At 52.4% G+C, this 230,686-nt stretch carries 206 protein-coding genes, 8 tRNA genes and 1 pseudogene (1 of these 215 cut by a window edge); 85 read left to right on the top strand and 130 right to left on the bottom strand.

Annotation, left to right across the window (positions count from 1 at the left end):
- The 6 genes from dusC to mhbT form a co-directional block, all read right to left on the bottom strand.
- Positions 1-236 carry the beginning of a tRNA dihydrouridine(16) synthase DusC gene (gene dusC / locus OGY68_RS22355; protein WP_048215919.1) on the bottom strand. 709 nt of this gene lie to the left of the window's left edge, so only the first 236 of its 945 coding nucleotides appear in the window; the start codon lies at positions 234-236; its stop codon lies off the left edge, out of view.
- 61 nt (positions 237-297) lie between these two features.
- Entirely contained in the window at positions 298-1,491 is a 1,194-nt protein-coding gene (locus tag OGY68_RS22350; protein ID WP_057066535.1) for a 3-hydroxybenzoate 6-monooxygenase, read from the bottom strand.
- 14 nt (positions 1,492-1,505) lie between these two features.
- Positions 1,506-2,150 (bottom strand): maleylacetoacetate isomerase, encoded by a 645-nt coding sequence (gene maiA / locus OGY68_RS22345; protein WP_032943987.1) that lies wholly within the window; start codon positions 2,148-2,150, stop codon positions 1,506-1,508.
- A gap of 8 nt (positions 2,151-2,158) precedes the next feature.
- A complete protein-coding gene (locus tag OGY68_RS22340) occupies positions 2,159-2,860 on the bottom strand; it encodes a fumarylacetoacetate hydrolase family protein (RefSeq protein WP_032943989.1) in 702 nt (233 codons plus the stop codon).
- Between the two features lie 15 nt (positions 2,861-2,875).
- Positions 2,876-3,913 (bottom strand): gentisate 1,2-dioxygenase, encoded by a 1,038-nt coding sequence (gene gtdA, locus OGY68_RS22335; protein ID WP_057066534.1) that lies wholly within the window; start codon positions 3,911-3,913, stop codon positions 2,876-2,878.
- Between the two features lie 11 nt (positions 3,914-3,924).
- Positions 3,925-5,283, bottom strand: a complete 1,359-nt coding sequence (mhbT, locus tag OGY68_RS22330; RefSeq protein ID WP_057066533.1) for a 3-hydroxybenzoate transporter MhbT — start codon at positions 5,281-5,283, stop codon at positions 3,925-3,927.
- A 126-nt stretch (positions 5,284-5,409) separates the two neighbouring features.
- Here mhbT and OGY68_RS22325 point away from each other — a divergent pair, with 126 nt between their 5' ends.
- The 6 genes from OGY68_RS22325 (at position 5,410) to OGY68_RS22300 (ending at position 9,704) form a co-directional block, all read left to right on the top strand.
- On the top strand, positions 5,410-6,318 hold the full coding sequence (locus tag OGY68_RS22325) for a LysR substrate-binding domain-containing protein (protein WP_008785262.1): 909 nt from the start codon (positions 5,410-5,412) through the stop codon (positions 6,316-6,318).
- A gap of 131 nt (positions 6,319-6,449) precedes the next feature.
- Entirely contained in the window at positions 6,450-6,854 is a 405-nt protein-coding gene (locus OGY68_RS22320; RefSeq protein WP_003834497.1) for a CidA/LrgA family protein, read from the top strand.
- Positions 6,851-7,546 (top strand): CidB/LrgB family autolysis modulator, encoded by a 696-nt coding sequence (locus OGY68_RS22315; protein ID WP_003027380.1) that lies wholly within the window; start codon positions 6,851-6,853, stop codon positions 7,544-7,546. Before OGY68_RS22320 ends, OGY68_RS22315 begins: the two co-directional genes overlap by 4 nt.
- A 148-nt stretch (positions 7,547-7,694) precedes the next feature.
- Positions 7,695-8,579 (top strand): cytidine deaminase, encoded by an 885-nt coding sequence (gene cdd, locus OGY68_RS22310; protein WP_008785263.1) that lies wholly within the window; start codon positions 7,695-7,697, stop codon positions 8,577-8,579.
- Positions 8,580-8,742: 163 nt separating this feature from the next.
- Positions 8,743-9,462, top strand: coding sequence for an outer membrane permeability protein SanA (sanA, locus tag OGY68_RS22305; RefSeq protein WP_003027383.1), 720 nt, complete (start codon positions 8,743-8,745; stop codon positions 9,460-9,462).
- 2 nt (positions 9,463-9,464) lie between these two features.
- Positions 9,465-9,704 carry a DUF2542 family protein gene (locus OGY68_RS22300; RefSeq protein ID WP_003834502.1) on the top strand — a complete coding sequence of 80 codons (240 nt, stop codon included), beginning with the start codon at positions 9,465-9,467 and terminating at the stop codon, positions 9,702-9,704.
- Positions 9,705-9,754: 50 nt separating this feature from the next.
- Here OGY68_RS22300 and mglC read toward each other — a convergent pair whose 3' ends face one another.
- The 6 genes from mglC to folE all read right to left on the bottom strand — a co-directional run bounded on the left by mglC (position 9,755) and on the right by folE (position 16,675).
- The gene (gene mglC, locus OGY68_RS22295) at positions 9,755-10,765 is read right to left on the bottom strand and encodes a galactose/methyl galactoside ABC transporter permease MglC (RefSeq protein ID WP_003027393.1); all 1,011 of its coding nucleotides are present in this window, start codon (positions 10,763-10,765) and stop codon (positions 9,755-9,757) included.
- 15 nt (positions 10,766-10,780) lie between these two features.
- Positions 10,781-12,301, bottom strand: coding sequence for a galactose/methyl galactoside ABC transporter ATP-binding protein MglA (gene mglA / locus OGY68_RS22290; RefSeq protein WP_003027396.1), 1,521 nt, complete (start codon positions 12,299-12,301; stop codon positions 10,781-10,783).
- Positions 12,302-12,372: 71 nt separating this feature from the next.
- On the bottom strand, positions 12,373-13,371 hold the full coding sequence (mglB, locus tag OGY68_RS22285) for a galactose/glucose ABC transporter substrate-binding protein MglB (protein WP_003027399.1): 999 nt from the start codon (positions 13,369-13,371) through the stop codon (positions 12,373-12,375).
- Positions 13,372-13,664: 293 nt separating this feature from the next.
- Positions 13,665-14,690, bottom strand: a complete 1,026-nt coding sequence (gene galS, locus OGY68_RS22280; protein WP_020996668.1) for an HTH-type transcriptional regulator GalS — start codon at positions 14,688-14,690, stop codon at positions 13,665-13,667.
- A gap of 144 nt (positions 14,691-14,834) precedes the next feature.
- Entirely contained in the window at positions 14,835-15,992 is a 1,158-nt protein-coding gene (gene yeiB, locus OGY68_RS22275; protein WP_048215912.1) for a DUF418 domain-containing protein YeiB, read from the bottom strand.
- A gap of 14 nt (positions 15,993-16,006) precedes the next feature.
- Positions 16,007-16,675 (bottom strand): GTP cyclohydrolase I FolE, encoded by a 669-nt coding sequence (gene folE / locus OGY68_RS22270; protein WP_003027410.1) that lies wholly within the window; start codon positions 16,673-16,675, stop codon positions 16,007-16,009.
- Positions 16,676-16,997: 322 nt separating this feature from the next.
- On the opposite strand from folE, the gene fghA reads away from it, so the two are divergent.
- Together fghA and OGY68_RS22260 are read left to right on the top strand one after the other, a co-directional pair.
- A complete protein-coding gene (gene fghA, locus OGY68_RS22265; RefSeq protein WP_008785267.1) occupies positions 16,998-17,834 on the top strand; it encodes an S-formylglutathione hydrolase in 837 nt (278 codons plus the stop codon).
- A 279-nt stretch (positions 17,835-18,113) separates the two neighbouring features.
- Positions 18,114-20,099, top strand: coding sequence for a ligand-gated channel protein (locus OGY68_RS22260; RefSeq protein WP_003834514.1), 1,986 nt, complete (start codon positions 18,114-18,116; stop codon positions 20,097-20,099).
- A 65-nt stretch (positions 20,100-20,164) separates the two neighbouring features.
- On the opposite strand, the gene lysP is transcribed toward OGY68_RS22260, so the two are convergent.
- Positions 20,165-21,634 carry a lysine-specific permease gene (lysP, locus tag OGY68_RS22255; protein ID WP_003834517.1) on the bottom strand — a complete coding sequence of 490 codons (1,470 nt, stop codon included), beginning with the start codon at positions 21,632-21,634 and terminating at the stop codon, positions 20,165-20,167.
- Between the two features lie 195 nt (positions 21,635-21,829).
- The gene (gene yieE, locus OGY68_RS22250; protein WP_057066531.1) at positions 21,830-22,711 is read right to left on the bottom strand and encodes a DNA-binding transcriptional regulator YeiE; all 882 of its coding nucleotides are present in this window, start codon (positions 22,709-22,711) and stop codon (positions 21,830-21,832) included.
- Between the two features lie 315 nt (positions 22,712-23,026).
- Between yieE and OGY68_RS22245 the strand changes: the two genes are divergently transcribed.
- Positions 23,027-24,076: a YeiH family protein gene (locus OGY68_RS22245; protein WP_008785269.1), complete on the top strand. Its 1,050-nt coding sequence runs from the start codon at positions 23,027-23,029 to the stop codon at positions 24,074-24,076.
- Positions 24,077-24,147: 71 nt separating this feature from the next.
- A complete protein-coding gene (gene nfo, locus OGY68_RS22240; protein ID WP_057066529.1) occupies positions 24,148-25,005 on the top strand; it encodes a deoxyribonuclease IV in 858 nt (285 codons plus the stop codon).
- A gap of 32 nt (positions 25,006-25,037) precedes the next feature.
- Here nfo and hypT read toward each other — a convergent pair whose 3' ends face one another.
- The gene (gene hypT / locus OGY68_RS22235; RefSeq protein WP_020996669.1) at positions 25,038-25,949 is read right to left on the bottom strand and encodes a hypochlorite stress DNA-binding transcriptional regulator HypT; all 912 of its coding nucleotides are present in this window, start codon (positions 25,947-25,949) and stop codon (positions 25,038-25,040) included.
- A gap of 352 nt (positions 25,950-26,301) precedes the next feature.
- Here hypT and cuyB point away from each other — a divergent pair, with 352 nt between their 5' ends.
- Entirely contained in the window at positions 26,302-27,021 is a 720-nt protein-coding gene (gene cuyB, locus OGY68_RS22230) for a cysteate racemase (RefSeq protein WP_020996671.1), read from the top strand.
- A gap of 75 nt (positions 27,022-27,096) precedes the next feature.
- A complete protein-coding gene (locus OGY68_RS22225) occupies positions 27,097-28,395 on the top strand; it encodes an anaerobic C4-dicarboxylate transporter (RefSeq protein WP_008785273.1) in 1,299 nt (432 codons plus the stop codon).
- A 107-nt stretch (positions 28,396-28,502) separates the two neighbouring features.
- Here the strand turns inward: OGY68_RS22225 and fruA are convergent, their stop codons facing one another.
- The 3 genes from fruA to fruB are packed head-to-tail and all read right to left on the bottom strand — an operon-like array spanning position 28,503 to position 32,276.
- Positions 28,503-30,191 (bottom strand): PTS fructose transporter subunit IIBC, encoded by a 1,689-nt coding sequence (gene fruA / locus OGY68_RS22220; protein ID WP_057066528.1) that lies wholly within the window; start codon positions 30,189-30,191, stop codon positions 28,503-28,505.
- 16 nt (positions 30,192-30,207) lie between these two features.
- A complete protein-coding gene (gene fruK, locus OGY68_RS22215; RefSeq protein WP_003834544.1) occupies positions 30,208-31,146 on the bottom strand; it encodes a 1-phosphofructokinase in 939 nt (312 codons plus the stop codon).
- Positions 31,146-32,276, bottom strand: coding sequence for a fused PTS fructose transporter subunit IIA/HPr protein (gene fruB / locus OGY68_RS22210; RefSeq protein ID WP_057066527.1), 1,131 nt, complete (start codon positions 32,274-32,276; stop codon positions 31,146-31,148). The genes fruK and fruB overlap by 1 nt, the downstream gene beginning before the upstream one ends.
- 368 nt (positions 32,277-32,644) lie before the next feature.
- Here fruB and setB point away from each other — a divergent pair, with 368 nt between their 5' ends.
- Positions 32,645-33,826, top strand: coding sequence for a sugar efflux transporter SetB (gene setB, locus OGY68_RS22205; protein ID WP_057066526.1), 1,182 nt, complete (start codon positions 32,645-32,647; stop codon positions 33,824-33,826).
- On the opposite strand, the gene OGY68_RS22200 is transcribed toward setB, so the two are convergent.
- Complete coding sequence (locus OGY68_RS22200) at positions 33,823-34,077, bottom strand: YkgJ family cysteine cluster protein (RefSeq protein WP_008785278.1); 255 nt, start codon at positions 34,075-34,077, stop codon at positions 33,823-33,825. The two genes, setB and OGY68_RS22200, sit on opposite strands and share 4 nt — an antisense overlap.
- Before the next feature lie 157 nt (positions 34,078-34,234).
- Here OGY68_RS22200 and yeiP point away from each other — a divergent pair, with 157 nt between their 5' ends.
- Positions 34,235-34,807, top strand: a complete 573-nt coding sequence (gene yeiP, locus OGY68_RS22195; protein WP_003027452.1) for an elongation factor P-like protein YeiP — start codon at positions 34,235-34,237, stop codon at positions 34,805-34,807.
- A gap of 319 nt (positions 34,808-35,126) precedes the next feature.
- Here the strand turns inward: yeiP and torD are convergent, their stop codons facing one another.
- From torD to torC, 3 genes are read right to left on the bottom strand one after another with little or no spacing between them, the layout of a single operon-like run.
- On the bottom strand, positions 35,127-35,759 hold the full coding sequence (gene torD / locus OGY68_RS22190; protein WP_057066525.1) for a molecular chaperone TorD: 633 nt from the start codon (positions 35,757-35,759) through the stop codon (positions 35,127-35,129).
- Positions 35,749-38,247, bottom strand: coding sequence for a trimethylamine-N-oxide reductase TorA (gene torA / locus OGY68_RS22185; RefSeq protein ID WP_057066524.1), 2,499 nt, complete (start codon positions 38,245-38,247; stop codon positions 35,749-35,751). The genes torD and torA overlap by 11 nt, the downstream gene beginning before the upstream one ends.
- Positions 38,248-38,256: 9 nt before the next feature.
- On the bottom strand, positions 38,257-39,390 hold the full coding sequence (gene torC / locus OGY68_RS22180) for a pentaheme c-type cytochrome TorC (RefSeq protein ID WP_057066523.1): 1,134 nt from the start codon (positions 39,388-39,390) through the stop codon (positions 38,257-38,259).
- 165 nt (positions 39,391-39,555) lie between these two features.
- Here torC and pdxR point away from each other — a divergent pair, with 165 nt between their 5' ends.
- Entirely contained in the window at positions 39,556-41,028 is a 1,473-nt protein-coding gene (pdxR, locus tag OGY68_RS22175) for a MocR-like pyridoxine biosynthesis transcription factor PdxR (RefSeq protein ID WP_286617509.1), read from the top strand.
- A gap of 44 nt (positions 41,029-41,072) precedes the next feature.
- Here pdxR and uxuA read toward each other — a convergent pair whose 3' ends face one another.
- The gene (gene uxuA, locus OGY68_RS22170) at positions 41,073-42,263 is read right to left on the bottom strand and encodes a mannonate dehydratase (protein ID WP_286617507.1); all 1,191 of its coding nucleotides are present in this window, start codon (positions 42,261-42,263) and stop codon (positions 41,073-41,075) included.
- Positions 42,264-42,465: 202 nt separating this feature from the next.
- Between uxuA and OGY68_RS22165 the strand changes: the two genes are divergently transcribed.
- From OGY68_RS22165 to yejF, 9 genes are all read left to right on the top strand, one after another.
- Positions 42,466-43,932: a mannitol dehydrogenase family protein gene (locus OGY68_RS22165; protein WP_057066520.1), complete on the top strand. Its 1,467-nt coding sequence runs from the start codon at positions 42,466-42,468 to the stop codon at positions 43,930-43,932.
- A gap of 119 nt (positions 43,933-44,051) precedes the next feature.
- Positions 44,052-45,038, top strand: a complete 987-nt coding sequence (locus OGY68_RS22160; protein WP_003834563.1) for a CobW family GTP-binding protein — start codon at positions 44,052-44,054, stop codon at positions 45,036-45,038.
- 33 nt (positions 45,039-45,071) lie between these two features.
- Positions 45,072-45,785, top strand: a complete 714-nt coding sequence (locus OGY68_RS22155) for a phosphatase PAP2 family protein (protein ID WP_048215899.1) — start codon at positions 45,072-45,074, stop codon at positions 45,783-45,785.
- Positions 45,786-46,198: 413 nt separating this feature from the next.
- Positions 46,199-46,768, top strand: coding sequence for a bifunctional murein DD-endopeptidase/murein LD-carboxypeptidase (gene mepS / locus OGY68_RS22150; protein WP_003834567.1), 570 nt, complete (start codon positions 46,199-46,201; stop codon positions 46,766-46,768).
- Positions 46,769-46,935: 167 nt separating this feature from the next.
- Complete coding sequence (locus OGY68_RS22145; protein ID WP_048215898.1) at positions 46,936-48,495, top strand: cyclic di-GMP phosphodiesterase; 1,560 nt, start codon at positions 46,936-46,938, stop codon at positions 48,493-48,495.
- Positions 48,496-48,595: 100 nt separating this feature from the next.
- Positions 48,596-50,410, top strand: a complete 1,815-nt coding sequence (locus OGY68_RS22140; RefSeq protein WP_057066519.1) for an extracellular solute-binding protein — start codon at positions 48,596-48,598, stop codon at positions 50,408-50,410.
- Positions 50,411-51,505 carry a microcin C ABC transporter permease YejB gene (locus tag OGY68_RS22135; protein ID WP_003834575.1) on the top strand — a complete coding sequence of 365 codons (1,095 nt, stop codon included), beginning with the start codon at positions 50,411-50,413 and terminating at the stop codon, positions 51,503-51,505.
- On the top strand, positions 51,505-52,530 hold the full coding sequence (locus tag OGY68_RS22130) for an ABC transporter permease (RefSeq protein WP_003834577.1): 1,026 nt from the start codon (positions 51,505-51,507) through the stop codon (positions 52,528-52,530). Before OGY68_RS22135 ends, OGY68_RS22130 begins: the two co-directional genes overlap by 1 nt.
- Before the next feature lies 1 nt (position 52,531).
- Positions 52,532-54,121 (top strand): microcin C ABC transporter ATP-binding protein YejF, encoded by a 1,590-nt coding sequence (gene yejF / locus OGY68_RS22125; protein ID WP_032944026.1) that lies wholly within the window; start codon positions 52,532-52,534, stop codon positions 54,119-54,121.
- Between the two features lie 3 nt (positions 54,122-54,124).
- Here yejF and OGY68_RS22120 read toward each other — a convergent pair whose 3' ends face one another.
- From OGY68_RS22120 to rsuA, 3 genes are all read right to left on the bottom strand, one after another.
- Entirely contained in the window at positions 54,125-54,469 is a 345-nt protein-coding gene (locus OGY68_RS22120) for a YejG family protein (protein ID WP_085951589.1), read from the bottom strand.
- Positions 54,470-54,802: 333 nt separating this feature from the next.
- Entirely contained in the window at positions 54,803-55,993 is a 1,191-nt protein-coding gene (locus tag OGY68_RS22115; protein WP_003834584.1) for a Bcr/CflA family multidrug efflux MFS transporter, read from the bottom strand.
- A gap of 15 nt (positions 55,994-56,008) precedes the next feature.
- The gene (rsuA, locus tag OGY68_RS22110) at positions 56,009-56,716 is read right to left on the bottom strand and encodes a 16S rRNA pseudouridine(516) synthase RsuA (RefSeq protein WP_008785291.1); all 708 of its coding nucleotides are present in this window, start codon (positions 56,714-56,716) and stop codon (positions 56,009-56,011) included.
- A gap of 151 nt (positions 56,717-56,867) precedes the next feature.
- Here rsuA and radD point away from each other — a divergent pair, with 151 nt between their 5' ends.
- Positions 56,868-58,628: a DNA repair helicase RadD gene (gene radD, locus OGY68_RS22105; RefSeq protein WP_286579894.1), complete on the top strand. Its 1,761-nt coding sequence runs from the start codon at positions 56,868-56,870 to the stop codon at positions 58,626-58,628.
- 124 nt (positions 58,629-58,752) lie between these two features.
- Positions 58,753-59,037, top strand: a complete 285-nt coding sequence (rplY, locus tag OGY68_RS22100) for a 50S ribosomal protein L25 (protein ID WP_003027502.1) — start codon at positions 58,753-58,755, stop codon at positions 59,035-59,037.
- A gap of 120 nt (positions 59,038-59,157) precedes the next feature.
- Here rplY and yejK read toward each other — a convergent pair whose 3' ends face one another.
- Complete coding sequence (gene yejK, locus OGY68_RS22095; protein ID WP_048234884.1) at positions 59,158-60,165, bottom strand: nucleoid-associated protein YejK; 1,008 nt, start codon at positions 60,163-60,165, stop codon at positions 59,158-59,160.
- Between the two features lie 134 nt (positions 60,166-60,299).
- Between yejK and OGY68_RS22090 the strand changes: the two genes are divergently transcribed.
- The 4 genes from OGY68_RS22090 to narP all read left to right on the top strand — a co-directional run bounded on the left by OGY68_RS22090 (position 60,300) and on the right by narP (position 63,326).
- The gene (locus OGY68_RS22090) at positions 60,300-60,527 is read left to right on the top strand and encodes a YejL family protein (RefSeq protein ID WP_003027506.1); all 228 of its coding nucleotides are present in this window, start codon (positions 60,300-60,302) and stop codon (positions 60,525-60,527) included.
- A gap of 31 nt (positions 60,528-60,558) precedes the next feature.
- A complete protein-coding gene (gene yejM, locus OGY68_RS22085) occupies positions 60,559-62,319 on the top strand; it encodes an LPS biosynthesis-modulating metalloenzyme YejM (RefSeq protein ID WP_057066518.1) in 1,761 nt (586 codons plus the stop codon).
- A gap of 74 nt (positions 62,320-62,393) precedes the next feature.
- Positions 62,394-62,470 (top strand) — tRNA-Pro (locus tag OGY68_RS22080).
- 208 nt (positions 62,471-62,678) lie between these two features.
- Positions 62,679-63,326 (top strand): nitrate/nitrite response regulator protein NarP, encoded by a 648-nt coding sequence (narP, locus tag OGY68_RS22075; protein WP_003834605.1) that lies wholly within the window; start codon positions 62,679-62,681, stop codon positions 63,324-63,326.
- A 96-nt stretch (positions 63,327-63,422) separates the two neighbouring features.
- Here narP and OGY68_RS22070 read toward each other — a convergent pair whose 3' ends face one another.
- From OGY68_RS22070 to napF, 15 genes are all read right to left on the bottom strand, one after another.
- Positions 63,423-64,472 carry a cytochrome c-type biogenesis protein CcmH gene (locus tag OGY68_RS22070; RefSeq protein ID WP_032944027.1) on the bottom strand — a complete coding sequence of 350 codons (1,050 nt, stop codon included), beginning with the start codon at positions 64,470-64,472 and terminating at the stop codon, positions 63,423-63,425.
- A complete protein-coding gene (gene dsbE, locus OGY68_RS22065; protein ID WP_003834613.1) occupies positions 64,469-65,026 on the bottom strand; it encodes a thiol:disulfide interchange protein DsbE in 558 nt (185 codons plus the stop codon). Before dsbE ends, OGY68_RS22070 begins: the two co-directional genes overlap by 4 nt.
- Complete coding sequence (locus OGY68_RS22060; protein WP_008785295.1) at positions 65,023-66,978, bottom strand: heme lyase CcmF/NrfE family subunit; 1,956 nt, start codon at positions 66,976-66,978, stop codon at positions 65,023-65,025. The genes dsbE and OGY68_RS22060 overlap by 4 nt, the downstream gene beginning before the upstream one ends.
- Positions 66,975-67,454, bottom strand: coding sequence for a cytochrome c maturation protein CcmE (gene ccmE, locus OGY68_RS22055; protein ID WP_003834619.1), 480 nt, complete (start codon positions 67,452-67,454; stop codon positions 66,975-66,977). The genes OGY68_RS22060 and ccmE overlap by 4 nt, the downstream gene beginning before the upstream one ends.
- Complete coding sequence (gene ccmD, locus OGY68_RS22050) at positions 67,451-67,663, bottom strand: heme exporter protein CcmD (RefSeq protein ID WP_048215892.1); 213 nt, start codon at positions 67,661-67,663, stop codon at positions 67,451-67,453. Before ccmD ends, ccmE begins: the two co-directional genes overlap by 4 nt.
- Positions 67,660-68,397, bottom strand: coding sequence for a heme ABC transporter permease (locus tag OGY68_RS22045; protein WP_003027538.1), 738 nt, complete (start codon positions 68,395-68,397; stop codon positions 67,660-67,662). Before OGY68_RS22045 ends, ccmD begins: the two co-directional genes overlap by 4 nt.
- Positions 68,398-68,473: 76 nt before the next feature.
- A complete protein-coding gene (gene ccmB / locus OGY68_RS22040) occupies positions 68,474-69,133 on the bottom strand; it encodes a heme exporter protein CcmB (protein WP_048234881.1) in 660 nt (219 codons plus the stop codon).
- Complete coding sequence (ccmA, locus tag OGY68_RS22035) at positions 69,130-69,750, bottom strand: cytochrome c biogenesis heme-transporting ATPase CcmA (protein WP_057066517.1); 621 nt, start codon at positions 69,748-69,750, stop codon at positions 69,130-69,132. Before ccmA ends, ccmB begins: the two co-directional genes overlap by 4 nt.
- 20 nt (positions 69,751-69,770) lie before the next feature.
- Positions 69,771-70,373 (bottom strand): cytochrome c-type protein NapC, encoded by a 603-nt coding sequence (napC, locus tag OGY68_RS22030; protein WP_003027548.1) that lies wholly within the window; start codon positions 70,371-70,373, stop codon positions 69,771-69,773.
- A gap of 9 nt (positions 70,374-70,382) precedes the next feature.
- Entirely contained in the window at positions 70,383-70,832 is a 450-nt protein-coding gene (napB, locus tag OGY68_RS22025) for a nitrate reductase cytochrome c-type subunit (RefSeq protein ID WP_003834627.1), read from the bottom strand.
- On the bottom strand, positions 70,829-71,692 hold the full coding sequence (gene napH, locus OGY68_RS22020; protein ID WP_003027552.1) for a quinol dehydrogenase ferredoxin subunit NapH: 864 nt from the start codon (positions 71,690-71,692) through the stop codon (positions 70,829-70,831). Before napH ends, napB begins: the two co-directional genes overlap by 4 nt.
- A complete protein-coding gene (gene napG / locus OGY68_RS22015; protein WP_003834629.1) occupies positions 71,679-72,374 on the bottom strand; it encodes a ferredoxin-type protein NapG in 696 nt (231 codons plus the stop codon). The genes napH and napG overlap by 14 nt, the downstream gene beginning before the upstream one ends.
- A 6-nt stretch (positions 72,375-72,380) precedes the next feature.
- Entirely contained in the window at positions 72,381-74,867 is a 2,487-nt protein-coding gene (gene napA / locus OGY68_RS22010) for a nitrate reductase catalytic subunit NapA (protein WP_008785300.1), read from the bottom strand.
- Positions 74,864-75,127 carry a chaperone NapD gene (gene napD, locus OGY68_RS22005; protein ID WP_003027560.1) on the bottom strand — a complete coding sequence of 88 codons (264 nt, stop codon included), beginning with the start codon at positions 75,125-75,127 and terminating at the stop codon, positions 74,864-74,866. The genes napA and napD overlap by 4 nt, the downstream gene beginning before the upstream one ends.
- Positions 75,117-75,608 carry a ferredoxin-type protein NapF gene (napF, locus tag OGY68_RS22000; protein ID WP_057066516.1) on the bottom strand — a complete coding sequence of 164 codons (492 nt, stop codon included), beginning with the start codon at positions 75,606-75,608 and terminating at the stop codon, positions 75,117-75,119. The genes napD and napF overlap by 11 nt, the downstream gene beginning before the upstream one ends.
- 413 nt (positions 75,609-76,021) lie before the next feature.
- On the opposite strand from napF, the gene eco reads away from it, so the two are divergent.
- On the top strand, positions 76,022-76,519 hold the full coding sequence (gene eco, locus OGY68_RS21995; RefSeq protein WP_032941984.1) for a serine protease inhibitor ecotin: 498 nt from the start codon (positions 76,022-76,024) through the stop codon (positions 76,517-76,519).
- Between the two features lie 93 nt (positions 76,520-76,612).
- Here the strand turns inward: eco and mqo are convergent, their stop codons facing one another.
- Positions 76,613-78,274: a malate dehydrogenase (quinone) gene (gene mqo, locus OGY68_RS21990; protein ID WP_003834639.1), complete on the bottom strand. Its 1,662-nt coding sequence runs from the start codon at positions 78,272-78,274 to the stop codon at positions 76,613-76,615.
- Between the two features lie 278 nt (positions 78,275-78,552).
- On the opposite strand from mqo, the gene OGY68_RS21985 reads away from it, so the two are divergent.
- Positions 78,553-79,800 (top strand): SulP family inorganic anion transporter, encoded by a 1,248-nt coding sequence (locus OGY68_RS21985; RefSeq protein ID WP_057066403.1) that lies wholly within the window; start codon positions 78,553-78,555, stop codon positions 79,798-79,800.
- On the opposite strand, the gene mgtE is transcribed toward OGY68_RS21985, so the two are convergent.
- From mgtE to OGY68_RS21955, 6 genes are all read right to left on the bottom strand, one after another.
- Complete coding sequence (gene mgtE, locus OGY68_RS21980; RefSeq protein ID WP_057066402.1) at positions 79,763-81,199, bottom strand: magnesium transporter; 1,437 nt, start codon at positions 81,197-81,199, stop codon at positions 79,763-79,765. The genes OGY68_RS21985 and mgtE overlap by 38 nt on opposite strands.
- Before the next feature lie 105 nt (positions 81,200-81,304).
- Entirely contained in the window at positions 81,305-82,948 is a 1,644-nt protein-coding gene (locus tag OGY68_RS21975; protein ID WP_003834645.1) for a multidrug ABC transporter permease/ATP-binding protein, read from the bottom strand.
- 75 nt (positions 82,949-83,023) lie between these two features.
- Positions 83,024-83,674 (bottom strand): DNA oxidative demethylase AlkB, encoded by a 651-nt coding sequence (gene alkB / locus OGY68_RS21970; protein ID WP_057066401.1) that lies wholly within the window; start codon positions 83,672-83,674, stop codon positions 83,024-83,026.
- Positions 83,674-84,738, bottom strand: coding sequence for a bifunctional DNA-binding transcriptional regulator/O6-methylguanine-DNA methyltransferase Ada (gene ada / locus OGY68_RS21965; protein WP_057066400.1), 1,065 nt, complete (start codon positions 84,736-84,738; stop codon positions 83,674-83,676). The genes alkB and ada overlap by 1 nt, the downstream gene beginning before the upstream one ends.
- A 79-nt stretch (positions 84,739-84,817) precedes the next feature.
- Positions 84,818-85,870 (bottom strand): FAD:protein FMN transferase ApbE, encoded by a 1,053-nt coding sequence (gene apbE / locus OGY68_RS21960; protein WP_057066399.1) that lies wholly within the window; start codon positions 85,868-85,870, stop codon positions 84,818-84,820.
- 114 nt (positions 85,871-85,984) lie between these two features.
- On the bottom strand, positions 85,985-87,085 hold the full coding sequence (locus OGY68_RS21955; RefSeq protein ID WP_057066398.1) for a porin OmpC: 1,101 nt from the start codon (positions 87,083-87,085) through the stop codon (positions 85,985-85,987).
- Between the two features lie 737 nt (positions 87,086-87,822).
- On the opposite strand from OGY68_RS21955, the gene rcsD reads away from it, so the two are divergent.
- Positions 87,823-90,492 carry a phosphotransferase RcsD gene (gene rcsD, locus OGY68_RS21950; RefSeq protein ID WP_057066397.1) on the top strand — a complete coding sequence of 890 codons (2,670 nt, stop codon included), beginning with the start codon at positions 87,823-87,825 and terminating at the stop codon, positions 90,490-90,492.
- A gap of 16 nt (positions 90,493-90,508) precedes the next feature.
- A complete protein-coding gene (gene rcsB, locus OGY68_RS21945) occupies positions 90,509-91,159 on the top strand; it encodes a response regulator transcription factor RcsB (RefSeq protein WP_003027592.1) in 651 nt (216 codons plus the stop codon).
- Positions 91,160-91,277: 118 nt separating this feature from the next.
- Here rcsB and rcsC read toward each other — a convergent pair whose 3' ends face one another.
- Both rcsC and gyrA read right to left on the bottom strand, forming a co-directional pair.
- The gene (gene rcsC, locus OGY68_RS21940) at positions 91,278-94,124 is read right to left on the bottom strand and encodes a two-component system sensor histidine kinase RcsC (protein WP_008785313.1); all 2,847 of its coding nucleotides are present in this window, start codon (positions 94,122-94,124) and stop codon (positions 91,278-91,280) included.
- A gap of 121 nt (positions 94,125-94,245) precedes the next feature.
- Positions 94,246-96,885: a DNA topoisomerase (ATP-hydrolyzing) subunit A gene (gene gyrA / locus OGY68_RS21935; RefSeq protein WP_258735469.1), complete on the bottom strand. Its 2,640-nt coding sequence runs from the start codon at positions 96,883-96,885 to the stop codon at positions 94,246-94,248.
- Positions 96,886-97,043: 158 nt separating this feature from the next.
- Here gyrA and ubiG point away from each other — a divergent pair, with 158 nt between their 5' ends.
- The 4 genes from ubiG (at position 97,044) to yfaE (ending at position 101,972) form a co-directional block, all read left to right on the top strand.
- Positions 97,044-97,772, top strand: a complete 729-nt coding sequence (gene ubiG / locus OGY68_RS21930) for a bifunctional 2-polyprenyl-6-hydroxyphenol methylase/3-demethylubiquinol 3-O-methyltransferase UbiG (protein ID WP_048234860.1) — start codon at positions 97,044-97,046, stop codon at positions 97,770-97,772.
- 419 nt (positions 97,773-98,191) lie between these two features.
- A complete protein-coding gene (gene nrdA / locus OGY68_RS21925; protein ID WP_003834667.1) occupies positions 98,192-100,477 on the top strand; it encodes a class 1a ribonucleoside-diphosphate reductase subunit alpha in 2,286 nt (761 codons plus the stop codon).
- 110 nt (positions 100,478-100,587) lie between these two features.
- Positions 100,588-101,718, top strand: coding sequence for a class Ia ribonucleoside-diphosphate reductase subunit beta (gene nrdB / locus OGY68_RS21920; protein WP_003834668.1), 1,131 nt, complete (start codon positions 100,588-100,590; stop codon positions 101,716-101,718).
- Positions 101,718-101,972 (top strand): ferredoxin-like diferric-tyrosyl radical cofactor maintenance protein YfaE, encoded by a 255-nt coding sequence (gene yfaE / locus OGY68_RS21915; RefSeq protein ID WP_003027609.1) that lies wholly within the window; start codon positions 101,718-101,720, stop codon positions 101,970-101,972. Before nrdB ends, yfaE begins: the two co-directional genes overlap by 1 nt.
- Positions 101,973-101,975: 3 nt before the next feature.
- Here yfaE and OGY68_RS21910 read toward each other — a convergent pair whose 3' ends face one another.
- Positions 101,976-103,166 (bottom strand): MFS transporter, encoded by a 1,191-nt coding sequence (locus OGY68_RS21910; RefSeq protein ID WP_048234859.1) that lies wholly within the window; start codon positions 103,164-103,166, stop codon positions 101,976-101,978.
- A 160-nt stretch (positions 103,167-103,326) separates the two neighbouring features.
- Here OGY68_RS21910 and OGY68_RS21905 point away from each other — a divergent pair, with 160 nt between their 5' ends.
- The gene (locus OGY68_RS21905) at positions 103,327-104,205 is read left to right on the top strand and encodes a LysR family transcriptional regulator (RefSeq protein WP_057066394.1); all 879 of its coding nucleotides are present in this window, start codon (positions 103,327-103,329) and stop codon (positions 104,203-104,205) included.
- A gap of 61 nt (positions 104,206-104,266) precedes the next feature.
- Here OGY68_RS21905 and glpQ read toward each other — a convergent pair whose 3' ends face one another.
- Together glpQ and glpT are read right to left on the bottom strand one after the other, a co-directional pair.
- Positions 104,267-105,334, bottom strand: coding sequence for a glycerophosphodiester phosphodiesterase (glpQ, locus tag OGY68_RS21900; protein ID WP_008785318.1), 1,068 nt, complete (start codon positions 105,332-105,334; stop codon positions 104,267-104,269).
- A 3-nt stretch (positions 105,335-105,337) separates the two neighbouring features.
- Positions 105,338-106,696, bottom strand: coding sequence for a glycerol-3-phosphate transporter (glpT, locus tag OGY68_RS21895; protein WP_057066393.1), 1,359 nt, complete (start codon positions 106,694-106,696; stop codon positions 105,338-105,340).
- A gap of 270 nt (positions 106,697-106,966) precedes the next feature.
- Between glpT and glpA the strand changes: the two genes are divergently transcribed.
- The 4 genes from glpA (at position 106,967) to OGY68_RS21875 (ending at position 112,168) form a co-directional block, all read left to right on the top strand.
- On the top strand, positions 106,967-108,595 hold the full coding sequence (glpA, locus tag OGY68_RS21890; RefSeq protein ID WP_286617503.1) for an anaerobic glycerol-3-phosphate dehydrogenase subunit A: 1,629 nt from the start codon (positions 106,967-106,969) through the stop codon (positions 108,593-108,595).
- A complete protein-coding gene (gene glpB, locus OGY68_RS21885) occupies positions 108,585-109,844 on the top strand; it encodes a glycerol-3-phosphate dehydrogenase subunit GlpB (RefSeq protein ID WP_032944057.1) in 1,260 nt (419 codons plus the stop codon). Before glpA ends, glpB begins: the two co-directional genes overlap by 11 nt.
- Positions 109,841-111,031 carry an anaerobic glycerol-3-phosphate dehydrogenase subunit GlpC gene (gene glpC / locus OGY68_RS21880; protein ID WP_003834686.1) on the top strand — a complete coding sequence of 397 codons (1,191 nt, stop codon included), beginning with the start codon at positions 109,841-109,843 and terminating at the stop codon, positions 111,029-111,031. Before glpB ends, glpC begins: the two co-directional genes overlap by 4 nt.
- A gap of 183 nt (positions 111,032-111,214) precedes the next feature.
- Positions 111,215-112,168 carry an Rpn family recombination-promoting nuclease/putative transposase gene (locus OGY68_RS21875; protein ID WP_032944058.1) on the top strand — a complete coding sequence of 318 codons (954 nt, stop codon included), beginning with the start codon at positions 111,215-111,217 and terminating at the stop codon, positions 112,166-112,168.
- A gap of 38 nt (positions 112,169-112,206) precedes the next feature.
- Here OGY68_RS21875 and OGY68_RS21870 read toward each other — a convergent pair whose 3' ends face one another.
- Positions 112,207-113,403, bottom strand: a complete 1,197-nt coding sequence (locus OGY68_RS21870; RefSeq protein WP_008785325.1) for a nicotinamide mononucleotide deamidase-related protein YfaY — start codon at positions 113,401-113,403, stop codon at positions 112,207-112,209.
- Positions 113,404-113,482: 79 nt separating this feature from the next.
- Positions 113,483-114,025 carry a YfaZ family outer membrane protein gene (locus OGY68_RS21865; RefSeq protein ID WP_008785326.1) on the bottom strand — a complete coding sequence of 181 codons (543 nt, stop codon included), beginning with the start codon at positions 114,023-114,025 and terminating at the stop codon, positions 113,483-113,485.
- Positions 114,026-114,341: 316 nt separating this feature from the next.
- On the opposite strand from OGY68_RS21865, the gene nudI reads away from it, so the two are divergent.
- The 8 genes from nudI to arnF all read left to right on the top strand — a co-directional run bounded on the left by nudI (position 114,342) and on the right by arnF (position 122,430).
- Positions 114,342-114,767 carry a nucleoside triphosphatase NudI gene (nudI, locus tag OGY68_RS21860; protein WP_008785327.1) on the top strand — a complete coding sequence of 142 codons (426 nt, stop codon included), beginning with the start codon at positions 114,342-114,344 and terminating at the stop codon, positions 114,765-114,767.
- Positions 114,768-115,053: 286 nt separating this feature from the next.
- Positions 115,054-116,193 carry a UDP-4-amino-4-deoxy-L-arabinose aminotransferase gene (gene arnB / locus OGY68_RS21855; RefSeq protein WP_020996681.1) on the top strand — a complete coding sequence of 380 codons (1,140 nt, stop codon included), beginning with the start codon at positions 115,054-115,056 and terminating at the stop codon, positions 116,191-116,193.
- 2 nt (positions 116,194-116,195) lie between these two features.
- Positions 116,196-117,179 (top strand): undecaprenyl-phosphate 4-deoxy-4-formamido-L-arabinose transferase, encoded by a 984-nt coding sequence (gene arnC / locus OGY68_RS21850; protein ID WP_008785329.1) that lies wholly within the window; start codon positions 116,196-116,198, stop codon positions 117,177-117,179.
- Positions 117,176-119,158 (top strand): bifunctional UDP-4-amino-4-deoxy-L-arabinose formyltransferase/UDP-glucuronic acid oxidase ArnA, encoded by a 1,983-nt coding sequence (gene arnA, locus OGY68_RS21845; RefSeq protein WP_032944060.1) that lies wholly within the window; start codon positions 117,176-117,178, stop codon positions 119,156-119,158. The genes arnC and arnA overlap by 4 nt, the downstream gene beginning before the upstream one ends.
- Positions 119,155-120,057 (top strand): 4-deoxy-4-formamido-L-arabinose-phosphoundecaprenol deformylase, encoded by a 903-nt coding sequence (gene arnD, locus OGY68_RS21840; protein WP_057066391.1) that lies wholly within the window; start codon positions 119,155-119,157, stop codon positions 120,055-120,057. Before arnA ends, arnD begins: the two co-directional genes overlap by 4 nt.
- The gene (arnT, locus tag OGY68_RS21835; RefSeq protein WP_057066390.1) at positions 120,054-121,712 is read left to right on the top strand and encodes a lipid IV(A) 4-amino-4-deoxy-L-arabinosyltransferase; all 1,659 of its coding nucleotides are present in this window, start codon (positions 120,054-120,056) and stop codon (positions 121,710-121,712) included. Before arnD ends, arnT begins: the two co-directional genes overlap by 4 nt.
- On the top strand, positions 121,709-122,044 hold the full coding sequence (arnE, locus tag OGY68_RS21830) for a 4-amino-4-deoxy-L-arabinose-phosphoundecaprenol flippase subunit ArnE (protein WP_008785334.1): 336 nt from the start codon (positions 121,709-121,711) through the stop codon (positions 122,042-122,044). Before arnT ends, arnE begins: the two co-directional genes overlap by 4 nt.
- On the top strand, positions 122,044-122,430 hold the full coding sequence (gene arnF / locus OGY68_RS21825) for a 4-amino-4-deoxy-L-arabinose-phosphoundecaprenol flippase subunit ArnF (RefSeq protein WP_008785335.1): 387 nt from the start codon (positions 122,044-122,046) through the stop codon (positions 122,428-122,430). The genes arnE and arnF overlap by 1 nt, the downstream gene beginning before the upstream one ends.
- Positions 122,431-122,432: 2 nt before the next feature.
- Here arnF and pmrD read toward each other — a convergent pair whose 3' ends face one another.
- The 9 genes from pmrD to OGY68_RS21780 form a co-directional block, all read right to left on the bottom strand.
- Entirely contained in the window at positions 122,433-122,696 is a 264-nt protein-coding gene (pmrD, locus tag OGY68_RS21820) for a signal transduction protein PmrD (protein ID WP_008785336.1), read from the bottom strand.
- A gap of 95 nt (positions 122,697-122,791) precedes the next feature.
- Positions 122,792-124,216, bottom strand: coding sequence for an o-succinylbenzoate--CoA ligase (gene menE / locus OGY68_RS21815; RefSeq protein ID WP_502873532.1), 1,425 nt, complete (start codon positions 124,214-124,216; stop codon positions 122,792-122,794).
- Positions 124,213-125,175: an o-succinylbenzoate synthase gene (menC, locus tag OGY68_RS21810; RefSeq protein WP_032944069.1), complete on the bottom strand. Its 963-nt coding sequence runs from the start codon at positions 125,173-125,175 to the stop codon at positions 124,213-124,215. Before menC ends, menE begins: the two co-directional genes overlap by 4 nt.
- Entirely contained in the window at positions 125,175-126,032 is an 858-nt protein-coding gene (menB, locus tag OGY68_RS21805; protein WP_003027671.1) for a 1,4-dihydroxy-2-naphthoyl-CoA synthase, read from the bottom strand. Before menB ends, menC begins: the two co-directional genes overlap by 1 nt.
- A gap of 14 nt (positions 126,033-126,046) precedes the next feature.
- Positions 126,047-126,805, bottom strand: a complete 759-nt coding sequence (menH, locus tag OGY68_RS21800; protein ID WP_032944071.1) for a 2-succinyl-6-hydroxy-2,4-cyclohexadiene-1-carboxylate synthase — start codon at positions 126,803-126,805, stop codon at positions 126,047-126,049.
- A complete protein-coding gene (menD, locus tag OGY68_RS21795; protein ID WP_057066388.1) occupies positions 126,802-128,472 on the bottom strand; it encodes a 2-succinyl-5-enolpyruvyl-6-hydroxy-3-cyclohexene-1-carboxylic-acid synthase in 1,671 nt (556 codons plus the stop codon). Before menD ends, menH begins: the two co-directional genes overlap by 4 nt.
- An 87-nt stretch (positions 128,473-128,559) precedes the next feature.
- Positions 128,560-129,858: an isochorismate synthase MenF gene (gene menF, locus OGY68_RS21790; RefSeq protein WP_057066387.1), complete on the bottom strand. Its 1,299-nt coding sequence runs from the start codon at positions 129,856-129,858 to the stop codon at positions 128,560-128,562.
- 104 nt (positions 129,859-129,962) lie between these two features.
- Complete coding sequence (gene elaB, locus OGY68_RS21785) at positions 129,963-130,268, bottom strand: stress response protein ElaB (protein WP_057066386.1); 306 nt, start codon at positions 130,266-130,268, stop codon at positions 129,963-129,965.
- A 63-nt stretch (positions 130,269-130,331) separates the two neighbouring features.
- Positions 130,332-130,793, bottom strand: coding sequence for a GNAT family N-acetyltransferase (locus tag OGY68_RS21780; RefSeq protein ID WP_008785342.1), 462 nt, complete (start codon positions 130,791-130,793; stop codon positions 130,332-130,334).
- Between the two features lie 67 nt (positions 130,794-130,860).
- Here OGY68_RS21780 and rbn point away from each other — a divergent pair, with 67 nt between their 5' ends.
- The gene (rbn, locus tag OGY68_RS21775) at positions 130,861-131,778 is read left to right on the top strand and encodes a ribonuclease BN (protein WP_286579911.1); all 918 of its coding nucleotides are present in this window, start codon (positions 130,861-130,863) and stop codon (positions 131,776-131,778) included.
- Between the two features lie 64 nt (positions 131,779-131,842).
- The gene (locus OGY68_RS21770; RefSeq protein ID WP_032944079.1) at positions 131,843-132,847 is read left to right on the top strand and encodes a chemotaxis protein; all 1,005 of its coding nucleotides are present in this window, start codon (positions 131,843-131,845) and stop codon (positions 132,845-132,847) included.
- Positions 132,848-132,905: 58 nt separating this feature from the next.
- On the opposite strand, the gene nuoN is transcribed toward OGY68_RS21770, so the two are convergent.
- From nuoN to lrhA, 14 genes are all read right to left on the bottom strand, one after another.
- Positions 132,906-134,363 carry an NADH-quinone oxidoreductase subunit NuoN gene (nuoN, locus tag OGY68_RS21765; RefSeq protein WP_003027689.1) on the bottom strand — a complete coding sequence of 486 codons (1,458 nt, stop codon included), beginning with the start codon at positions 134,361-134,363 and terminating at the stop codon, positions 132,906-132,908.
- A 6-nt stretch (positions 134,364-134,369) separates the two neighbouring features.
- On the bottom strand, positions 134,370-135,899 hold the full coding sequence (gene nuoM / locus OGY68_RS21760; protein WP_003027692.1) for an NADH-quinone oxidoreductase subunit M: 1,530 nt from the start codon (positions 135,897-135,899) through the stop codon (positions 134,370-134,372).
- 251 nt (positions 135,900-136,150) lie between these two features.
- A complete protein-coding gene (gene nuoL / locus OGY68_RS21755) occupies positions 136,151-137,992 on the bottom strand; it encodes an NADH-quinone oxidoreductase subunit L (RefSeq protein ID WP_003834744.1) in 1,842 nt (613 codons plus the stop codon).
- Positions 137,989-138,291 carry an NADH-quinone oxidoreductase subunit NuoK gene (nuoK, locus tag OGY68_RS21750; protein WP_000612644.1) on the bottom strand — a complete coding sequence of 101 codons (303 nt, stop codon included), beginning with the start codon at positions 138,289-138,291 and terminating at the stop codon, positions 137,989-137,991. The genes nuoL and nuoK overlap by 4 nt, the downstream gene beginning before the upstream one ends.
- Positions 138,288-138,842: an NADH-quinone oxidoreductase subunit J gene (gene nuoJ / locus OGY68_RS21745; protein WP_003028059.1), complete on the bottom strand. Its 555-nt coding sequence runs from the start codon at positions 138,840-138,842 to the stop codon at positions 138,288-138,290. The genes nuoK and nuoJ overlap by 4 nt, the downstream gene beginning before the upstream one ends.
- Positions 138,843-138,853: 11 nt before the next feature.
- On the bottom strand, positions 138,854-139,396 hold the full coding sequence (gene nuoI / locus OGY68_RS21740) for an NADH-quinone oxidoreductase subunit NuoI (protein WP_003028062.1): 543 nt from the start codon (positions 139,394-139,396) through the stop codon (positions 138,854-138,856).
- A 14-nt stretch (positions 139,397-139,410) separates the two neighbouring features.
- Positions 139,411-140,388: an NADH-quinone oxidoreductase subunit NuoH gene (gene nuoH, locus OGY68_RS21735; protein WP_003028063.1), complete on the bottom strand. Its 978-nt coding sequence runs from the start codon at positions 140,386-140,388 to the stop codon at positions 139,411-139,413.
- Positions 140,385-143,111, bottom strand: a complete 2,727-nt coding sequence (gene nuoG / locus OGY68_RS21730; RefSeq protein ID WP_032941985.1) for an NADH-quinone oxidoreductase subunit NuoG — start codon at positions 143,109-143,111, stop codon at positions 140,385-140,387. The genes nuoH and nuoG overlap by 4 nt, the downstream gene beginning before the upstream one ends.
- An 80-nt stretch (positions 143,112-143,191) precedes the next feature.
- Positions 143,192-144,529 (bottom strand): NADH-quinone oxidoreductase subunit NuoF, encoded by a 1,338-nt coding sequence (nuoF, locus tag OGY68_RS21725; RefSeq protein WP_003834753.1) that lies wholly within the window; start codon positions 144,527-144,529, stop codon positions 143,192-143,194.
- On the bottom strand, positions 144,526-145,026 hold the full coding sequence (gene nuoE / locus OGY68_RS21720) for an NADH-quinone oxidoreductase subunit NuoE (RefSeq protein WP_003028069.1): 501 nt from the start codon (positions 145,024-145,026) through the stop codon (positions 144,526-144,528). The genes nuoF and nuoE overlap by 4 nt, the downstream gene beginning before the upstream one ends.
- Before the next feature lie 2 nt (positions 145,027-145,028).
- Entirely contained in the window at positions 145,029-146,819 is a 1,791-nt protein-coding gene (nuoC, locus tag OGY68_RS21715; protein ID WP_286617498.1) for an NADH-quinone oxidoreductase subunit C/D, read from the bottom strand.
- A gap of 85 nt (positions 146,820-146,904) precedes the next feature.
- Entirely contained in the window at positions 146,905-147,567 is a 663-nt protein-coding gene (gene nuoB / locus OGY68_RS21710; RefSeq protein ID WP_003028075.1) for an NADH-quinone oxidoreductase subunit NuoB, read from the bottom strand.
- Positions 147,568-147,582: 15 nt separating this feature from the next.
- Complete coding sequence (gene nuoA / locus OGY68_RS21705) at positions 147,583-148,026, bottom strand: NADH-quinone oxidoreductase subunit NuoA (RefSeq protein WP_003028077.1); 444 nt, start codon at positions 148,024-148,026, stop codon at positions 147,583-147,585.
- 627 nt (positions 148,027-148,653) lie between these two features.
- Positions 148,654-149,592, bottom strand: a complete 939-nt coding sequence (lrhA, locus tag OGY68_RS21700) for a transcriptional regulator LrhA (RefSeq protein ID WP_003834760.1) — start codon at positions 149,590-149,592, stop codon at positions 148,654-148,656.
- Between the two features lie 926 nt (positions 149,593-150,518).
- On the opposite strand from lrhA, the gene alaA reads away from it, so the two are divergent.
- Both alaA and yfbR read left to right on the top strand, forming a co-directional pair.
- Entirely contained in the window at positions 150,519-151,736 is a 1,218-nt protein-coding gene (gene alaA, locus OGY68_RS21695; RefSeq protein WP_003028082.1) for an alanine transaminase AlaA, read from the top strand.
- 83 nt (positions 151,737-151,819) lie between these two features.
- On the top strand, positions 151,820-152,419 hold the full coding sequence (gene yfbR, locus OGY68_RS21690) for a 5'-deoxynucleotidase (protein WP_003028083.1): 600 nt from the start codon (positions 151,820-151,822) through the stop codon (positions 152,417-152,419).
- A gap of 63 nt (positions 152,420-152,482) precedes the next feature.
- On the opposite strand, the gene OGY68_RS21685 is transcribed toward yfbR, so the two are convergent.
- The 4 genes from OGY68_RS21685 to yfbV all read right to left on the bottom strand — a co-directional run bounded on the left by OGY68_RS21685 (position 152,483) and on the right by yfbV (position 156,096).
- On the bottom strand, positions 152,483-154,315 hold the full coding sequence (locus OGY68_RS21685; protein WP_032944084.1) for an SLC13 family permease: 1,833 nt from the start codon (positions 154,313-154,315) through the stop codon (positions 152,483-152,485).
- Positions 154,316-154,392: 77 nt separating this feature from the next.
- Entirely contained in the window at positions 154,393-155,070 is a 678-nt protein-coding gene (locus OGY68_RS21680; protein ID WP_100247211.1) for a sugar phosphatase, read from the bottom strand.
- Complete coding sequence (locus OGY68_RS21675; RefSeq protein WP_003028086.1) at positions 155,063-155,557, bottom strand: YfbU family protein; 495 nt, start codon at positions 155,555-155,557, stop codon at positions 155,063-155,065. The genes OGY68_RS21680 and OGY68_RS21675 overlap by 8 nt, the downstream gene beginning before the upstream one ends.
- An 83-nt stretch (positions 155,558-155,640) precedes the next feature.
- A complete protein-coding gene (gene yfbV / locus OGY68_RS21670) occupies positions 155,641-156,096 on the bottom strand; it encodes a terminus macrodomain insulation protein YfbV (RefSeq protein WP_003028087.1) in 456 nt (151 codons plus the stop codon).
- Positions 156,097-156,435: 339 nt separating this feature from the next.
- Here yfbV and ackA point away from each other — a divergent pair, with 339 nt between their 5' ends.
- The 3 genes from ackA to yfcC all read left to right on the top strand — a co-directional run bounded on the left by ackA (position 156,436) and on the right by yfcC (position 161,578).
- Positions 156,436-157,638 (top strand): acetate kinase, encoded by a 1,203-nt coding sequence (ackA, locus tag OGY68_RS21665; protein WP_003834770.1) that lies wholly within the window; start codon positions 156,436-156,438, stop codon positions 157,636-157,638.
- Positions 157,639-157,713: 75 nt separating this feature from the next.
- Positions 157,714-159,858: a phosphate acetyltransferase gene (pta, locus tag OGY68_RS21660; RefSeq protein ID WP_008785351.1), complete on the top strand. Its 2,145-nt coding sequence runs from the start codon at positions 157,714-157,716 to the stop codon at positions 159,856-159,858.
- A gap of 199 nt (positions 159,859-160,057) precedes the next feature.
- A complete protein-coding gene (yfcC, locus tag OGY68_RS21655) occupies positions 160,058-161,578 on the top strand; it encodes a putative basic amino acid antiporter YfcC (RefSeq protein WP_057067941.1) in 1,521 nt (506 codons plus the stop codon).
- A gap of 56 nt (positions 161,579-161,634) precedes the next feature.
- Here the strand turns inward: yfcC and yfcD are convergent, their stop codons facing one another.
- The 3 genes from yfcD to yfcF are packed head-to-tail and all read right to left on the bottom strand — an operon-like array spanning position 161,635 to position 163,497.
- Positions 161,635-162,189 carry an NUDIX hydrolase YfcD gene (gene yfcD, locus OGY68_RS21650; protein ID WP_003834775.1) on the bottom strand — a complete coding sequence of 185 codons (555 nt, stop codon included), beginning with the start codon at positions 162,187-162,189 and terminating at the stop codon, positions 161,635-161,637.
- 56 nt (positions 162,190-162,245) lie between these two features.
- Positions 162,246-162,797 carry a phosphodiesterase gene (gene yfcE, locus OGY68_RS21645; protein ID WP_008785353.1) on the bottom strand — a complete coding sequence of 184 codons (552 nt, stop codon included), beginning with the start codon at positions 162,795-162,797 and terminating at the stop codon, positions 162,246-162,248.
- A gap of 55 nt (positions 162,798-162,852) precedes the next feature.
- Positions 162,853-163,497 (bottom strand): glutathione transferase, encoded by a 645-nt coding sequence (gene yfcF, locus OGY68_RS21640; protein ID WP_003834778.1) that lies wholly within the window; start codon positions 163,495-163,497, stop codon positions 162,853-162,855.
- Positions 163,498-163,631: 134 nt separating this feature from the next.
- Between yfcF and yfcG the strand changes: the two genes are divergently transcribed.
- From yfcG to OGY68_RS21620, 4 genes are all read left to right on the top strand, one after another.
- Complete coding sequence (gene yfcG / locus OGY68_RS21635; RefSeq protein WP_020996685.1) at positions 163,632-164,267, top strand: GSH-dependent disulfide bond oxidoreductase; 636 nt, start codon at positions 163,632-163,634, stop codon at positions 164,265-164,267.
- A gap of 54 nt (positions 164,268-164,321) precedes the next feature.
- Positions 164,322-164,684, top strand: a complete 363-nt coding sequence (gene folX / locus OGY68_RS21630; RefSeq protein WP_003028107.1) for a dihydroneopterin triphosphate 2'-epimerase — start codon at positions 164,322-164,324, stop codon at positions 164,682-164,684.
- A 20-nt stretch (positions 164,685-164,704) separates the two neighbouring features.
- Positions 164,705-165,598 (top strand): TIGR01777 family oxidoreductase, encoded by an 894-nt coding sequence (locus OGY68_RS21625; protein WP_003834782.1) that lies wholly within the window; start codon positions 164,705-164,707, stop codon positions 165,596-165,598.
- 71 nt (positions 165,599-165,669) lie between these two features.
- Positions 165,670-166,185, top strand: coding sequence for a GNAT family N-acetyltransferase (locus OGY68_RS21620; protein ID WP_071941297.1), 516 nt, complete (start codon positions 165,670-165,672; stop codon positions 166,183-166,185).
- 33 nt (positions 166,186-166,218) lie between these two features.
- Here the strand turns inward: OGY68_RS21620 and hisP are convergent, their stop codons facing one another.
- From hisP to pdxB, 15 genes are all read right to left on the bottom strand, one after another.
- Positions 166,219-166,992 carry a histidine ABC transporter ATP-binding protein HisP gene (gene hisP, locus OGY68_RS21615; protein WP_003028114.1) on the bottom strand — a complete coding sequence of 258 codons (774 nt, stop codon included), beginning with the start codon at positions 166,990-166,992 and terminating at the stop codon, positions 166,219-166,221.
- A gap of 13 nt (positions 166,993-167,005) precedes the next feature.
- Positions 167,006-167,713, bottom strand: a complete 708-nt coding sequence (hisM, locus tag OGY68_RS21610) for a histidine ABC transporter permease HisM (protein WP_003028116.1) — start codon at positions 167,711-167,713, stop codon at positions 167,006-167,008.
- The gene (locus tag OGY68_RS21605; RefSeq protein ID WP_003028118.1) at positions 167,710-168,396 is read right to left on the bottom strand and encodes a histidine ABC transporter permease HisQ; all 687 of its coding nucleotides are present in this window, start codon (positions 168,394-168,396) and stop codon (positions 167,710-167,712) included. Before OGY68_RS21605 ends, hisM begins: the two co-directional genes overlap by 4 nt.
- Positions 168,397-168,582: 186 nt before the next feature.
- On the bottom strand, positions 168,583-169,365 hold the full coding sequence (hisJ, locus tag OGY68_RS21600; RefSeq protein WP_003028120.1) for a histidine ABC transporter substrate-binding protein HisJ: 783 nt from the start codon (positions 169,363-169,365) through the stop codon (positions 168,583-168,585).
- A 247-nt stretch (positions 169,366-169,612) separates the two neighbouring features.
- Complete coding sequence (gene argT / locus OGY68_RS21595) at positions 169,613-170,395, bottom strand: lysine/arginine/ornithine ABC transporter substrate-binding protein ArgT (protein WP_006683634.1); 783 nt, start codon at positions 170,393-170,395, stop codon at positions 169,613-169,615.
- 287 nt (positions 170,396-170,682) lie between these two features.
- A complete protein-coding gene (locus OGY68_RS21590; RefSeq protein ID WP_003028125.1) occupies positions 170,683-171,252 on the bottom strand; it encodes a UbiX family flavin prenyltransferase in 570 nt (189 codons plus the stop codon).
- 96 nt (positions 171,253-171,348) lie between these two features.
- Positions 171,349-172,866: an amidophosphoribosyltransferase gene (gene purF, locus OGY68_RS21585; RefSeq protein WP_003028127.1), complete on the bottom strand. Its 1,518-nt coding sequence runs from the start codon at positions 172,864-172,866 to the stop codon at positions 171,349-171,351.
- Between the two features lie 33 nt (positions 172,867-172,899).
- Complete coding sequence (gene cvpA / locus OGY68_RS21580) at positions 172,900-173,388, bottom strand: colicin V production protein (RefSeq protein ID WP_003028129.1); 489 nt, start codon at positions 173,386-173,388, stop codon at positions 172,900-172,902.
- A gap of 213 nt (positions 173,389-173,601) precedes the next feature.
- A complete protein-coding gene (gene dedD, locus OGY68_RS21575) occupies positions 173,602-174,270 on the bottom strand; it encodes a cell division protein DedD (protein ID WP_003834793.1) in 669 nt (222 codons plus the stop codon).
- On the bottom strand, positions 174,260-175,528 hold the full coding sequence (gene folC, locus OGY68_RS21570) for a bifunctional tetrahydrofolate synthase/dihydrofolate synthase (protein ID WP_057067945.1): 1,269 nt from the start codon (positions 175,526-175,528) through the stop codon (positions 174,260-174,262). The genes dedD and folC overlap by 11 nt, the downstream gene beginning before the upstream one ends.
- Before the next feature lie 192 nt (positions 175,529-175,720).
- Positions 175,721-176,635, bottom strand: a complete 915-nt coding sequence (gene accD, locus OGY68_RS21565) for an acetyl-CoA carboxylase, carboxyltransferase subunit beta (RefSeq protein WP_003834797.1) — start codon at positions 176,633-176,635, stop codon at positions 175,721-175,723.
- A gap of 149 nt (positions 176,636-176,784) precedes the next feature.
- The gene (locus OGY68_RS21560) at positions 176,785-177,444 is read right to left on the bottom strand and encodes a DedA family protein (RefSeq protein ID WP_003028140.1); all 660 of its coding nucleotides are present in this window, start codon (positions 177,442-177,444) and stop codon (positions 176,785-176,787) included.
- Between the two features lie 24 nt (positions 177,445-177,468).
- Positions 177,469-178,281 (bottom strand): tRNA pseudouridine(38-40) synthase TruA, encoded by an 813-nt coding sequence (gene truA / locus OGY68_RS21555; RefSeq protein ID WP_003028142.1) that lies wholly within the window; start codon positions 178,279-178,281, stop codon positions 177,469-177,471.
- Positions 178,281-179,294, bottom strand: coding sequence for an aspartate-semialdehyde dehydrogenase (locus OGY68_RS21550; protein ID WP_008785360.1), 1,014 nt, complete (start codon positions 179,292-179,294; stop codon positions 178,281-178,283). The genes truA and OGY68_RS21550 overlap by 1 nt, the downstream gene beginning before the upstream one ends.
- Before the next feature lie 68 nt (positions 179,295-179,362).
- Complete coding sequence (gene pdxB, locus OGY68_RS21545; protein WP_032944094.1) at positions 179,363-180,499, bottom strand: 4-phosphoerythronate dehydrogenase PdxB; 1,137 nt, start codon at positions 180,497-180,499, stop codon at positions 179,363-179,365.
- A 108-nt stretch (positions 180,500-180,607) separates the two neighbouring features.
- Between pdxB and flk the strand changes: the two genes are divergently transcribed.
- Positions 180,608-181,609 carry a flagella biosynthesis regulator Flk gene (gene flk / locus OGY68_RS21540; RefSeq protein ID WP_008785362.1) on the top strand — a complete coding sequence of 334 codons (1,002 nt, stop codon included), beginning with the start codon at positions 180,608-180,610 and terminating at the stop codon, positions 181,607-181,609.
- Here flk and OGY68_RS21535 read toward each other — a convergent pair.
- Positions 181,606-182,784, bottom strand: a complete 1,179-nt coding sequence (locus OGY68_RS21535) for an MFS transporter (protein WP_032944095.1) — start codon at positions 182,782-182,784, stop codon at positions 181,606-181,608. The genes flk and OGY68_RS21535 overlap by 4 nt on opposite strands.
- Before the next feature lie 230 nt (positions 182,785-183,014).
- Positions 183,015-184,235, bottom strand: a complete 1,221-nt coding sequence (gene fabB / locus OGY68_RS21530; RefSeq protein WP_008785363.1) for a beta-ketoacyl-ACP synthase I — start codon at positions 184,233-184,235, stop codon at positions 183,015-183,017.
- Positions 184,236-184,394: 159 nt separating this feature from the next.
- On the opposite strand from fabB, the gene mnmC reads away from it, so the two are divergent.
- Complete coding sequence (mnmC, locus tag OGY68_RS21525) at positions 184,395-186,395, top strand: bifunctional tRNA (5-methylaminomethyl-2-thiouridine)(34)-methyltransferase MnmC2/FAD-dependent 5-carboxymethylaminomethyl-2-thiouridine(34) oxidoreductase MnmC1 (RefSeq protein ID WP_057067947.1); 2,001 nt, start codon at positions 184,395-184,397, stop codon at positions 186,393-186,395.
- Positions 186,396-186,509: 114 nt separating this feature from the next.
- Here the strand turns inward: mnmC and OGY68_RS21520 are convergent, their stop codons facing one another.
- Genes OGY68_RS21520 through prmB form a run of 6 tightly spaced genes read right to left on the bottom strand, consistent with a single transcriptional unit; the run spans position 186,510 to position 191,060 of the window.
- On the bottom strand, positions 186,510-186,785 hold the full coding sequence (locus tag OGY68_RS21520; RefSeq protein ID WP_003028163.1) for a YfcL family protein: 276 nt from the start codon (positions 186,783-186,785) through the stop codon (positions 186,510-186,512).
- 32 nt (positions 186,786-186,817) lie between these two features.
- Complete coding sequence (locus OGY68_RS21515; RefSeq protein ID WP_032944098.1) at positions 186,818-187,366, bottom strand: elongation factor P hydroxylase; 549 nt, start codon at positions 187,364-187,366, stop codon at positions 186,818-186,820.
- Positions 187,366-188,175, bottom strand: coding sequence for a sulfite exporter TauE/SafE family protein (locus OGY68_RS21510; protein WP_003834821.1), 810 nt, complete (start codon positions 188,173-188,175; stop codon positions 187,366-187,368). Before OGY68_RS21510 ends, OGY68_RS21515 begins: the two co-directional genes overlap by 1 nt.
- Positions 188,175-188,999 (bottom strand): penicillin-insensitive murein endopeptidase, encoded by an 825-nt coding sequence (gene mepA / locus OGY68_RS21505; RefSeq protein ID WP_032944099.1) that lies wholly within the window; start codon positions 188,997-188,999, stop codon positions 188,175-188,177. Before mepA ends, OGY68_RS21510 begins: the two co-directional genes overlap by 1 nt.
- Positions 189,000-189,002: 3 nt before the next feature.
- The gene (aroC, locus tag OGY68_RS21500; protein WP_003834825.1) at positions 189,003-190,088 is read right to left on the bottom strand and encodes a chorismate synthase; all 1,086 of its coding nucleotides are present in this window, start codon (positions 190,086-190,088) and stop codon (positions 189,003-189,005) included.
- A gap of 39 nt (positions 190,089-190,127) precedes the next feature.
- Positions 190,128-191,060, bottom strand: a complete 933-nt coding sequence (prmB, locus tag OGY68_RS21495) for a 50S ribosomal protein L3 N(5)-glutamine methyltransferase (RefSeq protein ID WP_057067949.1) — start codon at positions 191,058-191,060, stop codon at positions 190,128-190,130.
- A 166-nt stretch (positions 191,061-191,226) separates the two neighbouring features.
- Between prmB and smrB the strand changes: the two genes are divergently transcribed.
- On the top strand, positions 191,227-191,778 hold the full coding sequence (smrB, locus tag OGY68_RS21490; protein ID WP_003839296.1) for an endonuclease SmrB: 552 nt from the start codon (positions 191,227-191,229) through the stop codon (positions 191,776-191,778).
- 80 nt (positions 191,779-191,858) lie between these two features.
- Here the strand turns inward: smrB and sixA are convergent, their stop codons facing one another.
- The 4 genes from sixA to OGY68_RS21470 form a co-directional block, all read right to left on the bottom strand.
- Positions 191,859-192,344 (bottom strand): phosphohistidine phosphatase SixA, encoded by a 486-nt coding sequence (gene sixA / locus OGY68_RS21485; RefSeq protein ID WP_003028179.1) that lies wholly within the window; start codon positions 192,342-192,344, stop codon positions 191,859-191,861.
- 208 nt (positions 192,345-192,552) lie between these two features.
- Entirely contained in the window at positions 192,553-194,700 is a 2,148-nt protein-coding gene (gene fadJ, locus OGY68_RS21480; protein WP_057067950.1) for a fatty acid oxidation complex subunit alpha FadJ, read from the bottom strand.
- Complete coding sequence (gene fadI, locus OGY68_RS21475) at positions 194,700-196,010, bottom strand: acetyl-CoA C-acyltransferase FadI (RefSeq protein ID WP_008785369.1); 1,311 nt, start codon at positions 196,008-196,010, stop codon at positions 194,700-194,702. Before fadI ends, fadJ begins: the two co-directional genes overlap by 1 nt.
- A gap of 177 nt (positions 196,011-196,187) precedes the next feature.
- Positions 196,188-196,472 (bottom strand): YfcZ/YiiS family protein, encoded by a 285-nt coding sequence (locus OGY68_RS21470; protein WP_003834838.1) that lies wholly within the window; start codon positions 196,470-196,472, stop codon positions 196,188-196,190.
- A 371-nt stretch (positions 196,473-196,843) separates the two neighbouring features.
- On the opposite strand from OGY68_RS21470, the gene fadL reads away from it, so the two are divergent.
- Positions 196,844-198,175, top strand: a complete 1,332-nt coding sequence (gene fadL, locus OGY68_RS21465; protein ID WP_020996688.1) for a long-chain fatty acid transporter FadL — start codon at positions 196,844-196,846, stop codon at positions 198,173-198,175.
- 59 nt (positions 198,176-198,234) lie between these two features.
- On the opposite strand, the gene mlaA is transcribed toward fadL, so the two are convergent.
- Entirely contained in the window at positions 198,235-198,990 is a 756-nt protein-coding gene (gene mlaA / locus OGY68_RS21460; RefSeq protein WP_003028190.1) for a phospholipid-binding lipoprotein MlaA, read from the bottom strand.
- A gap of 288 nt (positions 198,991-199,278) precedes the next feature.
- Between mlaA and OGY68_RS21455 the strand changes: the two genes are divergently transcribed.
- Entirely contained in the window at positions 199,279-200,220 is a 942-nt protein-coding gene (locus OGY68_RS21455) for a formate/nitrite transporter family protein (RefSeq protein ID WP_286617495.1), read from the top strand.
- 75 nt (positions 200,221-200,295) lie between these two features.
- Positions 200,296-200,370: transfer RNA gene (locus tag OGY68_RS21450), tRNA-Arg, on the top strand.
- 46 nt (positions 200,371-200,416) lie between these two features.
- On the opposite strand, the gene OGY68_RS21445 is transcribed toward OGY68_RS21450, so the two are convergent.
- Both OGY68_RS21445 and OGY68_RS21440 read right to left on the bottom strand, forming a co-directional pair.
- Positions 200,417-201,049: an ECs1377 family protein gene (locus OGY68_RS21445; RefSeq protein ID WP_057067952.1), complete on the bottom strand. Its 633-nt coding sequence runs from the start codon at positions 201,047-201,049 to the stop codon at positions 200,417-200,419.
- A 186-nt stretch (positions 201,050-201,235) separates the two neighbouring features.
- Positions 201,236-203,134, bottom strand: a complete 1,899-nt coding sequence (locus tag OGY68_RS21440) for a methyl-accepting chemotaxis protein (RefSeq protein ID WP_020996691.1) — start codon at positions 203,132-203,134, stop codon at positions 201,236-201,238.
- A gap of 372 nt (positions 203,135-203,506) precedes the next feature.
- On the opposite strand from OGY68_RS21440, the gene OGY68_RS21435 reads away from it, so the two are divergent.
- Positions 203,507-204,046 (top strand): DUF2058 domain-containing protein, encoded by a 540-nt coding sequence (locus OGY68_RS21435; protein WP_020996692.1) that lies wholly within the window; start codon positions 203,507-203,509, stop codon positions 204,044-204,046.
- Positions 204,047-204,151: 105 nt separating this feature from the next.
- On the opposite strand, the gene pgtA is transcribed toward OGY68_RS21435, so the two are convergent.
- Genes pgtA through pgtC form a run of 3 tightly spaced genes read right to left on the bottom strand, consistent with a single transcriptional unit; the run spans position 204,152 to position 208,594 of the window.
- Positions 204,152-205,399, bottom strand: a complete 1,248-nt coding sequence (pgtA, locus tag OGY68_RS21430; RefSeq protein WP_032944112.1) for a two-component system response regulator PgtA — start codon at positions 205,397-205,399, stop codon at positions 204,152-204,154.
- Entirely contained in the window at positions 205,389-207,383 is a 1,995-nt protein-coding gene (gene pgtB / locus OGY68_RS21425; protein WP_172111188.1) for a two-component system sensor histidine kinase PgtB, read from the bottom strand. Before pgtB ends, pgtA begins: the two co-directional genes overlap by 11 nt.
- Positions 207,384-207,394: 11 nt before the next feature.
- Positions 207,395-208,594 (bottom strand): phosphoglycerate transport regulator PgtC, encoded by a 1,200-nt coding sequence (pgtC, locus tag OGY68_RS21420; protein ID WP_103285598.1) that lies wholly within the window; start codon positions 208,592-208,594, stop codon positions 207,395-207,397.
- 415 nt (positions 208,595-209,009) lie between these two features.
- Between pgtC and pgtP the strand changes: the two genes are divergently transcribed.
- Complete coding sequence (gene pgtP, locus OGY68_RS21415; protein ID WP_048234793.1) at positions 209,010-210,401, top strand: phosphoglycerate transporter PgtP; 1,392 nt, start codon at positions 209,010-209,012, stop codon at positions 210,399-210,401.
- Between the two features lie 109 nt (positions 210,402-210,510).
- Here the strand turns inward: pgtP and OGY68_RS21410 are convergent, their stop codons facing one another.
- On the bottom strand, positions 210,511-210,753 hold the full coding sequence (locus tag OGY68_RS21410; protein ID WP_008785383.1) for a DUF2545 family protein: 243 nt from the start codon (positions 210,751-210,753) through the stop codon (positions 210,511-210,513).
- 440 nt (positions 210,754-211,193) lie between these two features.
- Between OGY68_RS21410 and lpxP the strand changes: the two genes are divergently transcribed.
- Positions 211,194-212,114, top strand: a complete 921-nt coding sequence (gene lpxP / locus OGY68_RS21405; RefSeq protein WP_057066900.1) for a kdo(2)-lipid IV(A) palmitoleoyltransferase — start codon at positions 211,194-211,196, stop codon at positions 212,112-212,114.
- A 41-nt stretch (positions 212,115-212,155) separates the two neighbouring features.
- On the opposite strand, the gene OGY68_RS21400 is transcribed toward lpxP, so the two are convergent.
- Positions 212,156-212,770 carry a lysozyme inhibitor LprI family protein gene (locus OGY68_RS21400; RefSeq protein ID WP_032944115.1) on the bottom strand — a complete coding sequence of 205 codons (615 nt, stop codon included), beginning with the start codon at positions 212,768-212,770 and terminating at the stop codon, positions 212,156-212,158.
- Positions 212,771-213,113: 343 nt separating this feature from the next.
- Between OGY68_RS21400 and ypdK the strand changes: the two genes are divergently transcribed.
- Positions 213,114-213,185, top strand: a complete 72-nt coding sequence (ypdK, locus tag OGY68_RS21395; RefSeq protein ID WP_010723117.1) for a membrane protein YpdK — start codon at positions 213,114-213,116, stop codon at positions 213,183-213,185.
- A 67-nt stretch (positions 213,186-213,252) separates the two neighbouring features.
- Here the strand turns inward: ypdK and alaC are convergent, their stop codons facing one another.
- On the bottom strand, positions 213,253-214,491 hold the full coding sequence (gene alaC / locus OGY68_RS21390; RefSeq protein WP_008785386.1) for an alanine transaminase: 1,239 nt from the start codon (positions 214,489-214,491) through the stop codon (positions 213,253-213,255).
- A gap of 387 nt (positions 214,492-214,878) precedes the next feature.
- Between alaC and OGY68_RS21385 the strand changes: the two genes are divergently transcribed.
- The 3 genes from OGY68_RS21385 (at position 214,879) to OGY68_RS21375 (ending at position 218,493) form a co-directional block, all read left to right on the top strand.
- Positions 214,879-216,576, top strand: coding sequence for a sensor histidine kinase (locus tag OGY68_RS21385; RefSeq protein WP_008785387.1), 1,698 nt, complete (start codon positions 214,879-214,881; stop codon positions 216,574-216,576).
- Positions 216,577-216,590: 14 nt separating this feature from the next.
- A complete protein-coding gene (locus OGY68_RS21380; RefSeq protein WP_057066904.1) occupies positions 216,591-217,325 on the top strand; it encodes a LytR/AlgR family response regulator transcription factor in 735 nt (244 codons plus the stop codon).
- Between the two features lie 121 nt (positions 217,326-217,446).
- Positions 217,447-218,493: a hypothetical protein gene (locus OGY68_RS21375; RefSeq protein ID WP_057066908.1), complete on the top strand. Its 1,047-nt coding sequence runs from the start codon at positions 217,447-217,449 to the stop codon at positions 218,491-218,493.
- A 2-nt stretch (positions 218,494-218,495) separates the two neighbouring features.
- Here OGY68_RS21375 and glk read toward each other — a convergent pair whose 3' ends face one another.
- Complete coding sequence (glk, locus tag OGY68_RS21370) at positions 218,496-219,461, bottom strand: glucokinase (RefSeq protein WP_003028256.1); 966 nt, start codon at positions 219,459-219,461, stop codon at positions 218,496-218,498.
- Between the two features lie 204 nt (positions 219,462-219,665).
- Between glk and OGY68_RS21365 the strand changes: the two genes are divergently transcribed.
- On the top strand, positions 219,666-220,901 hold the full coding sequence (locus tag OGY68_RS21365) for an ion channel protein (protein WP_008785389.1): 1,236 nt from the start codon (positions 219,666-219,668) through the stop codon (positions 220,899-220,901).
- Here OGY68_RS21365 and OGY68_RS21360 read toward each other — a convergent pair whose 3' ends face one another.
- Positions 220,902-222,554, bottom strand: a complete 1,653-nt coding sequence (locus OGY68_RS21360) for an alpha-keto acid decarboxylase family protein (protein WP_057066910.1) — start codon at positions 222,552-222,554, stop codon at positions 220,902-220,904.
- 182 nt (positions 222,555-222,736) lie between these two features.
- Between OGY68_RS21360 and mgrA the strand changes: the two genes are divergently transcribed.
- Entirely contained in the window at positions 222,737-223,726 is a 990-nt protein-coding gene (gene mgrA, locus OGY68_RS21355) for an L-glyceraldehyde 3-phosphate reductase (protein ID WP_057066912.1), read from the top strand.
- A 137-nt stretch (positions 223,727-223,863) separates the two neighbouring features.
- On the top strand, positions 223,864-224,190 hold the full coding sequence (gene ypeC, locus OGY68_RS21350; protein ID WP_003834889.1) for a DUF2502 domain-containing protein YpeC: 327 nt from the start codon (positions 223,864-223,866) through the stop codon (positions 224,188-224,190).
- A 32-nt stretch (positions 224,191-224,222) separates the two neighbouring features.
- Here ypeC and OGY68_RS21345 read toward each other — a convergent pair whose 3' ends face one another.
- Both OGY68_RS21345 and OGY68_RS22995 read right to left on the bottom strand, forming a co-directional pair.
- Complete coding sequence (locus tag OGY68_RS21345; RefSeq protein ID WP_008785392.1) at positions 224,223-225,461, bottom strand: Nramp family divalent metal transporter; 1,239 nt, start codon at positions 225,459-225,461, stop codon at positions 224,223-224,225.
- Positions 225,458-225,532, bottom strand: a complete 75-nt coding sequence (locus tag OGY68_RS22995) for a hypothetical protein (protein WP_418219455.1) — start codon at positions 225,530-225,532, stop codon at positions 225,458-225,460. The genes OGY68_RS21345 and OGY68_RS22995 overlap by 4 nt, the downstream gene beginning before the upstream one ends.
- Before the next feature lie 273 nt (positions 225,533-225,805).
- Here OGY68_RS22995 and nupC point away from each other — a divergent pair, with 273 nt between their 5' ends.
- Complete coding sequence (gene nupC, locus OGY68_RS21340; protein WP_003834893.1) at positions 225,806-227,008, top strand: nucleoside permease NupC; 1,203 nt, start codon at positions 225,806-225,808, stop codon at positions 227,006-227,008.
- Between the two features lie 150 nt (positions 227,009-227,158).
- Here the strand turns inward: nupC and OGY68_RS21335 are convergent.
- Both OGY68_RS21335 and OGY68_RS21330 read right to left on the bottom strand, forming a co-directional pair.
- Positions 227,159-227,234 (bottom strand) — tRNA-Ala (locus OGY68_RS21335).
- Between the two features lie 42 nt (positions 227,235-227,276).
- A tRNA-Ala gene (locus OGY68_RS21330) sits at positions 227,277-227,352 on the bottom strand.
- Between the two features lie 221 nt (positions 227,353-227,573).
- On the opposite strand from OGY68_RS21330, the gene OGY68_RS21325 reads away from it, so the two are divergent.
- Both OGY68_RS21325 and OGY68_RS21320 read left to right on the top strand, forming a co-directional pair.
- Complete coding sequence (locus OGY68_RS21325) at positions 227,574-227,936, top strand: YfeC-like transcriptional regulator (RefSeq protein ID WP_003028277.1); 363 nt, start codon at positions 227,574-227,576, stop codon at positions 227,934-227,936.
- 1 nt (position 227,937) lies between these two features.
- Positions 227,938-228,330, top strand: coding sequence for a MerR family transcriptional regulator (locus tag OGY68_RS21320; RefSeq protein WP_003834896.1), 393 nt, complete (start codon positions 227,938-227,940; stop codon positions 228,328-228,330).
- A gap of 56 nt (positions 228,331-228,386) precedes the next feature.
- Here OGY68_RS21320 and gltX read toward each other — a convergent pair whose 3' ends face one another.
- Positions 228,387-229,802 (bottom strand): glutamate--tRNA ligase, encoded by a 1,416-nt coding sequence (gene gltX, locus OGY68_RS21315; protein ID WP_008785393.1) that lies wholly within the window; start codon positions 229,800-229,802, stop codon positions 228,387-228,389.
- Between the two features lie 258 nt (positions 229,803-230,060).
- On the opposite strand from gltX, the gene OGY68_RS21310 reads away from it, so the two are divergent.
- The 4 genes from OGY68_RS21310 (at position 230,061) to OGY68_RS21295 (ending at position 230,461) form a co-directional block, all read left to right on the top strand.
- Positions 230,061-230,136: transfer RNA gene (locus tag OGY68_RS21310), tRNA-Val, on the top strand.
- Between the two features lie 46 nt (positions 230,137-230,182).
- Positions 230,183-230,258 (top strand) — tRNA-Val (locus OGY68_RS21305).
- Between the two features lie 47 nt (positions 230,259-230,305).
- Positions 230,306-230,381 (top strand) — tRNA-Val (locus OGY68_RS21300).
- Between the two features lie 4 nt (positions 230,382-230,385).
- Positions 230,386-230,461 (top strand) — tRNA-Lys (locus OGY68_RS21295).
- A gap of 32 nt (positions 230,462-230,493) precedes the next feature.
- On the opposite strand, the pseudogene OGY68_RS21290 reads toward OGY68_RS21295, so the two are convergent.
- A pseudogene (locus OGY68_RS21290) lies at positions 230,494-230,686 on the bottom strand (hypothetical protein); the annotation flags it as partial.

Genomic DNA, 230,686 nt, shown 5'->3' with positions numbered 1-230,686 from the left:
TCCGCCAGCCACTGCGGATACTGTCCTAACAGCTGAATGCGAACCAACGTGCCGGATGGCGTCCGGCTGTTGTTATGCAGTTCCGGGCAGAGTCGATGAAATACTTTTGCCGGCAGGAGCTGATCCACCACGCGCACAAACTCGGTGATGCACAGATCGTAATCATTCACTTCAGTCAGCAGCTCGCGCACCAGTGAGTCGAGCACGCCTTCCATCGGCGCCAGTAAAACACGCATATCGTCACCCGCAAAAAAAGAGGCGCTATGGTAGCGCCTCCGTTCCGGAGATTAAAGAGGCTCAGCGCGGCAACAGGCAGTTATCTTCTTTCCAACCGTACAGCCATTCCATACCGCGATAAAACTCCGCCTGCGATTTGTCTTTCCACAGCAGATTACGCACCTGCCGCTCGACGCCTGCGGCGTGGTAGACACGGCCCATTTCACGCGTTGACCAGACGATGCGTGCGGTACGCGGAATACGCACCGACTCATACAGCGCAAAGGCATCAGCCGCATCGCCATCACACTGCTGTAGCGCTTTACCGAGCGTTACAGCGTCTTCCAACGCCATACAGGCACCCTGCGCCATATATTGCGCCACCGGGTGCGCGGCATCCCCCACCAGCGTGATGCGGTCGGTTCCCCATTTTTCTACCGGCTCGCGGTCGGCGGTGGACCAGCGCCGCCATGACGTCGGTTTATCAAGCATCTGGCGCGGGCGCGGATGAATACCCGCAAAATAGGAGAGCACTTCCTCTTTGCTGCCATCTTTCACGCCCCACTCTTCCTGCTGACGACTGTGGAAGGTCACCACCAGGTTATATTGCTTACTGCCGCGCAGCGGATAGTGCACCAGGTGACAGTGTGGTCCGGCCCACAGCACCGGTGCGTTAATGCGTAAATCTTCCGGCATATCATCGCAATCAATCACGGCGCGATAGACCACGTGTCCGGTAACCCGTGGCGCATCGCCAATCAGAGACTGACGAACGACCGATTTTACACCATCACAGCCCACCAAAATATCCGCCGTCCAGCTGTTGCCGTGCTCATCAAATACCGTGACGTCATTCTCTGTCTGGCGAATATCAACCACGTTAGTTGAAGTGCGATACTCAACGTTAGGATGCACCAGCGCCGCTTCCCAAACGCTGGCGTGAATATCAACCCGATGGATAACCGCATAAGGACCGCCAAAGTGATCGCGGAACGCCTGGCCGGTTTCAATGCGGACCACCTCTTTTGCGTTTACCGCATCCATCATCGTAATGTGGTCGGTGAAAACGGCGCGCTGACGGGCGACTTCCCCCACGCCAAGGCTGTCCAGAGCAGAGAATGCATTCGGCCCGAGCTGAATACCCGCGCCAATTTCACCAATCTCGTGCGCTTTCTCCAGCAACATCACTTTAATGCCCTGACGAGCCAGCGATAGCGCGGTCGCCGCGCCGCCAATCCCGCCACCCACGATAATTGCGCGTGTCACTTTAGCCATTGTCGTTCTCCTTATCAGGCTGGAATTTTATCTTGTTGATTCTCGGGCGCGGCGGCGATAAACGCCGGAAGCTGAGTACAGGCATCATATACCGCCTTACAGCGCGGATATCCGCTCAGATCGCAACCCATACGTAACGCGTTCGCCCACTGTGGGATCAGACAGCAATCCGCCAGCGTCGGCGCATCACCCACGCAGAACTTCCCCGAATGACTCTGGCGCAGCATCTGTTCCACCGCGCTTAACCCTTGCTGGATCCAATGTGCATACCAGCGTTTTTTATCTTCTTCACTGACCTTTAACTCTTCGCTCAGGTAGCGCAGTACCCGCATGTTATTCACCGGGTGGATATCACAGGCGATGGCATAGACAATTTCCAGCACCTTACTGCGCACCGGGAAGTCGGCAGGCAGCAGTGGCGTTTGCGGAAAGTGGCCATCCAGCCAGTCAATTATTGCCAGCGACTGCCCAAGTGATTCTCCCTCATCGGTCACCAGAGTCGGCACCAGTCCCACCGGGTTCATCCGTCGGTAGGCCAGTTCGTTCTGCTGACCGATGCGAATGTTGACGCCCACCGTCTGGTAATCGAGCCCCTTCAGCGCCAGCGCAATGCGCACCCGATATGACGCCGAGCTATTAAAGAAACTGTACAGCTTCATCATCCACCTCAGACAATCTTCACGGCGATGGGGGTTAAACCGTCTACGTTTCCGGTGATCACATCCCCTTTCACTACCGCCCCCACGCCTTCTGGGGTACCGGTGTAGATCAGATCGCCCGGCTGCAGTTCGAAGAAACCAGACAGATAGCTGATGGTTTCATTCACAGACCAGATGAGGTGGCGAATATCGCTACGCTGATGATCGTCGCCGTTGACCTGCAACCAGATTGGCGCATTGTTAACATCCACACTTTCGCTGGCTTTATGCAGCGGCGCGATGGGCGCGGAGAGATCAAACGCTTTGCCAATTTCCCACGGACGCCCCATCTGGCGCATCTCCATCTGCCGATCACGGCGAGTCATATCCAGACCGGTGGCATAGCCCCAGATATATTCGTGCGCTTTTTCCAGCGGAATATCACTGCCCTTTTTGCCAATCGCCACCACCAGCTCTATCTCATAGTGATAGTTATCGGTCTGCGATGGGTACGGCAGTTCGAGGATCTGACCAGCCGCCACGGGGACTACCGCATCGGCAGGTTTACAGAAAAAGAACGGCGGTTCGCGATCCGGATCAAATCCCATTTCACGGGCATGGGCGGCATAGTTACGGCCCACACAGTAAACACGGCGCACAGGAAATTGTTCATCACAGCCAACAACCGGAACGGTAACAGGCGCTTGTGGTTCAAATACGTATTGCGTCATTTTCTCTCTCCCAAATTAATAGCGTGCTTCGCGGAACAACCCCAGTGCTTCCTGAACCGGTCTGTCCGAAAAACTGAATAAGACGGTATCTTCGTGGGTCTGGAACGACACGCCGTGCCAGGTTGGCACCACAAAGATATCTTTTGGCGAAAAGTTGAAGGTCTCGTTACCAATGGTGACCTGCCCACATCCTTCCACCACGTGGTAGATAGTGCTGTCGGTGGTACGCGCCATCCGTGAGGAAAAGCCCTGCGGCAACAGTTGCAGGAAGGTTCCCATCGAAGGCATGGGATAACCGCCGGTTACCGGGTTAACGTAACGCATCTTGTAACCGTCCCACTCATCGGCGTCGCCCATGCGGGTCAGGTCATGCAGTGCTTCACGGCTGCGATCGTAGCGATAGTTAAAAATAGGCGATGAGTTACCTTTCTGATGACGCAGCGGCAGCATATTGGCCGCGTAGCGCGGTAAGTAATCCCCTTCCTTGCGCGTGACCGGCTGCTGATCTTCCGGGTAGTCTTCCGCAAAGCCACAGCCCAGCAGGTTCACCAACGGCAGGTCCAGACCGTCCAGCCACACCACCGGTTCACTGCCCGGGTTGCCGTGATCGTGCCAGCGCCACTGCGGCGTCAGAATAAAATCGCCTTCATGCATTTGGGTGCGCTCACCGTCCACGGCGGTAAATGCTCCTTTCCCTTCGACAATAAAGCGCAGTGCAGACTGATTATGACGATGACTCGGCGCAACCTCGCCCGGCATAATTAACTGCAATCCCGCGTACAGCGTTGGGGTGATTGAAGACTGTCCACGCAGCATTGGGTTTTCCAGCACCAGCACGCGGCGAATCGCCTCTTTCGCGCCAATCAGATCGCCACTTTCCAGCAGCAGCGGGCGGATCTCCTGATAGTTCCAGTACGCAGACGCGCAATGTGCGTTCGGTGTTGGCGGCACCAGGCGGTGCAGCGACTCCCACAGCGGGGTCAGATTCTGCCCGGAAATATGCTGGTAAAACTGCTGACGGCTGTTCTTAACGTCCTGATTCAGTTCAGACATAGGGATTCTCCTTATTCATTCACAACACCTGCGCGTGGCAGAGTATTTGAGACAGAGGCCGACTGGCGGATAACAACCGTCAGCAGCGTAAGCATTACCGCGCTGATGGCCGCCGGGACGGCAATAATGAAAAACAGGTTATCGAATGAGAAATTCATCGCCATCATCACCCCGCCGGAAAGCGAGCCGACAATCGCGCCGCAGCGCCCCACTGCATTAGACCAGCTGACGCCCGTCGCCCGGCTTTGTGTCGGATAAAGCGTAGCGGTTAACGCATTAAGACCAACCTGAGAACCGCTGATGCCGATGCCGGTGCCAAAAATAGCCAGTGCCATCAGCCACAGACCGTTTTCGCTCAGGCCAATCATGACGATGCACACTGCGCCCAGCGCATAACTCACGGCCAGCACGCGGAAAGGATTGTATTTGTCCATCAGCACGCCCAGCGCCAGTGCCCCCAGCGTTCCTCCAATCTGGAAGGCGGCAGTTACCCAGGAGGCATGCTGCAGATCAATTCCACGATGGTTAAGCAGCGTTGGCATCCAGCTGGAGAGCAGATAAATAATCAGCAGGCTCATAAAGAACACTACCCATAGCATCAGAGTAATAGGCAGCTGTCGCCCAACGAACAGCTGGCGAATGCTGCCTTTAGCTATCGCGGCACCTTCGTTGAGATAAAAATGGGTATTGTCATAACGTTCCCGGGTGATGGCACTGACGGTTCTGGCAATCACGTTTTGCGGCAGTTGACGACGAACCTGCCAGCGCGGGGATTCCGGTAGCGCAAACAGCAGAGCAACAAACAGCATTAGCGGTAGAACGCCTCCCAGCACCAGAATGCCGTGCCAACCAATCACCGGCACCAGCTGTGCGCTGACGATACCGCCCATTGCCGATCCCAGAGTAAAGCCACAGAACATCATGGTGACCAGTGCGCCACGCCGACGCGCGGGCAGGTATTCCGAGGTCATAGTAATGGTATTCGGCATTGCCCCGCCCAGCCCTAAGCCGGTAAGAAAGCGCAAAATAACCAGCGTTTGCAGATCGGGTGAAAAAGCCGAGAGCAGGCTCAGTGCACCGAACAGCGCCACGCAGAGTTCTATCACCCGTTTGCGGCCAAAACGGTCGGACAGTGGGCCACAGAGCAGCGCGCCAGCGGTCAGCCCCAGCAGACCTGCACCAAAAAGCGGTGCCAGATCGCCTGCAGTCAGTTGCCAGTGAGTGCGAATATCGGGTGCGATAAAACCAATCGCCGCGGTATCAAATCCGTCGAGCATGACAACCAGAAAACAGCAGATGATAACGCGCCACTGGGTCTTACCGACGGGGGCGGAATCGATCAGTGCTTGTAGATCACGTTGTTGAGTCATAGTGAATGCCTCAGTGCAGGTAGAGTAGATGTCTGTTTTGTTTTAGGTATGTTGCGACTTTGTATGTTTGGAGATGAAATGTACAATGGCTTTTCATGCAGAGGCATAACCTGGAGGTTATAGCAAATGGCAAACTGGGCGCAGAAACTGAAGTTGCAACACCTGCAAACGCTTATCGCGCTGGGCGAACAGGGAAATCTGACGCACGTCGCCCGGATGATGAATATCACCCAGCCCGCGTTGTCGAAATGGTTATCACAGCTCGAAGATGAGATTGGCATCACGCTCTTTGAACGTCACAGTAAAGGCTTGCGTCCTTCCGAAGGCGGCAAGTTGCTACTGCAACATGCCCAACGCCTGATCAATGATATGGAGCGTTCGCAGTATGAAATCGCCCGTTTTAAGCAAGGCGGCCTTGTAGGGAGTCTGAAGATTGGCTGCTCGCCGGTAGCGACCGACTGTGTTTCACAGGCAATACTGGGTTTGCTCACAGAACTGCCAACCCTGCATCTAAATATTGAAGAGAAAGTGATGACCCCGCTGCTGCACGATCTGCTCGCGGGTTCGGTGGATGTCGTCGTCGGTCGGGTCGGCGGTCGGGCGCTTCAGTTGCCGCTCAATTATCAAGTGCTGTATACCGAGCCGGTCTGTTTCGTCGCCCGCCCCGATCATCCCTTGGCAAAATATCCCCTGCTCACCTGGCACGATCTGGCTAACTGGCGCTGGATTGTCTGGCCGACAGGAACCCCTATCCGGATAAGCATTGATAACGCGCTGGTTGATAACGGCGTAATGTTGCCGGAAAACATCATTGAATCGGCATCAATCAACGTCAGTACCAACCTGCTGCAAAGTAGCGACATGATCTCTATTCTTTCTCTACGGCTGGCACAACGGTATGCCGCCCAGGGACAACTGGCTATCCTGAATCTGCCGAAGATTGAACAAAAAGGCAGCGTCGGCGTATTCTGGCGCAACAACGAAACGCCAACTACCGCCCTGAACCGTTTTCTGTACTACCTGGCACAAGTTTAGCGCGGAGAGTTAGGGCCATCGCCCGATGTTCCAGATATCTATTTCCTCTATGCTTAGAATTCATGATGTGATCGGTAGCACGTTTTTAAGTTTAATTGTATGATGAATGAGTCTCGTCAAGGGTTTCAACTATGAGCAAAGCACTGAACGTTATCTGGCAATATTTGCGCGCATTCGTCCTGATTTATGCCTGCCTCTATGCAGGTATTTTTCTTGCATCGCTACTCCCTATCACCATTCCGGGCAGCATTATCGGCATGCTGATTCTGTTTGTTTTACTGGCTTTGCAGGTGTTACCGGCAAAATGGGTTAACCCCGGCTGCTACGTGCTGATTCGCTATATGGCCCTGTTGTTTGTCCCGATTGGCGTGGGGATCATGCAGTACTTTGACCTGCTGCGCGCGCAATTTGGTCCGGTGGTGGTGTCTTGTACCATCAGTACGCTGGTCGTTTTCCTGGTGGTGAGCTGGAGCTCGCACATTGTGCACGGTGAGCGCAAAATCGTTGGGCAAAAAGAGGCTAAAGCAAAAAAATGATGTCGTATATCTGGTGGTCATTACCTCTTACGCTGGCGGTATTTTTTGGCGCACGTAAGCTGGCAGCTCGCTTTAAAATGCCTTTGCTGAATCCGCTGCTTGTTGCCATGGTGGTGATCATTCCCATTCTGCTGCTGACCGGTATTCCCTACGATCACTATTTCAAAGGCAGCGAAGTGCTGAACGATTTGCTGCAACCTGCCGTGGTCGCGCTGGCCTATCCGTTATACGAACAGTTGCACCAGATTCGCGCCCGCTGGAAATCAATCATTGCTATCTGTTTTGCCGGGAGCGTTGTGGCGATGGTAACAGGTACAACAATCGCCTTGTTGATGGGCGCATCACCGCAAATTGCCGCGTCTATTATGCCAAAATCGGTCACCACGCCTATCGCTATGGCGGTGGGTGGCAGTATTGGCGGCATTCCGGCGATCAGCGCCGTATGCGTCATCTTTGTCGGTATCCTGGGGGCAGTGTTTGGTCATACGTTGCTTAATGCGATGCGTATCCGCACTAAGGCCGCACGTGGGTTGGCAATGGGCACCGCGTCGCACGCCCTGGGCACCGCACGCTGTGCGGAACTGGACTATCAGGAAGGTGCGTTTAGCTCACTGGCGCTGGTCATCTGCGGCATTATTACCTCGCTGGTAGCCCCGTTCCTGTTCCCGATTATTCTGGCAGTGGTGGGTTAATCTTCATTTTTTAGCTATTTATTTGCGATGCGTTGCACATTTTTCATTTAAGTTTCATAAGTTGCACACACAATGAGATTTGGATCACATATAAAGCCATAACAGGCCCGTAAACTACGATTCCATTACATTGTTATGAGGCATCGCCATGCATCCACGTTTTCAAACTGCTTTTGCCCAACTCGCGGATAACTTGCAATCAGCCCTGGCCCCTGTTCTGGCGGATGCACATTTCCCCGCCATGCTGACTGCTGAGCAGGTCTCTTTGCTGAAACGCGAATCGGGACTGGACGAAGACGCGCTGGCATTCGCTCTGCTGCCGCTGGCTGCGGCCTGCGCACGTACTCCGCTGTCCAACTTCAACGTTGGGGCAATTTCTCGCGGCATCAGCGGCAACTGGTACTTCGGTGGGAACATGGAGTTCCTGGGCGCGACCATGCAGCAAACTGTTCATGCCGAGCAAAGCGCTATCAGCCACGCCTGGCTGCGCGGTGAAAAAGGGCTCGCCGCCATCACCGTCAACTACACGCCGTGCGGCCACTGTCGCCAGTTTATGAACGAACTGAACAGCGGACTGGATTTACGTATTCATCTGCCGGGACGTGCGCCACACATGCTACGTGATTACCTGCCAGATGCCTTCGGCCCGAAAGATCTGGAGATTAAAACGCTGCTGATGGACGATCAGGATCACGGCTTCGCGCTGCAGGGCGATGCGTTGACCCAAGCGGCAATCACTGCTGCCAACAGATGTCATATGCCGTACAGCAAATCCCCAAGCGGCGTGGCGCTGGAGTGTAAAGATGGCCGTATTTTTAGCGGCAGCTATGCTGAAAATGCCGCCTTTAACCCGACCCTGCCACCGCTGCAGGGCGCGTTAAACCTGTTGAATCTGAACGGTTATGATTATCCAGATATCCAACGCGCCGTGCTGGCTGAAAAAGCCGACGCGCCGTTGATTCAGTGGGATGCGACCTCCGCCACGCTGAAAGCACTGGGCTGCAATAATATTGAGCGCGTTCTCCTGGGTTAATCGACTCAATAACGCCAGTTCGTAGGCCGGATAAGGTGTTTACACCGCCATCCGGCACTATGCAGAATGCCTAAAATCCCCTCAATCAGACTGCTGTTTCTTGCGCTACGTCTTCCGGTACAGTAGCCTGATTGAAATTCCATCCAAATAACGAGTTTTCTGCATGTTAAAGCGCGTGTTTTACAGCCTGTTAGTCCTGTTAGGCTTGCTGCTTTTGACTGTGCTTGGACTCGATCGCTGGATGAGCTGGAAGACTGCTCCCTACATTTACGACGAACTGCAGGATTTACCCTACCGCCAGGTCGGTGTGGTTCTGGGCACGGCGAAGTATTACCGCACCGGCGTCATCAATCAGTATTACCGCTACCGCATTCAGGGCGCATTGAACGCCTATAACAGCGGGAAGGTAAACTATCTGCTGTTAAGCGGCGACAATGCCCAGCAAAGCTACAACGAACCCATGACGATGCGTAAGGATCTGATTGCCGCAGGCGTTGATCCCGCTGACATCGTGCTTGATTACGCCGGGTTCCGCACGCTCGACTCCATCGTGCGTACGCGTAAAGTATTCGATACCAACGATTTCATCATTATTACTCAACGATTCCACTGTGAGCGCGCCTTGTTTATTGCGCTGCATATGGGTATTCAGGCTCAGTGCTATGCGGTGCCTTCGCCAAAAGATATGCTCACCGTGCGGGTACGTGAATTTGGTGCCCGTTTTGGCGCACTCGCCGATCTCTACATTTTCAAACGTGAGCCTCGTTTTTTAGGCCCACTGGTGCCCATCCCTACCATGCATCAGGTACCGGACGATGCGCAGGGGTATCCGGCGGTCACGCCTGAACAATTGCTCGAATTACAAAAGAAACAAGGAAAATAAGCATGGAAGGAAAAACGATCTTTATCGTTATTGGCGTACTGATGATTGTTCTCTGGACGTGCAGAGAAGGCCTGAAGGGACTGCGTTCCGGTATCGTCGAGAAAACCGTGAAAGGTTCGCAGACGCCAATGATCATTTCTCGCGCTAAAGAACCCAGCACTTACTGGAGCTATATCATCGTTTATTTCGGTATGGCCATTGGTGCACTGTTCACTGGTATCTGGTTACTCTTTATCAAATAAAAAACCGATGCAGAAAGCCTCTGCACCGGTTTTATTTTTCTCTTCCCAGATTACTTCTTACGCGCGTACTTCAGTGAGTCCAGCGCGACCGCGAAGATGATAATGCCGCCTTTGATAATATACTGCCAGTAAGGGTTCACGCCGATGTAGGTCAAACCGTAGTTGATGACGGTGAAGATAATCACACCGGTCACTACGCCAAACACGGTACCTACCCCGCCGCTGAACGACACGCCACCAACCACGCACGCCGCAATCGCATCCAGCTCATACATAAAGCCGAGGTTGTTGGTCGCAGAGCCGATACGCCCTGCTTCCAGCAAACCACCGAAGGCATAGAACACGCCAGACAACGCATAGATAATCAGCAGGTTCAGCGCAACGTTTACACCGGACACTTTCGCAGCTTCCGGATTTCCGCCGATGGCGAAAATGTTTTTACCGAAGCGGGTCTTGTTCCACAGCACCCACACAAAAGCCACCGCAATCAGCGCATAGAAAGTGATGTAGGAGAGTCGGAAACTGCCCAGTGCAATAAAGCCCTGCGCAAAGGTTGAGAATCCACTGTCAAAGCCAGAAATTGGCGATGCACCGACGAAGTCGTAGTACAGGGAGTTGATCCCGTAAACGATAATCATCGTACCCAGTGTGGTAATAAACGGCGTTACGTTCAGATAAGCAATGATAATACCGTTCACCAGACCGATAATGGCGCCAATCACGCAGACAATCAGCACCACTACAATGATCGGCATCGTCGCCATTTCCGGGAACACCTTGTTGGCATTCTCCATCGACTGCAACAGAGTTGCCGCCACCACTGCCGCCAGGCCAACCTGACGCCCCGCCGACAGGTCGGTCCCTTGGGTAACAATCAGTCCAGCCACACCCAATGCGATAATAATACGCACCGAGGATTGCGTGAGAATATTACTCAGGTTCAGTAAGCTTAAGAAAGTGGGATCCTGGAAAATAATAATCGCCAGCAAAACCAAAAGAACAACGTAAATTCCGCCTTCTTTCAGGTAAGTAAGAAAACTTTTCTTATTTAACGCACTCATGAGGAGCCCCTAATCTTAAAGGTGCAAAGACGCAAGACGGAGGATTTCGTTTTGCGTTGTTGTTTTAGTGTCAACAATTCCAGCAACGAGACCATTGCTCATCACCAGAATACGATCGGTAATACCCAGCAGCTCCGGCATTTCAGAGGAAATAATAATAATCCCCTTATCCTTTTTCGCGAGTTCGGCAATCAACTGATAAATTTCAAATTTCGCACCAACATCGATTCCGCGCGTCGGTTCATCCAGCATCAGAATTTCTGGCTGGGTTAATAACCAACGACCAATAACCACTTTTTGCTGATTACCGCCAGAAAGTGAACCGATTTGCGTACGATGACCCGGCGTTTTTACCCTCATAGAGTCAATTACCCACTGGGTATCACTCTTCATGCGGGAATTATCCAACAGACCAACTTTGTTTTTATAGTTTTGGATATTGGAGATTAACGAGTTAAAACCAATGTCCAGATACGCATAAATACCGGTTGAGCGGCGCTCTTCCGTGACCAGTGCAAAACCATGGTTGATGGCTTCATTTGCACTGTGGTTATTAATCTTTTTGCCGTGTAGCGTAATCGTACCCGATGACTTCTCACGAATACCAAAAAGCGTTTCAACGATATCCGTGCGTTTTGCGCCTACCAGACCGGCAATCCCAAGAATCTCCCCTTTGTGCAAATCAAACGAGATATCACGAATCGACGGCTGGCGCAGCGAGGTCAGGTTACGCACTTGCAGAATGACTTCACCAGGTTTGTTTTCTTTATCCGGAAAACGTTGGTTCAGTGAACGTCCAACCATCATGGCGATGATCTTATCCATATCCAGCCCTTCCAGCGGCTGGGTCGCAATCCACTGACCGTCGCGTAGTACAGTAATTTCATCGCACAGCTGGAAGATTTCTTCCATTTTGTGAGAGATATAAACAATACCGCATCCACGCTCTTTCAGCTTACGGATGATGGTGAACAGATGGTTAACTTCTTTTTCGGTTAACGATGAAGTTGGCTCATCCATGATGACGATTTTGGCGTCATAGGAGAATGCTTTCGCAATTTCAATCATCTGCATTTGTGAAACGGATAATGTGCCGACACGCGCACGCGGATCGATATCAATATCCAGTTCATCAAATATCGCTTTGGTATCGCGGTACATTTTTTCCTGATCGACAAACATGCCTTTGGTGGGATAGCGTCCCAGCCACATGTTGTCCATCACAGAACGTTGTAATACCAGGTTTAATTCCTGGTGTACCATCGAAATACCATTTTCGAGCGCTTCTTTCGCAGAATGAAAATCGATTTCTTTACCCTGAAATAAAATACTGCCGGAATCTTTTTGATAGATGCCGAAAAGACATTTCAATAATGTTGATTTCCCCGCTCCATTCTCTCCCATTAGGGCGTGAATAGAATGCGGGCGGACTTTTAAATTGACATTATCAAGCGCCTTAACGCCGGGGAAGGACTTGTTGATGCCGGTCATTTCCAACAAGTATTCGCCTGACGACTGAGTATGTGTGCTGACCATAATTATACCTTGTTGGCCTTGCAGAGTGCGTTATTAAGGGCGCAATGAAATTGCGCCCACATACGGAGTATTTATTTGTTGGTGAACTCTGCCAGATTATCTTTATCGACACCTACGTACGGAACGCGAACAATCTTGTTCTCAATTTTCCAGTTAGTGCCATCTGCCGCACCTTTGCCGTCAGCCAGGTTTTTCGCCAGATCGAAGGTGGCTTTCGCCTGGTTGTTGGCATCGTTCAGGACGGTACCGGCCATGGCGCCAGATTTCACCAGAGCCAGCGCTTCAGGCAGCGCATCCACACCAAATACTGGTACGCTGGTTTTGTTGTGCGCTTTCAGCGCTTCAACTGCACCCATTGCCATCGCATCGTTGTTAGCGATAACCACTTCAATTTTGTTCGCGTTTGGACCAGACATCCACGCATCCATCTTATCTTTCGCCTGAGCGGTATCCCACATTGCAGTATCTAACTGCAGCTGCTCAGTTTTAATGCCTTTGTCGTTCAGCTCTTTAATCACGTAAGTGGTACGTGCTTCAGCATCCGGGTGTCCCGGTTCGCCTTTCAGCAGAACAAACTGAATTTTGCCGTCTTTGTTCAGGTCCCAGTTCGGGTTAGCTGCCCAGTGTTTGGCAATCAAATCACCCTGAATAATGCCGGACTCTTTAGAGTCGGTACCGACGTAATACGCTTTGTCATAGCTGTCCAGCGCTTTACGAGAAGGTTCTTTGTTGAAGAATACGATCGGTACGTTCTGTCCGCGTGCTTTTTCAATGACCGTGCCAGCAGCTGCCGGGTCAACCAGGTTAATCGCCAGTGCTTTAACGCCTTTTGCCAGCAGCACGTCGATCTGATCGTTTTGTTTGGACTGGTCGTTCTGCGAGTCGTTCATCAGCAGCTGTACATCTGGTGCCGCTTTGGCATCTTTTTCAATAGCCTTACGTACTACAGACATAAAGTTATCGTCATACTTATAGATAGTCACACCAATGCGGGTATCAGCAGCGTGCGCAGCCGCGCCGAATAACATGCTTGCCATTACAGCAGACAGGGTCAACACCTTCTTATTCATGGTATCTCCGGTTTTATTATGCAGGGTAGTACTTGAGATAAATGCTCGGCAGGCAGAACGTTACTGAAGTGTTACTGAACGCCGAAGCTCACTTTTAAAAAATATTTCTTCCGTGTCTGGCAACGCTCCAAAAACAGGCTTTAATTTTTGTTTAAGGCACCTATACCTCGATGAAAGTGATTATTCACCGTTACATAGTAGTTACAGCGCAACAAACAGTGTCATCATAGCTATCGCATTGTTAATATACTGTGAATTTACTCACATATTGAAAGCGGTTACATCGCGCAACGTTATGAGTTAGTGATCGGTGCCGCATTCTGCCGCAGCGCTACTGAATGACGACGCACCAGCGTTGGCATAAAACAATGCGACGCCTGCGGATCCAACGTGCCAGCCGCCCCCTGTAGCGCAAGCTCCGTCGCCATTTTTGCCATTGAGGCAATGGGATAGCGCACAGTGGTTAGCTGCGGATCGGTGTAACGTGCGATGGGAATATCATCGAAGCCAATGATAGAAAGGTGTAATGGAATAGCGATGCCGTTATCTTTTAGCGCGGTCAGTGCGCCTGCTGCCATATTGTCGTTATAAGCGAAGACCGCCGTCAGTTGTAAGTTACGCCCCAGCAATTCCACCATCGCGGACTCTCCGCCCTGCATATCGGGCGAACCGGTGCCGACCCAGCTTTCTGCCGCAACAATCCCCTGCTCTTGCAGGGCAGTTAACCACCCTTCTTTGCGCATGGCGTCATCTTCAATGCGGTGGCTTGATGCCAGATAACCTATGCGTTGATGACCATTATTTAGCAGCATTCGGGTAGCCATTTTGGCACCGCTGATGTTATCCAGGCAGACGCAACGGTGAGCATAACCCGGAACAAGGCGGTTGATCAGTACCATGCCGGGGATTTGATCCATAAACTCGGCCAGTTCCCGATCGCTCAGCGCTTTAGAGTGTACAATCAGCGCGTTACAGCGTTGGCGAATCAACACCTCAATGGCATGACGTTCTTTTTCCGCCTCATGGTAGCTGTTGCCAATCAGGACATACTTCTGATGCTGCTGGGCAACCATATCCACGGCTTTTACCAGCGCGCCAAAAAACGCATCTGATACATCCATGACGACAACACCAATCGTGTCGCTTACCTGCGTCGCCAGTGCTTGTGCGTTGGCATTAGGTCGATAGCCAAGCTGAGTGACTGCCTTCATTACCGCTTCACGCGTATCGGGACTCACCAGCGCACTGTTGTTCAGTACGCGGGAAACGGTCGCTACAGAAACGCCAGACTGCCGTGCCACATCACGAATGGTTACCATATTCACTGCCCTGTTTTAGATTGCGGCTGCCCGCAGACACCCCAGGCTGGGTATTTTGTCAGCACAATGAAACGGACTGCGTGAGTGATGTCACAGGAATGAAAGCGCTTACATCCATTTTGTTAATGAATGTGATCCAGATCGTTATCTGGATGTTCGCGGTAATGATGTCCCCGCAGCACGCAGGGTTAATTGACGCCACAGCCATTCCACCGGGCCCTGCCGGTAGAAACGCAGCCATATGACAGAGAAAAGTAAGTTAATCGCCCAGACAGGGATGACGAAAAACAGCAGCTCCAGCCGGTCAAATTTCATAAATAAACCGGCCTGATAAAACAACGTGGTGCAGATTAAGGTTTGTAACAGATAGTTGGTTAATGCCATGCGCCCCACACAGGCGATAGCAATGACCCATTTGAAGCGACTAAGCTGTGGCCAGAAACCAAACATCAGCGCAGCATAACCAATGGTTTGCAAAGGCGCCCCCAGCTCTCGCGGGGCTTGTAACAGGAAGGCACACCAGCGGTAGGCCCAGTCCAGATGCCACTGAGCGATGATAGCAGGCAGGTTAATCGCCATGCCGATAATAACCAGCAGAACGCCAGTGCGTCGATAATGCTGCAAACTGTACTGCCCTTTTAGCCAGCCGCTACGCATTAATGCCGCGCCGAGCAGCATCATCCCCGCCAGTTGCCAGCCATATTGCGCGCCTAACGCCAGCAAGCTATTGGACATCATATCCACGCGATTGCTGATTGCTTCCATTCCGCCGTTCACTTTCCAGTATTTTTCATACAGCAGCGCTGAAGCATCCGGCGTCCAGGCCCGGCTGGTTTCGCTCCCGGAGATCACACCCAACAGCAGCAATACACCAACGCCCGCCAAATAAAGCACCACGCCGGTGTTAAACAAGCTTTTCACCGACGGCGCATCCCGGATCAGCCGCCAGCAAATCAGGCCGATCAAGCCATATGCCAGCAGGATATCGCCATCCCAGAAGAGTAAACCGTGAATAAATCCCAACAGCACCAGCAACGTAAGCCGCGACTGGATCCAGCGTTTACCACGCGGGAGCAGCATTTGCAGACCAGCACCAAACAGCAGAGCAAACAGCGTGAGGAATTTTACCTGCGCGAAGAGATCGAGCAGCGCCCAGGTCCAGGCGTCAGATAAGGTAATGTCGCCATACCAGGCGGGGTTGAGATATGCCGCCTTCGGCAAGCCAAAGGCGCTAATATTGAGAAGCAGGATACCAAGAATGGCAACGCCACGAATAAAATCCAGCGTGACATTACGCTCCATGGTTCCTGTCCTAATCAGTTGTGATGACGTACTGCGCGCAGAAATTCCTGACGCGTGTTCTGGCTGGACTTAAACAATCCGCCAAGAGAAGTGGTGGTGGTCGCACTGGTCGCATCACGAATGCCGCGCGCTTTCACACAGTAATGCACCGCATCAATCGATACCGCCACATTATTCGTCCCGAGCAGCGTTTGCAGCGCGGTGAGAATTTGCTGGGTCAGACGTTCCTGTACCTGCGGACGCTGCGCAAAGAACTGCACAATGCGGTTAATCTTCGACAGACCAATGACCGAATCTTTCGGAATATACGCCACCGTCGCTTTGCCATCGATAGTGACAAAGTGGTGTTCGCAGGTGCTGGTCAGCGTGATATCACGAACCGTGACCATCTCGTCCACCTTCATTTTGTTTTCAATGACGGTGATTTTCGGGAAGTTGGCGTAATCGAGACCGGAGAAAATCTCATCGACATACATTTTCGCAATGCGATGCGGAGTTTCCATCAGACTGTCATCGCTCAAATCGAGATTGAGCAATTGCATAATCTCGGTCATATGGCCAGAGATAAGACGTTTGCGTGTTTCGTTATCCATCTCTTGCACTGGCGGGCGCAGCGGGGTTTCGAGACCACGCGCAACCAGCGCTTCATGAACCAGTGCCGCTTCTTTACTGAGTGATGACATTTCTTCTTCTCCTGCAGGTGGGGCGCCTCTGCCCTGCATGGGGCAAAGTTTTTAGGCTGTGTCACAGCCAGAACATTGTGCGTGAGGCGGCGCACATAATCCAGTATTCACCGTGATAATTATTGAAATTGGCACAGCCTTTCAGCGTTGCTGATTTCACTTGTCGTTCAGCCCGGTGACGTCGAGTGTTAATGTAAAGTTATATAGATGATGAAGTATGTTTGCTCAATGCGGAAGTGAAAGTTACTCACAGTGCTATGAATAATCTGTATTATGATGAGTTCGCAAACACATTCAGGTTCAACACAACAAGGAGCCACGCATGGAAATGCTTGAAGAGCACCGCTGTTTTGAAGGCTGGCAGCAACGCTGGCGTCACGACTCCGCCACGTTAAATTGCGCCATGACCTTCAGTATTTTTCTTCCACCACCTCGTGATAACGCCGCGCCTCCGGTGCTGTACTGGCTGTCGGGCCTGACCTGTAATGATGAAAACTTCACTACCAAAGCAGGCGCGCAGCGCATTGCAGCTGAGCTGGGTATTGTTCTCGTGATGCCGGACACCAGCCCGCGCGGCGAGCAGGTTGCCAACGATGATGGCTACGATTTAGGTCAAGGGGCCGGATTTTACCTCAATGCCACCCAGCAGCCGTGGGCAACGCATTTTCGTATGTATGACTATTTGCGTGATGAGCTTCCGGCACTGATTCAGTCGCAGTTTAACGTCAGCGATCGCTGCGCCATCAGCGGACACTCCATGGGCGGCCACGGCGCATTGATTATGGCGCTGAAAAATCCCGGGAGATACACCAGCGTTTCCGCCTTTGCGCCGATCGTAAACCCTTGTCGCGTTCCGTGGGGTGAGAAGGCGTTTAGCGCTTATCTGGGCGAAGATAAAACACAGTGGGCAGAGTGGGATAGCTGCGCGTTAATGCTGGCCAGCAAACCCGCAGACGCGATCCCGACGTTAATCGATCAGGGAGATAGCGATCAGTTTCTTGCCGATCAGTTGCAGCCCGCGGTACTGGCCGAAACTGCCCGTCAGACCGCATGGCCAATGACGCTACGCATCCAGCCTGGTTACGACCACAGCTATTACTTTATTGCGTCGTTTATTGAGGATCATCTGCGCTTCCACGCCCAGTATTTGCTGAAGTAATTCCTGAGTTGAGGGCGGAAGCCCTCTTCATTTCTCCATCATTCCTTCACTTTTTCTCCTTTTTTCTTCCCCCACTATCTTATTGATTAAAAAAGCATTTCACTCCAAACCATATCAAACACAAATGATTTCTATTATCATTTGTGTTTACAAATATTCATACTTTTGTACAATCCCCCCGCTTCTTTACTGAAAAGAGTCCTTAAAAGACAAATACATACAATTGTCATGGCCTTTCACATGACGCGCAGTTTGATTCATTTAAATGGAATGATACAAATGACTATACCTCACGTTAAGGCTGTAGCTGCCGCAGTATGCGTCGCCTGCCTCCCATCACTCGGCCATGCCGCTGAACAAGACACCGTGGTCGTTACCGCTACCGGTTTCGAGCAGAAAATTCAGGATGCCCCGGCTTCAATATCTGTTATTACCAAGCAGCAGATTGAGGACAAAGCCTATCGAGATGTCACCGATGCGCTAAAAGATGTCCCTGGCGTCGTCGTCACTGGCGGGGGGAGCAGTAGCGATATCAGTATTCGCGGTATGGCTTCGCAATACACACTCTTCCTGGTCAACGGTAAACGCATCAGCACCCGCGGTACACGTCCTAACAGCGACAACTCAGGTATTGAGCAAGGTTGGCTGCCGCCGCTGGAATCCATCGAGCGTATCGAGGTAATCCGCGGCCCGATGTCATCCCTCTACGGCTCCGATGCGATGGGCGGCGTCATTAACGTCATCACCAAAAAAGTGTCGAATACTAAAGCCTGGACCGGCTCTTTGCACGGCGATGCCACTTTCCAGGAAGACAGAGACTCCGGCGATATTTACCAGACCAACGCCTATGCGTCTGGACCACTGATTGACGGATTACTTGGCGCGAAGGTGACCGGATTATTCTCCCACCGCGCGGAAGATGAAATCGTAAATGGCTACAATGAACAGCGTATGCGTAGCGGGGGATTAACCCTGAACTTTACGCCAGATGATAAAAACGACATCGATTTCGATTACGCACGTGAATTGCAGGATCGCGACAGTACGCCAGGCAAATCCATGGCAGAGGAAAACTGCCGTAACGGAAGCTGTAAGCCCAACAGTAAAAGCGAAAACAAGTATGTGCACACCACGTACTCAATAACCCACAGCGGTTATTACGACGACTTCAACTCCACCAGCTATGTCCAGCAGGAAGAGACCGATAACCCCGGTCGCCAGATGAAGTCTTACAACACGATTTTCAATAACCAGAACCAGGTCTTCCTTGGGGCACACACCCTGACGCTAGGCGGGCAATACCGTTATGAAAAACTGCGCGATAACGGTAACCAGCTGCAAGCGGCTGATGGGCTTAACAAACTGACCCGCTGGAGCTGGGCGCTGTTTGCTGAAGATGAATGGGCCGTAACCGATACCTTCACGCTGACCGGCGGTCTGCGTATGGATAAGGATGAAAACTACGGTGACAACTGGACGCCACGCGGCTATGGCGTATGGCATCTGAGCGATCAGTGGACCTTAAAAGGCGGCGTTTCCGCGGGCTATCGCGCACCGGATCTGCGCCAGTCTTCTGCCAGTTGGGGACAGGTCACCGGCGGCGGCCGTCTGAACGGAATCATTGTCGGCAACCCGGACCTGAAACCGGAGAAAAGCCTCAGCGAAGAGATCGGTTTACTGTGGGATAACGGCAACGACCTCAACGCAGGCGTTACGTTGTTCAATACCGACTTTAAAAACAAAATCACCGAAGTTCGCCGTTGTAACAGCAGTTCCGATCCGGCCTGCACCATCGGCGGCACCCATTATGACTTCGTCAGCGATCGCGTTAACGTCGATAAAGCCAATATGCGCGGCGTAGAATCCACCTTCGGCTGGAAAATAACCTCCGACGTCAACTGGACCGCGAACTACACCTACACGGAATCTGAGCAGAAAAGCGGTCAGTTCTCTGGCCAGCCGTTGAACAAAATGCCGAAGCATATGTTTAACACGACGCTGGACTGGCAGGCCACCCAGGATCTCGGTTTCTGGAGCCGTCTGAATCTGCGCGGGAAAACGTCTGAATACCTGAGCCGAACCTCTATGGCACAGGGCACCCCGTCCTATACTCAGGTCGACGTTGGTTTACGTTACTATGCTACCAAGGATCTGTTGATGACCGCTGGCGTGTATAACGTGCTGGATAAACAAATCGATTACGATACCTACGACACCGTCCTTGATGGACGTCGTTACACGGTTGGCATGACTTACAGCTTCTAAGTCTGACGCAATAAAAAACCCCGGTACTCATCATGCCGGGGTTTTTGTTATGCTTTTTTATACTGTTACTTCTTCACGCGACCCGGGAATTTCATTTCGCTGTAGCGAACAAAACGGGTTCCTTTGGTCAGCTTATAGCCAAACCAGATAATCAGGAACAGCGGGATACCGATATAGGTAGCCATCACGCCGCCCCAGTCAATGCTGTCTTTCAGGAACGCTTCGTAGTTCTGACCCAGGGTGATAATCAGGCACAGCACAAAGGCGAAGATCGGCCCCAGCGGGAAGAAGCCAGAACGGTACGGCAGGTCCTTCACATCGTGACCCTGCAGCACATAACCGCGACGGAAGCGATAGTGGCTAATAGCAATCCCCAGCCAGGCGATAAAGCCCGTCATCCCGGAAGTATTCAGCAGCCACAGATACACGGTCTGGTTGCCAAACATTGAAGTCAGGAAGCACAGCCCCGCCACCACGGTGGTCGCATACAGCGCGTTACGCGGTACGCCGCCACGAGACAGTTTGCCGAAAATACGCGGTGCTTTACCGTCACATGCCAGGGTATAAAGCATACGCGTGGAGGCGTACATCCCGGAGTTACCTGCCGACAGCACCGCCGTCAGGATAACTGCGTTCATCACCGCTGCCGCAGACAGCAGACCCGCATGCTGGAATACCAGCGTGAACGGGCTAACGCTGATGTCTTTTACATCGTTACGCAGCAGGCTTGGATCGGTGTACGGAATGATCAGGCTGATAATCAAAATCGCGAACACATAGAACAGCAGGATTCGCCAGAATACCTGACGTACCGCACGTGGAATGTTCTTTTCAGGATCTTCAGATTCGCCAGCCGCGATACCGATAAGCTCTGTCCCCTGGAAGGAGAAGCCGACTATCATCGCCACGCCAATCATCGCAGCAAAACCACCGGCAAACGGTGCATCACCGGTCGTCCAGTTGCTCCAGCCCACCGGCTGAGCGCCTTTGAAGATACCGAAAATCATCATCACACCAACCACGATGAAGATAATGACGGTGGTAACTTTGATCAGTGAGAACCAATATTCCGCTTCACCAAATCCGCGAACGGAAATGTAGTTCAGCAGGAAGATAACGCCGAGGAACAGCGCACTCCAGATCCAGCCCGGCGTGTCCGGGAACCACCAGCTCATCACCAGCTGTGCGGCCACCAGGTCAACGGCAATCGTTACCGCCCAGTTGTACCAGTAGTTCCAGCCCAGCGCGAAGCCAAAGCCCTCTTCTACGTAGTTCTGACCGTAGGTGGAAAACGAGCCGGAAACCGGCATATAGGCAGCCAGTTCACCGAGGCTGGTCATCAGGAAGTACACCATCAGACCGATCAGAATATAAGAGAACAACGCGCCGCCTGGACCCGCTGCAGAAATAGTTGCACCAGATGCAACGAAAAGACCTGTACCGATGGAGCCTCCAATGGCAATCATCGTCAGGTGACGCGCCTTCAGTTCACGACGTAGCGTGGGCGCTTCTGTGGTTTTAGTTTCGGAAACCATGTGAAAATGCTATCCATCCAAAAAATGAGGCGCGATTGTAGCAGACGAAATGGCATTCTTCCGGCACAAATACGCTGTTATAAGAGACCTTCATGACTGGCCGCGGATTATAAGTAAAGCAGAAAATTTGCGGCACACAGCGGTTAAGATATAACCGCCGTTCTATAAAGAGATGACCTTACGACTGTAAGCGCCCTATTCGCCCAGCTCGACCTGGTCGCTGTAATGCAAAAATCGCGTAATGGCATTGGAGATGTGTTTTTGCCTGTGATGCACGCGCCAGAGAGTGCGGACTAAACGCGGCAGCGGCACGGGAACTTCGCTCAGCGTTCCCGCCTGCAGCTGCTCCGCAATGACCCGACGCGACAAGCAGCTGATCCCGAGACCATGACGTACCGCATGCTTAATGGCCTCTGAGTTACCCAACTCCATTGCCATCTGAAATCTCGGCAGATGAGACAACAGCAGGTAATCCACCAGTTCACGCGTACCGGATCCTCGCTCACGCAGGATCCACGGCGAAGCCGCCAGCTGTTCCAGCGTAACAAGCCCCTTTGTGAGCGGTGACGACGGTGCGGCAAACACCACCAGCTCGTCTTCCAGCCACGGTTCAGAGATAATTTCAGTACTGTGACACGGCCCTTCGATCAGCCCAATGTCTACCCGAAAATCAAGCACAGCATTGATCACATCCTGACTGTTACCCACGCTCAGCTCGAGCGGCAAATCAGGAAAATCCTGCCGATAACGGGCGATCATAGCAGGCAAGATATAGTTACCAATGGTGCTACTGGCATAGACCCGAATGGCACCATTATCTTCGCGAAAAAGCTGCTCGATTTCGGTCGTTTGCTCAAGTAACGCCAACGCTCGTGGGTAGAGCAAACGCCCGTGCTCATTGACCACTAGCCGTTTGCCGACGCGGTCAAACAGTTGCACGCCGAGTTGCCCTTCCAGATCGGTAAGTGCCGCACTCACCGCCGATTGCGACAATGCCAGCATGACAGACGCCTGGGTCGTTGAACCGCTTTTTAGTACCTCAGCAAACACTTCAAGTTGTCGCAAGGTGATATGCATAGTCGTTTTCCACCGGATATCCGTTACTTATACCCTAAATAATTCGAGTTGCAGGAAGGCGGCAAGAGAGAGACAAATTCGTCAGGAACGAATTTGACCAGCCAAAGGCTGGCCTCTGGTGAGGGACATGGATGTCCCTCATTAATCCCCGGGAGCGTACTTAAGTACGTGACTGGGGTGAACGAGCGCAGCCAACGCACATGCAACTTGAAGTATGACGGGTATACCACTTATATAGATTAATTATAAATATATAATCAATTTTATTTTTAAACCACTTCGCCGTACTCTTTTACCCAGATAAAGGAGAAGGATATGACAGAACTCACCTTGCAGACTCATCGTCGTACAGCGTGGCATTTTATTCCGGGGCTTGCCCTGAGTGCAGTTATCACTGGGGTCGCCTTATGGGGTGGATCTATTCCCGCCGTCGCAGGTGCCGGGTTCAGCGCCCTCACCTTAGCAATCTTGTTGGGGATGGTCCTCGGCAACACCGTCTATCCGCACATCTGGAAAAGCTGTGACGGCGGCGTGCTGTTTGCTAAACAACATTTATTACGTTTGGGGATCATCCTCTACGGCTTCCGCCTCACCTTCGCGCAAATTGCTGACGTCGGCGTCAGCGGTATCGTGATTGATGTGTTAACGCTGAGCAGTACCTTTTTGATTGCCTGCTTCCTGGGGCAGAAAGTGTTTGGTCTGGACCGCCACACCAGTTGGCTGATTGGTGCGGGGAGCAGCATTTGTGGGGCCGCCGCCGTGCTGGCAACCGAGCCGGTAGTGAAAGCGGAAGCCAGTAAAGTAACCGTCGCTGTCGCCACCGTGGTGATCTTCGGTACCATCGCTATCTTCCTGTATCCGGCAATGTATCCGCTGCTGGCACACTGGTTTAGCCCAGAAACCTACGGTATTTACATTGGTTCCACCATGCATGAAGTAGCACAGGTAGTAGCTGCCGGGCACGCCATTAACCCGGATGCGGAAAACGCCGCGGTTATTGCCAAAATGCTGCGTGTCATGATGCTGGCACCGTTCCTCATCCTCCTGGCCGCACGCGTTAAACAGTTGTCTCCGGCTACGGGCGGTGAGAAAAGCAAAATCACTATTCCATGGTTTGCCATCCTGTTCATTGTGGTCGCGATTTTTAACTCATTCCACCTGCTGCCGCAGTCGGTTGTGAACATGCTGGTAACGCTGGATACCATTTTGCTGGCAATGGCAATGGCTGCACTGGGGTTAACCACTCACGTTAGCGCACTGAAAAAAGCCGGTGCCAAACCGTTACTGATGGCCCTGCTGCTGTTTGTCTGGCTGATTGTCGGTGGTGGTGCGATTAACGTCGCTGTCCACGCCCTGATGGCATAAACGATCACGACTCACCTCCATTAACCCGCTATACTCTCCCTTTTTGTATTTGAGTATGGCGGGTTAAATTTATGAAATACATCGGAGCGCACGTAAGCGCCGCTGGCGGTCTGGCTAACGCCGCTATTCGAGCCGCAGAAATCGAAGCGACCGCATTCGCCCTGTTCACCAAGAATCAGCGCCAGTGGCGTGCTGCGCCGCTAACCACCGAAATCATTGATGATTTCAAATCTGCCTGCGAGAAGTACCACTTCACCTCCGCACAAATCCTGCCTCACGACAGTTACCTGATTAACCTCGGTCACCCGGTCAGCGATGCGCTGGAAAAATCGCGTGATGCGTTTCTTGATGAAATGCAACGCTGTGAACTGCTGGGCTTATCCCTGCTGAACTTTCACCCGGGCAGCCATTTGATGCAGATCCCGGAAGATGAATGTCTGGCGCGCATTGCCGAATCCATCAACATCGTCCTCGCTCAGACCCAAGGCGTTACGGCAGTTATCGAAAATACCGCCGGACAAGGTAGTAATCTGGGATTCAAGTTTGAGCACCTGGCCGCCATTATCGACGGCGTCGAAGATAAGTCCCGTGTTGGCGTTTGTATTGATACCTGCCACGCTTTCGCGGCGGGTTACGATTTGCGTTCAGCAGAAGAGTGCGAAAAGACGTTTGCGGAATTTGAACGTATTGTCGGTTTCAAGTATCTACGCGGTATGCACCTAAACGACGCCAAGAGCGCGTTTGGCAGTCGCGTTGACCGTCATCACAGCCTGGGTGAAGGCAATATTGGCCATGATGCCTTCCGTTGGATTATGCAGGATAATCGTTTTGACGGTATTCCGCTGGTACTGGAAACCATTAATCCGGATATATGGGCCGAAGAGATCGCCTGGCTGAAAGCCCAGCAAACAGAAAAAGCAGTGGCGTAACGATCCCCGCGCGCCAGACAAGCTGGCGCGTATCAAGTGAGCGTAACCAGATCCTCTGGCATATGGTTGTACAAAATCCGCCAGAAATGCTCAGCCGTTTTATTCAAACGGGTATCCATTCGGTAAATATAGGCCTGAATTGGCACCATCAACTCCGGCGTGTCCAGACAAACCAGGCGCTTATCCCGTAGTTCGTTCACGATCGTCCACGCTGGCAGCCAGGCGATACCATGACCATCCAATGCCATATTTTTCAATAGCTCACTCATCGAAGACATAAACAGCGTACGCGCTGAAATACTGCCCACCTCCGCCAGGTGACGGTTAACCAATCTTCCCATGTAGGAAGTGCTGGTATAGTTCAGAATCGGCACCTGCGGCTGATAGATATCAAACAACGCCTTACCCTGTGCATCCGCAGCACAGACGGGATAGAGCTCAGACTCAAAAACCTTCAAGCCGCAGAAAGGTGACTGCATTAAATCTTCATCGCGAAAGGAGATAATAAAATCACTTTTCCCCTCGCGCAGCGTATTCACCGCCTGGACTACGTCAATCGCTTCGACGTGGTAAACAAACTCCTCGCCCCATGCCGACATTGAATGTACTAATCTGGGCAACATCGTCAGCGACAGAGAATGTGCCGCCGCTATTTTGATATTGGGAACGCCAAGCAGGTTGTGACCACTTAGCTCATCTAAATTGCATTCCAGCTGTTGTAGCAGGCTACGGGTCTGCGAATGGAATAACTTACCCTCCTCCGTCAGCTGCAGTGGACTTGTCGTACGGTCAAACAGCAGCACCCCAACAGCGGATTCTAGCGCCTTGATCCGCCGACTAAATGCCGGTTGGGATAGGTTGCGCTCCTCTGCGGCCTGAGAAAAATGACGACACGCTTCCAGCGTCAGAAAATCATATAACCATTTTGTCTCGATATTTTTCATGCCTGTCACGCGGATGTTTAAATATGTCGATTAGTCTTAAGCATCATGCCTGAATATTCCCGGATATGATATTCAACATCAGCATCTGGTGATTCGTTTTTTGCATAATACCTTCGTTTTTGACATTAACATGTTTCTTTACCCATCGACCACGACCGCTCACCCACCGCGTAATGTCGGGCCTCTGGCTGATTACCGGCCTGCTGAAGTGGTAAAAGACATCACACTCATGCGTTTTTTGCATTGAATCAAACATTATTGCATTTCTCCTCACGACACTCTGCTGTTAAACATAAGCACCAGATAGAAACCAGCTCTGAATATTAAAAATCGGTAAATAGAGGTATATATCGTGAAAGGTTTAATTGGCGTACTTGGTGGTATGGGGCCTGCTGCAACCGTCGATCTTTTTAATAAATTCGTCACCTTTACCGCAGCACAACGCGATCAGGAACATATTCCATTAATTATTTCATCCATCCCTGATATTCCAGACCGAACTGATGCGTTAATGCATCATGGTCATTCCCCACTTCCGGCAATGCGTGATTATATGCACAAACTGGAAGATGCTGGTGCGGAGTGTATTGTGATCCCCTGTAATACCGCCCACTTTTGGTTTAATGAATTAAAAGAGTGCTGTCATACAGAGTTACTCAGTATCGTTGAAACAACCATGAATGAGGTCAAAAACTGCGGAAAATCACGTATCGGTTTACTTGCTACTAACGCCACCCTTTACATGGGACTCTACCAAAAAGGCATAGAATCTCTTGGTTTAACCTGCATCAGTCCTGATTCATCCGGTCAGGAAAAGGTCATGGAAAGTATTTATTGCTTAAAAGCCGGCGACCTTAAGCGGGCACAAACGCTGATGAATGAACAGGCTGAAGTGCTCTTCTCACGCGGCGCGCAAATCATTGTACTGGGATGTACTGAAGTCCCCGTCATTCTTGCCGACGCAGTCAGAAAGTCTCCAGATAAATATATTGACTCAACCGGATCATTAGTTCGCGCCGGTATTAAATGGTACGAAAAACGAGTTGGCAAACATCATCTTCTGGCGCAATAACAGCCGTCACCAGATTAATAAAGCATTAAACAACCACTTATTTTAATAACAAATTATTCTCTGGCGGAGGCCATTATGGTTTGGTTAGAAATTATCGTCGTGTTGGGTGCAATATTTTTTGGTATCCGCCTCGGCGGAATAGGTATCGGTTTATGCGGTGGTCTGGGGCTGGCTATTTTAACGTTGGGATTTGATCTGCAAATTGGCTCGCCACCCGTTGACGTTATCCTCATTATTATGACAGTTGTAGTGGCAGCATCGGCGCTACAGGCCGCAGGAGGTATGGATTATCTGGTTCGCGTTGCCGGTAATTTCATGCGGCGTAACCCTAAATATATCAATATTATTGCACCGATTATCACCTGGTCGATGACCATTATGGCCGGAACAGGGTTCATTGTATTTTCTACCCTGCCAGTGATTGCCGAAGTCGCCAAAGAGTCCGGTATCCGCCCTTCTCGTACGCTCGCCGGATCCGTAGTCGCCTCTCAGGTGGCGATATCCGGTTCGCCGATCAGTGCCGCAATGGCGGCTATGCTGACCATTATGGAAGGCAACGGTATCACTTTTATTCAGGTCATGGCGGTATGTCTGCCAGCTTCGTTTGTCGCCGCGATGGTCGCCGCTTTTATCGCCTCACGTCAGGGATGCGAGCTACAGGATGATGAAGTCTATCTGGAACGCCTGCAAAAAGGATTAGTGCGTAAATATGAAGGGCAAAACAGCACTACGCCGGGTGCCAAACTCTCAGTCGCCCTGTTTATGCTGGCAACGGTCGTCATCGTTATTCTTGCCGCCTGCCCGCAGCTACGCCCTGGATTCGATGCAGGCAACCCAATGAATACCCGGGATATCATCATTATCTGTATGTTGGCTGCCGCTTGCCTGATGGTGGTGTTATGCAAAACTTCAACCGATGCTATTGTCCTGACATCCACGTTTCGATCAGGTATGAGTTCACTGGCGGTCATTCTCGGGATTGTTACACTGGGAACGACCTTCATTGATGCCCACTTAGCGGAGATTAAGGATATCGCAGGCGATATTCTACGGGCTTATCCCATGCTGTTGGCACTGGTGCTGTTTGGTACCTGCGCGCTTCTCTACTCGCAAGGCGCCACCACGCCGCTGATCATCCCTCTGGCCGTTGCGCTTGGCGTGCCTACATGGGCAATTCTGGCCTCCTATGTGGCGGTAACCGGGGTGTTTGTTCTACCAACATACCCGACTTCTCTGGCGGCAATGGAGTTCGACACCACAGGGACAACGCGCGTGGGCAAGTATGTCTTAAACCATCCGTTTATGCTGCCAGGACTGGGTGGGATCATTGCTGGCGTTGCCTTTGGTTTTATCATTGCGCCAATGATTGCCTGACCCGTTTTATTAAGGCTGGATGGATTATTGTGGCGATGCTGCAACGGTATAGGTAAATGCATAAAAAAAGGGGCAGAGAATTCTCTGCCCCTGGTATTGACGTTAAATCAGGCCGCCTTTGCCACAACCTCAGCTTCCGGGCGCTTCAGCACCGCGTAGGAGAGACCGGCTACCAGCGTACCGGCAATAATTGCCAGCAGGTATCCTAACACCGGCGTGATTGCGCCTGGGATTAACAGGACAAACAGCCCGCCGTGTGGTGCCATCAGCTTCGCACCCACCGCCATCGAGATAGCCCCGGTAATCGCACCACCAACGATACAGCAAGGCAGAACGCGCATTGGGTCACGGGCAGCGAACGGGATTGCCCCTTCGGTGATAAAGCACAGGCCCAGTACCAGAGCAGCTTTACCGCCTTCCTGCTGCGCTTTGTCGAACTTACGACGCGCAACCAGCGTTGCCAGACCCAGAGCCAGCGGAGGTACCATACCCGCAGCCATAATGGCTGCCATAGGCGCATAAGTTTGCGTACTCAGCAGACCCACACCGAAAGCATACGCCGCCTTGTTAACCGGACCACCCATGTCGGTACACATCATGCCGCCAAGAATCGCGCCAAGCAGCACCGCATTGGCCGTACCCATGGTTTGCAGCCAGTGAGTCAAACCTTCCAGAATACCCGCCACCGGTTTGCCGATCAGGTAAATCATGGCCAGACCAACCACCAGGCTTGAGAACAGCGGAATGATCAGGATCGGTTTCAGCGCTTCCATACTCTGCGGGAGTTTCAGCTTCGTGCTGATAAGCTTCGCCACATAACCGGCAAGGAAACCAGCAATAATACCGCCAATAAAGCCGGAACCGGTGCTTACCGCCAGCATACCGCCGATAAGACCCGGCGTCAGACCCGGACGGTCAGCGATGGAAAACGCGATATAACCTGCCAGTACCGGCACCATCAGCGCGAAGGCTGAACCACCGCCAATCTGCATCAGCGCCGCCGCCAGCGTCCCCTGCTCTTTAAACGCTTCGATACCAAAAGCGAACGAGAGTGCAATACACAGACCGCCAGCAACCACCATCGGCAGCATGTAAGAGACGCCCGTCAGCAGGTGACGATACGCCCCCGCGCTCTCTTTCTTATTTTCGGTTGCTGAAGTCTGCGCTTTACCGGTTGGCTGGTACGGTGTTGCTTCTTCCAGCGCTTTGTCCAGCTCCTGCTTGGTTTTCTTCAACGCAAGACCGGTAGAGGTGCGGTACATCGGTTTGCCGGCAAACTTCGCCAGATCAACTTCAATGTCAGCGGCCACAATCACCAGATCAGCCTGAGCTACTTCTTCCGGCGTAATGGCATTACCTGCACCAACAGAACCTCGGGTTTCAACCTTCACCCACCAGCCACGTTTTTTCGCTTCAGTTTCAATCGCTTCAGCGGCCATAAACGTATGAGCAACACCGGTCGGACACGCCGTCACCGCCACCACGCGTTTTGGACCACTGCTGGCCACAGGTGCTGTTGCAACCGGGGCGCTGTAGGGTTTTGCATGGCCTTTAGCTTCGCTGAGGAAGAGTTCAGGATGCGCAACCGCACGACCAATGTCGCCCAGCCAGACTTTTTTGCCGTTCAGCGAACTGTCGGCAGGAAGCGTATCGCCAAGAACAATTGCCAATTCGGCATCATTCGGATTATCAATAATTTCCAGATGTGCTTTCTGTGCCGCCGCTCCAAGCAGGGTTTTCGCCATGTAAGCGCGAGCCTGGCCGAGATTAGCGTCAATAATCAGCAGCGTTTTCATTATGCCTCTCCTGCTGTCAGTTAAACGGTTTTAAGTCGACACGCGCCATCATTGCGGCCAACTGAGGACGATCGGTAATGCCTACATTACTTTGGCTTACCGCCAGGGCGGCAACAGCCGTCGCCAGACGCAGGGTATGTTCGCTGGACTCACGCATCAGCAGACCGTAAATCAGACCGCCAACCATTGAATCACCCGCGCCGACGGTGCTGACCACCTCAACTGACGGCGGTTTAGCAATCCACTCACCTGAGGCGTTAACCCACAGCGCACCTTCCGCACCGAGTGAAATCACCACATGAGCGATCCCCTGTTCACGCAGCGCATGCGCCGCTTCAATCACATCTTTCATTTCCGGCAGCTTACGACCGGCCCAGATTTCCAGTTCGCGACGGTTTGGCTTCACCAGCCATGGTGCCGCTTTCAGACCTGCTACCAACGCTTCACGACTACTATCAAAGATAATGCAAGGACACTGACTACGCAGGCGCGTCATCCAGTCGGTGAAGGCTTCCGGGCTCACGCCGGTTGGCAAACTGCCGCTGACGCACACCATGTCGAACTGGCCCAGCCAGCTCAGCGAATCATTTACAAAGCGTTCCCAGTCAGCCGGGGTAACTTCAAAACCAGAGAAATTGAAGTCAGATACTTCACCGTCTTTTTCGGTCAGCTTGACGTTAATACGGGTACGGCCCTGCACGACCTGAAAACGGTTGGCAATGCCCAGCTCGCTGAACAACTGCTGAAAACCATCCTGGTTGTCTTTACCCAGGAAGCCGCCCACAGTGACATCGATACCTAAATCCTTCAAAACCTTAGCGACGTTGATCCCTTTCCCTGCCGCATGCAGACCGGTGGTTTTAACCAGGTTCACTTCACCGCGTTCAATTTCCGGGCAGAAGCCCACCAGGTCGTAGGCCGGGTTAAGGGTGATAGTAGCAACACGTCTGCTCATTACGCGCCCTCCCCAAGACCTGCCGCGATGGCTTCGCCAATCGCCTTCAGCGCCTGTTCAGCATCTTCGCCCTGTGCAGTAAAGCGCAGGTGATGTCCTTTCTTCACGCCTAACGCCACAACTTTCATCAGACTGCGTCCATTCGCCGGCTTGCCGGTTCCATCAAGATTTGTCACGGTAATTTCACTGTTAAATTGTTTAATCGTATTCACCAGCATGGTGCCCGGGCGGGCATGTAAACCATGCTCATTGCGCACAATAAATTCGGCGCTCAGTACATCATCAGTTAAGGCGTCATCGCTGGTCAGCAGCGCCAGCACCGTTGCCGCATCAGCTTTCAACAAACGGTCAGCTTTATTGTTCAGCAGCAGATCGCCAAGGCGCTTCAGCACCGCAACCGGTTGATCGTCATTCATGGCGACGGTCACCAGCAGGGCTGCCGCTTCACCTTGTACATCGAACGCTGTTGCTGCACGGCTGACCGCAACGGCGCTACGCACGTTACCTTCAGCACAGTCATTCAGCCAGATCCCCTGACCAAGATTCATCGGCTGCTCATTGATTGCTCTGGCTACAAAGGTGGCGTCAACCGCACCGACTTCTTTCAGGCGCGCCGCGTTGAGTGCCTGCAGCGTCACCAGCGAGTTGGCCACGACATCCAGCGACAGCGTTTCGTTATCAAGCTTCAGCTGTTCACTTTGCTTTTCACCCATCAGCAGCGCACGCAGTTCTTCCGCCGTGGTCACAGATTTCAGCTGTTCAGCGACGGAGTCGTCGCTCAGCACGTGTGTCAGCTGACGCAGTAAACCGAGGTGTTCATCAGAGCTTGCGGCGATGCCGATTGCCACATAAGCAACCTGCCCTTCGCCCCAGGTCACGCCTTGCGGAAACTGAAATACCTGCACACCGGTTTTCAGTACCTGATCGCGCGTGTCCGTCGTACCGTGAGGAATCGCAATACCGTTGCCGAGGAACGTGGACGTCTGTTGTTCGCGCGCCAGCATGCCATCGACGTAGCCTTCCGCGACGTTACCCGCCTGCACTAAGGCAGCGGCAACCTGGCGAATAGCCTCTTCTTTATTCCCGGCCTGTTCGCCCGGGTGAATATCCTGAACAGATAACTGGAACATGATTCTCCTCTCCCGCTGAATTGAAACGATTCAGCCAACATGAGAAAAAAGGCGTCACCCGACTCCATCAGTTAAGGCAAGATGACGCTGAAACGTTTCAAGAAGTCTTGCTCTTTTTTCTTCAGCACACAAGTAAAGTTGACAAATTACTTGCTGAATTTAGAGATAACGCACATTTTCTCTGCGAAGGAGAAAAAAATGCTGACGCAAAAACGCCGTCAGCTTGTCAGATTCAGCAACGTCAGCAAACAGCATTCTTTGACTGAAATGCTATTTTGATTTTTGATGCCGATTTTGATTTGGCTCCCTGTTTATTTTCTGACAAGCGGCGTAAACTCCGCGTCTCTTCACATCATTGATATCAAAACATGCATAACACCCCCGTAGCCGCCACACCCAAGGCGTTTGATTTAACGTCTTCGGCGTTCCTGCTTGTCGCATTTCTGACGGGTATCGCCGGTGCGTTGCAGACGCCAACGCTCAGCCTTTTTCTGACGGATGAAGTCCACGCCCGTCCCGGCATGGTCGGGTTCTTTTTTACCGGTAGCGCTGTGATCGGTATTCTGGTAAGTCAGTTTCTGGCCGGACGTTCAGATAGAAAAGGCGATCGCAAGAACCTGATTGTGTTTTGCTGCGTGCTGGGGATGCTGGCCTGCGTGCTGTTCGCCTGGAACCGTAATTATTTTATCTTGCTGTTTGTCGGGGTATTCCTCAGCAGCTTTGGATCGACCGCCAACCCGCAAATGTTTGCTCTCGCCCGTGAACACGCCGACCGCACAGGTCGGGAAGCCGTCATGTTCAGCTCAATATTACGTGCGCAGGTTTCGCTGGCCTGGGTAATTGGCCCGCCGCTGGCCTACGCGCTGGCCATGGGATTCAGCTTTACGGTCATGTATCTCAGCGCGGCGGTGGCGTTTGTTGTCTGCGGCGTAATGGTCTGGCTGTTTTTACCCTCAATGAGTAAAAACGTGCCTCTCGCGACAGGCGCAGTTGAGGCCCCGCGCCGCAATCGACGCGACACGTTGCTGCTGTTTGTTATCTGCACATTAATGTGGGGAACCAATAGTCTCTATATCATTAATATGCCGCTGTTTATCATCAACGAACTGCATCTGCCGGAAAAACTGGCGGGCATCATGATGGGCACCGCAGCCGGACTGGAAATCCCAACCATGCTGATTGCTGGCTATTTTGCAAAGCGTCTGGGTAAACGTCTGTTGATGAGAATTGCCGTGGTTGCCGGATTCTTCTTTTATGCCGGTATGCTGCTGGCTCACTCTCCGGCGATATTGCTTGGCTTACAGCTGCTGAACGCGATTTACATCGGTATTCTCGGCGGGATTGGTATGCTCTATTTCCAGGACCTGATGCCGGGACAGGCGGGTTCAGCCACCACCCTCTATACGAATACCATTCGCGTGGGCTGGATTATTGCCGGATCGCTGGCGGGGATTGCCGCTGAAATTTGGAACTATCACGCGGTGTTCTGGTTTGCACTGGTGATGATCGTCGCCACCGTCGTGTGCCTGGCGCGCATCAAGGACGTTTAAGGCGCGGTTAGCGCTTCAAGCTCGATGAGATAAACCATGGCCTGGTGCGTCGTCCGCCCGCACATTTCCGCACTGGGCTGTAAACCGCCGCACACCTTTGGTCGTAGCGGCGACGCAAAAATTTTGCAACGCAGGGATTCATCCAACTGAACGCAGGGCGTATTAGCGGGCTTGCCATCAGGCATACCGGGGATGGGACTGGAGATTGAAGGCGCGGTGCAGCATGCACCACAATCCGGACGGCATTCCATACAGTACTCTCTTTATCGTAAACCATCGGATTGTGCGGGAAGGGCACAGTACCACCTTTTTTGCACCAGCAAAAGCATGAATTCCGCTTGCCTGAATGCCCCGGCGCGAGTAGTTTTACGCGATATTTTAGACACTCCTCACTACAGGATTTTTTCGATGCCAAGAGCGAACGAAATTAAAAAAGGTATGGTACTGAACTACAATGGCAAACTGCTGATTGTAAAAGATATCGATATTCAATCACCGTCTGCACGTGGTGCAGCCACGCTGTACAAAATGCGTTTTTCTGATGTGCGTACCGGTCTGAAAGTTGAAGAGCGCTTCAAAGGTGACGATATCGTGGATACCGTCACTCTGAGCCGTCGTGGAGTTGATTTCTCCTACGTCGATGGCAACGAATACATCTTTATGGATAAAGAAGACTATACCCCGTATACCTTCACCAAAGACCAGATTGAAGAAGAGCTGCTGTTCATGCCGGAAGGCGGGATGCCGGACATGCAGGTCCTGACCTGGGACGGCCAACTGCTGGCGCTTGAACTGCCGCAGACCGTAGACCTGGAAATCGTTGAAACCTCACCGGGGATTAAAGGTGCTTCAGCGAGTGCGCGCAACAAACCAGCAACCCTGAGCACCGGTCTGGTGATCCAGGTTCCTGAGTATCTGAGTGCGGGTGAAAAAATCCGTATTCATATCGAAGAACGTCGCTATATGGGCCGTGCAGATTAAGCTCCTGTCGTTACAGGTGAACCAAAGATAATGACATGTTGTCTCTGGCAAAATGTTCCGTTCACTTTAGTGATATCACTTCTCTGAAACGATACTGCCTGTGAACGTGTTAAGGGTACTATCGCCGTACCCTTAACAATCCCGCCGGGAGCCAGGGTTGCAAGGGAGGCGGCGGTGAGCCTCCCTTGCACGTTCACGGGTATCTGCGCTTCAGAGAAATGACTCCGCTGAGGTGAACGGAACCCTATGCCGCAATAAAATATGCTCCATAATGCTTAACTGACTGGCATTACAACGCAGGCTGTCCCTTTTTTCATTTTCAGCGCTGGCTGCTGAGATAAAAATCATCCATTAACAGCGATTCCAGATACTGTTCATCCTCTTGCATAAAACGCACTATCAGATTCACCGCCTGCGGGTAAAACCCCTGTTCATCTCGCGCCAGGCAGGCATCGCGTAGCAATGGCGCCCAGCACATCATATGATGATGCAAAAAGTAATATTGCGCCGATAGCCTCTCCTCTTTAGCAACCATCCTCGCCATTAATGCCAACTGCACAGCAATATGATCGGAGGGTTCATTCTCTCGCGCTGCCAGACCTTGCTCAATCAGCAGCACATTCATTTGCCGACGTTCTTCTGCCGCTGTCGTGTGTGGATAGTGCCCTGCATAGGGAGAAACACTAGCTGGCGGGGCCAGCAGAAACAGCGAGGCAAAATCTGCTGCCAGCTCCAGTTGTCGGGAGTCGCGCCGCAAAACCCGGCCCAGGCTATGCTCAAAACGTTTAACCTCGGCAGACACTCCAGGAACCGCCGCCAGTGAGGCAATCCAAGCCTGGCTATCGCCGTTTTCCAGACTGGCAAGCTGTTTTTCATCCAGCTCACGAAATAACAGTTGCGAAAACCACTGGTACACAGCTGCCCGCTGCTGATGAATTTGCTTATGCTGCACTGGTCCCCTCCTCTTTCACAATCTGCGGACCACCGAAAGCCGTCACCTGCGGGGCTTTCTGCTGATAACGCTCGACCTCCACCAGCACGGTATGCGCTGAAGGCCCCTGGGCCAGCTGTGAAGTACCGATATCCGCGCTCAGCACGTTCGGGTCGCCATAGGTGCATAATGTCCCGGCTTTCCCCCCTTCCTGCGGGGAGTACCATGCACCTTCATGAATACGGACCACGCCAGGGGAAAAATCCGGACTGACAACTACGCCAGCCAGTACCTGACCACGAGCGTTGAAGACGCGGGCGATATCACCGGCTTTTAAGCCACGAGCGGTGGCATCCTGTTCACTGATATAAAGCGGTTCTCTTCCGGCAACCGCATAGGTGTTGCGAAACACCTCGCTAGAGCACAGTTGGGAATGCAGACGTTTATCCGGATGGCAGGATTGCAGATGCAGTGGGTATTTATCTTTTTTGCCACTATGGGTACGCTCAAAGGGTTCCATCCACACCGGATGCCCCGGACAATCCTCATAGGCAAAGCCCGCGATGGTTTTGCTGTAGATTTCAATCAGACCTGATGGCGTTCCCAGCGGATTCAGGTCTGGCTGGTCGCGAAACTCGCCGTGACGTACCCACGGCTGACCCGGCGGATATTCAATATATCCGTCACCCTGCCAGAACGTTGTGAAATCCGGTAATGAGACGCCGAGCGATGCCCCCATCTTCACGCCTTCGTCATAAAGCGCCTGTATCCACTGCATTTCATCACGGTTTTCACGGTACACCGCTTCCTTGTCAAAGCGCTTACACAGCCCGGCAAATACATCAAAATCATGTCGCGCTTCATATTGCGGTTTGACGATCTGATGCAACGCCATCAACCCTTTATTCGAATGCGTACCGAACTGCTCAATATCGTTACGTTCAAAGCGGGTGGTAACGGGCAGGACGATATCGGCAAAACGGCACGACGCGGTCCATTGGTGATCCAACACCACCACGGTTTCCAGCTTCTTCCACGCGTCGATCATGCGATTCCTGTCCTGCTGCGCATGAAATGGATTCGCCGCGCTGTAGATCGCCATTTTGATGTCAGGCCAGGTTAACGTCTCGCCGTTAAAGGCAACCTTTTTGCCCGGCTCAAGAAGGCAGTCAACGATACGCGAAGTGGGGATATGCTCCGATACGCCGCGAAAATCCGCGTTGTACTTTGCCTGCGGGGGATTCGTGATCCCTCCCAGCCCAGAGAGCACAGGCCCGGCGGATGTTACCGTACCACCGCCGTTGTAGTGCCAGCCAAATCCTACCCCGCCGCCGGGCAAACCAATTTGACCGACCATGCTGGCCAGCACCACCAGCATCCACGGATACTGCTCACCATGGTGCATGCGTTGTACGCACCAACCGCCCATAAACTGTGTCCGACCTTTCACCAACAGGCGGGCGAAGTCTCGGATCTGCTCTGCCGTCAGGCCGCAGATTTCTGCCGCCCATTCGGCATTTTTCGGCTGTTTATCGGTTTCGCCCAGCAGATACGGCAAAAACTGCTCAAAGCCGACGGTGTAATCGGTAATAAACGCCGTGTCGTACAGTTTTTCTTCGTACAAGGTATGCGCCAGCGCCAGCATTAACGCCACATCGGTTTGTGGCCGCAACGCCAACTGCTCGCAGCCAAGATAGTTTTGCGACTTGCTCCGCACCGGATCAACACTGATAACGCGCATCTTACCCTGCGCTACCGCCTCTTTAATCTGCTGCCAGTAGCCAAACGCATCGTGATCGGGAACCAAAAACTCGATCTGCAGGTTCTTGATCGGATCGCAGCCCCACAGCACGATGGTATTGCTGTTTTGAATCACCAGCGGGAGCGACGTCTGCTGCTCATAAACTTCCAGCGAACCAATCACATGCGGTAAAATGACTTGTGCCGCTGCCGCAGAATAGTCGCCGACGGTTGTCACATAGCTACCATGCAGGCCAAGTCCCCGATCCATCGCCCCGCCCGCTTTATGGTATTTGCCCACCATTTGCCAGTCGGCAAGCCCGGTAAATACGCCTGATGAGCCATAGGTTTTTTGCACCCGCTCCAGCTCTTCGTAAAACAGATCCAGCGCCTGATCCCAACTGACCCGAACAAAACGGTTATCTCCGCGCTGACTGCGATCTGACTTCTCACGCTTACGCAGCCAGTCCAGACGCACCATCGGGTAGCGTACCCGCGACGGGTTGTAGACCACTTCACGCACCGCGTTCAGCATATCGCAGGGGTATTTGTCATGTTTGAACGGACGGGTTTTGGTCCACTCACCGTTGACCACTTTGGCTTCAAAAGCGCCATAGTGCGAACCAGATTGGATCCACTGCTCGGGATTTTCCCCCGCCGCCCACACTTTTGATATCAGCGGATTAGGCGCCAGTGCGCTGGCAGCCCCCACCGCCAGCATTCCGTTGAGAAAACGGCGGCGGGACGGATTAAAGTCATGAATATCCATACATTATCCTTACTTTTTGTTGGTTTCAGACACATCGCTGGCGTGGGTCTGGAGGTATTTCAACAACGTACGTTCCTCCACCGGATTAAGCCGGTAATAGGTCGACATGGCTTTCAGTCCGGCGATCCAGCCGTTAGCGGTATATCGGGTTGTAGGAGGAGTGCTATGACAGGCACTACAGGTGGATTGCAGCATTTGATCTGAGTATTCCCAGATTGGCGCAAGCGTGTTGATAAAGTCCTGATCGGTGGTCCAGGCGGTGACGCTCACATGCTGCCATTCCTGATGTGAGTCAGGATCGACCTGGGTTTGTAGCACTTTTACGTTCGCCATCAGGGGCTCATCGAGAACGGCGGAGAAAACGCGTTTCCCCATATACTGAGTGATCACCCGTCCACGCCCTTTGCTTTCTCGCCAGCCCGTGATTTCGAGCTGCACGTTACTGCCTTCTTTTTTCAGCACCTTGACCTCGGTAGCAGGAAATAACAGCGCCTTCCCGACCGGACTCCCTGCCGTTGCCGCCAGTGATTTTTCGCTTAATGAAAACAGTGTGGTCGCATCCGTTGGCGTATCTCCTTGACGCTGTAGCTGCTTATAGCGATCGCGAAAACCGCTGCTCATATCGGGTTTGTGATGGGCTATTCCTTTGTGACAATCGATACAGTTACTGTCTTTTGCTGCCGCTGCGGTCATTTGCGCAGCCGCGTTTGCCGATTGCTTGCCATGATCCATTGCCTCATAGCTATGGCAGGATTTACACGCCGCTGAATTATTCGCGCTCATGCGTGCCCACTCCCGCTGAGCCAGCTCCGGGCGTTTGGCAGCAAACTTTTCAGGAGTATCGATAGAAGGAGAAATAAAGGTGTGATAGAGGTCGTTTAAGGCTTCAGTTTTACGAATAAGCGTTGGAACAACACCCGGGGGGATATGACAATCCTTACACTCAGCCCGCACACCAGATGCGTTACGAAAATGCACGCTGGTTTTATATTCCTCTCCAGCCGTGCGCATCGAGTGACACGATAAACAAAATTCGGTGGTACTGGTGTAATGAACGCCTTGCCACGTTCCCCAAATAGCCAGGGCCATTGCCACCGCCCCAGCCAATACGCACCACAGTGCGTTCTTTCTTATCCACGACATGCTTGCCTCCATTTTTTTAATAGCGACACGCTAAGGGATAATAAAAATCAAAAATAGAGACAGCGATGGCAAGCTATAGGAACAGCCGCTACTCCATGAGGTGTATCAAATAGTAAAAGCGAGAAATTCGTAATATAGTGGCTATATATTAATAAGGAATTCCTCATGCTTACATTAACGCTCAATAGAGAACTCCGCACTCCGCTGCAATTGCAAATTTTTCAATTTTATTTCCAGACTATTCAGCGGGGAGATTTGCTTTGTGGCGATAAGCTTCCCTCTATTCGCGAGCAGGCTCAGGTATTGAACGTAGCCAAAATAACGGTAGTGATGGCCTATGATAAGCTTATGGCTGCAGGGTTAATCAAGAGCCGACACGGCATCGGCTATGAAGTGATATTCACAACGCCTGTACGTATAACACCAACGCATGTGCCCGTTACCCAGGGTTCTCCGCCGACAAAACCTAAAGCTGCCGGAGTCTCAACCGATGTTTACGCCGAGCCTGGACGAGAGTGCTACTGTCGGATGGGCGTCCCCGATCCCAACGCTTTTCCCTGGTCAAGTTGGCGGAAATGGAATAATGCTCCAAGCATACTTAAAGAACAATTATTTACCCGATACCATTCACCAAGTGGATTATTTTCGCTGCGTGAGCAATTGGTCAGATACCTTAATTTATCCCGCGGAATTAATACCCGAGCAGAGAACATCATCATTACCAACGGGATTCAGGAAGGATTATCACTGCTCAGCCAAATATTTATTATTCATCATGCTGTCAGTCAGCAAAAAAAGTGCCATATTGTGACGGAATCCCCTTGTTATTCTGGCGCATGGCATCTTTTTAATTATTACGGTGCAGACATTACGTCAATTGCCGTAGATAACCACGGGCTGCAAACAGATAATTTACCCGAGTATGAAACCCAGCTTTGTTATGTTACTCCAGCGCATCAGTATCCGATGGGAAGCGTGCTTTCACTGGAGCGCCGTCAGTCATTATTAACGTGGGCGCAACGCGTCGGCGCTTACATCATTGAAGATGATTACGATGCCGTTTTTACCTATGGGGAAAATCCCCTTCCCGCGCTGAAAGCCATGGATTATCACAACCGGGTTATCTACATGGGGACATTTTCTAAAACGCTGGGGCCAGGCGCACGGCTTGGCTATCTTATTTGCCCTGATGAACTGCTTCCGGCGGTACAGAATATGAAAGCGCTCAATAACAACGGCAGCCAGTGGTTGTTGCAGCAATTTTTGGCCGAACTGATGCAAAATCAGGTGTTTTATACGCATATCAGCAAGCTGGCCTGCAGCTATGCGACGCGCCTCACCCTGTTACGCGATGGCCTTTCCACTCTGTTTCCCGAAGGGAAAATCGCTGGCGCAACGGCAGGTCTGCACCTCTCGTTACGCATTGACAGACACGCAGAATTCATCACCAGGTTGCAGCAATGCTGCCTGTTGGCCGGGATCCGTTTCGACACTCTGCCGGATATAGAAAATGGATCAGAAGCCGCATGGCGCAAAGAGAACAGCGATGCTGTTATGTTTTTTGGATTTGGTGGATTGCAGATACAGCAGATCAATAAAGTGCTGGCAGTGCTGGAGCAGGCGCTCGCGCAGCCTTGATGAAATCAGGGATCGCGCCTGTCGCGCAATCCCTGTTATTAGACTTACAGCAGATCGCGGAACTGCGTTTGTTTCAGCGCCAGCTCAACGCCGCGGACTTCTGCCAGGCCTTTCAGGCGACCAATCGCAGAGTAGCCCGGATTAGTTTTCTTGTGCAGATCGTCAAGCATCTGGTGTCCATGATCCGGACGCATCGGGATAGGACGCAGGTCGCCCGCTTTTTTACGCCGCTGCTCTTCGCTCAAAATGGCAGCCACCACCGATACCATATCCACATCGCCCTGCAGGTGCGCACCTTCGTGGAAGGTTTTCGGGTTATCTTCACGACAGGTTGAGCGCAGGTGCGTGAAGTGGATACGATCGCCAAAGGTTTCGATCATTTTCACCAGATCGTTATCAGCGCGCACGCCGTAAGAACCGGTGCACATGGTGAAACCGTTATTTATGCTGTCGACCGTTTCTTTCAGCCACTGCATATCTTCGATAGTCGAAACGATACGCGGCAGGCCAAGGATCGGGCGCGGCGGATCGTCAGGATGCACGGCCAGACGCACGCCGACTTCTTCTGCCACTGGCACAATCGCCCGCAGGAATACCGCCATATTATCGCGCAGATCGTCCTTGCTGATGCCGTCGTATTCAGCGAGACGCGCACGGAACTGATCCAGCGTATAGCCCTCTTCTGCACCAGGCAGACCAGCAATGATATTGCGGGTCAGCTTTTCAATTTCTACATCGCTCATGGCATTGAAGTAGTCCAGCGCCTGGCGTTGTTCTTCGGCGGTATAATCCGCTTCAGCTCCCGGGCGTTGCAGAATGTGAAGTTCGAAGGCCGCAAAAGCAATCTGGTCAAAACGCAGCGCTTTGGAACCATCCGGCAGCTGATATTCGAGGTCGGTACGCGTCCAGTCGAGGATCGGCATGAAGTTATAGCACACCGTATCGATACCACAGGTCGCCAGATTACGGATACTCTGCTGATAGTTGGCAATCCACGTTTGATATTGACCTGAACGCGTTTTGATATCTTCGTGGACAGGGATACTTTCCACTACCGACCAGGTCAGCCCTTTTTCAGCCAGAATGGCCTGACGCTGCTGAATGTCTTCTACCGGCCACACTTCACCGTTTGGAATATGGTGCAAGGCGGTCACAACACCCGTTGCGCCAGCCTGACGCACATCATCAAGCGATACCGGATCGTTAGGTCCGTACCAACGCCAGGTTTGTTCCATTGTTTCACCTCACAAGTTGTTATACCAAATTAAATCATCTTAATGACGACTACCATACAGGCATCCGTCAACTGATCAACACATTGCCGATGATTGGTTGATCAAGCTCACATTCCCCGGATAAATGAGGCACACCAATTCAATTTGTTGTCATATAACTTTATACTGCCATTGTTAATTTATGGTTAATCAGGTGTATTAAATGAAAACTATTGCCTCAGCGCCACTGGCGGAAAATGTCATGATGCCGCAATACGACCGCCAGCAATTAAAAACGCGGATTGTGCATTTTGGTTTCGGTGCTTTTCACCGCGCCCATCAGGCGTTACTAACCGACAGGGTGCTGAATGCGCAGGGTGGAGACTGGGGTATTTGTGAGATCAGTCTATTCAGCGGCGATCGACTGATGAGCCAACTGCGCGAACAGGATCATTTATTTACCGTGCTGGAAAAAGGGGCCAACGGCAACCAGCCAATTGTTATCGGTGCCGTCAACGAATGTCTCAACGCCAGGCTGGATTCGCTGGCGGCCATTATCGAAAAATTCTGCGAACCTCAGGTGGCTATTGTCTCGCTAACCATCACAGAAAAAGGCTACTGCATCGATCCGGCGACAGGCTCGCTAGACCTCAGTAATCCACGTATTGCTCACGATCTGCAAACACCGACTGAACCGCACTCTGCCCCCGGAATTATTGTTGAAGCCCTACACCGTCGACGTGAACGCGGGCTACAGCCGTTTACCGTCCTCTCTTGCGATAACATCCCGGACAATGGTCATGTGGTAAAAAACGCCGTCCTTGGAATGGCGGAGAAACGTTCACCGGAACTGGCAACCTGGATTCAGGAGCATGTCAGTTTCCCTGGCACCATGGTCGACCGCATTGTCCCTGCCGCCACTGAAGAGTCACTGGCCGAAATTGCCCGCGAGCTGGGGGTTGCCGATCCTTGCGCAATCAGCTGCGAACCGTTTATCCAGTGGGTGATTGAAGATAATTTTGTGTGTGGCCGCCCACAATGGGAAACGGCGGGCGTCCAGATGGTCGAAAATGTGTTGCCGTGGGAACAAATGAAACTGCGGATGCTGAACGGCAGTCATTCGTTTCTCGCTTATCTCGGCTATCTGGCCGGGTTCCAGCACATCAGCGACTGTATGCAGGACAGCGCATTTCGTGAAGCCGCTTACCGCCTGATGCTCAACGAACAGGCACCTACGCTGCAAATTACCGATGTGGATTTAGACCAGTATGCCCTAAGCCTGTTGGAGCGTTTTGCCAACCCAGCGTTGAAACATAAAACCTGGCAAATCGCGATGGACGGTAGCCAGAAATTACCCCAGCGCATGTTGGAAGGGATCCGCGTACATTTAGCCCGCCAAAGTGAGTGGCCACTGCTGGCGCTCGGCGTCGCAGGCTGGATGCGTTATGTGAGCGGCGTGGATGATTCAGGCACCGCTATTGATGTTCGTGACCCGTTGAGTGAAAAAATTGCCGCTCTGGTTAAACAGAGCACAGAGTCAGAACGCGTCAACGCCCTGCTTTCGCTGCGCGAGATTTTCGCCATCGATCTCGTACAGAATCCGCAGTTTGTCGCGGCCATTCAGCAGGCCTGGCAACGCATTGCCCAATACGGTGCGCATCAGGCTGTCATTGAGACGTTAAAAAGTTAACGATTTCTGCCATTAAGCAGGACGAAGCGCCTCTTCGTCCTCTCACCCCTTCTCTTTTTCCCCGTTTTTCGCCAGGATTGTTAAATGCCATTACGGTAATTTATGATTCTGGAGTAAATGTGACTAAAACCAATCTCATCACCGGTTTTCTCGGCAGTGGCAAAACCACCTCTATTCTTCATTTGTTGGCAAACAAAGACCCTGCTGAGAAGTGGGCCGTGCTGGTTAATGAGTTTGGCGAAGTTGGCATTGATGGCGCGTTGCTGGCCGACAGCGGTGCGCTGCTAAAAGAGATCCCTGGCGGCTGTATGTGCTGTGTTAACGGTCTGCCAATGCAGGTTGGCCTCAATACACTGCTGCGTCAGGGGAAACCCGACCGCCTGCTGATTGAACCCACCGGCCTCGGGCATCCCAAACAGATTCTGGATTTACTCACCGCACCGGTTTATGAGCCGTGGATCGATCTGCGCGCAACCCTTTGTATCCTTGATCCTCGCCTGTTACTGGATGAGAAAAGCGTCGCCAATGACAATTTCCGCGATCAGCTGGCCGCCGCTGATATCATTGTTGCCAACAAAACCGACCGTGCCACGACGGAAAGCGAAAACGCCCTGCAAAGCTGGTGGCAACACTACGGCGGTAATCGACAGTTGGTTCATGCCGATCATGGGCAAATTGACGGACAGCTACTGGATTTACCCCGACTAAACCTGGCGGAGCTTCCTGCAAGCGCGGAGCACGCCCATAGCCATGCCAACAAAAAGGGGCTGGCAGCGTTGAGCTTACCCGCACAGCAGCGCTGGCGTCGTAGCCTGAACAGCGGTCAGGGCCATCAGGCCTGCGGTTGGATTTTTGACGCCGATACGGTGTTCGATACCATCGGTCTGCTGGAATGGTCGCGTCTTGCCCCGGTTGGGCGCGTGAAGGGGGTAATGCGTATTAAAGAAGGACTGGTACGCATTAACCGCCAGGGAGACGACTGGCATATAGAAACGCAAAACGTCGCGCCACCGGATAGCCGTATTGAACTCATCGCCGATACCGAGACCGACTGGAATGCGTTACAGAGCGCGTTGTTGAGACTTCGTTTAGACGCTAGCGCGTAAGGTTGCCTTCGTTTTTAGCAATGGTAAACGACGATGAAAACCCGATACCCTTTAATCCTCCTGCTTAATATTGCGGGCCTGGCACTGTTTCTGTCCTGGTATATTCCAGCCGGGCATGGGTTCTGGTCTTCACTCGATACGGGCGTCTTCCGATTTTTTAATCACAAATTGATTGAAAGCCCACTGTTCTTATGGGTTGTTGCTATCACTAATAATCGGGCATTTGATGGCTGCTCATTGCTGGCTATGGGCGCATTGATGCTGCACTTTTGGCTCAAAGAGACGTCGGAAGGTCGCCGACGCATTGTGGCAATTGGTTTGGTTATGCTGCTCACTGCAGTGGTATTAAACCAGCTGGGCCAGGCGCTTATTCCCGTTAAACGCGCCAGCCCCACGCTTATGCTGGATAATATTTATCGCGTCAGCGAACTGCTGCATATTCCGACCAAAGATGCGTCGAAAGACAGTTTTCCTGGCGATCACGGCATGATGCTGCTTATTTTTTCCGCATTCATGTTGCGTTATTTCGGAAAAGTCGCAGGAATAATCGGCCTTATTATTGCTGTGGTTTTTGCCTTCCCGCGCGTAATGATTGGCGCCCACTGGCTCACCGATATCGTGGTTGGTTCCATGACGGTGGTCTTGATTGGCCTTCCCTGGTGGCTAATGACGCCATTAAGCGACCGATTAGTCACTCTGTTCGTGAATTATCTACCCGGCAAAAACAAACAATTTTTAAACAAATAACGCAGAGTAATTAACATCATCAGGGATACTTCTGATTCCCTGATGATGCTGGGCAATATTTCATCATTCTGATTGTCATTCTCCTGTCATCTTATTCATGTTTAAAATGAGTAGGTTGCGTATTTTTTGCCCTAACTGTTCTTAATTTAGACAATGCCGTTTATTCACTTTCTGTATCAATTTTTCTTATAAGAAATCACGTAAAATTACTCGCATTGACCGGAACGATCGGGTAATCTCGAACTCGTTTTGCCTCGCGGGATAATTATTCCCTTTCAGAATAAATTTGTGCGTTCTGCCACAGATTTGACCTTAAGGAATTGTCTCATCGTGCGATGGTAATTAGTCTCGTCACGTTTGGCATTTTTTATAACGATATTTATCGTTAAGGACTTCAAGGGAAAACAAACAAAATGGTCAAATCTCAACCGATTTTGAGATATATCTTGCGGGGCATACCCGCGATAGCAGTTGCGGTTCTGCTTTCTGCATGTAGCACAACGAACACCGCCAAGAATATGCATTCTGAGACGCATGCTGTGGGCAATGGAGATAACTCTTCACTGCAAGCCTCTCAGGATGAATTTGAAAATATGGTACGTAATATCGATGTTAAATCACGTATTATGGACCAGTATGCTGACTGGAAAGGCGTGCGTTACCGCCTTGGCGGCAGCACCAAAAAAGGTATTGATTGCTCAAGCTTCGTGCAGCGTACATTCCGCGAGCAATTTGGTTTAGAGCTTCCGCGCTCAACCTATGAACAACAGGAAACGGGAAAATCCGTTTCGCGCACTAATCTGCGCACAGGCGATCTGGTTCTGTTCCGTGCTGGTTCTACTGGCCGTCACGTCGGTATTTATATCGGTAACAACCAGTTTGTACATGCCTCGACCAGCAGTGGCGTTATCATTTCCAGCATGAACGAGCCTTACTGGAAAAAACGCTACAACGAAGCTCGCCGGGTTCTGAGCCGCAGTTAGTTTCGTTTGGCAGCTATCCCTTGGCTATCCTGATGAGACATTCCAAAAGCACTGCTTCGGCGGTGCTTTTTTGTTTCCCCCTGCGACTAAGAAAAATCTCACAACATGAGTCATTTCAGGTTATATTCATACAGAGTAAGCGGTTAAATCAGGTAAAATAAGGATCTATGTTCAGACGCTCTTCTTCATCCGGTCGGAAAATCCTGCTTTCCTGTATGTTAACGGGGCTTATCGTCGCAATACTCGTGAGTACCCTGCAGTTTTTCGTCACCTGGCATAAACGAGAAGTTAAGTACGACACGCTCCTTGCCGATATCCAGAATTACGTCAGCAGCTACTTCACCGACCTCAAAACCACCACCGATGCCCTTCAGCCGCTGGTTGCCAACAGTTGCCAACAAGTCGGCGCTAAGCTGACCTCCAGTGCAGCATTTAGCCTGAACGTTCGCGCTTTCTTGCTGGTAAAAGACGGCATCGCTTTCTGCTCTTCCGCGACAGGTTCCATGTTCACTCCGATTTTAGATTTGATCCCGAACCTCGATATCAGCAGAAATATTGATGTGGAATTACTTCCCGGTACGCCCATGATGCCGGATAAGCCAGCGATCATGATTTGGCACCGAAACGCGTCGTTCAATGATAGCGGCGTATTTACCTCACTGAATATCAATCTGGCACCTTATCTGCTCTATACCGCCCGGCAGGATGATTTTGACGGTATTGCGATTATCGTCGGTAATACCGCAATTTCGACATTCTCATCGCGAATCATCGATGTCTCCGCTCTTCCTCATACCTCCTGGCGGCAGGCCACTCTTGAAGGGATCCCGCTTAAAATTCGCTTATACGCACAAGAGTGGAACTATACCGACGTCTGGTATTCTATTTTGTTGGGATGTATGGCCGGGATTATTGCCGCCCTTCTCCTCTGGTACTACATCTACAGCATCCGTTTACGCCCAGGCAAAGATATCCTCAACGCCATCAAGCATAACCAGTTTTATGTGGTGTACCAGCCCGTCGTAGAGATGCAAACGCTGGAAGTGAAAGGCGTCGAGGTCCTGTTACGTTGGAATCACCCAACAACGGGCGAGATCCCACCGGATGCCTTTATTCATTACGCTGAATCACAGAAAATGATCGTCCCGCTGACTCAGCATCTCTTTAAGTTGATCGCCCAGGATGCCCCGGCGCTACAAAAAGTGTTACCCGCTGGCGCAAAATTGGGGATCAATATCGCGCCATCGCATCTGCATGGCGAGACATTTAAAGACGACATCCGGCACCTGCACGCTTCACTTCCCGCAAACTATTTTCAGATAGTGCTGGAAATCACTGAACGAGATATGCTCAATCAGCACGAGGCCACAAAGCTATTTGAATGGCTGCATTCCGCAGGTTTTGAAATTGCGATTGATGATTTTGGCACCGGCCATAGCGCGCTTATTTATCTGGAACGCTTTACCGTTGACTACCTGAAAATCGATCGCGGATTTATTAACGCCATCGGGACGGAAACCCTGACCTCTCCGGTTCTGGACGCCGTGTTGACACTTTCTAAACGTCTTAATATGCTGACGGTTGCGGAAGGGGTAGAAACTCCTGAGCAAGCCCGTTGGCTGCGCGATCGTGGGGTGCATTTTTTCCAGGGATACTGGATTAGCCGACCATTAAAGCTTGCTGATTTTGTGCGTTGGATGGCACAGCCCAATAAGCCGACGTGGTGATCGCAGTATGCGATTCATATACTCTCACTCGCCGCTACATCCCTTATCTTTCAGGCATGATGCCCGTCGGGTTGTGGCAGGAAAAGGAAATCGCTTTTATATGATCCCTCGCGTACTGCTTCTGTTTATTACCCTCATCGGGTTTAGCGCCCAGGCGCAATCCATCAAAGAAAGCTATGCTTTTGCCGTACTGGGTGAACCGAAGTACGCATTTAACTTTAATCACTTCGATTATGTGAATCCCGCAGCCCCTAAAGGGGGTCAAATTACCCTGTCCGCCATTGGCACATTTGACAACTTTAACCGCTACGCGATGCGCGGTAACCCCGGCGCACGTACCGAAACGCTTTACGATACGTTGTTTACGACCTCTGACGATGAACCTGGTAGCTATTACCCGCTCATTGCCGACAGCGCGCGCTACGCTGACGACTATTCCTGGGTAGAAATTGCCATTAATCCACGAGCGCGCTTTCACGATGGCTCACCCATTACCGCCCGCGACGTCGCATTCACCTTCCACAAATTTATGACTGAAGGCGTGCCGCAGTTTCGTCTGGTCTACAAGGGAACAACGGTAAAAGCCATCGCGCCATTAACCGTACGCATTGAATTAGCCAAACCGGGTAAAGAGGACATGCTCAGCCTGTTTTCATTACCCGTAATGCCAGAGAAGTACTGGAAAGATCATAAGCTCAGCGAGCCCTTATCATCGCCACCGCTCGCCAGCGGCCCTTATCGCATTACGAAATGGAAGATGGGCCAATATATTGTCTATTCGCGCGTCAAAGATTATTGGGCCGCTAATCTGCCCGTCAATCGTGGACGCTGGAACTTTGATACCATCCGCTACGACTACTATCTGGATGATAACGTCGCCTTTGAAGCGTTTAAGGCCGGTGCGTTTGATCTGCGTCTTGAAAATGATGCCAAAAACTGGGCGACGCGTTATACCGGGAAAAATTTCGCGAATCATTACATCATCAAAGATGAGCAAAAAAACGAGTCCGCGCAGGATACCCGCTGGCTGGCATTTAATATTCAGCGTCCGGTATTCAGCGACCGACGGGTACGGGAAGCCATCACGCTGGCCTTTGATTTTGAATGGATGAATAAAGCGCTGTTCTATAATGCCTGGAGCCGGACCAACAGCTATTTTCAGAATACCGAATATGCCGCGACAAAATACCCCGACGCAGATGAGCTGGTGATACTCGCACCCTTGAAAAAAGATCTCCCCCCTGAGGTCTTTAGCCAAATCTATCAGCCGCCAAAATCAAAAGGCGATGGCTACGACCGCGACAACCTGTTGAAAGCCGATACCTTACTGGAGCAGGCCGGGTGGGTACTAAAGGGTCAGCAGCGCGTAAACAGCGCCAGCGGTAAACCTCTGAGCTTTGAACTGTTGCTCCCGGCGGGCAGCAACAGTCAGTGGGTGCTGCCGTTCCAGCACAACCTGCAGCGCTTAGGTATTACCATGAATATCCGCCAGGTGGATAACTCACAAATCACGAACCGCCTGCGCAGTCGCGACTATGACATGATGCCGAGGTTGTATCGCGCGATGCCGTGGCCGAGTTCGGACCTGCAAATTCTGTGGGCCTCTCAATATATTGATTCCAGCTACAACGCCCCCGGCGTACAAAGCCCGGTGATTGATAAACTGATCGACCAAATCATCGCGGCACAAGGTGATAAAGCCAAATTGATCCCACTAGGCCGGGCACTGGACAGGGTATTAACCTGGAACTACTACATGTTGCCGATGTGGTTTATGGCAGAGGATCGCATCGCCTGGTGGGATAAATTTTCACATCCTGCTATTCGCCCAATTTACACCATTGGCCTCGACAACTGGTGGTATGACGTCAACAAAGCGGCGAAACTGCCCGCAGCCAGACGACAGGGAGAATAAATGGGCGCGTATCTGATTCGACGTCTACTGCTGGTGATCCCAACGCTTTGGGCCATCATCACCATCAACTTTTTTATCGTGCAAATAGCCCCAGGCGGACCGGTTGAACAGGCCGTCGCCGCCATTGAGTTCGGGCAAAGCGGGGCATTACCCGGCGCGGGTAGCGAAGGCGTTCGCGCCAGCCACGCGCAAACCGGCGTTGGTAACATCAGCGACAGTAATTATCGAGGTGGCCGGGGTCTGGACCCGGAAGTGATCGCCGAAATCACTCGCCGCTATGGGTTCGATAAGCCCATTCATGAGCGTTACTTCAAAATGCTCTGGGATTACATTCGTTTCGATTTCGGTGACAGCCTGTTTCGTAGCGCCTCGGTGCTGACGCTTATCAAAGACAGCCTGCCTGTTTCCGTCACGCTGGGGCTGTGGAGTACGCTCATCATCTATCTGGTGTCGATACCGCTTGGGATCCGCAAAGCGGTGCATAACGGCAGCCGGTTTGATGTCTGGAGCAGCGCATTTATTATTATCGGCTATGCCATACCGGCCTTTCTGTTTGCCATTTTGCTGATCGTCTTTTTTGCCGGGGGAAGCTACTACGACCTGTTCCCGCTTCGCGGGCTGGTTTCCGCCAATTTTGACTCCCTGCCCTGGTATCAGAAAGTAACCGACTACCTTTGGCATATAACCCTGCCGGTGCTGGCGACGGTGGTTGGTGGGTTTGCCGCGCTGACTATGCTGACCAAGAACTCATTTCTGGATGAGGTGCGCAAACAATATGTCGTCACCGCACGCGCTAAAGGGGTCAGCGAGAAAAATATTCTGTGGAAACATGTGTTTCGCAATGCCATGTTGCTGGTGATCGCCGGCTTCCCGGCAACGTTTATCAGCATGTTTTTTACCGGCTCACTGCTGATTGAAGTGATGTTTTCGCTTAACGGCCTGGGATTGCTGGGTTATGAATCCACCGTATCACGCGACTACCCGGTAATGTTTGGCACGCTTTATATCTTCACCCTGATCGGTCTGCTGCTGAATATCCTCAGCGACATCAGCTATACGCTGGTCGATCCTCGTATTGATTTTGAGGGACGATAATGTCGCGATTAAGCCCCGTCAATCAGGCCCGCTGGGCGCGCTTTCGCCACAACCGTCGCGGCTACTGGTCGCTGTGGATTTTTCTGGTGCTGTTCGGTCTTAGCCTGTGTTCAGAACTGATTGCCAATGATAAGCCGCTACTGGTGCGCTACGACAATAGCTGGTATTTCCCCCTGTTCAAAAACTACAGTGAAAGCGACTTCGGCGGACCGCTGGCGACTCAGGCTGATTATCAGGACCCGTGGCTACAACAGCGCCTGGAAAACCAGGGCTGGATCCTGTGGGCACCAATACGCTTTGGGGCCACCAGCATTAACTTTGCCACCGATAAGCCCTTCCCTTCCCCGCCTTCCGCACAAAACTGGCTGGGAACAGACGCCAACGGCGGTGATGTACTGGCGCGCATCCTCTACGGCACACGTATTTCTGTCTTGTTTGGTCTAATGCTCACCCTCTGTTCGAGCGTGATGGGCATTATGGCTGGCGCAATTCAGGGCTATTATGGCGGCAAGGTGGACCTGTGGGGGCAACGATTCATTGAAGTTTGGTCAGGAATGCCAACGCTGTTTCTCATCATCCTATTGTCGAGCGTGGTCCAGCCTAACTTCTGGTGGCTGCTGGGCATTACCGTACTGTTTGGCTGGATGAGCCTGGTTGGCGTGGTGCGCGCGGAATTTTTACGTACCCGAAACTTTGATTACATTCGAGCCGCTCAAGCGCTAGGCGTAAGCGATCGCAGTATTATTCTGCGTCATATGCTGCCCAACGCGATGGTCGCGGCCCTGACTTTTTTACCGTTTATTTTATGCGCCTCGATAACCACCCTGACCTCACTGGATTTTCTTGGGTTCGGTTTACCGCTTGGCTCGCCATCACTGGGAGAACTCCTGTTACAGGGTAAAAACAACCTGCAGGCACCGTGGCTTGGCATCACCGCGTTCATCTCCGTTGCCCTGCTACTATCACTACTGATCTTTATTGGTGAAGCGGTACGCGATGCGTTTGATCCCAACAAGGCGATTTAAAATGACACAACCTCTGTTAGCCATTGAGAATTTATCGGTAGGTTTTCGTCAACAAGAGACCGTGCGCACCGTAGTCAATGCCCTCTCACTACGGGTTGATGCCGGACAAACGCTGGCGCTGGTGGGCGAGTCTGGATCGGGGAAAAGCGTGACCGCGCTTTCTATCCTACGGTTGTTACCGTCCCCTCCGGTAGTTTACCCTTCCGGGGACATCCGTTTTCATGGTGAATCATTACTTCACGCCAACGAGCAGACGCTTCGCGGCGTACGGGGGAATAAAATCGCCATGATTTTCCAGGAGCCGATGGTGTCACTGAACCCGCTCCACAATCTGGAAAAACAGCTTTATGAAGTGCTGTCGCTGCATAGGGGAATGCGTCGGGAAGCGGCGCGGGCAGAAATCCTGACCTGCCTGGATCGCGTTGGCATCCGTCAGGCAGCCAAACGTCTCGCAGATTACCCACACCAACTGTCCGGCGGTGAACGCCAGCGTGTGATGATCGCCATGGCACTGCTGACACGACCTGAGCTGCTTATTGCTGATGAACCGACTACCGCGCTGGACGTTTCCGTTCAGGCACAGATCCTGCAATTGCTGAGGGAACTACAGCGCGAGCTGAACATGGGATTACTGTTCATCACCCACAACCTGAGTATTGTGAAAAAACTGGCCGATACCGTGGCGGTCATGCAAAACGGCCAGTGCGTTGAGCAAAATAGAGCAGCACAGTTGCTCACTGCGCCAACGCATCCCTACACGAAGAAATTGTTAAACAGCGAACCTTCCGGCGACCCGGTACCTTTGCCTGTCGGGCAAGCTCCGTTGCTAGAAGTGGAAAAACTCCGCGTCGCCTTTCCTATCCGCAAAGGTATCCTGAAACGCGTGGTGGACCACAACGTCGTCGTTAACGACGTCAGTTTTTCCCTCCGGCCCGGTGAAACACTGGGGCTGGTGGGAGAGTCAGGCTCAGGAAAAAGCACCACCGGGCTGGCGCTTCTGCGGTTAATCACCTCGCAGGGAAGCATTGTGTTCGATGGGTTGGCACTGCATACCTTAAATCGACGCCAGCTGTTGCCGGTCCGTCACCGTATTCAGGTGGTATTTCAGGATCCCAACTCCTCGCTGAACCCACGCCTGAGCGTGCTACAGATTATCGAGGAGGGGTTGCGCGTTCATCAGCCTACCCTGTCAGCCGAACAACGCGAGGCACAGGTGAAAGCGGTAATGGCGGAAGTGGGATTGGATAGCGAAACGCGACATCGTTATCCTGCGGAGTTTTCTGGCGGACAACGCCAACGCATTGCTATTGCCAGAGCATTGATTCTCAAACCTTCCCTGATCATTCTGGATGAACCAACATCGTCGCTCGACAGGACCGTACAGGCGCAAATCCTGACGTTGTTAAAATCCTTACAGGAAAAGCATCGGCTGGCTTATATTTTTATCAGCCATGATTTGCACGTAGTACGCGCATTATGCCATCAGGTTATTGTGCTACGTCAGGGAGAGGTCGTGGAGCAAGGGCAATGCGAGCACGTCTTTAACGCACCACAGCAGGCCTATACGCGTCAGCTGCTCGCGCTAAGCTGACGCTCAAAAAGGATTGTTGTTTGAAAACGGTTCTGCGATAGCCACGCCGAAGTTTTTCAGTCTGCAGGTCGCGGCAAATTCGTCCTGGCGATTCACAAACAGGCACGGCTCTCCTTCACATTCCAGTACGGAACAAGGAACCTCGATATCACTGAGGGCCTGGCTGAGCTTATGCATGACTGACCACGCGCTGTCACCATCAGGACTGAGCAATTTGAGTGCCACCAGGCTGTTCTCATTACTCTGACCGTTTTGCGGAATCGGTTCAACTTTCGAACCTGCGAAACCCACCGACCAACGATAGCTCTGCGGCAGACGATGAACGATTGAGAGTTGTAATGTCATCACTTTCTTTCCCTGGAAGCACAATCACTTCACAATTATTTTACATCAATATTAACACATCATTGACAATACGTCTTTAGACAGTTGGTAAACGTTTACATCCAGTACTTATGCTGCTTACAGAACCCAGTAATTAAATTTATTCAACGGTTCTGGCATATTTCCGGGCTATATGTACTCGTTTCTGCGATCTAACTCAACCTTTTTAACTACAATGATGTGACTTTTTACATAAATTGATTTTACATAAAATAAACATAAGCGGGGGAAATGATAGATTTGCGGTTGATGTACATCAACTCTGGAGACCTTATGGCCCCCAGGTTGTGTAATAGATCACCGTTTTTGAGCGCGACTGGCGTAAAGATAGAAGAGAATTGAGCAGGTAGCGCAAAATGCGATCGACCATATCATTGGCCAGGCCGAGTTAAAGGTCGCCAGAGACAACAGGGCCCCGACAATGGCGCCAATGCCAAAGCGGAATGTCCCAGCCAGCGATGACGCCGTTCCCGCCATATGCGGAAATTCATCCAGAATAACCGCCATGGCGTTTGATGACACCATCGATACACAGCCAACAAACGCCGCAACGCCAACGACCAGAGCCCAGAACCCCAGCCCAAACAGTGCGCTAAAGACCATCCATCCCGCCATCACGAACTGGATCCACAGACCGGTACGGAACATATTCAATGCCCCAACCCGACGCACAAAGCGACTGTTGATGATAGTCATCACGAACAGGAATACGATGTTCAGTGCGAAGTAATAACCGAAATGCTGCGGTGAAACGTGGTTGATCTCAATGTAAACAAAGGGTCCGGCGCTCAGAAACGAGAACATCCCGGCAAAGCTGAACCCGCTGGCCAGCATATAGCTCAGCACTCGTTTATGACGAAACAGCGAGGCAAAGTTGCCAATAGTGGTACGCAGGCGAAACGGCTGGCGACGCTCTACAGGCAGGGTCTCTTTGATCAGCGTAAAGATCATCACCGACGCCAGAACAGCCGCCATGGCGAGGATCCAAAAGATATAGTGCCAGCTAAGCCATACCAGCACCCAACCACCCACGATAGGTGCCAACAAAGGCGCAATTGTGGTCACCAGCATGACGAATGACATCATGCGCGAGAACTCTTCCTTCGGATAGATATCGCGCATCAGGGCGTTGATAACCACGCTGGCCGCCGCGGCAGCCAGACCGTGGAAGAAACGCATCACGATCAGTTGATCAATAGTTTGCGCCAGGGCACAGGCCACTGCCGCCGCCGCAAACACCAGCGTTCCGCCCAGAATCACCGGCTTGCGCCCAATGCTGTCAGCCATTGGGCCATAGAGCAACTGCCCCACTGCAAACCCCAGAATATAGGTACTGAGGGTCATCTGCGCGCTACCCGCAGGCACACCAAACTGTTCTGAGATAACAGGTAGCGCCGGAAGATACATATCAATCGACAACGGCATCAGCATGGCTAACAAGCCAAGGATAAAGACTATGGCAATTGACGAGTTCTGCCGGGTGGTCACATTTAGCTCCTGAAATTAACGCGGGGTTAAGTTAACGCTGGCGATTTCTTCTTCGGTCAATGGACGGTATTCACCCGGCTCCAGATCGTCATCAAGCCTGATGTCACCAATTCGTTCACGGTGCAGTTCCACAACGTGGTTACCCACCGCGGCAAACATACGTTTTACCTGATGATAACGCCCTTCGCTGATGGTCAATCGCACCTGAGTTGGCGTAATGACCTCCAGAACAGCCGGTTTGGTCAGGTCTTTTTCATTATGCAACTGTACGCCATGGGCAAACTGCTCGGCGGTATCGTCTGCCACTGGCGACTCCAGCGTCACCAGATAGGTTTTCTCACAATGGTGACGAGGAGAGGTGATACGATGCGACCACTGTCCGTCATCGGTCATCAGTACCAGTCCGGTGGTGTCGATATCCAGACGCCCTGCCGCATGCAATTTGTAGGCAACCGGTTCATCAAGGAAATAAAGCACCGTCGGATGATCCGGGTCATCCGTTGAGCAAACATAACCCTGAGGCTTATTCAGCATAAAATAGCGCGGGCCATTTTGTTGAACCAGGGAATTACCGTCATATTCGACGTCGTGTTCTGGTAGCAGCTTAAAGGCACTGTTTTTAACGATTTCACCGTCGACGGTAACGCGGTTAGCACGGATCTCACGCCCGGCAATAGCGCGGCTGACGCCGAGTTGCTGAGCGATAAATTTATCAAGTCGCATGAGTGTGATTTTTGCCTGTAAAAATACGAGAAGCGGGTTTACGCCCGAAAAGTGGGACTATTATCCGCCCAGTATAGCGGTGTTACACCATCCCTCAAGGGAAATGATTCATGGCATACTATACATTGTTGCTGTTTACCTTAATGAGCTCATGATTTTTACTCTTCGCCCGTACCAAAAAGAAGCCGTGGACGCCACGCTCAACCATTTTCGCCACCACCGCACCCCGGCGGTTATCGTCCTGCCAACCGGCGCGGGCAAAAGTCTGGTGATTGCTGAACTGGCCCGCGTGGCACGTGGTCGCGTACTGGTACTGGCGCACGTCAAAGAACTGGTCGCACAAAACCATGCCAAATATTGTGCGCTGGGGCTGGAAGCCGATATTTTTGCCGCAGGCCTGAAGCGTAAAGAGAGCCACGGGAAAGTGGTCTTTGGCAGCGTACAGTCGGTAGCGCGTAATCTGGACGCCTTTCAGGGAGAATTCTCACTGCTGATCGTCGATGAATGCCATCGTATTGGCGATGATGAAGAGAGTCAGTATCAGCAAATCCTCACTCACCTGACTAAAGTAAATCCCCACTTACGTCTGCTCGGGCTTACCGCCACGCCTTTTCGTTTGGGCAAGGGCTGGATTTATCATTTTCATTATCATGGTATGGTGCGCGGCGATGAAAAAGCGCTGTTTCGCGACTGCATTTATGAATTACCGCTGCGCTACATGATTAAACACGGCTACCTGACGCCGCCAGAACGCCTCGACATGCCGGTCGTGCAGTATGACTTTAGCCGCCTGCAGGCGCAGAGTAACGGCCTGTTTAGCGAAGCGGATCTGAATCAGGAGCTGAAAAAGCAGCAACGAATAACGCCGCATATCATCAGCCAGATTGTCGAGTTTGCCCAAACCCGCAAAGGGGTGATGATTTTCGCCGCCACCGTTGAGCACGCCAAAGAAATTCAGGGTCTGCTGCCCGCTGACGACGCCGCGCTAATCACTGGAGATACGCCAGGCGCTGAGCGCGACGTGCTGATTGAAGAGTTCAAAGCCCAGCGTTTTCGCTATCTGGTGAATGTATCGGTCCTGACCACCGGATTCGATGCCCCGCACGTCGACCTTATCGCCATTCTGCGCCCAACAGAGTCAGTTAGCCTTTACCAACAAATTGTTGGTCGTGGGTTGCGCCTTGCACCGGGTAAAACCGACTGTCTGATCCTCGATTACGCCGGCAACCCGCACGATCTGTACGCACCGGAAGTGGGTGCTCCGAAAGGGAAAAGCGACAACGTTCCGGTACAGGTGTTCTGTCCTGCCTGCGGATTTGCAAACACCTTCTGGGGCAAAACCACGGCAGACGGCACGCTGATTGAACATTTTGGCCGCCGCTGCCAGGGATGGTTTGAAGATGATGACGGCCATCGCGAACAGTGCGATTTTCGTTTCCGTTTTAAAAACTGCCCACAATGCAACGCGGAAAATGACATCGCCGCCCGCCGTTGTCGCGAGTGCGACACGGTGCTGGTTGACCCGGATGACATGCTGAAAGCCGCGCTCAGGCTCAAAGATGCGCTGGTCCTGCGCTGTAGTGGTATGGTGTTACAAAACGGGCAGGATGATAAAGGCGAATGGCTGAAAATCACCTATTACGATGAAGATGGCGCTGACGTCAGCGAACGCTTTCGCCTGCACACTCCCGCGCAGCGTACGGCCTTCGAACAACTGTTTATTCGCCCGCACACCCGAACACCCGGTATACCCTTACGCTGGATAACCGCCGCCGATATCCTCAATCAGCAGGCGTTGTTACGGCATCCTGATTTCGTGGTGGCGCGCATGAAAGGTCAGTACTGGCAGGTCCGTGAAAAGGTCTTCGATTATGAAGGACGCTTTCGTCGGGCACATGAATTACGCGGTTAATCGTACTTTTGATTGATGTACCAGCCGTTTGAGTATAGAATCTCGCCCGCTTTTGCATACGCAAAGCAGATCACTTACCTGTTGCTGGGTCGCCTGTAGCAGGAATTATTTAAGAGAGATTTAAATGTTTACTATCAACGCTGAAGTACGTAAAGAGCAGGGTAAGGGTGCGAGCCGCCGCCTGCGTGCCGCTAACAAGTTCCCGGCAATCATCTACGGTGGCGCAGAAGCCCCGATTGCTATCGAACTGGATCACGATGCAGTTATGAACATGCAAGCTAAAGCTGAATTCTACAGCGAAGTTCTGACCATCGTTGTTGACGGTAAAGAAGTTAAAGTTAAAGCTCAGGCTGTACAGCGTCACCCGTTCAAGCCGAAGCTGTCCCACATCGACTTCGTTCGCGCGTAATCGCAAACAAGTTGAAGAAAAACCCCGCCAAGGCGGGGTTTTTTTATGGGGTTTTGTCATCGATACTGATGGTTCTCGTCGACCGGATAAGGCGTTAACGCTCTCACCCGGCACACGGTTTTATTTCCCGCCAGACGTGCGGCGCTGCAGCTGGTCGCGCAGGTTCGGCGGCGTACCTTTGATGGTCAAGGTGTCCGTCGCCGGATCCCAGAAAATACGTTCACCCAGTAACATAGCGTCGAAGTTAATGGTTAACCCACCGCCGCTGCCGGCAAATTTGGTTAACTGACGCAGCGTACTGCGATCCGCAGGGAAACTCTCTTCCAGCTCGTAGCCTTTATCAGCGGTAAATTCGCTGAAGCTGACTTCACTGACGCCGGAAAGCTCTTTAGACAGCGACTCCAGTTCGATCTCTTCACCAGCCTGCAACTGCTCGTTACAGTAGCTGTACACCTGCTGACGCACGTTCTGGCGTTCGGCTTTATCGAGTTGAGCCTCATTGGTAAAGTCATCGAGCGCCTGCAGCAGGCCACGGTTTTGTGCTTTGGCGTTCAGACCTTCGCTGGCACCGAGGAAATCCATAAAGAAATCGGCGACTTTGCGCCCTACCCGCCCTTTCAGGAACGTCAGATAGCGTGTGGACTCCGGATTGGTTTCCCACTCGGTTAAATCAATACGCGCCACGATGTCCGCATGATTGATATCCAGATAGTGCGTCGGGTTGATATCCAGATTTTCATTGACGCGCATGCTGCTTAAATTGTTCAGCACGGCGACCAGCAGATACTCTACCGCCAGATAGCGGTAATGGCAGAACAGGACAATACCGCCGTCGGCAAAAGGATATTTCGCCAGCTCGTCCCGCAAGCGTCCGGTCGCGGCACGACTAAATGCCAGAAAATCCTCTTCACCCTGACGCTGTAAACGCAGCGTTTGCGCCAGTTCACTCTCTTCGCTAAACAGGCCATAGGCTTTATTCTTGGCGCTATACACCCGATGCAACTCAGCCATCATATCGACAACCGTCGCTGTCGGTTCCAGTAATGAATCGCGCAAGACCAGCTCAAGGTTCTGCTCGTCACGTTTGATAAGCTGGTGCAGGGCAATCTGGTTGATATCCAGACTCATGATAAACTCTCCTTTTAGACCGGGCGGTATTCAACCACCTGCCGGGCAGTGACGCAATAGAAGATAAAAAAGCAGAAAAAAAACTGTCTGTACGGTAATATGTTGCCCTTTCATGAACAGACTGATTTCGATTTATGCCACAAATTTCCCGCTATAGTGACGAACACGTTGAACAACTGCTGAATGAGATGCTCAACGTACTGGAAAAACATAAGGCGCCGACCGACCTTTCCCTGATGGTTCTGGGAAACATGGTGACTAACCTTATCAATACAAGCATCGCACCGGCCCAGCGCCAGGCGATTGCCAACTCTTTTGCCCGCGCATTGCAGTCTTCGGTAAACGACGACCAAGCGCATTAAGAGCCTGCTCCGGGGAAACGAACAACAGTTTATGGTAACTCATCGTCAGCGCTACCGTGAGAAAGTCTCCCAGATGGTTAGCTGGGGGCACTGGTTTGCCTTGTTCAACATTCTGTTGGCCATGGTTCTCGGTAGCCGTTACCTGTTTGTCGCCGACTGGCCGACAACCCTTGCAGGTCGTGTTTATTCCTACCTGAGCGTTGTCGGGCATTTTAGCTTTCTGGTGTTTGCCACCTATCTGCTAATCCTGTTTCCCCTGACGTTTATCGTCATGTCCCAGAGGCTGATGCGATTCTTATCAGCTATTCTGGCGACAGCTGGCATGACGCTGTTGTTAATCGACAGCGAAGTTTTCACCCGCTTCCACCTGCACCTTAACCCGATAGTCTGGGAACTGGTCATTAATCCTGACCAGAACGAAGCGGCGCGTGACTGGCAACTGTTGTTTATCAGCGTGCCGGTTATCCTGCTAATAGAAATGTTGTTTGCGACCTGGAGCTGGCAAAAGCTGCGCAGCCTGACGCGTCGTCGCCATTTCGCCAAACCGTTAGCGGCATTCTTCTTCGTTTCTTTTATCGCCTCGCATGTGGTGTATATCTGGGCAGATGCTAATTTCTATCGCCCGATTACCATGCAGCGCGCAAACCTGCCGCTCTCCTACCCGATGACGGCGCGTAAGTTTCTGGAAAAACATGGCCTGCTGGATGCGCAAGAGTATCAGCGTCGCCTGATCGAACAGGGTAATCCGGAAGCGGTTTCCGTGCAGTACCCGCTCAGCGAACTGCACTATCGCGATCTGGGCACCGGCCAGAACGTTCTGCTGATCACCGTAGACGGCCTGAACTACTCACGCTTTGAAAAACAGATGCCTGCGCTGGCTGAGTTCGCCGGGCAGAATATCTCCTTTACGCGTCACATGAGCTCAGGCAATACCACGGATAACGGGATCTTTGGCCTGTTCTATGGTGTATCGCCAAGCTACATGGACGGCATTTTGTCGACCCGAACGCCTGCGGCGCTGATCTCTGCACTGAACCAGCAAGGGTATCAGTTAGGACTATTCTCCTCGGATGGCTTTACCAGCCCGCTTTATCGCCAGGCGCTGCTGTCAGACTTCTCCATGCCGAGCGTGCAAACGCAATCTGATGAGCAAACCGCAAGCCAATGGATTAACTGGCTGGGACGCTACGCGCAGGAAGATAATCGCTGGTTCTCCTGGGTCTCCTTTAATGGGACAAACCTTGATGACAGCAACCAGAAGAACTTTGCCAAACGCTACGCCAGCGCCGCTCAGGATGTGGATGCCAATATTAACCGTGTTCTTAGCGCCCTGCGCGACTCGGGTAAACTGGACAACACGGTGGTGATTATTACCGCTGGCCGCGGTGTGCCGCTGACGCAGGAAGAGAACAACTTTGCCTGGTCTCGCGGTCATCTGCAGGTTCCTCTGGTGATTCACTGGCCGGGAACGCCTGCCCAGCGCATCAATAGTCTGACCGATCATACAGACCTGATGACGACGCTGATGCAGCGCCTGCTGCATGTCAGCACGCCGGCTAACGAATATTCGCAGGGGCAGGATTTGTTCAATGCTACACGTCGCCATTACTGGGTGACCGCCGCCGACGGCAGCACGATGGCAGTGACTACGCCAGAGATGACGCTGGTGCTGAACAACAACGGAAATTATCAGACCTATGATTTACGTGGCGAGAAAATAAAAGATCAGAAACCGCAGCTCAGCCTGCTGCTACAGGTTCTGACGGATGAGAAACGATTTATTGCTAACTGATTAATTATAAATCAATTAGTGAGGCATCCTCTTGCATTCGTAGCGGAAAGCAGTAGTATTAGCAGCCATAGCGTCGGCACGTAGCGCAGCCTGGTAGCGCACCGTCATGGGGTGTCGGGGGTCGGAGGTTCAAATCCTCTCGTGCCGACCAAAAATCCCTAAAAAAACCAACCCTTGGGGTTGGTTTTTTTATGTCTGCGATTCCGCATTCCTGAGTTTTACAGCAGCCTTCAGCACAGGTTTTACTACTTACCCATGCACAAATTGGGGTAAAATTCATCCTCTCATCAGCGCGATGAATCTGGACGATTGATGCGCTGAAAACAATAATGATACTAATAAAAGCTCAGGAGAATAGTATGCCTGAAGTAACGCCTTTTCGGGTGCTGATTGTCGACGACCACCCACTCATGCGGCGGGGAATTAGTCAATTATTGCAACTGGATCCCGCATTTGACGTAGTCGCTGAAGCAGGCGACGGCGCAAGTGCTATCGATCTGGCAAACCGTCTGGACCTTGATGTGATCCTGCTGGATCTCAATATGAAAGGTATGAGCGGGCTGGACACCCTGAATGCGCTGCGTCGGGACGGCGTCACCGCGCAAATTATTATTCTTACCGTATCGGATGCCGCCAGCGATGTGTACGCCTTAATTGATGCCGGCGCGGATGGTTATTTACTGAAAGATAGCGATCCCGAAGTCTTGCTGGAAGCCATTCGTAACGGCGCCAAAGGTGGTAAAGCGTTTAGCGCTCGTGTTAGCGAATATCTGCGCGAACGTGACCTGTTTGGTGCGCAGGAAGATCCATTCAGCATTCTCACCGAACGCGAGCTGGATGTATTGCATGAACTTGCTCAGGGGCTGTCGAATAAACAGATTGCGTCGGTACTGAATATTTCCGAACAGACGGTGAAGGTGCATATTCGTAATCTGCTGCGCAAACTCAACGTGCGTTCTCGCGTTGCTGCCACCATCCTGTTTTTGCAAACACGCGGCATGCAGTAATCAATGAGATGCCGGATGACGACGCAGCAGCGTCTTATCCGGCCTACAAAGCTCGCACAGGCCCGAAAGCAGCACGCCTTCGGGTAATCTGGACTCTTACTTCTCCTGCGGCGTTAGCTGCTCCATCGCCTGCTTAATGCTGCGTTCTATCACCGCCCGACGGGTATCATTGGCCGGTAATAATTTCAGCATCATCTCCCATGCCGCAACCGCCTCACCAAAGCGCTGCTGTTCAAAAGCGTTAAACGCGTACATGCTGAGAACCCGCACGTTGGCATGCTCGCCGCGCACCAGCTGGCGTAACAGCTCCCCTCCCCGGCGGTTATCGTCAGGATCGGATGAACGGGTCAGTGCTTCCGCATAACCCAGCGCCGCATCGCTGTTTTTAGGATCCAGTCGATAGGCATTGGCATAGGCTTCAGTGGCCGTACTGGCGTTACCGAGTACCATGCCAATACGCCCAAGCATGATCCAACCTTCAACGTTTGTAGGATCGGCTTGTAAACGCGTGCGCAGTCCCAGCGCCAGACGTGTCATATCTTCTTCATTGAGCGGGTCAGCTTTCGGATCCAACGCGCGTTCCAGCAGCGCCGGAGCCTGAGCGGTGGCCTGCTGCCAGACCTGAACCTGCTTATAGCTGCCGGTTTCATAATAGCTCACCGCGCCAACGATCAGCGCCACCACGATGCCGGGCACAAACAACCCAAATCCACCGCGCTTGCCATCCGGGATAACGTCGTCAGGAAACTCTTCCAGCTTCACCCGGACGCGTCGGCGAGTACGGGCAAAAATAATCCAGCCGCCCAAACCAATCGCTACCACCGGCATCACCCACAAAAGCACAGTAAGCGGCGTCAACGGCGGATCGTAAGTGACAAAGTTGCCGTAGCGCGCCACCATGTAGTCGACAATCTCTTTCTGGCTTTTCCCTTCCTGCATCAGTTCGTACACTTTCTGGCGCAGGTCAGTGGCAATCATCGAGTTAGAATCGGCGATACTGTTGTTCTGACATTTAGGACAGCGCAGCTGTTCGGTAAGCTGACGGAACTGCTGCTCCTGCGCTTCATCCTTAAACTGCATCACATCGATGGTCGCCAGCGCAGATCCCGAGATAACCAGCATCAGCAGGCCCAGTAAAAATCTCATTGCGCAGCCTCCTTACTGTACTTATCCCACAACGGTTTGATCTCGCTCTCCCACACCCTGGCATTCAAATCACCGGCATGGCGATAGCGAATAATACCTTTACCGTCGATCAGGAACGTTTCCGGCGCGCCGTACACGCCAAGATCCAGACCAAGCATACCGTCGCCGTCAAACAGGCTTAATGAGTAAGGATTGCCCAGCTCTTTCAGCCAGACAATGGCTTTCTGACGATCGTCTTTATAGTTCAAACCCACCACCCGCACGCCTTGTGCAGATAGCTGGTTCAGATACTGATGTTCGGCGCGACAGGTCGGACACCAGGTCGCCCAGACGTTCAGCAGTACCGGTTTGCCCTGGGTCAGCACATCGGCCTGATAATGCTGACCCGGATTCTCCAGCGACTCCAGGCGAAATGTCGGAACGGGTTTGCCGATCAGCGCCGATTCCAGATTCGTGGGGTCGTCTCCCTGAGCGTTACGCGCCAGCTGCCACAGCAGCGCCGCTGCAATGATCAGAAAAATAATAAACGGAATTAACAGTGCGTTGCGCTTCATACAGCCTCCGACGCATTTTTTTGCACCGCGGCGCGAGGACGCGCGCGCTGACGATAGCGTGGATCAAACAGGCAGAACAATCCGCCCAGCGCCATCAGCAATCCTCCGGCCCAAATCCAGCGAATAAACGGTTTGTAGTACAGACGCACAGCCCATGCGCCGTTATCCAGTTCTTCACCCAGCGCGGCGTACAGATCGCGCGTGAATCCGCCGTCAATTGCCGCTTCGGTCATCATCGAACTGGTGCTGTTATAGAAGCGTTTTTCCGCATGCAGCGTGGCTTCCGGTTTACCATCTCGGGTAACGCCAATAATGGCGACACCGCCCCGGTAGTTAGGTCCGGTAATATCTTTCACTTCGCGGAACGTGAACTGATAGTTATGGATACTAACGCTATCACCTGCTTTCATGCGCACATCGCGTTCAACGCTGTAGTTCTGGCTGAAGGCAATACCGACAATAGTAATCGCCAGCCCAACGTGGCCCGACACCATGCCCCAATAGCTTGGTGTTAACTTCGTTCCGCGGGAAACACGCAGGAACGCTTCGGACATCGCCAGCACGAATATCCAGCATGCCATCGCCAGCCCTACCACCGTCATAGCGGCAATGCGATCCTCAAACAACCACGGCAGCAGCAGCGACAGAACAAGCGTGGTGACAAACGCGATAATCAGTAACGTTTTCAGTTTACGCGGTCGGTCACGGCCCCAGCGCACTAATGGCCCAATTCCCAGCAACAGCGCGAACGGCGCCATCAGCCAGGTAAACATGGTGTTGAAGAACGGTTCGCCAATCGAAATGCTGCCCAGACCCAGCTGTTTGTGCACCAGCGGCAGCAGCGTGCCCAAGAGCACCACCAGCATGGCGGCAATCAGCAGAACGTTGTTGCCCAACAGCAGAGATTCACGCGACCACAGCGCGTTGTTTACCCGTGAACGGACCTTGTGACCGCGCACCGCAAACAGCAGCAGGGAGCCGCCAATCACCAATACCATAAAGGCCAGAATAAACATCCCGCGTGACGGATCGGAGGCGAAGGCATGCACCGATACCAACACGCCGGAGCGCACCAGGAAAGTACCTAACAGGCAAAGCGAGAATGCGCAGATTGACAGCAGCAGCGTCCAGGCTTTAAAGCTGGCACGCTGTTCGGTTACCGACAGCGAGTGCATCAGCGCCGTTCCCACCAGCCATGGCATAAACGAGGCGTTCTCAACCGGATCCCAGAACCACCAACCGCCCCAGCCCAGCTCGTAATAGGCCCAGGCCGAACCGAGCACAATACCCAGCGTCAGGAACACCCACGCCGCCAGCGTCCACGGACGCGAAAAACGGGCGAAAGTACTGTCCAGTCGTCCGCTCATCAGCGCGGCAATCGCAAACGCGAAGGCCACGGAGAAGCCGACATACCCCATGTACAGCAACGGCGGATGGAAAATCAGCCCCGGATCCTGCAACAGCGGGTTCAGGTCGCGCCCTTCAATAGGGAAGTTGGGCAACGTACGGGCAAACGGGTTGGAGGTAAACAGAATAAACAGCAGAAAGCCAACGCTTACCATCCCCATTACCGCCAGCACGCGGGCAACGATGTCCAGCGGCATACGCTGGCTGAATGCCGCAACGGCAAACGTCCAGCCGCTCATCAGCAATACCCATAGCAGCAGAGAGCCTTCATGGGCACCCCAGGTTGCTGCCACCCGATACCAGACCGGAAGCTGGGTATTGGAGTTGCTGGCAACGTAGGTGACGGTAAAGTCATTAACCACGAAGGCGTTGACCAGAATCAGGAACGCCCCCATCACGCAGATAAACAGAACCCACGCAAAAGGCCGCGCGGAGGCCATCATTCGCACGTCGCCGCGCGCTACGCCCCACAGCGGATAGACTGACAGTAGTAACGCCACGCCGAGCGCAAGGCACAACAGCGCATTGCCAATTTCAGGCATCATGACGTTTTATCCTTATAAACACTTTCCGGGCGACGATGGTTTTCCTGCATCGCTTTTTCGACTTCCGGCGGGGTGTAATTCTCATCATGTTTGGCAAGAACCTCTTTGGCCTGCACATGATTTCCCTCGTCCAGTTCGCCCTGAACAACAACACCCTGCCCTTCGCGGAACAGATCCGGCAGAATGCCTTCGTAGGTGACATCCACCACACCTTCGGCGTCATAGATACTGAAATTCACCTTCAACGACTGCGGATCGCGCTTTACGCTACCGGGCATCACCATTCCGCCCACGCGCAGGCGCTGACCGACTTCGGGCATCTGCTGCGTTTCGCGCTTACCGTAGAGTATCTCTCCCGGCGTATAAAACAGGTCAATATTAGAACGCAGCGCATAAAGCACCAGCGTAATGGTCAACGCCAGACCCGCCAGTACCGCACAGGCTATCCATAACCGATTTTTACGTCGAATATTCACGCCGCCTCCCGTTGCACTTGCGCCGCACGCATACGCGCTTCTCTCGCCCGCTGCTGCGCCACACCGCGTAAAATTGCGCGATGTTGTAACGTGGAATGCAGTACCAGCACCACCAGCGGGATAACACTCATCGCTACGGCAAGCCAGACATACAAGGCGTAGCCGCCCATCGCGAAAAAATCACTCCATGATGCAAATGCAGGGGTCATTGTCGGCCTCTTTTTAAGATCAGTTCGCTCACCCACGGGCGGCGTTTTTCCATCATCAAAATCAGGTTACGCATGCGCATCAGCGCCAGCGTGACAAACAGTAACAGGTAGCCGACGATCGCCAGACGCAGCGGCGTACGCATCGCCGGATCGATGCTTTGCTGCATGCGGGTAGAACCCTGATGCAGCGTATTCCACCACTCAACCGAGTAGTGGATAATCGGTAAGTTGACCACGCCAATCAGCACCAGAATACCGGCGGCACGACCTGCCAGACGGCGGTCGTCAAAGGCATGCCACAGCGCAATGGCGCCCACGTAGAGAAACAGCAGCACCAGTTCAGAGGTGAGTCGGGCATCCCAGACCCACCAGGTTCCCCACATCGGTTTGCCCCATGCGGAGCCGGTCACCAGCGCAATAAAGGTAAACACTGCACCAATCGGCGCCATCGCAGCCAGCGCCAGATTGGCCATTTTCATCTGCCAGACCAGGCCGATAAACGCGGCAACAGCCATCGAGGCATAAATGCCCATCGACCAGATTGCCGCCGGAACGTGCAGATAAATAATGCGATAGCTCTGCCCCTGCTGATAGTCCGCAGGCGCAAAACCAAAGCCCCAGACCCATCCCGTTATCAGTACCACCGCGCTGGCAATCGCCAGCCACGGGATAAACCAGCCACAGATCTGATAGAGCCGAGGGGGCATCGCCAATTGATGAAGTGTTTTCCACATAGTTCAGTCACCAGACTCCATAAATTAAAATCCGTTGTGCCAGAGCGCCTTGCCCGGCCTACACATCTAATTCTCGTTACTGCACGCTTATCCGTAACGCCGCGGCTGTGGCAAACGGGCTTAACGTGGCGCTGCCGACCAGCAACGCACCCAGAATTGCCATGTATCCTTCAACCGGTAAGTGCATGGAAGCCGCATCCATCGCGGCGGTTGCAAAAATCAGTAAGGGTATGGTGAGCGGGAGCACCAGCACGCTTAACAACACGCCGCCGCGCTTTAAGCCCACCGTCAACCCCACACCCGGCGCACCGAGGAAGCTCAGCGTCGGCGTTCCGAGTAACAACGTCAGCGCCATAATTTTCCAGCCGTACATATCCATGCCCAGCAGCAGCGCCACTAGCGGCGAGAGGATCAACAGCGGCAGGCCGGTCACGACCCAGTGCGCCATCACTTTCGCCAGCACCACGGCCGGTAGCGGTAACGGCAGCAGCATCAGTTGCTCAAGGCTGCCGTCCTGCAGATCATCACGAAACAGGCGTTCCAGCGCCAGCAATGACGCCAGCAGCGCCGCAACCCAAATGATGCCCGGCGCAATGCGCGCCAGTAGCTGCGGCTCCGGCCCAATGCTTAGGGGGAACAGCGTAATAACAATCAGGAAGAACCATAAAGGATTGGCGATTTCCGCACTATGACGAAACGCAACTCGCAGTTCTAAACGGAAGATTCGCCACATCATTGCGTTGCCCTCTCGCTGGTCAGCGCAATACGTCGCACTTTATCGGTTTCGACATTGAGCGGTTGGTGGGTGGTGAGAATAACAATACCGCCCTGCTCTGTATGCTGCGCCATACGCTGAGTCAGTCGCTCAACGCCGTTCACATCAATGGCGGTAAAGGGTTCATCAAGGATCCACAGCCGGGCGCGGGTCAGCCACAAACGGGCCAGCGCCACGCGCCGCTGTTGTCCGGCGGAGAGCTGGTTCACCGGGATATCTTCATATCCGGCAAGTCCCGCCTGCGCCAGCGCAGCCAGACACTGTGCAATGTCGCCGTCATGATGGAAGAAACGCAGGTTCTCCAACGCCGAAAGCCGGGTTTTTATCCCCGGCTGATGTCCGATCCACAGCAGTTGCTGATGGTAGTTGTCCCGCACGTGATGCAGCGGCTGCTCTTGCCAGCAAACCTCCCCTGCATCGGGACGCGCCAGCCCGGTAAGCAACCGCAGCAGAGTAGTTTTCCCTGCGCCGTTGCTGCCGGTAATTTGTACCCATTCCCCTGCGTTGACGCGAAATGACAGATTGCTGAACAGTATTCTGTCATCTCGCTCGCAAAGTAATTCTCTGGCTTCAAGCATACCTGGTTATCTACATCCTGTTAAAAGCCCGGTTTGACTTCGCGCATATCAGGCAGTTTGTGCGCTATCCCTTTATGACAGTCAATACAGGTTTGCCCGTCTTTCACGGCCTGGTCGTGCATTTTGGCCGCAACGCCTTTCTGGGCGGTTAAATCCATAAACTCGAAGTTGTGACAGTTTCGGCACTCTTGCGAATTATTATCTTTCATACGCCGCCACTCATTTTGCGCCATCGTCAGACGATGGTCTTCAAATTTCTGCGGTGTATCTATCAGCCCCAGTGCTTTCGCGTACAGCTCTTTACTGGCCTTGATCTTACGAATCATTTTCGGGCCCCACTCATGCGGGACGTGGCAATCAGGGCAAGTCGCTCGCACACCACTGCGGTTGTTGTAGTGTACGGTTTCCATGTATTCCTGGTATACCGTATTGCGCATTTCGTGACAGCTAATGCAGAACTCTTCTGTATTGGCCTTTTCCATACCGGTATTAAAGCCGCCCCAGAAAATAATGCCGCCCACAAAGCCGATTAACAACAGCGTGCCGAGCGCCAGACGGCTGGGGCGACGCCACCATTGCCAGACGCGCTTAATCCAGCCTGGTTTACGGTTAGAATTTTCCATAATGACCTCTTATTTCCCGTAACCTTTCGAGGGGGTGAAGGTATTTTCAACAATCGGCGCGGCGTCAGCCTGCGGAACGTGACATTGCAGGCAGAAATAACGACGCGGCGCAACTTCAGCCAATACCTTGCCGTCGCTGTCCATAAAGTGCGTCGGACTGATGCGCGGCGCACCGGTAGTGCGATAGCTTTCCACACCGTGGCATTGCAGGCAGCGGTTAGTGTTAGTCGTCACCTGATACCCTTCAACGCTATGCGGAACCATCGGCGGCTGATTCACATAGTTCAGCGGCATGCGCTCTTGCTCTTTCGGCATGCGAATCGCCCCTTCCTGTGTTCCTGAGACTTCCGGTGACTGGCTCAGATCCACTCCATTTGCAGCCCAAACGGCCCCACTGACGACCAGGGCAAGCAGGGCCGTCCATTGACACAGCGTCTTAATCAGGTCATGGCTTTTCATGATTTCGCTCCCGAACTCCATCGTGTTGTTATTGTAAAAACATCCTCAGAACAGACATCCACGCAGCGACCGCAGGCCATGCAATCGCGGCTGGTTACCTGCACCGGACTTTGCTCATCCAGCACCGGCGCACGTAGCACATGCGGTTCCGGGCAAACATGAAAACAATCCATACAGCGGTTACATCTGTTACGTTCTTTTGCCGAAACGGTTAATGCCCCTTTGCTTCCCACCACGCTATACAGCGCACCCAGTGGGCAAAGATGCCCGCACCAGCCATGCTCAACGACCAGTAAATCAAATAAAAACAGCGCGAGGATCAGCAGCGCTCCGCTACCGAATCCCATTACCAGGCTCCGTCCAAGCAGAGAGACTGGATTTATCCACTCCCACAACAGCGTACCGGTCAGGGCGGAACCGACCAGGATAACCACCAGCAGGACGTACCGTATATGGCGTGGCAGGGTTGCGGACTGATTCAGGTCAAACCTTCTGCGCAACCAACTGGCTAAATCGGTAACCGGGTTCATGGGACAAACCCAACTGCAAAACAGTCGCTTACCGGCCAGGGCATACAGCACCGTGATGATAGCTGCTCCCGTTAACGCCACCGTCGCCGGCAGATGCCCGCTGGCCAGGCTTTGCAGAGTAATCAGCGGATCGGTGAACGGGATAGCGTCCAGCAACAGGCTGCTACTGTAGTTGCCATGCAGGATCCACACGCCAAGCCACGGGCCGCTGAGGAACATCGCCAGTATCAGAAACTGGCTCAAACGACGCAGCAGCAGCCAGCGATGACTCTTCCACCATCCTTTTTTTGCCTGCGCTTCACGCCCCGCATCACGTTTACGATTTGCCATTGTTCCCCTCCAGCCAACCGAAGCGGTAATGGTGTCCTAACTCCCCTTTCGCCAGCGACAGCGGCAGCACTTTTATTGCTGGCTGTTCCAGTACGCAGACTTTTTCGCATTTCCCACAGCCGGTACAGGCATCGCTGTGCACGGTCGGAATAAACCGCGCATGCTTGCCGGTACGCATGTTGCGGTCCAGCTCCAGGGTGATCGCCTCATCAATTTTCGGGCACTCGCGATAGCAAACGTCGCAGCGTAATCCCTGATAGTTGAGGCAGTTTTCGTGATCCAGCAGTACCGCCAGCCCCATACGCGAATCGTCAATGGATTCAATTTCCCTGTCCAACGCGCCGCTCGGGCAGACTTTGGCACACGGAATGTCCTCACACATTTCGCAGGGAATATCACGGGCGACAAAATATGGCGTACCGGCCGCCAGCCCGGAGGCCAGCGTTGCCAGCTTCAGCGTGTCATAGGGACATGCCTGAACGCACTGACCGCAACGTACGCAGGCGCTGGCGAATGCCTCCTCGCTCAGTGCACCAGGCGGGCGCAACCGCACACCGGTTGCGCGTGCGGTTTGTTGTTGCAACCCCAGCGCCACGCCAACGACGGCCAGCCCGCCCGCTGCGCGAACCATATCGCGCAGAAAGCGGCGGCGGCCATTTTGGGGTTTTGCTGACCGAGACATAACGCGTTACACCTTCGCCAGTTTCACGGCGCACTTCTTGAAATCCGTCTCTTTGGAGAGCGGATCCGTCGCATCCAGCGTCAGGTTATTCACCAGCTGTGCGGCATCGAAGAACGGCATGTACACCAGCCCCTGCGGCGGACGGTTACGACCGCGTGTTTCAACAATCGAAATCACTTCGCCACGACGGGAAATCACTTTGACCTTATCGCCACGGCGCAGATCGCGTGCTTTTGCATCCAGCGGGTGGATAAACAGCACGGCTTCCGGGAAAGCACGGTGTAGTTCAGGCACACGACGCGTCATACTGCCGGTATGCCAGTGTTCCAGTACACGTCCGGTAGACAGCCACAGGTCATATTCTTTATCCGGCGCTTCAGCAGCAGGCTCAAATGGCAGCGCGAAGATAACCGCTTTACCGTCCGGTTTACCGTAGAACTTGTAGCTTTCACCTGCTTTCACGTAAGGGTCGTTGCCTTCGCTGTAGCGCCACTGGGTCTCTTTACCCTCAACGACTGGCCAGCGTAAACCGCGCGCTTTGTGGTAATCGTCAAATGGCGCAAGATCGTGCCCGTGACCGCGGCCAAACCAGGCGTACTCTTCGAACAAGCCTTTTTGCAGATAGAAGCCCAGCTCGCGGGATTCATCGTTCAGTTGATCTTCAGCCAGTTCAGTCACTGGGAATTTCGTTACTGCTGGCGTAGCAAACAGCACGTCATACAGCGTTTTACCGCGCAGTTCCGGTTTTTGTGCCAGCAGCTCTTCCGGCCATACTTCTTCTGTTTTGAAGCGACGAGAGAACTGCACCAGCTGCCACAGATCCGATTTCGATTCGCCCGGCGCTTTAATTTGCTGACGCCAGAACTGTGTACGGCGTTCCGCGTTCCCGTAGGCGCCTTCTTTCTCTACCCACATCGCGGTCGGCAGGATCAGGTCAGCCGACAGGGCGCTGATCGTCGGGTACGGATCGGAGACGATGATGAAGTTACGCGGATCGCGCCAGCCCGGCATACGCTCTTCGTTGATGTTCGGACCGGCCTGCATGTTGTTAGTACACATCGCCCAGTAGACATTGAGCTTGCCATCTTTCAGCGCGCGGTCTTGCGCCACGGCGTGCAGACCAACTTTTGCCGGAATGGTCCCTGACGGAATATTCCAGTGCTTCTCACAGATATCGCGGTGTTTTTCGTTCGTTACCACCATGTCCGCAGGCAGACGGTGGGAGAACGTACCGACTTCACGCGCGGTGCCGCAGGCTGAAGGCTGGCCGGTCAGAGAGAACGGGCCGCAGCCTGGCTGGGAGATTTTGCCAGTCAGCAAGTGCAGGTTATAGACCAGGTTGTTGGCCCACACGCCGCGGGTGTGCTGGTTAAAGCCCATCGTCCAGTAGGAGATGACTTTTTTCTTCGGATCGGCATACAGCTGCGCCAGCTGTTCCAGCTGATCTTTCGGTACGCCGGTCATTTCGGCGGTTTTATCCAGCGTGTACTCAGCAACGAAGGCTTTGTAATCCTCAAAGCTCATCGGTTCAGAAGCATCGGATCCCGGGTTTTTCGCCGCTTTTTCCAGCGGATGGGTTGGACGCAGACCGTAGCCGATGTCCGTCACGCCTTTACGCAGGTTAACGTGCTTGCTAAAGAAATCCTGGTTAATCGCATTGTTTTGAATGATGTAGTTCGCGATGTAGTTGAGGATCACCAGATCGGTTTGCGGCGTGAAGACCATACCGTTATCCGCCAGCTCAAAGCTGCGGTGCTGGAAGGTGGAGAGAACCGCGACGTTCACGTTGGGATCGGACAGACGACGGTTGGTGATGCGCGACCACAGGATCGGGTGCATCTCCGCCATATTAGCGCCCCACAAGACGAAGGCATCGGCATGTTCGATATCGTCATAGCAGCCCATCGGTTCATCCATACCGAAGGTACGCATAAAGCCGACTACCGCTGAGGCCATGCAGTGACGTGCGTTCGGGTCGATGTTATTGGAACGGAAACCCGCTTTAAACAATTTGGCAGCGGCATAACCTTCCCAAATCGTCCACTGGCCAGAGCCGAACATACCGATAGACTCAGGGCCTTTCTCTTTCATCGACGTTTTGAATTTCTCTTCCATCACGTCAAAGGCCTGGTCCCAGCTAATCGGGGTGAACTCGCCTTCTTTGTGATACTTGCCGTCTTTCATGCGCAGCATCGGCTGCGTTAAACGGTCTTTTCCGTACATGATTTTCGGCAGGAAGTAACCTTTGATGCAGTTGAGCCCACGGTTAACCGGCGCATCCGGATCGCCCTGGCATGCCACAACACGCCCTTGCTGCGTTCCGACCAATACGCCACAGCCCGTCCCGCAAAAACGGCACGGGGCTTTGTCCCATTTAATGGCTTCTTGCTGACCGACTACCGCGCGGGCAACGCCCGGCACGCTTAACCCGGCAGCCGCCGCAGCGGCCGCAACGGCGTTAGCTTTCATAAAGCTACGACGACTGAGTTTCATGGTGTTTCCTCACCTTGCTCATCCTGCTGGTGATAAACCAGCGACACCGCCAGTACGCCCGCAACGTTGCGTACTGACTCAATTGTTTTCATTAGCGTTTCACTTTGCTCAGCTTCCACCACCACAATCAACTGACCACTTTCCACATCGCTGAGTGCAACTTCGCAACCGGGAAAGGAACGCAACTGCGTGGCGATATCGTTGATATGCTGGCTTTTGGCCTGAACGACCAGGCTGCAGACCTGCCAGTTATTGTCCATGGTTGTACTCCGCGTTAATGGCTGATACCGGGCAGATAGCGACACAGGCGCCACATCCGTTACAGTCCTGATTGTCGAGCTGCGGCTGATAAATGCCGGACAGCGTGGGACGAAAGATTATTGCCATGGGCTCACAGCTATCCTGACAGCGGTGACATTCAACGGACTGATGTGCGAGACAGTTTTCCCCAATCGTAAAATTCAGATCCCATGCCCTGGTGTGGCGCGGAAGAAAAAGTGATTCGGGACAGGCTTCTGCGCAGGCATAGCAAAAGCTGCACTCGCCGTGTTTGAAATTTACGCTCGGGTAACCACCCTGGCCTCGCTGCAGGATGTCGGTTTCGCACGCCTGGATGCAGGCGTCACAACGGAGGCAATGGGCCAGAAAGTGAGAGTCTTCCTTGCTCCACGGCGGACGGATCCCTGCGCTGGCGTTTCGCCAACTGCCTGTCAACATACCTCGACGGGATAAATCAACCATGACATTGTCCTTCCATAATGACGCCCTCCCTCGGCGGGTTGAACGACATAAAAAACTGCACTATTTATGAGTAGTTATTTTTAGCCGTAAGATATTTCAGGATGTGTTAGAGGTGCATACCCCAATTGGGGTAAATGCTGTTGCCGGATCAAAGGAGTGTTGAGTTGGCGGGAAAAAATGCGCTTTTGCTCACATTTCAATGAGTTATATAACAACGTATATAACGGTTTACTCAAAAAGATAAAGATCTCAATATTAGGATAATTCCTAGTATATATCGCTACCATGACAACGAAACTCTACCTAATACACTTTAAATATAAGTAAATCCAGATTAATAGATTATCCAAATATGTTAACCTGCTACAGACTCGTTCATAAGACAGAAGAAAGGAAACACTGTGAACAATAAGATGAAGACAATTGTCCCTGCCGTACTTTTCGCCGCCTTTGCCAGCACCTCTGCATGGGCTGCCAGTAACGAAACCGCCGCTCAGCCGCTGGAAAAAGTCGCCCCTTATCCCAAGGCGGAAAAGGGTATGAAGCGCCAGGTTATCCAGCTTACCCCTGAGAAAGATGAATCTACTCTGAAAGTAGAACTGCTGATCGGACAAACGCTGGAAGTTGACTGTAACCAACACCGCCTGGGCGGAGAACTGGACAGCAAAACGCTGGAAGGTTGGGGATATGACTACTATGTCTTTGACAAAGTTACGTCTCCGGTTTCAACCATGATGGCCTGCCCGGACGGTAAGAAAGAGAAGAAATTCATTACTGCGCATCTGGGTGATGACGGAATGCTGCGCTACAACAGCAAGTTGCCGATTGTGGTCTACACCCCGGAAAACGTGGACGTTAAATACCGTATCTGGAAAGCGGAAGACAAAATTCAGGACGCAGTCACGCGCTAAGTGAGAATGTGCCGGATGGCGGCGTACCGCCTTATCCGGCCTACAGACGCATAAACAATGCCGGATAAGCATAGTGCCATCCGGCATTTTATTTTACAGCGCTATATCCGCGACGGCTTTCTGTTCAGGCTGCGGTTGTGCCTGAGGTTTCAGCTGTGGTTTCGGCGCTTCATCAGCAACCTGCGGCTTGTCATATTTCAGACCCAGAACCTCACTGGTGTACTGCAGCTCTTGTTCCGTAGCCTCAACGTTACCGTTCAGCTTAGTACCATAAGACGGAATAATGGTTTTCAGCTTCGCCTGCCACTCGGGGCTGGCTACTTTATCTTTAAACACTTTTTCCATCAGATGCAGCATGATCGGTGCCGCGGTTGATGCGCCCGGAGAAGCTCCCAGCAGCGCTGCAATCGTGCCTTCTTTATCGCTGACGACTTCAGTGCCCAGACGCAGCACGCCGCCCTTCTCCGCATCGCTTTTGATGATCTGCACACGCTGGCCCGCCTGCCATAAACGCCAGTCTTCTTTTTTCGCCTGCGGATAGTACTCTTGCAGCGCAGCAAAACGGTCGTCGTCGCTGAGCATCACCTGGCTCACCAGATATTTCACCAGATCGAAGTTATCCAGACCCACGTTGACCATCGGCATAAAATTCGAGGTGGTGGTCGAGCTGAGCAGATCCCACAATGAACCATTCTTCAGGAACTTGGTGGAGAATGTCGCGAATGGCCCAAACAGCACAACGCGCTTGCCATCAAGGATACGGGTATCGATATGCGGTACAGACATCGGCGGCGCGCCAACGGAGGCCTGACCGTACACTTTCGCCAGGTGGCGATTGACCACATCCGGGTTTTCCGCAACCAGGAACTGCCCGCCCACCGGGAATCCGGCATAGCCTTTCGCTTCCGGAATGTCGGTTTCCTGCAACAGCTTCAGCGCAGCGCCACCGGCACCGATAAAGACAAACTTCGCCTTGATATCGTGTTCCGCTTCGTTATTTTTCAGATCGGCGACTGTGACAGTCCAGCTATTGTCGGCATTACGCTTAAAGCCACGCACTTCGGTGCTCAACTGCAGCGCAAAGTTGGGCTTTTTCTGCAATGAGGTAATCAGTTGGCGGGTGATTTCGCCGTAGTTCACGTCAGTACCAATCTCGGTACGCGTTGCTGCGACTTTCTGCTGCGGATCGCGGCCTTCCATGACCAGCGGCGCCCACTCTTTGATCTGCGCGTGGTCTTCGGAATAGCGCATACCACGGAACAGCGTGCTCTGCTGCAGTGCGGTGTAACGGGCACGCAGGAAGTTCACGTTCTCGTCACCCCAGACAAAACTCATGTGCGGAACGGTGGTGATAAACGAGCGTGGTTCATGCATTACGCCATTATTGACCTGATAGGCCCAAAACTGGCGGGAAATCTGGAAGGCTTCGTTAATTTCGACTGCCTTTTCAATGCTGATGCTACCGTCGGCCTTTTTAGGCGTGTAGTTCAGCTCCATCAGTGCGGAGTGGCCGGTTCCGGCGTTATTCCAGCCGTTTGAGCTTTCCTGCGCTACACCATCCAGTCGCTCAACCATGGTCATTGACCATTGCGGCTCCAGCTCCTGTAAATAGGTTCCCAGCGTGGCGCTCATGATGCCGCCGCCAATCAACAGTACATCCGTTTCCTGCTCTTCCGCCGCTTTCGCTTTTGCCGCCATCGAGACAACATTCAGCCCAACGGCCATGGTGAAGAGCATGGCAGTCACTTTTTTCATAATGTTAATGCCTTACTTTTAGTATCGCTTTTTTGCTTTTAATGCAGGTGAAAATCGAACGGCACCAACGGTAACACTTAAGTAAAAATAATTAAATAAAGTTTATAAATTATATTTAAATTTTAAAAATGTTATTAATACGTTGATAATTTATGCGGTTATTGACAATCATTTCTGGAAACCGGTCCATCTGACGGGTACTATGCTGCGCTTTGCTATTCACCGCACGGATGCCTGTCGGTCTGCTGTATCAGGCCATTTCTGACCTGAGTGTAACTATGTCTGCAACTCAACATTCCTCTGCCGCAGTCGCTGAACACGCGACCCGTGCCGTGCTCCGCCAACCCCGTCTGCTGGTTCGCGAAACGCTGGCCGGTGTGGTAACCGCCCTGGCGCTGATCCCGGAAGTAATCTCGTTTTCCGTGATCGCAGGCGTTGATCCTAAAGTCAGTTTGATCGCCTCCGTCGTACTGTGCCTGGCGATGTCTTTTTTAGGCGGTCGTCCCGCAATGGTTACCGCCGCTGCAGGATCGGTCGCGCTGGTGATTGGTCCGATGGTGCATCAACACGGCGTGCAATACATCCTGCCTGCAGTGGTGCTGGCCGGGATGATTCAGATCCTGTTTGGTGTATTGGGAATGGCACGTCTGATGCGATTCATCCCTACGGCCGTGATGACCGGCTTTGTTAACGCGCTGGGTATATTGATTTTCTTTGCCCAGGTCCCGCATTTCTGGGGCAAAAGCCCGCTCATCTGGGGGTTGTTTGTCCTGACGCTGCTGATTGTGCTGTGGGTTCCGCGGTTTATTAAACCAATTCCCGCACCGCTTATCGCCATCGTGCTGCTAACCGTGTTCACTGTCACCAGCGGGCAACTGTTACCGACCGTCGGTGATGAAGGTTCAATGAGCGGCGGCCTGCCGGGTTTCACCCAGTTGTTGGTTCCGCTCAACCTGCAAACGCTGGCGATTATCTGGCCCTGCGCGCTAAGTATCGCTTTTGTTGGTTTGATGGAGTCGCTGTTAACCGCCCGTCTGGTGGATGACCTGACGGTTACGCCGTCGAATAAAAATCGCGAGAGTGCCGGGCTGGGGATAGCCAATATTCTGGCCGGATTTTATGGCGGCATCGCCGGGTGCGCGATGATTGGTCAAACCATCGTTAACGTCGAGATGGGCAAAGGACGCAGCCGCGTCTCGACGGTTGCCGCCGGACTGGTATTACTCCTGTTAGTCACAGGGTTAAGCGAAGTGATGGCAGAAATACCCATGTCGGTGCTGGCAGGTATTATGGTAATTGTGGCGGTAAAAACCTTCAGTTGGCACAGCATCCAGCCCGCCACGCTGACGAAACTCCCCGTCACTGAAACGCTGGTGATGCTGGTGACCGTCGCTGCCACGGTTTCTACCGGCAACCTGGCGATTGGCGTGGTTGCCGGGGTGATAACGATGCTCATTCTACCGCGTATCGTCAGACGCAAACGGGCGACTACATCAGAAACAGCGTTGCCAGACCGAGAAAAATAAAGAAACCACCAGTATCAGTGATAGCGGTTATCATGACGCTCGAGCCGACCGCCGGGTCGCGCCCGAGCTTCACCATCGTCATCGGAATGATAACCCCCATCAACGCCGCCATCAGCAGATTGAGCATCATCGCCAGAGTCATCACACCACCGAGCGCCATATCATCGTACAGCCACCAGGTAATGCCACCCATAATCCCGCCCCACACGAGGCCGTTGATTAGCGCCACGCCCATCTCGCGCAGGATGAGAAACGTCAGGTTCCCCGGCTGAATATTTTGCAGCGCCAGCGCGCGGACGATCATAGTGATAGTTTGATTCCCGGTATTGCCGCCGATACCCGCCACAATCGGCATCAACGAGGCCAGCGCCACCAGTTGCGAAATCGTATGTTCAAAGCCGTCGATCACCCGCGAGGCGATAAAGGCGGTACAGAGGTTAACGGCCAACCACGCCCAGCGGGTTTTTACCGCTTTGGTAACAGGCGCAAACACGTCCTCTTCAGCGCTTAAGCCCCCCATTCGACGCAGATCGGTGTCGGTTTCTTCATAAACCACATCAACGATCTCATCAATGGTTAAGCGGCCCATCAGTTTACCGGAAAGGTCAACCACCGCGGCACTGACAAGGTTGTCGCGTTCGAAGGTACGCGCAGCGTTTTCGGCGATATCTTCAGGAGAAAAGGTGAGCGGGTCATCTTCCATCACCTCGCTGACTTTTCGCTGCACATCATTGAGTAAAATGCAGGTTAGCGTCAGTTCGCCAACCAGCACTTTATTGCGATCGGTCACGAAAAGTTTATCGGTGTTTTCCGGCATTTTTCCCAGCCGCCGCAGATAGCGTTGCACCACTTCCAGCGTCACGTCCGGACGCACGGTGATGACCTCGAACTCCATGATCGCGCCGACGCTATTTTTCTCGTAGTGCAGCACCTGGCGGACGCGCGTCCTCTCCTCTGCCGGTAACGTCGCCAGCAGACGACCGGTAAGGTTACGAGGCAAATGCTGCACCAGGTAAATCTGTTCATCGATATCGAGATATTGCAGCGCATCCAGCAGCTCGCGGTCGCTCATCTCATCGATCAGGTCGTCCCAGACGTTTTCAGACGCCTCAAGCAAGACGTTACCGCGCTTTTCATTTTCGACCAGTCGCCACAGGGCGTGGCGCTCTTCAGAGGGCAAAGCTTCGAGGGTATCGGCGAGGTCAGGCGGTGGCAGGTGGGCCACCAGCGCCCCTACCTCAGCAATATCGTCGGCTAACGTACCGACGTCATATTGCTCAGCCAGGGTAAGCTTGCCCAACAGCGTTGAAATAATGGCTTTATCAGTGGTCAGCAGCCAGATGAGGCGCGCACGCTCTTCATCACGCAGTCTGGCGCTGTTTTTGTTTATTACGGACATTAATCATAAATCCATGATATGAAATATCATTAATCATGATGCCGATTTATGTAAATAACAATAAACAGTGCCGCCGGGTGGCTAAAAAACCGGCGGCACGATGGATCAGGCTGTGCGAGCCACCGCGTCGCGCGAGGCGGCGTCACGTTCATCGCCCAACAGTTCACTCAACTGTCCGTTACGCATTTCCAGTAGACGATCGGCGTGAATAAAATAGTGATCGTCGTGGCTGATGGCGAAAATGGTTTTCCCCATTTCCTGCATCAAAGGCAATAGCACCTGATAGAACTCCCGGCGGAAATGGGGATCCTGATCGGCGGCCCATTCGTCCAGCAGAATGATGTCGCGCTCCTCCGCCAGGGCCAGCAGCAGCGCCACGCGTTTCTTCTGCCCTTTCGACAGCTTCAGATTGAGGATACGACCATCGCTCAGCTCCAGCTTATGACCCATCTTCAGATGTTCCAGCCACTTCGCGACCAGCTGCGGATTAGCCTCTTTACCTTCCGGCCCCAGCAGTTTGTCGAACAGCCAGACGTCGGTAAACACGGCGGAGAAGAGCTTGCGGTAGTCTTCCGGTTTTTCAACGGCAACGGCCTTACCATCAAGCAATATTTCGCCTGACTGCGGCTGGTACAGACCGGTCAGTAACATCGCCAGCGTAGATTTCCCGCTACCGTTACCGCCAATCAGAAAGATCAGTTCACCGCGATGAATCGTCAGATTCACCGGCCCTACGGAAAACGCATTATCCTGATAGTGGAAAACCACGTTGCGCAGCTCCAGCGTTTGCCAGTTGGGAAACGCGGTTGGGCGTGGGAATTCGGCCTTAAAAGGTGCCAGTGCGAATTTATTCAGCTTGTTGAACGCCACCTGCGCGGTAAGCAGCGTCGGCAGTGCGCCAACGGCAGAAAGCAACGGTGTTCGCAGGAATAACAGCGTCAGAGAATAGGTCGCTGCCACGGCGGTATCAGCCCATCCCAGACTGTTAGCCATCCAGAACACCAGGCCAATGGCACCCAGCATCATAATGTTCGACCAGTTAACCGCGCTCAGGTGGAAGGTATCGGCACGGATAATATGGTGGCGATACTCTTTGGCATCCGGGACGTACATCTGATTAAAGATATGCTCGGCGCGCTCGCGGTTAAGCGTCAGCTCTTTGCGCCCTTCCAGCACCGTCTGATAATCGTTGTACAACTTGTCTTCAGTTTCGCGCAAGGTGGCCATGTGTTTATACACCCGCGCCACCAGCACAAATCCGCCCCAGATGGTGATTGCCATCCAGATTGCCGTTACCAGTAGCATTTTGGTCGACAGCATCGCCAGATACGCCGCCGATCCTATGGTCAGGATAATCCCCTGCACCAGCTCAGGCAGACGAACAAAGGCGATGGTGATGTTGCGGATATCACTGGTTAAACCGGCCAGCAACGAGGCGCTGCCAAGCTGTTCAATACGCTCAACGTGAGTATCCAGAATTCGTTTGATAAATTCGCTACGCAGGCGGTAGACAAAGTGGTGACCCAGCGTGGTCAACGCCAGCTGAGAACCGAGGGTGACAACCATCAACAACAGCAGCAGGCCAAGAAACTCCGGTAGCACCATCAGCGTGGTGTCGACCGTTTCGATCAAGCGCTGGTTGATAAACGCAATCAGCCCAATCCCCAACGCGGCGCTGGCGAGGCTGAGCGCCATCACGCTGATAAATGGCCAGCGATACTGCCGCCAGACAAGAAGTAAAAGTTCCATGCAAACAACCCGGACAAGTAATAACAGCCCGCAGTTTAAACATCTCTTCGTCGACAGCAATAATAATTCTTATTTTTATTCTTTTTTACCTGCATGGCGAAAAGTCAGATTGTAACGACAGTCTCCGGTCAACGGATGATAGCCCGTCTTAAGCGGCTGGATCCCATGATAAAACAGCCGCGAATTACCGCCCCATACCACGACATCGCCATGTTCCAGCAGCAAACGCTTTAAAGGGTCATTACGGCGCAATCCGCCAAATTGAAAGATGGCTGGCAGCCCCAGCGATACAGAGACAATCGGCGCCAGCAGGTCGGGCTCGTCTTTATCCTGATGTAAGGACAGTTTTGCCCCTGGCGTGTAGCGGTTAATCAGGCAGGCATCGGGTTGAAAATCAGCATAGCCCGCCGCCGTCGCCGCCTGTTGGCACAGATCAGCGAACGCATCCGGTAGCGGCGGCCAGCACGTGCCGGTGAGTGGATCAAACGGAGAATAAAGATAGCCATGCTGATCCGTCGTCCAGCCCAGATGGCCGCAGTTGGTCATCGCCACCGACATCGTATAGCCGCCGGGCGTCACCATCTGGCGAAACGGCGACTGTCTGGCGACAGCCGCTATTGCCTGAAGTAAAGTGGGCGCGGAGTCAAAAGCGAAACGTCGCAGAATAACCGCACCTGACGCCAGCGGTTCCTGCCAGGGTTTAGCATCCGCAAAGAGATCGAGCATTATGTTTCCTCGCCAGTAGTTTCCCGTTGCAGTAACTGCGCCTTGCGCGCAATACCCCATCGGTAGCCCGAAAGTGCGCCATCGCCACGGATCACCCGGTGACACGGGATAACAATCGCTAGTTTGTTGGCCCCACAGGCACTGGCCACCGCGCGCACCGCCTTCGGTTTGCCGATGGCGCTGGCCAGCTGTTGGTAGCTCACTGTTTCGCCGCACGGAATTGCGCGCAGCGCCTGCCACACCTGCTGCTGAAATGCGGTGCCCCGAATATCCAGGGGTAGCGATAGCGATGCGTCACGCGAGTTGATCGCAACGATCACTTCACGCACGCGCTGCTGAAAATTGGCATCTGCAGGAACATCCTGCGCGGCGGGAAACAGCGCATGAAGATCCGCAACCAACGTAGCGTCATCATCGCCAAGCAAGATCGCGCAGATACCCCGCTCGCTTTCCGCCACCAGACAACGGCCCAGAGCGCAATCTGCGAGGGTATAGCGTACAGAAACGTTGTCGCCACCTTTACGAAATTGCTTTGCCGTCATGCCTAATGCTTGATCGGCTTTGCGGTAGTAGCTGCTGCTGTCGGGGAATCCGGCGTTGAGAATCGCCTGTGTAACCGAAACACCTTTCGCCAGGGCATCGCGCAGACGGCGAGCACGCCATGATTGTTGCCACACTTTCGGGGTCATGCCCGTCGTGGCTTTGAACAGACGATGCAAGTGATACGGGCTCATTGCCACCTGCTGTGCCAGCTCGTCCAACGTAAGAGGTGACTCTTGCTCCAACAACTGACAGGCGCGGGCAATTTTATCCAGCCGATGCTGTTGCGCGCTGTCTTTATCCGGCTGGCAGCGCTTACAGGGGCGAAACCCGGCATCCTGTGCCTGCTGGGCATCGGCGAAAAAACGGACATTTTTGCGCAGCGCATGTTTTGCCCGACAGGACGGACGGCAGAAAACACCGGTGGTCTGGACGGCAAAAACAAACTGACCGTCGGCATCAACGTCGCGATCCACAACGGACTGCCAACGGTCATCGTCAGTGATGCGTAAACGATTTTTCATTTTGGACTCCTTTGTTAAGCATAGCGCTTAGCCTCAGTGTGTCCCCATCGTCGGGCATAAAAACCCGCAATCTTGCTTTTTAATTTTTTTCGCTGACCAGAAAGCTATTAAACTGCGGCGACATCCAGGTTTTAAACCCCTCACCCTCTTTCACAATCATATAGACCGCCAGCCCTTCACGACGCACGACTTCTTTGGCCTTTTCCGGGCCGAGCACCATCAATCCGGTATCCCAGCCATCGGCTTCCAGCGCCGTTGGCGCAATCACCGTTACAGACACCAGATTATGTTCGATCGGGCGACCGGTTTGCGGGTCGATAACATGGGAAAGGCGCTTACCGTCCAGCTCATAATAGTTCCGGTAGCTGCCGGAGGTGCTAATGCCGTGCCCGTTAATGTCGACAATCGCCTGCACCGCGTTTTCACGATCGGTGGGTTTCTGGATTGCCACTCGCCACGGATGCCCTTCAGCATTCATTCCCCTGCTGTTCAGCGCACCACCAACGGAAACCAGATAACGGGAGATCCCCTCTTGCTCCATCAATCGAGCCAGATGATCGGCGGCGTACCCTTCACCAACGGTCGAGAGATCAACATACAGATCCGGCAAGTCTTTTTGCAGGTAGTTCTGATGCGCTTCATTCACAACTTTCAGATGAGAAAGCCCGGTTTGCGCTTTTGCAGCGTCAATTTGCGCTTGGGTGGGAATATGCAACGACTGCTGATCCGGGCCAAAGCCCCACAGGTTGACTAACGGCCCCACGGTGATATCCATGGCCCCATCGGTTTTTGCACCAATGCGTAGCGCCGAAGTCACGATATCCGCCATGGCGTCGTTAACCGGCCACGGCGACAGGCTTTTCGACAGGTTAAAGCGCATTAACGCAGAATCGTTTTTATAGGTGGAGAGCAGTTGATCATCGGCATCAAGCTGAGTCTGGATCTTGGCCTGCAGTTCCCTGGCGCGTTTGGCATCTACGCCTACCACACTGACCCGCCAGAAAGTGCCCATCGTTTTACCTTCCAGAACCGTGGCAGGAATTGTGGTCTGAGCAGGTTTCGGGGCCTCATCGCACCCGACAAAAAAGATCGTCACAGCCAGCAGTGCTGCGCGATAAAAATTCATTTCCATACGTAATTATCCTCATGCGAACGGGCGCAAGAGTACACCAAAAATCGTTGTTTGTACGGCGAAAAAACGGCATTAAAAAAGGCCCCGCAGGGCCTTTGATAGACATAATGTAGATTAGAACTGGTAAACCAGGCCCAGTGCTACGATGTCATCGGTGCTGATGCCAGCATCACGAGTGAACTGGTTGTCATCCAGCAGGTTGATTTTGTAATCAACATAGGTGGACATGTTTTTGTTGAAGTAGTAGGTCGCGCCAACATCAACATATTTCAGGATATCTTCGTCGCCATAGCCGCGGCCCAGGTCTTTACCTTTGGACTGCAGGTAAGCCACGGACGGACGCAGACCGAAGTCGAACTGGTACTGCGCAACAGCTTCGAAGTTCTGTGCTTTGTTAGCCCAGCCCAGAGAGCCCGCACGCGTTGCGTTGTAGGTCTGGGTGTACTGTGCTGCCAGGTACACGTTGTTCGCGTCGTATTTCAGACCACCAGTGTAGGTTTCAGCACGGTCGCCAGTACCGAAGTTCAAACGGTTCTGCTCGTCAGTACGTTTGGAGCTGGTGACAGCAGTACCCAGCGCGAAGCCTTCACCGATATCATAAGTGATTGATCCACCAACGCCGTCGCCATTCTGACGCAGTGCATCACGACCGTTGCCGGTCACACCAGTCATACCTTCGCCTTCCGGGCTACCGTTTTTACCCTGGTACTGCAGGGCAAAGTTCAGGCCATCAACCAGACCGAAGAAGTCGGTGTTACGGTAGGTCGCGAAGCCGTTACCACGCTGCTGCATGAAGTTGTCAGAACCGTAGGTGTCGCCGCCGAATTCTGGCAGAACGTCGGTCCAGGACGTTACGTCGTAAACTACGCCGTAGTTACGACCGTAGTCGAAAGAGCCTACGTCAGCGAATTTCAGACCCGCAAACGCCACACGAGTCCAGGAGTTGTTCTCAGACTCAGGCGCGTTACCCTGAATCTGGTATTCCCACTGGCCGTAACCGGTCAGTTGGTCGTTAACCTGAGTTTCGCCTTTGAAGCCGATACGCATATAGGTCTGATCACCATCTTTAGAAGAGTCATCAGAGAAATAGTGCAGACCGTCGACTTTACCGTACAGATCTAATTTGTTGCCGTCTTTGTTATAAATTTCAGCCGCATTCGCTGCGCCTGCTACCAGCAGTGCTGGTACCAGGAGGGACAGTACTTTAACTTTCATGTTATTAACCCTCTGTTATATGCCTTTATTGCTTTTTTATGCCACTGCATACTGATTAAGGTCATTAACCAGTCGGCAACTTCATTCTCCGCAAAAACACAGAATAATCCAACACGAATATGATACTAAAACTTTTAAGGTGTTTCATTTGTCGGCATAGATGTTTCAAAATATTAATATGAGGGAACTTTTTTAAAATCAAAAAACAGGCAAAATAAGCACAAATAATCAAGAATCATTTTAATTTCCTTTAAAATCAACTCATTACACAAAAGCACCTTATAGCACTGAATGACAAAACAAAATCTTCACTCGCAACTAAAATAGACCCGCTATCATCATTAACTTTATTTATTACCGTCATTCATTTATGAATGTCTGTTTACCCCTATTTCAGCCGAATGCTCTGCGTTCGGTTTTTTTTTACCCTTCTTTACACAAAACTTACCTTTCCGTGCTACCGATGCAAAACTATAACGACTATTAACTATCTCGGGTGTCACGATCAGATATAAGTTTGATAAATAATTTCTTGTTATTTAATGCTAAATGTATACATTCCGTACGAATATTTGTACCCGCCTTTATCTTCTGTACACCTTTGCATCGTAATGGCTGCAACAAAATCAGGCGCAAAGAATGGAGGCCAGGCGGCGTGGTGTAAGTGTGGTAATTCATACATTACCCTTTATACTGCCCTTTCATCTTTCGCGTCGTTTAACAGGTCATAAACACGAATGAGTCAGTCTGACACAACGGTTTCCACCCGATTCTCCCTGTTGCCAGGAAGTATTACCCGTTTCTTCTTATTACTGATCGTTGTGCTGTTGGTGATGATGGGTGTTATGGTCCAGAGCGCCGTCAACACCTGGTTAAAAGATAAGAGCTATCAGATTGTTGATATTACCCATGCCATTCATAAAAGGGTCGATACCTGGCGATACGTGACCTGGCAAATCTATGACAATATTGCCGCTACAACCAGTTCACCAGGCGCAGATGGGCTACAGGAAACGCGTCTGAAACAAGATATCTATTATCTTGAGAAACCCCGCAGAAAGACCGAGGCGCTGATTTTTGGCTCGCATGACAGTTCTACACTGGAAATGACCCAGCGCATTTCAACGTATCTGGACACGTTGTGGGGCGCAGAGAATGTCCCATGGTCAATGTATTACCTGAATGGTCAGGATAACAGCCTGATCCTAATCTCAACGTTACCACTGAAAGATCTGACCTCCGGTTTTAAAGAATCGACGATTGGGAATATTGTCGATTCCCGGCGAGCTGAGATGCTGCAACAGGCTAATGCGCTAGATGAACGTGAAAGCTTCTCTTCACTGCGCCGTCTGGCCTGGCAGAACGGGCATTACTTCACGCTACGCACGACCTTTAATCAGCCAGGACATCTGGCAACGGTTGTCGCCTTTGACCTGCCGATTAATGACTTGATCCCGCCCGGTATGCCGCTGGACAGTTTCCATCTGGAACCTGATGCCACCTCAACGACCGAGCACCTGAATGAAAAAGAGTCGCCTGACAGCGTCAGCATTAATTTCAACAACAGTAAAATTGAGATCTCTTCGGCGCTAAACTCAACGGATATGCGGCTGGTGTGGCAGGTTCCGTTTGGCTCATTGCTACTCGACACATTGCAAAGCATTCTGCTACCGCTTTTGCTGAACATTGCGTTACTGGCTCTGGCGCTGTTTGGCTATACCACCTTTCGCCACCTCCCTGCCCGTTCCACCCAGGTGGCGCCAAACCTTGCGGCAAATAATGAGCTGCGCGTTCTGCGCGCAATCAATGAAGAGATTGTTTCCCTTCTGCCGCTGGGATTACTGGTACACGATCAGGAAGCAAACCGCACGGTTATCAGCAATAAAATTGCCGACCACCTGCTGCCACATTTAAATCTGCAAAACATTACCAATATGGCAGAGCAGCATCAGGGAGTGATTCAGGCCACCATCAATAATGAACTGTATGAGATCAGACTGTTTCGCAGCCAGATCTCCCCGAGAACGCAGATCTTTATCATTCGTGACCAGGACCGCGAGGTGCTGGTCAATAAGAAGCTGAAACAAGCACAGCGGCTGTATGAGAAAAACCAGCAGGCCCGCGCGGCCTTTATGCAGAATATTGGCAGCGCGCTGAAAGACCCCGCGAAAACGCTGGCTGCTAATGCCGCCGCGCTCAATACACCAGACAGCCAGAAACTGGCCAATCAGGCCGACGTTCTGGTGCGAATGGTGGACGAAATCCAGCTAGCCAACCTGCTGGAGAACGATGCCTGGAAAGGTGAATCCACACTGTTTTCCGTGCAGGCATTAATTGACGACGTGGTTCCGGAGGTTCTACCGGCTATTAAGCGTAAAGGGCTGCAGTTACTGATTAAAAATCACCTAAGCGCCCATGACGAACGCCGTGGCGATCGCGATGCCTTGCGCCGTATTTTGCTGCTGTTGATCCAATATGCGGTAACTACCACTCAGATTGGTAAAATCACGCTGGAAGTCGACCAGGATGAGTCGGAGGCCGAACGCCTGACCTTCCGCATTCTGGATACCGGGGAAGGCGTCACATTAAATGAAGTTGATAATCTCCATTTCCCATTCATTAATGACACGCAGGGCGATCGATACGGCAAGGCCAACCCGCTGACGTTCTGGTTGTGCGATCAGTTAGCCCGTAAGCTTGGCGGACACCTGAATATCAAAGCGCGGGAAGAACTTGGAACACGTTACATCGTCCATGTTAAAATGCCGCTGCACGATCAACATGCTGACAGTGAAGAGCGCCTGTTGGATGACGTCTGCGTAATGGTTGATGTCACCTCTAATGACGTACGGAGCATTGTATTACGTCAACTGGAAAACTGGGGAGCAACCTGCATCACGCCCGACGAACGGTTGAATAGTCAAGAATATGATCTCTTTTTAACAGATAATCCGTCTAATCTTACTGCCTCGGGCTTGCTTTTAAGCGATGATGAGTCTGGCGTACGGAAAATTGGCCCCGGCCAACTGCGCGTCAACTTTAATATGAGCAATGCTATGCAGGAAGCTGTCCTTGAGCTAATTGAAGAGCAGCTGGCACAAGAAGAGTTCCAGGAACTCCCCCTCGGCGGAGATGAAAACGTCGAACTTCATGCCAGTGGTTACTACGCTCTCTTTGTAGACACAGTACCGGATGATGTTAAGAGGTTGTATACTGAGGCGGCTATCAGCGATTTCGCTGCATTAGCCCAAACGGCCCATCGCCTGAAAGGCGTGTTTGCCATGCTTAATCTGGTACCCGGCAAGCAGTTATGTGAAGCGCTGGAACATCTTATTCAAGAGAAAGATGCTCCAGGTATAGAAAAATACATCAGCGACATTGACGCATACGTCAAGAGCTTGCTGTAGCAAGGTAGCCCAATACATGAACACTATGAACGTAATTATTGCCGATGACCACCCGATTGTACTGTTCGGTATTCGTAAATCACTTGAACAGATCGAGTGGGTAAATGTTGTCGGCGAATTTGAAGACTCCACAGCACTGATCAACAATTTGCCTAAGTTAGATGCTCATGTGTTGATTACCGACCTCTCCATGCCGGGAGATAAATACGGTGATGGGATCACGTTAATTAAATACATCAAGCGCCATTTCCCGAGCCTGTCGATTATCGTTCTGACCATGAACAACAATCCGGCTATCCTGAGCGCGGTACTGGATCTCGATATTGAAGGGATCGTACTGAAGCAAGGTGCGCCTACCGACCTGCCAAAAGCGCTGGCCGCGCTGCAGAAAGGTAAGAAATTTACCCCAGAAAGCGTGTCTCGTCTGCTGGAGAAAATCAGCGCCAGCGGCTATGGCGACAAACGTCTGTCACCGAAAGAGAGTGAAGTTCTGCGCTTGTTTGCCGAAGGTTTCCTGGTTACTGAGATCGCCAAAAAGCTCAACCGCAGCATTAAAACCATCAGCAGCCAGAAAAAATCGGCAATGATGAAGCTTGGTGTGGAAAACGATATCGCACTGCTGAATTACCTCTCCTCCGTGACGCTGAGTCCGTCAGACAAAGAGTAATTCTTTATCACGTCAAAATGCCTGATGGCGCTGCTTTTATCAGGCCTACGAACACACAGCATCGTGCACGTTTCGTAGGCCGGATAAGACTAACGCCGCCATCCGGCTCTTTTATCCCCTATCCCCGCGTTTTTCTCACTCTTTCCGCATAGACCGCCAGCGTTTGCTTCAATACGTCTAAGGTCACCGGCTTGGACAGACAGCTATCCATACCTGATTCCAGACAACGCTGCTTCTCTTCGGCAAGCGCGTTTGCCGTTACCCCCACAACAGGCAGCGTTAACCCTAGCTGGCGGATACGCTGCGTCAGGCGATAACCATCCATATTTGGCATGTTGACGTCACTCAGCACGATATCGATATGGTTTTTGCTGAGTACATTGAGCGCATCCACACCGTCATTCGCCGTTTTACACTGATATCCCAACGATCCCAGCTGATCGGCCAGTAAGCGCCGGTTGATAGGGTGATCGTCAACAACCAGGATCATCATGTCATCATTCGTCGCACCGGCTTTATCCGGGGCTGGCAGCGCCGTGGAGAGATCTTCACTCCCCAGCTCTACGCTATAGATATGCGCCAACAGCGCAGGCAGTTCGTGCGGTGACGCAACGCTGTGTACCCATTCTCCAGGCTCTCGTTCCAGCGGAATGCCAATATGGCGGCGGCAGAAAATTACCGCTGCCCGTCCCTGCCAGGCCTGTTCCAGCACATCGTCAGCCACCAGCAGGTCATCCGCATCGGGTTGTTGTCCCTCATATCGCAGCACCGTCATCCCGTTACGCGTCAGGCTGGATTCGAGAAATTGGTACAGTGACGCATTGCGTACTGCCAGCCAGCAACGCGTGCCTGCCAATCCTTCTACCCCTTTTTTCAGCGGATACTGTGCGCCATAAAGCGGAATACGCAGCGTAAACTGACTCCCCATTCCCGGCTCGGAATCGACGGAAATATCTCCATCCATCATGCTGATCAATTTTTCACAAATCGCCAAACCGAGTCCCGTTCCCTGGAAATTACGCTGTACGCCAGTCCCCACCTGGAAGAAAGGATCGAACAACCGAACCACCTCTTTGGCAGGGATCCCTACACCGGTATCACGCACTCGAATGCTCAGGTAGTCGCCGCTGCACTGCACGTGCAGCACAATACAACCGGTATCGGTAAACTTGATTGCGTTACTCAGCAGATTAGAAATCACCTGTTGTAAACGCATCGGATCGCCATTCAGCGCCACGGGCACATCCGGGTCGATAAAGCAGTACAACCCCAACTGCTTGCGGACCACCAGCGGCAAATAGTTAGCCGTAATATGGTTCATGACTTCACGCGGTGAAAACTCTCGCGGCTCAATCTTCAGCTGTTCAGATTCAATTTTTGAGAAGTCGAGAATATCGCTGATAATTTTCAGCAGCAGGCTGGAAGAGTTATTCATCGCCGTTACCAGACGATCCACCCCACTCGGTAACTCTTTGGTTTGCAACAAATCAAGGTTTCCGATAATGCCATACAACGGTGTACGTAGCTCATGGCTCACCGTAGCAAGGAACATCGATTTGGACTGGCTGGCCTGTTCCGCCGCCTGCGCCATCTCCTGCAACGACTCTTCCATTTTAACGCGCGCACTGACATCAACCAGGACACAAATTGCCACATTTTCATTGCGATAGCGCGAGTGCACAAAGCTGATTTGCAGATTGGTATTGTTGCTGGTTAGCACATCAACAAAATTGACCTGTTGGCCGCAAATAATTTGCGTTAACCGCTGACGGTCTTCATGCGTCAGCATATTCAGATAGGTGTGCGCCAGTTCGTTACTCAGGATGTTAATCCCATCCATCGTGCGCAGAATACAAATACCCACCGGCGCAGAAGCTACGATTTTACGGTTAAACTGCTCATGTTCTTCCAGCCGCTGAGCATCGCTTTCCGCTGGAATAAAAATGCGCCGTTCATACATGCGCGTGAGCATAAACAATGCCGCGCCAACCAGCACGTTCAACAAGATAGCGTTCAGGATCATCATGCGGATCCGCTCCAGCACCAGATCGACCGGAACGGAATAAACGATGCTCAGGGAGGACGGAGGCAGATTCTTCTTCAATACCAGCTCGCGGAAACCCGGCGTGTAACCAAACCAGGAGCGTTCCTGCATCCAGTGGGGCTCAGCCTTAATATTCCCTTCAGGTCCAGTGAGCGAAATCAGCGCATGGCCATTTTCGTCGAGGATGGTCACGCCCATCGGTAAACTGCCCGGAGTGAAGAAATTCTCCATGCGAATAGGCTGCTCTACGCCCAACAGCGCCTGGAGGCGATTGGCGAGGTAAACCGGCGTCAGCGCATAGAAATACCCTACTCCCGGACGCGGCCCCTGGCTGATCCAGAACAGGTTGTTACCGTTTTCGTCTTGCGTAGCATTGCGATACTTAATAATGCGCTCATGCAGCGCCTTCAGGGCCTCGTCACGTTCGACGGGCATATCACGCAAGCCGAAATTGGCCATACAGAGGTTGTCGCTGCCGATCAGGAACACTCGATTTAAATCATAGGCGGCGGAAAAGTTGTCGCGCCAGTAGCGCATAAACCATGCCAGTGATTCCAGAGAACCTCGCCAGGCGTTGCCCATGACAGAACAGTCGGAGTCGGCAAACAGCGGCTCAAAATTAGGCACGACGGTTTTATCATCTCGCGCCCGCAGCGACATCACGCCGTTTTCTGCCGTTAAGCGATTCTCGGCAATATATTTCAGCTCTTTAATGACATCAGATGTGCGCTGAATGTAGCGCTGGGCCTGATCGGAGCTGAGATTAAGTTCCTGATGGATCTCAGACTCTCGCTGATGCAGCGCATTCACAATGTAGAACACGGAGGCGAACGCAATCAGACACCAGATAACGAGCGCCAACGCTCTGAACAGGTAGCGTGAAACTTTTAGGGTTGAATGAACGGAAGCAAGGTATTTCAAAGGGGCGAAGCTCCGCCTCAGGGCATTAATAGAGTGTGGTTAAGGTAGCGGTAAATGTCCGGCGTCGCAATGCCATTAAAAAAAGGGCCGGATTTCTCCGGCCCTTTTTATAGCGTCTTAATTACTCGTCAGCGTCATCCGCTGCTGCATCATCATCGCTTTCCGCTTCAGGTGCGATATCCTCGTCACCTTCAGCTGCACTTCCGTCGATGGAATCGAGCTCTTCATCATCAACCGGTTCAGCAACGCGTTGCAGACCCACGACGTTTTCGTCTTCCGCAGTACGGATAAGGATAACGCCCTGGGTATTACGCCCTACCACGCTGATTTCCGACACGCGAGTACGTACCAGCGTACCAGCGTCGGTGATCATCATGATCTGGTCGGTATCTTCAACCTGCACTGCGCCAACAACGGAACCGTTGCGCTCGGTAACCTTGATGGAGATAACGCCCTGGGTCGCACGAGACTTGGTCGGATACTCTTCCGCCGCCGTACGTTTACCGTAACCGTTCTGAGTAACGGTCAGGATCGCACCTTCACCGCGCGGAACGATCAGCGATACCACGCTATCTTTTTCCGCCAGCTTGATACCGCGTACACCGGTCGCGGTACGACCCATTGCACGGACAGCATCTTCTTTAAAGCGTACCACTTTACCTGCCGCAGAGAACAACATGACTTCGTCACTGCCGGATGTCAGATCTACACCAATCAGTTCGTCGCCTTCGTTCAGGTTAACCGCAATAATACCGGCAGAACGCGGACGGCTGAACTCAGTCAGCGCCGTTTTCTTCACGGTACCGCTGGCGGTTGCCATGAAGACGTTCACGCCCTCTTCGTACTCACGTACTGGCAGAATTGCGGTAATACGTTCGTTAGCTTCCAGCGGCAGCAGGTTGACGATTGGACGTCCACGTGCGCCACGGCTTGCTTCCGGCAACTGATAGACCTTCATCCAGTACAAACGACCACGGCTGGAGAAGCAGAGGATCGTGTCATGGGTGTTGGCCACCAGCAGGCGGTCAATAAAGTCTTCTTCTTTAATGCGTGCTGCTGATTTACCTTTACCGCCACGACGCTGCGCTTCGTAATCAGTTAACGGCTGATATTTCACGTAACCCTGATGAGACAAGGTTACGACAACATCTTCCTGGCTAATCAGATCTTCGATGTTGATGTCAGCGCTGTTCGCGGTGATTTCAGTACGACGAGCGTCACCGAACTGTTCACGAATCAGCTCCATCTCTTCACGGATAACTTCCATCAGACGATCGGCGCTGCCCAGAATGTGCAGCAGTTCAGCGATCTGTTCCAGCAGCTCTTTGTATTCGTCGAGCAGTTTTTCGTGCTCAAGGCCGGTCAGTTTCTGCAAACGCAGATCCAGAATAGCCTGGGCCTGCTGTTCAGTCAGATAGTACTGACCGTCACGCACGCCAAATTCCGGCTCCAGCCATTCAGGACGCGCGGCGTCATCACCGGCACGTTCCAGCATGGCGGAAACGTTGCCCAGTTCCCACGAACGCGCAACCAGCGCAGCTTTCGCTTCAGCCGGGGTCGGCGCGCGGCGGATCAGTTCGATGATCGGATCGATGTTCGCCAACGCAATCGCCAGCGCTTCAAGGATGTGCGCACGGTCGCGGGCTTTACGCAGTTCAAAGATAGTACGACGGGTAACGACTTCACGGCGGTGACGTACGAACGCGGCAATAATATCTTTCAGGTTCATGATCTTCGGCTGGCCATGGTGCAATGCAACCATGTTGATACCGAAGGAAACCTGCAGTTGGGTCTGGGAATAGAGGTTGTTCAGAACCACTTCCCCGACCGCATCACGTTTCACTTCAATCACGATGCGCATACCGTCTTTGTCAGACTCGTCACGCAGCGCGCTGATGCCTTCAACGCGTTTGTCTTTTACCAGCTCGGCGATTTTCTCAATCAGGCGCGCTTTGTTTACCTGATACGGAATTTCGTGAACGATGATGGTTTCGCGACCCGTTTTGGCATCCGCTTCGACTTCCGCGCGTGCGCGAATGTACACTTTGCCACGACCGGTACGGTAGGCTTCTTCGATACCACGACGACCGTTGATGATCGCGGCAGTCGGGAAGTCCGGACCCGGAATATGTTCCATCAGCCCTTCAATGCTGATGTCTTCATCGTCAATATATGCCAGACAGCCGTTGATCACTTCGGTCAGGTTGTGCGGCGGAATGTTGGTCGCCATACCTACCGCGATACCGGACGAACCGTTCACCAGCAGGTTAGGAATTTTGGTCGGCATGACGTCAGGAATTTGTTCGGTGCCGTCATAGTTGTCGACGAAATCAACCGTTTCTTTTTCCAGGTCAGCCATCAGCTCATGGGCGATTTTCGACATACGGATTTCCGTATAACGCATCGCCGCTGCGGAGTCGCCATCGACAGAACCAAAGTTACCCTGACCATCTACCAGCATGTAGCGCAAGGAGAATGGCTGCGCCATACGAACAATGGTGTTGTAAACGGCGGTATCACCATGAGGGTGGTATTTACCGATTACGTCACCAACGACACGGGCAGATTTTTTATAGGCTTTATTCCAGTCGTTGCCCAATACGTTCATGGCGTAAAGTACGCGACGGTGAACCGGTTTCAGGCCATCTCGGACGTCCGGCAGCGCACGGCCAACAATGACCGACATCGCATAATCCAGATAGGAGCTCTTCAGCTCTTCCTCAATGTTGACCGGTGTAATTTCTCTCGCAAGGTCGCTCATCTAACCGCTATCCCTCTACTGTATCCCGGATTCAAAGGTCGCAAATTATAACACATCCGTGCAGATTCAGGTAAATGGATTCCCCCTGACAGAGGCTTTATTCATCCCGTCAGGCTGATATACTCATTTGCATCGCAAATTTAGGAGTAGAAGCCCCAATGAATGCCGAAAAACCTCCGGTAGCTCACAACGTTGACCATGAAGAAATTGCCAAGTTTGAAGCAGTCGCGTCACGCTGGTGGGATCTTGAGGGTGAATTTAAGCCGCTGCACCGCATTAACCCACTGCGTCTGGGCTATATTACTGAGCGCTCAGGCGGCCTGTTTGGTAAAAAGGTACTCGACGTCGGATGCGGCGGCGGTATTCTGGCGGAGAGCATGGCGCGCGAAGGTGCTACCGTCACCGGACTGGACATGGGTTTTGAACCGCTGCAGGTAGCAAAACTGCATGCACTGGAAAGCGGTATCCAGGTAGAGTACGTACAAGAAACCGTCGAAGAGCATGCGGAAAAGCATGCACATCAGTATGACGTTGTCACCTGCATGGAAATGCTGGAGCACGTGCCAGACCCACAGTCAGTGGTCAGAGCTTGCGCCAGGTTGGTCAAACCGGGTGGTGAAGTATTTTTCTCCACGCTTAACCGCAACGGCAAATCCTGGCTGATGGCGGTGGTCGGAGCGGAATATATTCTGCGCATGGTGCCGAAAGGCACGCACGATGTGAAAAAGTTTATTAAGCCTGCTGAATTATTAGATTGGGTTGACCAGACCGTACTGAAAGAGCGCCATATGACCGGCCTGCATTACAACCCCATCACCAACACCTTCAAACTTGGCCCGGGCGTTGATGTGAACTATATGGTACATACCACCGCCAAGGTTGATTAACCGCTCCTGTAGGCCGGATAAAGCGTGCAACGCCGCCATCCGGCATGCTTACTGGAACCATGCCTGATGACGTTTCGCTTATCAGGCCTACAAATCCTGTGCCAGATCATAAGAACTTTCCTTGCCTTAGATGAAGAAATCAGCACTCGATCAAATTTTCTATTTTTTTTCTCAATTATTGACATCCCCGCCAGGCCTTATAAGACGCGCACTTAGCGATTATCACCCTTTTGCAACCTCAATTTAACCTCAAAATCAACTCTTGTGCTGAAAAGAATCCCTACTAGAATACTCACCATATAGCGTCTATTTTATCAAACAACCCCTACATATAGTATTTATCCACAGACTTAGTCACAACATGACTCTGTGGATAATATGGGGGATATTTTTTCTTTCACGGACAGGTAAAAAACCACATGAATCAGAGTCTGCTGGTGACAAAGCGTGATGGTAGTACAGAGCGCATCAATCTCGACAAAATCCACCGAGTTCTGGATTGGGCGGCAGAAGGACTGAATAACGTATCGATTTCTCAGGTCGAGCTGCGCTCCCACATTCAGTTTTATGACGGAATCAAGACCTCCGACATCCATGAAACAATCATCAAAGCAGCCGCCGACCTGATCTCCCGCGAAGCGCCGGATTATCAGTATCTGGCTGCCCGTCTGGCGATTTTCCACCTGCGTAAAAAAGCCTACGGTGAGTTTGAACCGCCAAAGCTGTTCGACCATGTCGTGAAAATGGTTGAAATGGGCAAATACGACAATCATCTGCTGGAAGACTACACGGAAGAAGAGTTCAAGCAGATGGACTCGTTCATCGTACACGACCGTGATATGACCTTCTCCTACGCAGCGGTGAAGCAGTTGGAAGGTAAATATTTGGTGCAAAACCGTGTTACCGGTGAGATCTATGAAAGCGCACAGTTCCTCTACATTCTGGTAGCGGCTTGCCTGTTCTCTAACTATCCGCGTGAAACACGTCTGCAATATGTAAAACGTTTCTACGACGCCGTTTCTACGTTCAAAATCTCGCTGCCGACGCCAATTATGTCCGGCGTGCGTACCCCAACGCGTCAGTTCAGCTCCTGCGTACTAATCGAGTGCGGCGACAGCCTGGACTCCATCAACGCAACCTCCAGCGCAATTGTGAAATACGTTTCTCAGCGTGCCGGTATCGGCATTAACGCTGGTCGCATCCGTGCGCTGGGTAGCCCGATTCGCGGCGGTGAAGCGTTCCACACCGGCTGTATCCCGTTCTACAAGCATTTCCAGACTGCGGTGAAATCCTGCTCTCAGGGTGGCGTACGCGGTGGTGCAGCCACGCTGTTCTACCCAATGTGGCACCTGGAAGTTGAAAGCCTGCTGGTCCTGAAAAACAACCGTGGCGTCGAAGGTAACCGCGTTCGTCACATGGACTACGGCGTACAGATCAACAAGCTGATGTACACCCGCCTGCTGAAAGGCGGTGACATCACCCTGTTTAGCCCGTCCGACGTCCCGGGTCTGTATGACGCGTTCTTCGCCGATCAGGATGAGTTTGAGCGTCTGTACACCCAATATGAAAACGACGACAGCATCCGCAAACAGCGCGTGAAAGCAGTTGAGCTGTTCTCACTGATGATGCAGGAACGTGCCTCGACCGGTCGTATCTACATTCAGAACGTTGACCACTGCAACACCCATAGCCCGTTTGATCCGGTTGTCGCGCCGGTACGCCAGTCCAACCTGTGCCTGGAAATTGCCCTGCCGACCAAACCGCTGACCGACGTTAACGATGAAAACGGCGAAATTGCACTGTGTACGCTGTCCGCATTTAACCTGGGCGCTATCGAAAGTCTGGACGAACTGGAAGAGCTGGCTGTACTGGCTGTACGTGCGCTGGATGCGCTGCTCGATTACCAGGATTATCCGATTCCGGCCGCCAAGCGCGGTGCGATGGGTCGTCGTACGCTGGGTATTGGCGTGATCAACTACGCTTACTGGCTGGCGAAAAACGGTAAACGCTACTCTGACGGCAGCGCCAATAACCTGACTCACAAAACCTTTGAAGCGATTCAATATTACCTGCTGAAGGCTTCTAACGAGCTGGCAAAAGAGCAAGGCGCATGCCCATGGTTTAACGAAACCACCTATGCGAAAGGTATTCTGCCGATTGATACCTATAAAAAAGATCTTGATGCTATCGCTAACGAACCGCTGCATATGGACTGGGAACAGCTGCGTGAATCTATCAAGACTCACGGCCTGCGTAACTCCACGCTGTCAGCCCTGATGCCGTCCGAGACCTCTTCGCAGATCTCCAACGCCACCAACGGTATTGAACCGCCACGCGGTTACGTGAGCATCAAAGCATCGAAAGATGGGATTCTGCGTCAGGTCGTGCCGGACTACGAACACCTGCACGACGCATACGAACTGCTGTGGGAAATGCCAAACAACGACGGCTATCTGCAGCTGGTAGGCATCATGCAGAAATTTATCGATCAGTCGATTTCCGCCAACACCAACTACGATCCGTCGCGCTTCCCGTCCGGAAAAGTACCGATGCAGCAGTTGCTGAAAGACCTGCTCACCGCCTACAAATTTGGTGTCAAAACGCTGTATTATCAGAACACCCGTGACGGTGCGGAAGACTCTCAGGACGATCTGGTACCGTCCATTCAGGACGATGGCTGCGAAAGCGGCGCATGTAAGATTTAATCTTTTGCCGGGTGGCGTAACGCTTACCCGGCCTACAAATTAATTCGCGGTATTGTAGGCCGGATAAGCAAAGCGCATCCGGCAGTACATTCCAGACAGGATTCACATCAATGGCATACACCACTTTTTCACAGACGAAAAATGATCAGCTTCTGGAACCAATGTTCTTCGGCCAGCCGGTGAACGTCGCCCGCTACGATCAGCAAAAATATGACATCTTTGAAAAACTGATCGAAAAGCAGCTCTCTTTCTTCTGGCGTCCGGAAGAAGTCGATGTTTCTCGCGATCGTATCGACTTCCAGGCATTGCCGGAACATGAAAAACATATCTTCATCAGCAACCTGAAGTATCAGACGCTGCTGGACTCCATTCAGGGACGTAGTCCTAACGTCGCGCTGCTGCCGTTAATTTCGATCCCTGAACTGGAAACTTGGGTAGAAACGTGGGCGTTTTCTGAAACGATCCACTCCCGCTCTTACACCCACATCATCCGTAATATTGTTAACGATCCGGCGGTAGTGTTTGACGATATCGTCACCAACGAGCAAATCCAGAAACGCGCAGAAGGTATCTCCAGCTACTACGACGAATTGATCGAGATGACCAGCTACTGGCATTTGCTCGGTGAAGGTACGCATACCGTTAATGGTAAAACGGTTGTCGTAAACCTGCGTGAGCTGAAGAAGAAGCTGTATCTGTGCCTGATGAGCGTGAACGCGCTGGAAGCGATCCGCTTTTATGTCAGCTTCGCCTGCTCTTTCGCCTTCGCCGAACGTGAACTGATGGAAGGCAACGCGAAAATTATTCGTCTGATCGCCCGCGACGAAGCCCTGCACCTGACCGGTACTCAGCATATGCTGAACCTGCTGCGCAGCGGCGTGGACGATCCGGAGATGGCGGAAATTGCCGAAGAGTGCAAACAAGAGTGCTACGACCTGTTCGTACAGGCCGCGCTGCAGGAAAAAGAGTGGGCGGACTATCTGTTCCGTGATGGCTCAATGATTGGCCTGAACAAAGACATTCTGTGCCAGTACGTTGAGTACATCACCAACATCCGTATGCAGGCTGTTGGACTCGATCTGCCATTCCAGACACGTTCTAACCCGATCCCTTGGATCAATACCTGGCTGGTGTCTGACAACGTCCAGGTTGCGCCGCAGGAAGTGGAAGTCAGCTCTTATCTGGTCGGCCAGATCGATGCCGAAGTCGATACTGACGATCTGAGTAACTTCCAGCTCTGATGGGCCGCGTGACTCTGCGCATCTCTGGCACGCAGTTGCTGTGCCAGGATGAACACCCTTCCCTGCTTGCCGCGCTCGAGTCGCACGATGTTGAAGTCGAATATCAGTGTCGTGAAGGCTACTGCGGTTCCTGCCGTACCCGCCTGGTGGCGGGACAGGTTGACTGGATTGCAGAACCGCTGGCCTTCATTCAGCCCGGTGAAATATTGCCGTGCTGTTGCCGGGCAAAAGGCGATATTGAAATAGAGCTGTAGTGTTTAGTGAACTTCATGCGCGGAGACCAGTACCACGTCTCCGCGTTTTTTCATCTGCATGATATACAGCGCCCCGGCCAGTACCACCAGCAGCGCACCCACCAGATAAATCGCCCGATATCCCACGCCCTCGACCATCATCCCCATGATAAACGCGCCGATTGCCATTCCCGCATCCATCGCATTGAAAAACAGCGAATTGGCGATACCAATTTTATGCGGTTCCACCGAACTAATAATTTGTGTCTGAAATACGGGTGTGACCGAACCATAACCGATGCCAATTAATCCACCGGAAATAATCATCATAATGCTGCCGTTAGTATAGCCAAGCGCCACCAGCCCGACGGTGAAAGCCAGCAAACACGGATAGACCACGTATTTCGGCCCTTTTTTATCACAAACATTGCCGGTAAAGGTTCGACAGATCATCAGGCAAATGGCATAACACAACAGGAAATTACTGGCGGCGGCCATCAGATCGAGCTCGCGCGCATACAGTGCGAGAAAAGCGGAAACGCCCGCGTAGGAAAAGGTCATGAAAAACGTCACCATCGCGAAAGGCAGTGCGGCGCGATCAAACATAGCAGCAAATCCCAGCTTCGGTTTTGAGCCGTCAGCATGACGAATAACCGGCGGTACGGCGACAATCAATGACAGGATAATACCCAGTACGGCAACCGCGCTACACAGCCAGAATGCAGTGGTAAAAGCTTCCCAGCGAGCCATGTTCAGCCCTACCCACGGCCCCACAACCATTGCCAGTCCCATGGCTAACGAGAAAAAACTGATGCCCTCCCCACGTCGGGAGGCCGGTATCAACCGCGCGGAAATCGTTCCTTTTACCGTGGTAATAACGCCAAACGTTACACCATGAAGCACCCGAATCAACAGCAGTGATTCAATTGAGTGGCAAACAGGATACAGCGCAGTGACCACCAAAAAGGCCAGAGAAGAGAGCACCAGAATTGTTTTATTCGAATATTTTCCTACCCATTGTCCCGCAAACGGGCGCACAACAATTGCGGCCCCCAAAAAGAAGGTGACTAATAATCCGGCCTTATCTGGAGTGGCATGCAGGCGATCCGAAATATAGATCGGCAACAGCGTGAGCAGGACATAAAAAACAAAAAATATAATAAAGCTGATTATCGTTATTGCCCAAAAATCTTTCGTCCACAGTTTTTCTTTCATATTCGACAACCTGTCCAGACGGCGCACGCAGGCAACGCTCAGCTCAACTGAACTACGGACAGGTGCGTCGAAGTGTGATTTTACGGTAGACCGCAAGTATAAACAGGTCCATTATATTAGAGAAATTAATCGTTTTAATATTGTTGATTAGAGGGAGCTAATGACATTAACCCAGATCCATGCCCTGCTTGCCGTACTTGAGTACGGTGGTTTTACCGAAGCCAGCAAGCGGCTGTACATGACCCAATCCGCCGTTAGCCAGGCAATTTCAGCGCTAGAGGAAGAACTAGGGGTTGATATTCTTATCCGCGAACGCCGCAAAGACATTCAACTTAGTCCGGCCGGGAGTCGGATCGTTTCACACCTGCGGACGATCGTGTCTGAAACCAACGCGGTGAAAGAGATTGCCGAGCAAGAGCGACAAAACCCGGCCAGAACCCTGCGAATCGGCTGCTTTCCCAGCGCCTGTGCCTGTATTTTGCCCGGTATCATCCACCACTTCGAGCAGCACCACCCGCATATCAAAATTATCCCTTATGAAGAAAACAGCACGGCAATCGTTGATTCCCTGCGCAGTGGGGATATCGATGCGGGATTTGTACATTTCCCGGTAAATGGCATGTACTGCGTACCGGTGTATCGCGACAAATTTACCGTTGTAGTTCCTGAAAGCCATCCGCTGGCGGCCAATAGAACGATTTCAGTGGAACAACTGGTTGGAGAACCGCTCATTATCAGCAAAGGTCGCTATGAATTAAGCATCATGGCGCTATTTAAAGAGAAGGGAATTGAACCGGTCATTAAATACGAGTTTAACCATCCGGATACCGCGATGAGCTTTATTCGTCAGGGGCTGGGTATAGCGTTATTACCGGAATTAACGCTGAAGGCGGTTGGTGGGAAAGTACGCTCAGTCCCGCTGGAACCGACGTTCTATCGACAGATATCCTTACTGGCAAAAGAGCCGCCGGTGGACGGCAGCCCTTTATTTCTCCTGCAGGCATGTATGGAAACGTTGACAGCAGACGGCCTTATCTAGCAGTTAAAACGTTTCATCCATTAAGGCCTGTGACCGGAGGTGCATCACAGGCCTTACGCCATCACTCTTTATTCAAGAATTTCACTGCTTTGTCGGGGAAGTCGGTGAACAGCCCGTCCACGCCCGCCTTGTTATAAAGAATGTCATACAGCTGGTTTACGTCAGTGGTGTAATCCGGCAGTTGATCGGCGCGAACGGTATAAGGATGCACAACCATCTTATTCTGATGTGCGTCCTGCACCATGCCAGTTAACGAGATATTGCCCTTCTTCGACTTCTCATCAATCAGCATGTGATAGTCCGGCCCAATGCCGTCCGCATACTGCGCAACCTGCTTCATGGCACCCGGTTTAAACATCCAGTCGTAGTTGTAATTAACCCAACTACCGTCCGGCTTTTTCTCCTGGGTTTCATTCCAGTCAGTGTACGCAATCAACTGTACCAGATTGAGATCCATCCCCATCTTCGGTTCCAGTTCATTTTTAATGCGCTTCAACTCTGCAACATCAAAACACTGTAGATAGACCTTGTCGTTCTTGTCGGTATACCCGTACTTTTTCAGTACTTCCAGCGTTTTAGCCGCAATGTCCTTCCCTTCCTGGTGATGGAACCACGGCGCTTTCATTTCCGGGTAAATACCGATGTTTTTACCGGTGGAATGATTTAATCCCTGAACAAACTCAATCTCTTCTTCGAACGTATGCACGCGGAAATCAGATTTACCCATCGGGAAGCGCCCTGGGTAGGTCTGGACCTTTTTGCCGTTTTCGATATCGAAGCCTTCGGTAAATTTCAGCGATTTAATTTCATCCAGCGTAAAGTCGATGGCGTAGTAACGCCCATCTTTACGCGCACGATCCGGAAAACGCTCGGCAACATCGGTGACGCGGTCAAGATAGTGGTCATGCAGGACGACCAGATGGTCATCCTTGGTCATAACCAAATCCTGCTCCAGATAATCCGCCCCCTGGGCATAGGCCATCGCCTTTGCTGGCAGCGTATGCTCCGGCAGATAACCGCTGGCACCACGATGCGCAATCACGATTTTATCTGCGGCAACAGCTGCACTGCTGACCACCATACCTGCGAGCATCAGCGCCACGCTGAGACTTTTCAATGTGGTTTTCATCTATTAGCCCCCGTTACGCTTCAGTTCCATCTCTTCGTGATGGCGTTTTTCGCCAATCATGACGACTACCAGCAGAATAACCGCCAGCACGCTACCGCCAATCATCACCATAAAGCCGCCGTCCCAACCGAAGAAGTCAACGGTGTAGCCAACAATGGCGCTCGCGGCCACAGAACCGCCGAGATAACCGAACAGACCGGTAAAGCCAGCCGCCGTTCCCGCCGCTTTTTTCGGTGCCAGTTCCAGCGCGTGCAGACCAATCAACATTACCGGACCGTAGATCAGGAAGCCGATGATGATCATACAAGCCATATCCACGTTCGGGTTGCCTGCCGGGTTCATCCAGTAAACGATGGTCGCAATAGTTACCAGCGTCATAAAGAACACGCCGGTCGCGCCACGGTTACCACGGAAGACTTTATCCGACATCCAGCCGCACAGCAGCGTGCCCGGAATACCCGCATACTCATACAGGAAGTAGGCCCAGGATGATTTGTCCAGTGCGAAATGCTTCACTTCTTTCAGGTAGGTTGGTGACCAGTCCAGGATGCCGTAGCGCAGCAGATAAACAAACACGTTGGCGATAGCGATGTACCACAACAGTTTGTTCGGCAGTACGTACTGCATGAAGATCTGCTTCGCAGTCAGCTCTTCTTCCGCTTTCTCGGTGTAATCGTCCGGATAGTCGTTCTTATACTCTTCGATAGGCGGCAGACCACAGGACTGCGGCGTATCACGCATCAGGGCAAAAGCAATCAGCGCGACGACGATCGCACCGAAAGCAGGCATATACAGCGCCGCTTTCCAGTCATTGAACCAGGCCATACCCAGCAGGAACAACAGCGGAGGCAGACCGCCACCCACGTTATGCGCACAGTTCCAGACGGAAACAATGCCTCCACGCTCTTTCTGCGACCACCAGTGCACCATAGTACGGCCACACGGCGGCCAACCCATCCCCTGGAACCATCCGCAGAGGAACAGCAGCACAAACATTACCGCGATGCTCGATGTCGCCCACGGCACAAAGCCCATGAACAGCATCACTGCGGCGGCCAGAATCAGACCGGCTGGCAGGAAAACGCGCGGATTCGAGCGATCCGAAATGGACCCCATGATGAATTTCGAAAATCCGTAAGCAATGGAGATACCGGACAACGCAAAACCCAGATCGCCACGCGAGAAACCTTGTTCAACCAGATACGGCATCGCAAGGGCAAAGTTCTTACGTACCAGATAGTACGCGGCATAACCAAAGAAAATCCCCAGAAAAATCTGCCAACGTAATCGACGATATGTCGGGTCGATCTCCGCTGCAGGTAAACGCGCCGTGTGTGACGCTGGTTTAAAAATGCTCAACATAGTGTAGCCTCCGTGGCCGTCTTTCATTCGAAGTAAACACTGCAGTTCGTCATTACTACCCTACCGCTCCCAGTGTGGCCGCGATGTTAAGGAAAGATACATAACAAAAATGTGAAACGCAGCACATATTGTTACAGATTTATGACAAATGTTCATAAAGGCGCACGAAATCACGTTTCATTTTCGAATAATGAGCGATTATGCGCGAAATCAAACAATTCATGTTTTTTATGTGGCTAAATGATAAAAAACGAACTGTGAGGAAAAACAATGAAAACTCGCGACTCGCAAACAAGTGACGTGATTATCATTGGTGGAGGAGCAACAGGTGCAGGGATCGCACGTGACTGTGCGCTGCGCGGGTTGCGCGTCATCTTAGTGGAACGCCACGATATCGCCACAGGTGCGACCGGGCGCAACCACGGTCTGCTGCACAGCGGTGCACGCTACGCCGTCACCGACGCTGAATCTGCCCGTGAGTGCATCAGCGAAAACCAAATTCTGAAACGTATCGCCCGTCATTGCGTTGAGCCAACGGACGGTCTGTTTATTACTCTGCCGGAGGATGAGCTGTCCTTCCAGGCTACCTTTATTCGTGCCTGTGAAGAGGCAGGGATTCGCGCAGAAGCGATTGACCCTCAGCAGGCACGTATTATCGAACCTTCTGTGAATCCACAGCTGATTGGTGCAGTAAAAGTACCAGACGGCACGGTCGATCCTTTCCGCTTAACAGCAGCTAACATGCTGGATGCGCGTGAGCATGGCGCGGTTATCTTAACGGCGCATGAAGTGACGGGACTGATCCGCGAAGGCGCAACGGTTTGCGGCGTTAACGTGCGCAATCATCTGACAGGCGAAATGCAGTCCCTGCATGCACCGGTTGTCGTCAACGCCGCTGGGATCTGGGGTCAACGCATTGCGGAATATGCCGATCTGAGCATCCGTATGTTCCCGGCCAAAGGTTCGTTGCTGATTATGGATCATCGCATTAACCAGCATGTCATTAACCGCTGCCGTAAGCCCTCTGACGCCGATATTCTGGTGCCTGGCGATACCATTTCACTGATCGGTACCACCTCACAGCACATTGATTACGACGATATCGACAGCAACCGCGTCACCGCAGAAGAGGTCGATATTCTGCTGCGTGAAGGCGAGAAGCTGGCGCCGATTATGGCGAAAACGCGCATTTTACGCGCCTACTCCGGCGTACGCCCGCTGGTGGCTAGCGACGACAACCCAAGCGGTCGTAACGTCAGCCGTGGGATTGTACTGTTCGATCACGCTGAACGTGACGGACTGGAAGGGTTTATCACCATTACCGGCGGCAAACTGATGACCTACCGCCTGATGGCGGAATGGGCCACCGATGCCGTTTGCCGTAAGCTGGGCAATACCCAGCCTTGCACAACGGCAGACACCGCGCTGCCTGGCTCACAGGAATCTACCGAGCATACGCTTAAACGCGTGATCTCATTGCCAGCTCCACTGCGCGGCTCGGCGGTCTACCGTCACGGCGATCGCACCCCTGCGTGGCTTAGTGAAGGCCGCCAGCACCGCAGTCTGGTCTGTGAATGCGAAGCAGTCACCGCAGGCGAAGTGCAATACGCCGTCGAGAATTTAACCGTCAACAGCCTGCTCGATTTGCGTCGCCGTACCCGTGTTGGAATGGGGACCTGCCAGGGCGAATTGTGTGCCTGTCGCGCCGCAGGTTTGCTGCAACGTTTCAATGTCACTACCGCAGCGCAGTCCATTACCCAGCTTTCCGACTTCCTCAACGAACGCTGGAAAGGCGTGCAGCCTATCGCCTGGGGAGATGCGCTGCGCGAAAGCGAATTCACGCGCTGGGTTTATCAAGGGTTGTGTGGTCTGGAAAAGGAGCACCAGGATGAAATTTGATACCGTCATTATCGGCGGCGGCCTCGCCGGACTGCTATGTGGCCTGCAACTGCAAAAAAGCGGACTGCGCTGCACGATTGTTACCCGCGGCCAAAGCGCCCTGCATTTTTCCTCCGGCTCACTGGATTTGCTCAGCAGCTTACCCGATGGTCAGCCGGTGACGGATATAGAAGCGGGTTTGAATGCGCTGCGCACTCAGGCACCCGCACATCCGTATAGCACCATCGGAACGCAGAACGTTCTGGAACTGGCCCAACAGGCGCAAAATTTACTGGAAGAATGCGGAACGCATTTGCAGGGCAAAGTGCATCAGGCACATCAACGTGTTACCCCGCTGGGCACCCTGCGCTCAACCTGGTTAAGTTCCCCGGAAGTGCCGGTCTGGCCGCTGTCCGCACAGCGTATCTGCGTTGTAGGGATTAGCGGGTTACTGGATTTTCAGGCGCATCTCGCCGCAGCGTCATTACGCCAACGCAATCTCAGCGTCGAGACGGCAGAAATCGAGCTACCGGAGCTGGATGTCCTGCGTGATAACCCAACCGAGTTTCGCGCCGTTAATATTGCGCGCCTGCTGGATAACGAAGATAAATGGTCGCTGCTTTATGACGCATTGCTGCCAATGGCAAAAACCTGCGACATGATAATCATGCCGGCATGCTTTGGTCTGGCCGATGAGCGGCTCTGGCAGTGGCTTAACGAGCGCCTCCCCTGCTCGCTGACACTGTTACCGACCCTACCACCTTCGGTGCTGGGCATGCGTTTGCACAACAAATTGCAGCGCCAGTTTGTGCGCCAGGGCGGTGTGTGGATGCCGGGTGATGAAGTGAAAAAAATCACCTGTCAGGATGGCGTGGTCAGCGAAATCTGGACCCGAAATCATGCCGATATCCCCTTGCGGCCACGTTTCGCCGTGCTCGCCAGCGGCAGCTTCTTCAGCAGCGGGCTGGTCGCCACGCGTGAGGCAATCCATGAACCAATCCTGGGACTGGATGTACAGCAAACAGCTACTCGCGCCGAGTGGTATCAGCGTGATGTTTTCGATCCACAACCGTGGCAACAGTTTGGCGTGACTACCGATTCCGCATTACGCCCATCACTGGCGGGAAAAACGATAGAGAACATGTATGCCATTGGTTCCGTTCTCGGCGGATTCGATCCTATCGCCCAGGGTTGCGGAGGCGGCGTGTGTGCAGTTAGCGCCTTACATGCCGCACATCATATTGCGAAACGTGCAGGAGGACAGCAATGAGCGACACACGTTTTGAAAGTTGTATCAAATGTACGGTGTGCACCACCGCCTGCCCGGTAAGCCGCGTCAATCCGAGCTACCCGGGTCCTAAGCAGGCCGGCCCGGACGGTGAACGTCTGCGCCTGAAAGATGGCGCGCTATATGACGACGCGCTGAAATACTGCATCAACTGTAAACGCTGCGAAGTGGCCTGTCCGTCAGACGTGAAAATCGGCGATATTATCCAGCGCGCGCGCGCCAAATACGACACGACGCGCCCATCGTTGCGTAACTTTGTCTTAAGTCATACCGATTTAATGGGCAGCGTATCCACCCCCTTCGCCCCAATAGTGAATACCGCCACCTCATTAAAACCGGTGCGTCAGTTGCTGGATTACGCGTTAAAAATCGATCATCGCCGTACGCTGCCGAAGTACTCCTTTGGCACCTTCCGCCGCTGGTATCGCAGCGTTGCCGCACAGCAGGCGCAGTATCAGGATCAGGTCGCCTTTTTCCACGGCTGTTTTGTGAATTACAACCATCCCCAGCTCGGCAAAGACCTGATCAAGGTGTTGAATGCGATGGGTACTGGCGTGCAACTGCTGAGTAAAGAGAAATGCTGCGGCGTACCGCTGATTGCCAACGGTTTTACCGATAAAGCGCGTAAGCAGGCTGTCAGCAACGTGGCCTCGCTCAGGGAGGCAATTGATGGCAAAGGCATTCCGGTGATCGCCACCTCATCAACCTGTACCTTTGCGCTACGTGATGAATATCCGGAAGTGCTGGATGTCGACAACTCAGGCCTGCGTGAACACATTGAACTGGCAACCCGCTGGCTATGGCGCAAGCTGGATGAAGGTAAAACGCTGCCGCTGAAGACGCTGCCGCTGAAGGTGGTCTATCACACGCCATGTCACATGGAGAAAATGGGCTGGACGCTCTATACGCTGGAGCTACTGCGACAAATTCCAGGGCTGGAGCTGACGGTGCTGGATTCTCAGTGTTGCGGGATTGCCGGGACTTACGGCTTTAAAAAGGAAAACTATCCGACTTCACAGTCTATTGGCGCACCGTTATTCCGCCAAATTGAAGAAAGCGGCGCTGATATCGTCGTCACCGACTGCGAAACCTGTAAATGGCAGATTGAGATGTCTACAAGCAAACGCTGCGAACATCCTATCACCCTGCTTGCCAAAGCGTTGGGTTAACTCTGTTGCCCGGTGGTGTTTGCTACCGGGCATTTTTGCGTAGCCCGTTCCGCTTAATTGAATACGTTGCAGTCGGATATATTTATCTCTGATTCATCCACGCAAAGAACCCATTTCCCGCATGCAGCGCATATTAAAAGTGGATACCGTCACGCCATCTTCTCTTTCTGGTGACGGACTACCATGGCTAAATCCACTACATCTACACCGCATGATGCCGTTTTTAAAAAGATAATGTCTTACCCTGAGATGGCTCGGGATTTTCTGGAGATACACCTTCCTATCGCATTACGTGAGATATGTGATTTACAAACGCTGAAGCTGGAGTCCACCAGTTTTATCGAACAAGATCTCCGCGCATACTACTCCGACGTAGTGTGGTCACTAAAAACCCGCGAAGGTCAGGGCTATATTTATTGTGTTATTGAACATCAGAGTACCGCGGTACCGCATATGGCATTTCGCCTGATGCGTTATGCCACCGCGGCGATGCAGCATCATCTTGATGCCGGGAATAAAACGCTGCCGCTGGTGATCCCCATGCTATTTTATCACGGTCAACAAAGTCCCTATCCCTGGTCGCTCAACTGGCTGGATGAATTTGATAATCCGCAACTGGCGCGACAACTGTATTCTGAGGCTTTTCCGCTGGTCGACATTACCGTAATACCTGACGATGAAATTGCGCAGCATCGCAGGGTTGCGCTGCTTGAATTGATGCAAAAACATATCCGCGATCGTGACTTAATGGGGTTAGTGGATCGACTGGTCTCGCTATTAGTTACAAGCACTGCTAATGACAGCCAGCTACAAACGCTATTTAATTACCTGATACGGTACGGCGACGTTTCTCGCGTCAGCGAGTTTATCCGCGAAGTTGCCGAACGATCCCCCCATCACAAGGAGAAGCTGATGACAATTGCAGAGAGACTCAGGCAGGAAGGCCACCAAAATGGACTGCAAGAAGGGATACAGCAAGGGTTAGAACAAGGAATGCAAAAAGGGTTAGAACAAGGGGTGCAAAAAGGTACGCAAGAAGAAGCCTTACGTATCGCTCACATAATGCTGGAACAAGGTATTGATCGTGATTTAGTTCAGATAATTACCGGGCTATTGCCTGGCGATACCACCGCATGAGCCAGATTGGGAAGGCATTTAGCCTTCCCAATCAATAATTAAATCGTCAACGACTCAACCACTTCGATCCAGCCGTGTTCGCTAGCGATATCCTGATTGTTAAGCCAGCGGCGCAGCATATTTAGCGCCATCATCGCGCACACTTCCTGACGAATCGCCAGGCTGTAGCGATTTGCATTCAGCCGTACGCGCAAGGCGTGTGTCCCATCAGGCGTGGCCAGCGCAAAGTTAATATGTTCGTTTTCGAAAGCCGATATCGCGAGTGCCAATCCAGCATAATGTTTGCTGCGTCGTTCGGTTATCCAATGCGCCGTTTGCGCCAGCGTTTCTTCCTGAGGCGGAACCACTTCACTCGCCAACAGTGGCGCATTCGCACGAGAAAGCTGCAATGCCACCAGACCACCGGTGAATTGTTCGCTCAGCGTCAGGCTGAATTGCCGTTCTTGCAACGTGCGGGCGATTTGCGCGGGTAAGCCTTCCGTACCTTCAAAAATCATATTCTGCCCGGCAACCCGCTTAACTTCTGGCCACAGCGCCAGCATCGCTTCCCGTTGGGAGTCCGGCCCGGTCAGCTTCAGCTCAATAATTGGCATTGAGGAGCGATAACCCATTGTTACTCCCGGAGGCAACGGCAGCGGATCCAGGCTCTGCGCCAGGTCGCTTTCAGAACGGCCAAAGGTGGTTAATCGCAGGCATAACGGGGGCTGAGCCAAAGAGAAACGCTCACGCAAACGAGGCAGGATCTCATGCTCCACCATGACTTTGAATTCTGACGGTACACCCGGTGTAAAGAACATCAGGCAGCGGTTAAGCTTCAGGGCGAACCCGCACGCGGTACCCACCGGATTATTGATAAACTCAGCGCTGGCCGGAAGTTCAGCCTGTTTGCGGTTGCTTGGCGCCATCACGCGGCCACGATCGCGGAAATATCGCTCCATCTCGGCCAGCCATGCTTCATGCAGCACCAACCCTTCGCCTTTTGCCGTTGCCGCTGCCAGCGCGCTCAAATCATCGCTGGTTGGTCCCAGACCGCCATTAACGATCAGTACATCGGCGTGCTCGCTACGCTCACGCAAAACGGCGACCAAATCGTTAAGATTGTCACCTACCGTGTTGCGGCGTGTTAGCGGTAAACCCTGATTAAAGAAAAAATCGGCCAGCCAGGCGGCATTGGTGTCGACGATTTGTCCGTGCAACACTTCATCCCCTGTGGATAGCATCTCCACGTTTAACATCGTGTTCTCCTGCTTTTATGATGAAAACACTATAACGCATGGAGGGGGGAAGGCGCGACTGAACGCCGCGCCAGAAATGTTAGAAGCTGGCGTTAACCCCAACGTACGGGCCATCAGCAATCGCGTTATCACGGTTGCCGTCTTTGCCTGCCAGGTTCAGGTAACGATAACCGGCTTCAATGCTCAGCGGACGCAAAATGGTCAGACGCGCACCGGCATTCGCTTCTTCATAGCTGTCGATACCGCTGGAAAGTGAATCAGGAGAGTAATAATACTCACCAAACAGACGGAAGCTATCGCCAATCGGCCATTGTAAACCACCACCGACAGCGGCAGCATAGCCTTCATCGCCATCGTTTGGATTGGTATAAACACCTTTACCACCAACGGTCGCCATCAGCGGCCCCAGTGGGATATTCAAACCTAAACCCAGCCCGGCAACATCACCGTCGTCATCGTTATGCATCCAGTTACCGCTGACGGCCAGACCAGTACTCTCAGTGCCCATACCGAATCCCAGGTTAGTGTAGTCTTCGCCAGCCTGGCCGCTGATGCTAATCGCGCTCGCCGACGCGGAAACAAACAGCATTCCGGCAAAACCCAACATTAAACTTTTTTTCATTTTCTATCCTTTCCAGCAAGAATCAAAACATAGCCCCAAAACCGATGAATTGTACTGTCAGATGGCGAGGAATCAATGAGCTAAAAAAGCGATGCAATGACATATTGTAACTAAATACTACTCAGAAGATGTGGATAAGGTTAAATTCTTGTGTCATTTGTACATGTGAGCGTAGCAGAGGGTCGTTTTCAACAAACATCCTGTTTTCCCAACCAAAGTGGCGTTATTCATTGATGAAGCATTTTTTCTAGCGTCAGCAAAAGGTAAGATGCGTGCATGATGGAATTTTCTCTACCTCCCCTAAAGGACTGAACTTATGCGCCAAAGAACGATTGTTTGCCCATTAATTGAAAACGATGGCTGTTATTTGCTGTGCAAAATGGCTGACGACCGCGGTGTGTTTCCCGGTCAGTGGGCGCTTTCTGGCGGCGGTGTTGAACCAGGCGAACGTATTGAAGAAGCTCTGCGCCGTGAAGTGAGGGAAGAGCTGGGCGAACAGCTGGTGTTATCAGAAATTACCCCCTGGACCTTCAGTGATGATATCCGCACTAAAACCTATGCTGATGGCAGCCAGGAAGAGATTTACATGATTTATCTTATTTTCGATTGTGTCGCGGCGAATCGTGAAGTGAAGATTAACGAAGAGTTCCAGGCGTTCGCCTGGGTTAAACCGGAAGATCTCAGTGCCTACGATTTAAATATCGCCACGCGTAAAACGTTAACCTTGAAAGGGTTACTGTAGGTTATCATTTTAATAACGGCATAAAATTAATATTCTGAATAGCGGCATTGCACTCATCAACTTATAGCAAACAGCAATGTCGCAAAAAAAACCAAAAAAAAACTTTAATTTCATTAATATAAATAAAAAATAACTCTATTTAGCTGTCGTTCCAAAACCTTAAACTCTTAAGGATAAATTAACCTTCAGTCATTAACCTTTGTAGCCTGATGAAATAATTAACGACGCCCCTGTTTATCACTAAAAATAAAACTTCGGTGGCGTTAAATGGCTTGAAGGAATAATGATGTCTGACTTTTTGCCTTTCTCTCGCCCGGCCATGGGCGCTGAAGAACTTGCCGCAGTGAAGGCGGTTCTGGACTCTGGATGGATAACCACCGGCCCGAAAAATCAACAGTTGGAAGAGGCTTTTTGCCAGCTCACGGGGAATAAGCATGCCGTCGCCGTTTGCTCCGCCACTGCAGGAATGCACATTACGCTGATGGCGCTGGGCATTGGTGCGGGCGACGAGGTCATTACGCCGTCGATGACGTGGGTTTCTACCCTCAACATGATTGTTTTGCTGGGGGCGACGCCCGTCATGATCGATGTCGACCACGATACGCTTATGGTGACACCTGAGCAAATTGAAGCCGCTATTACCCCACGAACCAAAGCCATTGTTCCAGTACATTATGCTGGCGCCCCCGCCGACCTCGACGCAATTTATGCCATTGGCGAGCGTTATGGAATCCCGGTAATAGAAGACGCAGCCCATGCCGTAGGGACATTGTATAAGGGCCGTCATGTCGGTGCTCGCGGCACGGCAATCTTCTCGTTTCACGCTATTAAAAATATCACCTGTGCGGAAGGTGGACTGATCGTTACCGACGACAGCCAGCTCGCTCAGCGGCTTCGCAGCCTGAAGTTTCACGGTCTGGGCGTTGATGCTTTTGATCGACAAACCTACGGCCGGGCACCACAAGCCGAAGTGCTTGCACCTGGATACAAATACAACCTGACGGATATTAACGCCGCTATTGCGCTGGTACAGCTCAATAAGCTGGAGCAACTGAACTCACGCCGGGCGCAAATTGCCCAGCACTATCAAAAAGCGCTGGCCGATACGCCATTCCAGCCGCTGAGCCTACCGCAGTGGTCGCACGTTCATGCCTGGCACTTATTCATCATTCGTGTTGATGAAACGCGCTGCGGGTTGAGCAGAGATGCCCTGATGGAAGCGCTGAAGGCCAAAGATATCGGCACCGGCCTGCATTTTCGTGCAGCCCATACGCAAAAATATTATCGCGAACGCTTCACTACCCTTTCGCTCCCAAATACAGAATGGAATAGCGCACGCATCTGTTCGCTGCCGTTATTCCCCGACATGACCGACGCTGACACTCAGCGGGTCATTACGGCGCTTCGCGAGATAGCGGGACAATGAGCATGTTTGAAGCCACACCGATTAAAAAAGTCTCGGTTGTTATTCCCGTTTTTAATGAACAGGAAAGCCTGCCAGAGTTAATCAGACGCACCAGCGACGCCTGCGAGAAATTGGGCAAAGACTATGAAATTCTGCTAATCGACGACGGCAGCAGCGACCGTTCCGCTCAGTTGATGATGGACGCCTCTCAGGCACCGAACAGCCATATTGTCTCTATTTTACTGAATCGTAATTACGGACAGCACTCGGCGATTATGGCCGGTTTCAGCCATGTCACCGGAGACTTGATCATCACGCTGGATGCTGATTTGCAAAACCCGCCGGAGGAGATCCCACGGTTGGTCGCCACTGCAGATGAGGGTTTCGATGTGGTAGGCACGGTACGCCAGAACCGTCAGGATAGCGTATTTCGTAAGACCGCCTCACGAATGATCAACCATCTGATCCAACGAACCACCGGTAAAGCAATGGGCGACTACGGCTGCATGCTACGCGCCTATCGCCGTCACATCGTCGATGCCATGCTGCATTGCCAGGAGCGCAGCACCTTTATCCCTATTCTGGCCAACATTTTTGCCCGTCGCGCCACGGAGATCCCGGTACATCATGCAGAGCGTGAATTTGGTGACTCCAAATACAGCTTCATGCGTCTGATCAACCTGATGTATGACCTGGTGACTTGCCTTACCACAACACCGCTTCGCATGTTGAGCCTGCTGGGCAGCGTGATCGCTGCCACGGGCTTTACCTTATCAGTCCTGCTTGTTGTTCTGCGCCTGACGCTCGGCCCACAGTGGGCAGCAGAAGGGGTATTCATGCTGTTTGCCGTCCTGTTTACCTTTATCGGCGCACAGTTTATTGGCATGGGTTTACTCGGCGAATATATCGGTCGCATCTATAACGATGTCCGCGCCCGCCCCCGCTATTTTGTTCAACACGTTATCCGCCCACAAACTACGCAGTCAACCGAGGAAAACCGCGCATGAAAGCCGTCGTATTTGCCTATCACGATATGGGATGTCAGGGTGTCCAGGCCTTGATGGATGCAGGTTATGAAATCGCTGCCATTTTTACGCACACCGACAACCCGGGTGAAAAAGCGTTTTTTGGATCTGTTTCCCGCCTCGCGGCCAGCGCCGGTATTCCGGTTTACGCCCCAGACGAGGTTAATCATCCCCTGTGGATTGAGCGCATTAGCCAACTGGCACCCGATGTTATCTTCTCGTTCTACTATCGCCATTTACTGAGTGATGAGATCCTCAGTCTTGCCCCTAAGGGTGCATTTAATCTGCACGGCTCGCTGCTGCCGAAATACCGTGGCCGCGCACCGCTGAACTGGGTATTGGTCAATGGTGAAACCGAAACCGGCGTCACGCTTCACCGCATGGTTAAACGCGCGGATGCTGGTGCCATAGTTGCCCAGCAGCGTGTCGCTATTTCACCGGATGATGTGGCGTTAACGCTGCACCATAAGCTGTGCCAGGCTGCGCGTCACCTGCTGGAAGAGGCGCTGCCCGCGATTAAAACGGGAGATTATGCAGAACTCCCCCAACAGGAAGCAGAGGCGACCTGTTTTGGTCGCCGCACACCGGAAGATAGCTTCCTCGACTGGAACAAGCCTACTGCGGAATTACATAACCAGGTCCGTGCCGTCAGCGATCCGTGGCCGGGCGCATTTAGCTATGTTGGCACACAAAAGTTCACCGTCTGGTCATCGCGCGTTTGCACAAACGACATTGCGGCCCAGCCGGGCACCGTCATCTCCGTGTCTCCTTTACTGATCGCCTGTGTCGATGGCGCACTGGAGATTATTACCGGACAAGCTGGCGATGGTATTGCAATGCAGGGTTCACAACTGGCGCAAGTTCTGGGTCTGGTGCCAGGTTCTCGCCTGAACAGCCAGTCAGTGACCACCAGCAAACGCCGTACTCGCGTACTGATCCTCGGCGTTAACGGCTTCATTGGTAACCATCTGACCGAGCGCCTGCTGCAAGAAGATAATTACGAAGTGTATGGACTCGATATTGGCAGCGACGCCATTGGGCGTTTCCTGCAACATCCGCGATTCCATTTCGTCGAAGGTGATATCAGCATTCACTCCGAATGGATTGAATATCATGTGAAAAAATGCGACGTTGTGCTGCCGCTGGTGGCGATCGCAACGCCTATCGAATATACCCGCAACCCGCTGCGCGTATTTGAGCTCGATTTTGAAGAGAACCTGAAAATCATTCGTTACTGCGTGAAATACCGCAAGCGCATCATTTTCCCGTCAACCTCCGAAGTCTACGGCATGTGTACCGACAAAGTCTTTGATGAAGACAGTTCGAATCTGATCGTCGGTCCGGTCAATAAACCACGCTGGATCTACTCCGTATCCAAGCAGCTGCTGGACCGTGTTATCTGGGCGTACGGCGAAAAAGAGGGATTGCGCTTCACCCTGTTCCGCCCGTTTAACTGGATGGGACCGCGTCTGGACAGCCTTAACGCCGCGCGTATCGGCAGCTCACGCGCCATTACACAGCTGATCCTCAACCTCGTGGAAGGTTCACCGATTAAGCTGATTGAAGGCGGTAAGCAAAAACGCTGCTTTACCGACATTCGCGATGGTATCGAAGCTCTGTACCGCATCATTGAAAACGAAGGCGGCCGCTGTGACGGTGAGATTATCAACATCGGTAATCCACAGAACGAAGCAAGTATTCAGGAACTGGCAGAAATGCTGCTTTCCTGCTTTGAAAAACATCCGTTGCGTAACCACTTCCCGCCGTTTGCCGGTTTCCGTGACGTCGAAAGCAGCACCTACTACGGTAAAGGTTATCAAGACGTTGAGCATCGTAAGCCTAACATTCGCAATGCAAAACGCTGCCTGAACTGGGAACCGACCATTGAGATGCAGGAAACGGTAGAAGAGACGCTGGACTTCTTCTTACGCAGTGTGGATATCACGGAACACACATCATGACCAAAGTAGGCTTGCGCATTGATGTCGATACATTCAGGGGGACGCGCGAAGGCGTGCCCCGCCTGCTGGAGACATTAAACCGACATAACGTTCGGGCAAGTTTTTTCTTTAGCGTTGGGCCTGACAACATGGGACGCCATCTCTGGCGTCTGGTGAAGCCACAATTTCTGTGGAAGATGCTGCGTTCAAACGCAGCATCACTCTACGGATGGGATATTTTATTGGCGGGAACCGCATGGCCGGGAAAAGAGATTGGCCAGGCCAACGCGGCAATCATTGCACAAACCGCCCAGATTCATGAAACCGGTTTGCATGCCTGGGATCATCACGCCTGGCAGGCGCGAAGCGGAAACTGGAATGACAAACAGCTGATTGATGATATTTCGCAAGGTATCACCGCACTTGAAGCCATCATCGGTCAGCCAGTCACCTGCTCTGCCGTTGCCGGGTGGCGTGCCGACAACCGTGTCGTCCATGCCAAAGAAGCATTCCATCTGCGCTATAACAGTGACTGTCGGGGAACGTCGTTATTTCGTCCGGTGATGGAATCCGGGAAAACGGGGACGCCACAAATTCCCGTCACCCTACCAACATGGGATGAAGTGGTTGGTCAGGAGGTCCAGGCGGTGGACTTCAACTCCTATATTCTCTCCCACATCCAGATGAGCAGAGGAACACCGGTGTACACCATTCATGCGGAAGTTGAAGGCATCGCCTTTCATCAGAACTTTGACGAGCTGCTTACTCGCGCCGCGGACATGGGGATGACATTCTGCCCGCTTGGCGAGCAGTTACCTGACGACATCAGTACGCTGCCGTTAGGACAGATCGTACGTGGAAAAATACCCGGCAGAGAGGGATGGCTCGGCTGCCAACAACCGGTGAGTGTGACACCATGAAACCTGCTGCCCGCTACACTCTGGCATTTATCGCTTTAATCGCACTGTATTTTATTTTACCTATCAACAGCCGTATGCTCTGGCAGCCTGATGAAACGCGCTATGCTGAAATCAGCCGGGAAATGCTCAACTCTGGTGACTGGATCGTTCCACACTTTTTAGGGCTGCGTTATTTTGAAAAACCAATTGCCGGATACTGGTTGAACAGCATCGGACAATGGTTGTTTGGCGCCAATAATTTTGGTGTCAGAGCGGGTGCTATTTTTGCCACTTTGTTGACCGCATTACTGGTAGCCTGGCTTGCCATGCGACTGTGGCATGATAAGCGTACCGCCGTACTCTCCTCCGCTATCTTTTTAACGTTTTTTTCGGTTTACAGCATCGGCACCTACGCGGTACTTGATCCCATCATAGCGCTTTGGCTGATGGCGGGCATGTGCTGTTTTTGGGAAGGCATGCAGGCCACCACCAGAACACGCAAAATCATCGCTTTTTTGTTGCTTGGGCTGACCTGCGGTATGGGTGTAATGACCAAAGGTTTTCTGGCACTCGCCGTCCCTGTGCTTAGCGTATTACCATGGGTTTTTGCCCAAAAGCGTTGGAAAGACCTCATTCTCTACGGTCTGCTGGCGGTGATCGGCTGCATCGCGATCGTACTACCGTGGGGTATAGCGATTGCACAACGCGAGCCGGATTTCTGGCATTACTTCTTCTGGGTTGAACATATTCAGCGCTTTGCGCAGGATGATGCCCAGCATAAGGCTCCTATCTGGTACTACATCCCGATATTTGTGGCAGGCACATTACCGTGGCTCGGTCTGCTTCCCGGCGCGCTGCGTACGGGCTGGCGTGAGCGGGATGTTCCGCGCAGTGCTCTGTACCTGTTAAGCTGGATTATTATGCCAATTCTGTTTTTCAGCATCGCGAAAGGAAAACTGCCGACCTATATTCTTTCCTGCTTCGCGCCGCTGGCGATATTAACGGCGCGCTTCGGCCTGCAGGCTGCGGAAAAAGACTCAGCATCCCTGCGCATCAATGGCTGGATCAACGTGCTATTTGGTGTCGTCGGCATCGTCGCTACGTTTAATGTTTCCACGCTGGGACCATTGAAGACGCCGGTCTGGTCGCATATCGAAACGTATAAGGTTTTTTGTGCCTGGGGCATCTTTATCATCTGGACGATTTTTGGCTGGTATACGCTAAATAACCGCGAGAAGAACTGGAAATTCGCAGCACTATGCCCATTAGGGCTGGCGCTGTTATTTGGCATCTCCATTCCTGACCGGGTGATGGAATCTAAACAGCCGCAGTTTTTTGTCGAGATGACCAAAGAATCGCTGGAGCCGAGCCGTTATATTCTCACCGACAGCGTTGGCGTCGCGGCGGGACTGGCCTGGAGCCTGAAGCGCGACGACATCATGATGTACGGACAAACGGGCGAGTTAAAATACGGTCTCAACTACCCGGATGCTCAAGGCCGCTTTGTCAGTCGGGAGAATTTTGCCGACTGGTTAGCACAACATCGTCAACAAGGAAACATTACGCTCGTGCTCTCTGTCGGTAAGGATGAAGATATTAATCAGCTTGCCATCCCTCCCGCTGACTACATTGATAATCAGGGGCGTCTGGTCCTGATTCAGTATCGGCCCAAATGATCTGGATAGCCTTAGTCCTCTCCAGCCTGCTCAGCGTCTGCGGCCAGCTATGCCAGAAGCAGGCGACCCGACCGGTGTCTGTTCGTGCGCGAAAACGCTACATTACGCAATGGATTGGGCTTGCTCTGGCAAGCCTCGGTCTGGCCATGCTGCTATGGCTGGCGGTTTTACAAAACATTCCTGTCGGTATTGCCTATCCCATGCTGAGTCTTAACTTTGTATGGGTAACTCTCGCGGCCTGGAAAATCTGGCGCGAACCCGTCACAACCCGCCACTGGCTGGGCGTTGGGCTGATCATTACCGGCATATTTATTCTTGGGAGTGCAGTGTAATGGGCGTATTTTGGGGATTATGTAGCGTGATGATCACCTCCATCGCCCAGTTGAGCCTCGGCTTTGCAATGGATAATTTGCCGCCAATGCTGCAGCCGCTGGCGTTCATCTCCGCCGTATTCTCTGTCAGTATTGGTGCGTTTGCTTTATATGCCGGGCTGGCAGGGTATTTGCTGTCGGTTATTTGCTGGCATAAAGCCCTACACCAACTCGCGCTGAGCAAAGCCTATGCCCTACTCAGCCTGAGCTATGTGCTGGTGTGGGTTGCCTCAATGATCCTGCCCGGCTGGCAGGGAACATTTTCAGTGAAAGCGCTGGCAGGAGTACTGTGCATCATGGCAGGGCTAATGACGATTTTTCTGCCTTCACGCAAACACCTGTCCTGAGATTATTTATCTTTAGACAGTCGTAACAGACGTTCCCATTCATCACAAATGTACTGTCTGGCATCAATGATCTTAATCACCCGAGATGTATCGCGGTTAATACAATACTGAGCATCCTTCAGCGGCGAAAGAAGATCGCCGGGCTTAATCCGCTCAGATGATTGCGCCTGGGCAAGCATCTTGAGCGAACCACCGCTATCGCAAAGTACGATATAGAGCCTCCCTGCTTTTTTGTGACAGCAGGTCTTCTTCACATGCCATTCCATAGCGCACCTATTGTTAATAAATTTCACAATAGGTTACACATTAGCTCATAAACAAAAGGACAATAGCTGCGGAATGACAATAACGAGAAATACTATTAATGTTTTCTTAATGTTAATGATGAAGCACTTACCCAATCCAATAACGCACGGCGCGAAATTTTAATTCCTCCTGCTTTGAGCTCGGGCGGCAATGTTAGCCAACAAATCGGCTGCTGAAAGCGGGCTAGCTTATCTTTTACCCACTCTTCGAGATTAGTTTCTCCAGCATTAGCGTCATACTCAATGACAGCCACTGGGCGATGTCCAAACTCTTTGTCTTCTATCGGCACAATGAAGGCTTGTAGAACATGCGGATGAGCTGCAATCACGCGTTCCACTTCTTCCGGCTGTATACCTTCCCCGCCGCTAAAAAACAGATTATCCATACGACCGACAATCGTTAACTTGCCGTCCTTCAGCACGCCGCGATCGCGGGTTGCAAACCAGCCTTCCGCGTTCACTAAAGGAATAAGCTGTCCGTTACGCCAGTAACCTTGCGCCATGCTGGCAGCCCGTAACCAGACTTCATCATCAACGATTCTGACTTCTCTGCCCACCAGAGGGGAACCCACATCTGCCAGACCATCCGCCTCTTTCGCACAGACCGTAGAAGCGAATTCCGTCAGTCCATAACCGCACCAGCAGCGAATCCCCTGCTCGTGCGCCTGCTCCGTCAACTCAACAGGAATAGCCGCGCCGCCCAGCAGCACCGCTTTGAGCGTGACCGGCGTTTTATTGACCAACAAGCGCCACAACTGTGTAGGGACCAACGAGGCATGGGTGCAGCCGACCAGCATTTTCTCCAGCGGCTGCTTGTCGCGCACGGTCATTCGCGCTCCGGCGAACAACCAGCGCCACAAAATACCCTGGCCAGAAACATGAAACAGCGGCAGCGAGAGCAGCCAGTCATCCTCAGCGCCAAACGGCATTAATGACAGAACACCCTGCGCGCTTGCCAGATGCGCCTGACAGGTATGAACAGCCGCTTTTGGCAATCCGGTAGAACCTGAAGTTAACGTCATCGTGCTCAAACGTTCAGGCAACCACGCCTCAGCGTGATCGCCTGGCAACGACTGCATCTGTAACGGACTGAGTTCCAGAAGTGCGATAGCGGCCTCCAGATCCAGCGCAAAACGTAGCGTTAAGTCCGGGATAAGCGCATCAAGCAGCGGCTGAGGCAACTGTGGGTTCACAGGTAAAACCCGCGCCCCACATTGCAGCAGCGCGAGCCAGGCCAGCAAAGCGCGCGGATGATTCCAGGCGCGAAGCAGAACACCATCGCCCTCTTCCACGCCCTGAGCGGCAAAACCGCAGGCCAGATGATCTACACGTGTGCAGAGATCGCTCCAGCTTAATACCTCATCGTTGAGGCGTAAGGCTGGCGCCTTCGCACGAACCTGTTGCCAGTGACGCCAAGGCCAGTCACTGAACTGCACCAGGCCCGATAAGCTCACGCTATCGGGCATTTCCTGCTGGGTCATAGCAGACGTTCCAGCGCATCAACGTCGATACACGGCAACGTGCTACCCGGCCAAGTGCGTACCTGCTGGCACTGCATCAGACTCAGGGTATCCAGACCCGGAATGGTCTGCGGCGTTAACCAGGCGGCAATTCTCGCCAGCTGGGTTAAGCCCAGACTCGACTCGATTGACGAACTGATAACGGCAGTAAGACCAAGCGCATGCGCCGCAGCCACCTGTTCACGGACTTTATCGAGACTGCCGGTCAGCGTAGGTTTGATAACCACGGCCCTGACGCCTTCTTCGGCTTCGAAGGTGAAATCCGCTTCCCGCAAACTTTCATCCCAGGCGATGGCAATGCCGGTTTCACGCGCGAAGGCACGAGAATCATCGCGGGTTTTGCACGGCTCTTCGAGGAAGGCAATGCGTCCACGATATTCTGGATTAACGTATTTCGCGAACTGCTGTGCTTTCAACGGCGTCCAGGCCCGGTTGGCGTCAAGTCGCAAATGCAGCTCCGGGATCGCCTCAAGCAGCAGATTGGCTACCATGCCGTCGCGGACCGCTTCATACAGACCGACCTTGATCTTCGCCACTTTTTCGCCCGGCATATCCGCCAGTTGTAGCACCAGATCGTCAGGATCGCCCGTGCACAGCGGCGCAGCACGATAGTCCGCGTCCTGTGGCAATACGCCAGCCAGTTCGGCCAGCGCACAGCTTACGCCAAAGGCGACCGAAGGCAGTTGCGGTAAGGAGTCATCCCCTTGCAACCAGCCTTTTACCCAGGCCAGCAGCTCGGTTTGTGCCTCTTCCCAGCTTTCCTGACTGAAGCCCGGCAGTGGGGAAATTTCTCCCCACCCTTCACGCTCGCCGTCACAAAGACAAACGTACAGCCCGTCACGCGTTTTTAACCGCCTGTCGCGCAGAATCACCCCCGCGTCCATGGGGATCTGCCAGCGGTATACCTGCGCGCTACGCATTACGGATTCCGTTTGAATTTGCTGAAATCAGGCTGACGTTTCTGGTTAAAGGCGTTACGGCCTTCCTGACCTTCTTCCGTCATGTAGAACAACATAGTAGCGTTACCTGCCAGCTCCTGCAGACCAGCCTGACCATCACAGTCGGCGTTCAGTGCGGCTTTCAGGCAGCGCAGCGCCATTGGGCTGTTTTGCAGCATTTCACGGCACCAGCGTACGGTCTCTTTTTCCAGATCCGCCAGCGGAACCACGGTGTTGACCAGACCCATATCCAGCGCCTGTTTCGCATCGTACTGACGGCACAGGAACCAGATTTCACGCGCTTTTTTCTGACCGACGATGCGCGCCATGTAGGAAGCGCCCCAACCGCCGTCGAAAGAACCGACTTTCGGGCCGGTCTGACCAAAGATGGCGTTTTCAGCCGCAATGGTCAGGTCACACATCATGTGCAGCACATGGCCACCGCCAATGGAGAAACCTGCAACCATCGCTACTACCGGTTTCGGACAGGTACGAATCTGGCGCTGGAAGTCCAGTACGTTCAGGTGATGCACACCGGAGTCATCCTGGTATCCGCCGTAGTCCCCACGCACTTTCTGATCGCCGCCTGCGCAGAACGCTTTGTCGCCAGCACCAGTCAGAATAATTACGCCGATGTTGTCATCATAGCGGGCATCTGCCAGCGCCTGGATCATCTCTTTCACGGTGACCGGACGGAAGGCATTGCGTACCTGTGGACGATTAATGGTGATTTTTGCGATACCGTCGGTGGATTTCTCGTAAAGAATGTCGGTATAGCCTTCAGAGCAATCGTGCCATTCTACCGGTGCGTAAAGCATTGTTTCATCAGGATAGATCATAAAATGTCCTATAGTCAGCGACGCAGAATCTGAGCCAGACAGTCCACTACGCCCGCGGGGTTGTCCCGATGCGCGTTGTGTCCGGCATTACGAATCACATGGTTTGGTACTAATATTTCCGCCGCCAGAGCGCGGAATTTATCGTCACGTTCACCACATAAATAATAAAACGGAAATGTGCGCGTCGTGAGTTGCGCACGTAAATCAGGCTGTACGGCAAGCGAGGTGGCCTCCAGCATTGCCGCCAGCGTTTGCCCATTATTCTGGCTACGCAGAGCGACCAGCGCCTCTCTTTGTGTCGCGTTCAGCGAGGAAAAAACGGGCTGTTGATACCAGTCATTAAACACCTCACGTAGCGGCTCTGCGCGAAAACGCGCAGCCCAGCGGCCATCCGAGAGACGACGCTGAACGCGCGCCTCCTCGCTTTGCAAGCCGGGATGTCCGCCTTCAACCACCAGACCACAAAGCCCTGGCATCTCCTGACTGGCCGCCATCATCGCGACTCTGCCGCCAAGAGAGTATCCCACCAACCAAAAGTTAAGTATGTTGTAACTAAGCAGGGTATTACGCAGCAAAACGCCGACATCATCGAACCCGCTCACGCCGATGTCAGCGGAGCCACCGTGTCCCGGCAGGTCGATGTATAGCCGCGAATAATCCTGAAATGCTTCGCCGACCGTCTGCCATTCCTGGCAATCGCCAGAGAAACCGTGCAGGAAAACCAGCCAGGGAAATCCCGTTTGGCCCTCTTTCGCCTGCGCATGCAGGATCATAGGTGACTTACCTGCGCCAGCAGTTGCTGCAAGGTTTGCGCCCCGTCAGTTTCGTTCACCACCAGCTCAATCACCGTGGCCGCAGGTGTACGCCACGCGTTAGTCAACGCGCTCTCCAACTGCTCCCAGTTTTCCGGGCGCTGGTATTTAAGGTTAAACATGGCGGCAGCATGCTCGAAATGTACGTTCTGCGGCATCAGATAGAACCGTTCGCGTTCGCTGGCTGGTGTCGGCAGCAGGGAAAAAATCTGCCCGCCGTTATTATTGACCACTATCAGGACAAACGGTGCAGAAACCTGGCGCAATAACGCCAGCGCATTCAGGTCATACAATGCAGATAAATCGCCAACAATCGCCAGCGTCGATTTCGCGCTGGCACGCTGTACACCAGCTGCCGTTGACAGCAGGCCGTCAATACCGCTCGCGCCACGGTTGCTATAGACCGGGTAACCAGCCGGAAGCTGCGACAGAGCATCAATCAGGCGTACCACCAGACTGTTACCCACGAACAGCTGCCCCTGCTCCGGCAAGTAGTCGCGGATACGGTGGGCTAATTGCGCTTCACCAAACGCCTCACGACGGGCTTCTACCGCCTGCCAGGCCTGTTGCGCCAGACGAGGGATCTCCATACACCAGGGCTGACGTTTCTCCGCCGGATGTAGCTCCAGCCAGTCGCCAACTTTCGCCACCAACCTGCGGCCGCGATGATGGGCCGGATCGAGGCGGCCTTCGATATTATCGACAATCCAGTATTCCTGCGGATCGCAGCTGGCCTGCCATTGCAGCAGACGTTTTCCAGTCAGGCTGCTACCAAGCTGCACCACAATCTGCGCCTGCTGCAATTCAGCTACAGCTTTCGCATTTCCCAGCCACAGGTCGGCGCACGGCAGCGGTTGTCCGGTTTGCGACAGAACATCGCCAATCAGCGGCCAGCCTAACGTCTGCGCCCACTGCGCAACCTTCTGACCTTCTTCCGCGCTCATGCGGCCCGCAATGACTACGCCGCGTTTTTGTCGCCAGAAAAACCAGTCGCGTTGTTTGTCGCTTTCCAGCCGACGCGCTTCTCGCAGCCAGGGCTTATCGTCCTGCCACCAGTCGCCGAGGCGCTGCTGCCAGGCAATCCCCGTTTCGTCCATATCGCCATACAGCGGTTCCGCAAACGGGCAATTGATATGAACCGCCCCGCTATGCAGGGCAGCTAACGCATTATCAATAGTGGACACCAGCCAGCTTGCCGGAATGTCCTGAGTCGGACGCGGTAAAGAGAGCGTTTGCGATGGATGCGAGGCAAACATTCCGGCCTGACGAATCGCCTGGTTCGCGCCACAGTCGATAAGCTCTGGCGGTCTGTCAGCGGTAAGTAAAATCAGTTTTTCACCGGTCAGGCCCGCCTCAATCAACGCGGGATATAAATTCGCCACCGCGGTACCGGACGTCACAATCACGGCGACAGGCTGACGGCTGACTTTTGCCAGACCTAAAGCCAGATGCCCAAGACCGCGCTCGTCAAAATGGGTGTGGTGGATGAATGCGGGGTTTTCCGCTGCCGCCAGCGTCAACGGTGTAGAACGAGAGCCAGGGGCAATGCAGACATGCCTGACGCCGTGGCGAGTGAGTGCTTCCAGAATGACCGCCGCCCAGCGTCGGTTAAATGCGCTTACTGACATGAGATTGTCCGGTATCAATATTGCGACACAGTATAGAGAATCGAATAAATGGATTTTTGATATGAATCGGAAATATACACGAAATCACTATCCTTCCATCTGTAACAAAGTACGTAACCCTGCCGCTTTATTGTCTATTTCTTGCCATTCCTGCTCAGGATCTGAGCCACGTACAATCCCTGCCCCGGCATACAGGCGTACCACGTTTGCGCTAATTTTCGCTGAACGCAATGACACACAAAACTCGCTTTGGCGCAAAGAAAGATAACCCGCTGAACCGGCATACCACTCGCGTTCAAAGGGTTCATTTTGCTGGATGAATTCACGCGCCAGCTCACGCGGAATACCGGCGACTGCCGCCGTGGGCTGAAGCTGCATCAGGCAAAGCGTATCGTCGGCCTGATTCAGTTCCGTCCAGATGCAACGGCGCAGGTGCTGCACTTTACGCAGCCTGAGCACCTGCGGTGGCAGCACATCGAGAGTTTGCGTACAGCCTTGCAGACGCTGGCAAATATCTTCGACCACCAGCATATTCTCGCGCTGGTTTTTATCATCTTTCATTAGCCAGTCGCCCAATTGCCAGGCCCGATGATCCTCAGGGTGATTGGCCACGGTTCCGGCCAGCGCCTCGGTGCGCAGCGCCGTATCACGTCGTCGATACAGACGTTCAGGAGAAGAGCCAAGAAAAGCGGTGTCGGCGGAGAATGCCATAAAGAAATGGTAGCAGTTCAGATTTAAGCGACGGCTGGAAGCCATCACGGCAGCGGCATTAACCGACTGAGAAAACTGTAAGTCGGTCGCCCGCGCCAGCACGACCTTATCGAGGTCTTCTCCTGCGATCGTTTGAGTGGCGAGTTTTATCAGGTCTATCCAGCCAGCTTTCTCCGGCCAGTGCTGTTCTCCCGTCAAATTCAAACGCAATGCAGGGAGCGGTTTTACGGGAGCAAGCGATGAGATGAAGGCGATCGCTTGTGCAGCGTCTTCACGTAGCGACACGTCGCTATAGAGATGTAAGCGTAAGCTCGCCACTCCGGCGCAACGTCGCCACTCCAGCCGCGGCAGCAGTAAATTGCCACGCTGAGGCTCAAAGGCATTCAGGCCCCAGATGCGCAGGTCGGGATGATTATCATGCTGATGTAAAAATTGCTGGGCTGATTCCAGCGAGGAAAATGCGGCGACGGCCCCTAATACGGCGGCTTCTTCATCGCCGTTACGCTGCTGCCAGTAAAACTGGGGCCAGACGGGTTGGCTGGCCAGCCATCCTAAAGCGTCAAACGCATCATTCAGTGGGAAAGGTATATCGTAAATACGAATTCCAGGTGCTGCTGGCATCTCTTGCGATAAATGACGCATCAGACTTTCCAGCGCAGTAGTGATTGAATGCACGCGGACCTCTCCCTGTTAAAAACCTCTCATTATACGGGGTACTGAGCAGAAAAAGCAGTACCCCCAGTTAGGGAGTACGTACAAATGCGATGACAGAACGGAATTTATCGCCGCGCTAACAATAATCCCATCACTAAACCGACTGTGGCGCCAACGCCGATTCCGCGCCAGGGTTTTTCGCGCACATAGTCATCCGCCCGACAAACAGCTTTTTTCGCACGGTAATAGTAGCTATCAGAAGCATGGCTGACGCGATTTCTCACCTCTTCTAACGCCCGCTCTGCCCGCGCTTTTAACTCAAGGTATTTTTGATCTGCTGGGTCGCCAGAAGAACGCAGCACCTCTTCCAGCGTTTCACTTAATAATTCCAGATCATCATCGATACGTGATTCATAAGAATGAAAAGACATTATATTCTCCCTTTCTATTGACGTACCCGCTAACTATAGACAACCTGGACTGATTGCGCCTGTTTACGCCTGATGTGCTTCCCGCGCCATTCCGACGTGTGGAATACCGTCTTCGTCATAGATATCCGTCACCGGAACAAAGCCAAAGCGTGCATAGAATGATTGCAGATGCGCCTGCGCGCCCAGATACAACGCCTTGTGTGGCCAGTGTTGCGCGCAGGATGCCAGCGTCTGGGCCATTAGCTGTTGCCCCAGTTTTTCACCACGCAGCGCTTCGCTTACAATCACCCGACCAATCACTACCGGCTCCAACTCGTCATCGCTTTTCAGAATCCTCGCATACGCCACCAACTCATCGTTATGCCAGCCCAGAATATGCCGATTCTCTCCAGCCAGGTCATCGCCATCCACATCCTGGTACGGACACTGTTGCTCAACTACAAACACCGCGCATCGTAGCTGAAGTAGTGCGTACAGTTGTTGGGTACTCAGCTTTGCATGGTGGAGATCTTGCCAGTGAATCATTGTCTGCCCCTATGTTGTGATAACCTGAACACCCTGCCTTATTGATGGCGAAAAGTGTAACGCAAAGATGGAATTACTATTTTTAGGCACGTCTGCGGGAGTCCCCACGCGCTCACGCAATGTAACGGCAATTTTACTGAATCTGCAACACCCGACTCAGGCGGGGCTGTGGCTTTTTGATTGCGGCGAAGGGACGCAGCATCAGATGCTCACCACGCCTTTCAATCCAGGAAAACTCGATCGTATTTTTATCAGCCATCTGCACGGCGATCACCTGTTTGGTTTACCGGGGCTACTGTGCAGTCGCTCAATGGCCGGCAATGTCCAGCCTCTGACGCTCTACGGGCCAAAAGGGTTGCGAGAGTTTACCGAAACCGCATTGCGTCTGAGCGGCTCCTGGACCGATTATCCGCTGGATATTGTAGAAATCACCGCGGGTGAGATTGTGGATGACGGCCTGCGAAAAGTAACGGCTTACCCGCTGGCGCATCCGCTGGAATGCTACGGTTTTCGCATTCAAGAGCACGACAAACCCGGTGCGCTTGACGCCAATGCCCTGAAGGCGGCAGACGTTAAAGCGGGCCCGTGGTTTCAGGATTTGAAAGCCGGAAAAACCATCGTGCTGGAGGATGGTCGAGCGATTAACGGTGCCGATTTTCTTTCCCCACCCACCAAGGGAAAATCAGTCGCTATTTTCGGTGACACAGGACCCTGCGCGTCCGCCATTGAACTGGCTCGAGGTGTAGATGTCATGGTACACGAAACCACGCTGGACGCTTCAATGGAGGAAAAAGCAAACAGTCGTGGGCACAGCTCGACCCGACAAGCCGCAAAGCTGGCGCTGGAGGCCGGAGTGGGACGCCTGATCATGACCCACGTTAGCTCACGTTACGATGAAAAAGGCTGTCAGCGATTACTCGAAGAGTGCAAAGCAATATTTCCAGACACGGAACTGGCTCACGATTTCGCCATTTTCACCGTTTAACGCTCTATTTTTCCGCCTCAGTGCCGATAACAGTGGAAAGGCTGGCTTTCACACTGAGGACAGGATGAACAATTTCCAGAAAGATATTGATGACAGGACAAACCTAACCCTGTCTAACCGTTTTGAACTGCTGCTGTTTCGCCTCGGCAAATCTGTTGAGGAGCAGAAATCAGAGCTGTTTGGCATCAACGTATTCAAACTGCGTGAAATCGTGCCGATGCCGACCTTTACGCGTCCGGCGGGTATGAAGGCCCCGTTACTGGGTATGGTTAATATTCGCGATCAGGTGATCCCGGTGATTGACCTGCCCGCCGTCGCGGGCTGTAAGCCAGAGACCGGACTCAACATCCTGTTGATCACAGAATATGCCCGCAGCGTCCAGGCGTTTGCTGTGGAGTCAGTGGAAAACATTATGCGCCTGGACTGGCAACAGGTGCATACCGCCGAGAAAGCCGTTAATGGTCGCTATATCACCAGTATCGCTTGCCTGGACGACAACAAAGAGACCAACAACCTGGCGTTGGTGCTCGACGTTGAGCAGATCCTGTACGACATCGTACCAGCGAACCACGACCTGCGCGCAACCGATCTGAAAACTAATAAATTCAACATCACGCCGGGTGCGGTGGCGATTGTGGCTGATGATTCCAAAGTGGCCCGCGCCATGTTGGAAAAAGGTCTAAACGCCATGGAGATCCCGCATCTGATGCATGTAACAGGTCAGGATGCGTGGGAAAAAATACAGCAGCTTTCCGCAGAAGCGCTGGCGGAGGGCAAGCCTGTCAGTGAGAAGATCGCTCTGGTTCTCACCGATCTCGAAATGCCGGAGATGGACGGTTTTACGCTTACCCGTAAGATAAAAACCGACGAACGTCTGAAGAAAATCCCGGTCGTTATCCACTCTTCGCTTTCCGGTAGCGCGAACGAAGATCACGTTCGCCGTGTAAAAGCGGATGGCTACGTGGCCAAATTCGAAGTCAATGAGCTTTCTTCAGTGATCCAGGAAGTGATGGATCGCACAGCGAAAGGCATCAGCGGTCCGCTGGTGAGCCGTCAGCTATTAAACTGACCGTATTTCACGCATAAAAAAACCCGCCAAGGCGGGTTTTTTCGTTTCTGCATTTCGTTTACATCAGCGGAGTCGCTAACTGCACAATGCTGATCAGCGGTTGCGGGTAAATACCCAGCACCAGTACCAGCAGAGCAGAAATCAGCACCACGATACCGCCCGCGCTGTACTGCCAGTTAGACGGCGCATCACGGTTCAGCTGCTGCGGTGCGCTCAGGTACAAGCTTACGGCAACGCGCAGGTAGTAGTACAAACCAATCGCAGAACCGACCACCACGGCGGCAACCAGCCACCACAGGTTAGCCTGCACACCGACGGCCAGTACATAGAACTTACCGATAAAGCCCAGCGTCATCGGGATACCTGCAAGAGACAGCATCATCACCGTCATCACTGCCGCGAGGATCGGACGATGCCAGAACAGACCACGGTAGGAGAACAGAGAGTCCGCATCCGGGCCGCGGTACGGGCTGGACATCAGGCTGACCACACCGAACGCGCCGAGGCTGCTGAACAGGTAACCGGCCAGGTAAACGCCAACTGCTTCCATCGACATCTCGCCGCTCTGCAGAGCAATAAGCGCCACCAGCAGGTAGCCGAGGTGAGAGATAGAAGAGTAACCGAGCAGACGTTTAATATTGGTCTGGCTCAGCGCCATCAGGTTACCGAAGATGATGGAAGCAAAGGCAATCACGCCCAGTACGATACGTACCGCTTCGCTATCTCCTACCGGTGCGTACAGGAACAGACGCATCACCACGCCGAAGATAGCGATTTTGCTCGCCGTCGCCAGGAAGGTGGAAACCGGAGCCGGAGCGCCCTGGTATACGTCTGGCGTCCACAGGTGGAACGGAACCAGCGAGAGTTTAAAGCCGAGGCCAACAATCATCAGACCGAAGCCCGCCAGCAGCAGCGGTTCGTGCAGCATGCCGTCGCCGAGGCTCTTACCGAGTGCAACAAACGACAGATTACCAGACTGCGCGTACACCAGCGCCATACCGAACAGCAGGAAGGAAGACGCTGCGGCAGACAGAATGGTGTATTTGATACTGGCTTCCAGCGAACGTTTCTGACGGAAGGCATAGCCAACCAGGCCAAACAGCGGCAGAGAGATCAGCTCAATACCAAGGAACAGCGCCGCCAGATGGTTAGCGTTAGCCAGCAGAATACCGCCAAGTGCGGCAATCAGCACCAACAGGTAGAACTCTTCCCGGTTGTCATCGTAGCCTTCCAGCCACGGGTAAGCGAAGGTACAGGTGGCAAGACTCGCCAGCAGCACCAGCCCGGTGTAGAGCATGGCGAAACCGTCAACCCGCATCAGCGGGGTGACGTCCATGGCGCCCGCCTGGCCAACAAACCAGAGCGAAACCAGCGCGGCGTTAAGCCCAATGACCGACAGCGTGGCATTGAGGAAGTGATTGCGTCGCCACGCAATGGAGAGCATCACAACCACCACCGTCAAGCCGACGATCAGCAGCGGTAGCAGCGCAATCAGGTGTTGTGGAGTTATTGTCATGGCGATTTACGGCCTTGTAGTAGTAACGGAATTAACAAACCACTGCTGGATGTTGCTCATCGCAGAATGCGAGGTATCCAGAATCGGCTGCGGATAGAAGCCAAGCAGTACCAGAAGCACGACCAGCAACAGGATGATAAACAGCTCACGCAGCGACATCCCTGGCAGTTCAACACTGGCAATCTGGCTCTTCGCTTTACCGAAGTAAGCGCGATGCAGCATCGCCAGCGAGTAAACAGAGGCAAACACCAGACCAAAGGTCGAGATCACGGTAATGACCGGAACCACCTGGTAGCTGCCGAACAGAATCATAAATTCGCCAACGAAGTTACCTGTACCCGGCATACCCAGCGTACACACTGCGAAGAACATCGACAGCGCAGGCAACCATTTCATTTTGCCCCACAGGCCGCCCATCATACGCATATCACGCGTGTGCAGACGTTCGTACAGCTGACCACACAGAATGAACAGACCGGCTGCGGACAGACCGTGCGCAATCATCTGGATAACAGCACCCTGGTACGCCAGCTGGCTGCCGGTGTAGATAGCAATCAGTACGAAGCCCATGTGCGATACGGAGGTGTAAGCGATCAGACGTTTGATATCGTACTGATTAAAGGCCATCCACGCGCCGTAGAAGATACCGATAACGCCCAGCCACATTGCGATAGGTGCAAACTCCGCCGACGCGTTCGGGAACAGCGGCAGAGAGAAGCGCAGCAGACCGTAAGCCGCGGTTTTCAGCAAAATCCCCGCCAGGTCAACGGAACCTGCGGTCGGCGCCTGGGAGTGCGCATCCGGCAACCACCCGTGCAGCGGAACCACCGGCATTTTCACCGCGAAGGCGATGAAGAAGCCCAGCATCAGCAGATATTCCACACCGTGGGACATCGGGGTATTCAGCAGCTCTTCATAGTTGAAGGTCCACACACCGGTCGCTTTATAGTGCACAAACACCAGCGCCAGGATGGCAATCAACATCACCAGACCACTCGCCTGGGTATAAATGAAGAACTTGGTCGCCGCCGTGATACGCGTTTTACCGTCAGAGGCTTTATGCCCCCACAACGCGATCAGGAAGTACATCGGCACCAGCATCATTTCCCAGAAGAAGAAGAACAGGAACATGTCGATGGCAAGGAACACGCCGATCACGCCGCCTAAGATCCACATCAGGTTCAGATGGAAGAAGCCCTGGTATTTTTCGATTTCATTCCAGGAGCAAAGTACCGCCAGAACACCGAGCAGACCGGTCAGCACTACCATCAGCAGCGACAGACCGTCGATAGCCAGATGAATAGAGATGCCAAAACGTGGGATCCACGGCAGGACAAATTCAGACTGCCACTGCGGAATGCCAGCGGATTGCGTCAGTGAATAGCCGCCCTGCAACCACAGTTGCAGGCCAAGCGCCAGCGTCAATCCCATGGTAATCAGCGCAATCCAGCGCGGCACCTTCACGCCAAAGCGTTCGGTCTGCCAGCACAGGAAGCCACCGATAAAGGGAATTAATATCAACCAGGGTAATAACATAGCTAAGTATGTCCCTTATATTTACTCCTGCTCAGGCTATCTCACTCGTCAGCCCAAATCCCGGCAGTGCTCGCAATCCTCACGTACTTCAGTACGCTCCGGTTGCTCTGCGCTGGCGGTCTCCGGTCTGACTTCGCCGATGACGCCTGTACATCAGGAACAGATTTTCAACGAATTCTAAAAATTATTTTTGGGTTTGTAGGCCGGATAAGCGCAGCGCCATCCGGCAATCGTTCATCCAGCCAACAAACTCAACGCAGTACCATCAACAGTGCCAGCACAACGACGGCGCCGATGCTCATTGATGCAACATACCAGCGCAGATAACCGTTCTCGCTCAACAGCAGGCCTTTACCTGCAAAGCGGGAAAGGATCGCCGGAATGTTCATCATTGAGTTGAGCGGATCGCGTTTCAGCAACCAGGCAACACCCAGGAACGGCTTAACGAACACTTTGTCGTACAGCCAGTCGAAGCCCCAGGCGTTATACCACCAGGTACCCAGCAGGCGGCCCGGCGCACTGTTCGCAATCGACGTCACCAGTGTGCGTTTACCCAGCCACAGCCATGCTGCGATCAGGATGCCCGCAATCGCTACGATACCGGAGGTAATTTCCAGCGTCATAACGCGACCATGCTCAAGCTCGGTCGTCGCAGGCAGTACACCCTGCAGCGGCGGCACAATCAGCGCGCCAACGAAGGTGGACAGGATCATCAGCACAATCAGCGGCAGATGATGGGTAATCCCCTTCCCTGCGTGGGCGTGAATTTGTTCTTTACCGTGGAACACGATGAAAATCATACGGAAGGTGTACAGAGAGGTCATGAATGCACCGACCAGACCTGCAACCATCAGATTAATATGACCATTCGCCATTGCACCGGCCAGAATCTCATCCTTACTGAAGAAGCCAGCGGTAATCAGCGGCAGAGCCGACAGCGCCGCGCCACCGATCAGGAAGCAGAGATACACCAGCGGAATTGACTTACGCAGACCGCCCATCTTGAAGATGTTCTGTTCGTGGTGGCAAGCCAGGATAACCGAGCCAGATGCCAGGAACAGCAGCGCTTTAAAGAAGGCGTGCGTCATCAGGTGGAAAATCGCCGCATCCCACGCCTGTACGCCGAGAGCCAGGAACATATAACCAATCTGGCTCATGGTGGAGTACGCAAGAACGCGTTTGATGTCGGTCTGTACCAGCGCAGCAAAACCCGCCAGCACCAGAGTGATAGCACCGATAATCCCCACCAGGTGCAGGATTTCAGGCGTCATCAGGAACAGGCCGTGCGTACGGGCTATCAGGTAGACACCAGCGGTAACCATCGTCGCGGCGTGGATCAACGCGGAGACAGGCGTCGGGCCAGCCATCGCATCAGCAAGCCAGGTCTGCAACGGCAGCTGTGCAGATTTACCGACCGCACCGCCCAGCAGCATCAGGGTTGCCCACATCAGCATGTTGTTACCGTCTGCAAAGTGCGCAGGCGCCAGTTCCACCATTTCGCGGAAGTTCAGCGTGCCCAGCTCGTTGTAGAGGATGAACAGCGCGAACGCCAGGAATACGTCACCAACACGGGTTACCACGAAGGCTTTCATTGCCGCAGCGCCATTCTTCGGATCGGTGTAGTAGAAACCAATCAGCAGATAGGAGCACAGGCCCACGCCTTCCCAGCCGAGGTACATCAGCAGCAGGTTATCCGCCAGCACCAGAACCACCATGCTGGCGATAAACAGGTTGGTGTAGGCGAAGAAACGAGAATAGCCCTCTTCTCCGCGCATATACCAGGAGGCGAACATGTGGATCAGGAAACCAACGCCGGTCACCACGGAGAGCATGGTCAGCGACAGGCCGTCCAGCACCAGGTTAAAACCGATGTTGAAGTCGCCGACTGACATCCACGTCCACAGCGGCTGGCTGTAAGCCTGCTGGCCATTGGCAAAGAAATCAACGCCAACAAACGCAGTCACCAGCGCAGCCAGACCGATCGACCCGACACCCACGGTAGCGGACAGATTTTCTGACCAACGACCACGAGAAAACGCCAGTAATACAAAGCCAATAAATGGCAGAATAATGGTTAAGGCAAGCATGTTCATCCACGCATCTCACTTACTGAATCGATGTTCAGGTTCTGGCGACGGCGATGAAGTTGCAGCAACAGCGCAAGCCCAATGCTCGCTTCGGCAGCCGCAAGGCTGATGGCGAGAATATACATCACCTGACCATCGGTCTGGCCCCAGTAGCTTCCGGCGACCACAAAGGCCAACGCGGAGGCGTTAATCATGATTTCCAGCCCGATCAGCATAAACAGCAGATTGCGGCGGATAACCAGACCGGTTAAGCCCAGCACGAATAAGATCGCAGCGAGGATCAGTCCATGTTGTAAGGGGATCATGCGTGCTCCTCCGTTTTTCTTTTCGCGCGGTCATCGGTGCGATTGCTCAGCACTTCACCAGAACGCTCTTCGCGCCCTACGTGGAAGGCCACAACCAGACCCGCCAGCAGCAGCATCGAAGCCAGTTCAACCGCCAGTACATACGGTCCGAACAGGGAAATACCGACTGCTTTCGCGCTAATTGGCGTGCCGTCGATGCCCTGATCGTTAACGCCCAGAATGGCGTAAACAATAACCACCAGCATAATGGCTGACAGAATCGCCGGACCAATCCACACCTGCGGTTTCAGCCACTGACGTTCCTGTTCAATTTCAGAACCACCAAGGTTGAGCATCATCACCACGAACACGAACAGCACCATGATGGCGCCCGCGTAAACGATAATTTCCAGCGCACCGGCGAAGTAAGCGCCTAACGAGAAGAACACCCCAGAAATCGCCAGCAGCGAAATAATCAGGTACAGCAACGCGTGTACCGGATTGGTGTGGGTGATCACCCGCAAGGTTGCGAGAATGGCTATCAGGCCACAGATATAAAAAGCGAACTCCATTGCCCCTCTCCTTACGGTAACAGGCTCTTGACGTCGATAGGCTTAGCTTCGTTCTCTGCTTCGCCCTTATCTTTGCCGTCGATTGCCATACCTGCCATCCGGTAGAAGTTATATTCCGGGTATTTGCCCGGACCGGAGATCAGCAGATCCTCTTTCTCGTAAACCAGGTCCTGGCGCTTGTACTCACCCAGCTCGAAATCTGGAGTCAGCTGAATAGCCGTAGTCGGACAGGCTTCTTCGCACAGGCCGCAGAAAATGCAGCGTGAGAAGTTAATGCGGAAAAACTCCGGATACCAGCGGCCATCTTTGGTCTCTGCTTTTTGCAGAGAAATACAGCCTACCGGACACGCTACCGCACACAGGTTACAGGCAACGCAGCGCTCTTCACCGTCTGGATCACGAGTCAGAACGATACGACCACGAAAACGGGGCGGTAGATAGACCGGCTCTTCCGGATACATCTGCGTTTCGCGTTTCGCGAACGCATGCAGGCCGATCATCCAGATACTGCGTACCTGGGTGCCGAAACCTACGAACAATTCTTTTAAGGTCATGGTCTTTGTGTCCCTTATTGCGCCTGCCAGAGAATGACAGCCGCCGTTACCAGCAAGTTGACGAGCGTCAGCGGCAGACAGACTTTCCAGCCGAAGGACATTACCTGGTCATAACGAGGACGCGGTAACGACGCACGAATCAAAATGAACATCATCATGAAGAACGCGGTTTTCAGCGCGAACCAGACGAATGGCGGTAAGAACGGGCCATGCCAGCCACCGAAGAACAGGGTAACCATCAGTGCAGAAATGGTGACGATGCCGATGTATTCACCCACGAAGAACAGACCGAATTTCATACCGGAATATTCAATGTGGTAACCGTCGGCCAGTTCCTGCTCGGCTTCTGGCTGGTCAAACGGGTGACGGTGGCACACCGCCACGCCCGCGATGGCAAAGGTGACAAAACCAAAGAACTGCGGAATAACGTTCCAGATATCAGCCTGGTTGTTGACGATGTCGGTCATGTTAAATGAACCGGCCTGCGCCACCACGCCCATCAGGGAAAGCCCGAGGAACACTTCGTAACTCAGCGTCTGCGCAGACGCACGCATCGCACCGAGCAGGGAGTATTTGTTGTTACTGGACCAGCCGGCGAACAGCACCGCGTATACCGCGAGGCCCGCCATCATCAGGAAGAACAGGATCCCGATGTTCAGGTCAGCAACCACCCAGTTCGGACTCACCGGCACGATGGCGAAAGCCAGCAGCAGCGAGGTGAAGGCGATCATCGGTGCCAGGGTAAAGATGACGCGATCCGAGAATTTCGGGATCCAGTCTTCTTTAAAGAACATCTTGATCATGTCCGCAACCAGCTGGAGCGAACCGCCCCAGCCAACACGGTTCGGTCCGTAACGGTTCTGGAACAGACCCAGCAGACGACGTTCGCCAAAGCTCATGAATGCCCCGCAGGTGACCACCACCAGCAGGATCACGACCGCTTTGAGAATGCTCAGCAGGATCTCAATCAGATCGGGTGTAATCCAACTCATTGTTGTGCCTCCTGCAGATCCTCAAGACGCGCACCTGCCAGAACCGGCGCGATGCCAGGCATACCCATCGGCAAACCGACCTGCCCTGCCGTTAATCCTTCAGCGATTTCAACCGGCAGCGTAACCGTGTTGCCATCGTAGCTGAAAGAAACGCGCGTACCGGCATTAACACCCAACTTCGCGGCATCAGCCGGGTTGAGTTTGATGTACGGCTGCGGCATACGGGTCTGGAAGACCGGCGCACGCTGGGACATTTCGTCGCTGCCAAACAGATGGTAGTACGGCGCGATACGCCACTGACCATCCTGAGCCTGGAAGCTCGCCGGAACGGTAGTGAAGTAATCCATACCATCTGCAGAAGCTTCGATCAGACGCACGCCCGGATCGCCATGACGCAGTTTACCGCCCACTTCATCCTGGAACTTGTTCCACGCCTGTGGGGAGTTCCAGCCCGGAGCCCAGGCAAACGGAATTTGTGAACGCGGCGCAGACGGTTGGTTGTTCCCTTCCATAGAGAAGGCGAACATAGTGTCTTTGTCCTGCGGCTGGCGCGGTTCGTGTACGCTGATGTTGGCGCGCATTGCGGTACGACCGCTGTAGCGGTGCGGTTCACGAGCCAATTTCTGTCCACGGATACGGAAGCTTGCGTCCGGCGCTGCATCTTTGATACCCGCCAGTTGCGGCAGCTTCTCAACGACCGCGTCGATAACGTGGTCGAGCTGCGTCCAGTCCACTTCGCGGCTCTGCACGGTGCTGTGCAGCGAGTGCAGCCAGCGCCAGCTTTCCAGCATCACGGTGTTACTGTCGTAGTAGGACGGGTCGTAGACCTGGAAGAAACGCTGAGCGCGGCCTTCGTTGTTAATCACCGTACCATCGCTTTCGGCGAAGCTTGCGGCGGAAAGCACCAGATGGGCGTTTTCCATAATTGCCGTACGCTGATGGTCAATGACCAGTACCAGCGGTGCTTTCGCCAGCGCAGCGTTCACACGCGTTGCTGAAGCATGGCGATGCAGGTCATTCTCCAGCACCACAACGGCGTCAGCACGACCTGTTTCCAGCTCGGTCAGCGCATCGTCAAGGGAACCACCGCCAATCATACCCAGGCCCATGCTGTTAACAGAGCGAGCAATCATGGTGATGCCGACGTCTGCGCCACGGCCTTTCAGCGCCTTCGCCACGTTGGCAGCCGCCTGAATCACTTCGGCGCTACCGGCGTTGGTGCCGGAAATAATCAGTGGTTTCTTCGCCCCGGCCAGTGCCTGAACGATAACGTCAATTTTGTTTTGCAGGTCACGGTCGATACCGTCAACCGCCGGAGCGTTGTTATCCAGCGCATGAGCGATAGCGAAACCTAAACGCGCCTGATCTTCAACCGGTGCACGATAGGTCCATGCGGCGATGTCATCCAGACGGGTGTTATCGACGTTGGTAACGAACAGCGGGTGCTTAGCACGCTGGCCGATGTTAAGGATTGCTGCGATCTGCCAGTCAGCCACTTTCTGTGCCGCCGCCATTTCACGCGCTTTACCTTTCACCGCCTGACGCACTGCCAGCGCAACGCGTGCGCCGGTCTGGGTGACATCTTCGCCCAGCACCAGAACCGCATCATAAGATTCGATTTCGCGCAGTGCCGGAGTATGAATCCCGCCGTCACGCAGCACGCTCAGTGCCAGTTGCAGACGTTCCTGCTCGCCCTGGGCGATACCGGTATAGAAGTTATCCGCACCCACCAGTTCACGCAGCGCGAAGTTACTTTCAACGCTGGCGCGCGGGGAGCCGATACCAATTACTTTCTTCGACTGACGCAGAATATCTGCCGCGCCCTGCATCGCCTGCTCGGCGTTGAGCGTGATCAGGTCATCGCCACGACGCTGTACCGGCTGACGCGGACGGTCTTTCAGGTTCACGTAACCATAGCCAAAACGACCACGGTCGCAGAGGAAGTAGTGGTTAACGGTACCGTTATAACGGTTTTCGATACGACGCAGTTCACCGTAGCGTTCGCCCGGGCTGGTGTTACAGCCGATGGAACACTGCTGGCAGATGCTCGGCGCAAACTGCATGTCCCATTTACGGTTATAACGCTCGGAGTGCGTTTTATCGGTGAAGACGCCGGTCGGGCAAATTTCTACCAGGTTACCGGAGAACTCGCTTTCGAGCGTACCGTCTTCCGGGCGGCCAAAGTAGACGTTGTCATGTGCGCCATAGACGCCCAGATCCGCGCCATCGGCGTAATCTTTGTAGTAACGTACGCAGCGATAGCAGGCGATGCAGCGGTTCATTTCGTGAGAGATGAACGGCCCCAGGTCCTGGTTACGGTGAGTACGCTTCGTGAAGCGGTAGCGACGGAAGCTGTGACCGGTCATGACGGTCATATCCTGCAGGTGGCAGTTGCCGCCCTCTTCACAGACCGGACAGTCGTGCGGGTGGTTAGTCATCAACCACTCCACGACGCTTTCGCGGAACTGTTTCGCTTCTTCGTCATCAATAGAAATAAAGGTGCCTTCGGTGGCCGGTGTCATACAAGACATCACCAGGCGACCACGCGTGTCTTCCGCGTTTTGATATTGCTTCACCGCACACTGGCGGCAAGCACCGACGCTTCCCAGCGCCGGGTGCCAGCAAAAGTACGGAATATCAAGGCCGAGAGACAGACAAGCTTCCAGCAGGTTGTCCGCTCCGTTGACCTCATATTCTTTGCCGTCTACATGAATCGTAGCCATAGTCAGCATGCTTCCAGTTGGCTCGGTCGTAACCGAGCGTTAATCGAATTTCTTATCGCGACACAGGGCTAACCCTGTAATCACCAGCGCTCTTTCAGCAGGTTCGGCTGAATACCACCAATCTGATGGGTATTGCTGAAGGACTGCTTGATGCCAGCTTCGAATTCTTCGCGGAAATATTTAATGGCGCTCTGCAGCGGTTCCACTGCACCCGGTGCGTGTGCACAGAAGGTTTTACCCGGGCCGAGGAAACGACACAGTTGCTCAAGTGTCTCGATATCCCCAGGCTGGCCTTCGCCACGCTCCAGCGCGCGCAGAATTTTCACACTCCACGGCAGACCGTCACGGCACGGCGTACACCAGCCGCAAGACTCGCGGGCAAAAAACTCTTCGAGGTTACGCACCAAAGGAACCATGCCAATCTCGTGATCGACAGCCATGGCCAGCGCGGTGCCCAGACGGCTACCTGCTTTACCAATGCTTTCGAATTCCATCGGCAGATCGAGGTGTGCTTCGGTCAGGAAGTCAGTCCCTGCACCGCCTGGCTGCCAGGCTTTAAACTTCAGTCCATCGCGCATGCCGCCCGCGTAATCTTCGAGGATCTCACGCGCGGTAGTACCGAAAGGCAGTTCCCACAGGCCAGGATTCTTCACGCGACCAGAGAAGCCCATCAGCTTGGTGCCCGCGTCTTTGCTCTTCGAAATGTTCTGGTACCACTCCACGCCGTTCGCGAGGATAGCCGGTACGTTACACAGGGTTTCGACGTTGTTTACGCAGGTCGGTTTGCCCCATGCGCCAGAGCTTGCCGGGAACGGCGGCTTGGAACGAGGGTTAGCACGGCGACCTTCGAGGGAGTTGATCAGCGCGGTTTCTTCACCGCAGATGTAACGCCCTGCCCCGGTGTGGACAAACAGTTCGAAGTCGAAACCAGTGCCCATGATGTTTTTGCCAAGCAGACCGGCTTCGGTCGCTTCGGCAATCGCGCGACGCAGATGCACGGCTGCTTCGATATATTCACCGCGCAGGAAGATGTAACCACGGTACGCTTTCAGCGCAAACGCGGAAATCAGCATGCCTTCCACCAGCAGGTGCGGCAGCTGTTCCATCAGCAGACGGTCTTTATAGGTGCCCGGCTCCATTTCATCGGCGTTACACAGCAGGTAACGGATGTTCATGGATTCGTCTTTCGGCATCAGGCTCCACTTCAGACCGGTGGAAAAGCCCGCGCCGCCGCGCCCTTTCAGGCCAGCGTCTTTTACCTGATTAACGATTTCGTCCGGTGACAACCCGGTCAGGGCCTTACGCGCACCTTCGTAGCCGTTCTTGCTACGGTATTCGTCCAGCCAGACCGGCTGTTTGTCATCACGCAGACGCCAGGTCAGCGGATGGGTTTCGGGAGTACGGATAATGTCTTTCATTTATACCGCTCCAGTAGTTCGGGAATGCCTTCCGGGGTCAGGTGAGCATGAGTATCTTCATCGATCATCATGTTTGGCCCTTTATCGCAGTTCCCCAGGCAACAGGTCGGCAGCAGCGTAAAGCGACCATCAAAGGTCGTCTGCCCCGGCTTGATGTTGAGTTTTTTCTCAAGCGCGGCCTGGATCCCCTGGTAGCCGTTGATATGGCACACCACGCTGTCGCAATAGCGGATCACGTGGCGACCTACCGGCTGGCGGAAGATCTGGCTATAAAACGTAGCAACACCTTCTACGTCGCTTGCCGGAATACCCAGCACATCAGCGATCGCATAGATCGCCCCATCCGGCACCCAGCCACGCTGTTTCTGAACGATTTTCAGCGCTTCAATGGACGCCGCACGCGGGTCTTCGTAGTGGTGCTTCTCGTGCTCAATCGCTTCACGCTCAGCCGCACTCAGCTCAAAAGCCTCGGTTTGTGGTTGTTGATTCTCGTGCATAATTAGCGGTCCACATCTGACATAACAAAATCGATACTACCCAGATGGACGATTAAGTCGGACACCAGGCTGCCACGTACCGCTACCGGGATCTGCTGCAGGTGCGCATAGCTCGGGGTACGGTAACTCATGGTGCTGCCATCGCTGGTCAGGTAGTAACTGTTGATACCCTTGGTCGCTTCCACCATCTGGAAGGACTCGTTTGCCGGCATAACCGGACCCCACGAAACCTGCAGGAAGTGGGTGATAAGGGTTTCGATATGTTGCAGCGTGCGCTCTTTCGGCGGCGGCGTCGTCAGCGGGTGATCCGCTTTGAACGGGCCTTCCGGCATGTTATTGAGGCACTGCTCAAGGATGCGCAGACTCTGGCGCAGCTCTTCAACTTTCAGCATCACGCGGGTATAGCAGTCAGAAACGCCGCCGCCAACCGGGACTTCAAAGTCAAAGTTTTCGTAGCCAGAGTACGGACGCGCTTTACGCACGTCGAAATCAATACCGGTCGCGCGCAGCGCAGCACCGGTACAACCCCAGTCCAGCGCTTCTTTCTTACCGTAAGCGGCAACGCCCTGCGAACGGCCTTTCAGGATGGTGTTACGCAGTGCGGCTTTCTCGTAAGAATCCAGACGTTTTGGCATCCAGTCGAGGAAGTCACGCAGCAGCTTGTCCCAACCCCGCGGCAGATCGTGTGCCACACCGCCGATACGGAACCAGGCCGGGTGCATACGGAAACCGGTGATCGCTTCCACCACGTCATAGATTTTCTGACGGTCGGTAAAGGCGAAGAATACCGGGGTCATCGCGCCGACGTCCTGAATGAACGTGGAGATGTACAGCAGGTGGCTGTTAATACGGAACAGTTCGGACAACATCACGCGAATCACGTTGACGCGATCCGGCGTGGTGATACCAGCCAGCTTCTCAACGGCCAGTACGTAAGGCATTTCGTTTACACAGCCGCCGAGGTACTCAATACGGTCGGTGTACGGAATGTAGCTGTGCCAGGACTGACGTTCACCCATCTTTTCAGCGCCACGGTGGTGGTAGCCGATGTCAGGTACGCAGTCGACGATTTCTTCGCCATCAAGCTGCAGCACAATACGGAAAGCACCGTGAGAAGACGGGTGGTTAGGACCGAGGTTGAGGAACATGAAGTCCTCATTTTCGGTGCTACGCTTCATACCCCAATCTTCTGGTTTGAAGGTCAGCGCTTCCATTTCCAGATCCTGTTTGGCTTTAGTCAGCTCAAACGGATCGAATTCGGTCGCACGCGCCGGGTAGTCTTTACGCAGCGGATGACCTTCCCAGGTATGCGGCATCAGCAGACGCGTCAGGTGCGGGTGACCTTCGATATCGATGCCAAACATTTCCCAGGTTTCACGCTCATACCAGTTGGCGTTCGGGAACAGTTTGGTGAAAGTCGGTACGCGCAGATCGTTTTCAGACAAAGCCACCTTGAGCATGATATCGCGATTGCGTTCAATGGAAATCAGGTGATAGAAAACGGAAAAATCCGCGGCAGGTAACCCTTCGCGGTGCGTACGCAGACGTTCGTCCATGCCGTGTAAATCAAACAGCATGACGTAAGGTTTCGGCAGTCTCTTTAAGAAATCGCCAACTTCCAGTAATTGTTCACGCTTGACCCAAACAACGGGTACCCCGGTGCGAGTCGCCTGAACGGTAAAGGCATCCGGCCCAAAACGGTTGCGCAGTTCGCCAATGACCGGGTCATCAAGGTGATCCCGTGTTTGCCATACGGCGTCTTGCGCGGTTAAGTCGGTCATATTGTTCACCATTGCAAATGGTCCGTGGTGGTCGGCAGTGCTTCGCGCTATTTATGTAGTGATAAGCGAAGGAAGTGCTGCTGCCGACAGGCGCAAATTAAATCTCGTCTGGTGTACGAAGATTCGTTACAGCAATACGTTCGCCGCGTTTACGCTCGCGTTCTGACTGCATATTGGCGCGATAAACGCCCTGATCGCCAACCACCCAAGAGAGCGGACGGCGTTCTTTGCCAATGGAATCTTGCAGCAGCATCAGAGCCTGCATATACGCTTCTGGGCGCGGCGGACATCCCGGGATGTACACATCGACCGGAATAAATTTATCAACGCCCTGCACCACAGAATAGATGTCGTACATACCGCCGGAGTTGGCGCATGCGCCCATGGAAATAACCCATTTCGGTTCCAGCATCTGATCGTAGAGGCGCTGAATAACTGGTGCCATTTTGGTAAAGCAGGTTCCGGCTACGACCATCAGGTCAGCCTGACGCGGCGATGCACGCAGTACTTCCGCACCAAAACGGGCCACATCGTGCACGGCGGTAAACGAGGTCACCATCTCAACGTAGCAGCAGGAAAGGCCAAAGTTATATGGCCAAATTGAGTTTTTACGGCCCCAGTTAACCATGTCATGCAGTTTGCCCATGAACACGTTTTTGTTAACTTCTTGTTCCAGGGGGTCGGTTACGATCTCCTGTTTTTGCAGGGGGTAACGGTCGTTCTCACCGTTAGGATCTATGCGGGTGAGCGTATAATCCATCTTAATGCCTCGCGGTTAGCGTTGACGATTAGCGATACTGTTCGTTTCCGGGTTCATACGCTCGCGGCGTGAACGCGCGGGCGTCCAGTCCAGCGCGCCAATACGCACCAGATAAACCAGACCTGCCAGTAACACAAAAATAAAAATTGCAGCTTCCACAAAGCCAATCCAACCGCTTTCACGGATAGAAGTTGACCATGCGAACAGATACAGCGCTTCAACGTCGAAGATAACGAAGAACATGGCTACCAGATAAAACTTGGCAGACAGGCGCAGGCGGGCGGTGCCGACCGAGTCGATACCTGATTCAAACGGCACGTTTTTAGATCTCGCGCGTGCGCGACCCCCTAAAAACCAGCCGCCGACGAGCATCAGGCAGCACAGGCCAATGGCAACGATAAGAAAGATAGCGAATGCCCAGTGATGAGCGATGATTTCAGTGGATGTTGACATACTCATTGCTTACTCATCAAAAGTAGCGCCAAATTCTCTGCTCTTTTCGGCAGATGAACGCCACATCGATTCATGGGGAGGAATAAAAAAAACCTTACAATCACTGTGAAAAATCATTTTATACAGCTAATTGATGGGGTTTTTTACTCCTTTCTATAACCTTTTGTCAACTTTAACAAAAGTTTCCTCACATTATTTTACACTGTTCCAACTTCATTAACATAAAGTGCTCTTTAGACCCATTTCGATTGCATCATCGGTCATTTTTAATGTTGTTGAATCGTGTCCGTAGTGAAGTAAAAAAGATAATACACGTCTATTTTGACAGGAATTCACCCAGATGCCTCCCCCTAAATGGGAGTATTTTCTTGATCTGTGACACGCTTTTGTTAATTCACCATAAAAAACAGCAACAATTTCTCTAGTTTTTTAACATGGAAACATTTAGCAACTCAGCTGATTATTTTTCATCCTATTGTCAGTCTGTTTTTTTACCTGCTGATTTTGTTAAGTTTTAGTATATGAATGAACAGAAAGCAGTAATATTTGCATAAAAAAAGAGCCACTGGATGTTTTTTCATCATCAGTGGCTCTTTTTTACACTTACATTTTAAAACGTTTTTTTGTGACGCTTTACTCAAAGTCGCCTTCAACAATCAGCGAGTCATCTCCCCCTTCAGGGGTAAACTGATTGTATTGCCAAGGATTTTGATATGTCTGCATCGACTTAAAGATAACCTGAGCTAATTCATTTTGCGTGGCCGGATCGCTGCACAGCAGATACTCGGTATCAGGCAGAGGTGGCAATCCGTCCGCCGCACCCAGTACGCGTAAATCCGGGCTCATCATTTCGACAGGACGGGCAGTAACGCCCAGCCCTGCTTTTACCGCCGCGCGGACCGCAGGCAATGTTGAAGCGACATAAGCCAGACGCCACGGGATCTGTGCGGCATTCAACGTCGCCAGCACGATATCGCGAAACGGGCTGGGATCGTCCAGCAGAACTAACGGCACCGGTTCCCCTTTTTGCAGGATATATTCGGCTGCGCAATACCAGTGCGTCGGTGAAGTTCGCAAATTCAGGCACTCAAAATCGCCAGGTCGGTTAGTGGTGACCACTAAATCCACTTCTTGCGACTTAAGCATCTCCACCATGTAGGCGTTGCGTTTCACTCTGACATCCAGTGCAAGTTTCGGATAAACCGAACTTATACGGTTAAGCAGAAAAGGGAGTATGGTATCGGCGGATTCATCAGAAGCACCGATAGTTAACACCCCCTGAAGATTGTTAAACATCAATGATGAGCATGCCTCATCATTAAATCGCAGTATTTTCCTGGCGTAACCCAACAGCTGGATACCATGCTCGGTCAGCAGTTTGTTGCGTCCATGGCGCGCGAACAACTCTTTCCCCACAAGTTGTTCAAGACGCTGCATTTGCTGACTTACCGCAGACTGAGTTCGACATACCGCAGCTGCCGCAGCCGCAAAGGTATTCAGGTCGGCAACAGCAACAAAGGTTCTCAGCAGATCGAGGTCGAGGTTAATTATCGGACGATTTGCATTTATCATAGTTTTTCACTTACTCGCGGGTCATACCGGGTTAATGCTGTGCATTCAGAATCAAACAACTCCATTTGTAATGTGCCTCCCTTCAGTTTCGCTTAGTGTAACCAAGTGAAAATAAGGATGTATTTGGTTTAACAAACGAAACAATTCTCTTTCTGAGCTATTTTAATACCCGTGATATTCATCGGAATATAGCAACGAGAAAGAGCCGTATTTTTAGCTGCTGGATGATTCTGACTAATGGGAAACATGTAAATTTTGTAAATTTAAAAAATAGTTAACGAACAATAATTTACACATTAAAAACTAACTTTTCAGGATGTTAGGAACAACCAACAAACATTTGAATTATAGTAAAATTCGTACTACACACCATTTCATAGGAGTTATCTTAACCTAAAACCACTATATTTATAAGTGTTATCGCGAATAATTCCGGGCAAATTGGTGTTATGTCAGTGCAACGGTTTTCGTATTATTGGCCAACTCAATTTGATGTCGTTTAAATAATAAATAATAATTAATTAAGAATTCCTCAATTCATTAATTATGCTTAACAATGGATTCACACCGCATCACGCAGGGATCAGACCGATAACAGATTTCGCAGGCCAAACCTCAGTATTTTCGAATTACGCCATTCAGCTGAGATCTCAGCTACTTTGTCTTTACAGACCTAACTTTTTTTGACCAGACAAATCACCATACCCACGCTAACAAATAAAAATATAAACCACAAAAAACACAACAATCCAGATTATTACCCTACAAAAATCACATTATTTAGTTATTAACAGTGAATTATAATCCTCCTGCTTTCCAAAATCTTCTACTAAAGACCCTTCAAAACTCACCGTCGTGGGAGTACATTGTGCTGGGCTGACTTCCACGGCAGGGAGTGGCATTCACAGCTAAAAAGGTCAACGTTCATGTCCCCCATTGAAAAATCCAGCAAATTAGAAAACGTCTGTTATGACATTCGCGGCCCGGTTCTGAAGGAAGCAAAGCGCCTGGAAGAAGAAGGCAACAAAGTTCTGAAACTGAACATCGGCAACCCTGCGCCTTTCGGGTTTGAAGCGCCAGATGAAATTTTGGTGGATGTGATCCGCAATTTGCCAACTGCGCAAGGATATTGCGATTCCAAAGGCCTTTATTCAGCCCGCAAAGCAATCATGCAGCATTACCAGGCCCGTGGGATGCGCGACGTAACCGTGGAAGATATCTATATCGGTAACGGCGTATCTGAATTGATTGTGCAGGCCATGCAGGCATTGCTAAACAGTGGGGACGAAATGCTGGTTCCTGCACCTGATTATCCACTGTGGACGGCGGCGGTTTCGCTCTCTGGTGGTAATGCCGTGCACTACCTGTGTGACGAATCGTCAGACTGGTTCCCGGACCTGGATGATATCCGCGCCAAAATTACGCCGCGTACCCGTGGGATCGTCATCATCAACCCAAACAACCCAACCGGCGCGGTGTATTCTAAAGAGCTGCTGATGGAGATTGTTGAGATTGCCCGCCAAAACAATCTCATCATCTTTGCGGACGAGATTTACGACAAAATTCTTTACGATGACGCCGAGCACCACTCGATTGCGGCAATGGCCCCTGACCTGCTGACTATTACCTTTAACGGCCTGTCAAAAACCTATCGTGTTGCCGGTTTCCGCCAGGGCTGGATGGTACTGAACGGACCGAAGAAACATGCCAAAGGGTATATCGAAGGCCTTGAGATGCTGGCTTCTATGCGCCTGTGTGCCAACGTTCCGGCACAACATGCCATTCAGACCGCACTGGGTGGATATCAGAGCATCAGCGAATTCATCATGCCAGGCGGACGTCTGTATGAGCAACGTAACCGCGCCTGGGAACTGCTTAATGACATCCCCGGCGTCTCTTGCGTAAAACCGCGCGGTGCGCTGTATATGTTCCCGAAAATTGATGCTAAACGCTTTAATATTCATGACGACCAGAAGATGGTACTCGACTTCCTGTTGCAGGAAAAAGTACTGCTGGTCCAGGGGACGGCATTCAACTGGCCGTGGCCGGATCATTTCCGCATCGTCACGCTACCGCGTATTGACGATATCGAAATGTCGCTGAGTAAATTTGAGCGTTTCCTGTCAGGGTATCGCCAGCTGTAACCACGCAAAGTGCTGCCGGGTTTGCATCCGGTAGCACTCTCTGCGCAAAATACCGTTACTGAAGTCACTGAGTAAGGGTCGTTATGAAGCAGAGCCACTTTTTTGCCCACCTCTCCCGTCTGAAACTCATTAACCGCTGGCCGCTGATGCGCAACGTGCGCACCGAAAACGTGTCCGAACACAGTCTGCAGGTTGCCATGGTTGCCCATGCGCTGGCCGCAATTAAAAACCGTAAATTTGGTGGTCAGGTTAATGCTGAGCGTATTGCCCTGCTGGCGATGTATCACGATGCGTCAGAGGTGTTAACCGGCGATCTCCCTACCCCAGTGAAATATTTCAACTCGCAGATTGCCCAAGAATATAAAGCGATAGAGAAAATTGCCCAACAAAAACTGGTCGATATGGTTCCCGATGAGCTGCGCGATATTTTTGCGCCGCTCATTGATGAACATGCCTTAAGTGAAGAAGAGAGGTCGATTGTTAAACAGGCCGATGCCCTGTGCGCGTATCTGAAGTGCCTGGAAGAACTCTCCGCCGGTAACAACGAATTTCTGCTGGCGAAAACACGTCTGGAAAAAACGCTGGAGTCACGACGCAGCGAAGAGATGGACTACTTTATGGACGTGTTCGTTCCGAGTTTTCACCTCTCATTAGATGAAATCAGTCAGGATTCTCCATTGTAAGTTTGCGGCGACATTGCCTTTGTAGGCCGGATAAGGCGTTAGCCGCCATCCGGCACATAAAAATCAAAACGGAAACAGCATCGGGATCATCACCACGCACACCACCATCACAATGATGGTAAACGGCACGCCAATTTTTACGAAATCGCTAAAGCTGTAGTTACCCGGTCCGAGTACCAGTGTGTTTACCGGTGAAGAAACTGGCGTCATAAAGGCTGCTGAAGCCGCCATCGCAATCACCATCGCAAAAGGATACGGCGAAACGCCCATCGACTTTGCTGCCGCCAGCGCAATCGGCGCCATCAGTACCGCCGTCGCAGTGTTAGAGATAAATAACCCAATGGTCGCGCACAGCACGAACAGGCAGCCCAGCATCATATACGGGCCGTACCCTCCACCAACGTCCATTAGCCCTTTAACCACCAGATCAACACCGCCCGTTTTCTGTAATGCCAGCGCAAAGGGCATCATTCCGACAATCAAAATAATACTTGGCCAGTGAATGGCTTTATAGGCGCTTTCGGCATCGATGCAGCGGAATTTTCCCATCAGCAAACAGGCGATAATCGCGGCAACCGTATTAGGGATTTCATCGGTGAGCATTAACGCGACCATCAGCACCAGACAGAAAATCGCATGCGGCGCCTGGCTGTGCGCCGGGGAGGCTTCACTAACTTCCACGGGCATATTCAGCACCACGAAATCGCGCCCTTTTTGCCCCAACAAAGTGATGAGTTTCCAGTTGCCCACCACCAGAATGATATCGCCCATCAGCAGTGGTTCATCCACCACCGCTCCGGCCAGTGCCGTACCATCACGCTTCAGTCCGACGACATTCAGGCCATAACGCGTACGAAAAGCGATTTCCCGTACCGTTTTGCCGATCAATTCCGATTCAGGGATTAATGAAATCTCGGCCATACCCACGTCAAGCGCCTGCTCGGAGAAGTATTCACCGCGCAGCACCATTGGCTCCAACAGTTGCTCGCTGCAAAATTCACGCAGGTCGACGTCGGCCGCTGACATATCAATCAGCAACACGTCACGGGCACGGAACTCAGAAACCCCGTTAACATCGACAATCACGCGGCGAAAACGCCGCCAACGTTCAACACCAATCACGTTTGCCCCGTAGCGCTCACGCAATTTCAGGTCATCCAGACGTTGGCCAATCATGGGAGAACCGGGGCGAATCGCCAGGCGACGGGCACGCCCTGTCAGGCGATATTCTTTGATCAGATCGCGAAAGGTTCGGCGCTTCCAGCCGTCTCCCGGCTGCCCAGAGTCTTCACCTTTCAGCATAAAACGCATCACCAGCATATAAATTATGCCCAGTACCAACACCACCAGTCCCAGTGGGGTTACGCTAAAAAAGCTAAAACCGTTAAGTCCTTCACGTAACAATTCACTGTTGACGACCAGGTTCGGCGGCGTTGCCACCAGCGTCATCATGCCGCTTATCAATCCGGCAAAGCTCAACGGCATCATCAGGCGTGAGGGGGAGATTTGCATGCGCATGGAAACGCTTAAGACAACCGGAATAAAGATGGCGACCACACCGGTCGAACTCATGAAGGCACCGAGTCCGGCTACGGTTATCATCAGCAACACCAGCATTTTGACTTCACTGCTGCCAGCGACCTTCACCAGCCAGGCACCCATTACCGTCGCCACGCCGGTACGCACCAGGCCGTCGCCGATAATGAATAAAGCCGCTATCAAAATAACGTTAGGATCGCTGAACCCGGAAAAAGCCTCTGTGATGCTCAATGTTCCGCTCAGAACAAAGGCAATAATGACCAGCAAAGCGACCGCGTCCATACGCACTCTGCCAGTTGCAAACAAGACGACGGCAATCGCCAGCAATGAGAGAACCCATATCAATTCACCGTTCACAACATATCCTTGTTAAATGAGAGGGATGGACTGATTCTGCCATAAAAAAGCCCCAACAATCTGGGGCTAAATCATGATCAGGTATTTCTTATAACGACCACATTTCCGTTGGGTTGTTTGGTCACAGAAATATGTTCCAGACTGGTCAGCGAAAAATCAACTTCGTCCAGACGCGGCGTATCCGCTGGCGCGTTAACCGCGATGACATGACACCCAGCAGCCAGTCCTGAGAGCACCCCGGCGGGGGCATCTTCCACGACTGCACATTCCTGCGGTGCCAGGCCCAGAAGCTGAGCGCCTAACAGATACGCGTCTGGCTCTGGTTTCCCTCTTTTTACCCGCTCGGCGGTGACAAACACTTCAGGAGCAGGAAGCCCGGCAACACGATGACGCGCACGTGCGACTGGCATAGAACCGGAGGTCACAATCGCCCATGGAATACCTGCTTTATTGAGATGGTTGAGTAAATCAACTGCCCCCGGCAGCGCGGTGATCCCGGCGGTTTCCGTCGCTTCGATCTGCTCCAGACGGGTAAATTCCGCGGCGATCTCTGCCTCAGACTTGCCCGCCATAAAGTGTCGCAGGGAGGTAATGGCCTGCTTACCATGAATAAAGCCGAGTACCTCGGCGTGATCGAGGCCGAAGCGATCGGCCCAGTTGCACCACGCACGCTCTACTGCGGGTAAGGAATCGACCAGCGTTCCATCCAGATCAAACAGAAAACCTTTGCACTGCACGCTCGCCCCCTCAGGCATTAATGATTTGGTTAATTTCATTCGCGCTCAGGTGATACTGACGCGGGCAAGAGTGCCAAACATTCAGCATACGCTGATATTTTTCCCACATTGGGGTCTGGGCGTTGAAGCCATGCGTACCCGCATCAAAGTGGGTGTAACGACCTTCCACATTGACCATAAAACGAACGTACCCGAGGAAACGGGCTTCCGTTGCGGCGTCAAAACCGAGGAAGGTCACGCGACGCTCATCAATAGCCTGCGCATCCTTAAGATTAGTCCAGGACACATGTAATGCGTGATACATCTCCATAATATCGATAATCGTACGACAGGTTTCTTCCGTCAGTTCACCAAACTCACGATCCAGCTCACGCATCTGCAAGCCGTAACCGCGTTCAATAATCGTCTGCAAACGACGATAACGCTCGGCGTTAGTTGGATCGAGCATAGTCATCATTTTGTACTGATTCGACAAAATCAGACGTTGAGCGTTGGTCATTTCCATTTGGGACTCCTGTATCACTACTACTGCGATGAAAAAAAAGAAGGCATCTTGTGCCTTCTTTTATATGCGTAATCAGGGGTCAATTACAAATCATCAAGGAAAGTTTTATCCAGTTGTTTGAAGGCGCGCTTAAGCGTGTCAGCCAGCGCCTGGTAATCCGGCTTTCCTTCTACCGGAGAGAGCGCCTGCCCAGCTTCTTGCAATTTACCCCGAACTTCGTAGAACCAATTGAGAATTGAAGGCGGCAGCGGCGTTACAGAACGTTTTCCCAGCCACCACATCCCCTGCATCGGCAGGCTAAGCGCAAACAGCGCAGTCGCCACGGCCGGGCCCAACTGCCCCCCTAACGCAATTTGCCAACATAAGGTGAAGACGGCGATAGGCGGCATAAAACGGATCGCGTAACGCGTCATGCGGATCACGCGGTTCTCAACAAACACGGGCGCAAGGCGCTTTTCCATTGGCCACGTCTTTGCATAGTGCTGCCCCCGGCGAAACAAGCTGAAAAAATTGACGGAGCGATTATCCGGTGTCGACATGGCGGTTACCTCAACTTCACATATAAAAATTAAAAAATTTGTGCAAAACAACAACTACAAGGGACATCGTTCAAAACATTTTGTCTTTGATACCCACATTCAGGTATCCTGTGCCGGCCTGTAAGGCCTGTAGTCCAAAATCATTGAGTCGTCAAATTGGCATACATTATGCCATTGCCTGAAAAATACGCAAAATGACATAGACTCAAAGGTATTTATTCCATCGTGCCCAAAAAGACTATGGCGCATGATGTTAATCATAAACGTCGGTGTCATCATGCGCTACGCTCTATGACTCCCTGACGTTTTTTTAGCCACGTATCATAAATAGGTACTTCCATGTCGAGTAAGTTAGTACTGGTTCTGAACTGCGGTAGCTCCTCACTGAAATTTGCCATCATCGATGCAGTAAACGGTGAAGAATACCTCTCTGGTTTAGCCGAATGTTTCCATCTCCCAGAAGCACGTATCAAGTGGAAAATGGACGGCGGTAAACAAGAAGCGGCTTTAGGTGCAGGCGCCGCTCACAGTGAAGCGCTGAACTTTATCGTTAACACTATTCTGGCACAAAAACCAGAATTGTCTGCGCAATTGACCGCTATTGGTCACCGTATCGTACACGGCGGCGAGAAGTACACCAGCTCCGTGGTTATCGATGATTCCGTTATTCAGGGCATCAAAGATTCTGCCTCTTTCGCACCACTGCATAACCCGGCTCACCTGATCGGTATCGCAGAAGCGCTGAAATCCTTCCCTAATCTGAAAGACAAAAACGTGGCTGTATTCGACACCGCGTTCCATCAGACTATGCCGGAAGAGTCTTACCTCTATGCTCTGCCGTATAGCCTGTACAAAGAACACGGCGTTCGTCGTTACGGCGCGCACGGTACCAGCCACTTCTTCGTCACTCAGGAAGCGGCAAAAGTGCTGAACAAACCGGTTGAAGAGCTGAACATCATCACTTGCCACCTGGGCAATGGCGGTTCTGTATCTGCTATCCGTAACGGTAAATGTGTTGATACCTCCATGGGTCTGACCCCGCTGGAAGGTCTGGTGATGGGTACGCGTTCCGGTGACATCGACCCGGCGATCATCTTCCACCTGCACGATACCCTGGGCATGAGCGTTGACCAGATCAACAAAATGCTGACCAAAGAGTCCGGCCTGCTGGGTCTGACCGAAGTCACCAGCGACTGCCGTTATGTTGAAGATAACTACGCTACTAAAGAAGACGCTAAACGTGCAATGGACGTTTACTGCCACCGTCTGGCGAAATACATCGGTTCTTACACTGCGCTGATGGATGGTCGTCTGGATGCAGTTGTCTTCACCGGTGGTATCGGTGAAAACGCAGCGATGGTTCGTGAACTGTCTCTGGGCAAACTGGGCGTTCTGGGCTTTGAAGTTGACCACGAACGTAACCTGGCCGCACGTTTCGGCAAATCTGGTTTCATCAACAAAGAAGGTACCCGTCCTGCGCTGGTTATCCCAACCAACGAAGAACTGGTTATCGCGCAAGACGCGAGCCGCCTGACTGCCTGATTTCACACCGCCAGCCTAGCTGGCGGTGCTGTTTTGTAACCCGTCTAAATTGGCGGTAACGAAAGAGGATAAACCGTGTCCCGTATTATTATGCTGATCCCTACCGGAACCAGCGTCGGCCTGACCAGCGTCAGCCTTGGCGTGATCCGCGCAATGGAACGCAAAGGCGTTCGTCTGAGCGTCTTTAAGCCGATCGCTCAACCGCGTGCCGGTGGCGATGCGCCAGACCAGACTACCAGCATCGTCCGTGCTAACTCTTCTCTGCCAGCCGCAGAGCCGCTGAAGATGAGCCACGTTGAATCTCTGCTGTCCAGCAATCAGAAAGATGTGCTGATGGAAGAGATCATCGCGAACTACCACGCGAACACCAAAGACGCTGAAGTTGTACTGGTTGAAGGCCTGGTCCCAACCCGTAAACATCAGTTCGCGCAGTCTCTGAACTACGAAATCGCGAAAACGCTGAACGCGGAAATCGTCTTCGTTATGTCTCAGGGTACCGACACCCCGGAACAGCTGAACGAGCGTATTGAACTGACTCGCAGCAGCTTCGGCGGCGCGAAAAACACCAACATCACTGGCGTAATCGTTAACAAACTGAACGCACCGGTTGATGAGCAGGGCCGTACTCGCCCGGATCTGTCCGAGATTTTCGACGACTCTTCCAAAGCGAAAGTGATCAAAGTTGATCCGGCTAAACTGCAAGAATCCAGTCCGCTGCCGGTTCTGGGCGCGGTGCCATGGAGCTTCGATCTGATCGCAACTCGTGCAATCGATATGGCGCGTCACCTGAACGCCACCATCGTTAACGAAGGCGATATCAACACCCGTCGCGTGAAGTCTGTGACGTTCTGCGCACGCAGCATTCCACATATGCTGGAACATTTCCGCGCAGGCTCCCTGCTGGTAACTTCCGCAGATCGTCCTGACGTGCTGGTTGCAGCATGCCTGGCGGCCATGAACGGCGTGGAAATCGGAGCCCTGCTGCTGACTGGCGGCTACGAAATGGACGCGCGCATCACTAAACTGTGCGAACGTGCATTTGAAACCGGCCTGCCGGTATTCATGGTAAACACCAACACCTGGCAGACCTCTCTGAGCCTGCAGAGCTTCAACCTGGAAGTTCCGGTTGACGATCACGAGCGCATTGAGAAAGTTCAGGAATACGTTGCTAACTACATCAACGCTGACTGGATTGAATCCCTGACTGCAACCTCTGAGCGTAGCCGTCGTCTGTCTCCGCCAGCGTTCCGTTATCAGTTGACCGAGCTGGCGCGCAAAGCGGGCAAACGCGTTGTTCTGCCGGAAGGCGACGAACCGCGTACCGTTAAAGCGGCAGCCATCTGTGCTGAACGTGGTATCGCAACCTGCGTACTGCTGGGTAACCCGGATGAGATCACCCGCGTTGCAGCCTCTCAGGGCGTTGAACTGGGCGCTGGCGTAGAAATCGTTGATCCAGATGTGGTTCGCGAAAGCTACGTTGCTCGCCTGGTCGAACTGCGTAAAAACAAAGGTATGACCGAAACCGTTGCCCGCGAACAGCTGGAAGACAACGTGGTTCTCGGTACCCTGATGCTGGAACAGGACGATGTTGACGGTCTGGTTTCTGGTGCAGTACACACCACCGCAAACACCATCCGTCCGCCGCTGCAGCTGATCAAAACTGCACCGGGTAGCTCTCTGGTGTCTTCCGTGTTCTTCATGCTGCTGCCGGATCAGGTTTACGTTTACGGCGACTGCGCGATCAACCCGGATCCGACTGCAGAGCAGCTGGCAGAAATCGCGATTCAGTCCGCTGATTCCGCAATTGCCTTCGGTATCGAACCGCGCGTAGCGATGCTCTCCTACTCCACCGGTACTTCTGGTGCAGGTAGTGACGTAGAGAAAGTTCGCGAAGCAACCCGTCTGGCACAGGAAAAACGTCCTGACCTGATGATCGACGGTCCGCTGCAGTACGACGCCGCTGTTATGGCTGACGTAGCGAAATCCAAAGCGCCGAACTCTCCGGTTGCAGGTCGCGCTACCGTGTTCATCTTCCCGGATCTGAACACCGGTAACACCACTTACAAAGCGGTACAGCGTTCTGCCGACCTGATCTCCATCGGGCCAATGCTGCAGGGTATGCGCAAGCCGGTGAACGACCTGTCTCGTGGCGCGCTGGTAGACGATATCGTCTACACCATCGCACTGACCGCGATCCAGTCTTCCCAGCAGCAGCAGTAATCTGCCGAGTGTGCCGGATCTCTTATCCGGCAACACATCTGCTTATCAAACCGGAAATAGCTGATATTTCCGGTTTTTTTATGTCTGTTTCCCCTTTGGCATAATCTGAAATATTTGCCTGGATGCGCTGCATCAATGAATAACTATTCTTCTGTTCGCATACTTACTCTCTTTTGCGTTGCAACAGGGATAGTCTTTCATGTCAGCAGTAACAGAATCACAGCCAGCTAAAAAATGGGCGATGCCCGACACGCTGGTGATTATTTTTTTCGTCGCCGTTTTAACAAGTCTGGCGACATGGGTTGTTCCCGTCGGGATGTTCGACAGCCAGGAAGTGCAGTATCAGGTTGATGGACAAACCAAAACCCGTAAGGTGGTTGACCCCCATTCCTTTCGTATTCTGACCAACGACGCAGGTGAAGAGCAGTATCACCGGGTGCAGTTATTCACCACCGGAGATGAACGCCCAGGCCTGATGAATTTCCCGTTTGAAGGATTAACCTCCGGCTCGAAATTCGGCACTGCTGTCGGCATCATTATGTTTATGCTGGTCATTGGCGGCGCATTCGGCATCGTTATGCGTACCGGCACCATTGATAACGGCATCCTGGCGCTCATTCGCCATACGCGGGGCAACGAGGTCCTGTTTATCCCAGTGCTGTTTATTCTCTTCTCCTTAGGCGGCGCGGTGTTTGGCATGGGGGAAGAGGCTGTTGCCTTTGCCATTATCATCGCGCCTTTGATGGTACGGCTAGGTTACGACAGTATCACCACCGTGCTGGTTACCTATATCGCGACTCAGATTGGTTTCGCCAGCTCATGGATGAACCCATTTTGCGTGGTGGTAGCGCAAGGTATTGCGGGGGTACCGGTGCTCTCTGGTTCCGGGCTACGCATCGTGGTCTGGGTGATCGCTACACTAATCGGGCTGACCTTCACGCTGGCCTATGCGACGCGAATCAAAAAGAATCCGCTTTTGTCCCGGGTACATGAATCCGACCGCTTCTTTCGCGAGCAGCAGGACGAAGTCGTGGAACGACGCTTCACGCTGGGCGACTGGTTAGTGCTACTGGTGCTGACCGCGGTGATGATTTGGGTTGTCTGGGGCGTTATCGCCAACGCGTGGTTTATTCCTGAGATCGCCAGTCAGTTCTTCACGATGGGTCTGGTGATTGGCATTATCGGCGTCGTGTTTCAGCTCAACGGCATGACGGTCAACATCATGGCCTCCTCATTCACTGAGGGCGCACGAATGATGATTGCCCCTGCCCTGCTGGTTGGTTTTGCCAAAGGCATTTTACTGCTGGTCGGTAATGGAGAGGCGGGTGAAGCCAGCGTGTTAAACACTCTGCTGCACAGCATTGCCAATGGCATCAGCGGGCTGGATAACGCCATCGCGGCGTGGTTTATGCTATTGTTCCAGGCAGTATTTAATTTCTTCGTCACTTCCGGCTCTGGTCAGGCTGCGTTAACCATGCCGCTACTGGCACCGCTGGGCGATCTGGTTGGCGTAAACCGTCAGGTCACAGTCCTGGCCTTCCAGTTTGGCGACGGATTCAGTCATATTATCTATCCGACGTCAGCATCTCTGATGGCTACGTTAGGCGTTTGTCGGGTGGATTTTCGTAACTGGCTGAAGGTAGGTGCTACGCTGTTGGGACTGCTGTTTATTATGTCCAGCGTGGTGGTGATTGGCGCGCAGATGATGGGTTACCATTAAAAAGTGTGCGTCCGGCCTACTCGATTTCTCGACGCAGTAGGCCGGATGAACAGAGTTTACTCAGCTTCTTCCTGCTTTTCGGCTTTCGCCCCTTCATTCTTGGCGTTGCGGGTCATCCACAGCGCCAGGGCTTTCAGGGAGTCCGGTGTAAATTCGTCGCAGCGCGCGGTAATTTCTTCCGGCGTCAACCAGCAAACTTCACTGACCTCATCTTCCTGAAGCGCAAACGGTCCGTGGGAAACGCAGCTAAACAACCCACCCCATACGCGACAGTTCTGGTCTTCAAAGTAAAACTGACCATGCTCGGCAAACGGCACGCCCGCAATCCCCAGTTCCTCTTCTGCTTCACGACGCGCTGATTCCAGCATCTGCTCGTCAGCCTGAACCACACCGCCTGCGGTGGCATCCAGCATGCCGGGCAAAAAATCTTTTGTCTCAGTGCGACGTTGAACCAGAATTTTGCCCATACCATCATGCACAACGATATACGTTGCACGATGGCGTAAGCGTTGCGCCCGCATTTGTTCCCGGCTGGACTGTGCAATGACTTCGTTGTCTTCATTCACAATATCCACCCATTCAGTACTTGCCAAACGACGCTGTTCCACCATCAGGAAACCTTCTTTTTTCTGGCGCTCTTACGGCGCGTTTATGTTTGTGGGGTAAATTACGGATTAATCTCGACCTGTGCAATAACACTTTGATCATTGAGTGCCATTACGCTGAGAACATTATCATCCAGAATCCCGTAACTTGCCGCAAAGCCCCCTTTCGGGATGCTTACCGAGCCGGGATTGAAATGATAGATACCCTCGCGCCGCTCAGCAACCGGCAGATGAGTATGCCCATAAACCAGAACATCGCCCGCATTGAGCACCGGCATATTTTGCGGGCCAAAAAGGTGTCCGTGCGTCAAAAAGAGTCGCTGGTTTTCTGTCAGAATTTGCTGCCACGGCGCAGTCATCGGAAAATGCAGGAGCATCTGATCCACTTCGCTGTCGCAATTACCACGCACCGCAATAATTCGCGATGCCAGCTCATTCAGCCGTTCAGCAACCTGCGCAGGTGCATAGCCTTCTGGAAGCGCATTACGCGGCCCGTGGTTTAAAACATCACCCAATATCACCAGCCATTGCGCGCCGCTTGCAGCAAACCGTTCGAGTACGCGTTCCGTGGCTGGCAACGAACCATGAATGTCCGATGCGAACATCAGTTTCATCACTCACTCCTCGCTGAAAATCACCTTGTAATGATACTGGATTACGGCCCGTTTTTCAGCAGGAACGCTTCGCTGAAAGCGCGATAAAACGCTGTACTGAAGCGCGCTGCCACTGGAAGGTGGCGTATTCCGCAAGCGCTTCTGGAACCTCATCACCATTCAGGACCAGGCGATTAAGCATTAGCGCTAAATCACAGTCAGCGATACACCATTCGCCAAATAAATTCTGCTTACCGTGGCTCAGTAAACTGCTCGCAGTAGCGAACAGTTTTTCCGCACTGGCTTTTCCCGCTTCGCTTAACGGTCCTTTCTTCACGCCAGCAAAAACGACATCTGTTGATCGTTCCTCACGGATAGGCATTAAATCGCTGCGGATCCACGCCTGAACCTGGCGCGCCCGAGCGCGCTTTTGTACATCGTGTGGGTAGATACGCTCCCACTGTGGCGGTGCAAAGCTCTCTTCCAGGAATTCCGTAATCGCTGATGATTCGCTCAGTTCAAAACCATCGATCTCAAGAACCGGTACGCGGCGCGTCAAGGCGTAACCTTGCCATGAAGGATGCAAGTGTTCACCACTATTGAGATCAACGGTTTTCAGCGTGAAAGGTAGCCCCTTCTCTTGCAGAGCGACATAAACAGACAGCACGTAGGGGGAGAAAAAATTGGCATCTGACCACAGCGTAATTGCAGATTTGCTCATAATGTCCTCTGAAGTGTATTGGCTTGCTTTCAAAATATAGAGTCTTTCTCTCGCTGTCACTTGATGAAAACTCACGCACGCCAACAGGCTCTATACTTGTAATGACCCGGTTCATGACAAAACGGATGCTGAAAATGATCGATCTCTATTACACGCCATCGCCAAACGGTCACAAAATCACGCTGTTTCTTGAAGAGGCACAGCTGCAATACCGTCTGATTCATGTCGATATCAGCAAAGGCAGCCAGTTTCGCCCCGATTTTCTGCTGATCTCGCCGAACAATAAAATCCCGGCCATTATCGATCATGCGCCGGAAGATGGCGGAAGGCCCATCAGCTTGTTTGAGTCCGGAGAAATTTTACTCTATCTGGCGGAGAAGAGCGGTAAGCTGCTCAGCGGTGAATTACGCGAACGCCACACCACGCTGCAGTGGCTGTTCTGGCAGGTCAGCGGTCTGGGTCCCATGCTGGGGCAGAATCATCATTTCAGTCATTACGCTCCGCAAACGATCCCTTACGCTATTGAAAGATACCAGGTTGAAACCCAGCGCCTGTACAACGTGATGAATAAACGTCTGGAAACGTCACCCTGGCTGGGAGGCGATCACTACAGCATTGCTGACATTGCCTGCTGGCCGTGGATCCACGCCCATCAGCGTCAGCGCATCGACCTCGACAATTACCCTGCGGTCAATAACTGGCACGAACGCATCCGTACGCGTCCTGCCACGGAACGCGCCATGCAGCAAGCACTGAGTGAGAAGCGGTGACGCAATTCGGTTCTCGTGTATCATGCAGAGGTTCATACATGGAGGAAACCTGCAATGTCACAACCTGACGCCATTATTCGTATAAAAAACCTTCGTCTGCGCACCTTTATCGGCATCAAAGAAGAGGAGATCCTTAATCGCCAGGATATCGTCATCAATATTGCCATTCACTATCCGGCAGACAAAGCCCGTACCAGCGAAGATATCAACGACGCGCTGAATTACCGCACTATAACCAAAAGCATCATTGCCCACGTGGAGGGTAACCGCTTCTCATTGTTAGAAAAATTAACTCAAGATGTGCTCGATATCGCACGCGAACATCACTGGGTCACTTATGCTGAAGTCGAGATAGATAAACTTCACGCATTGCGTTACGCCGACTCAGTATCAATGACGCTGAGCTGGCAGCGCTAAAACGTAACCCGGGAGGCGACATGCAGATTCTGATTACCGGCGGTACTGGCCTGATTGGACGTCATCTGATCCCCTGCCTGCTGGAACTGGGGCATCAGATAATCGTAGTGACACGTACCCCTGATAAGGCTCGTCAGATTCTCGACTCTCGGGTCACGTTATGGAAAGGACTGGAAGAGCGGCAACATCTCAATAATATTGATGCCGTGATTAACCTTGCCGGAGAGCCTATTGCAGATAAGCGCTGGAGCGCACAGCAAAAGGAACGCTTGTGCCAGAGCCGTTGGGGCATTACGCAGAAACTGGTCGATTTAATCAATGCGAGCGAGACGCCGCCCTCAGTGTTAATCTCCGGTTCCGCTACCGGTTACTACGGCGATTTAGGCGAAGTTGTAGTCACTGAAGAAGAGCCGCCGCATAACGAATTTACCCACAAGCTGTGTGCCCGCTGGGAGCAAATTGCCAGCACTGCGCAAAGCGACAAAACCCGAGTGTGTATGCTGCGTACCGGCGTGGTACTGGCCTCAGCAGGCGGCATTCTGGCAAAAATGGTCCCGCCGTTTCGTCTTGGCTTAGGCGGCCCGATCGGTAACGGACGCCAGTATATGGCCTGGATCCATGTTGATGATATGGTCAACGGAATTATCTGGCTGCTGAATAACGATCTACGCGGTCCCTTCAATATGGTTTCGCCATACCCGGTGCACAATGAGCAGTTTGCCCACGCGCTGGGTCACGCTCTGAACCGCCCTGCCATTCTGCGCGTTCCCGCCACCGCTATGCGACTGCTGATGGGGGAATCGTCAGTACTGGTCCTTGGTGGACAACGCGCATTGCCCAAACGCCTGGAAGCTTCCGGTTTTACGTTTCGCTGGTACGATTTAGAAGAAGCGCTGGCGGATGTCATCCGATAACCCCTAAGCGCTATTCACAGTCGCCGTTGTGGTGGTAAGGTTATAGACCAGATTTCCGCAATGGCGACGTTATGGCGATAATATCGACTCCCCGACTTACCCTCTCTTTGTTTCAATTTTCTGACTGGTCATTTTTCCAGAAACTCCGTGAATGTCCTGAAGTCATGCGCTATATGGGCAACATCGCCCCGGCGAAAGATACGCGGCTGTTATTCGCCAGACGTCTGGCCGCACAGCACACTTTCGTCATCCGCGAGCATAACAGCCCGACGCCACTTGGCGATATTGGTCTGCAAATCAGCCATCTTTACCCGCAGGAAGCCGACCTGGGCTACGCCATCATGCCACAGGCTCAGGGGAAAGGTATTGCCAGTGAAGCCGTCCATGCGGTGTGCCAGTATGCCTTCGAGCATGCAGGTGTGACGGCGATAAACGCATACGCGCTGGCGGATAATAAGGGTTCAATCCGTATTCTGGAAAAGACAGGCTTTGTACGTACGCAGGTACTGGAAAAGGCGTATGAGATTGACGGCATCGCCTACGACGACTGGGTGTTTCGGCTGGAGCGCGACGCGCTAAAATTGTAAGCCCGGAAAGCGTAGCGTCTCCGGGCTGTTGACTTACTTCAGCGATCCTTTAAGAAACTGCTGCAAACGCGGGCTTTGCGGATTACCAAATACCTGCTCCGGGTCACCCTCTTCCTCAATTTTCCCCTGATGCAGGAAAATCACGTGCGTGGAAACATGACGGGCAAACCCCATTTCGTGGGTCACCACCACCATGGTTTTCCCCTCTTCAGCCAGCTGTTGCATAATGCGCAGCACTTCACCCACCAGCTCAGGATCAAGCGCTGACGTAGGTTCATCAAACAATAACACTTCAGGTTCCATCGCCAGTGCACGGGCAATGGAAACACGCTGCTGCTGACCACCGGACAGGTGCACCGGATATTTGCCCTGTGCGCGCTCATCAATGCCCACTTTAGCCAGATACTTCACCGCACGGTCGCGAGCTTCCTGCTTGCTCAGCCCCAACACCTGAATCGGCGCTTCCATGACGTTTTCCAGCACTGTCATGTGGCTCCACAGATTAAAGTGCTGAAAGACCATCGTCAGACGCGTACGCAGCAGGCGTAGCTGATTTTTGTCCGCAACCTTCAACTGGCCGTCTTTGTCGCGCACCAGACCAATGTTCTGACCGCTGACGACAATCGACCCGGCACTCGGTTTCTCGAGAAAGTTAATGCAGCGCAGGAAGGTACTTTTACCGGAACCTGACGAGCCAATAATGCTGATAACATCACCCGCGTTGGCCTGCAGCGATACCCCTTTCAGCACTTCATGTTCGCCGTAGTGCTTATGTAAATCGATAACGTTTAATTTATTTTCAGACATCGTGTTACTCGAATCATTTAGAGGATACATGCTGCAACCAGCGTTTTTCCGCTTTACGGAACAGACTGATCAGGACATACGAAATAATCAAATACAGCACAGCGGCAATACCGAAGGCGGTAAACGGCTGATATGTTGCCGAGTTGATATCGCGAGCGATTTTCAACAAATCTGGCACCGTGGCCGTAAATGCCAGCGCCGTGGAGTGCAGCATTAAAATGACTTCATTGCTGTATGCCGGCAGCGCAATACGCAGCGCGGAAGGTAAAATAATGCAGCGATACAGTTTGAATGACGAGAAACCGTATGCGCGCGCAGCCTCAATCTCACCGTGAGGCACGGAACGGATAGCCCCGGCGAAAATCTCCGTGGTATAGGCGCAGGTATTCAGCGTCAGCGCCAGCACGGTGCAATTCAGCCCGCTGCGGAAAAACGCGTTGAGGAAGTCCGTGCCTTTAACTATTTCCAGCGTATACATCCCGGAATAAAACACCAGTAGCTGAACGTACAGCGGCGTCCCACGAAAAATATAGGTGAACAGCCAGATGGGAAACTGGATAAATTTATTACTGGAAACGCGACCAATCGCCAAAAAGAGTGCCAGTATTCCGCCCATCACTACTGACGAAATCAAAAGCCACAGGGTGATAGCGACGCCAGTGTAGCGATATCCGTCGGTCCACAGCAGGGACTTCCAGTATTCCTGAATAATCTCGATCACAGGTCAGCCCTCTTCACACCCACGGAATAGCGGCGCTCAAGGTACAGCAGCACACCATTAGAAACAGTGGTAAACACCAGATAGATGACCCCGCACACGACGGCAAAATAGAACGGCTCCCAGGTACTCTTCCCGGCAAGCTGAGTCGCTTTCACCACGTCTTCAAGTCCAAGCAACGATACCAGCGCCGTAGCCTTAAGAATAACCTGCCAGTTATTGCCGATTCCCGGTAAGGCATAACGCATCATCGCCGGGAACATAATGCGACGAAATATTTGTGAGCTGGTAAAGCCAAACGCCGTCGCGGCTTCAATATGGCCTTTTGGTACAGCCATAAACGCACCGCGAAAAGTTTCGGTAAAGTAGGCGCCGTAGATGAATCCTAGGGTGATAATGCCCGCAACCATCGGATCAATATCAATCTGGCCGATACCGATGGCATCGGTAATGGTATTCAGCGCGATTTGTAATCCGTAGAAGATGAGCAGCATTAAGACCAGATCGGGCACGCCGCGGATTAGCGTTGTGTACCCTTCGAAAATAAGCCCCATTGCCCGGCTTTGCGACAGCTTTGCTGCTGCGCCGACAAGACCTATCAGAACCGCCAGTACCACCGAGCTGAGTGCCAGCTCCAGCGTAACAATTGCGCCCTGTAAAATAACACCTGAAAAGCCATACAACATGCTGCCTGTCCTGTCGTGTGTGGTGGAGTAGTAAGCCTCTTTTGATTTCAGACTAACCGTTAAATGCCGGATGGCGGCCTTGCCTTATCCGGCCTACAAAATCACCGTAGGCCGGATAAGCGCGGTGCCATCGGGCATAAATTCAACGCGTCAAAAATCTACGGGCTTTATCAGCACCTGCGGTAATTAACCGCCGTAAACATCAAAATCGAAGTACTTTTTCGCCAGCTTCTCGTAAGTACCGTCAGCTCGCATTTCGGCAAAGGCTTTATTCAGCGCTTCGCGCAGTTCGTTATCGTCTTTGCGCAGCCCCATACCGGTACCCACGCCGAACAACTTCTCGTCTTTCACAGACGGGCCGCCGAATTTGTAATCTTTACCGACTGGCTGTTTCAGGAAGCCTTCGCTAGCCGCGACTTCATCCTGGAACGCGGCGTCAATACGCCCGGCAGTCAGGTCAGAATAGATATTGTCCTGCCCCTGATAAGAGACAATCTCAATACCTTTTGGCGCCCAGTGTTCGTTGCCGAACGTTTCCTGGGTAGTGCCCTGCAGCACACCAACACGTTTGCCTTTCAGCGACTCAATGGTCGGCTGAATAGCAGAATCTTTAGCGACAACCAGACGCGAATCGGCTGCATAAAGCTTGTCGGTAAATGCGATTTCCTGCTGACGTTTTTCAGTAATGGAAAGCGAGGACATGATGGCATCGATTTTCTTCGCTTTTAGCGAAGGGATCAGCGCGTCCAGCGGGTTTTCCACGAAGGTACATTGCGTATTGATACGTTTGCACAGCTCTTTAGCCAGATCGATATCAAAACCGACTAATTCACCCTGCGCATTCTTCGATTCGAACGGCGCATAAGTAGGATCGGTACCGATACGAATTTTTTGCGGAATGGCTGCAAATGCTGCGGTAGCACTGGAGAAAGCCAGAACCAGAGAAAGAGACAACACCAGTTTTTTCATAACTATCCTCAACAGACTGTCTTTTATAGGGGATCTTTACAGGACCAGGTGCAGTTATCGTGCCATTAATCAGGCCGACAAGGCAAAGCATTCTACCCTGTCGGCGGTATTTATTTGCATGAAAAGCGCTTAAGTATGCACTCATGCTTATTAAGTCAGCGATAAAAGCACCAAAACAGTGCACTGAATTTATTATGCACCGAAATGGTTACCCGCAATGGTGCAGTCAATTCCCCACGCCGCTGTATTAATCGCCGTAGACATTAAAATTAAAATATTTGCTCGCCATTTTGTCGTAGGTGCCGTCTTTACGCAGTTCGCCCAGCGCTTTGTCGAAAGCGGCTTTCAGCTCTGCATCATCTTTGCGCAAGCCAATCCCGGTTCCGTCACCAAAGTATTTTTTATCTTTCACCGACGGACCGGCAAAAGCGTAATCCTTACCAGCAGGCTGCTTCAGGAAGCCTTCGCTGGCCGCGACTTCATCTTGCAATGCCGCGTCCAGACGGCCTGCCGTCAGGTCAGAATAGATGAGGTCCTGGTTCGCATAGGCCACCACGTCCACGCCTTTACTGCGCCAGTTGTCATTGGCATAGGCTTCCTGAGTAGAGCCTTGCAGGACGCCAACGTGTTTACCCTTGAGGGAATCCAGAGTCGGCTGAATTGGGGAACCTTTCGCGGCGATCAGACGTGAGTCTGCAGCGTAAAGTTTGTCTGAGAACGCAATCTCTTGCTGACGCTTTTCGGTGATAGAAAGCGAGGAGATGATGGCATCAATTTTTTTCGCTTTCAGCGATGGGATCAGCGCATCAAAGTCACTGGCAACCCAGGTGCATTTGATCTGCATGCGCTTACACATCTCATTTCCCAGATCGATATCAAAGCCGACAAAGTCGCCTTTGGCATCTTTAGAGGAAAAAGGAGCGTACGTTGTATCTGTACCAATACGAACCGTCTGCGGAAGTGCTGCGTAGCTGGCCGCGGTGGCGGAGAGTCCTACCAGCAAAGACAAAGCAAGAACCGTCTTCTTCATACATAACCCTCAAGTGGCGTAATTTTATTATGTTTTACGTTGTGTTGTGTGTTTGCAGACTTTTTCATGCAGGTCTTATGCCATTTTCGCGTCGATGAGGATATTCGACGTTAAATATGTTAATAAAACGTTGCAATAATGTCCTGATTTTGAAGATAGCAGGTCTGGCGGTTGAACCGCAGCGTTTCGTTGAGTTTTAACGAATTAAATGTTGAGGATATGATCGCGGTTACAAAATTGCCCTGAAACAGGGCAACGGATGATTCTTTGCACGCTGATGGAACGGCTTACGCCCCTTGCCAGCGGGTGAACAGGTCCTGCGGAAGGGTAATATCAAACTGGTCAAGCACGCGATTAACCGTTTGATTAATCACATCATCGAGCGTTTGCGGACGATGATAAAACGCCGGGACAGGTGGCATAATTACCGCCCCAATTTCTGCCGCCTGCGTCATCAATCGCAAATGCCCCAGATGCAGCGGCGTTTCGCGTACACACAGCACCAGCGGACGACGTTCTTTCAACACCACATCCGCCGCACGGGTAAGCAACCCATCGGTGTAACTGTGGACGATGCCAGAAAGCGTTTTGATTGAACAAGGCAGAATAACCATTCCGGCAGTCTGAAAAGAGCCGGAGGAGATACTGGCGGCGATATCACGGGTATCATGATTCACATTTGCCAGCGCCTGCACGTCGCGCACAGAGAGGTCCGTTTCCAGCGCCAGCGTCTGTCGGGCAGCGGCACTCATCACCAGGTGGGTTTCCACATCAGTGACGTCACGCAATACCTGCAACAGGCGCACGCCGTAAATTGCCCCGCTTGCACCAGAAATACCAATGATGAGTCGTTTCATGTGTAATCGCCCTTACTTGCTCAGGGCCGACTTTGCAGGAAATTACGGTGAGTTGCAAGCAAGGGTGCAGATTGCGCCCTTGCTTGCGAGCAAACATTAACCTTCGTTGTGCATCTCAAGGTTTTCCGCTTCGTTCTGACGCAATACCGCTTTGGCATCGTCATTACGCAGGGAGTCGAGGAAATCGAGATATTGCTGGTCGACGTCTTTGGTAACGTACACGCCGTTAAACACTGAACATTCAAACTGCTGAATATCCGGGTTCTCAGCACGGACAGCTTCAATCAGATCGTTCAGATCCTGGAAGATCAGACCATCTGCACCGATTATCTGGCGAATCTCGTCCACTTCACGACCATGCGCAATCAGCTCCGTCGCCGTAGGCATATCGATGCCATAAACGTTCGGGAAGCGAATTTCCGGGGCGGCAGAGGCCAGATACACCTTCTTCGCTCCGGCTTCACGCGCCATCTCGATAATCTGTTCTGAGGTGGTGCCACGCACGATGGAGTCATCCACCAACAGCACGTTTTTATCACGGAATTCCGCACGGTTAGCGTTCAGCTTACGGCGCACAGATTTACGACGCAACTGCTGGCCCGGCATGATAAAGGTACGGCCCACATAGCGGTTTTTCACAAACCCCTGGCGGTACGGCTTACCGAGAATACGGGCAATTTCCAGCGCGATATCACAGGAGGTTTCCGGGATTGGGATTACTACGTCGATGTCCAGATCTTCCCATTCACGGGCAATTTTTTCGCCAAGCTTAGTCCCCATATTCACACGGGCGCTGTAGACGGAAATCTTGTCGATAAAGGAGTCAGGACGTGCGAAGTAAACGTATTCAAACAGACATGGATTGCTCACCGGGTTATCGGCACACTGACGGGTAAACAGCTGGCCTTTTTCGGTGATGTACACCGCTTCGCCAGGTGCTACGTCGCGCAGGAATTCAAAGCCCAGCGTATCCAGCGCTACGCTCTCAGACGCCACCATGTACTCGGTACGGCCATCGCCAATATCGCGTTTGCCCATCACCAGCGGACGGATACCGTTAGGGTCGCGGAAGGCAACCATACCGTGACCGATAATCATCGCCACACAGGCATAGGCGCCGCGAATCTGGCGGTTGGTTGCCGCAATGGCAGCAAAAATATTGTCGGCTTCCAGCGGGTAATGGCGGAAGTTATCCAGCTCGCTGGCGAAAATATTCAGCAGAATTTCAGAATCTGAAGTGGTATTGATGTGGCGGCGCTTTTCTTCAAACAGCTTTTTACGCAACTCATGCGCGTTGGTCAGGTTGCCATTGTGGGCAAGCGTAATGCCATACGGTGAGTTGACGTAAAAAGGTTGAGCTTCGGAGGCGCTGGAGCTGCCAGCCGTTGGGTAACGCACATGACCGATGCCCATATTGCCCTGCAAACGCTGCATATGGCGCGCTTCAAAAATATCGCTCACCATTCCGTTTGCTTTACGCAAGCGGAAGCAGTTGTTGGCATCAATGGTGATGATGCCCGCAGCATCCTGACCACGATGCTGGAGCACCGTTAACGCGTCATAAATCGACTGGTTTACCGGCATAACACCGGCGATACCGACAATACCGCACATACGTCTTTTCCTCGTTCAGCAACGACCCAAAGTTTATACTTTGGGCAAGAAACTTGACGAGCTTTGCAGATAGTCAAAGAACCATCTGATGATGAAACTGAACTGCGGGATCAGCTGCGACTTACCCCAGTCTTCACTTTTCGACAGACCGGTAAAGGTATCGAGAAAGAACAGTATGGCGGCGACGATCAACGCTCCACGCAAAGCACCGAAGCAGATCCCCAACACCCTGTCGGTACCCGACAGCCCTGTTTTCTCTACCAGTTGGCCTATCACAAAGTTAACGATAGCGCCGACGATAAGTGTCGCGATGAACAGTATCGCGATAGCAATCCCATTTCGAACCAGTTCGTCTTCAAAGCCCGTAAACCAGACAGACAGGTAAGTGTAGTAATGGCTGGCGACAAAGAAAGCACAACCCCAAGTCACCAACGATAATGCTTCACGAACAAAGCCACGGATCAGGCTAACCAGACAGGAAAAACCAATCACCGCGATAATGGCGTAATCAATCCAGACCATATGTGTCCCACGATTTTACGCCCTGTCGTCCTGTTCGGGGCGCATTCTAACAGAAAAAGAAAACGTTTGCGTAGGGATTTCCTTTCCACGCGTAAATAAAAATGGCGCTGAAAAAATCTTCAACGCCATACGATTTTATGCCTCTTCGGGCACTGCCGGATGGCGGTGTAAACACCTTGTCCGGCCTACATCAGCGCAACGTAACGCAATCCCTTAGTTAGGGGTATACCCCATCACCACCCCGCTCAAACCAGAGATCTTCTGCAGCTCGCCCAGCGAGTTCTTCAGCTTATCTTTGGAGGCGTCAGGCCCTACGAGAATGCGGGTTATTTTACCCTGCACCGGCGTTGACGGGGAAGTATATACCCGGAAGCCCGCGCCACGAAGTTTACCCACGATCTCATTGACCTTATCCGCGTTTTTCAGCGCACCGAGTTGTACAACGTACGCTTTGCCGGTTGGCGCTGGCGCTTCCTCAGCGGCCGGTTTCGGCGCTGGAGTCGGTGCCGGTGTTGGCGTCGGGGCGACGGCAACAGGCTGCGGTTTCGGTTTAGGTTTCGGTGGTTCCACAGGCGCAGGGACAGGATCTAACTCCGCGCTGTTTGCCGTCGTCAAACGTGATGGATCCAACGATGGCGCGGCAGCATCACCCGCACGCACCTCTTCTGCCGCCCCTTCCGGCGGCTGAGTCGGCAGCGCCTGCGTTGCTGCAGGCATCATGTCTGGTTCATCGCGATCGCCGGGTTTAGGCACCAGTGGGATCGCTGCAAATTCATCCTGATAATGCTTTTTCTGGCCGTCAAGCAGCCCGGGAAGCACAATTACCCCGAGCGCGACCAGCACAATTGTGCCGACTAATCGGTTCTGAAACTTACTCGCCACCGCTTCTCCCCACGTCTATTACTTCCATGACATGTGCGACAGTGTGAAACGATCCACACACCAACACGGTATCTTCTGGCTTCGCCTCAGCAAGTGCCGCAGTCCATGCCTGCGCCACGCTGTCATAAGCGTTGCCTTTGCCCAGGTGCTCCAGCAGCTGTGCTGCCGTTGCACCACGCGGCCCTTCCAGGGGCGCACAGTACCAGTCGTCAACCACACTTTTCAGCCAGGCTAACGTACCGGCAATATCTTTATCATGTAGCATACCGATAACCGCAAGTACACGCCCGCTTTTCACTAACTTTTTCAGACGTCCGGTCAGATACTCCGCCGCATGCGGGTTATGGGCAACATCAAAAATCACCCGCGGCGACTCGCTCACAATCTGGAAGCGTCCCGGTAAAATCGCTTGTTCGATACCGTCACGAATGGCCTGCTCGCTGACGTTAAGACCGCTTGCGCGCAGTGCAGCCAGTGCGGTTGCAGCGTTAGGTTGTGGCACCTGCGGCAACGGCAGGTGCGCCAGCGTTCCATGAGCATCAGTAAACGACCAGTCGTTCTCCGTGACCGCATAGCGCCAGTCCACACCGCAACGTTGCAAAATCGCCCCGCACTCCTGAGCGACATCTGCGATGGTGTAAGGCATTTCCGGTTCGCCGACGATGGCCGGTTTCTCTGCGCGGAAAATTCCTGCCTTCTCACGACCAATACTTTCGCGATCCGGGCCCAGCCAGTCAGTATGGTCAAGCGCAATACTGGTGACTACTGCGACATCGGCATCGACGATATTGGTGGCGTCAAGGCGGCCGCCTAACCCCACTTCCAGAATAACAACATCCAGTTGGGCCTGTTTAAACAGCCAGAGTGCCGATAACGTACCGTATTCAAAGTAAGTCAGGGAAATGTCACCACGTGCGTCTTCAATCTCAGCAAACGAGGCGGTATGAGCTGATTCCGGCAGTTCACGCCCCTGCACGCGTACGCGTTCCGTGTAGCGCACCAGATGAGGCGAACTGTACACCCCAACTTTATAGCCTGCCGCAGTCAGCACAGATTCCAGCGTACGACAGGTTGTGCCTTTCCCATTGGTTCCTGCCACCGTAAAAACAAATGGCGCAGGTTTCAACACACCCAGTTTACGCGCCACCTGGCTGACGCGTTCAAGGCCCAGATCGATGGTTTTACTGTGCAGGTTTTCAAGATAAGAAAGCCACGACGCCAGGGGCGACGCGGCTTGAGGGATACGTTTATTGTCCATGATGCCTGTAGATTCTTTACGTTGAGAAAAGCAAAAGGGCAGCGCCAACCGGCCTGCCCTTTTTTACACGTCGTTTTCCACGTTGCAGATGTGTTGGCTGTACTCGCTCTCCCGAATCACTTAACGGTGTAAGTTCATCGGGATTAACACTCTTGTCGCCTGCCTGCAACCCGAAACCCATAGCGTAAACTATCAGGCCTCTGGTTCCTGATCGGGAACCGGAGGTACCACTTCGCCTTCACGCGGCTCATCCGGATTCGGCGCAGGAAGATTCATCAGCTTCGCCAGGATGCTTGCCAGTTTCAGGCGCATTTCCGGACGGCGAACGATCATATCGATAGCGCCTTTTTCAATCAGGAACTCGCTGCGCTGGAATCCCGGCGGCAGTTTCTCACGTACGGTTTGCTCGATAACACGCGGACCAGCGAAGCCGATCAATGCTTTCGGTTCTGCAATGTTGAGATCGCCCAGCATCGCGAAGCTTGCGGAAACACCACCCATTGTTGGGTCGGTCAGTACAGAAATATACGGTAAACCGCGTTCCTGCATTTTCGCCAGCGCAGCAGAGGTTTTCGCCATCTGCATCAAAGACATCAGCGCTTCCTGCATACGCGCCCCGCCAGAAGCGGAGAAGCAGATCAGCGGACAGTTGTCTTCCAGCGCCTGCTCAACGGCACGGACAAAACGCGCGCCGACCACAGAGCCCATGGAGCCGCCCATAAACGCGAACTCGAATGCCGCAGCAACGACAGGCATACCGTGAAGTGTGCCTTTCATCACCACCAGCGCATCTTTCTCGCCAGTTTCTTTCTGCGCAGAAGCCAGTCTGTCTTTGTATTTTTTGGAGTCACGAAACTTCAGCACGTCTTTCGGCTCAAGCTCGCTACCCAGTTCCACAAGAGAACCTTCATCTAACAGGCTATGCAGGCGATTGCGCGCCGACATGCGCATATGATGGTCACACTTCGGACAGACCTCAAGATTACGTTCCAGCTCAGCACGGTATAAAACCTGACCGCAGCTATCACACTTGGTCCACACCCCTTCAGGAATGCTTGCCTTGCGGGTGGGAGTAATGTTGCTTTTAATTCGTTCAATCCAGCTCATTGGTGACCTTTCTGCCTGAACCCTAGTCAGCTTTGTTATAAGGGGCGCATAATGCCATTTTTGCCCCTAACAGACCATGAATGTTGCACATTAAAACATAACAGCCCGAAACTTTGGATAAAAAAGTGGTCGAACCGCTGAGTTACTTTCTATTTTGCAGCCCGTGACGCAGCACGCTTATGGCGAATTACTTCAATCACCCCCGGCAATACGGAAAGGACGATAATCGCCACAATCAATAATTTCAGGTTTTCCTGGACGATCGGCAGATCGCCGAACAGGTAGCCTGCGTAGGTGAACAACAATACCCACAGCAATGCGCCTACGACGTTATACATCGCAAAGTGACGGTAGGACATATGTCCCATACCGGCAACAAACGGCGCAAATGTACGCACGATTGGCACGAAACGCGCCAGGATAATCGTCTTACCGCCATGTCGCTCGTAGAACGCATGGGTTTTATCCAGGTAGCTGCGGCGGAAAATTTTGGAGTTCGGGTTACTGAAAAGTTTTTCCCCGAACAATCGGCCAATCGTGTAGTTCACCGCATCGCCCACAATCGCCGCCACAATCATCAGTGCCACCATCAGATGAACATTAAGATCGTTGGTTGGCAGCGCAGAAAGCGCACCCGCAACAAACAGCAGCGAGTCCCCTGGCAGGAATGGTGTCACCACCAGCCCGGTTTCACAAAACAGGATCAGAAACAGAATGGCGTATACCCAGATACCGTATTCCGCAACCAGCTCCGCCAGGTGCACATCAATGTGCAGGATAAAATCGATAAGAAAGTAAATCAGGTCCATAGTTTTGCCTTTATACGACTCAAATTAGTCCGCCAGAAATAGCGGGCCCATAGGCGGTTTTGGCAGGTCGAACCGGTCCGGGTAATCTACCGCAACCAGATACAGTCCTTCCGCTTTCGCCGTTGCCGCTGCCAGCGTTCTGTCCTTTGCTGCTAACAGTTCTGCTATCCAGCTCTCCGGCTGGTTGTTGGCGCCAACTTCCATCAGGCTGCCGACAATATTCCTGACCATATGATGTACAAAGGCATTCGCTTTAATATCCACCACCACATATGCACCGAAACGTTCGACGTTAATGTGCATCACGTTTCGCCACGGCGTGCGCGACTGACACTGCACCGCTCGAAACGAGGTAAAATCATTTTCGCCAATCAGACACTGGGCCGCACGATGCATACGCTCAGCGTCCAGCGGTTCATAGTAATGGGTTACCCCTTTACCCAAAACCGCAGGGCGCAACCGATGATTGTAGATGATGTAGCGATAACGGCGAGCCGTGGCGCTAAATCGGGCATGAAAATCATCGGGTACAGCTTTAACCCAGCGCACGGCGATGTCACCAGGTAAATTCGCATTTACCCCCAGTGTCCAGGCCGCATCTTTACGCTGGGCAGTGGTTTCAAAATGCACGACCTGCCCAGTGCCATGAACGCCCGCATCCGTGCGTCCTGCACAAAAAACATTGATGCGTTCATTCGCCACCTGAGAGAGCGCTTTTTCCAGTTTTTCCTGAACGCTACGCACTTCGTTCTGGCGCTGCCAGCCATAATATTTGCTGCCGTCATACTCAATGCCCAGCGCAATTTTATGGGTTGACGGCTGTTGCTGGTCAGACATTAGTACAGGTACTCCTGCACCAGTTTTTCCGCTATTTTCACCGCCATTAACGCGCCGCCAAAGCGTACGTTGTCCGCCACAGACCAGAACTGAACCTGCTCTGGCATACCGTAATCATTATGCACGCAGCCAATAGAAAGGTGCGGCGTGCCCGATGCATCGCCAACCTGGGTCGGGAAATCGGTCTCTTCCGACAACACCACGTCTTCACCGCGTGAAAACGCATCGCGCGCTTCTTCCGCCGCCAACGGGCGCAGGGCCTCAAAATTCACCATCTGCGCGTGGCCATAAAATACCGGGGACTGCACGATGCTGGCAGAGATGAGCAGACCGTCATCCTGCATAATTTTGCGCACTTCATCAACGATACGACGTTCTTCACGCACGCTACCTTCACGATCGGGCAGCAGCGGCAGCATGTTGAATGCCAACTGACGGCCAAAGAAATCATCTTCGTCAATCGGGATACCGTTAAGCAGTTTTGCACTCTGTCCGGCCAGCGCATCCACCGCTTTTTTGCCATGAGCGGAAGCTGAGATAATATTGGTCACCGTAATACGCGAAAGCCCACCGTCATCAATCAACGGTTTCAGTGCAGACAGCAGTTGGCTGGTCAGACTGTTAGGCACCGCAATCACATTGCGGTTACGGTAATCCGCCAGCACGAACGGGTTAACGTCCGGAACCACCAGCGGAACGTCTGGCTCAAGCGCGAACAGACCGCTGCTGTCGATCACCAGGCAACCCGCATTAGTGGCTTCTTCTACCCAGGCGGCGGTGGCTTCAGCGCCCGCAACAAAAAATGCCAACTGTGCCTGCGTCCAGTCAAAGTCTGCAACGTCCTGCACTATGACCGATTTACCGTTAAAACGCAGATGTTCACCGGCGCTTTCATTACGCGCCAGCGCATAAATTTCACCGACCGGGAACTGGCGTTCAGCCAGCGTATCGAGCAGGGCTTCGCCTACGGCGCCCGTTGCGCCCAGAATGGCAATATTCCAGCCTTCAGACATGGTGATTTACTCCAAGAAATACGTAAGCGTCCCTGTCGCATTATTCGACAGGGAGCATTAAGAAGACATTAATGTGCCGGATGATGAACAGCGTTAAAACCCAGCTTACACAATAAGGCAGCAGCCGTTGCGTCGTCACACATCACATATAAAGACGACCATTCACGACGCTCAAGGTAATTTTTACGCAGTTTATCAAACTCACCCGGAATTCCAGCGACTTTGCGCAGCGGCGCATCATCGCGGCGCACATCATACACTAAATGCACCAGCCTTTTCAGCGTTGGCTGATCTAACGGGCCATGCAGGGTGATACGACCAAATTCCGGCGCGGGTAACAGGGTACTGAGCGCAACGTGCTGCTCGTGACCAATAAACTTACTATAGGCCTCAAAGACCTGCGTGGTGCCACGCGCTTTTCCTTCGAGGGTATACCCGGCAATGTGCGCCGTGCCGATATCGGCTTTCTCCAGCAACGCCACATTGAGATCCGGCTCTCCTTCCCAGACATCCAGCACAACGCTCAGCGACTGACCGGCATTCAATCGGTTCAGCAATGCCGTATTGTCGATGACCGCCCCACGGCAGGCGTTGATCAGAATGGTGCCCGGCTTCAACCGGCTAATCAGCGCGTCATCCGCCATGTGCAGTGTTTTGTACGGCCCGTCTTTAAACAGCGGGGTATGGAAAGTCAGCACATCGGCTTGCTCAACCAGTTCATCCAGCGAGCAGAAATTGCCTTCGTCACCGCGATCGGCTCGCGGTGGATCGCACAACAGCGTGCGGATCCCCAGCGCTTCCAGACGCGCCTGCAAACGCCCGCCCACATTGCCCACACCCACAATGCCTACGGTGCGATCGCGTAACGCAAACCCGTCGCGCTCCGCCAGCATCAGCAACGCTGAAAAAACATATTCTACGACCGCTATTGCGTTACAACCGGGCGCGGCGGAAAAACCGATCCCCGCCTGCGCAAGCCAGGCGTCATCTACATGGTCTGTGCCAGCGGTTGCCGTACCGACAAATTTAACCGGTTTTCCGCCAAGCAGTGATTCATTTACTTTCGTCACCGAGCGCACCATTAAAGCATCCGCATCATCCAGTTCAGCAACGGGAATCGGACGACCGGGAACCGCTTTGACCTCCCCCAAACGACTGAACAGTTCGCGGGCATAGGGCATATTTTCATCAACGAGGATTTTCACGTCTTTCGCACCTGTTTGAGAACGAGAGTTAACCGGGCAAGTGTGCCATAATCTCGCCGCCAGGCATACTGCGAGACCTGGTCAGCACAGATTTAAGGAACAGAGATGATGCAGCCCATTTCAGGTACGCCCGCACGCCCTCCCGGCGAAGGCCAAAATGCCCCTTCCGCTGCGGGTGAACAACCGTTATCCACGCAACAACGTACTGTGCTGGAACGGCTAATTACTCGTTTGATTTCACTCACCCAGCAGCAAAGCGCTGAGGTGTGGGCCGGAATGAAGCACGATCTGGGCGTCAAAAGTGATACGCCACTGCAGTCACGTCACTTTCCTGCCGCTGAGCAAAACCTTAACCAACGACTGGGGGTTGCTCAGCAAAATCATGTTAATCGTCAGGTGCTTTCGCAGCTCACTGAATTACTGAGCCAGGGAAATAATCGCCAGGCGGTGAGTGATTTTATCCGTCAGCAGTATGGGCAAACAGCGCTTAGCCAGCTCACGCCTGAGCAGTTGAAGAACGTGCTCACGCTGCTGCAACAAGGACAGCTGTCGATACCGCAGCCGCAGCAGCGCCCGGCTACTGATCGCCCGTTGCTCCCCGCAGAGCACAATACGCTGAACCAGTTGGTTACCAAACTGGCGGCGGCCACGGGAGAATCCGGGAAGATGATCTGGCAGTCGATGCTGGAGTTGTCTGGCGTAAAAAGTGGTGAGCTGATCCCTGCCAAACAGTTTACGCACCTGGTCACCTGGCTGCAGGCGCGCCAGACGCTCAGCCTGCAAAGCGCACCGACGCTTCAAACGCTCCAGGCGGCGCTGAAGCTGCCATTAGAGCCGAATGAGCTGACAGCGATAAAAGAATACGCGCAGCAGACGTATCAGATCCAACCACAATCGATTCTGACCACGGTGCAGGTGCAGGACTTGCTCAATCAAATTTTCCTGCGTCGCGTGGAACGAGAACGTGAGCTTAGCGAGCCGCGTCATCTGCAGCCCATTTACAGCCCGTTCGCGCCGATGATTGAAACGGTTAAATCTCTGTCGGCACGACCGGGACTGCTGTTTGTTGCGTTGATAATTGCGTTAGCCATTTTCTGGCTGGTCGCTTAACCTTTACGCAGCGTAAGCAACGTTACAATAATCCCCACCACGGCGGATATCGCCCCGGCAAGGAACACTGAAGGATAACCGTACGCGGTGGCCAGCACCCCGGCTACCGGACCGCTTATGCCGTAGGAGATATCCTGAAACGCGGCGTAACCGCCCAGCGCCGTACCGCGAACCTGCGCGGGCACTCTCTTCACCACTTCGACGCCCAATGCCGGGAAGATAAGCGAACACCCGGCCCCGGTTAATGCCGCCCCGAGCAGCGCAATCCAGGCCGATGGGGCCTGCCACAGCAAAATCAGCCCCGCAGTTTCCATCAGCAAAGAGACAACGGCAACCTTCACGCCGCCGAAACGGTCCGGCATCCAGCCAAACAGAATGCGCATCAGCACAAACGCCCCACCAAACGCAGTCAGGGTGAACCCCGCCATCGTCCAGCCGTTGCTGACAAAATAGAGTGAAATAAAGGTACCGATCACCGCAAAGCCAACGCCCTGCAGCGCCAGGCCCAGGCCCGGTTTCCATATAAGCCCGACTACGCTCCATAAAGAAGGACGTTCTCCTGCATGCGCAGGCACTTTACGCACGGTGCCGTTGAATGCCCATGCCAGCAGCGGTAATACCATCGTCGTTCCCGCCAGCGCCGCGAAGCCAAAGTGGCTGTGGATCAACAGGCCCAGCGGTGCACCAGCGGCCAGCGCACCGTAAATCGCCATTCCGTTCCACGACATCACCTTACCGGAGCGTGTTGGGCCGACCAGCCCCAACCCCCAGGTCAGCGTACCGGTGAGCAGTTGGCTTTCGCCAAAACCGAGGATCAAACGCCCGACGATTAACAACGCAAATTTTACAGGGACAGAAACAGGCAATAGCGCGGCTAAAAGCCACGCCGCGCCCGCCAGCCCACAGGCAAACATCCCCTGTAGTGCCGAGCGTTTAGCACCATATTGATCGGCTAAGCGCCCGGCGTAGCCGCGCGTTAATACCGTTGCCAGAAACTGTACACCTACGGCGATACCGACCATAGTATTGCCATAGCCCAGTTCCTGATGCACAAACAGAGGAATCACGGGCAAAGGGAGACCGACCGTCATATAGGTCAGGAAAACTGCAAAAGCGATACGAAACAGCGAAAAGTTCGCCGAAGGTGTTTTTTCTTGTTGGGTTACAGCTGTCATGCGTTACTCCAAAATGCAGAGTAAGGCGAGGAATGTCCACGCCCCCTCTACCTGACTATCAGGATTAAGGTGCGTTGGATAACGTTAAACGCTTACGCATTATCAAGAGGATAATGTTGAAGCTGGAGTCTGCCTGTAAACCCGATCGATTGTCAACGATATAAAAAAGGGAGCCTGACGGCTCCCTTTACTGTACAGCATGAGCCGGATATAAGATCCGGCACACTGTCTTATGCTTTCAGCTTACGCATAACCAGCGTTGCGTTAGTGCCGCCAAAGCCGAAGCTGTTGGACATCACGGTAGTCAGCGCCTGCTCGGTCGGTTTGGTCACGATGTTCAGACCTGCCGCTTGCTCATCCAGCTCTTCAATGTTGATGCTCGGCGCAATAAAGCCGTGTTCCAGCATCAGCAGAGAGTAGATAGCTTCCTGTACGCCAGCTGCGCCCAGGGAGTGGCCGGTCATGGCTTTAGTCGCAGAGATTGCCGGGCTGTTGTCGCCAAACACTTCACGAATTGCACCCAGCTCTTTCACGTCGCCTACCGGGGTAGAGGTACCGTGAGAGTTCAGGTAGTCGATCGGGGTGTCTACACCGTGCATCGCCATTTGCATGCAACGTACTGCGCCTTCACCAGACGGAGCAACCATGTCTGCGCCATCGGACGTTGCGCCGTAACCGACGATTTCCGCGTAGATATGCGCGCCACGTGCCAGCGCGTGCTCCAGCTCTTCGACCACGACCATACCGCCACCACCAGCGATAACGAAACCGTCACGGTGTGCGTCATAGGTACGGGAAGCTTTTTCCGGTGCATCGTTGTATTTGGTAGACAGCGCGCCCATGGCGTCGAATTCACACGCCATTTCCCAGCACAGCTCTTCGCCGCCGCCAGCAAAAACGATGTCCTGTTTGCCCAGCTGAATTTGTTCTACCGCGTTACCGATACAGTGCGCGGATGTCGCACAGGCAGAGCTGATAGAGTAGTTTACGCCGTGAATTTTGAACGGCGTTGCGAGGCAGGCAGAAACGCCGGACGCCATCGCTTTGGTGACCACATACGGGCCAACCGCTTTCAGACCACGCGGGCTACGCATTGCGTCAGCACCGAACACCTGAAAACGCGGGGAGCCGCCGCCGGAACCTGCAATCAGGCCAACGCGCGGGTTGTTCTGGTAATCTTCTGCTGCAAGGCCGGCATCAGCCACTGCCTGTTCCATAGAAAGGAATGCATAGATGGATGCGTCGCTCATAAAGCGCACTACTTTGCGGTCAATGAGGCCAGTGGTATCCAGTTTTACGTTGCCCCAAACGTGGCTACGCATGCCGGAGTCCTTCAGCTCCTGAGAGAAAGTGATCCCTGAACGTCCTTCACGCAGAGATGCCAGGACTTCCTGCTGGTTATTACCGATGCTGGAAACGATGCCCAAGCCAGTAATCACTGCACGTTTCATTCAATACCTCTGTAAGTCGCACTATTTTAAAGTTTCGAGTGGCACAATAGCGTACACTTGTACGCCGAACAAGTCCGATCAGCCATTTAATGTGGAAATTTGCGCAGCCAGGCACTCATCGCTAAGATCGGGGCACAGCCTGCCAGACGAGTAACTTACGTGAAACAATACGCTATACAACCTGCAAACCTTGAATTCAACGCTGAGGGTACACCTGTTTCCCGAGATTTTGACGATGTCTATTTTTCTAATGATAACGGGCTGGAAGAGACACGTTACGTCTTTCTCGGCGGGAATCATCTCGCCCAGCGATTCCCTGCGCATTCACGTCCCCTCTTCGTGGTGGCAGAAAGCGGATTTGGCACCGGACTTAACTTCCTGACGCTCTGGCAGGCATTTACCGGTTTTCGCGATACCCATCCTGAAGCTACCCTGGAAAGATTACATTTCATCAGTTTTGAAAAATATCCGCTAACGCGCGAAGATCTCACCTTAGCCCATCAGCACTGGCCAGAACTTGCCCCGTGGGCCACGGCGCTGCAAGAGCAATGGCCGCTGCCACTGGCGGGATGCCATCGCCTGCTCCTTGATGAAGGACGCGTCACGCTGGATCTGTGGTTTGGCGATATTAACGAACTGACCAGTAAGCTCGATGACTCCCTGAATCAAAAAGTGGACGCCTGGTTTCTGGACGGTTTCGCACCGGCAAAAAATCCGGATATGTGGACGCCAACGCTGTTTAACGCAATGGCCCGTCTGGCTCGTCCCGGCGGTACGCTGGCGACCTTCACCTCAGCGGGCTTTGTGCGTCGGGGGTTGCAGGAAGCCGGGTTTACGATGCAAAAATGCAAAGGCTTTGGTCGCAAACGTGAAATGCTCTGTGGCGTAATGGAACAGACGCTGACGCTCCCTTCATCGGCTCCCTGGTTTGCACGTTCCGGAACAGATAAACGCGAAGCCGCCATTATTGGCGGGGGGATTGCCAGCGCATTGCTGTCGTTGGCGTTACTGCGTCGCGGTTGGCAGGTCACACTCTATTGCGCCGACGATAATCCAGCCGGGGGTGCCTCCGGCAATCGCCAGGGCGCGCTTTATCCGCTACTCAGCAAGCATGACGCGGCCATTAATCTCTTTTTCCCCACCGCGTTTACCTTCGCTCGTCGACTGTATGACGCCCTCCCCGTTGAGTTCGCGCATGACTGGTGCGGTGTGACGCAACTGGCGTGGGATGAAAAAAGCCAGCAAAAAATCGACCAAATGCTGTCCCTTGAATTGCCTGATGCGCTCGCCGTCAGCGTTAACGCAGAGCAGGTTTTACAAACGACCGGCGTCGAAACCGGATGCGGCGGGATTCAGTACCCTGCCGGAGGATGGCTGTGTCCGGCACAGTTAACCGCCGCCGTATTCGACTACGCCGCAACGCTGGGATTACGCACGCGGTATCAACATACGCTGGCCTCGCTGTCTCGCCAGACAGAACACTGGCAATTGACGTTTGCCAGTGGCGAAACCGCCACTCACGCTGCTGTAGTTCTGGCTAACGGGCATCGCATTAACGGCGTTGAGCAAACGCAGTCGCTACCAGCGTACTCCGTAGGCGGTCAGGTGAGTCACATTCCTACTACGCCTTCGCTTTCAGCGCTGCGCCAGGTGCTGTGCTATGACGGCTACCTCACGCCGCACAACCCGCAAAACCAGCAGCACTGCATTGGCGCCAGCTATCATCGCGGAAGTGAAGAAACGGTGTATCGCGCGGACGATCAGCAGCAAAACCGTCAGCGCTTAATAGATTGTTTCCCGAATGCCTCGTGGGCAAAAGAAGTAGACGTTAGTGGCAATGCCGCCCGTTGTGGAGTGCGCTGCGCCACGCGCGATCACATGCCGATGGTCGGCAACGTCGCGGATTATGACGCCACGCTCAGCAAGTATGCCACTCTTGCCGAAGACAAAGTGCACGCCGTAAACGCCCCGGTGTATTCCGATTTATTTATGTTGGGTGCGCTGGGCTCGCGCGGGCTGTGTACTGCCCCGCTGTGTGCAGAAATTCTGGCATCGCAAATGAGCAATGAACCCATACCAATGGATGCCAACACGCTGGCAGCGCTGAATCCGAATCGTCTGTGGGTAAGGAAGTTATTGAAGGGTAAAGCGGTGAAATAAGATACCATCTCGCCATTGCCTGATGGCGCTACGCTTATCCGGCCTACAACCCCCGTCCGCGTAGGCCGGATAAGACGCCTTCGCGTCGCCATCCGGCACAATCCACTGCAATTATTATTGCGTTGCCTTCTGGAACAGTGTGTCCCACATCTCTTTCACTAACGCCTGGTCACGCGGCGAGAGTTCGCCTGCGCTGATGGCTTTTTCCAGGCTGCTGGTCACATTGGCGTACAATGCCTCAGCGGAATGGTCCTCGCCAGCATCCAGCTCAGCCACAGCCAGCGTCAGGTGCCCACGCAAATAGCCACTGGCAAACAACTCATCATCGCTGGCGTGCTCTACCATATCGTCGATTAATGCCAGAATGCGTGATTCAAACTCCGCGATCATCTTATTTCCTCATTGTAAACGTGGCAGCGGCTTCAGTTGAGCGCTTCGGGCCACGGGAATTGTTCCGCCGTAAGTTCAGGCGTGTGATAATAATTCTGTAACGCGTTAATGAAACGCGCCGGACGTTCAGGGATCCCCTTTTCCAGGTACTCCATCACCTGAGTATGAACACGGCGCTGGAATGCCACGCGATCCGGTTCAAAGTCCCCTTCCAGATTGTCGCAACTGACGTTAAACGGGTAGCCCGCCGCCATGCAAAACAACCAGTCAAACGCCTGCGGCTTCACTTCCACATCTTCAAACTGGCATTGTGTCTTCGCGTCGCGTCCGTCCGGGCAGTACCAGTAACCGAAATCGACCAGTTCACGACGGGCTTTACCGGCGATGCACCAGTGTGAAATTTCGTGTAACGCACTGGCGTAATAACCATGCGCAAAAACGATACGGTGATACGGTAATTCCGCATCCGCTGGAAGATAGATCGGTTCGTCGTCGCCTTTAATCAGACGGGTATTAAATTCATCGGCAAAGCAGCCGTTAAAAATCTCAATTAACTGTTCGTAGTGATGCGTATTATTCATTAGTTCATCCCCAGCCAGTGGAGAATCTCCTGTCCATGATTATCATAAAGTAGCTTGGCGCTCATCACTGCGGAGACAATAACGATCATTGGCCGAATGAGTTTTTGTCCTTTGCTGAGTACCAGTCGAGAGCCCATCCGTGCGCCAATAAACTGGCCAATGAGCATCACAAAACCTGTCGCCCAAATCACTTTGCCGCCGAGGGCAAACAGCAACAACCCACCGATATTCGATGTGGCATTTAATACTTTGGCGTGGGCCGTCGATTTCGCCAGGTTGTATCCGCACAGCATGACAAAGGCCAGCGCGTAGAATGACCCTGCCGCCGGACCAAAAAAGCCATCGTAAAAGCCGACGCAGCCCCCGGCCACCAGCGCGAAAGGCAAACCGTGCAGTCGGCGCTGTCGGTCCTCTTCCCCGATTTTCGGCATCAACAGAAAGTAAAGGCCAATACAGATAACCAATACTGGCAGGATCTGGCGCAGAACATCTGACTGCACGTGCTGAACCAACAGCGCGCCACTCATTGAGCCGATAAAGGTCATGAAGATATTGAGCTTCTGATCCGCCAGATTAACCACACCCCGACGAATAAAATAGAGGGAGGAAGAGATAGATCCCCCGCAGGCTTGCAGCTTATTGGTTGCCAGCGCTTGCGCAGGTGGCATCCCGGCCGCCATCAATGCCGGGATGGTGAGTAGACCACCACCTCCGGCCAGAGAATCAATAAAACCTGCCAGCATCGCCACAAAAAAAAGCACACCTAACAGCAGTGGCGACACCATAAACAGAGAGGCAAAATGATCCATTAGAGTACATGCTCGTCCAGTAGCGCCTGGCAGGAAGGCGGCAACGGCGGCGGTGTCTTCTTCTCAGGCTTGGTGGTTCCAGGTTTTGGAGGTTCGAACCAGCTTTGCAGCTCTGCGCCACAGCCGTCACCCGGTGGCGGTAACGGTTGATCTTCGCACTCAAGGCTGTCGGCAGGGCAACGTAACCGCACGTGCATATGCGCACGATGCTGGAACCACGGCCGCACTTTACGCAACCAGTCCCTGTCGGTCCCTGCATCCAGACAAAGTTGTTGCTTAATCGCCGGATTCACGAAAATACGCGTTACTTCATTATCTTTTGCAGCCAGCCTGATCAGGCTGAAAATCTCCGGTTTCCACAGTGACGGCACAACACGTTTGCCATCCTGTGAGACCAGATCTAACGCCTGCGGCCGCAGCAGTTGCGACTGGGTCCAGCGCGTTTTCGGCAGTTGCAGGAAAATATCCACATCCAGTCCCGTCTGGTGGCTGGCGTGACCGCCATTGAATCGCCCACCGGCCGGCATACCCATATCGCCGATTAACACCGTGCCCAGTCCTTGACTATTGGCCTGATAACTCAGACGCTGGATAAACCTCACCAGATCCGGATGGCCAAAGTAACGACGCTGATCGGTGCGCATCACCTGATAATGTTCTGACTGTACAGGCAGCGTATCTGCACCAACAATACAGCCATTGGAAAACGCGCCGATAGACTGCGCGCTGCCCGCAACCGGATGGGTAATTTTCTGCCAGGGCGTCGCCGCCAGACAGGCGGTACTGGCAAACAGAGCCAGCGCCGCAAGTGCCGTTTTTTTCATCTCTTACCAGCGTGGAATATCGGTCTTCACGTCCGCATTTTGCGCCCGCTGACGCAGCAGGTGATCCATCAATACGATCGCCAGCATCGCCTCGGCGATCGGTACGGCGCGGATCCCAACGCACGGATCGTGGCGACCTTTAGTGATCATTTCGACTTCTTCACCAAAGCGGTTAATAGTGCGCCCAGGAACGGTAATGCTGGACGTCGGTTTCAGCGCCATATGAGCAATGATTTGTTGCCCGCTGCTGATCCCGCCCAGAATGCCGCCCGCATGGTTACTCTGGAAACCTTCTTTGGTGATTTCGTCACGGTTCTGGCTGCCGCGCAGCGCAACAACGTCAAATCCATCGCCAATCTCAACGCCCTTAACGGCGTTAATGCTCATCAGCGCATGGGCGATGTCGGCATCCAGGCGGTCGAATACAGGTTCGCCGAGACCCGCAGGTACACCGCGTGCAACAACGGTCACCTTCGCTCCGATGGAGTCACCTTCTTTCTTCAGCCCGCGCATCAGTTCGTCCAGCGCTTCGAGTTTATCCGGGTCCGGACAAAAGAACGGGTTAAGTTCCACCTGGGACCAGTCCTTGATCTCCAGCGGAATATCGCCCATCTGCGTCAGGCAGCCGCGGATCTCAACGCCGAATTTTTCCGCCAGATATTTTTTGGCAATCGCTCCGGCCGCCACGCGCATCGCCGTTTCACGTGCGGATGAACGTCCGCCGCCACGGTAGTCGCGCAGGCCATATTTTTGCTCATAGGTATAGTCGGCGTGTCCCGGACGAAAAACGTCCTTAATCGCGCCGTAATCCTGTGAACGCTGATCGGTATTTTCGATCAGCAGGCCAATGCTGGTGCCTGTGGTAACGCCCTCGAACACCCCGGAGAGGATTTTCACCTGATCCGGCTCACGACGCTGCGTAGTGTAGCGCGATGTGCCCGGACGGCGTCTGTCGAGATCGTGCTGCAGGTCAGCTTCTGTCAGAGAAATGCCCGGAGGAACACCATCGACAATACAACCGAGCGCCAGCCCGTGTGATTCGCCGAAAGTGGTTACGCGAAAGAGTTGCCCAATTGTGTTTCCTGCCATCACGGCTCCGTTATGCGTGTTGTGTATGTGCGCGTGTAATTAGTCTTTATAAATGCTGAAGTGCTCGCGAGCAGCAACTAACTGCTCTTTGGTCAGCATGAATACGCCGTCACCGCCGTTGTCGAACTCAAGCCAGGTGAACGGTACATCCGGATATTGCTCTATCAGATGTACCATGCTGTTTCCGACTTCACAAATCAGAATACCGTTATCTGACAGGTAGTCCGGGGCGTTCCCCAGAATGCGGCGGGTCAGTTTCAGCCCATCGCTGCCGGACGCCAGACCCAGCTCAGGTTCGTAGCGATATTCGTTTGGCAGATCGGACATATCTTCCGCATCGACATACGGCGGGTTGGTCACAATCAGGTCATACTGGACTTTCAGCAGATCGCGGAACAGATCGGAGCGGATCGGCGTTACGTGATGGATCAGGCCGTGCTCTTCAATGTTGTGTTCGGTCACCGCCAGCGCGTCAGTGGAAATATCCACCGCATCGACTTCGGCTTCCGGGAAAGCATACGCGCAGGCAATGGCAATACAGCCGCTGCCAGTACACATATCGAGGATATGCTGCGGTTGCTCATTAATAAGGCCCGCAAAGCGGTTATTGATAAGCTCGCCAATCGGTGAACGTGGAACCAGCACGCGTTCATCAACATAAAATTCATGCCCGCAGAACCAGGCTTTGTTGGTCAGATAAGCAACCGGAATGCGCTCGTTGACGCGGCGAATCACGCGTTCAACAATACGATGACGCTCGCTGGAGGTCAGACGCGCGGTACGCATATCTTCTGGAATATCCAACGGCAAATAGAGTGACGGCAGCACCAGTTGTACGGCCTCGTCCCATGGGTTATCCGTGCCATGGCCATACCAGATGTTCGCCGCGCTAAAACGGCTGACCGCCCAACGCAACATGTCCTGAATGGTATGCAGTTCACTCACTGCTTCATCGACGAAAATTTTATCCACGTATTCCTCCAGGGCATGCTCGTATTAATTTCGGCGGCTAGTTTGCCACGAAGACGGCGATAAATCAGCATTCACACGGGGCCTGAACGCGAAAATTGCGTTTTAAGCGATCGGATGCCCGCCGAGTCGGGTTAAACTAACGGAAAATAAAAGTTGAGACTCTCGAATGAAAAAGAAAACATCGCTCAGCGAGGAGGATCAGACGCTGTTTCGCCAGCTGATGACCGGCACGCGTAAAATTAAACAGGACACCATCGTTCACCGACCTCCACGTAAAAAAATTGCCGAGGTTCCGGTTAAAAGACTGCTACAGGAGCAGGCTGATGCCAGCCACTATTTCTCGGATGAGTTTCAGCCGCTGCTGAATACGGACGGCCCGGTAAGATACCTGCGTGCCGACGTCAGCCATTTCGAACTGAAGAAAATGCGCCGTGGCGATTACTCTCCGGAGCTGTTTCTCGATCTGCACGGACTGACCCAGCAACAGGCCAAACAAGAGTTAGGCGCGCTGATTGCCGCCTGTCGTCGCGAACATGTGTTTTGTGCCTGCGTGATGCATGGCCACGGAAAGCATATTCTTAAGCAGCAAACGCCGCTCTGGCTGGCGCAGCATCCGCACGTGATGGCGTTTCATCAGGCGCCGAAAGAGTACGGTGGTGACGCCGCGCTGCTGGTGCTGATCGAAGTGGAAGAGTGGCTACCGCCTGAACTTCCGTGATGCAGAAAAACAGAAAGAGCCGCATTTGCGGCTCTTTGATTTTTCGGATGACGGCTGCACCTTATCCGATTCCAGACTTTTTAAATCGCTTTTGCCATTTTCAGGTTACACGGGCTCATCTGCCAGTTAAAAGTCCCCTTCCCGCTCTCATCAAGCGTAACGCTGGCAATCGCTGATGTGGTAAACATCGGCGGTGTTTCGCCCGGGCAAAGCTCAGACACCAGATATCCCACTAAAGGCAAGTGAGAGATAACCAGTGCCGTGGCGATACCTTCATTGGCCAGAGCCTGTAAATAGGCGCTGACCAGACCGACATCGCCGCAGGGAGTCAGCTCCGGCAAAACATCAACACCGGTTGGCAGGTTCATACACTCCCCCACCACATCCAGCGTTTGTTCGGCTCGTAGGAACGGGCTCACCAGAACACGTTCGATATCCACTTTTTGACCTTTCAGCCAGTTCGCCATCAGGCGAGATTCGTCACAACCACAGGAGGTTAAGGGACGAACCGAATCACTGGCGGCATCGAGGGCCGCGTCGCCGTGACGCATGATAAAAACTTGCATATTGCACCGCTTTTGTTAACCAGAATCACCACTACCTTTATTCACAGCCCCTATTGGCTGTGGTAACGATATGGTGGCCGGCATTGTGCCTTATCCATTCACCGAATGAAACGCTGTTTTTTACCTCAACGGCGTAAGTATAGTCAATCTCTGTTTACATTTTGAGCGCGACCCATACATTCAGTGCGGATTCATCCTACCTTTGACCTCATGAATTCAGGTCAGTTTCCCCAATATTCCAGAATCTTTCACTGCGTTCCGCCATCTGCAATAACTGCTCACACGGTGTAAACCGCGAGCCGTACTGCGTGGTCAGCCGTTGCAGAACCGCAACCACTTCACCCGCGCCGAGAGAATCCATATACCGGAACGGGCCGCCGAGGAATGGCGGAAAACCAATACCAAATACAGCGCCGATGTCGCCATCACGTGCGCTGCGGACTATCTTCTCGTCGAAACAACGGGCTGCTTCATTGAGCATTAACATAACGCACCGCTCTGCTATCTGCGCAGCGGTAAGTCGGCCCTGACTCTGGACGCCAATAAGCGTATAAATTGCAGGGTCGACCTGTTTTTTGCTTTTACGCCCTTTCGCACCATAAAGATAGAAACCGCGACCATTTTTTCTACCTTTGCGATCGTCATTCAAAATTGAAGCAACAACATTTGCAGGCGCGCTAAAACGTTCTCCATATGCAGCCTCAAGCACTGGTATAATTTTAGTGCCCGTATCAATTCCGACCTCATCCAAAAGTTGGATTGGCCCAACTGGAAAACCAAACTTAACCAGCGCGGCGTCTATGGTTTCGACCCGCTCGCCTTCGGTCAACATGCGAATCGCTTCGTTAATATAAGGCGCTAAAATGCGGTTAACGTAAAAGCCGGCCTTATCTCTGACCACTATCGGCGTTTTACCCTGTTTTTTCGCTAACTTAACGGTAGTTGCAATCGTCTGCTCAGAGGTCGTGGCATGCGGGATCACTTCGACCAACGGCATTTTTTCCACCGGACTAAAAAAGTGTAAACCAATCACTTGTTCGGGCCTTGCAGCGTTCGCAGCAATATCGCCAATGGGCAAAGATGAGGTGTTAGAAGCAAAAATGGTATGAGGTGCGCAATTTTGCTCAACTTCTGTCACCATCCGTTGTTTTAGCGACAGATCTTCAAACACGGCTTCAATAATTAGATCGCGATGCGCAAAGCCACGGTAGTCGATTGATCCCGAAATCAGCGCCAGTTGTTTATCGCGTTCGCTGGCTTTGATATGACGGCGGCGAACCTTCGTTTCAAGCTGATCCCAGCTGTACTTCAGCGCGTGGTTGATTCCCTTAGCGTTTATATCTTTGATGCGCACAGGCAAGCCGCCTTTACAGGCCGTCACGTAGGCAATACCACCGCCCATCAGACCGCCCCCCAAAATACCTACGCTGTTTAGCGGGCCAGGTTTTGCATTACTTCCGGGATCTTTTTTCACATCGGTGTTGGCAAAAAAGATGTGCCGTAGCGCCTGAGACTGGGATGTCATCGCCAGCTCACCAAACGCACGTGCCTCAGCGTCGTAACCGCTACTGCTGCCTTGCGCTAGCCCGGTTTCTATAACCTCAAGGATACGTTCTGTTGCAGGGTAGTTACCTTGCGTTTTTTGCACCGTCTTTTTACTGGCCATGCGGAACAACAGCGCCCGCCCTAGCGGCCCCGCCAACACTCGCTCTCTCACGGGCAGTGTTCGATGCGCAGAACTGTCCTTTTTAGCCAGTTCAACGGCCGCTTCCAGCAAAATGGAATGCGGTACAACTTCATCCACTAAACCAACTTTCAGCGCCTGTTTTGCGCGTAATTGTTTTCCGGTGAGGATCATATCCAGTGCGGTACTGACGCCAATCAAGCGCGGCAGCCGCTGCGTACCACCGGAGCCGGGCAACAAGCCAAGTTGTACTTCCGGTAAACCCAGAACGGTTTTAACATCATCGGTACAAATACGGTTGTGGCACGCCAGTGCCATCTCCAGGCCACCGCCGAGGCATGCGCCATGAATCGCGGCGATAACCGGGATCGGCAAGGCATTAATTTCCGCCATCATCTGCTGCCCCTGACGGGCCAGCGTTTCGGCTTCCTGCGCGCTGCGACAGCTACCAATCATGTTGATATCTGCCCCGGCAATGAAGTTATCGGGTTTAGCCGAAATAAACACCACACCACGCAATGCTTTGTTATCGCGGATTTGTTTCAGAATGGCCCGTACCTGAGAAGCAAACTCCGCTTTCAGGGTGTTCATTTTCTCTCCGGGCACATCAATGGTGACAACAGCAACGTTATCCAGACGTACGTTTAGTGTAAAAGCCGATGCCATTTCCATTATTCCGCCTCCAGAACCATGGCTGCACCCAAACCACCAGCTGCACAGGCGGTCACTAAACCAAAACCACCGCCACGACGTCGTAACTCATGGAGGGTTTGGGTAATCATGCGCGCACCAGTGGCGGCGAAGGGGTGTCCATAGGCAATCGATCCACCCAGCACGTTAAATTTACTGTCATCAACTTCGCCAGTGGCATGTGCTCTGCCCAGCACGTCGCGGGCAAAACGTTCGCTACCCAGCAACTGAATATTCGCCAGCGTTTGAGCGGCAAAGGCTTCATGCATATCGATTAGGGTTAAATCTGCCATGGTCAGACCCGCTCTCTCCAGGGCAAGCGGCGTTGACCACGCTGGTCCCAGCAGCATGTCCTGCCAGACATCGATGGCGGTAAAAGCAAAACTACGCAGGTATCCCAGCGGCACCAGCCCCAACTCTTTCGCACGCGACTCCGTCATCATGATCACGGCGGCTGCGCCGTCCGTTAGCGGGGTACTGTTTGCTGCGGTGACAGTGCCGTGCTTGCGGTCAAACGCCGGACGTAGTTTGGCGTAATCGGCCAGCGTAGAGTTACCGCGAATATTGTTATCTTCTGAAAAAGGATCTTTAAACGGTGGCGCGTAGGTAGTCATTACCTCATCTGCCAGCTTTCCTTCAGCCCACGCCTGAGCGGCACGCTGATGAGAGCGGTGCGCCAGAGCGTCCTGCTGTTCTCGGGTAATACCATAGGTTTTGGCCATTTGCTCAGCCGTATCCCCCATACGCAAACCGGTGGAATACTCAGCGACGGCTGGCGGCACAGGCATCAGGTCACGTAAACGCAGTCGGGAAAAGAGTTTAAGGCGTTGACCGGTAGTCCGGGCCTTATTGACATCCACCAGCACCCGCGCCAGCTTTTTACTAACGCCAATAGGCAAGACTGACGAGGAGTCCGCACCACCCGCAATTCCCGCACGAATAGACCCCGCCATCAGGCTTTCCGCGACATTCGCCACTGCCTGAAAACTGGTCGCGCAGGCTCGGCTTACGCTATAGGCATCCGTATGCACATTCATGCCGGTTCCCAGCACGATTTCACGAGCAATATTTGGCGCTTCAGGCATTTGCACTACCTGACCAAAAACCAGTTGCTCAATCACATCAGCAGGTATTTCGCTGCGCGCCAGCAGCTCACCGACGACCATTTTTCCTAAATCAACGGCGGGAATGCCATGAAACGCGGTAGCCTGACGAGCAAATGGCGTACGCAACCCACTTACAATGGCAATACGGTCGCCCTGGCGGGTAACCAGCGGTAAAGCCTGACTCATAACACTCCCCTGTAAAAAAATAAAATAAGTGGTCTGACCTGATCATAGTCTTAACCAATTTTTTACATTTAGCCAAGCGGAGAGAAAAGAAAGTGGGAGCTAAGACACAGTGAATAATCACTGACAGTTACGAAAAAGCCCTTGCTATCTGATAGCAAGGGCTTTTGCAGAGGGGGATTAACGCAGGCCCAGCTGGAAGATCAGCGTTTCAGCTTCACAGGCAAAAACAAAGTCGATATCCAGACGCACACCTTCTGACTCTTCAGTAAAGGTCGAGGTGATTTGGCAAGGCTCAGATTCCACGCCACGCGCCTTTTCGGTCAGAGCGGCCAGCGTTTCTTCTGCCTCTGCGCGGTTCGCGAACACACGGCTGTAGGACGCGGTGCAATCGGAGTTGTCCATGATGGTGCCAACATCCATACAGCAGCAAACCGGGGTTTCATCAGCACTGCATTTACTCATTGTAGATTTCCTCTGTATTCGCACCTGAGGTGCCAGATAAACGATAGGGATATTTTACGCTCCCATTATTCGCCTCTCCAGTCGTTAATTGTATGAAATGCGATAAGTGACCGAAATCACACTTAAAAATGATCTAAAACAAAAATCGCCCAAACAGGTGAGTGCGCACCCCCGCAATTTTGCCAGCTGGATCGCGTTTCTCTGATCAAATTTGAAAATATTTATAAACATACTTGCAACATTCCAGCTGGTCCGACCTATACTCACGCCACTGGTCTGATTTCTAAGTCGTACCTCAGACCCTACACTTCGCGCTCCTGTTACGGCATGTAACATTGTTTGTATAAAAATAAATCTATGAGGTTATGGTCATGAGCCAGAAAACCCTGTTTACAAAGTCTGCTCTCGCAGTCGCAGTGGCAATTATCTCCACACAGGCCTGGTCTGCAGGCTTTCAGTTAAACGAATTTTCTTCCTCTGGCCTTGGCCGGGCATATTCGGGTGAAGGCGCAATTGCAGATGATGCAGGTAACGCCAGTCGTAACCCGGCACTAATTATGATGTTCGATCGCCCTACTTTCTCAGCAGGTGCAATTTTCGTTGACCCAGATGTAGATATTTCCGGTCGCTCGCGTATTGGCAATGACGCCAGCCAGGATAATATCGCCCCAACAGCCTGGATACCGAACGTGCATTTTGTTGCTCCGATTAACGATCAGTTTGGTTGGGGGGCCTCAGTCACCTCTAACTACGGCCTGGCTACGGAGTTTAACAATAATTACACAGCAGGCTCGATGGGCGGAAAAACCGATCTGGAAACGCTCAATCTAAACCTGAGCGGTGCTTATCGCCTGAACAATCATTTTAGCTTCGGTCTCGGTTTAAACGCCGTCTATGCAAAAGCGAAGCTTGAACGCTATGCTGGCGATTTACCACAGCAGATCGTTGCAGGCTCCGGGGGCAGAATTCCTCCATCACTGGCCGCGCAATATCCGGCAGATACACAGATTGCGCGCCTGAAAGGTGACGAGTGGGGCTTCGGTTGGAATGCTGGCCTTCTTTATGAAGTAGATAAAGATAACCGCTACGGTTTCACCTACCGTTCTGAAGTAAAAATTGACTTCAACGGTGATTACCGCAGCAATCTGCCATCAATGGACCGTATTCCTGCGCAGTTGCGTCCGGTGTTCGCCAGCCTGCCAGCAGGAACCAACGGCAGTACGATCGATGGTTCACTTGATCTGAACCTGCCAGAAATGTGGGAGTTTTCAGGCTATAACCGCGTTGCACCACAGTGGGCGGTTCACTACAGTATGGCTTATACCAGCTGGAGTCAGTTCCAGGAGCTGAAAGCAAAAGGCAACAACGGCCAAACCTTGTTCTATAAAGAAGAAGGCTTCAAAGACTCTTATCGCATCGCGCTCGGTACTACCTATTACTATGATGATACCTGGACGTTCCGTACCGGTATCGCCTTTGATGATAGCCCGGTTCCGGCAAACCGTCGTTCCATCTCTATTCCGGATCAGGACCGCTTCTGGCTGAGTGCGGGTACAACCTACGCCTTTAATAAGGATGCATCGTTGGATGTTGGCATCTCTTATATGCACGGTCAGAAAGTGAAATTCGAAGAAGGCCCATACTCCTTTGAATCTGAAGGGAAAGCCTGGTTGTACGGTATGAACTTGAACTACGCATTCTGATTTTCTTCAGACGTAAAAAAGGTGAGCTTTTTAGCTCACCTTTTTATTTGCCCAATTCCTTACTCAGAATCGATCTCTTTTAAATCATCCTGAATATCTTTCGCGTTCGGGTTTTCTTCTGGTTTGAGTTTCCCGCCGTTCGCAATAAAGTCATGACGCTGGAAGTAAGCTTCACGCACCATGATGTAAGGATCGGAAGACTGACGCAGCAGACCGTCAGAGTCGAGCAATTGCGCGCGAGTTTCAATCCCTTCAACCGTCCATTTGCCTATCGACAACGGCCAGGTCAGCCAGGACAGTACCGGATACAGTGTATCGACCATATCACCACCGTCATCACGCAGGGTGAAACTACCGTAGAACGGAAGCTGCATATACGGCCCGTAACCAACATCATAGTGGCCTAACGTACTGCCAAAGCGGTGTGGTTCAACGCGCTGCAACTTCGGATTAGCCATACCTGCCACATCGATAAAGCCGCCCATACCTAACAGGGTATTCAGGAAGAAACGGGTAAAGTGCACCATCCCCTGATAAGGATCGCCTTGCAGGAAATAGTTGACCATGACGGCCGGCTCTTCAAGGTTCCCCGTAAAGTTGCTTAAACCATTACGCGCCGGCTGCGGAACATAGTCACGCCAGGCAACAGCTACGGGTCTAACAACGTATGGATCTAAAACATTAAAGTTGAAGTTGTACATGGTGCGGTTGAACCCTTCAAATGGGTCCGAACGCCCCTGCTGTTCAGTACCGGAGCTCGCACACCCCACCAAAAGTGTGGTTCCCAGCGCAAGCGCCGACAGGCGAAGCTTCATAAGTGTCTCCCTGTGTTTTATGGCTATCGCTGATTGCCATCCATGACGGAACGATGACGTATCCGCCTGTTTAGATGTGAGCGATTGTAACAGCACGTCAAATGATGTCTATATACCCTGTCTTACTGATTTGATCATAGCCTGGTAATGCGCACTCCGCGGCGGTTCTATTCTAACTAACCCGATAAAAACAAACGTTACTATTTTTGCTATCTCAGACTTTCTCCCGCTGATTTTCAGACAAAAGCCGCTACGCTTTAGCAATACGTGCTTATTCAGGATTCGGCCATGAATGACATCAAGAAAGATAAGATTGATCGACACAGCGACGAACTCGAGGTGGAAAGCGATGAAAAGCTAACAGGGAAAAAGATAGAGCTTGATGAGGACAGACTCCCCTCCCGCGCCATGGCAATCCATGAACATATTCGCCAAGATGGGGAGAAAGAGATGGAGCGCGACGCGATGGCGCTACTGTGGTCAGCCATCGCAGCAGGACTATCGATGGGCGCCTCGCTACTGGCAAAAGGGATTTTCCACGTACAGCTGGAAGGCGTGCCTGGGGGATTTTTACTCGAGAACCTCGGTTATACCTTCGGCTTTATTATTGTCATTATGGCCCGCCAGCAACTTTTTACCGAAAATACCGTCACCGCCGTACTGCCGGTGATGCAAAACCCTACCCTCGGCAATTTTGGCCTGTTGATACGCCTGTGGAGCGTGGTACTGCTGGGTAATATTATTGGCACCGGGGTTGCAGCATGGGCGTTTGAACATATGCCGATTTTTGATGAAGAGACCCGCGATGCCTTCGTGAAAATTGGTATGGATGTGATGAAAAATACGCCAACAGAGATGTTTTCCAACGCCATCATTTCTGGCTGGTTAATTGCAACGATGGTGTGGATGTTCCCCGCCGCCGGAGCGGCAAAAATTGTGGTCATTATTCTGATGACCTGGCTGATTGCCCTCGGTGATACCACGCATATCGTCGTCGGCTCGGTGGAAATTCTCTATTTGGTCTTTAATGGCACGCTGCACTGGAGTGATTTTTTCTGGCCCTTTGCGCTACCAACGCTCGCCGGGAATATCTGTGGCGGAACGTTTATTTTCGCGCTAATGAGCCATGCGCAGATCCGCAATGATATGAGCAACAAACGCAAGGAAGAAGCCAGGTTGCAAGCAAAGCGTGATGAGCAAAAGCAGAAAAACCAGAAAAAACAGGCCTGAATGGTGACTGTTTGAGCAGTCGGGCGGCCTGAGACTTACCGTTGTGAGTAAAAAACGCTATACTCGTGCCGCTTCGTCCCCTTAGTTAAATGGATATAACGAGCCCCTCCTAAGGGCTAGTTGCAGGTTCGATTCCTGCAGGGGACACCATGAATTCTTATGCTCCCCGTTATAATCCCTTCATTTACCAGTCAGTTCATCCCTGGGCCAGGCGGTAAAACGGCACATTCCTCACTGTTGCAGTAAGATTGTCGGACACCATTGTCTGCTTTGTCGCTATCCGCATCCCTGCTTTTCTCAGCCTCAACACATCAGCGGCAATACGCTGGCTGCCAAACCAGAAAAGCCCGTCCAGCGCAGTAACATCAAGGCCCAATTCCAGTGCCAGCTTCAGACGTTCACGCGGCGCTTTTACTGTTTTAGCAATCTGCTGATATGGCGCTTCGCTTGAACCTTCAGGACTAATGCGCCGGATACGATGTGACAAGCGGTACTGAAATTCATCCGGTATCCCACCGAGACTCGCTTTCAGGCTGTAAACACAACCAAAGCGTTTGCCGTTAAAGATGACGTTTTTCTGACTAATCTGCAGCTCTTCACGCACGCTGGCAATCAGTTGCGGGGTACGGAGTAATAACAGGCGGAAAGGCAGCTCAAAGCTGGTCACGTAGTCCACATTCAATAAAGCAATACGCAGACGTTCTTGGGGCCCCGCCTTCATTCCCCGGCATTCAGCAATAACATCAGCCCACTGACCGGTAAGACGGGAACACTCTGTCGCCTCAGTAAAACTGTATTTTTCAGCCTGATAATCAATACGCTCGGTCACACTGAATTCCCTTCTGGCCATATCTCGGTATTGGTTGCTCACTTTACCAGCGACGACATCCCTGTGTCAGAAATCTTTTTCTAACCCACTGAAAGTACCTGACCAATGTTCCCTCGTATCCTCACCATGAGGATACGACAACTAACCGACCCGGTATGTTGTCCGGGTCGGTTAAACGGCATCACGTCAGACAACAAAACGGTTAACCAGATCCTTCATGGTTGCCGACAGATTGTCCAGCCGCTGGCTGTCGCTCGCAGCCTGAGATACCAACGCCGCATTTTGCTGTGTGACCTGTTCCATCGGTCGCAATGCCAGGTTTATCTGGGTTACCCCTTGTGACTGCTCCGTCGCCACACGAGCGATATCCGCAATATATTGCTTCATACTGGTGGTATTATCCGCCGCGGCTTCCAGCGCGGTAGCAGATGCAGTAACCCGCTCAACGCCCTCACTAATTTTGACCATATTCTGCGCGACCAACTCACGGATTTGGTTAGCCTCTTTGGCGCAACGCTGCGAAAGATTTCTCACTTCACTAGCTACGACAGCAAACCCCCTGCCCATCTCTCCTGCCCGAGCAGCTTCCACTGCCGCATTCAGCGCCAGTAAATTAGTCTGAAACGAAATATCATCAATCGAGGTCACAATATTCGAGATTTTCTCACTGGAAGCGCGAATATCCCCCATGCTCTGGTTCGCCGCACTGGCAACGTTACTGGCCTGTCGGACCTCTTTTTCCAGTCTGATTGTCAGATGCTCCGCTTCGCGGGCATTATCCGCCGTTTGCGTAATCGCAGTTGATAACTGCTCCATACTGGCCACAGCTTCTACTATTGATGCAGCCTGTTCATCTGTACGTTGAGCCAGATCCTGATTTCCCGCCGTAATACTGCTACTGGCATCGGACAAAACCACGGAGCCTTGCTTAATCTCCTGTACGATATGCTGAATACTTTCCAGCATCGTGTTATAGGCACGATTAAGTGAGGAAAGCTCATCTTTGCCCGGGGTCGCCAGACGTTGAGTCAGATCGCCATTCATACCCGCAATCTTGCGTAGCGTGTCACTAAACTGACGGTGCATATTGATTGCGATGGCCCCTGCGAACGTCAATGATGCCAGGAGCGCTAACAGGCTAACAGCCATATATATTTGCCAGTTTTTTCGTGCATCTTGCGCGAGTTTTTCTGCATTCGCCAACAGACGATTCGCTGTCACATTTTCTATCTGCCGCATCACTTCAATACGCTGGGTTTGTACTTTAAACCAGACCGTAGGATCGACACCAAATCCACCGTTCTCGACATGGTTAAACGCGATCTCGCGAAATGCGAGGGCTTTTGACGCTTCTGCTGACTGTAAGCGGCTTTTCAACATGGCCGCCTGTTCCGGTGAACTCAGACGTAACGATTCTGCCAACCAAACGTTCTGTTTACTGACGACATCACTGAGTTGATGTAACTGTCCGTCGGCGAAATGGCCGGAGGAAAAGATATTTGATAACAGCGCCCGTTCAATACCCGCCTGTTCTTTCAAATTCAGCAGGTTGTAGTAGGCGGCGAATGCGTTTGCCATCTCGCCTGAATCCGTCAACTGCCCCAATCTACCCACAAAATTCAGCACATCAGCAATGACATTGGTATAAAACTTAACCACATCTGATGCTGGAAGCCCCAACTGCGTGACGTTTTCGCGGATGGTAGCGAGCGAAAGAATATTTTTCTTAAACGCAGCGACAGAAGTGGCGACATCCCCTTCCGGTAAGGCAGTATCGGACAGTGACCGCACAAATACCTCGATCTCGCGATCGGTCAAAGCCCGCTGTGCGTTTAACTCATCTTTGAACGTCTTCCCTTCAGCCCCCAGAAACCCGACACTCATGCCGCGTTCTTTTTGCAATTCATGCACTACATTTCCGGCACTGCGTGCGAGCGCTGTCAGTTGGGCAATATTCTCCATCTGCCGTTCTGTCTCAATGCGCGTTAATATTCCTGAACCAGCAAACCAACATAACGCCAGTAATAATGGTTGTAGCGCAATTATTAACTTCATTTTCATCGGCATTCGATAAACCCACCACATGCCACTTCCCTCCATTATCCATATTTTCATTATGGTTATCGGCGTAAAGAAGCGGCTCTTTAAATTTGAACAATGGGCAACTGTTTGTTTTTTAGATTAAATTTTTGCCAAGATAACTCTATTTAATTACTTCAATTAGAATAAAACTCTAAATAATTAACACATGCGAATCTATGCTCCATTTTGCTAACTTATTTGGCATATTATTTTTTATTAAAGAATCAGGTAATCATCAACTGATTCAGATAGAGGGAGAAGCACAGGACAGTGACAGCAGCCCGAGATAACAGCCATGGCGCGGCCATCATTCTGGCGTCCCGCCGAACGTTAAGGTTATAATCCTTACAACGATTTTTTGGATTAGAAGCGACAATGACAAAACTTACCCTACAAGAACAGATGCTTAAAGCGGGTCTGGTCAGCAGCAAAAAAATGGCGAAAGTGCAGAGAACGGCGAAAAAATCGCGCGTTCAGGCTCGTGAAGCCAGAGAAGCGGTTGAAGAAAATAAAAAAGCACAGGTCGAGCGTGATAAGCAGCTCAGCGAACAGCAGAAGCAGGCCGCATTGTCTAAAGAATACAAAGCGCAGATCAAGCAACTGATTGAAATGAACAAAATCACCATTTCCCGTGGCGATATTGGTTACAACTTTACCGATAATAACCTGATCAAAAAAGTTTATGTTGATAAAGTAACCCAGTCTCAGTTGATCAAGGGCCGTCTGGCCATTGCCCGCCTGACGGCTGAAAGCAGCAGCGAGAGCGAATACGCCATTATCCCGGCTGTTGTCGCCGACAAGATTGCCCAGCGCGATGCAAGCTATATTGTTCTCAATTGCGAACTGAGCCAGGAAGCGAAGGACGAAGACGATCCGTATGCTGATTTTGTCATTCCTGACGATTTGATGTGGTAAGAAAAACACCCCGATAATCACCCGGAGTTCCGTCGCGTATTTCGGTGAACGCTAGCGCCGCCACCGAAATACCGTCAACCGCTCTTCTTCCCCACACGCCATCTGCTAAAACTTATAGTGTTCCTTGCTCAGTCCGTATTTTCTCATGCGCAAATACAGTTTCTTACGCGGAATTTGTAAATACTCCGCCACTTCATTAATACGTCCCTGATGAATATTAAGCGCTTCGGTAATGATCTGTCGCTCGTACTCGTCGACCCGACGATCGAGCGGTGTCGGTTCGGGCAAATGTAGCTGTGGATTCGCGGTTTCAGCCAGTGGCAATAACCCAACTGCAAAAAGCTCGGCGGCATTGGCCAGCTCTCGAACATTGCTTAACCACACGCGACGCCGCATTCCTTTTAGTAATTCCCCGTCAACCTCGGGCACGGGATGATTCAGGCGCAGACAGGCTTTCTGCAGATAATGGCGAAACAGCGGCTCAATATCATCCGGGCGCTGAGACAACGGCTGGCAACCAATTTGCGTCATCGCAAAACAGTAATAAAGTTCGGCCACAATCTGATTAGTTGCCGCCAGTTCCACCAACGAAGTGGCGCCAATGCCAATTAAGCGAAACGGACGCCGCTCCTGGCTTTGCAAATGCACCAGTTGGTGCTGCTGTTCGCGCGTCAGGCACTCAATATGGCTCAGGACCAGCGTTCCCCCTTGCGCCTGGGCAATAAGGTCATTGAGTTGCCCCGCATTCTCTAACGTCAATTCCCCGCGGATAAACGGTCCTTCAGCGCTGCGCCCAAGCTGATGCAAATAACGGGCTCCGGTCATACGCCCCGTTCCCGGCTCGCCATAAAACCAGACGGCAATATCCGTTTCAGCCAGTTGCCGTAAGCGCTGGCGGTACTGATTAACCCAGTCACTGTAGCCGACCAGTTCAACCTGGAGCTTTTGCTGGCAATAGTGACGACGTGCAATCACAGATTTTCTCTGACGCAACGCATCCTCTACCAACACCAGCAGTTTGCCTGGATCAACCGGTTTTTGCAGAAAATCCCACGCACCTTTCTTCACCGCGTCCACCGCCATCGGGACATCGCCATGTCCGGTGATCAACAGGATCGGAAGCTGATTGTCATCCTGATGAAACAACGTCATCAGGTCAATTCCATTACAGCCAGGCATACACACGTCGCTCAGGACAATCCCTGGCCAGTCGGCCTGCAGCCAATTTCGGGCATCAAAAGGGTTACTGCATGCGAATACATGATATCCCTCCTGTTCAAGCAACAAGGTGTAAGCGTCAAGAACATCGGCATCATCATCAATAAGCAGAACAGAATATTCATCACTCAACATCGTTTACATCCGTCAGATTAAATTGCAGAACGACGCAGGCATTGCGCCCCGGGGTCGACGCCAGGCGCAGTTCGCCGTTCATTTGCATCATTAACGATACACAAATCGATAAGCCAATACCGAGGCCAACATCCTTACTGGTGGTAAACGGTTTTAACAGTGATGGTAATAATGCTCCAGGCCAACCGGGGCCGTTATCGCTGATAAATACGCATAACCGGCTGCCTTCGGTCTGCCAGTGAACCTCTATTTTCGCCGCAACCGGACAGGCATCCAGCGCATTTGCCAGGACGTTTACCAGCACCTGCTGGATACGCACTTCATCACCAGCCACCCACACGCCCCGGTCTGGGAGCGTCAGCGTACCCTGCTGTGGCTTGTGTCGCATGGCCAACAGTTCCCAGGCAGCGTTGAACGTTTGTCGGAGATCGACCGGATGCAGAGGCGTGCCAGGTTCGGCCCGGCGAGCAAACTGACGCAGTGAACGGATAATGGCATCGATGCGAGTAATCAGCCCTTCCGCTTTGGTTAATGTGCTTCTGGCCTGAGCGGGTTGCCCCTGTTCGATTGCCCTCCCTGCCGTAAACAGGTACATCGACAGCGCATTCAGCGGTTGATTAATCTCGTGCGCCAGCGTGGTCATAGTCTGGCCGACCACCGCCAGTTTTGCCGTCTGGATCAGCTCATCCTGCGTTGCACGAAGATCGGATTCAATCTCCTTGCGTTCGGTCACTTCCTGCTCCAGCTGATTTTTTTGCGCACTCAACTGGCCCAGGGTATGACGCAGCAAGCCTGCAATACGCCCCAGTTCATCGCGTCCATATACCGGGATAGAGGCATCCGTTCTGCCAAGACCAATTTGCACCACGGCCTGGTTGAGCGCAGTAAAACGCTTCACCAGACGCGAGCGAATGAAGTAGTGGTTAAGCCCCCAGGCGAGAAGTAGCGCCAGCAGCGTCGCCAGCAGGATAAGTCCACCGCTGACGCGAACAATTTGTTCCAGCCGCTGGTTAAACGTCTGCATTTGCTGATGGCTACTCCCCAGTTGCGCTTCCAGCAGTGTTCGAAAGCGCCCAAGCGTGGCCTCTCTGGCATGGCTGGCATCAACCAGCGCTTTTTGCGCTGCGACATAATCGCGCATCGTATCGGGCATTTTATTTTTCATCATCCCGATTTCCAGCAGCTCATCGATAGTTTGTCGCAGTGTGATAGTACTGGGCCAGTCATCGAGGGTGCGGATATTTTCATCCGCCGTTTTTTTCAGATTTTCCAGGTAGCGGATGTGATTCTCCACCAGCATGCCATCGTCGCTACCCGATTTCAGTTCATTGAGCCTGTCGCGTAAATCATCAACGATCTGGTTTTCAATTCTTGCCAGGGTGTAGACCTGCTGCTGCTCGTTTTGCACCTCTCGGGCACGTTTGAGATACAGCGCCGCATCACCATTTTTGGCCTCGATTTGATCCAGCAACGTCCCCTGCTGCCAGGTAAAATCCTGCACCAGTGAATTCAGCTCAGTAGTAAAATCATCATGTAGCCAATCAATGCGCGCGGAAAGCTCGCTCACTTTTTCGCGTACAAGGAACATGTTGTAGAGCACCCGGTCCAGTTCCGCCATCAGCGCCCGGCTGTCCTGCAAAATCACCGCCAGTTGCTGCTGTTCTGCTGGTTGCAACCCCCTGCTCAGCACTTCAATTTTATCCAGATGCGAGATTATCTGATTGCGCAGTTGCAGCCTTACTGTTGTATTGGGAGCCAGCAGGAATTCATTTAGCTGGTCCACAACCAGGTTAAGATTTCCTTCAATCAAGAAAGCGGAATGCACGCGCGGGAAGTAATCATCAAGCGAATAGCGTATCTGCGAGCTCTGCTCATGCCAGGAGTACAAACTGACGCAGCTTACGCTCAACGTCAGTAATGCGCCCGTTAGAAAGGCTCCCCGCAGGCTGCTGCTGATGCTGAGTTGGCGAAGGCGTTGCAGTATCGATCCACCTTTCATTTTAATTCTTCCAGTTTTGATATCGCCTGACGCTGGTTTTTAAGAAACCAGAGCTGCCACTCCATCATCTGCTGTTCGGCAACGCTTTTATTATCAAACTGCGCAAGCCAGGCTTCATCTTCACTACTTTTGGCATCTATCGGAACGCTGGTAAGTAAGGCTCTGATTTCGGGTAGCGGGCGTTTCAGGCGTGCTTCCGCACTGTATAGTGCCCGCCATGCATCCTTCAGTTGCGCAAGACGGAAACTGATGGCGGTATCAAACATCCGCTGGACTAACTGTTGTCGCTTAAGGATCAGCCGATAATTAAGCGGAGGCTGGTTCAGTAAAATAGCCTGCTGAGCAGCGCGGGGATTATCAGATGCGAGCTGCGTTACCGGATATTTCCCCGTATTCGCATCAGCAAGGATCCGCTGTCCCTCCGGGCTTAACAAATAGCGGATAAAACGACGCGCTTCATTGGGGTGCTGGCTGTTCTTGAGAACAGCAACATAGGTTGGCGATACCGCCGAGCGTGGAAAATAGGTAAAAGCCAGGTGAGGATCGTTAAGCAACAGGTTGGCATAATTATCAATGACCGGCCCCGCCACGCCCAGGCCACTCTTAATTTTGTCGGCTACGCCAAAACTGCGTGATGAAATCGTCACCAGATTTCCAGCACTCGCCAGCAGCGTCGCCCACCCCGCTTCCCACCCTTTTTGCTGTAGCAATGACTCAACCATCAGATGGTTGGTATCCGAACGCGATGGGCTACTCATCAACAGCGCGTTCTGATATTTGGGCAGCGTTAAATCCCCCCAGTCGGCAGGAGGCGACAGATGCCGTGCCACCAGCGCAGAACGATTAATCAACAGACCAAAACCAGATATCGCCACTGCCACGGAGGTCGAACGGATAGAGTCTGGCACCAGCCGCTGGCTTTCCGGCAACGCATTTTCGAAAGGCGCCAACTTCTGATGCTCCTGCAGATGCTGCAACAGCATAGGGGATGAGGTCAAAATCAGATCAACATTTTCCGCATTCGCGGTATCCAGCAGTTGCTCCAACGAACTGCTGGTCCGGTTTAACGTGCGAATCATCACCGACCCCGGTTCAGTCTGCCAACGCTGAATAATCCAGGCCGTTGCCCCAGGGGAAAAGGTTGTCGCCATTACCAGCTCTTTACCCTGCGCCAGGCAACTCACCGACAACGACATAAAACAGAGCGAGATCGCCCAACAACGCCCCCGGCCCAAAAGTCTGTTTGTGATCCCGTTCATAAATACCAACATGTGCAAAAAATAATATTGAGACAAAACTTACCCGTTTATCACCGACTAGGGGAAGAATAAGGTTATTCGTAGAATAACCAAACGGAAAGTGACGACATCGGTAAAGAATACCCGAAAACGCAGTCTGAATTTGTTAATATCCGCACACGCCGATGATAAAAGCGTTCGTAAAAGAATAGAATTGAAAAGCCATTATTTAAAAAGAGTCAAAATCAGCCACGCAATCCACAAATTGTGTCAATAGTGACTCATTTCATCAACTTGAGTTTCTCTGCCGTCTATTTCACTCTTCACTGCGAAAAATCCTGATATTCACATCAATATAAATTTAGGTGATGATATGTTATCCATATTTAAGGCAGGGCCAGCGGCAAATAAAGTCCCGGCGGAGAAAGTCCAGGAAACTTATGGCCGATACCGCATTCAGGCATTACTCAGCGTATTTCTTGGCTATCTTGCGTACTATATTGTGCGTAATAACTTCACGCTATCAACACCGTACCTAAAAGAACATCTGGATCTCAGTGCCACGCAAATTGGTCTACTCAGCAGCTGCATGCTTATTGCCTATGGGATCAGTAAAGGCATTATGAGTAGTCTGGCAGACAAGGCCAGCCCTAAGGTCTTTATGGCATGCGGCCTGGTTCTGTGCGCCATCGTAAACGTCGGTTTAGGATTCAGTACCGGATTCTGGATTTTTGCTGCTCTGGTCGTTTTCAACGGTTTGTTTCAGGGAATGGGCGTTGGTCCTTCATTTATTACCATCGCCAACTGGTTTCCGCGTAAAGAACGTGGACGCGTCGGCGCATTCTGGAATATTTCTCACAACGTTGGCGGTGGTATTGTCGCTCCGATTGTTGGTGCCGCCTTTGCCATTTTAGGGAGCGAGCACTGGCAAAGCGCCAGCTATATTGTCCCGGCCGGTGTTGCCGTACTGTTTGCTTTTATTGTGCTGATTCTGGGGAAAGGTTCACCACGCCAGGAAGGCTTACCGGCTCTGGAACAAATGATGCCGGAAGAAAAAGTAGTATTAAATTCCCGACACACTGACCAGGCGCCAGAAAATATGAGTGCCTTCCAGATCTTCTGCACCTATGTGCTGCGTAATAAGAATGCCTGGTATGTTTCACTGGTAGATGTCTTCGTCTATATGGTGCGTTTTGGCATGATTAGCTGGTTGCCTATTTATCTGTTAACCGAAAAACATTTCTCGAAAGAGCAAATGAGCATCGCTTTTCTGTTTTTTGAATGGGCGGCAATCCCTTCCACATTACTGGCGGGCTGGCTTACCGATAAACTGTTTAAAGGCCGTCGCATGCCGCTGGCCATGATTTGTATGGCGCTGATTTTCGTCTGTTTGATCGGCTACTGGAAAAGTGAATCCCTGCTGATGGTCACTATTTTTGCCGCCATTGTGGGTTGCCTGATCTATGTTCCACAGTTCCTCGCTTCTGTTCAGACGATGGAAATCGTCCCCAGCTTCGCAGTAGGTTCTGCAGTAGGACTGCGCGGATTTATGAGCTACATTTTTGGCGCATCGCTGGGCACCAGTCTGTTTGGCGTAATGGTCGACAAAATGGGGTGGCACGGCGGCTTCTATCTGCTGATGGGGGGTATTGTTTGCTGCATCCTGTTCTGCTACCTCTCTCATCGCGGTGCGCTGGAACTTGAGCAACAGCGAAAAAATGCTCAGCAAGAGGAAGCATCACTCCAGTTGGCGGATGCCCGGTAATTCATTTCGGTCTCACAAAAAAGTGCCAGCGATGCTGGCACTTCGATAAACTCAGATAAATAATAAATAACTCAAAGTGATAATTTATTGCTAAACGTAAGATTGCAAATTATTGCTTACCATCCGCGACCATAAAGCGAATGATCAAACCACATGTCGGAGCAAGAAACAGGAATAATCCAGTTACCATTTCGTTACCATTGGTCAGCCGCATAGTAAAAACGTAAATTAATGCCGTAAGGATGGCCATGCCGAGAAAAGCGCTAATTGACGCCGCAGCGCCTATAACCTGCCAGATATAGCAACTGACGCACAGAATGCTCAGTATGAGAAAGGTCCAGAAATAGAGCATAGCGATACCTCCTGTCTGCCGTAAACTTAACGTAAGTCCTTACACTCCCTTAACTTTATATTCTAAGACAATTCCTATCTGCATGCAATTTGAGCAACATTTTATTCACAAAAATCATTCGACCGCTTACTATTACACTGTTTCTCCGTCGTTTATTTAATCATCATAAAAACAACGAATTATATATAGGCGAAATTTTGCCCTTAATCGCCCTAAAAACATTTACGAATCTTGAGTAATTATTTCTGGCTGACATTAATTTTCGGGTGTACATTGTGCGTCCGATCATTCATGCCCCCTCGTGGTTTTGTCCTGACTCAGTTTTACACTCTTTACAGGAACCAATGTCGTTCATGGCGGCCTAACGATCAGTGCAGAGTGTAAAGCGACAGGCAAAGAATCTTCGCGATACATCTATTTCGTATCAACAACAGGTGCTTATGTTCCCCCAATGTAAATTTTCACGCGCGTTTTTGCATCCGCGCTACTGGCTCACATGGTTTGGTGTTGGTGTGCTCTGGTTACTGGTACAGCTTCCCTATCCCGTATTGTGTTTTCTTGGTACCCATACAGGAACGCTGGCTCGTCCATTTTTAAAACGCCGTGAATCTATTGCACGTAAAAATCTCGAACTCTGTTTCCCAAATCTGTCACAGGAAGAAAGAGACAAACTGGTCGATGAGAATTTCCGTTCGCTCGGCATGGGGCTGCTTGAAACAGGTATGGCCTGGTTCTGGCCGGACCGTCGGGTGCGTAAATGGTTTGATGTAGAAGGGCTGGACAACCTGAAGCGCGCTCAGATGCAAAACCGTGGCGTGATGGTCGTTGGCGTACACTTTATGTCGCTCGAGTTGGGTGGTCGCGTAATGGGGCTTTGCCAGCCAATGATGGCAACCTATCGTCCGCACAATAATAAGTTGATGGAGTGGATCCAAACCCGCGGTCGTATGCGCTCCAACAAGGCGATGATCGGCAGAAATAATCTGCGTGGTATTGTCGGCGCCCTGAAAAAAGGCGAGGCAGTGTGGTTTGCCCCCGATCAGGACTATGGTCGTAAAGGGAGTTCTTTTGCCCCCTTCTTCGCAGTCAAAGACGTGGCGACCACCAACGGTACCTACGTGCTGTCACGATTATCGGGCGCAGCAATGCTGACCGTAACCATGGTGAGAAAAGCAGATAACACCGGTTACCGCCTGTTCATCACCCCAGAAATGGAAGGTTACCCGGCAGATGAAAGCCAGGCTGCGGCGTATATGAACAAAATTATCGAAAAAGAGATCATGCGTGCACCCGAGCAGTATCTCTGGATCCACCGTCGCTTCAAAACTCGCCCGATGGGTGAAGCTTCGTTGTATATCTAAAAAGAAAGGCCGTAAGGCCTTTCTTTTTTTCTACGGTTGAATTACTTAACGCCCCATTTGCTGTGCAGCTCAGCCATTCGCTCGTTGTAGTTGCGGGCGATGCAGGCTGATTTATCCTGTTCCTTCCAGCACTCGTTACGCCCTTTCACCCAACCGCGCTGCTCTGCTTTCAGCGTCGGGTTATTGCTCGATTTAACCAGCGCCTGCTTGTAGGCCCCGTTTAACGCTAAATCCATTTCTGAGAGCGAAGGACTCTGGCAGATAATCTCTTCGATACTGCCCTTTGCAACCGCAGCGCAGGAAAAAGAGGGTCCAGTGCTGGTCGATTTTTTGGCCCCAGAAAAGTCAATATTATCTTCAGGCAGGCATACCCCGTGCTTTCGATTCGGCCCACTCCAGGAAACGTCCGGATTTCCGTCATCTTTACGAGAAATAGAAACCGTATTGTTCCCGCTTTTGGCTTCCCAGTAATTTTCATTGAAGGCCTTCACCGTCGCCTTCGAGCCATCAATCCAAACATTGCCTTTGCCATCACTATTCACACCACCAATACTTGCGCAGCTGAAATTAAACGCCAACGGTGAGGCCGCCATCGACGTCAGTGGCGTAAAAACGAGTGCTAACATCATTAATCTGGTCATTTTTAACCTTTTCATTATCTCATTCCGCGAAAAATTAACCGCATTAACATCATGGCGATATGAGAATTCTCCGAGTAACCATTCCGTCGCTCAATAGCAATTTATTACCGGCAGAAATTAAACTGTCGCCGAATCACGACAGTTGTAAGTTATTAAAATTAAATAAAAAAATGCCTCTTGTCTCTCCTCATTTTTAGGCGTACATTAGCGCCGTCTGGAGCATTAAAGCTCAGAATTCTGAGGTGATGCAGCCAAGCAAATGAGGGGTATTCTCCCTTTCGTTCGCGAGTGCATCAGCTCTCTGTCAGGTAAGCATATGTTCATTTAGACGTACCCCAGGTACGCGGAGAGATGAAAAGTGAAATATTTCTTTATGGGCATTTCTTTTATGGTCATCGTTTGGGCCGGTACTTTCGCCCTGATGATCTAAATTAAAAGACGCAGCAAAAAAACAGGAGCCATCAGGCTCCTGTTTTGCATTTTGGGGGAACATTCTGTCAGTCGGTACTTTCAGAAGTCGATTTTGCACTGGTCGGTAACAGGCCATCTGCGCGAAACATCGCCTTGATGCCGCGAATAGCCTGGCGGGTACGGTCACGGTTTTCAATCAACGCAAATCGCACATGCGTATCACCATAATCACCAAACCCAATCCCTGGCGAAACGCATACCTTCGCTTCGTTCAGCAGCTTCTTGGCAAACTCAAGTGATCCCATCCCGGCGTATTGCTCTGGAATTTTCGCCCAAACGTACATTGAGGCCTTTGGCATCTCGACCATCCAGCCTGCTTCATGCAGTCCTTTGACCAGCACATCGCGACGACGTTTATATTGCTCAGCGATATCCCGCACACATTGCTGATCGCCTTCCAGCGCGGCAATTGCCGCAACCTGCAGTGGCGTAAAGGTCCCGTAATCGTGATAGCTCTTGATTCGCGCCAGCGCGTTCACCAGCGTTTTGTTGCCCACCATAAACCCGATACGCCATCCCGCCATGTTGTAGCTTTTCGACAGGGTAAAAAATTCAACAGCGACGTCGCGAGCGCCGGGTACCTGCATAATCGATGGTGCCTTCCAGCCGTCATAAACAATATCAGCGTAGGCCAGGTCGTGAACCACCAGCACGTCATAGCGTTTAGCCAGGGCCACCACTTTCTCAAAGAATTCCAGCTCGACGCACTGCGCGGTCGGGTTAGATGGGAAACCTAAGATCATCATCTTCGGCTTCGGGTAACTTTCGCGTATTGCGCGTTCCAGCTCATTAAAGAAGTCGACACCCTCAACCAGCGGCACTGAACGCACCTGCGCGCCGGCAATCACCGCGCCATAGATATGGATGGGATAACTTGGGTTGGGCACGAGGACCGTATCACCGTGATCGAGCGTTGCCAGCATCAGGTGCGCCAGCCCCTCTTTGGAACCGATGGTCACAATGGCTTCAGATTCAGGATCGATCTCAACATCATAGCGTTCCTGGTACCAGCGGGAAATCGCCCGACGCAAACGCGGAATGCCGCGTGAGGTGGAGTAACCGTGAGTATCCGGGCGCTGAGCCACGGTACACAGTTTTTCGACAATGTGAGGAGGCGTGGCCCCATCCGGGTTCCCCATACTGAAATCGATAATATCTTCGCCGCGCCGACGCGCAGCCATCTTCAGTTCAGCGGTGATGTTAAAAACGTACGGGGGAAGGCGATCAATACGCGTAAAGCGACGTTCAGGGCGGGAGTCAGCCATAATATCCTCAGATTAACGTTAGCGCCCGGACCGTCCGAGCGACGCTGCCACGATGGTGGCACGTTTAGAAAATAGCCTGAATAATTTCCTTCTGTCGAGAGGCAAAACAAAATATTTTTTCCTGACGAAAAAGAGGAACAGCTGAGAAAAATGAGGAAATAACCATTTTCACAACCCGCCAAAAATTACCATCATTTAACATTTTGTTGTTAAATACATTACCTTGAACGCAGTGCTCACAGGACAGGTATTGTAAATACAACAATCATGCAACAATCCCCTTTTAATATTATGGTTTTTCCCCATTAGCTCTGAACTGCGGGGATGCTGGTCATCCTGCCTCAGGTTACCTATCATAGTGGTTTAACCCTTGCGCAAGAGTCACCCGTGCACGAAATATTCAATATGCTGCTGGCGGTATTTGACCGGGCAGCACTGATGCTGTTCTGTCTGTTTTTCCTGATTCGTATCCGCCTGTTTCGCGAACTGTTGCACAAGTCAGCCCACTCCCCAAAAGAGCTGCTCGCCGTTACCGCGATTTTCTCCATGTTTGCCCTATTCAGTACCTGGTCAGGCGTACCGGTAGAAGGTTCTCTGGTCAATGTGCGTATTATCGCGGTCATGTCAGGAGGGATCCTGTTCGGTCCATGGGTTGGCATTATTACGGGGCTGATCGCAGGCACCCACCGTTACCTGATCGATATTGGCGGCGTAACTGCCCTACCCTGCTTTATTACCAGCATTCTGGCTGGCTGCATTGCCGGGTGGATCAACCGTAAGATCCCCAAAGCGCAGCACTGGCGCGCGGGTATTTTAGGCGGAATGCTGTGCGAATCACTGACCATGATCCTCGTCGTCGCCTGGGCACCCACCACCGAACTAGGGCTGGATATTGTCTCAAAAATAGGTATCCCGATGATCCTCGGCAGCGTCTGTATTGGTTTTATCGTGATGCTGGTACAAAGCGTTGAAGGTGAGAAAGAAGCCAGCGCTGCAAAACAGGCCAAGCTGGCGCTGGATATCGCCAACAAAACGCTGCCGCTCTTTCGCCAGGTCAACAGCGAGTCGTTACGTCAGGTGTGCGAAATTATTCGCCACGATATCCACGCAGACGCGGTTGCCATCACCAATACTCAGCACGTTCTGGCCTATGTTGGCGTTGGAGAGATTAACTACCGCGATAACGATGACTTCGTCAGCCCCACCACGCAGGAGGCCATAAATCACGGTAAAATCATCATAAAAAACAATGATGAAGCACATCGCACCCCGGAAATTCACTCTATGCTGGTGATCCCGCTTTGGGAGAAAGGCGTCGTGACCGGCACGCTGAAGATCTACTACTGTCACGCTCATCAAATCACTTCCTCGTTACAGGAAATGGCGATCGGTCTGTCGCAAATCATCTCCACCCAGCTTGAAGTCTCCCGCGCAGAGCAACTACGAGAAATGGCAAATAAGGCAGAGCTACGCGCGCTGCAAAGCAAAATAAATCCCCATTTTCTGTTTAATGCCCTGAACGCGATTTCATCGTCGGTGCGGCTTAACCCGGACACCGCACGTCAGCTCATTTTTAATTTGTCGCGCTATCTTCGCTATAATATTGAATTAAAAGACGATGAGCAGATCGACATCAAGAAAGAGCTGTATCAAATCAAGGATTACATCACCATCGAACAGGCCCGCTTTGGCGACAAGCTGACCGTTATTTATGATATCGATGAAGAGGTAAGCTGTTTTATTCCCAGCCTGCTGATTCAGCCGTTGGTCGAGAACGCTATCGTCCATGGGATCCAGCCCTGCAAAGGGAAAGGTGTGGTCACCATCAGCGTTGCGGAGTGCGGCAACCGGGTACGGATTGCCGTACGAGATACGGGTCATGGTATCGACCCAAAAGTGATTGAACGGGTCGAGTCCAATGAAATGCCGGGCAATAAAATTGGTCTGTTGAATGTGCACCATCGCGTTAAGCTGCTCTACGGTGAGGGATTACATATCCGCCGTCTGGAGCCAGGCACAGAGATTGCCTTTTATGTACCTAATGTGCACTCGCCCGCAGCCGCGCCAACTACATTATTGCTTTAACCAGGAGTGAAGTCGTGAAAGTCATCATTGTTGAAGATGAATTCCTGGCCCAACAGGAACTGAGCTGGCTGATAAAAGAGCACAGCCAGATGGAGATTGTCAGCACGTTTGACGATGGTCTGGACGTGCTGAAATATCTCCAGCACAACCGCGTTGACGCCATTTTTCTGGATATTAATATTCCCTCGCTGGACGGCGTATTGCTGGCACAAAATATCAGCCAGTTCGCGCATAAACCCTTTATTGTGTTTATTACCGCATGGAAAGAGCATGCCGTTGAAGCCTTCGAACTGGAAGCTTTTGACTACATTCTGAAGCCGTACCAGGAATCACGCATTGTCAGTATGCTGCAAAAGCTGGAAGCCGCCTGGCAGCAACAGCAAACGGGAACGTCTCCTGTAAGTCCGGTGGCCCGCGAAAACGATACGATCAACCTGATCAAGGATGAGCGGATCATCGTGACCCCAATCAACGACATCTACTACGCTGAAGCGCATGAAAAGATGACGTTCGTCTATACGCGACGAGAATCATACGTCATGCCGATGAACATCAGTGAATTCTGCAGCAAACTGCCGGCTTCGCATTTCTTCCGCTGCCACCGCTCGTTCTGCGTAAATCTGAATAAAATCCGCGAGATCGAACCCTGGTTTAACAACACTTATATTCTGCGTTTAAAGGATCTGGAATTTGAAATCCCGGTTAGTCGGAGCAAAGTGAAAGAATTCAGACAATTAATGCATTTATAGTGCTGAAAAAGCGTGACGAATGGAGAGTACAGCGCGCTTTCAGTCGTTTCCGCGACGAACAGGATAGCGGAACTAAGTTTGTAGTATATTGGTCGTCACTCTATTTTTTACAGGTGATGTCATGGCAAAGCTGAGCGAAAAATATCAACGTACATATCTACGCGAATACGCAAAAGAAGCGGAAAAAAATGCCCTGATATGGATAAGTACGGACGATTATTTAGCTGAGTGCCTGGATATTCATGAACAATGCCATCTGGATTATTCACTGCAACAACAGCTGAGTTCATGGCTTTTTATGCTGCGCATGAAGCGCAGCCCGGAGTTATTAGGATATAAAACCGCGATACAGTCAAATGATATGGAATCTCTGCACTTATCCCTGCGACAGTCTGCGATGATTAAACATGTGACGCAGGGTGTGGACTCAGGCTGCGATCACAGTATTAATGTATGGACGACACTAGAGATTCTTGCCGCGGGTTTATTTGACCGAGTACCGCTCTTATTGCCTGAAAAATTGGGTATGAGTGATAACGGTCACCCTGTTAACCTGGCCATGACGAATTTAATGATGGCGCTGTGGTACAAACATGCAGACTTTGCAGTGGATGCCAGAAAAAGAGCGCAAAAGGTACTGACCACGAAGCAAACGGTAAGCGATATGTTCATCCTCAGCTATCTGATGGCGCTCCTGGATGAGGATGTGACAGAAGCAGGTACGCAACTCGATTTATATTGTAAAAGCGTGTCTGCATTGAGAGAACCAGGGCTCACTAAGCTCCATAAAATGTTCTGGCCATACGCGCACGGGTTATACAACCTGGCTTATATTGTGTTGGGCAAAGATAAAGCCAGCGCGATGCCGAAACCAACCGCAGAGTGTTTTATGGACGATCTGGCGGAATGGCAAAATAAACATAACTATCGCCATGGCCCGCTATTTATAGAATACCCTAAACCAATTGACCTTATTAACACCCTGATCTCATGCACGCCGCCAGAATGTTGTTTGCATCAACCCTATCTGGATACCGATAAAAAATATAAAAACACAAGATACCTGCATGCCGATTTATTTGAACAACAGATGATCAAGATAATTTTAAAAAATATGAACAGCCAGAACGACAAGGCCGGAGAAGCGCTGAGCGCCATCCGGCCCTGACCTTACAAAATATGGCCCAGCGTCTGACGTAAATGCGCACCAGCGCCAAGTAGTCCAGGATTATCGTGCACGATCAGATACACCGGAATATCCTGCACGTAGGCTTTAAAACGGCCTTTATCTTCAAAACCACCGCGGAAGCCCGACGCTTTAAAGAAGTCGAGGAAGCGCGGCACAATACCGCCGGCGATGTACACACCGCCAAATGTGCCCAGCGTTAACGCCAGATCGCCACCAAAACGTCCCATGATGACGCAGAACAGCGACAGCGCACGACGACAGTCAATGCAGGAATCTTCCAGCGCCCGTGCGGTGATATCCTTCGGCTGCAGATTTTCCGGCAGGCGTCCGTCAGATTTGACGATCGCGCGATACAGATTCACCAGTCCCGGACCAGACAGCACGCGTTCTGCGGACACGTGACCTATTTCCGCGCGCAGAACCTCAAGGATAATTCCCTCTTCCTCGCTGTTAGGCGCAAAATCCACGTGGCCGCCTTCACCAGGGAGACTTACCCAGCGTTTATCCACGTGGACCAGATGCGCCACGCCAAGCCCGGTTCCTGCGCCATATACCGCAATAGGTTTACCTTCAACAGGTTCCGCGCCACCAAACTGGATTAAATGCTCTTTTTTCAGCATCGGGATCGCCATCGACACAGCGGTGAAATCATTGATGATTTCCAGATGGCTGAAGCCCAGGTTTTTTTTCATCTCAGCAATAGAGAACGCCCAGGTATGGTTGGTCATTGCCACCCAGTCGCCGGTGATCGGACAGGCAATGGCAATACAACCATCTTCAACGCTAACGCTATGCTCATCCAGGTACACGCGCACCACCGCCTCCAGACTTGGATAATCCAACCCGGAATAGGTTTTTGCCTGCGAAATCTCGCCACTGGCAATATCGCACAGAGCAAGACGCGCGTTGGTGCCGCCAACATCCCCTACTAAAGCATATTTTGTCATTCTTCCACTGCTCCGCTAAAGTCAGAATAAATCTTTGCCACACTGTAAATTCATGGGGACATAACAACAACGGTCTGAAGGCTGATGCCCGTGGAAAATCGATCCAGATCACACAATTACTTTATCGTTTCAGCACCATTTGCAGCGATGTCGTCAGGCAGGCTGTGCAAACTATGTCTATGACTCTGTTTTAAGGAATAGAAAATGCTCCATCCGCGAGCCAGAACGATGCTCTTGCTATCAACCCCAGCGCTAATCATTGGCATAGCGTCCAGCCTGGTGTTGATCGTTGTGATGAAAGTGGCTTCCGTTTTACAGCAGTTTTTGTGGGAACGTCTGCCTGTTAGCATCGGTATAGCCCAGGACTCTCCGGTCTGGATTATCGGTATGCTGACACTCACGGGGATCATGGTCGGGTTAGTAATCCGTTACAGCCATGGCCACGCAGGCCCGGATCCGGCCTGTGAACCGTTAATTGGTATGCCGGTGCCAACGTCAGCAATACCGGGCCTGCTGGCAGCACTAATCCTCGGCCTCGCGGGTGGCGTCAGTCTGGGTCCGGAACACCCTATCATGACCGTGAATATCGCACTGGCAGTGGCACTTGGTAGCCGCATGTTTCCGCGCATTGCGAAGCTGGACTGGACCATTCTCGCCTCTGCCGGCACCATCGGCGCACTATTTGGTACCCCCGTTGCCGCCGCGCTGATATTTTCGCAAACGCTGAATAGCTCAAACGATGTGCCCTTGTGGGATCGCCTGTTTGCACCGTTAATGGCCGCCGCCGCAGGTTCGCTAACCACCAGCCTGTTTTTTCACCCCCATTTTTCACTGCCCATCGCGCACTACACGCAGATGCACTTGATCGATATCCTCAGCGGCGCGGTTGTTGCTGCCATCGCCATTGCCGCTGGGATGGTTGCCGTCTGGTGTCTGCCGCGTTTGCACCATTTAATGCATCGATTAAAACACCCGGTGCTGATCCTCGGGGCAGGCGGTTTTATCCTTGGCATTTTGGGTGTTATCGGCGGGCCGCTTACCTTGTTTAAGGGACTGGACGAAATGCAGCAAATGGCGTTTAGCCAAACGCTGGGGACATCAGATTATTTCATGCTCGCCGTGATCAAACTAACGGCATTAGTGGTTGCAGCGGCGAGTGGTTTTCGCGGCGGACGAATCTTCCCGGCGGTATTCGTTGGCGTCGCGCTTGGCCTGATGCTGCACGCCCATGTTGAAGCGGTGCCGGCTGCCATCACGGTTTCTTGCTCTATTCTCGGGCTGGTGCTGGTCGTCACCCGTGACGCCTGGCTGAGCCTGTTTATGGCAGCAGTGGTGGTGCCAGATTCCACCCTGCTGCCACTGCTGTGCATCGTCATGCTGCCCGCCTGGCTGCTGCTGGCAGGTAAACCGATGATGGTCGCTGAGCGCCCTGATAAATAGCTATCCGCCGTTGCGAGATTCGAGCGCACGGGTCACCGTGCGCAATAATTCAGGAAGATCGGCTTTCGGTAGCACCACCTCAATTAACGACAGTCGTTGCGGATGGGACAACCGGGCCAGCACCTCTTCCAGCTGTACCGCCTGCTTCACCCGCCAACATTCGGCCTGACATTCACGACTAAACGCCTGCGGCACCGACGTCCAGCTCCAAGCAGCGATGTCGTTATAGCGCTGATTTGCCCCGTGTATGGCCCGCTCCACTGTATAACCGTCATTGTTGAGCAGTAAAATAACCGGCGATTGCCCGTCTCTGAGCATGGAGCCCAGCTCCTGAATGGTGAGCTGCGCCGCGCCATCGCCAATAATCAGGATCACCCGACGGTCCGGACAGGCCGTTTGCGCGCCGAATGCAGCCGGGAGCGCGTAGCCGATAGATCCCCACAACGGTTGAACCAGTACTTCCGCCCCGCAAGGTAGTGAGAGCGCAGCCGCGCCAAAGGCGGCGGTTCCCTGATCGACGAGGATAATGTCATCAGGCTTCAGAAACTGCTGTACCGTGTGCCAGAAGTTTTCCTGCGTCAGTGGGCCCTTCTCAACCTGAACACGCCTAATTGGCGGACGTTCTGGCGGAAGAGAAAACGACATTTCCAGGCACAGCTCACGTAATGTGGTGACCGCCTGCTCCATCGGGATGTTAAACCAGTGGGATCCAATTCGTGACGCATGGGGCTGAACGTCAATGGTGCGATCCAGCGGTAGCTGTTGTGTAAACCCAGCAGTCAGGGTGTCGACAAATTGTGTGCCGACACACATTATCGTATCGGCATCTTCTATCGCCTGACGTACATAATCGCTGCTGGCTCCAGCGCTGTACGTGCCAACAAACGCCGGGTGACGCTCATCAAACAGTCCTTTGCCCATCAACAACGTGGCATGAGCCATCGGCGTTTCTGCCATCCAGCGCTGTAAAACCGGCTGCAGACCAAAACGCAGCGCGAGGAAGTCGGCCAGCAACGCTACGCGTGGGCTGTCCAGCAATCGTTCACGGGCATGGTAGCGAAACGCCTCTATCACGCTGCTTTCCGGCTCGCTCAGAGGAACAATCATAATATCATTCGGTGGCGTAGCAGGCTGTTTAGCCACATCAGCAGGTAGCATCAGATAGCCCGGCCTGCGCTCGCTGAGCATCATTCGCAACACACGGTCAATCTCATAGCAGGCATTTTGTTCATCCAGTATCGCGCTGGCCGTCGTTACCGCCTGCTGCATGCGGTAAAAATGCTGAAAGTCACCGTCACCCAAAGTGTGATGCATCAACTCTCCGCGACGCTGCGCGCCGCGACAGGGTGCGCCGACAATATGCAAAACAGGAACATATTCCGCGAAGCTACCCGCGATACCGTTAATTGCGCTTAACTCCCCCACACCAAACGTGGTGAGCAGCGCCCCAACCCCGGATACCCGGGCATAGCCATCTGCCGCATAAGCCGCATTCAATTCATTCGCACACCCGACCCAACATACGTTGGGATGTTCAATCACGCGGTCAAGAAACTGCAAATTATAATCGCCCGGCACACCAAAGAGATGGCCGACGCCACAGCCTGCCAGCCTGTCCAGCAGATAATCAGCAACGGAATACGGGGTTTGCATGACAGCTATCCTTCTGACGGTAACCTCATGTTGAGTATCGAAGAACTGTGATGACTGTCCAGGAAAGTCGCTGTGAAGGGGTGGAAAGCAGGATTTACAGTTTTGGCGGTAAAAATTCATTGAAGAATCGACGGTGTAACCGTATACACTGAAAGGCACACGCATTGTGGAAGGGGGGTGACATGGTTTATCACGCAGATGAAAATCGTTATCAGACAATGGAGTACCGCCGCTGCGGTCAGAGCGGCCTTAAGCTCCCGATTGTCTCTCTGGGTTTGTGGCACAATTTTGGCGATACCACACAGGTCGAGAACAGTCGCGCATTGTTACAGCGCGCATTCGATCTGGGGATCAACCATTTTGATCTGGCAAATAACTATGGTCCACCACCGGGTTCGGCAGAACGGAATTTTGGTCGGATCCTGCAGGAAGATTTTTTACCGTGGCAAGATGAGCTTATTATCTCCACAAAAGCGGGCTACACCATGTGGGAAGGCCCCTACGGTGACTGGGGTTCACGCAAATATCTGATTGCCAGTCTCGATCAAAGCCTGAAGCGTCTGGGGCTGGAGTATGTCGATATCTTCTACCACCATCGCCCCGACCCAGAAACACCGCTCAGAGAAACCATGCGCGCGCTGGATCACATCGTCCGTCAGGGCAAAGCGCTGTACGTCGGGTTGTCTAACTATCCGGCAGATCTTGCCAGGCAGGCGATTGAAATACTCGACGATTTAGGTACGCCATGCCTTATTCACCAGCCCAAATATTCCATGTTTGAACGTTGGGTCGAAGGTGGCTTGCTGTCACTATTACAGGAAAAAGGTGTCGGCAGTATCGCCTTCTCACCGCTGGCTGGCGGACAGTTAACCGACCGCTATCTGAACGGCATTCCTGCGGATTCTCGTGCGGCAAGCACCAGTCGCTTTCTGAATCCGGACCAGATCACTCCACAAAAGCTGGAAAAAGTGCGGGCGCTGAATGTGCTGGCAGAACAACGCGGGCAAAAGCTTTCCCAAATGGCGCTGGCATGGGTGTTACGGGATGACAAAGTCACGTCCGTGCTGATTGGCGCGAGTAAAACGGCGCAGATTGAAGACGCTGTCGGTATGCTGGCAAACCGTCACTTTACGTCTGAAGAGTGCGCGGAGATTGATGCTATCCTGAGTTGATTGAAATAAAGACACATTTATTAACAAAAAGTGCTCTCACTTGCGATTTAAGAGTTAAGGCGATGAAACGGGGCTTTACTGCCCCGTAATATTACGTTAACAGGCCGGCTACGGCTCGATCGTGAAGGAGAGAAAACATGTTCAGGTCACTGATTCTGGCGGCAGTCTTATTGGCTTTTACACCGCTGGCCGCGAACGCTGGCGAAATCACCCTGCTGCCATCAATAAAATTACAAATTGGCGATCGCGATAACTACGGTAACTACTGGGATGGCGGCCGCTGGCGCGACCGGGATTACTGGCACCATAACTATGAGTGGCGCAAAAATCGCTGGTGGCGTCATGACAACGGCTACCATCGTGGCTGGGACAAACGCAAAGCTTATGAGCGTGGTTATCGTGAAGGCTGGAACGATCGTGACGACCACCGCGGTCGCGGGCGTGGCCACAAACATCATCATTAATGTAACAAAAGGGCCAACGGGCCCTTTTGTTTTTACAAACCGAGTGCGGTTCCTACCAACAGCCAGATATTAAGCGCCACCACCAGTACAACAATCACCCAGCCTACCTGTTTTACCCAACGGGTATTCACCAAATCGCCCATCAGCTTACCGTCACTGGTAAAGATCAGTAGCGGCACCAGCGCCAGTGCAATACCAAAACTGAGCAATACCTGGCTCATCACCAGAATACGCGTCGGATCCAATCCCATCAAAATCACAATAAATGATGGCATCATGGTGACGGTACGGCGTACCCAAAGCGGAATGTGAAAGCGGATAAACCCTTGCATCACCACCTGCCCGGCCAACGTACCGACCACGGTAGAAGAAAGTCCCGCAGCCACCAGGCTTAAACCGAATACCGTCGCCGCAGCGTGACTCAACAGCGGTTCAAGTGTCAGATACGCTTGATCGAGATCGGCAATACCGGTATGCCCGCTAAAGTGAAATGCAGCGGCAGCCGTCGCCATCATCGCAAGATTGACAAATCCAGCAATCGTCATGGCGATTGCCACATCCCATTTCGTGGCCGCATAGCGCTGTTGACGTGTTCCGCCGTGCAGATGCTGAGTTAAGGAAGAGTGCAGATAAATGACGTGTGGCATGATAGTCGCGCCGAGCACGCCAGCCGCCAGGAACACCGCTTCGGAATTAGGCAGGCTCGGGATAACCATTCCCTTGCTAAGTTGCGCGAAGTTCGGCTGGGAAAAGATCAGTTCCACAATGTAAGCCGCAGCCACAAACAGCAGCAAGCCGCCAATCACTTTTTCCAGCGGTTTTTGCCCACGGCGCTGCAACATCAGAATCAAAAAAGTCGCGATACCGGTGAGCACGGCCCCCTGCAATAACGACACGCCGAGGATCAATTTGAAACCAATCGCGGCACCAATGAATTCAGCAAGGTCTGTCGCCATGGCGATAATTTCGGCCTGCACCCAGTAGAACCACACCACCGGACGAGGATAGTGATCGCGAATTTGCTCAGCCAGGTTTTTACCCGTGGCAATACCCAGCTTTGCCGACAGCACCTGAATCAGCATCGCCATCAGATTTGCCCAGACCACCACCCACAACAGTTTATAGCCAAAGCTGGCCCCTGCCTGGATGTTGGTGGCGAAGTTGCCCGGATCGATGTAGCCGATCGCCGCGATGAACGCAGGTCCCATTAATGCGAGCTTCAACTTGCGCGCTGCCCGTCCACTGCTACTCTCAACGCGATCGTTAGTCATTTTAGTGCCTCAGAAACATAGCCTTTGCTATGTTTCAAGCTACGCCTATTGAGAATGATTATCAAATTCATTTTAATGGGTGAAGTTGATTTCTCTGATAGCGTTTGTCTATGGATCGATAAGGATTCTGGAAATACCGGTGAGATGTTTAATTATTGTTATGAGATTAGCACAATGACATAACTTTTCACTTCCATACTAAACATAACAGAAGTGTATCACCGATCACTAATTTTGAATCTCGTCACAGGTCCTTATTATAGTGTGTGTTTGATCTCGTTTTCTTTATGGTTGTTACATAGAATGTGCACGAAAACTAAACCTGCCTCATATTTGGAGCAAATATGGACCGCGTTCTTCATTTCGTCCTGGCCCTTGCCGTGGTTGCGGTACTCGCACTGCTGGTAAGCAGTGACCGTAAAAAAATCCGCATTCGTTATGTTATTCAATTGCTTGTTATTGAAGTGTTACTGGCATGGTTCTTCCTGAACTCTGATGTCGGTCTGGGCTTCGTGAGAGGCTTCTCCGAGATGTTTGAAAAACTCCTCGGATTCGCTAATGAAGGGACAAACTTTGTCTTCGGCAGCATGAACGACAAAGGCCTGGCATTCTTCTTCCTGAAAGTGCTGTGCCCAATCGTCTTCATTTCCGCTCTTATCGGTATTTTGCAGCATATCCGCGTTCTGCCGGTTATCATCCGCGCGATTGGTTTCCTGTTATCCAAAGTGAACGGTATGGGCAAGCTGGAATCCTTCAACGCCGTCAGCTCCCTGATCCTGGGTCAGTCCGAGAACTTTATCGCCTATAAAGATATTCTCGGCAAAATGTCTCGCAACCGTATGTACACCATGGCTGCAACGGCGATGTCGACCGTTTCCATGTCTATCGTCGGCGCGTACATGACCATGCTGGAGCCGAAGTACGTGGTTGCAGCGCTGGTTCTGAACATGTTCAGCACCTTTATCGTGCTGTCGCTGATCAACCCGTACACCGTTGATGCCAGCGAAGAAAACATTCAGATGTCTAACCTGCACGAAGGCCAGAGCTTCTTCGAAATGCTGGGTGAATACATCCTGGCAGGTTTCAAAGTGGCAATTATCGTTGCGGCGATGCTGATTGGTTTCATCGCGCTGATTGCAGCCCTGAACGCCCTGTTCGCCACCGTGACCGGCTGGTTTGGTTACAGCATCTCCTTCCAGGGCATCCTGGGCTACATCTTCTACCCGGTTGCATGGGTAATGGGTGTGCCGTCCAGCGAAGCGCTGCAGGTGGGCAGTATCATGGCAACCAAACTGGTTTCCAACGAATTCGTTGCGATGATGGATCTACAGAAAATTGCCGCCACGCTCTCTCCGCGTGCAGAAGGTATCCTGTCCGTGTTCCTAGTCTCCTTCGCTAACTTCTCTTCCATCGGTATTATCGCCGGTGCGATTAAAGGTCTGAACGAAGAGCAAGGTAACGTGGTTTCCCGCTTTGGTCTGAAGCTGGTGTACGGCTCTACGCTGGTGAGCGTACTGTCTGCATCTATCGCCGCACTGGTGCTGTAAGCGTAAGACAACATCGTATTGATAAGACCGGGGAGATTCTTCTCCCCGGTTTTTTTATGCCTGCTATTCAGCAAACCGAAGAGATACAGGGTAAGAACAGGTAGGAAACAGAAACAAAAAACCCCCGCTTTTCAGCGAGGGTTTAAATTTTGGTGGAGCTAAGCGGGATCGAACCGCTGACCTCTTGCATGCCATGCAAGCGCTCTCCCAGCTGAGCTATAGCCCCACGATGCTATTACGTACGTACCAAATTTATTGGGATTAAATTTGGTGGAGCTAAGCGGGATCGAACCGCTGACCTCTTGCATGCCATGCAAGCGCTCTCCCAGCTGAGCTATAGCCCCATTACGTAAAGCTTGTCGAGTTGACGGGCGGCATCATATGAATTCCCTTCGCGTGTGTCAACGGCAAAATTAACTCATAGAATTCAATCGCTGAAAAAGCAGTCAAATGAAGAACATTGCGTAACAACTCGCATTCAGTAGTTAAACGCGTCACGGTTTCTACTAAAATGGTGCTATAAAATGAGCCACTAATTAACCCCACGACTATTCAGGGAATCGTTATGTTCAAGGAACGGATGACGCCAGAAGAACTTGCTAATCTGACCGGATACAGCCGACAGACCATCAATAAATGGGTGCGCAAGGAGGGTTGGGCTACATCACCAAAACCAGGCGTACAGGGCGGTAAAGCGCGTCTGGTTCACGTCACCGAACAAGTTCGTGAATACATTCGCAGTGCTGAGCGTTCAGCCGAAGGTTTATCAGATAATTTATCGTTATCCGGCGATACCTCTATCGAAGCTCTACTGATTAGGCTCGCCAAAGAGATGACTCCGTCAGAACAAAAAATGTTTACGTCACTGATCCTGCGTGAAGGCATTACGGGTTTGTTACAACGCTTAGGGATCCGCGACAACAAATAATATGAAAAAATTACGCAGCAAAATGACGACCGAAGAACTAGCGGAATGTCTCGGGGTTGCCAAACAAACCGTCAATCGTTGGATCAGGGAACAAAACTGGACCACCGAAAAGTTTCCCGGCGTTAAAGGGGGTCGTGCAAGGCTGATCCATATCGACTCCAGCGTCCGTACGTTTCTGCTCAATATTCCGGCTTTTCGCAAAGTCCCTGAAATTTATCAGGCTGAGGAACCGCTGGCAGAATATACCCACGTGGTGCGTAGCCACGCCTGTCGCCAGATAATTAGCGCACTGGACAACATGTCCCCAACGGAACAAGAAAAGCTGGCAATGTATATTTCGCGCGAAGGTATTCGCACTTTCCTTACCCGTCTGGGTATTGATGAGTCTGAATAACAGGCAAAAAAAACGGCAGGATGCGCTCCTGCCGTTGTTTCATCGCTCAACCGGTCTTACTGCTGGCTTTCACGCTCAGCAATAAACGCCAGCGCTTTATTAATACGCTCAATGCTGCGTGATTTACCAATCGCATGCACCGTTACGTCTAACGCCGGAGACTGACCCGCGCCGGTTACGGCTACGCGCAGCGGCATCCCAACTTTACCCATACCCACTTCCAGCTCATCAGCGGTTGCCTGAATCGCGTGGTGCACGTTTTCTGCCGTCCACTCGCTGATAGCAGCCAGCTTATCGCGAACCACTTCCAGCGGCTGACGCGCTACCGGACGCAGGTGTTTCTTAGCTGCATCCGCGTCGAACTCAGCAAAGTCTTCGTAGAAGTAGCGGCAGCTCTGCGCCATCTCTTTCAGCGTTTTGCAGCGCTCACCCAGCAGTTTAACCAGCTCAGACAGCTGCGGGCCGACGCGAGTATCGATATTTTCCTGCTCAATGTGCCATTGCAGATGCGTTGCCACATATTCAGGTGCCAGCGAATTAATGTAGTGATGGTTCAGCCACTGCAGTTTTTCGGTGTTGAACGCACTGGCAGACTTGCTCACCGCACCAAGGGAGAACAGTTTGATCATCTCTTCACGGGTGAAGATTTCCTGATCGCCGCTGGACCAGCCCAGACGCACCAGATAGTTCAGCAGCGCTTCCGGCAGGTAACCGTCGTCGCGATACTGCATAACGCTGACCGCACCGTGACGTTTAGAGAGTTTTTTACCGTCGTCGCCGTTGATCATCGACACGTGTGCATAAACCGGCACCGGCGCATTCAGCGCTTTCAGGATGTTAATCTGACGCGGAGTGTTGTTGATATGGTCCTCACCACGAATAACGTGGGTGATTTCCATATCCCAGTCGTCGACAACAACACAGAAGTTGTAGGTCGGGGAACCGTCAGTACGGCGGATGATCAGATCGTCCAGCTCCTGGTTGCTGAATTCGATCGGCCCACGGATCTGGTCGTCAAAAATAACGGATCCATCCTGCGGGTTGGCAAAACGCACCACGCAGGGTTCATCAGCAGCATGATGTTCATGGCCGTGGCGGCAGCGACCGTCGTAACGTGGCTTCTCACCGTTTGCCATCTGCTCTTCGCGCAGTGCGTCCAGACGCTCTTTGGAGCAGTAGCATTTATACGCGGTACCGGCTTCCAGCATCTCATCAATCACGGCGTTGTAGCGATCAAAACGTTTGGTCTGGAAGTACGGGCCTTCATCCCATTCCAGATTCAGCCAGTTCATGCCATCCATAATGGCTTCAATAGCTTCCGGAGTGGAGCGTTCAAGATCGGTGTCTTCAATACGCAGCACAAACTCACCGTCATGGTTACGTGCAAAAAGCCAGGAATATAGAGCAGTACGCGCACCACCGACATGCAGGTAACCTGTCGGGCTTGGCGCGAAGCGAGTTTTGATTTTCATGAAATGGCCTTACGTTTATAAAGATGCCGACAACCGGCAAATCCTGGGAAGATTATCAGGCTCGTATTCTATCACTGTGGCCTGATTCCTCAATGTTGTTCAGGTTGGAACATCACGCTTTGCCATTTTCGTATACAAATCATGCTGCATGGATTGATTTGCGATCGTTTTGTTTAAATTTACGACGAACGAACAAATTCTTTAGAAAATGCGTTGACTCATTTTCAACTCTCCCTATAATGCGACTCCACACAGCGGGGGTGATTAGCTCAGCTGGGAGAGCACCTCCCTTACAAGGAGGGGGTCGGCGGTTCGAACCCGTCATCACCCACCAACTACTTTATGTAGTCTCCGCCGTGTAGAGTAAGAAATTGAGAAGTGGGTGATTAGCTCAGCTGGGAGAGCACCTCCCTTACAAGGAGGGGGTCGGCGGTTCGATCCCGTCATCACCCACCACTTTCTCGCCAGCTGGATTTCTTACAATAAAATTGAAGTACCGAAGTGGGTGATTAGCTCAGCTGGGAGAGCACCTCCCTTACAAGGAGGGGGTCGGCGGTTCGATCCCGTCATCACCCACCACTTCGGGTCGTTAGCTCAGTTGGTAGAGCAGTTGACTTTTAATCAATTGGTCGCAGGTTCGAATCCTGCACGACCCACCAATGTAAAAAGGCGCCCTAAAGGCGCCTTTTTGCTATCTGCGATTTATAAGATTCGAACCTGCATCGCCTGATGCGCTACGCTTATCAGGCCTACAGACAATACCGCACACGTAGGCTGGATAAGACGTCAGCCGCCATCCGGCATAGACAACACTACACACGTAGGCCGGATAAGACGTCAGTCGCCATCCGGCACAGACAATACCGCACGCGTAGGCCGGATAA

Source organism: Citrobacter sp. Cpo065 (assembly GCF_030332805.1).
GTDB lineage: Bacteria > Pseudomonadota > Gammaproteobacteria > Enterobacterales > Enterobacteriaceae > Citrobacter > Citrobacter portucalensis.
This window is presented reverse-complemented; position numbering and strand designations above follow the sequence as displayed.

What these genes read in the sequence shown, in the direction of transcription:
- fghA (WP_008785267.1), top strand. Translation starts at nt 16,998, where the DNA reads ATGGAAATGCTTGAAGAGCACCGCTGTTTTGAAGGCTGGCAGCAACGC.
- ada (WP_057066400.1), bottom strand. Translation starts at nt 84,738, where the DNA reads ATGAAAAATCGTTTACGCATCACTGACGATGACCGTTGGCAGTCCGTT.
- yejM (WP_057066518.1), top strand. Translation starts at nt 60,559, where the DNA reads ATGGTAACTCATCGTCAGCGCTACCGTGAGAAAGTCTCCCAGATGGTT.
- OGY68_RS21620 (WP_071941297.1), top strand. Translation starts at nt 165,670, where the DNA reads ATGGCGATAATATCGACTCCCCGACTTACCCTCTCTTTGTTTCAATTT.
- OGY68_RS21675 (WP_003028086.1), bottom strand. Translation starts at nt 155,557, where the DNA reads ATGGAAATGACCAACGCTCAACGTCTGATTTTGTCGAATCAGTACAAA.
- yfbR (WP_003028083.1), top strand. Translation starts at nt 151,820, where the DNA reads ATGAAGCAGAGCCACTTTTTTGCCCACCTCTCCCGTCTGAAACTCATT.
- OGY68_RS21410 (WP_008785383.1), bottom strand. Translation starts at nt 210,753, where the DNA reads ATGCTCTATTTCTGGACCTTTCTCATACTGAGCATTCTGTGCGTCAGT.
- fruA (WP_057066528.1), bottom strand. Translation starts at nt 30,191, where the DNA reads ATGAAAACGCTGCTGATTATTGACGCTAATCTCGGCCAGGCTCGCGCT.
- OGY68_RS21365 (WP_008785389.1), top strand. Translation starts at nt 219,666, where the DNA reads ATGCTCCATCCGCGAGCCAGAACGATGCTCTTGCTATCAACCCCAGCG.
- alaA (WP_003028082.1), top strand. Translation starts at nt 150,519, where the DNA reads ATGTCCCCCATTGAAAAATCCAGCAAATTAGAAAACGTCTGTTATGAC.
- nrdA (WP_003834667.1), top strand. Translation starts at nt 98,192, where the DNA reads ATGAATCAGAGTCTGCTGGTGACAAAGCGTGATGGTAGTACAGAGCGC.
- apbE (WP_057066399.1), bottom strand. Translation starts at nt 85,870, where the DNA reads ATGGAAATGAATTTTTATCGCGCAGCACTGCTGGCTGTGACGATCTTT.
- OGY68_RS22060 (WP_008785295.1), bottom strand. Translation starts at nt 66,978, where the DNA reads ATGATGCCTGAAATTGGCAATGCGCTGTTGTGCCTTGCGCTCGGCGTG.
- argT (WP_006683634.1), bottom strand. Translation starts at nt 170,395, where the DNA reads ATGAAGAAGACGGTTCTTGCTTTGTCTTTGCTGGTAGGACTCTCCGCC.
- OGY68_RS22145 (WP_048215898.1), top strand. Translation starts at nt 46,936, where the DNA reads ATGTTCAGACGCTCTTCTTCATCCGGTCGGAAAATCCTGCTTTCCTGT.
- nfo (WP_057066529.1), top strand. Translation starts at nt 24,148, where the DNA reads ATGAAATACATCGGAGCGCACGTAAGCGCCGCTGGCGGTCTGGCTAAC.
- nupC (WP_003834893.1), top strand. Translation starts at nt 225,806, where the DNA reads ATGGACCGCGTTCTTCATTTCGTCCTGGCCCTTGCCGTGGTTGCGGTA.
- fruK (WP_003834544.1), bottom strand. Translation starts at nt 31,146, where the DNA reads ATGAGCAGACGTGTTGCTACTATCACCCTTAACCCGGCCTACGACCTG.
- nuoE (WP_003028069.1), bottom strand. Translation starts at nt 145,026, where the DNA reads ATGCACGAGAATCAACAACCACAAACCGAGGCTTTTGAGCTGAGTGCG.
- glpA (WP_286617503.1), top strand. Translation starts at nt 106,967, where the DNA reads ATGAAAACTCGCGACTCGCAAACAAGTGACGTGATTATCATTGGTGGA.
- yfcE (WP_008785353.1), bottom strand. Translation starts at nt 162,797, where the DNA reads ATGAAACTGATGTTCGCATCGGACATTCATGGTTCGTTGCCAGCCACG.
- OGY68_RS22070 (WP_032944027.1), bottom strand. Translation starts at nt 64,472, where the DNA reads ATGAGATTTTTACTGGGCCTGCTGATGCTGGTTATCTCGGGATCTGCG.
- mgrA (WP_057066912.1), top strand. Translation starts at nt 222,737, where the DNA reads ATGGTTTATCACGCAGATGAAAATCGTTATCAGACAATGGAGTACCGC.
- fadL (WP_020996688.1), top strand. Translation starts at nt 196,844, where the DNA reads ATGAGCCAGAAAACCCTGTTTACAAAGTCTGCTCTCGCAGTCGCAGTG.
- pgtP (WP_048234793.1), top strand. Translation starts at nt 209,010, where the DNA reads ATGTTATCCATATTTAAGGCAGGGCCAGCGGCAAATAAAGTCCCGGCG.
- rsuA (WP_008785291.1), bottom strand. Translation starts at nt 56,716, where the DNA reads ATGCGACTTGATAAATTTATCGCTCAGCAACTCGGCGTCAGCCGCGCT.
- aroC (WP_003834825.1), bottom strand. Translation starts at nt 190,088, where the DNA reads ATGGCAGGAAACACAATTGGGCAACTCTTTCGCGTAACCACTTTCGGC.
- OGY68_RS21550 (WP_008785360.1), bottom strand. Translation starts at nt 179,294, where the DNA reads ATGTCTGAAGGCTGGAATATTGCCATTCTGGGCGCAACGGGCGCCGTA.
- gyrA (WP_258735469.1), bottom strand. Translation starts at nt 96,885, where the DNA reads ATGAGCGACCTTGCGAGAGAAATTACACCGGTCAACATTGAGGAAGAG.
- arnC (WP_008785329.1), top strand. Translation starts at nt 116,196, where the DNA reads ATGTTTGAAGCCACACCGATTAAAAAAGTCTCGGTTGTTATTCCCGTT.
- glpB (WP_032944057.1), top strand. Translation starts at nt 108,585, where the DNA reads ATGAAATTTGATACCGTCATTATCGGCGGCGGCCTCGCCGGACTGCTA.
- galS (WP_020996668.1), bottom strand. Translation starts at nt 14,690, where the DNA reads ATGGTAACCATTCGTGATGTGGCACGGCAGTCTGGCGTTTCTGTAGCG.
- OGY68_RS22315 (WP_003027380.1), top strand. Translation starts at nt 6,851, where the DNA reads ATGATGTCGTATATCTGGTGGTCATTACCTCTTACGCTGGCGGTATTT.
- OGY68_RS21975 (WP_003834645.1), bottom strand. Translation starts at nt 82,948, where the DNA reads ATGGAACTTTTACTTCTTGTCTGGCGGCAGTATCGCTGGCCATTTATC.
- OGY68_RS21955 (WP_057066398.1), bottom strand. Translation starts at nt 87,085, where the DNA reads ATGAAAGTTAAAGTACTGTCCCTCCTGGTACCAGCACTGCTGGTAGCA.
- napF (WP_057066516.1), bottom strand. Translation starts at nt 75,608, where the DNA reads ATGGTTGATTTATCCCGTCGAGGTATGTTGACAGGCAGTTGGCGAAAC.
- accD (WP_003834797.1), bottom strand. Translation starts at nt 176,635, where the DNA reads ATGAGCTGGATTGAACGAATTAAAAGCAACATTACTCCCACCCGCAAG.
- hisP (WP_003028114.1), bottom strand. Translation starts at nt 166,992, where the DNA reads ATGTCTGAAAATAAATTAAACGTTATCGATTTACATAAGCACTACGGC.
- yejF (WP_032944026.1), top strand. Translation starts at nt 52,532, where the DNA reads ATGACACAACCTCTGTTAGCCATTGAGAATTTATCGGTAGGTTTTCGT.
- dsbE (WP_003834613.1), bottom strand. Translation starts at nt 65,026, where the DNA reads ATGAAGCGCAACGCACTGTTAATTCCGTTTATTATTTTTCTGATCATT.
- OGY68_RS21400 (WP_032944115.1), bottom strand. Translation starts at nt 212,770, where the DNA reads ATGAAAAGGTTAAAAATGACCAGATTAATGATGTTAGCACTCGTTTTT.
- OGY68_RS21520 (WP_003028163.1), bottom strand. Translation starts at nt 186,785, where the DNA reads ATGATCGCGGAGTTTGAATCACGCATTCTGGCATTAATCGACGATATG.
- nuoJ (WP_003028059.1), bottom strand. Translation starts at nt 138,842, where the DNA reads ATGGAGTTCGCTTTTTATATCTGTGGCCTGATAGCCATTCTCGCAACC.
- narP (WP_003834605.1), top strand. Translation starts at nt 62,679, where the DNA reads ATGCCTGAAGTAACGCCTTTTCGGGTGCTGATTGTCGACGACCACCCA.
- OGY68_RS22155 (WP_048215899.1), top strand. Translation starts at nt 45,072, where the DNA reads ATGAAAACCCGATACCCTTTAATCCTCCTGCTTAATATTGCGGGCCTG.
- smrB (WP_003839296.1), top strand. Translation starts at nt 191,227, where the DNA reads ATGAAAAAGAAAACATCGCTCAGCGAGGAGGATCAGACGCTGTTTCGC.
- hypT (WP_020996669.1), bottom strand. Translation starts at nt 25,949, where the DNA reads ATGAAAAATATCGAGACAAAATGGTTATATGATTTTCTGACGCTGGAA.
- OGY68_RS21345 (WP_008785392.1), bottom strand. Translation starts at nt 225,461, where the DNA reads ATGACTAACGATCGCGTTGAGAGTAGCAGTGGACGGGCAGCGCGCAAG.
- OGY68_RS21515 (WP_032944098.1), bottom strand. Translation starts at nt 187,366, where the DNA reads ATGAATAATACGCATCACTACGAACAGTTAATTGAGATTTTTAACGGC.
- lrhA (WP_003834760.1), bottom strand. Translation starts at nt 149,592, where the DNA reads ATGATAAATGCAAATCGTCCGATAATTAACCTCGACCTCGATCTGCTG.
- fadJ (WP_057067950.1), bottom strand. Translation starts at nt 194,700, where the DNA reads ATGGAAATGGCATCGGCTTTTACACTAAACGTACGTCTGGATAACGTT.
- ackA (WP_003834770.1), top strand. Translation starts at nt 156,436, where the DNA reads ATGTCGAGTAAGTTAGTACTGGTTCTGAACTGCGGTAGCTCCTCACTG.
- cvpA (WP_003028129.1), bottom strand. Translation starts at nt 173,388, where the DNA reads ATGGTCTGGATTGATTACGCCATTATCGCGGTGATTGGTTTTTCCTGT.
- glpQ (WP_008785318.1), bottom strand. Translation starts at nt 105,334, where the DNA reads ATGAAAACCACATTGAAAAGTCTCAGCGTGGCGCTGATGCTCGCAGGT.
- OGY68_RS21780 (WP_008785342.1), bottom strand. Translation starts at nt 130,793, where the DNA reads ATGATTCACTGGCAAGATCTCCACCATGCAAAGCTGAGTACCCAACAA.
- napG (WP_003834629.1), bottom strand. Translation starts at nt 72,374, where the DNA reads ATGTCTCGGTCAGCAAAACCCCAAAATGGCCGCCGCCGCTTTCTGCGC.
- OGY68_RS22350 (WP_057066535.1), bottom strand. Translation starts at nt 1,491, where the DNA reads ATGGCTAAAGTGACACGCGCAATTATCGTGGGTGGCGGGATTGGCGGC.
- mgtE (WP_057066402.1), bottom strand. Translation starts at nt 81,199, where the DNA reads ATGTCCGTAATAAACAAAAACAGCGCCAGACTGCGTGATGAAGAGCGT.
- OGY68_RS21360 (WP_057066910.1), bottom strand. Translation starts at nt 222,554, where the DNA reads ATGCAAACCCCGTATTCCGTTGCTGATTATCTGCTGGACAGGCTGGCA.
- yfcD (WP_003834775.1), bottom strand. Translation starts at nt 162,189, where the DNA reads ATGGTGGAACAGCGTCGTTTGGCAAGTACTGAATGGGTGGATATTGTG.
- OGY68_RS22245 (WP_008785269.1), top strand. Translation starts at nt 23,027, where the DNA reads ATGACAGAACTCACCTTGCAGACTCATCGTCGTACAGCGTGGCATTTT.
- yejK (WP_048234884.1), bottom strand. Translation starts at nt 60,165, where the DNA reads ATGAGTCTGGATATCAACCAGATTGCCCTGCACCAGCTTATCAAACGT.
- OGY68_RS21770 (WP_032944079.1), top strand. Translation starts at nt 131,843, where the DNA reads ATGAACAATTTCCAGAAAGATATTGATGACAGGACAAACCTAACCCTG.
- arnF (WP_008785335.1), top strand. Translation starts at nt 122,044, where the DNA reads ATGGGCGTATTTTGGGGATTATGTAGCGTGATGATCACCTCCATCGCC.
- radD (WP_286579894.1), top strand. Translation starts at nt 56,868, where the DNA reads ATGATTTTTACTCTTCGCCCGTACCAAAAAGAAGCCGTGGACGCCACG.
- menC (WP_032944069.1), bottom strand. Translation starts at nt 125,175, where the DNA reads ATGCGTAGCGCGCAGGTATACCGCTGGCAGATCCCCATGGACGCGGGG.
- ubiG (WP_048234860.1), top strand. Translation starts at nt 97,044, where the DNA reads ATGAATGCCGAAAAACCTCCGGTAGCTCACAACGTTGACCATGAAGAA.
- torA (WP_057066524.1), bottom strand. Translation starts at nt 38,247, where the DNA reads ATGGATATTCATGACTTTAATCCGTCCCGCCGCCGTTTTCTCAACGGA.
- napB (WP_003834627.1), bottom strand. Translation starts at nt 70,832, where the DNA reads ATGAAAAGCCATGACCTGATTAAGACGCTGTGTCAATGGACGGCCCTG.
- OGY68_RS21535 (WP_032944095.1), bottom strand. Translation starts at nt 182,784, where the DNA reads ATGACAGCTGTAACCCAACAAGAAAAAACACCTTCGGCGAACTTTTCG.
- OGY68_RS21910 (WP_048234859.1), bottom strand. Translation starts at nt 103,166, where the DNA reads ATGAAAGAAAAACTGTGGACGAAAGATTTTTGGGCAATAACGATAATC.
- rcsB (WP_003027592.1), top strand. Translation starts at nt 90,509, where the DNA reads ATGAACACTATGAACGTAATTATTGCCGATGACCACCCGATTGTACTG.
- glpT (WP_057066393.1), bottom strand. Translation starts at nt 106,696, where the DNA reads ATGTTGAGCATTTTTAAACCAGCGTCACACACGGCGCGTTTACCTGCA.
- nuoL (WP_003834744.1), bottom strand. Translation starts at nt 137,992, where the DNA reads ATGAACATGCTTGCCTTAACCATTATTCTGCCATTTATTGGCTTTGTA.
- menE (WP_502873532.1), bottom strand. Translation starts at nt 124,216, where the DNA reads ATGACCCAGCAGGAAATGCCCGATAGCGTGAGCTTATCGGGCCTGGTG.
- OGY68_RS22165 (WP_057066520.1), top strand. Translation starts at nt 42,466, where the DNA reads ATGAAAACTATTGCCTCAGCGCCACTGGCGGAAAATGTCATGATGCCG.
- rbn (WP_286579911.1), top strand. Translation starts at nt 130,861, where the DNA reads ATGGAATTACTATTTTTAGGCACGTCTGCGGGAGTCCCCACGCGCTCA.
- nrdB (WP_003834668.1), top strand. Translation starts at nt 100,588, where the DNA reads ATGGCATACACCACTTTTTCACAGACGAAAAATGATCAGCTTCTGGAA.
- hisJ (WP_003028120.1), bottom strand. Translation starts at nt 169,365, where the DNA reads ATGAAAAAACTGGTGTTGTCTCTTTCTCTGGTTCTGGCTTTCTCCAGT.
- glk (WP_003028256.1), bottom strand. Translation starts at nt 219,461, where the DNA reads ATGACAAAATATGCTTTAGTAGGGGATGTTGGCGGCACCAACGCGCGT.
- nudI (WP_008785327.1), top strand. Translation starts at nt 114,342, where the DNA reads ATGCGCCAAAGAACGATTGTTTGCCCATTAATTGAAAACGATGGCTGT.
- OGY68_RS21455 (WP_286617495.1), top strand. Translation starts at nt 199,279, where the DNA reads ATGAATGACATCAAGAAAGATAAGATTGATCGACACAGCGACGAACTC.
- alaC (WP_008785386.1), bottom strand. Translation starts at nt 214,491, where the DNA reads ATGGCTGACTCCCGCCCTGAACGTCGCTTTACGCGTATTGATCGCCTT.
- nuoI (WP_003028062.1), bottom strand. Translation starts at nt 139,396, where the DNA reads ATGACCTTAAAAGAATTGTTCGTAGGTTTCGGCACCCAGGTACGCAGT.
- OGY68_RS22225 (WP_008785273.1), top strand. Translation starts at nt 27,097, where the DNA reads ATGGTTTGGTTAGAAATTATCGTCGTGTTGGGTGCAATATTTTTTGGT.
- OGY68_RS22045 (WP_003027538.1), bottom strand. Translation starts at nt 68,397, where the DNA reads ATGTGGAAAACACTTCATCAATTGGCGATGCCCCCTCGGCTCTATCAG.
- napC (WP_003027548.1), bottom strand. Translation starts at nt 70,373, where the DNA reads ATGGAAAATTCTAACCGTAAACCAGGCTGGATTAAGCGCGTCTGGCAA.
- OGY68_RS21625 (WP_003834782.1), top strand. Translation starts at nt 164,705, where the DNA reads ATGCAGATTCTGATTACCGGCGGTACTGGCCTGATTGGACGTCATCTG.
- OGY68_RS21590 (WP_003028125.1), bottom strand. Translation starts at nt 171,252, where the DNA reads ATGAAACGACTCATCATTGGTATTTCTGGTGCAAGCGGGGCAATTTAC.
- OGY68_RS21560 (WP_003028140.1), bottom strand. Translation starts at nt 177,444, where the DNA reads ATGGACCTGATTTACTTTCTTATCGATTTTATCCTGCACATTGATGTG.
- OGY68_RS22340 (WP_032943989.1), bottom strand. Translation starts at nt 2,860, where the DNA reads ATGACGCAATACGTATTTGAACCACAAGCGCCTGTTACCGTTCCGGTT.
- folX (WP_003028107.1), top strand. Translation starts at nt 164,322, where the DNA reads ATGTCACAACCTGACGCCATTATTCGTATAAAAAACCTTCGTCTGCGC.
- OGY68_RS21375 (WP_057066908.1), top strand. Translation starts at nt 217,447, where the DNA reads ATGGCAAAGCTGAGCGAAAAATATCAACGTACATATCTACGCGAATAC.
- ccmB (WP_048234881.1), bottom strand. Translation starts at nt 69,133, where the DNA reads ATGATGTGGCGAATCTTCCGTTTAGAACTGCGAGTTGCGTTTCGTCAT.
- OGY68_RS21470 (WP_003834838.1), bottom strand. Translation starts at nt 196,472, where the DNA reads ATGAGTAAATGCAGTGCTGATGAAACCCCGGTTTGCTGCTGTATGGAT.
- OGY68_RS22200 (WP_008785278.1), bottom strand. Translation starts at nt 34,077, where the DNA reads ATGGAATGCCGTCCGGATTGTGGTGCATGCTGCACCGCGCCTTCAATC.
- OGY68_RS22140 (WP_057066519.1), top strand. Translation starts at nt 48,596, where the DNA reads ATGATCCCTCGCGTACTGCTTCTGTTTATTACCCTCATCGGGTTTAGC.
- flk (WP_008785362.1), top strand. Translation starts at nt 180,608, where the DNA reads ATGCAGCCCATTTCAGGTACGCCCGCACGCCCTCCCGGCGAAGGCCAA.
- maiA (WP_032943987.1), bottom strand. Translation starts at nt 2,150, where the DNA reads ATGAAGCTGTACAGTTTCTTTAATAGCTCGGCGTCATATCGGGTGCGC.
- truA (WP_003028142.1), bottom strand. Translation starts at nt 178,281, where the DNA reads ATGTCTGACCAGCAACAGCCGTCAACCCATAAAATTGCGCTGGGCATT.
- yfcF (WP_003834778.1), bottom strand. Translation starts at nt 163,497, where the DNA reads ATGAGCAAATCTGCAATTACGCTGTGGTCAGATGCCAATTTTTTCTCC.
- nuoB (WP_003028075.1), bottom strand. Translation starts at nt 147,567, where the DNA reads ATGGATTATACGCTCACCCGCATAGATCCTAACGGTGAGAACGACCGT.
- nuoM (WP_003027692.1), bottom strand. Translation starts at nt 135,899, where the DNA reads ATGTTATTACCCTGGTTGATATTAATTCCCTTTATCGGTGGCTTCCTG.
- mglB (WP_003027399.1), bottom strand. Translation starts at nt 13,371, where the DNA reads ATGAATAAGAAGGTGTTGACCCTGTCTGCTGTAATGGCAAGCATGTTA.
- OGY68_RS21325 (WP_003028277.1), top strand. Translation starts at nt 227,574, where the DNA reads ATGTTCAAGGAACGGATGACGCCAGAAGAACTTGCTAATCTGACCGGA.
- pgtC (WP_103285598.1), bottom strand. Translation starts at nt 208,594, where the DNA reads ATGTCGTTGTCGGTGAGTTGCCTGGCGCAGGGTAAAGAGCTGGTAATG.
- arnT (WP_057066390.1), top strand. Translation starts at nt 120,054, where the DNA reads ATGAAACCTGCTGCCCGCTACACTCTGGCATTTATCGCTTTAATCGCA.
- nuoF (WP_003834753.1), bottom strand. Translation starts at nt 144,529, where the DNA reads ATGAAAGACATTATCCGTACTCCCGAAACCCATCCGCTGACCTGGCGT.
- ccmD (WP_048215892.1), bottom strand. Translation starts at nt 67,663, where the DNA reads ATGACCCCTGCATTTGCATCATGGAGTGATTTTTTCGCGATGGGCGGC.
- OGY68_RS21865 (WP_008785326.1), bottom strand. Translation starts at nt 114,025, where the DNA reads ATGAAAAAAAGTTTAATGTTGGGTTTTGCCGGAATGCTGTTTGTTTCC.
- nuoG (WP_032941985.1), bottom strand. Translation starts at nt 143,111, where the DNA reads ATGGCTACGATTCATGTAGACGGCAAAGAATATGAGGTCAACGGAGCG.
- torC (WP_057066523.1), bottom strand. Translation starts at nt 39,390, where the DNA reads ATGTCGTGGATAAGAAAGAACGCACTGTGGTGCGTATTGGCTGGGGCG.
- mhbT (WP_057066533.1), bottom strand. Translation starts at nt 5,283, where the DNA reads ATGACTCAACAACGTGATCTACAAGCACTGATCGATTCCGCCCCCGTC.
- yfcG (WP_020996685.1), top strand. Translation starts at nt 163,632, where the DNA reads ATGATCGATCTCTATTACACGCCATCGCCAAACGGTCACAAAATCACG.
- folE (WP_003027410.1), bottom strand. Translation starts at nt 16,675, where the DNA reads ATGTCATCACTCAGTAAAGAAGCGGCACTGGTTCATGAAGCGCTGGTT.
- uxuA (WP_286617507.1), bottom strand. Translation starts at nt 42,263, where the DNA reads ATGGAACAAACCTGGCGTTGGTACGGACCTAACGATCCGGTATCGCTT.
- gltX (WP_008785393.1), bottom strand. Translation starts at nt 229,802, where the DNA reads ATGAAAATCAAAACTCGCTTCGCGCCAAGCCCGACAGGTTACCTGCAT.
- arnB (WP_020996681.1), top strand. Translation starts at nt 115,054, where the DNA reads ATGTCTGACTTTTTGCCTTTCTCTCGCCCGGCCATGGGCGCTGAAGAA.
- pdxR (WP_286617509.1), top strand. Translation starts at nt 39,556, where the DNA reads ATGCTTACATTAACGCTCAATAGAGAACTCCGCACTCCGCTGCAATTG.
- cdd (WP_008785263.1), top strand. Translation starts at nt 7,695, where the DNA reads ATGCATCCACGTTTTCAAACTGCTTTTGCCCAACTCGCGGATAACTTG.
- yeiP (WP_003027452.1), top strand. Translation starts at nt 34,235, where the DNA reads ATGCCAAGAGCGAACGAAATTAAAAAAGGTATGGTACTGAACTACAAT.
- OGY68_RS22130 (WP_003834577.1), top strand. Translation starts at nt 51,505, where the DNA reads ATGTCGCGATTAAGCCCCGTCAATCAGGCCCGCTGGGCGCGCTTTCGC.
- nuoN (WP_003027689.1), bottom strand. Translation starts at nt 134,363, where the DNA reads ATGACAATAACTCCACAACACCTGATTGCGCTGCTACCGCTGCTGATC.
- OGY68_RS22300 (WP_003834502.1), top strand. Translation starts at nt 9,465, where the DNA reads ATGGAAGGAAAAACGATCTTTATCGTTATTGGCGTACTGATGATTGTT.
- ypeC (WP_003834889.1), top strand. Translation starts at nt 223,864, where the DNA reads ATGTTCAGGTCACTGATTCTGGCGGCAGTCTTATTGGCTTTTACACCG.
- folC (WP_057067945.1), bottom strand. Translation starts at nt 175,528, where the DNA reads ATGGACAATAAACGTATCCCTCAAGCCGCGTCGCCCCTGGCGTCGTGG.
- nuoK (WP_000612644.1), bottom strand. Translation starts at nt 138,291, where the DNA reads ATGATCCCCTTACAACATGGACTGATCCTCGCTGCGATCTTATTCGTG.
- sanA (WP_003027383.1), top strand. Translation starts at nt 8,743, where the DNA reads ATGTTAAAGCGCGTGTTTTACAGCCTGTTAGTCCTGTTAGGCTTGCTG.
- mlaA (WP_003028190.1), bottom strand. Translation starts at nt 198,990, where the DNA reads ATGAAGCTTCGCCTGTCGGCGCTTGCGCTGGGAACCACACTTTTGGTG.
- glpC (WP_003834686.1), top strand. Translation starts at nt 109,841, where the DNA reads ATGAGCGACACACGTTTTGAAAGTTGTATCAAATGTACGGTGTGCACC.
- fadI (WP_008785369.1), bottom strand. Translation starts at nt 196,010, where the DNA reads ATGAGTCAGGCTTTACCGCTGGTTACCCGCCAGGGCGACCGTATTGCC.
- OGY68_RS21870 (WP_008785325.1), bottom strand. Translation starts at nt 113,403, where the DNA reads ATGTTAAACGTGGAGATGCTATCCACAGGGGATGAAGTGTTGCACGGA.
- menB (WP_003027671.1), bottom strand. Translation starts at nt 126,032, where the DNA reads ATGATCTATCCTGATGAAACAATGCTTTACGCACCGGTAGAATGGCAC.
- yfcC (WP_057067941.1), top strand. Translation starts at nt 160,058, where the DNA reads ATGTCAGCAGTAACAGAATCACAGCCAGCTAAAAAATGGGCGATGCCC.
- OGY68_RS22325 (WP_008785262.1), top strand. Translation starts at nt 5,410, where the DNA reads ATGGCAAACTGGGCGCAGAAACTGAAGTTGCAACACCTGCAAACGCTT.
- mglA (WP_003027396.1), bottom strand. Translation starts at nt 12,301, where the DNA reads ATGGTCAGCACACATACTCAGTCGTCAGGCGAATACTTGTTGGAAATG.
- arnD (WP_057066391.1), top strand. Translation starts at nt 119,155, where the DNA reads ATGACCAAAGTAGGCTTGCGCATTGATGTCGATACATTCAGGGGGACG.
- menD (WP_057066388.1), bottom strand. Translation starts at nt 128,472, where the DNA reads ATGTCAGTAAGCGCATTTAACCGACGCTGGGCGGCGGTCATTCTGGAA.
- sixA (WP_003028179.1), bottom strand. Translation starts at nt 192,344, where the DNA reads ATGCAAGTTTTTATCATGCGTCACGGCGACGCGGCCCTCGATGCCGCC.
- OGY68_RS22320 (WP_003834497.1), top strand. Translation starts at nt 6,450, where the DNA reads ATGAGCAAAGCACTGAACGTTATCTGGCAATATTTGCGCGCATTCGTC.
- nuoH (WP_003028063.1), bottom strand. Translation starts at nt 140,388, where the DNA reads ATGAGTTGGATTACACCCGATCTGATTGAGATCCTGCTGAGCATTCTC.
- yeiB (WP_048215912.1), bottom strand. Translation starts at nt 15,992, where the DNA reads ATGGAGCGTAATGTCACGCTGGATTTTATTCGTGGCGTTGCCATTCTT.
- rplY (WP_003027502.1), top strand. Translation starts at nt 58,753, where the DNA reads ATGTTTACTATCAACGCTGAAGTACGTAAAGAGCAGGGTAAGGGTGCG.
- OGY68_RS21435 (WP_020996692.1), top strand. Translation starts at nt 203,507, where the DNA reads ATGACAAAACTTACCCTACAAGAACAGATGCTTAAAGCGGGTCTGGTC.
- pmrD (WP_008785336.1), bottom strand. Translation starts at nt 122,696, where the DNA reads ATGGAATGGCATGTGAAGAAGACCTGCTGTCACAAAAAAGCAGGGAGG.
- elaB (WP_057066386.1), bottom strand. Translation starts at nt 130,268, where the DNA reads ATGTCTTTTCATTCTTATGAATCACGTATCGATGATGATCTGGAATTA.
- OGY68_RS21875 (WP_032944058.1), top strand. Translation starts at nt 111,215, where the DNA reads ATGGCTAAATCCACTACATCTACACCGCATGATGCCGTTTTTAAAAAG.
- eco (WP_032941984.1), top strand. Translation starts at nt 76,022, where the DNA reads ATGAAGACAATTGTCCCTGCCGTACTTTTCGCCGCCTTTGCCAGCACC.
- OGY68_RS22090 (WP_003027506.1), top strand. Translation starts at nt 60,300, where the DNA reads ATGCCACAAATTTCCCGCTATAGTGACGAACACGTTGAACAACTGCTG.
- OGY68_RS21905 (WP_057066394.1), top strand. Translation starts at nt 103,327, where the DNA reads ATGACATTAACCCAGATCCATGCCCTGCTTGCCGTACTTGAGTACGGT.
- OGY68_RS21985 (WP_057066403.1), top strand. Translation starts at nt 78,553, where the DNA reads ATGTCTGCAACTCAACATTCCTCTGCCGCAGTCGCTGAACACGCGACC.
- yieE (WP_057066531.1), bottom strand. Translation starts at nt 22,711, where the DNA reads ATGCATATCACCTTGCGACAACTTGAAGTGTTTGCTGAGGTACTAAAA.
- napA (WP_008785300.1), bottom strand. Translation starts at nt 74,867, where the DNA reads ATGAAACTCAGTCGTCGTAGCTTTATGAAAGCTAACGCCGTTGCGGCC.
- nuoA (WP_003028077.1), bottom strand. Translation starts at nt 148,026, where the DNA reads ATGAGTATGTCAACATCCACTGAAATCATCGCTCATCACTGGGCATTC.
- gtdA (WP_057066534.1), bottom strand. Translation starts at nt 3,913, where the DNA reads ATGTCTGAACTGAATCAGGACGTTAAGAACAGCCGTCAGCAGTTTTAC.
- OGY68_RS22135 (WP_003834575.1), top strand. Translation starts at nt 50,411, where the DNA reads ATGGGCGCGTATCTGATTCGACGTCTACTGCTGGTGATCCCAACGCTT.
- rcsD (WP_057066397.1), top strand. Translation starts at nt 87,823, where the DNA reads ATGAGTCAGTCTGACACAACGGTTTCCACCCGATTCTCCCTGTTGCCA.
- menH (WP_032944071.1), bottom strand. Translation starts at nt 126,805, where the DNA reads ATGATCCTGCATGCGCAGGCGAAAGAGGGCCAAACGGGATTTCCCTGG.
- ccmA (WP_057066517.1), bottom strand. Translation starts at nt 69,750, where the DNA reads ATGCTTGAAGCCAGAGAATTACTTTGCGAGCGAGATGACAGAATACTG.
- lysP (WP_003834517.1), bottom strand. Translation starts at nt 21,634, where the DNA reads ATGGTTTCCGAAACTAAAACCACAGAAGCGCCCACGCTACGTCGTGAA.
- OGY68_RS21605 (WP_003028118.1), bottom strand. Translation starts at nt 168,396, where the DNA reads ATGTTGTATGGCTTTTCAGGTGTTATTTTACAGGGCGCAATTGTTACG.
- nuoC (WP_286617498.1), bottom strand. Translation starts at nt 146,819, where the DNA reads ATGGTGAACAATATGACCGACTTAACCGCGCAAGACGCCGTATGGCAA.
- napH (WP_003027552.1), bottom strand. Translation starts at nt 71,692, where the DNA reads ATGGCAAATCGTAAACGTGATGCGGGGCGTGAAGCGCAGGCAAAAAAA.
- fruB (WP_057066527.1), bottom strand. Translation starts at nt 32,276, where the DNA reads ATGTTCCAGTTATCTGTTCAGGATATTCACCCGGGCGAACAGGCCGGG.
- yfbV (WP_003028087.1), bottom strand. Translation starts at nt 156,096, where the DNA reads ATGTCGACACCGGATAATCGCTCCGTCAATTTTTTCAGCTTGTTTCGC.
- mglC (WP_003027393.1), bottom strand. Translation starts at nt 10,765, where the DNA reads ATGAGTGCGTTAAATAAGAAAAGTTTTCTTACTTACCTGAAAGAAGGC.
- OGY68_RS21320 (WP_003834896.1), top strand. Translation starts at nt 227,938, where the DNA reads ATGAAAAAATTACGCAGCAAAATGACGACCGAAGAACTAGCGGAATGT.
- arnE (WP_008785334.1), top strand. Translation starts at nt 121,709, where the DNA reads ATGATCTGGATAGCCTTAGTCCTCTCCAGCCTGCTCAGCGTCTGCGGC.
- lpxP (WP_057066900.1), top strand. Translation starts at nt 211,194, where the DNA reads ATGTTCCCCCAATGTAAATTTTCACGCGCGTTTTTGCATCCGCGCTAC.
- mqo (WP_003834639.1), bottom strand. Translation starts at nt 78,274, where the DNA reads ATGAAAAAAGTGACTGCCATGCTCTTCACCATGGCCGTTGGGCTGAAT.
- napD (WP_003027560.1), bottom strand. Translation starts at nt 75,127, where the DNA reads ATGGACAATAACTGGCAGGTCTGCAGCCTGGTCGTTCAGGCCAAAAGC.
- yfaE (WP_003027609.1), top strand. Translation starts at nt 101,718, where the DNA reads ATGGGCCGCGTGACTCTGCGCATCTCTGGCACGCAGTTGCTGTGCCAG.
- arnA (WP_032944060.1), top strand. Translation starts at nt 117,176, where the DNA reads ATGAAAGCCGTCGTATTTGCCTATCACGATATGGGATGTCAGGGTGTC.
- OGY68_RS21510 (WP_003834821.1), bottom strand. Translation starts at nt 188,175, where the DNA reads ATGGATCATTTTGCCTCTCTGTTTATGGTGTCGCCACTGCTGTTAGGT.
- pgtA (WP_032944112.1), bottom strand. Translation starts at nt 205,399, where the DNA reads ATGTTGAGTGATGAATATTCTGTTCTGCTTATTGATGATGATGCCGAT.
- OGY68_RS21680 (WP_100247211.1), bottom strand. Translation starts at nt 155,070, where the DNA reads ATGCCTGAGGGGGCGAGCGTGCAGTGCAAAGGTTTTCTGTTTGATCTG.
- OGY68_RS21440 (WP_020996691.1), bottom strand. Translation starts at nt 203,134, where the DNA reads ATGTGGTGGGTTTATCGAATGCCGATGAAAATGAAGTTAATAATTGCG.
- mepS (WP_003834567.1), top strand. Translation starts at nt 46,199, where the DNA reads ATGGTCAAATCTCAACCGATTTTGAGATATATCTTGCGGGGCATACCC.
- purF (WP_003028127.1), bottom strand. Translation starts at nt 172,866, where the DNA reads ATGTGCGGTATTGTCGGTATCGCCGGTGTTATGCCGGTAAACCAGTCG.
- OGY68_RS22260 (WP_003834514.1), top strand. Translation starts at nt 18,114, where the DNA reads ATGACTATACCTCACGTTAAGGCTGTAGCTGCCGCAGTATGCGTCGCC.
- fabB (WP_008785363.1), bottom strand. Translation starts at nt 184,235, where the DNA reads ATGAAACGTGCAGTGATTACTGGCTTGGGCATCGTTTCCAGCATCGGT.
- mepA (WP_032944099.1), bottom strand. Translation starts at nt 188,999, where the DNA reads ATGAAAAAAACGGCACTTGCGGCGCTGGCTCTGTTTGCCAGTACCGCC.
- alkB (WP_057066401.1), bottom strand. Translation starts at nt 83,674, where the DNA reads ATGCTCGATCTCTTTGCGGATGCTAAACCCTGGCAGGAACCGCTGGCG.
- setB (WP_057066526.1), top strand. Translation starts at nt 32,645, where the DNA reads ATGCATAACACCCCCGTAGCCGCCACACCCAAGGCGTTTGATTTAACG.